At 67.8% G+C, this 221047-nt stretch carries 226 protein-coding genes (2 of these 226 only partly in view); 109 read left to right on the forward strand and 117 right to left on the reverse strand.

Features of this window, described 5'->3' with window-relative positions:
- Together ACQPYH_RS34570 and ACQPYH_RS34575 are read right to left on the reverse strand one after the other, a co-directional pair.
- On the reverse strand, window positions 1–248 hold the 5' portion of the coding sequence (locus ACQPYH_RS34570) for a response regulator (RefSeq protein ID WP_432880129.1). It extends 451 nt beyond the left edge of the window; the window shows 248 of its 699 coding nt (coding positions 1–248); it begins with the start codon at window positions 246–248; the stop codon falls past the left edge of the window.
- Between the two features lie 172 nt (window positions 249–420).
- Window positions 421–1125: a prepilin peptidase gene (locus ACQPYH_RS34575; protein ID WP_432880132.1), complete on the reverse strand. Its 705-nt coding sequence runs from the start codon at window positions 1123–1125 to the stop codon at window positions 421–423.
- A gap of 270 nt (window positions 1126–1395) precedes the next feature.
- Between ACQPYH_RS34575 and ACQPYH_RS34580 the strand changes: the two genes are divergently transcribed.
- The 10 genes from ACQPYH_RS34580 to ACQPYH_RS34625 all read left to right on the forward strand — a co-directional run bounded on the left by ACQPYH_RS34580 (window position 1396) and on the right by ACQPYH_RS34625 (window position 10313).
- Entirely contained in the window at window positions 1396–1581 is a 186-nt protein-coding gene (locus tag ACQPYH_RS34580; RefSeq protein ID WP_432880134.1) for a Flp family type IVb pilin, read from the forward strand.
- A 96-nt stretch (window positions 1582–1677) separates the two neighbouring features.
- Window positions 1678–1845 (forward strand): Flp family type IVb pilin, encoded by a 168-nt coding sequence (locus ACQPYH_RS34585; RefSeq protein ID WP_432880136.1) that lies wholly within the window; start codon window positions 1678–1680, stop codon window positions 1843–1845.
- Between the two features lie 14 nt (window positions 1846–1859).
- Window positions 1860–2279 carry a TadE/TadG family type IV pilus assembly protein gene (locus tag ACQPYH_RS34590; RefSeq protein ID WP_432880139.1) on the forward strand — a complete coding sequence of 140 codons (420 nt, stop codon included), beginning with the start codon at window positions 1860–1862 and terminating at the stop codon, window positions 2277–2279.
- Window positions 2267–3364, forward strand: coding sequence for a pilus assembly protein TadG-related protein (locus tag ACQPYH_RS34595; RefSeq protein WP_432880141.1), 1098 nt, complete (start codon window positions 2267–2269; stop codon window positions 3362–3364). The genes ACQPYH_RS34590 and ACQPYH_RS34595 overlap by 13 nt, the downstream gene beginning before the upstream one ends.
- A gap of 25 nt (window positions 3365–3389) precedes the next feature.
- Window positions 3390–4205 carry a Flp pilus assembly protein CpaB gene (cpaB, locus tag ACQPYH_RS34600; RefSeq protein ID WP_432880143.1) on the forward strand — a complete coding sequence of 272 codons (816 nt, stop codon included), beginning with the start codon at window positions 3390–3392 and terminating at the stop codon, window positions 4203–4205.
- An 8-nt stretch (window positions 4206–4213) separates the two neighbouring features.
- Entirely contained in the window at window positions 4214–5377 is a 1164-nt protein-coding gene (locus ACQPYH_RS34605) for an AAA family ATPase (RefSeq protein WP_432880144.1), read from the forward strand.
- Window positions 5377–6762 (forward strand): CpaF family protein, encoded by a 1386-nt coding sequence (locus ACQPYH_RS34610; RefSeq protein WP_432880146.1) that lies wholly within the window; start codon window positions 5377–5379, stop codon window positions 6760–6762. The genes ACQPYH_RS34605 and ACQPYH_RS34610 overlap by 1 nt, the downstream gene beginning before the upstream one ends.
- Window positions 6759–8687: a VWA domain-containing protein gene (locus tag ACQPYH_RS34615; protein ID WP_432880149.1), complete on the forward strand. Its 1929-nt coding sequence runs from the start codon at window positions 6759–6761 to the stop codon at window positions 8685–8687. Before ACQPYH_RS34610 ends, ACQPYH_RS34615 begins: the two co-directional genes overlap by 4 nt.
- Before the next feature lies 1 nt (window position 8688).
- The gene (locus tag ACQPYH_RS34620; protein WP_432880151.1) at window positions 8689–9603 is read left to right on the forward strand and encodes a type II secretion system F family protein; all 915 of its coding nucleotides are present in this window, start codon (window positions 8689–8691) and stop codon (window positions 9601–9603) included.
- Complete coding sequence (locus tag ACQPYH_RS34625; protein ID WP_432880153.1) at window positions 9600–10313, forward strand: methyltransferase family protein; 714 nt, start codon at window positions 9600–9602, stop codon at window positions 10311–10313. The genes ACQPYH_RS34620 and ACQPYH_RS34625 overlap by 4 nt, the downstream gene beginning before the upstream one ends.
- Here ACQPYH_RS34625 and ACQPYH_RS34630 read toward each other — a convergent pair.
- The 3 genes from ACQPYH_RS34630 to ACQPYH_RS34640 all read right to left on the reverse strand — a co-directional run bounded on the left by ACQPYH_RS34630 (window position 10225) and on the right by ACQPYH_RS34640 (window position 14204).
- Complete coding sequence (locus ACQPYH_RS34630; RefSeq protein WP_432880156.1) at window positions 10225–11988, reverse strand: helix-turn-helix domain-containing protein; 1764 nt, start codon at window positions 11986–11988, stop codon at window positions 10225–10227. The two genes, ACQPYH_RS34625 and ACQPYH_RS34630, sit on opposite strands and share 89 nt — an antisense overlap.
- A gap of 4 nt (window positions 11989–11992) precedes the next feature.
- Entirely contained in the window at window positions 11993–13294 is a 1302-nt protein-coding gene (locus tag ACQPYH_RS34635) for an MFS transporter (RefSeq protein ID WP_432880158.1), read from the reverse strand.
- Between the two features lie 181 nt (window positions 13295–13475).
- Window positions 13476–14204 carry an SDR family NAD(P)-dependent oxidoreductase gene (locus ACQPYH_RS34640; protein ID WP_432880160.1) on the reverse strand — a complete coding sequence of 243 codons (729 nt, stop codon included), beginning with the start codon at window positions 14202–14204 and terminating at the stop codon, window positions 13476–13478.
- Between the two features lie 146 nt (window positions 14205–14350).
- Between ACQPYH_RS34640 and ACQPYH_RS34645 the strand changes: the two genes are divergently transcribed.
- Window positions 14351–16612, forward strand: a complete 2262-nt coding sequence (locus ACQPYH_RS34645; RefSeq protein ID WP_432880163.1) for an FdhF/YdeP family oxidoreductase — start codon at window positions 14351–14353, stop codon at window positions 16610–16612.
- Here the strand turns inward: ACQPYH_RS34645 and ACQPYH_RS34650 are convergent.
- Window positions 16587–17759 carry an MFS transporter gene (locus ACQPYH_RS34650; RefSeq protein ID WP_432880166.1) on the reverse strand — a complete coding sequence of 391 codons (1173 nt, stop codon included), beginning with the start codon at window positions 17757–17759 and terminating at the stop codon, window positions 16587–16589. The two genes, ACQPYH_RS34645 and ACQPYH_RS34650, sit on opposite strands and share 26 nt — an antisense overlap.
- A 62-nt stretch (window positions 17760–17821) precedes the next feature.
- Here ACQPYH_RS34650 and ACQPYH_RS34655 point away from each other — a divergent pair, with 62 nt between their 5' ends.
- Window positions 17822–18421, forward strand: coding sequence for a CGNR zinc finger domain-containing protein (locus ACQPYH_RS34655; RefSeq protein ID WP_432880168.1), 600 nt, complete (start codon window positions 17822–17824; stop codon window positions 18419–18421).
- Between the two features lie 80 nt (window positions 18422–18501).
- Here ACQPYH_RS34655 and ACQPYH_RS34660 read toward each other — a convergent pair whose 3' ends face one another.
- The 3 genes from ACQPYH_RS34660 to ACQPYH_RS34670 form a co-directional block, all read right to left on the reverse strand.
- On the reverse strand, window positions 18502–19173 hold the full coding sequence (locus ACQPYH_RS34660; RefSeq protein WP_432880171.1) for a uridine kinase: 672 nt from the start codon (window positions 19171–19173) through the stop codon (window positions 18502–18504).
- A gap of 66 nt (window positions 19174–19239) precedes the next feature.
- Window positions 19240–21429, reverse strand: a complete 2190-nt coding sequence (locus tag ACQPYH_RS34665) for an MMPL family transporter (protein ID WP_432880173.1) — start codon at window positions 21427–21429, stop codon at window positions 19240–19242.
- A gap of 184 nt (window positions 21430–21613) precedes the next feature.
- On the reverse strand, window positions 21614–22150 hold the full coding sequence (locus ACQPYH_RS34670) for a YgjP-like metallopeptidase domain-containing protein (protein WP_432880174.1): 537 nt from the start codon (window positions 22148–22150) through the stop codon (window positions 21614–21616).
- A gap of 523 nt (window positions 22151–22673) precedes the next feature.
- Here ACQPYH_RS34670 and ACQPYH_RS34675 point away from each other — a divergent pair.
- Entirely contained in the window at window positions 22674–22832 is a 159-nt protein-coding gene (locus tag ACQPYH_RS34675) for a DUF5679 domain-containing protein (RefSeq protein WP_012922897.1), read from the forward strand.
- Between the two features lie 94 nt (window positions 22833–22926).
- On the forward strand, window positions 22927–24240 hold the full coding sequence (locus tag ACQPYH_RS34680) for an ABC1 kinase family protein (RefSeq protein ID WP_432880178.1): 1314 nt from the start codon (window positions 22927–22929) through the stop codon (window positions 24238–24240).
- Here ACQPYH_RS34680 and ACQPYH_RS34685 read toward each other — a convergent pair.
- Window positions 24227–25693 (reverse strand): MFS transporter, encoded by a 1467-nt coding sequence (locus ACQPYH_RS34685; protein ID WP_432880181.1) that lies wholly within the window; start codon window positions 25691–25693, stop codon window positions 24227–24229. The genes ACQPYH_RS34680 and ACQPYH_RS34685 overlap by 14 nt on opposite strands.
- An 88-nt stretch (window positions 25694–25781) precedes the next feature.
- On the opposite strand from ACQPYH_RS34685, the gene ACQPYH_RS34690 reads away from it, so the two are divergent.
- The gene (locus ACQPYH_RS34690; RefSeq protein WP_432880183.1) at window positions 25782–26567 is read left to right on the forward strand and encodes a DUF899 domain-containing protein; all 786 of its coding nucleotides are present in this window, start codon (window positions 25782–25784) and stop codon (window positions 26565–26567) included.
- Window position 26568: 1 nt separating this feature from the next.
- On the opposite strand, the gene ACQPYH_RS34695 is transcribed toward ACQPYH_RS34690, so the two are convergent.
- Complete coding sequence (locus ACQPYH_RS34695; RefSeq protein WP_432880185.1) at window positions 26569–26736, reverse strand: hypothetical protein; 168 nt, start codon at window positions 26734–26736, stop codon at window positions 26569–26571.
- A gap of 42 nt (window positions 26737–26778) precedes the next feature.
- Here ACQPYH_RS34695 and ACQPYH_RS34700 point away from each other — a divergent pair, with 42 nt between their 5' ends.
- Window positions 26779–27303, forward strand: a complete 525-nt coding sequence (locus ACQPYH_RS34700; RefSeq protein ID WP_432880188.1) for an NUDIX hydrolase — start codon at window positions 26779–26781, stop codon at window positions 27301–27303.
- 67 nt (window positions 27304–27370) lie between these two features.
- Here the strand turns inward: ACQPYH_RS34700 and ACQPYH_RS34705 are convergent, their stop codons facing one another.
- From ACQPYH_RS34705 to ACQPYH_RS34720, 4 genes are all read right to left on the reverse strand, one after another.
- Window positions 27371–27589, reverse strand: coding sequence for a hypothetical protein (locus ACQPYH_RS34705; protein WP_432880191.1), 219 nt, complete (start codon window positions 27587–27589; stop codon window positions 27371–27373).
- A gap of 33 nt (window positions 27590–27622) precedes the next feature.
- The gene (locus ACQPYH_RS34710) at window positions 27623–27910 is read right to left on the reverse strand and encodes a WhiB family transcriptional regulator (RefSeq protein WP_130383944.1); all 288 of its coding nucleotides are present in this window, start codon (window positions 27908–27910) and stop codon (window positions 27623–27625) included.
- Between the two features lie 149 nt (window positions 27911–28059).
- Window positions 28060–28257 carry a hypothetical protein gene (locus ACQPYH_RS34715; protein ID WP_432880194.1) on the reverse strand — a complete coding sequence of 66 codons (198 nt, stop codon included), beginning with the start codon at window positions 28255–28257 and terminating at the stop codon, window positions 28060–28062.
- A 360-nt stretch (window positions 28258–28617) separates the two neighbouring features.
- Entirely contained in the window at window positions 28618–30735 is a 2118-nt protein-coding gene (locus ACQPYH_RS34720; RefSeq protein ID WP_432880197.1) for an ATP-dependent DNA helicase UvrD2, read from the reverse strand.
- 100 nt (window positions 30736–30835) lie between these two features.
- Here ACQPYH_RS34720 and ACQPYH_RS34725 point away from each other — a divergent pair, with 100 nt between their 5' ends.
- Both ACQPYH_RS34725 and ACQPYH_RS34730 read left to right on the forward strand, forming a co-directional pair.
- Window positions 30836–31075: a mycoredoxin gene (locus ACQPYH_RS34725; RefSeq protein WP_432880200.1), complete on the forward strand. Its 240-nt coding sequence runs from the start codon at window positions 30836–30838 to the stop codon at window positions 31073–31075.
- 93 nt (window positions 31076–31168) lie between these two features.
- Window positions 31169–33520: a hypothetical protein gene (locus ACQPYH_RS34730; protein WP_432880203.1), complete on the forward strand. Its 2352-nt coding sequence runs from the start codon at window positions 31169–31171 to the stop codon at window positions 33518–33520.
- Here the strand turns inward: ACQPYH_RS34730 and nudC are convergent, their stop codons facing one another.
- Complete coding sequence (gene nudC, locus ACQPYH_RS34735) at window positions 33521–34444, reverse strand: NAD(+) diphosphatase (RefSeq protein ID WP_432880206.1); 924 nt, start codon at window positions 34442–34444, stop codon at window positions 33521–33523.
- A gap of 39 nt (window positions 34445–34483) precedes the next feature.
- On the opposite strand from nudC, the gene deoD reads away from it, so the two are divergent.
- Together deoD and ACQPYH_RS34745 are read left to right on the forward strand one after the other, a co-directional pair.
- Window positions 34484–35197, forward strand: a complete 714-nt coding sequence (gene deoD, locus ACQPYH_RS34740; RefSeq protein WP_130439886.1) for a purine-nucleoside phosphorylase — start codon at window positions 34484–34486, stop codon at window positions 35195–35197.
- A 38-nt stretch (window positions 35198–35235) separates the two neighbouring features.
- A complete protein-coding gene (locus ACQPYH_RS34745) occupies window positions 35236–35778 on the forward strand; it encodes a hypothetical protein (RefSeq protein WP_432880208.1) in 543 nt (180 codons plus the stop codon).
- Here the strand turns inward: ACQPYH_RS34745 and ACQPYH_RS34750 are convergent, their stop codons facing one another.
- Window positions 35779–36420, reverse strand: coding sequence for a TetR/AcrR family transcriptional regulator (locus ACQPYH_RS34750; protein WP_432880211.1), 642 nt, complete (start codon window positions 36418–36420; stop codon window positions 35779–35781).
- Between the two features lie 186 nt (window positions 36421–36606).
- On the opposite strand from ACQPYH_RS34750, the gene ACQPYH_RS34755 reads away from it, so the two are divergent.
- The 3 genes from ACQPYH_RS34755 to ACQPYH_RS34765 are packed head-to-tail and all read left to right on the forward strand — an operon-like array spanning window position 36607 to window position 40118.
- Window positions 36607–37413, forward strand: a complete 807-nt coding sequence (locus ACQPYH_RS34755) for an SDR family NAD(P)-dependent oxidoreductase (protein ID WP_432880214.1) — start codon at window positions 36607–36609, stop codon at window positions 37411–37413.
- A gap of 4 nt (window positions 37414–37417) precedes the next feature.
- A complete protein-coding gene (locus ACQPYH_RS34760; RefSeq protein WP_432880217.1) occupies window positions 37418–38542 on the forward strand; it encodes a DUF5938 domain-containing protein in 1125 nt (374 codons plus the stop codon).
- 10 nt (window positions 38543–38552) lie between these two features.
- Window positions 38553–40118 (forward strand): acyl-CoA synthetase, encoded by a 1566-nt coding sequence (locus tag ACQPYH_RS34765; protein ID WP_432880219.1) that lies wholly within the window; start codon window positions 38553–38555, stop codon window positions 40116–40118.
- Here ACQPYH_RS34765 and ACQPYH_RS34770 read toward each other — a convergent pair.
- Entirely contained in the window at window positions 40112–41032 is a 921-nt protein-coding gene (locus ACQPYH_RS34770; protein WP_432880222.1) for a sigma-70 family RNA polymerase sigma factor, read from the reverse strand. The two genes, ACQPYH_RS34765 and ACQPYH_RS34770, sit on opposite strands and share 7 nt — an antisense overlap.
- 126 nt (window positions 41033–41158) lie before the next feature.
- On the opposite strand from ACQPYH_RS34770, the gene ACQPYH_RS34775 reads away from it, so the two are divergent.
- From ACQPYH_RS34775 to ACQPYH_RS34790, 4 genes are all read left to right on the forward strand, one after another.
- Window positions 41159–41746 (forward strand): GNAT family N-acetyltransferase, encoded by a 588-nt coding sequence (locus ACQPYH_RS34775; protein WP_432880225.1) that lies wholly within the window; start codon window positions 41159–41161, stop codon window positions 41744–41746.
- The gene (locus tag ACQPYH_RS34780; RefSeq protein WP_432880228.1) at window positions 41746–43473 is read left to right on the forward strand and encodes an IucA/IucC family protein; all 1728 of its coding nucleotides are present in this window, start codon (window positions 41746–41748) and stop codon (window positions 43471–43473) included. Before ACQPYH_RS34775 ends, ACQPYH_RS34780 begins: the two co-directional genes overlap by 1 nt.
- 39 nt (window positions 43474–43512) lie before the next feature.
- The gene (locus tag ACQPYH_RS34785; protein ID WP_432880230.1) at window positions 43513–44040 is read left to right on the forward strand and encodes a Uma2 family endonuclease; all 528 of its coding nucleotides are present in this window, start codon (window positions 43513–43515) and stop codon (window positions 44038–44040) included.
- 65 nt (window positions 44041–44105) lie between these two features.
- Window positions 44106–44645 carry a Uma2 family endonuclease gene (locus tag ACQPYH_RS34790; RefSeq protein ID WP_432880232.1) on the forward strand — a complete coding sequence of 180 codons (540 nt, stop codon included), beginning with the start codon at window positions 44106–44108 and terminating at the stop codon, window positions 44643–44645.
- Window positions 44646–44655: 10 nt separating this feature from the next.
- Here the strand turns inward: ACQPYH_RS34790 and ACQPYH_RS34795 are convergent, their stop codons facing one another.
- Window positions 44656–45165: a hypothetical protein gene (locus ACQPYH_RS34795; RefSeq protein WP_432880235.1), complete on the reverse strand. Its 510-nt coding sequence runs from the start codon at window positions 45163–45165 to the stop codon at window positions 44656–44658.
- A 75-nt stretch (window positions 45166–45240) separates the two neighbouring features.
- Here ACQPYH_RS34795 and ACQPYH_RS34800 point away from each other — a divergent pair, with 75 nt between their 5' ends.
- On the forward strand, window positions 45241–46107 hold the full coding sequence (locus tag ACQPYH_RS34800) for a LysR family transcriptional regulator (protein ID WP_432880238.1): 867 nt from the start codon (window positions 45241–45243) through the stop codon (window positions 46105–46107).
- A 1-nt stretch (window position 46108) separates the two neighbouring features.
- Here ACQPYH_RS34800 and ACQPYH_RS34805 read toward each other — a convergent pair whose 3' ends face one another.
- Window positions 46109–49345, reverse strand: coding sequence for a UvrD-helicase domain-containing protein (locus ACQPYH_RS34805; protein WP_432880240.1), 3237 nt, complete (start codon window positions 49343–49345; stop codon window positions 46109–46111).
- Window positions 49345–52578 (reverse strand): ATP-dependent helicase, encoded by a 3234-nt coding sequence (locus ACQPYH_RS34810; RefSeq protein ID WP_432880243.1) that lies wholly within the window; start codon window positions 52576–52578, stop codon window positions 49345–49347. The genes ACQPYH_RS34805 and ACQPYH_RS34810 overlap by 1 nt, the downstream gene beginning before the upstream one ends.
- Before the next feature lie 162 nt (window positions 52579–52740).
- Between ACQPYH_RS34810 and ACQPYH_RS34815 the strand changes: the two genes are divergently transcribed.
- Window positions 52741–53652 (forward strand): hypothetical protein, encoded by a 912-nt coding sequence (locus ACQPYH_RS34815; RefSeq protein WP_432880246.1) that lies wholly within the window; start codon window positions 52741–52743, stop codon window positions 53650–53652.
- Window positions 53653–53655: 3 nt separating this feature from the next.
- Here ACQPYH_RS34815 and ACQPYH_RS34820 read toward each other — a convergent pair whose 3' ends face one another.
- The 4 genes from ACQPYH_RS34820 to ACQPYH_RS34835 are packed head-to-tail and all read right to left on the reverse strand — an operon-like array spanning window position 53656 to window position 55483.
- Complete coding sequence (locus ACQPYH_RS34820) at window positions 53656–53952, reverse strand: MGMT family protein (RefSeq protein ID WP_130439910.1); 297 nt, start codon at window positions 53950–53952, stop codon at window positions 53656–53658.
- Between the two features lie 9 nt (window positions 53953–53961).
- A complete protein-coding gene (locus tag ACQPYH_RS34825) occupies window positions 53962–54801 on the reverse strand; it encodes a TIGR03560 family F420-dependent LLM class oxidoreductase (protein ID WP_432880249.1) in 840 nt (279 codons plus the stop codon).
- A gap of 49 nt (window positions 54802–54850) precedes the next feature.
- Window positions 54851–55207 carry a hypothetical protein gene (locus ACQPYH_RS34830; RefSeq protein WP_432880251.1) on the reverse strand — a complete coding sequence of 119 codons (357 nt, stop codon included), beginning with the start codon at window positions 55205–55207 and terminating at the stop codon, window positions 54851–54853.
- Window positions 55208–55216: 9 nt separating this feature from the next.
- Window positions 55217–55483, reverse strand: a complete 267-nt coding sequence (locus ACQPYH_RS34835; protein WP_427889793.1) for a DUF2277 domain-containing protein — start codon at window positions 55481–55483, stop codon at window positions 55217–55219.
- Window positions 55484–55676: 193 nt separating this feature from the next.
- On the opposite strand from ACQPYH_RS34835, the gene ACQPYH_RS34840 reads away from it, so the two are divergent.
- The gene (locus ACQPYH_RS34840) at window positions 55677–56318 is read left to right on the forward strand and encodes a TetR/AcrR family transcriptional regulator (protein WP_432880254.1); all 642 of its coding nucleotides are present in this window, start codon (window positions 55677–55679) and stop codon (window positions 56316–56318) included.
- Window positions 56315–57094, forward strand: a complete 780-nt coding sequence (locus ACQPYH_RS34845; RefSeq protein WP_432880256.1) for a maleylpyruvate isomerase family mycothiol-dependent enzyme — start codon at window positions 56315–56317, stop codon at window positions 57092–57094. The genes ACQPYH_RS34840 and ACQPYH_RS34845 overlap by 4 nt, the downstream gene beginning before the upstream one ends.
- Here ACQPYH_RS34845 and moeZ read toward each other — a convergent pair.
- The 3 genes from moeZ to ACQPYH_RS34860 form a co-directional block, all read right to left on the reverse strand.
- Entirely contained in the window at window positions 57091–58281 is a 1191-nt protein-coding gene (moeZ, locus tag ACQPYH_RS34850; protein ID WP_432880259.1) for an adenylyltransferase/sulfurtransferase MoeZ, read from the reverse strand. The genes ACQPYH_RS34845 and moeZ overlap by 4 nt on opposite strands.
- A 174-nt stretch (window positions 58282–58455) precedes the next feature.
- The gene (locus tag ACQPYH_RS34855; protein ID WP_432880261.1) at window positions 58456–61203 is read right to left on the reverse strand and encodes a Calx-beta domain-containing protein; all 2748 of its coding nucleotides are present in this window, start codon (window positions 61201–61203) and stop codon (window positions 58456–58458) included.
- Between the two features lie 92 nt (window positions 61204–61295).
- Window positions 61296–62132, reverse strand: a complete 837-nt coding sequence (locus tag ACQPYH_RS34860) for an alpha/beta fold hydrolase (protein ID WP_432880264.1) — start codon at window positions 62130–62132, stop codon at window positions 61296–61298.
- 138 nt (window positions 62133–62270) lie between these two features.
- On the opposite strand from ACQPYH_RS34860, the gene ligD reads away from it, so the two are divergent.
- The 5 genes from ligD (at window position 62271) to ACQPYH_RS34885 (ending at window position 64855) form a co-directional block, all read left to right on the forward strand.
- Window positions 62271–63197 carry a non-homologous end-joining DNA ligase gene (ligD, locus tag ACQPYH_RS34865; protein WP_432880266.1) on the forward strand — a complete coding sequence of 309 codons (927 nt, stop codon included), beginning with the start codon at window positions 62271–62273 and terminating at the stop codon, window positions 63195–63197.
- Between the two features lie 13 nt (window positions 63198–63210).
- Window positions 63211–63390 carry a hypothetical protein gene (locus tag ACQPYH_RS34870; RefSeq protein ID WP_432880268.1) on the forward strand — a complete coding sequence of 60 codons (180 nt, stop codon included), beginning with the start codon at window positions 63211–63213 and terminating at the stop codon, window positions 63388–63390.
- 82 nt (window positions 63391–63472) lie between these two features.
- A complete protein-coding gene (locus ACQPYH_RS34875; protein WP_432880270.1) occupies window positions 63473–64102 on the forward strand; it encodes a TetR/AcrR family transcriptional regulator in 630 nt (209 codons plus the stop codon).
- Window positions 64103–64206: 104 nt separating this feature from the next.
- Window positions 64207–64434, forward strand: a complete 228-nt coding sequence (locus ACQPYH_RS34880) for a DUF3107 domain-containing protein (RefSeq protein ID WP_432880273.1) — start codon at window positions 64207–64209, stop codon at window positions 64432–64434.
- 145 nt (window positions 64435–64579) lie between these two features.
- A complete protein-coding gene (locus ACQPYH_RS34885; RefSeq protein WP_432880275.1) occupies window positions 64580–64855 on the forward strand; it encodes a GlsB/YeaQ/YmgE family stress response membrane protein in 276 nt (91 codons plus the stop codon).
- Between the two features lie 55 nt (window positions 64856–64910).
- On the opposite strand, the gene ACQPYH_RS34890 is transcribed toward ACQPYH_RS34885, so the two are convergent.
- On the reverse strand, window positions 64911–65591 hold the full coding sequence (locus tag ACQPYH_RS34890) for a ferritin-like fold-containing protein (RefSeq protein WP_130439937.1): 681 nt from the start codon (window positions 65589–65591) through the stop codon (window positions 64911–64913).
- A gap of 238 nt (window positions 65592–65829) precedes the next feature.
- Between ACQPYH_RS34890 and ACQPYH_RS34895 the strand changes: the two genes are divergently transcribed.
- Window positions 65830–67908 (forward strand): DEAD/DEAH box helicase, encoded by a 2079-nt coding sequence (locus tag ACQPYH_RS34895; protein ID WP_432880278.1) that lies wholly within the window; start codon window positions 65830–65832, stop codon window positions 67906–67908.
- A gap of 86 nt (window positions 67909–67994) precedes the next feature.
- Window positions 67995–68903, forward strand: a complete 909-nt coding sequence (locus tag ACQPYH_RS34900) for a DUF4349 domain-containing protein (RefSeq protein ID WP_432880281.1) — start codon at window positions 67995–67997, stop codon at window positions 68901–68903.
- Here ACQPYH_RS34900 and ACQPYH_RS34905 read toward each other — a convergent pair.
- Window positions 68897–69649, reverse strand: coding sequence for a ParA family protein (locus ACQPYH_RS34905; protein WP_432880283.1), 753 nt, complete (start codon window positions 69647–69649; stop codon window positions 68897–68899). The genes ACQPYH_RS34900 and ACQPYH_RS34905 overlap by 7 nt on opposite strands.
- A 72-nt stretch (window positions 69650–69721) precedes the next feature.
- On the opposite strand from ACQPYH_RS34905, the gene ACQPYH_RS34910 reads away from it, so the two are divergent.
- Window positions 69722–70600: an alpha/beta fold hydrolase gene (locus ACQPYH_RS34910; protein WP_432880285.1), complete on the forward strand. Its 879-nt coding sequence runs from the start codon at window positions 69722–69724 to the stop codon at window positions 70598–70600.
- Here the strand turns inward: ACQPYH_RS34910 and ACQPYH_RS34915 are convergent.
- Window positions 70597–71631 carry a hypothetical protein gene (locus tag ACQPYH_RS34915; protein WP_432880288.1) on the reverse strand — a complete coding sequence of 345 codons (1035 nt, stop codon included), beginning with the start codon at window positions 71629–71631 and terminating at the stop codon, window positions 70597–70599. The two genes, ACQPYH_RS34910 and ACQPYH_RS34915, sit on opposite strands and share 4 nt — an antisense overlap.
- A complete protein-coding gene (locus tag ACQPYH_RS34920) occupies window positions 71628–72152 on the reverse strand; it encodes an RNA polymerase sigma factor (RefSeq protein WP_432880290.1) in 525 nt (174 codons plus the stop codon). The genes ACQPYH_RS34915 and ACQPYH_RS34920 overlap by 4 nt, the downstream gene beginning before the upstream one ends.
- A 194-nt stretch (window positions 72153–72346) precedes the next feature.
- Between ACQPYH_RS34920 and ACQPYH_RS34925 the strand changes: the two genes are divergently transcribed.
- From ACQPYH_RS34925 to ACQPYH_RS34935, 3 genes are read left to right on the forward strand one after another with little or no spacing between them, the layout of a single operon-like run.
- The gene (locus ACQPYH_RS34925; RefSeq protein WP_432880293.1) at window positions 72347–73090 is read left to right on the forward strand and encodes a hypothetical protein; all 744 of its coding nucleotides are present in this window, start codon (window positions 72347–72349) and stop codon (window positions 73088–73090) included.
- Entirely contained in the window at window positions 73087–73398 is a 312-nt protein-coding gene (locus ACQPYH_RS34930; protein ID WP_432880295.1) for a hypothetical protein, read from the forward strand. The genes ACQPYH_RS34925 and ACQPYH_RS34930 overlap by 4 nt, the downstream gene beginning before the upstream one ends.
- A gap of 10 nt (window positions 73399–73408) precedes the next feature.
- The gene (locus ACQPYH_RS34935) at window positions 73409–73723 is read left to right on the forward strand and encodes a hypothetical protein (protein WP_432880298.1); all 315 of its coding nucleotides are present in this window, start codon (window positions 73409–73411) and stop codon (window positions 73721–73723) included.
- Here ACQPYH_RS34935 and ACQPYH_RS34940 read toward each other — a convergent pair.
- The 7 genes from ACQPYH_RS34940 to ACQPYH_RS34970 all read right to left on the reverse strand — a co-directional run bounded on the left by ACQPYH_RS34940 (window position 73720) and on the right by ACQPYH_RS34970 (window position 79939).
- The gene (locus tag ACQPYH_RS34940) at window positions 73720–74679 is read right to left on the reverse strand and encodes an ABC transporter ATP-binding protein (RefSeq protein WP_432880301.1); all 960 of its coding nucleotides are present in this window, start codon (window positions 74677–74679) and stop codon (window positions 73720–73722) included. The two genes, ACQPYH_RS34935 and ACQPYH_RS34940, sit on opposite strands and share 4 nt — an antisense overlap.
- Before the next feature lie 5 nt (window positions 74680–74684).
- On the reverse strand, window positions 74685–75500 hold the full coding sequence (locus ACQPYH_RS34945) for an ABC transporter permease (protein ID WP_432880303.1): 816 nt from the start codon (window positions 75498–75500) through the stop codon (window positions 74685–74687).
- Entirely contained in the window at window positions 75493–76290 is a 798-nt protein-coding gene (locus ACQPYH_RS34950; RefSeq protein ID WP_432880305.1) for an ABC transporter permease, read from the reverse strand. The genes ACQPYH_RS34945 and ACQPYH_RS34950 overlap by 8 nt, the downstream gene beginning before the upstream one ends.
- A gap of 233 nt (window positions 76291–76523) precedes the next feature.
- Window positions 76524–77369 (reverse strand): alpha/beta fold hydrolase, encoded by an 846-nt coding sequence (locus tag ACQPYH_RS34955; protein WP_432880307.1) that lies wholly within the window; start codon window positions 77367–77369, stop codon window positions 76524–76526.
- A gap of 182 nt (window positions 77370–77551) precedes the next feature.
- A complete protein-coding gene (locus tag ACQPYH_RS34960; protein ID WP_432880309.1) occupies window positions 77552–78442 on the reverse strand; it encodes a RecB family exonuclease in 891 nt (296 codons plus the stop codon).
- Between the two features lies 1 nt (window position 78443).
- Window positions 78444–79061: a MarC family protein gene (locus ACQPYH_RS34965; protein ID WP_130439963.1), complete on the reverse strand. Its 618-nt coding sequence runs from the start codon at window positions 79059–79061 to the stop codon at window positions 78444–78446.
- Entirely contained in the window at window positions 79058–79939 is an 882-nt protein-coding gene (locus ACQPYH_RS34970; RefSeq protein WP_432880311.1) for a PHP domain-containing protein, read from the reverse strand. Before ACQPYH_RS34970 ends, ACQPYH_RS34965 begins: the two co-directional genes overlap by 4 nt.
- Window positions 79940–80042: 103 nt before the next feature.
- Between ACQPYH_RS34970 and ACQPYH_RS34975 the strand changes: the two genes are divergently transcribed.
- The gene (locus ACQPYH_RS34975; protein WP_432880313.1) at window positions 80043–80441 is read left to right on the forward strand and encodes an NUDIX hydrolase; all 399 of its coding nucleotides are present in this window, start codon (window positions 80043–80045) and stop codon (window positions 80439–80441) included.
- A gap of 1 nt (window position 80442) precedes the next feature.
- On the opposite strand, the gene ACQPYH_RS34980 is transcribed toward ACQPYH_RS34975, so the two are convergent.
- The gene (locus ACQPYH_RS34980) at window positions 80443–81168 is read right to left on the reverse strand and encodes a helix-turn-helix transcriptional regulator (protein ID WP_432880315.1); all 726 of its coding nucleotides are present in this window, start codon (window positions 81166–81168) and stop codon (window positions 80443–80445) included.
- Window positions 81169–81254: 86 nt separating this feature from the next.
- Between ACQPYH_RS34980 and ACQPYH_RS34985 the strand changes: the two genes are divergently transcribed.
- Window positions 81255–82076, forward strand: coding sequence for an NAD(P)H-binding protein (locus ACQPYH_RS34985; RefSeq protein WP_432880317.1), 822 nt, complete (start codon window positions 81255–81257; stop codon window positions 82074–82076).
- Between the two features lie 17 nt (window positions 82077–82093).
- Window positions 82094–82849 (forward strand): GNAT family N-acetyltransferase, encoded by a 756-nt coding sequence (locus ACQPYH_RS34990; protein ID WP_432880319.1) that lies wholly within the window; start codon window positions 82094–82096, stop codon window positions 82847–82849.
- Here the strand turns inward: ACQPYH_RS34990 and ACQPYH_RS34995 are convergent.
- Window positions 82825–83226: a DUF4267 domain-containing protein gene (locus ACQPYH_RS34995; protein ID WP_432880321.1), complete on the reverse strand. Its 402-nt coding sequence runs from the start codon at window positions 83224–83226 to the stop codon at window positions 82825–82827. The genes ACQPYH_RS34990 and ACQPYH_RS34995 overlap by 25 nt on opposite strands.
- A 90-nt stretch (window positions 83227–83316) precedes the next feature.
- Between ACQPYH_RS34995 and ACQPYH_RS35000 the strand changes: the two genes are divergently transcribed.
- Complete coding sequence (locus ACQPYH_RS35000; protein WP_432880324.1) at window positions 83317–83883, forward strand: TetR/AcrR family transcriptional regulator; 567 nt, start codon at window positions 83317–83319, stop codon at window positions 83881–83883.
- Window positions 83884–83888: 5 nt separating this feature from the next.
- On the opposite strand, the gene ACQPYH_RS35005 is transcribed toward ACQPYH_RS35000, so the two are convergent.
- Window positions 83889–84464, reverse strand: coding sequence for a histidine phosphatase family protein (locus tag ACQPYH_RS35005; RefSeq protein ID WP_242000205.1), 576 nt, complete (start codon window positions 84462–84464; stop codon window positions 83889–83891).
- Window positions 84465–84571: 107 nt separating this feature from the next.
- On the opposite strand from ACQPYH_RS35005, the gene ACQPYH_RS35010 reads away from it, so the two are divergent.
- The 6 genes from ACQPYH_RS35010 (at window position 84572) to ACQPYH_RS35035 (ending at window position 92161) form a co-directional block, all read left to right on the forward strand.
- Window positions 84572–85600, forward strand: a complete 1029-nt coding sequence (locus ACQPYH_RS35010; protein WP_432880327.1) for a LacI family DNA-binding transcriptional regulator — start codon at window positions 84572–84574, stop codon at window positions 85598–85600.
- 19 nt (window positions 85601–85619) lie between these two features.
- Entirely contained in the window at window positions 85620–86915 is a 1296-nt protein-coding gene (locus ACQPYH_RS35015) for a sugar ABC transporter substrate-binding protein (protein ID WP_432880330.1), read from the forward strand.
- Window positions 86916–87175: 260 nt separating this feature from the next.
- Window positions 87176–87949, forward strand: coding sequence for a carbohydrate ABC transporter permease (locus ACQPYH_RS35020; protein WP_432880333.1), 774 nt, complete (start codon window positions 87176–87178; stop codon window positions 87947–87949).
- Complete coding sequence (locus tag ACQPYH_RS35025) at window positions 87949–88761, forward strand: carbohydrate ABC transporter permease (protein WP_432880335.1); 813 nt, start codon at window positions 87949–87951, stop codon at window positions 88759–88761. The genes ACQPYH_RS35020 and ACQPYH_RS35025 overlap by 1 nt, the downstream gene beginning before the upstream one ends.
- A 10-nt stretch (window positions 88762–88771) precedes the next feature.
- Window positions 88772–90346 (forward strand): glucoamylase family protein, encoded by a 1575-nt coding sequence (locus tag ACQPYH_RS35030; protein ID WP_432880338.1) that lies wholly within the window; start codon window positions 88772–88774, stop codon window positions 90344–90346.
- 12 nt (window positions 90347–90358) lie between these two features.
- Window positions 90359–92161 carry a GH39 family glycosyl hydrolase gene (locus ACQPYH_RS35035; protein ID WP_432880341.1) on the forward strand — a complete coding sequence of 601 codons (1803 nt, stop codon included), beginning with the start codon at window positions 90359–90361 and terminating at the stop codon, window positions 92159–92161.
- On the opposite strand, the gene ACQPYH_RS35040 is transcribed toward ACQPYH_RS35035, so the two are convergent.
- On the reverse strand, window positions 92067–92828 hold the full coding sequence (locus ACQPYH_RS35040; RefSeq protein WP_432880344.1) for a FadR/GntR family transcriptional regulator: 762 nt from the start codon (window positions 92826–92828) through the stop codon (window positions 92067–92069). The genes ACQPYH_RS35035 and ACQPYH_RS35040 overlap by 95 nt on opposite strands.
- A gap of 189 nt (window positions 92829–93017) precedes the next feature.
- Between ACQPYH_RS35040 and ACQPYH_RS35045 the strand changes: the two genes are divergently transcribed.
- The 4 genes from ACQPYH_RS35045 to ACQPYH_RS35060 are packed head-to-tail and all read left to right on the forward strand — an operon-like array spanning window position 93018 to window position 97391.
- The gene (locus ACQPYH_RS35045) at window positions 93018–94289 is read left to right on the forward strand and encodes an ABC transporter substrate-binding protein (RefSeq protein ID WP_432880347.1); all 1272 of its coding nucleotides are present in this window, start codon (window positions 93018–93020) and stop codon (window positions 94287–94289) included.
- Entirely contained in the window at window positions 94289–95230 is a 942-nt protein-coding gene (locus ACQPYH_RS35050) for a carbohydrate ABC transporter permease (RefSeq protein WP_432880349.1), read from the forward strand. The genes ACQPYH_RS35045 and ACQPYH_RS35050 overlap by 1 nt, the downstream gene beginning before the upstream one ends.
- The gene (locus ACQPYH_RS35055) at window positions 95220–96068 is read left to right on the forward strand and encodes a carbohydrate ABC transporter permease (RefSeq protein WP_130439999.1); all 849 of its coding nucleotides are present in this window, start codon (window positions 95220–95222) and stop codon (window positions 96066–96068) included. The genes ACQPYH_RS35050 and ACQPYH_RS35055 overlap by 11 nt, the downstream gene beginning before the upstream one ends.
- Before the next feature lie 18 nt (window positions 96069–96086).
- Window positions 96087–97391, forward strand: coding sequence for an alpha-L-fucosidase (locus tag ACQPYH_RS35060; RefSeq protein ID WP_432880352.1), 1305 nt, complete (start codon window positions 96087–96089; stop codon window positions 97389–97391).
- 4 nt (window positions 97392–97395) lie between these two features.
- On the opposite strand, the gene ACQPYH_RS35065 is transcribed toward ACQPYH_RS35060, so the two are convergent.
- Window positions 97396–97899, reverse strand: coding sequence for a MaoC family dehydratase (locus ACQPYH_RS35065; protein WP_432880355.1), 504 nt, complete (start codon window positions 97897–97899; stop codon window positions 97396–97398).
- A gap of 98 nt (window positions 97900–97997) precedes the next feature.
- Window positions 97998–98528, reverse strand: coding sequence for a general stress protein (locus ACQPYH_RS35070; protein WP_432880357.1), 531 nt, complete (start codon window positions 98526–98528; stop codon window positions 97998–98000).
- Between the two features lie 75 nt (window positions 98529–98603).
- On the opposite strand from ACQPYH_RS35070, the gene ACQPYH_RS35075 reads away from it, so the two are divergent.
- Complete coding sequence (locus ACQPYH_RS35075; RefSeq protein WP_432880360.1) at window positions 98604–99710, forward strand: magnesium and cobalt transport protein CorA; 1107 nt, start codon at window positions 98604–98606, stop codon at window positions 99708–99710.
- A 175-nt stretch (window positions 99711–99885) separates the two neighbouring features.
- Window positions 99886–100902: an ArsR/SmtB family transcription factor gene (locus tag ACQPYH_RS35080; protein WP_432880362.1), complete on the forward strand. Its 1017-nt coding sequence runs from the start codon at window positions 99886–99888 to the stop codon at window positions 100900–100902.
- A 238-nt stretch (window positions 100903–101140) separates the two neighbouring features.
- On the opposite strand, the gene ACQPYH_RS35085 is transcribed toward ACQPYH_RS35080, so the two are convergent.
- Window positions 101141–102331 carry an acyl-CoA dehydrogenase family protein gene (locus tag ACQPYH_RS35085; RefSeq protein ID WP_432880364.1) on the reverse strand — a complete coding sequence of 397 codons (1191 nt, stop codon included), beginning with the start codon at window positions 102329–102331 and terminating at the stop codon, window positions 101141–101143.
- Window positions 102332–102603: 272 nt separating this feature from the next.
- On the reverse strand, window positions 102604–104049 hold the full coding sequence (locus ACQPYH_RS35090) for a serine/threonine-protein kinase (RefSeq protein WP_432880367.1): 1446 nt from the start codon (window positions 104047–104049) through the stop codon (window positions 102604–102606).
- A gap of 131 nt (window positions 104050–104180) precedes the next feature.
- On the opposite strand from ACQPYH_RS35090, the gene ACQPYH_RS35095 reads away from it, so the two are divergent.
- Window positions 104181–104837, forward strand: coding sequence for a peptidylprolyl isomerase (locus ACQPYH_RS35095; RefSeq protein ID WP_432880369.1), 657 nt, complete (start codon window positions 104181–104183; stop codon window positions 104835–104837).
- A 41-nt stretch (window positions 104838–104878) separates the two neighbouring features.
- The gene (locus tag ACQPYH_RS35100) at window positions 104879–105490 is read left to right on the forward strand and encodes a VOC family protein (RefSeq protein ID WP_432880371.1); all 612 of its coding nucleotides are present in this window, start codon (window positions 104879–104881) and stop codon (window positions 105488–105490) included.
- On the opposite strand, the gene ACQPYH_RS35105 is transcribed toward ACQPYH_RS35100, so the two are convergent.
- Window positions 105487–106449, reverse strand: a complete 963-nt coding sequence (locus ACQPYH_RS35105; RefSeq protein WP_432880373.1) for an HpcH/HpaI aldolase/citrate lyase family protein — start codon at window positions 106447–106449, stop codon at window positions 105487–105489. The two genes, ACQPYH_RS35100 and ACQPYH_RS35105, sit on opposite strands and share 4 nt — an antisense overlap.
- A gap of 96 nt (window positions 106450–106545) precedes the next feature.
- Between ACQPYH_RS35105 and ACQPYH_RS35110 the strand changes: the two genes are divergently transcribed.
- Window positions 106546–107073 (forward strand): hypothetical protein, encoded by a 528-nt coding sequence (locus ACQPYH_RS35110; RefSeq protein ID WP_432880376.1) that lies wholly within the window; start codon window positions 106546–106548, stop codon window positions 107071–107073.
- Here the strand turns inward: ACQPYH_RS35110 and ACQPYH_RS35115 are convergent, their stop codons facing one another.
- Window positions 107074–108042 carry a helix-turn-helix domain-containing protein gene (locus tag ACQPYH_RS35115; RefSeq protein ID WP_432880377.1) on the reverse strand — a complete coding sequence of 323 codons (969 nt, stop codon included), beginning with the start codon at window positions 108040–108042 and terminating at the stop codon, window positions 107074–107076.
- Window positions 108043–108130: 88 nt separating this feature from the next.
- On the opposite strand from ACQPYH_RS35115, the gene ACQPYH_RS35120 reads away from it, so the two are divergent.
- From ACQPYH_RS35120 to ACQPYH_RS35145, 6 genes are all read left to right on the forward strand, one after another.
- Window positions 108131–109408: a magnesium transporter MgtE N-terminal domain-containing protein gene (locus tag ACQPYH_RS35120; RefSeq protein WP_432880380.1), complete on the forward strand. Its 1278-nt coding sequence runs from the start codon at window positions 108131–108133 to the stop codon at window positions 109406–109408.
- Window positions 109398–109937: a DUF1003 domain-containing protein gene (locus ACQPYH_RS35125; protein WP_432880383.1), complete on the forward strand. Its 540-nt coding sequence runs from the start codon at window positions 109398–109400 to the stop codon at window positions 109935–109937. The genes ACQPYH_RS35120 and ACQPYH_RS35125 overlap by 11 nt, the downstream gene beginning before the upstream one ends.
- A gap of 40 nt (window positions 109938–109977) precedes the next feature.
- Window positions 109978–110880, forward strand: coding sequence for a zinc metalloprotease HtpX (gene htpX, locus ACQPYH_RS35130; RefSeq protein WP_432880386.1), 903 nt, complete (start codon window positions 109978–109980; stop codon window positions 110878–110880).
- Between the two features lie 4 nt (window positions 110881–110884).
- Window positions 110885–111448, forward strand: coding sequence for a PspA-associated protein PspAB (gene pspAB, locus ACQPYH_RS35135; RefSeq protein WP_130440029.1), 564 nt, complete (start codon window positions 110885–110887; stop codon window positions 111446–111448).
- A gap of 77 nt (window positions 111449–111525) precedes the next feature.
- Window positions 111526–112671, forward strand: a complete 1146-nt coding sequence (locus ACQPYH_RS35140; protein WP_432880388.1) for an Mrp/NBP35 family ATP-binding protein — start codon at window positions 111526–111528, stop codon at window positions 112669–112671.
- Window positions 112672–112725: 54 nt separating this feature from the next.
- Entirely contained in the window at window positions 112726–113817 is a 1092-nt protein-coding gene (locus ACQPYH_RS35145; RefSeq protein ID WP_432880391.1) for a GNAT family N-acetyltransferase, read from the forward strand.
- On the opposite strand, the gene ACQPYH_RS35150 is transcribed toward ACQPYH_RS35145, so the two are convergent.
- Window positions 113808–114989, reverse strand: coding sequence for an epoxide hydrolase family protein (locus ACQPYH_RS35150; protein WP_432880393.1), 1182 nt, complete (start codon window positions 114987–114989; stop codon window positions 113808–113810). The genes ACQPYH_RS35145 and ACQPYH_RS35150 overlap by 10 nt on opposite strands.
- Window positions 114990–115051: 62 nt before the next feature.
- Here ACQPYH_RS35150 and ACQPYH_RS35155 point away from each other — a divergent pair, with 62 nt between their 5' ends.
- The gene (locus ACQPYH_RS35155) at window positions 115052–116005 is read left to right on the forward strand and encodes a helix-turn-helix transcriptional regulator (protein WP_432880395.1); all 954 of its coding nucleotides are present in this window, start codon (window positions 115052–115054) and stop codon (window positions 116003–116005) included.
- Here the strand turns inward: ACQPYH_RS35155 and ACQPYH_RS35160 are convergent.
- Window positions 115984–116574 carry a TetR/AcrR family transcriptional regulator gene (locus tag ACQPYH_RS35160; RefSeq protein ID WP_432880398.1) on the reverse strand — a complete coding sequence of 197 codons (591 nt, stop codon included), beginning with the start codon at window positions 116572–116574 and terminating at the stop codon, window positions 115984–115986. The two genes, ACQPYH_RS35155 and ACQPYH_RS35160, sit on opposite strands and share 22 nt — an antisense overlap.
- 51 nt (window positions 116575–116625) lie before the next feature.
- Between ACQPYH_RS35160 and ACQPYH_RS35165 the strand changes: the two genes are divergently transcribed.
- The gene (locus ACQPYH_RS35165; RefSeq protein WP_432880401.1) at window positions 116626–117045 is read left to right on the forward strand and encodes a hypothetical protein; all 420 of its coding nucleotides are present in this window, start codon (window positions 116626–116628) and stop codon (window positions 117043–117045) included.
- Between the two features lie 3 nt (window positions 117046–117048).
- On the opposite strand, the gene ACQPYH_RS35170 is transcribed toward ACQPYH_RS35165, so the two are convergent.
- The 7 genes from ACQPYH_RS35170 to ACQPYH_RS35200 all read right to left on the reverse strand — a co-directional run bounded on the left by ACQPYH_RS35170 (window position 117049) and on the right by ACQPYH_RS35200 (window position 124606).
- Complete coding sequence (locus ACQPYH_RS35170) at window positions 117049–117384, reverse strand: sec-independent translocase (protein WP_432880404.1); 336 nt, start codon at window positions 117382–117384, stop codon at window positions 117049–117051.
- A gap of 62 nt (window positions 117385–117446) precedes the next feature.
- Window positions 117447–118775 carry a S1C family serine protease gene (locus ACQPYH_RS35175; protein ID WP_432880407.1) on the reverse strand — a complete coding sequence of 443 codons (1329 nt, stop codon included), beginning with the start codon at window positions 118773–118775 and terminating at the stop codon, window positions 117447–117449.
- A 250-nt stretch (window positions 118776–119025) separates the two neighbouring features.
- Window positions 119026–120090, reverse strand: coding sequence for a sigma-E factor regulatory protein RseB domain-containing protein (locus ACQPYH_RS35180; protein WP_432880409.1), 1065 nt, complete (start codon window positions 120088–120090; stop codon window positions 119026–119028).
- A 3-nt stretch (window positions 120091–120093) separates the two neighbouring features.
- Window positions 120094–120705 (reverse strand): anti-sigma factor family protein, encoded by a 612-nt coding sequence (locus ACQPYH_RS35185; protein WP_432880412.1) that lies wholly within the window; start codon window positions 120703–120705, stop codon window positions 120094–120096.
- A complete protein-coding gene (gene sigE, locus ACQPYH_RS35190) occupies window positions 120702–121373 on the reverse strand; it encodes an RNA polymerase sigma factor SigE (protein WP_350862121.1) in 672 nt (223 codons plus the stop codon). The genes ACQPYH_RS35185 and sigE overlap by 4 nt, the downstream gene beginning before the upstream one ends.
- Before the next feature lie 150 nt (window positions 121374–121523).
- Window positions 121524–121745: a biotin/lipoyl-binding carrier protein gene (locus ACQPYH_RS35195; RefSeq protein ID WP_432880416.1), complete on the reverse strand. Its 222-nt coding sequence runs from the start codon at window positions 121743–121745 to the stop codon at window positions 121524–121526.
- A gap of 86 nt (window positions 121746–121831) precedes the next feature.
- On the reverse strand, window positions 121832–124606 hold the full coding sequence (locus ACQPYH_RS35200) for a sugar-binding protein (protein ID WP_432880418.1): 2775 nt from the start codon (window positions 124604–124606) through the stop codon (window positions 121832–121834).
- A 102-nt stretch (window positions 124607–124708) separates the two neighbouring features.
- Between ACQPYH_RS35200 and ACQPYH_RS35205 the strand changes: the two genes are divergently transcribed.
- Window positions 124709–125707 carry a LacI family DNA-binding transcriptional regulator gene (locus ACQPYH_RS35205; protein ID WP_432880421.1) on the forward strand — a complete coding sequence of 333 codons (999 nt, stop codon included), beginning with the start codon at window positions 124709–124711 and terminating at the stop codon, window positions 125705–125707.
- Here ACQPYH_RS35205 and ACQPYH_RS35210 read toward each other — a convergent pair.
- From ACQPYH_RS35210 to ACQPYH_RS35230, 5 genes are all read right to left on the reverse strand, one after another.
- Window positions 125680–126543 (reverse strand): NAD-dependent epimerase/dehydratase family protein, encoded by an 864-nt coding sequence (locus ACQPYH_RS35210; RefSeq protein WP_432880424.1) that lies wholly within the window; start codon window positions 126541–126543, stop codon window positions 125680–125682. The genes ACQPYH_RS35205 and ACQPYH_RS35210 overlap by 28 nt on opposite strands.
- On the reverse strand, window positions 126540–127421 hold the full coding sequence (locus ACQPYH_RS35215; RefSeq protein WP_432880427.1) for a carbohydrate ABC transporter permease: 882 nt from the start codon (window positions 127419–127421) through the stop codon (window positions 126540–126542). Before ACQPYH_RS35215 ends, ACQPYH_RS35210 begins: the two co-directional genes overlap by 4 nt.
- The gene (locus tag ACQPYH_RS35220) at window positions 127418–128260 is read right to left on the reverse strand and encodes a carbohydrate ABC transporter permease (RefSeq protein WP_432880430.1); all 843 of its coding nucleotides are present in this window, start codon (window positions 128258–128260) and stop codon (window positions 127418–127420) included. The genes ACQPYH_RS35215 and ACQPYH_RS35220 overlap by 4 nt, the downstream gene beginning before the upstream one ends.
- A 34-nt stretch (window positions 128261–128294) precedes the next feature.
- A complete protein-coding gene (locus ACQPYH_RS35225; protein WP_432880433.1) occupies window positions 128295–129656 on the reverse strand; it encodes an extracellular solute-binding protein in 1362 nt (453 codons plus the stop codon).
- Between the two features lie 115 nt (window positions 129657–129771).
- Window positions 129772–130293: a CGNR zinc finger domain-containing protein gene (locus tag ACQPYH_RS35230; RefSeq protein ID WP_432880436.1), complete on the reverse strand. Its 522-nt coding sequence runs from the start codon at window positions 130291–130293 to the stop codon at window positions 129772–129774.
- A 70-nt stretch (window positions 130294–130363) separates the two neighbouring features.
- On the opposite strand from ACQPYH_RS35230, the gene ACQPYH_RS35235 reads away from it, so the two are divergent.
- Window positions 130364–131545, forward strand: coding sequence for an MFS transporter (locus tag ACQPYH_RS35235; protein WP_432880438.1), 1182 nt, complete (start codon window positions 130364–130366; stop codon window positions 131543–131545).
- Here the strand turns inward: ACQPYH_RS35235 and ACQPYH_RS35240 are convergent.
- Window positions 131532–132392, reverse strand: coding sequence for an SIS domain-containing protein (locus ACQPYH_RS35240; protein ID WP_432880441.1), 861 nt, complete (start codon window positions 132390–132392; stop codon window positions 131532–131534). The two genes, ACQPYH_RS35235 and ACQPYH_RS35240, sit on opposite strands and share 14 nt — an antisense overlap.
- Window positions 132393–132511: 119 nt before the next feature.
- On the opposite strand from ACQPYH_RS35240, the gene ACQPYH_RS35245 reads away from it, so the two are divergent.
- From ACQPYH_RS35245 to ACQPYH_RS35255, 3 genes are all read left to right on the forward strand, one after another.
- Entirely contained in the window at window positions 132512–133294 is a 783-nt protein-coding gene (locus ACQPYH_RS35245; protein ID WP_130440069.1) for a DeoR/GlpR family DNA-binding transcription regulator, read from the forward strand.
- 141 nt (window positions 133295–133435) lie between these two features.
- Window positions 133436–134125, forward strand: coding sequence for an O-methyltransferase (locus ACQPYH_RS35250; protein ID WP_432880444.1), 690 nt, complete (start codon window positions 133436–133438; stop codon window positions 134123–134125).
- Between the two features lie 91 nt (window positions 134126–134216).
- Complete coding sequence (locus ACQPYH_RS35255) at window positions 134217–135269, forward strand: Fic family protein (protein ID WP_432880447.1); 1053 nt, start codon at window positions 134217–134219, stop codon at window positions 135267–135269.
- On the opposite strand, the gene ACQPYH_RS35260 is transcribed toward ACQPYH_RS35255, so the two are convergent.
- From ACQPYH_RS35260 to ACQPYH_RS35275, 4 genes are read right to left on the reverse strand one after another with little or no spacing between them, the layout of a single operon-like run.
- Window positions 135266–135988 carry an alpha/beta hydrolase family protein gene (locus ACQPYH_RS35260; RefSeq protein WP_432880450.1) on the reverse strand — a complete coding sequence of 241 codons (723 nt, stop codon included), beginning with the start codon at window positions 135986–135988 and terminating at the stop codon, window positions 135266–135268. The two genes, ACQPYH_RS35255 and ACQPYH_RS35260, sit on opposite strands and share 4 nt — an antisense overlap.
- Window positions 135985–136980 (reverse strand): amidohydrolase family protein, encoded by a 996-nt coding sequence (locus ACQPYH_RS35265; RefSeq protein WP_432880453.1) that lies wholly within the window; start codon window positions 136978–136980, stop codon window positions 135985–135987. Before ACQPYH_RS35265 ends, ACQPYH_RS35260 begins: the two co-directional genes overlap by 4 nt.
- Window positions 136977–137492 (reverse strand): 3-hydroxyanthranilate 3,4-dioxygenase, encoded by a 516-nt coding sequence (locus tag ACQPYH_RS35270; RefSeq protein WP_432880455.1) that lies wholly within the window; start codon window positions 137490–137492, stop codon window positions 136977–136979. The genes ACQPYH_RS35265 and ACQPYH_RS35270 overlap by 4 nt, the downstream gene beginning before the upstream one ends.
- Before the next feature lie 4 nt (window positions 137493–137496).
- Window positions 137497–137931 (reverse strand): RidA family protein, encoded by a 435-nt coding sequence (locus tag ACQPYH_RS35275; RefSeq protein ID WP_432880457.1) that lies wholly within the window; start codon window positions 137929–137931, stop codon window positions 137497–137499.
- A gap of 119 nt (window positions 137932–138050) precedes the next feature.
- Here ACQPYH_RS35275 and ACQPYH_RS35280 point away from each other — a divergent pair, with 119 nt between their 5' ends.
- Window positions 138051–141539 carry a tetratricopeptide repeat protein gene (locus tag ACQPYH_RS35280; protein WP_432880459.1) on the forward strand — a complete coding sequence of 1163 codons (3489 nt, stop codon included), beginning with the start codon at window positions 138051–138053 and terminating at the stop codon, window positions 141537–141539.
- Here the strand turns inward: ACQPYH_RS35280 and ACQPYH_RS35285 are convergent, their stop codons facing one another.
- The 4 genes from ACQPYH_RS35285 to glgC all read right to left on the reverse strand — a co-directional run bounded on the left by ACQPYH_RS35285 (window position 141540) and on the right by glgC (window position 146956).
- Window positions 141540–143042, reverse strand: a complete 1503-nt coding sequence (locus tag ACQPYH_RS35285; RefSeq protein ID WP_432880461.1) for a 2-hydroxymuconic semialdehyde dehydrogenase — start codon at window positions 143040–143042, stop codon at window positions 141540–141542.
- A gap of 115 nt (window positions 143043–143157) precedes the next feature.
- Window positions 143158–144459, reverse strand: coding sequence for an FAD-dependent oxidoreductase (locus tag ACQPYH_RS35290; protein ID WP_432880463.1), 1302 nt, complete (start codon window positions 144457–144459; stop codon window positions 143158–143160).
- Window positions 144456–145697 carry a kynureninase gene (gene kynU / locus ACQPYH_RS35295; protein ID WP_432880465.1) on the reverse strand — a complete coding sequence of 414 codons (1242 nt, stop codon included), beginning with the start codon at window positions 145695–145697 and terminating at the stop codon, window positions 144456–144458. The genes ACQPYH_RS35290 and kynU overlap by 4 nt, the downstream gene beginning before the upstream one ends.
- Complete coding sequence (gene glgC, locus ACQPYH_RS35300; RefSeq protein ID WP_432880467.1) at window positions 145694–146956, reverse strand: glucose-1-phosphate adenylyltransferase; 1263 nt, start codon at window positions 146954–146956, stop codon at window positions 145694–145696. The genes kynU and glgC overlap by 4 nt, the downstream gene beginning before the upstream one ends.
- Before the next feature lie 64 nt (window positions 146957–147020).
- Here glgC and ACQPYH_RS35305 point away from each other — a divergent pair, with 64 nt between their 5' ends.
- The 3 genes from ACQPYH_RS35305 (at window position 147021) to ACQPYH_RS35315 (ending at window position 150217) form a co-directional block, all read left to right on the forward strand.
- Complete coding sequence (locus tag ACQPYH_RS35305; protein ID WP_432880468.1) at window positions 147021–147566, forward strand: GNAT family N-acetyltransferase; 546 nt, start codon at window positions 147021–147023, stop codon at window positions 147564–147566.
- A 184-nt stretch (window positions 147567–147750) separates the two neighbouring features.
- Window positions 147751–148908 (forward strand): glycogen synthase, encoded by a 1158-nt coding sequence (glgA, locus tag ACQPYH_RS35310; RefSeq protein WP_432880471.1) that lies wholly within the window; start codon window positions 147751–147753, stop codon window positions 148906–148908.
- Between the two features lie 70 nt (window positions 148909–148978).
- Window positions 148979–150217, forward strand: coding sequence for a hypothetical protein (locus tag ACQPYH_RS35315; protein ID WP_432880474.1), 1239 nt, complete (start codon window positions 148979–148981; stop codon window positions 150215–150217).
- Here ACQPYH_RS35315 and ACQPYH_RS35320 read toward each other — a convergent pair.
- Window positions 150201–150881 carry a hypothetical protein gene (locus ACQPYH_RS35320; RefSeq protein ID WP_432880476.1) on the reverse strand — a complete coding sequence of 227 codons (681 nt, stop codon included), beginning with the start codon at window positions 150879–150881 and terminating at the stop codon, window positions 150201–150203. The genes ACQPYH_RS35315 and ACQPYH_RS35320 overlap by 17 nt on opposite strands.
- Window positions 150882–150918: 37 nt before the next feature.
- On the opposite strand from ACQPYH_RS35320, the gene ACQPYH_RS35325 reads away from it, so the two are divergent.
- Complete coding sequence (locus ACQPYH_RS35325; RefSeq protein ID WP_432880479.1) at window positions 150919–151428, forward strand: CGNR zinc finger domain-containing protein; 510 nt, start codon at window positions 150919–150921, stop codon at window positions 151426–151428.
- Here the strand turns inward: ACQPYH_RS35325 and ACQPYH_RS35330 are convergent.
- Complete coding sequence (locus ACQPYH_RS35330) at window positions 151425–152270, reverse strand: helix-turn-helix transcriptional regulator (RefSeq protein WP_432880481.1); 846 nt, start codon at window positions 152268–152270, stop codon at window positions 151425–151427. The genes ACQPYH_RS35325 and ACQPYH_RS35330 overlap by 4 nt on opposite strands.
- Window positions 152271–152373: 103 nt before the next feature.
- Here ACQPYH_RS35330 and ACQPYH_RS35335 point away from each other — a divergent pair, with 103 nt between their 5' ends.
- On the forward strand, window positions 152374–153231 hold the full coding sequence (locus tag ACQPYH_RS35335; RefSeq protein WP_432880484.1) for an oxidoreductase: 858 nt from the start codon (window positions 152374–152376) through the stop codon (window positions 153229–153231).
- Window position 153232: 1 nt separating this feature from the next.
- Here ACQPYH_RS35335 and ACQPYH_RS35340 read toward each other — a convergent pair whose 3' ends face one another.
- Both ACQPYH_RS35340 and ACQPYH_RS35345 read right to left on the reverse strand, forming a co-directional pair.
- A complete protein-coding gene (locus ACQPYH_RS35340) occupies window positions 153233–154759 on the reverse strand; it encodes a leucyl aminopeptidase family protein (RefSeq protein WP_432880487.1) in 1527 nt (508 codons plus the stop codon).
- Window positions 154760–154893: 134 nt separating this feature from the next.
- Complete coding sequence (locus tag ACQPYH_RS35345; RefSeq protein ID WP_012923066.1) at window positions 154894–155061, reverse strand: DUF3117 domain-containing protein; 168 nt, start codon at window positions 155059–155061, stop codon at window positions 154894–154896.
- 166 nt (window positions 155062–155227) lie between these two features.
- On the opposite strand from ACQPYH_RS35345, the gene ACQPYH_RS35350 reads away from it, so the two are divergent.
- From ACQPYH_RS35350 to ACQPYH_RS35360, 3 genes are all read left to right on the forward strand, one after another.
- Complete coding sequence (locus ACQPYH_RS35350) at window positions 155228–156058, forward strand: PaaX family transcriptional regulator (protein ID WP_432880491.1); 831 nt, start codon at window positions 155228–155230, stop codon at window positions 156056–156058.
- A gap of 32 nt (window positions 156059–156090) precedes the next feature.
- Window positions 156091–156882, forward strand: coding sequence for an enoyl-CoA hydratase/isomerase family protein (locus ACQPYH_RS35355; protein WP_432880493.1), 792 nt, complete (start codon window positions 156091–156093; stop codon window positions 156880–156882).
- 138 nt (window positions 156883–157020) lie between these two features.
- Complete coding sequence (locus ACQPYH_RS35360; protein WP_432880495.1) at window positions 157021–159144, forward strand: alpha/beta hydrolase-fold protein; 2124 nt, start codon at window positions 157021–157023, stop codon at window positions 159142–159144.
- A 191-nt stretch (window positions 159145–159335) separates the two neighbouring features.
- Here the strand turns inward: ACQPYH_RS35360 and ACQPYH_RS35365 are convergent, their stop codons facing one another.
- Genes ACQPYH_RS35365 through ACQPYH_RS35395 form a run of 7 tightly spaced genes read right to left on the reverse strand, consistent with a single transcriptional unit; the run spans window position 159336 to window position 164736 of the window.
- Entirely contained in the window at window positions 159336–159896 is a 561-nt protein-coding gene (locus ACQPYH_RS35365) for a DNA-3-methyladenine glycosylase I (protein WP_432880497.1), read from the reverse strand.
- Window positions 159893–160333: an SRPBCC family protein gene (locus ACQPYH_RS35370; protein ID WP_432880499.1), complete on the reverse strand. Its 441-nt coding sequence runs from the start codon at window positions 160331–160333 to the stop codon at window positions 159893–159895. The genes ACQPYH_RS35365 and ACQPYH_RS35370 overlap by 4 nt, the downstream gene beginning before the upstream one ends.
- On the reverse strand, window positions 160333–161454 hold the full coding sequence (locus tag ACQPYH_RS35375; RefSeq protein WP_432894561.1) for a DivIVA domain-containing protein: 1122 nt from the start codon (window positions 161452–161454) through the stop codon (window positions 160333–160335). Before ACQPYH_RS35375 ends, ACQPYH_RS35370 begins: the two co-directional genes overlap by 1 nt.
- 53 nt (window positions 161455–161507) lie before the next feature.
- Entirely contained in the window at window positions 161508–162356 is an 849-nt protein-coding gene (locus ACQPYH_RS35380) for a TIGR00730 family Rossman fold protein (protein WP_432880501.1), read from the reverse strand.
- Between the two features lie 37 nt (window positions 162357–162393).
- Window positions 162394–163455, reverse strand: coding sequence for a succinyl-diaminopimelate desuccinylase (dapE, locus tag ACQPYH_RS35385; protein ID WP_432880504.1), 1062 nt, complete (start codon window positions 163453–163455; stop codon window positions 162394–162396).
- Window positions 163455–164141, reverse strand: coding sequence for a VOC family protein (locus ACQPYH_RS35390; RefSeq protein ID WP_432880506.1), 687 nt, complete (start codon window positions 164139–164141; stop codon window positions 163455–163457). Before ACQPYH_RS35390 ends, dapE begins: the two co-directional genes overlap by 1 nt.
- 10 nt (window positions 164142–164151) lie before the next feature.
- Window positions 164152–164736, reverse strand: a complete 585-nt coding sequence (locus ACQPYH_RS35395; protein WP_432880508.1) for a CGNR zinc finger domain-containing protein — start codon at window positions 164734–164736, stop codon at window positions 164152–164154.
- Window positions 164737–164799: 63 nt separating this feature from the next.
- Between ACQPYH_RS35395 and ACQPYH_RS35400 the strand changes: the two genes are divergently transcribed.
- The 3 genes from ACQPYH_RS35400 (at window position 164800) to ACQPYH_RS35410 (ending at window position 166730) form a co-directional block, all read left to right on the forward strand.
- Window positions 164800–165450 (forward strand): pyridoxine/pyridoxamine 5'-phosphate oxidase, encoded by a 651-nt coding sequence (locus ACQPYH_RS35400; protein WP_432880511.1) that lies wholly within the window; start codon window positions 164800–164802, stop codon window positions 165448–165450.
- A complete protein-coding gene (locus tag ACQPYH_RS35405) occupies window positions 165441–166106 on the forward strand; it encodes a maleylpyruvate isomerase family mycothiol-dependent enzyme (protein ID WP_432880513.1) in 666 nt (221 codons plus the stop codon). Before ACQPYH_RS35400 ends, ACQPYH_RS35405 begins: the two co-directional genes overlap by 10 nt.
- Window positions 166107–166235: 129 nt before the next feature.
- Complete coding sequence (locus ACQPYH_RS35410; protein WP_432880515.1) at window positions 166236–166730, forward strand: GNAT family N-acetyltransferase; 495 nt, start codon at window positions 166236–166238, stop codon at window positions 166728–166730.
- A 23-nt stretch (window positions 166731–166753) separates the two neighbouring features.
- Here the strand turns inward: ACQPYH_RS35410 and ACQPYH_RS35415 are convergent, their stop codons facing one another.
- The 4 genes from ACQPYH_RS35415 to ACQPYH_RS35430 all read right to left on the reverse strand — a co-directional run bounded on the left by ACQPYH_RS35415 (window position 166754) and on the right by ACQPYH_RS35430 (window position 172028).
- Window positions 166754–168916: a DUF4185 domain-containing protein gene (locus tag ACQPYH_RS35415; RefSeq protein WP_432880518.1), complete on the reverse strand. Its 2163-nt coding sequence runs from the start codon at window positions 168914–168916 to the stop codon at window positions 166754–166756.
- A gap of 10 nt (window positions 168917–168926) precedes the next feature.
- Entirely contained in the window at window positions 168927–169724 is a 798-nt protein-coding gene (locus ACQPYH_RS35420; protein WP_432880520.1) for a carbohydrate ABC transporter permease, read from the reverse strand.
- Window positions 169714–170601: a carbohydrate ABC transporter permease gene (locus tag ACQPYH_RS35425; RefSeq protein ID WP_363863217.1), complete on the reverse strand. Its 888-nt coding sequence runs from the start codon at window positions 170599–170601 to the stop codon at window positions 169714–169716. The genes ACQPYH_RS35420 and ACQPYH_RS35425 overlap by 11 nt, the downstream gene beginning before the upstream one ends.
- Window positions 170602–170666: 65 nt before the next feature.
- On the reverse strand, window positions 170667–172028 hold the full coding sequence (locus ACQPYH_RS35430) for an ABC transporter substrate-binding protein (protein WP_432880525.1): 1362 nt from the start codon (window positions 172026–172028) through the stop codon (window positions 170667–170669).
- A 236-nt stretch (window positions 172029–172264) separates the two neighbouring features.
- Here ACQPYH_RS35430 and ACQPYH_RS35435 point away from each other — a divergent pair, with 236 nt between their 5' ends.
- From ACQPYH_RS35435 to ACQPYH_RS35445, 3 genes are all read left to right on the forward strand, one after another.
- Window positions 172265–172927 carry a KpsF/GutQ family sugar-phosphate isomerase gene (locus ACQPYH_RS35435; RefSeq protein ID WP_432880528.1) on the forward strand — a complete coding sequence of 221 codons (663 nt, stop codon included), beginning with the start codon at window positions 172265–172267 and terminating at the stop codon, window positions 172925–172927.
- Entirely contained in the window at window positions 172924–173856 is a 933-nt protein-coding gene (locus ACQPYH_RS35440) for a ribokinase (protein ID WP_432880531.1), read from the forward strand. Before ACQPYH_RS35435 ends, ACQPYH_RS35440 begins: the two co-directional genes overlap by 4 nt.
- Before the next feature lie 111 nt (window positions 173857–173967).
- Window positions 173968–174966 (forward strand): LacI family DNA-binding transcriptional regulator, encoded by a 999-nt coding sequence (locus ACQPYH_RS35445; protein WP_432880534.1) that lies wholly within the window; start codon window positions 173968–173970, stop codon window positions 174964–174966.
- Between the two features lie 358 nt (window positions 174967–175324).
- Here the strand turns inward: ACQPYH_RS35445 and ACQPYH_RS35450 are convergent, their stop codons facing one another.
- The 4 genes from ACQPYH_RS35450 to ACQPYH_RS35465 all read right to left on the reverse strand — a co-directional run bounded on the left by ACQPYH_RS35450 (window position 175325) and on the right by ACQPYH_RS35465 (window position 176980).
- Entirely contained in the window at window positions 175325–175657 is a 333-nt protein-coding gene (locus ACQPYH_RS35450; protein ID WP_432880537.1) for an SCO4402 family protein, read from the reverse strand.
- Between the two features lie 169 nt (window positions 175658–175826).
- Entirely contained in the window at window positions 175827–175958 is a 132-nt protein-coding gene (locus ACQPYH_RS35455; protein ID WP_432880540.1) for a hypothetical protein, read from the reverse strand.
- Window positions 175959–176061: 103 nt separating this feature from the next.
- The gene (locus ACQPYH_RS35460) at window positions 176062–176334 is read right to left on the reverse strand and encodes a hypothetical protein (protein ID WP_432880543.1); all 273 of its coding nucleotides are present in this window, start codon (window positions 176332–176334) and stop codon (window positions 176062–176064) included.
- 70 nt (window positions 176335–176404) lie between these two features.
- Complete coding sequence (locus ACQPYH_RS35465; RefSeq protein WP_432880546.1) at window positions 176405–176980, reverse strand: CGNR zinc finger domain-containing protein; 576 nt, start codon at window positions 176978–176980, stop codon at window positions 176405–176407.
- A 103-nt stretch (window positions 176981–177083) separates the two neighbouring features.
- Between ACQPYH_RS35465 and ACQPYH_RS35470 the strand changes: the two genes are divergently transcribed.
- Window positions 177084–178256: an epoxide hydrolase family protein gene (locus ACQPYH_RS35470; RefSeq protein WP_432880549.1), complete on the forward strand. Its 1173-nt coding sequence runs from the start codon at window positions 177084–177086 to the stop codon at window positions 178254–178256.
- A gap of 31 nt (window positions 178257–178287) precedes the next feature.
- Here the strand turns inward: ACQPYH_RS35470 and ACQPYH_RS35475 are convergent, their stop codons facing one another.
- Together ACQPYH_RS35475 and ACQPYH_RS35480 are read right to left on the reverse strand one after the other, a co-directional pair.
- Entirely contained in the window at window positions 178288–178590 is a 303-nt protein-coding gene (locus tag ACQPYH_RS35475) for a hypothetical protein (RefSeq protein ID WP_432880552.1), read from the reverse strand.
- A 6-nt stretch (window positions 178591–178596) separates the two neighbouring features.
- On the reverse strand, window positions 178597–179007 hold the full coding sequence (locus ACQPYH_RS35480) for a hypothetical protein (RefSeq protein WP_432880555.1): 411 nt from the start codon (window positions 179005–179007) through the stop codon (window positions 178597–178599).
- A 485-nt stretch (window positions 179008–179492) separates the two neighbouring features.
- Here ACQPYH_RS35480 and ACQPYH_RS35485 point away from each other — a divergent pair, with 485 nt between their 5' ends.
- Entirely contained in the window at window positions 179493–180347 is an 855-nt protein-coding gene (locus ACQPYH_RS35485; RefSeq protein WP_432880558.1) for an acyltransferase domain-containing protein, read from the forward strand.
- Window positions 180348–180443: 96 nt separating this feature from the next.
- Here the strand turns inward: ACQPYH_RS35485 and ACQPYH_RS35490 are convergent, their stop codons facing one another.
- The 4 genes from ACQPYH_RS35490 to ACQPYH_RS35505 form a co-directional block, all read right to left on the reverse strand.
- Window positions 180444–183518 (reverse strand): GH92 family glycosyl hydrolase, encoded by a 3075-nt coding sequence (locus tag ACQPYH_RS35490; RefSeq protein ID WP_432880560.1) that lies wholly within the window; start codon window positions 183516–183518, stop codon window positions 180444–180446.
- Window positions 183519–183689: 171 nt separating this feature from the next.
- Window positions 183690–184427: a DUF3800 domain-containing protein gene (locus tag ACQPYH_RS35495; RefSeq protein WP_432880563.1), complete on the reverse strand. Its 738-nt coding sequence runs from the start codon at window positions 184425–184427 to the stop codon at window positions 183690–183692.
- Window positions 184428–184520: 93 nt separating this feature from the next.
- Complete coding sequence (locus ACQPYH_RS35500) at window positions 184521–185414, reverse strand: NAD-dependent dehydratase (RefSeq protein ID WP_432880566.1); 894 nt, start codon at window positions 185412–185414, stop codon at window positions 184521–184523.
- On the reverse strand, window positions 185411–186259 hold the full coding sequence (locus tag ACQPYH_RS35505) for a phosphotransferase family protein (RefSeq protein WP_432880569.1): 849 nt from the start codon (window positions 186257–186259) through the stop codon (window positions 185411–185413). Before ACQPYH_RS35505 ends, ACQPYH_RS35500 begins: the two co-directional genes overlap by 4 nt.
- A 53-nt stretch (window positions 186260–186312) precedes the next feature.
- On the opposite strand from ACQPYH_RS35505, the gene dapD reads away from it, so the two are divergent.
- Both dapD and ACQPYH_RS35515 read left to right on the forward strand, forming a co-directional pair.
- Window positions 186313–187251 (forward strand): 2,3,4,5-tetrahydropyridine-2,6-dicarboxylate N-succinyltransferase, encoded by a 939-nt coding sequence (dapD, locus tag ACQPYH_RS35510; protein WP_432880572.1) that lies wholly within the window; start codon window positions 186313–186315, stop codon window positions 187249–187251.
- Between the two features lie 137 nt (window positions 187252–187388).
- Window positions 187389–188336, forward strand: coding sequence for a hypothetical protein (locus ACQPYH_RS35515; protein ID WP_432880575.1), 948 nt, complete (start codon window positions 187389–187391; stop codon window positions 188334–188336).
- Between the two features lie 102 nt (window positions 188337–188438).
- On the opposite strand, the gene fdxA is transcribed toward ACQPYH_RS35515, so the two are convergent.
- Window positions 188439–188765: a ferredoxin gene (gene fdxA, locus ACQPYH_RS35520; protein ID WP_012923087.1), complete on the reverse strand. Its 327-nt coding sequence runs from the start codon at window positions 188763–188765 to the stop codon at window positions 188439–188441.
- A 117-nt stretch (window positions 188766–188882) separates the two neighbouring features.
- Here fdxA and ACQPYH_RS35525 point away from each other — a divergent pair, with 117 nt between their 5' ends.
- Window positions 188883–189809 carry a GNAT family N-acetyltransferase gene (locus tag ACQPYH_RS35525; protein WP_432880578.1) on the forward strand — a complete coding sequence of 309 codons (927 nt, stop codon included), beginning with the start codon at window positions 188883–188885 and terminating at the stop codon, window positions 189807–189809.
- Here ACQPYH_RS35525 and ACQPYH_RS35530 read toward each other — a convergent pair.
- The gene (locus ACQPYH_RS35530) at window positions 189791–191167 is read right to left on the reverse strand and encodes an MFS transporter (protein WP_432880580.1); all 1377 of its coding nucleotides are present in this window, start codon (window positions 191165–191167) and stop codon (window positions 189791–189793) included. The two genes, ACQPYH_RS35525 and ACQPYH_RS35530, sit on opposite strands and share 19 nt — an antisense overlap.
- Before the next feature lie 54 nt (window positions 191168–191221).
- On the opposite strand from ACQPYH_RS35530, the gene ACQPYH_RS35535 reads away from it, so the two are divergent.
- Entirely contained in the window at window positions 191222–191659 is a 438-nt protein-coding gene (locus ACQPYH_RS35535) for a type II toxin-antitoxin system PemK/MazF family toxin (protein WP_432880583.1), read from the forward strand.
- Window positions 191660–191693: 34 nt separating this feature from the next.
- Here the strand turns inward: ACQPYH_RS35535 and ACQPYH_RS35540 are convergent, their stop codons facing one another.
- The 5 genes from ACQPYH_RS35540 to ACQPYH_RS35560 all read right to left on the reverse strand — a co-directional run bounded on the left by ACQPYH_RS35540 (window position 191694) and on the right by ACQPYH_RS35560 (window position 195943).
- On the reverse strand, window positions 191694–193466 hold the full coding sequence (locus tag ACQPYH_RS35540; RefSeq protein ID WP_432880585.1) for a VanW family protein: 1773 nt from the start codon (window positions 193464–193466) through the stop codon (window positions 191694–191696).
- Window positions 193467–193577: 111 nt separating this feature from the next.
- A complete protein-coding gene (locus tag ACQPYH_RS35545; RefSeq protein WP_432880588.1) occupies window positions 193578–194096 on the reverse strand; it encodes a flavin reductase family protein in 519 nt (172 codons plus the stop codon).
- A gap of 85 nt (window positions 194097–194181) precedes the next feature.
- Window positions 194182–195093, reverse strand: coding sequence for an N-acetyl-1-D-myo-inositol-2-amino-2-deoxy-alpha-D-glucopyranoside deacetylase (mshB, locus tag ACQPYH_RS35550; protein WP_432880591.1), 912 nt, complete (start codon window positions 195091–195093; stop codon window positions 194182–194184).
- A 35-nt stretch (window positions 195094–195128) separates the two neighbouring features.
- Window positions 195129–195440, reverse strand: coding sequence for a response regulator transcription factor (locus ACQPYH_RS35555; RefSeq protein WP_432880594.1), 312 nt, complete (start codon window positions 195438–195440; stop codon window positions 195129–195131).
- Between the two features lie 140 nt (window positions 195441–195580).
- Window positions 195581–195943, reverse strand: coding sequence for a (deoxy)nucleoside triphosphate pyrophosphohydrolase (locus ACQPYH_RS35560; RefSeq protein WP_432880597.1), 363 nt, complete (start codon window positions 195941–195943; stop codon window positions 195581–195583).
- A 49-nt stretch (window positions 195944–195992) separates the two neighbouring features.
- Here ACQPYH_RS35560 and ACQPYH_RS35565 point away from each other — a divergent pair, with 49 nt between their 5' ends.
- The 10 genes from ACQPYH_RS35565 to ACQPYH_RS35610 all read left to right on the forward strand — a co-directional run bounded on the left by ACQPYH_RS35565 (window position 195993) and on the right by ACQPYH_RS35610 (window position 205405).
- A complete protein-coding gene (locus ACQPYH_RS35565; RefSeq protein WP_432880599.1) occupies window positions 195993–196625 on the forward strand; it encodes a hypothetical protein in 633 nt (210 codons plus the stop codon).
- Between the two features lie 102 nt (window positions 196626–196727).
- On the forward strand, window positions 196728–197021 hold the full coding sequence (locus ACQPYH_RS35570; protein ID WP_130440173.1) for a hypothetical protein: 294 nt from the start codon (window positions 196728–196730) through the stop codon (window positions 197019–197021).
- A complete protein-coding gene (locus ACQPYH_RS35575; protein ID WP_432880601.1) occupies window positions 197021–197821 on the forward strand; it encodes a hypothetical protein in 801 nt (266 codons plus the stop codon). The genes ACQPYH_RS35570 and ACQPYH_RS35575 overlap by 1 nt, the downstream gene beginning before the upstream one ends.
- 16 nt (window positions 197822–197837) lie before the next feature.
- Entirely contained in the window at window positions 197838–199715 is a 1878-nt protein-coding gene (locus tag ACQPYH_RS35580) for a fumarate reductase/succinate dehydrogenase flavoprotein subunit (protein ID WP_432880603.1), read from the forward strand.
- A complete protein-coding gene (locus ACQPYH_RS35585) occupies window positions 199712–200464 on the forward strand; it encodes a succinate dehydrogenase/fumarate reductase iron-sulfur subunit (protein ID WP_432880606.1) in 753 nt (250 codons plus the stop codon). Before ACQPYH_RS35580 ends, ACQPYH_RS35585 begins: the two co-directional genes overlap by 4 nt.
- A gap of 118 nt (window positions 200465–200582) precedes the next feature.
- The gene (locus tag ACQPYH_RS35590) at window positions 200583–200903 is read left to right on the forward strand and encodes a hypothetical protein (RefSeq protein WP_432880608.1); all 321 of its coding nucleotides are present in this window, start codon (window positions 200583–200585) and stop codon (window positions 200901–200903) included.
- Entirely contained in the window at window positions 200900–202555 is a 1656-nt protein-coding gene (locus tag ACQPYH_RS35595; protein ID WP_432880610.1) for an ABC1 kinase family protein, read from the forward strand. The genes ACQPYH_RS35590 and ACQPYH_RS35595 overlap by 4 nt, the downstream gene beginning before the upstream one ends.
- Before the next feature lie 29 nt (window positions 202556–202584).
- On the forward strand, window positions 202585–203970 hold the full coding sequence (locus ACQPYH_RS35600; protein ID WP_432880613.1) for an MFS transporter: 1386 nt from the start codon (window positions 202585–202587) through the stop codon (window positions 203968–203970).
- Window positions 203971–203991: 21 nt separating this feature from the next.
- Window positions 203992–204279 carry a 4a-hydroxytetrahydrobiopterin dehydratase gene (locus ACQPYH_RS35605; protein ID WP_130440185.1) on the forward strand — a complete coding sequence of 96 codons (288 nt, stop codon included), beginning with the start codon at window positions 203992–203994 and terminating at the stop codon, window positions 204277–204279.
- 76 nt (window positions 204280–204355) lie between these two features.
- Window positions 204356–205405, forward strand: a complete 1050-nt coding sequence (locus tag ACQPYH_RS35610) for a WD40/YVTN/BNR-like repeat-containing protein (protein ID WP_432880616.1) — start codon at window positions 204356–204358, stop codon at window positions 205403–205405.
- Window positions 205406–205820: 415 nt separating this feature from the next.
- Here ACQPYH_RS35610 and ACQPYH_RS35615 read toward each other — a convergent pair whose 3' ends face one another.
- The 3 genes from ACQPYH_RS35615 to ACQPYH_RS35625 form a co-directional block, all read right to left on the reverse strand.
- Window positions 205821–206444: a bleomycin resistance protein gene (locus tag ACQPYH_RS35615; protein WP_432880619.1), complete on the reverse strand. Its 624-nt coding sequence runs from the start codon at window positions 206442–206444 to the stop codon at window positions 205821–205823.
- Between the two features lie 149 nt (window positions 206445–206593).
- A complete protein-coding gene (locus ACQPYH_RS35620; protein WP_432880621.1) occupies window positions 206594–206959 on the reverse strand; it encodes a VOC family protein in 366 nt (121 codons plus the stop codon).
- A gap of 11 nt (window positions 206960–206970) precedes the next feature.
- Window positions 206971–207804 carry a helix-turn-helix domain-containing protein gene (locus ACQPYH_RS35625; RefSeq protein ID WP_432880624.1) on the reverse strand — a complete coding sequence of 278 codons (834 nt, stop codon included), beginning with the start codon at window positions 207802–207804 and terminating at the stop codon, window positions 206971–206973.
- Window positions 207805–207954: 150 nt separating this feature from the next.
- Here ACQPYH_RS35625 and ACQPYH_RS35630 point away from each other — a divergent pair, with 150 nt between their 5' ends.
- A complete protein-coding gene (locus ACQPYH_RS35630; protein ID WP_432880626.1) occupies window positions 207955–208779 on the forward strand; it encodes an acyltransferase domain-containing protein in 825 nt (274 codons plus the stop codon).
- Here ACQPYH_RS35630 and ACQPYH_RS35635 read toward each other — a convergent pair.
- From ACQPYH_RS35635 to ACQPYH_RS35650, 4 genes are all read right to left on the reverse strand, one after another.
- On the reverse strand, window positions 208774–209940 hold the full coding sequence (locus ACQPYH_RS35635) for a hypothetical protein (RefSeq protein ID WP_432880628.1): 1167 nt from the start codon (window positions 209938–209940) through the stop codon (window positions 208774–208776). The two genes, ACQPYH_RS35630 and ACQPYH_RS35635, sit on opposite strands and share 6 nt — an antisense overlap.
- A gap of 78 nt (window positions 209941–210018) precedes the next feature.
- Entirely contained in the window at window positions 210019–210648 is a 630-nt protein-coding gene (locus tag ACQPYH_RS35640; RefSeq protein WP_432880630.1) for a DedA family protein, read from the reverse strand.
- Between the two features lie 97 nt (window positions 210649–210745).
- Window positions 210746–211927 (reverse strand): cytochrome P450 family protein, encoded by a 1182-nt coding sequence (locus ACQPYH_RS35645; protein ID WP_432880632.1) that lies wholly within the window; start codon window positions 211925–211927, stop codon window positions 210746–210748.
- A gap of 10 nt (window positions 211928–211937) precedes the next feature.
- Window positions 211938–214628 carry a helix-turn-helix transcriptional regulator gene (locus ACQPYH_RS35650; protein ID WP_432880634.1) on the reverse strand — a complete coding sequence of 897 codons (2691 nt, stop codon included), beginning with the start codon at window positions 214626–214628 and terminating at the stop codon, window positions 211938–211940.
- 96 nt (window positions 214629–214724) lie between these two features.
- Between ACQPYH_RS35650 and ACQPYH_RS35655 the strand changes: the two genes are divergently transcribed.
- Genes ACQPYH_RS35655 through ACQPYH_RS35665 form a run of 3 tightly spaced genes read left to right on the forward strand, consistent with a single transcriptional unit; the run spans window position 214725 to window position 216552 of the window.
- Window positions 214725–215789, forward strand: a complete 1065-nt coding sequence (locus ACQPYH_RS35655; RefSeq protein WP_432880636.1) for a class I SAM-dependent methyltransferase — start codon at window positions 214725–214727, stop codon at window positions 215787–215789.
- Between the two features lie 24 nt (window positions 215790–215813).
- Window positions 215814–216140 (forward strand): ArsR/SmtB family transcription factor, encoded by a 327-nt coding sequence (locus ACQPYH_RS35660; RefSeq protein WP_432880639.1) that lies wholly within the window; start codon window positions 215814–215816, stop codon window positions 216138–216140.
- The gene (locus tag ACQPYH_RS35665) at window positions 216130–216552 is read left to right on the forward strand and encodes an SRPBCC family protein (protein ID WP_432880642.1); all 423 of its coding nucleotides are present in this window, start codon (window positions 216130–216132) and stop codon (window positions 216550–216552) included. The genes ACQPYH_RS35660 and ACQPYH_RS35665 overlap by 11 nt, the downstream gene beginning before the upstream one ends.
- A gap of 54 nt (window positions 216553–216606) precedes the next feature.
- Here ACQPYH_RS35665 and ACQPYH_RS35670 read toward each other — a convergent pair whose 3' ends face one another.
- The 6 genes in view from ACQPYH_RS35670 to ACQPYH_RS35695 are tightly spaced (each overlapping or abutting the next) and all read right to left on the reverse strand, a layout consistent with a single transcriptional unit that may run on beyond the window.
- Complete coding sequence (locus ACQPYH_RS35670; RefSeq protein ID WP_432880645.1) at window positions 216607–217398, reverse strand: ABC transporter permease; 792 nt, start codon at window positions 217396–217398, stop codon at window positions 216607–216609.
- Complete coding sequence (locus ACQPYH_RS35675; RefSeq protein ID WP_432880648.1) at window positions 217382–218197, reverse strand: 2-aminoethylphosphonate ABC transporter permease subunit; 816 nt, start codon at window positions 218195–218197, stop codon at window positions 217382–217384. Before ACQPYH_RS35675 ends, ACQPYH_RS35670 begins: the two co-directional genes overlap by 17 nt.
- Window positions 218197–219261 carry an ABC transporter ATP-binding protein gene (locus ACQPYH_RS35680; protein WP_432880650.1) on the reverse strand — a complete coding sequence of 355 codons (1065 nt, stop codon included), beginning with the start codon at window positions 219259–219261 and terminating at the stop codon, window positions 218197–218199. The genes ACQPYH_RS35675 and ACQPYH_RS35680 overlap by 1 nt, the downstream gene beginning before the upstream one ends.
- Window positions 219258–220292: a 2-aminoethylphosphonate ABC transporter substrate-binding protein gene (locus ACQPYH_RS35685; RefSeq protein ID WP_432880652.1), complete on the reverse strand. Its 1035-nt coding sequence runs from the start codon at window positions 220290–220292 to the stop codon at window positions 219258–219260. The genes ACQPYH_RS35680 and ACQPYH_RS35685 overlap by 4 nt, the downstream gene beginning before the upstream one ends.
- A complete protein-coding gene (locus tag ACQPYH_RS35690) occupies window positions 220289–220966 on the reverse strand; it encodes a phosphonatase-like hydrolase (protein WP_432880654.1) in 678 nt (225 codons plus the stop codon). Before ACQPYH_RS35690 ends, ACQPYH_RS35685 begins: the two co-directional genes overlap by 4 nt.
- Window positions 220963–221047, reverse strand: partial view of a TIGR03364 family FAD-dependent oxidoreductase gene (locus ACQPYH_RS35695; protein WP_432880656.1) — the 3' end only. It continues 1001 nt past the right edge of the window; the window shows 85 of its 1086 coding nt (coding positions 1002–1086); the start codon falls outside the window, past its right edge; its stop codon occupies window positions 220963–220965. The genes ACQPYH_RS35690 and ACQPYH_RS35695 overlap by 4 nt, the downstream gene beginning before the upstream one ends.

Raw genomic sequence — 221047 nt, forward strand, 5'->3', positions numbered from 1 at the left:
ACGACGATGCCGAGCTCGCTGTGCCGGTCCCGGAGCCCCCGGGCCAGCTGCAGCCCGTCCGCGTCCGGCAGCGCGACGTCCAGGACGACGACGTCCGGTCGGGACGACGCGACCAGGGCCGGCGCCTCGGCCGCGAGGCCGCACTCACCGACGATCGTGATGTCGGCGTCGGCCCCGACGAGCCTCACCAGGCCGTACCTGGTCAATGTGTGGCCGTCGACTACGACGACTGTGATCGAGTTTCGCATGGCCTCTCCCCCGTAGAACCTTTCCTTGCTCCCCCAGCTAGAGACGGTGTTTGTCACCTTCCGTAACGATCATCGAACTTCACCTACAGCCCGTTACGGAATTCAAACAGGTGCTTTTGGTCGCGATGGTTGAACGCTTGGTTACGAAATTTCGCCAGAAACTTTCCAAGGCTCACCCTGCCGCCAGAACAGCGATCAAGGCGCCGCAGAGCATGAACGGGCCGAAGCTCAGGCTGTGCTGGAGCGTCACGCGACGGGCGACCAGCAGCGCCAGACTGACCACCGACATCAGCACGAAGCCCAAGGACGCCCCGGCGAGCAGCGTCGGCCAGCCCAGCCAACCGAGCGCGATCCCGAGTCCACCCGCCAGCTTGACGTCACCGATGCCGAGCTGCCCCCGGCTGATGAGAGCCAGGACGAGGTAGCAGCCGCCGAGGACCAGACCGCCCGCCGCCGCGCGCAGCAGCTTGTCGGGATGCCCCTCCGTCAGAGCGGAGATGCCGAACAACGCAAGCAGTCCCGGGTACAGCGGCAACGTCAGCCGGTTGGGCAATCGCTGCACCGCGAGGTCGATGGCGGCCAGGGCGACGCCGAGCGCCCCGACGAAGGCGTACGCCGCCGCGTCGGCAAGTCCGGCGAAGCGCCAGAGCAGCAACGCGAGCACGGCCGCGGTGACCAGCTCGAGCACGAGCGGCACGCCGTACCAGCCGTGGCACTGGCGACAGCGGAAGCGGCCGGCGATCGGCGCCTCGCATCGCGAGCACGTGGTGCGGGCGGGTTCGCCATCCGCCACCGACAGCCGGAAAACCGTGCTGCGCAAGAGCAATCCGGCCACGAACCCAATGATGCCTCCGGCAACTGACCACACGATGTCCATGCGGGTGAAGGTACGGCGGGCGCCCGTGCGGCGGAACGACTGCACGCGAGAAGTGGCCGTCCGGCGCACGAAGCCGAACGACCGGCTGACGGCGTCCGCCGATCGACTGACGCCGAAGGCAACCATGTCGGCCGATCGACGTGCGCTTCTGACCGGTTGGCCGGTGCCGCGGGTGGCCGGCGGTCCAGCACCGTTGCGGATACCGGAACGGCAGCTCGCCGTTCGGCCACCGGGGGGTCCTGGTACCCGCCACCAGTTAAGGAGTTCCAGATGCTCAACACCCTGCTCACCCACGTACGGAACGCCATCGAGCAGACGCGTCGCGACGAGCGCGGCGCCACCATGATCGAGTACGGCCTGCTGGTCGCACTGATCGCCGTCGTCGTGGTGCCCGCCCTGCTGATCCTGGGCCCGGCCATCGTCGCGCTGTTCACCGGTATCGCGGGCAACCTCTGACGGTCCGAAGACCTGCCGATCCGCTCTGTTCGATTCCCGGGTGGTGCGGCCCGGCCGAACCGGCCGGGCCGCCGCTCACACCAGGTTGGAGTCCTGATGCGCACGTCCAAGATGTTCCGCCGCCTGGTGCACGACGACCGCGGCGCCAACCTGATCGAGTACGGCCTGATCGCGACGCTGCTCGCGCTCGTCGTCGTACCCACTCTCATCCTCCTCGGCCCGGCCGTCGCCGCGTTGTTCGCCGGCGTCATCGGCGCCTTCTGATCCAGGAGAAACTCATGGAACCGAGACGAAGCAGCGGCGCCGGCGCGGATCGCGGCGCCGCAGCTGTCGAGTTCGCGCTGCTGCTTCCGCTGTTGCTGCTGGTCGTGATGGGCATCGTCGACTTCGGCCGGATGCTCAACGCGCAGGAGACACTGACGAATGCGGCGCGGGAAGGTGCCCGGCTGGTCGCTCTCGGCCAGCCGAACGTCGCAAGTCGTACGCAGGCCGCCGCCACAGGGTTGAGCCCGGTTGGCGTCGCGATCCAGTCGAGCTGCCCGACCGGCGCCGGCCCGGGTTCCAACGGCAGCGTCCAGACCAGCTATACGTTCCAGTTCACCCCCGGCCTCGGGTATCTCGTCGGTCTCTTCGGTGGCAGCGGCCTGAGCGGCCAGACCACCCTCACCGCCCGGGGGGTCATGCCATGCGAGACCTGATGCGGCCGATGATGCGGCGGCTCGGCCGCGATGACCGCGGAGCCTTCGGAGTGCTGGTCGGGATGCTGTTCGGCACCGGCGTACTGCTCGGCATGGCGGCGCTGACCATCGACGTCGGCAGCCTCTACCAGGAGCGTGCCGAACTGCAGAACGGCGCCGACGCCGGATCGGTGGCCGTCGCCAAGAGCTGCGTCACCGGCACCTCGTGCACACCTGGTACCGCGGCCACCTACGCGAACCTCAACGCCAAGGACGGTGCGTCGGCCGTCACGCTGGTCTGCGGGCACGACGTCAAGGGCGGCCTGCCCGGATGCCCGGGATCCAGCGGGACCCGGGTCGACTGCCCCACGGCACCGGCGGCGGGGACCAACTACGTCGACGTACACACCGCCACCCGGACGTCAGGTGGCTCGTCGCTGCTGCCTCCGACGTTCGCCCGAGCCCTGACCGGCAATGCCGGCTACGCGGGTACGACGGTGCTCGCCTGTGCTCGGGCGATGTGGGGACCGGCGCTGAAGACCTCGCAGTCACTCGCGATGACGCTGTCGTTGTGCGCCTGGACGCAAGCGACCGGCGGCACTCCCCCGACCTTCGGCGCCGACGTGCGGATCTTCGTGCGAGACGCTCCCAACGCACCGAGTTGTGCGGGTCTGAGCGCGCCCGGCGAGTTCGGCTGGCTGAGCGATTCCGGCGGCTGCACCGCCGCGATCGACCTGACGCAGAGCGGCTACATCACGGGCAGCGACCCGGGCAAGAACATCTCCGCCGCGTGCCAGAGCGCGTTGCTCTCGTACGTCGCGAACAAGACGCCGATCTTCATCCCGATCTTCGACACCACCACCGGCACCGGCAACGGCGCCACGTACCACCTCGTCGGACTGGCTGCCTTCGTGCTCACCGGCTACGCGAACATGAACCCGCTGAAGGACGCCATCCCTTCGCCGTTCAACCGCGGGTCGTGTCCGAACGGAGCGACCACGCCGTCCTGCATCTACGGACATTTCACCCAGGCCCTGGCGCCTGTGACCACCACCGTCGGCACCGGAACGTACTTCGGCGCGGCGGCCATCAAGCTCGCCGGCTAGCACCGTCAGCAGAAGAGAGAACACCATGAAACGTCGAGTTTTGACCATCGTGCTCGCGGTCGTGCTGGCCGTGCTCGGAACGTTCGCAGTCCTGGTCTACGTCAACAACGCGGATGCTCGCGCGGTGGCCGGCCAGCAAGCGGTGACCGTTCTCGTGGCCGGCAAGGCAATCCCGCAGGGTACGACGGCACGCGAAGCGAAAGCGTCGCTGCACAAGGAAACGCTGCCCGCGTCCTCGGTCTCGGCCGATGCCGTCGCGGACATCACCGCCGCCCAGGAGGACCTCGTCACCACCGCGGACCTGAGCCCCGGCGAGCTGTTGCTCAAGTCGATGCTGGTGACCACCGCGCAGGCGACCGGTGGTCTGACGATTGCCGAAGGCAACATGGCGGTGACGATCACGCTGTGCAGCGCGGAGATGGTGGCCGGCAACGTGAAGGTCGGGTCCGAGGTTGCGGTGTTCGACACGATCGTCACGCACACCACCGGCGAGGTGACCGGGCAGCCGAACTGCACGGGCCAGCACAAGCAACAGAGTTGCTCGTGCGGCGGCACCACCCGCATGGTCATACCGAAGGTGCGAGTGATCGCTGTCGGTCCGGCGGCGGCTCCGACCACGAGCGACGCCAAGACGACGAACAGCGCATTCTCGCAGGGATCCGGACCGCAGAACGACCTGACGCTGGTGACCGTCGCCGTCAAACAAGACGATGCCGAACGGCTGATCTGGCTGACCCAGGTCGGCCTGCCGTATCTCGCTTTGCTCGGTCCGTCCACGACGGCTACGCCGCAGACCCACGAGATCCCCCTGTTCCCCACGCCGGCGCCGAAGAAGAAGTGAGGACCGAGATGACCATTGTGTGCCGGCCGGGCGACGAGCTGATCCCGGCTTTCGGCGACGACGTGCTGTCGGTCGAGCGACTCGACGACGTACTTCGCGCCCTGATGGACGACCCGGCCGAGGACCTGGTCGTGGTGGGGCCACGGATCGCTCCGGACGAGGCGCTGGGCTTCGCCGCCCATCTGCGGCTCGAGCGGCCGACCACCGGCGTGATCCTGGTCCGCGAGCATGTGGATGTCGAGCTGCTGACCGAAGCGCTCCGAGCCGGGGTGCGAGAGGTGGTGAGCGCGGGTGACACCGCCTCGCTCGTCGCGGCCTGCGAACGGTCGCGTGCCCTGTCGGAGCGGGCGCGTGCGGAGCTGCGGTCCCCGTACGACGTCGACCCGGGGCAGCGCGGCAAAGTCGTCACTGTGTTCGCGGCCAAAGGTGGCTGCGGCAAGACGACGATCGCGGTCAACCTGGCGGCGGCGCTGGCCACAGTCGAGGACCAGCAGGTCTGCCTTGTCGATCTGGACCTCGCCTTCGGTGACGTCGCGATCAGCGTCCAGCTGGATCCGGTCCGCACGATCAGCGACGCGTTGCCGATGTCGGGTCATCTCGACACGACTGGTGCGGCGTCGCTGCTGACGACGTACCGGCCTGGTCTGGAGATGCTGCTCGCACCGGTCACCCCGGGCGACGCGGAGAAGATCCCGGCCGGTCTCGTCGGCGAGCTGCTGACCGTTCTGCGCGGGATGTTCGACTTCGTCGTCGTGGACACGCCGGCGCAGTTCAGCGAGCACGTGCTGACGGCGATGGACATGTCCGACCACCACGTACTGCTGACCACACCGGACACGCCGGCGCTGAAGAACCTGCGGATCACGCTGGACATGCTCGACCTGCTCGCGTACTCGCGCGACATCCGCTCGGTCGTGGTCAACCGCTCCGACTCGAAGGTGGGACTGTCGTCGGGCGATGTCGAGCGCGTGGTGCGCAGTCCGCTCGACGCCCAGGTGCCGTCCAGCCGCAGCGTGCCGATCTCGATCAACAAGGGCATTCCGATCGTGGTCGGGACGCCCAACCATCCGGTCAGCCAGGCGATCGTCCGGTTCGCGCACGAGCGTCTGCTCAGCAGGCCCGCGACGGCGAAGACCAAGGCGTTCGTACGTCGTGGCGCCGGGAGGCGATGATGAACCTCTCCGAGCGACTGGCGCAGCGGCAAACCGGCCAGGACCCGCAGCCCACGAACGCGTCGCACGCACCCGCCGACGTGCCGCGTCGTGCCGCCCGCAACGCCGACCCGTTCGCCGGTGTGAAGCGCAGCGTGCACCAAGGACTGCTGGAGAGCCTCGGCCCGAAGCTGTACGACGCCCACCTGGACCAGCGCGAGCTGGAACAGCGGGTGACCCAGACGCTGCAGGCGGTCCTCCAGCGCGACGACACCCCGATGACCGCGGCCGATCGCGCGCGGGTCGCCCAGGAGGTCCTCGACGAGATCCTCGGTCACGGACCGCTCGAGCCGTACCTGCGGGACGCCGGCGTGTCCGAGATCATGGTCAACGGCCACGACCAGATCTACGTCGAACGGGAGGGCCGGCTGGTCCCGGTCGACGCGGCGTTCACCGACGAGAACCACCTGCGCCGCACGATCGACAAGATCGTCTCGCGGATCGGCCGTCGGGTCGACGACGCCAGCCCGATGGTGGATGCCCGGCTCCCGGACGGCAGCCGGGTCAACGCCGTCGTACCGCCGATCGCACTCGACGGCTCGCTGCTCACGATCCGGAAGTTCGCCGCCGATCCGTTCACGGTCGAGGACCTGATCTCGTTCGGCACGCTGACCGGGCCGGTCGCGGATCTGCTGCGGGCCTGTGTGCGGGGCCGGCTGAACATCCTGATCGGCGGGGGCACCGGCTCCGGCAAGACGACGACACTGAACGTACTGTCGTCGTTCCTGCCTGACGACGAGCGCATCGTCACGATCGAGGACGCCGCCGAACTGCAACTGCGGCAGGACCATGTCCTGCGGCTGGAGTCGCGGCCGGCGAACGTCGAGAAACGCGGCGAGATCGCGATCCGCGACCTGGTCCGCAACGCGCTGCGGATGCGTCCCGACCGCATCATCATCGGCGAGGTCCGCGACGGCGCCGCGCTGGACATGCTGCAGGCGATGAACACCGGCCACGACGGCTCGATCACCACCGTGCACTCCAACGCCCCGCGCGATTCGCTGTCCCGGCTGGAGACGATGGTCCTGATGGCCGGCGTCGACCTGCCGCAGCGCGCGATCCGCGAGCAGATGGCTTCCGCGATCGACCTGATCGTGCACCAGTCCCGGCTCAAGGACGGGACCCGCCGGATCACGCACATCACCGAGGTGACGGGCATGGAGGGTGAGGTCGTCACGCTGCAGGACCTGTTCCAGTTCGACTTCCACGCGGGCGTCGACGAGCGGGGCTGGTTCCGCGGCACGTTGCGGTCGACCGGCCTGCGTCCCGGGTTCCTCGACCGGCTGGCCGATCGCGGCGTCTCCCTTCCATCGAGGATGTTCGGCCTGGAAGAGGTCTACCGATGAGAATCCGCTTGCCAGGCGCTGCATTGGGCGCTCTGCTGGGGATCGCCACGGCTGTCCTGCCCGGTGTCGCGTTCGCCGGCGGCGGTCCGTCGGCGCGCGTCGACTCGGTGCAGGTGAGCCCTGGCCATGTCGGCTTCGTCCTCACCACGGCCAACGTGTCGGGCGCGAAGTCTTTGCGTGTCACAGCAGGCCGTACTGCGCTGCTGGCACGCGTGACCCAGGTGGGCAGCTCGACAGTGACGACAGCCCCGCCACGCGCCGTGGTCATCGTGCTCGATACCAGCGGCTCGATGGCGGGCTCGGGGATCGCTGCCGCCCGCAAGGCTGCGCTCAGCTATCTGGCAAGTCTGCCGACCGACGTACAGGCCGGTCTGGTCACCTTCTCCGACAAGCCTCAGCTCGCGGTCCGGCCGACGACGAACCGTGCTCTGGTTCGTCAGGCCTTGACCCGAGTGCAGGCAACCGGAAACACCGCGCTGTACGACGCCGTACGCACAGCCGTCGCGACGCTGTACGCCGCTCGGCTCGGTCCGTCGGCGCAGCGCCGGTTGGTCGTGCTGTCGGACGGAGTCGACACGTCGAGCAAGGCGAACCTGCCGGCGGTCACCAGAGCGCTTGCCACGAACCGGGTGCCGGCTGACGTCGTAGCCTTCCGGTACGGCACCGGCGACGCGTCAGCGGCACAGCAGATCGCATCGGCTGCGGGCGGTCGGACTCTGGCCGCGCAGAGCTCGGGTCAGCTGACGGCGGCGTTCGCAGCCGTGGCTCGCAACTTCACAGCTCGGGCCAAGGTCGACGTCACCGTGCCGGACGCACTGGCCGGCCGGCGCGTCACGCTGCTGGTCAAGGTCGGCTCGGTCAGTACGACGGTGCCGGTGACACTCGCAGCGATCAAACCTCCACCAGCACCTGTGAAGGTTCCCGCAGTACCGGTCCGGCCGCCGCAGCATGTGGCCTCCTGGCAGCTCCTCGCCTTGCTCGCCGGCGTGTTCCTGATCGTCGTACTCGCTGTCGTGTTGCTGCGATGGCAAGGCTCGCGCGAAGACACTGCACGCCGTTTGGTGCAGCAGGTCGGCCAGTACGGGCCTCGGCGCGATGAGCACCGGCCGACTGCAGAGGAAGGCGCTGCCGCGCGCACCGCGGTCGGACTGGTCGATCAGGTACTGCGATCGACCGGTGCGGAGCAGGGCCTCGGCCTACGGCTCGATCTGGCGGACGTGAAACGAAAGCCGGCCGAGTGGGCGTTGCTGGTGTTCTGCGGCGGTACGGCGCTCGCGGTCGCCCTCATGCTGCTCGGGGTCAACCGCCTGCTGTGCCTGCCGATCGGGCTCGTCGCCGCGTGGCTGGCGCAACGGATCTTCCTCAGCATCCGCATCGGGCGGCGGCGGGCGGCGTTCAGTGAGCAGCTTCCCGACGTACTGCAGCTGATCGTCGGCTCGTTGCGGTCCGGGTTCTCGCTCGCGCAGGCGGTCGACGCTGTCGTCCGCGACGGCACACAGCCGGCCGCTGGTGAGTTCTCGCGGGCACTGGCCGAGACGCGGATCGGAGTCCAGCTGGAGGACGGGCTGAACCACGTCGCGGACCGGATGCAGTGCGACGACCTGCGGTGGGTCGTGATGGCCACCCGGATCCAGCGTGAGGTCGGCGGCAACCTGGCCGAGGTCCTGACCAACACCGTCGACACCATGCGCGAGCGGGCGCAGACGCGGCGACACGTGCGGGCTCTGAGCGCCGAGGGACGGCTGTCCGGTTACATCATCGTCGGACTGCCGATCGTGCTCGGCGGATGGCTGACGTTCAGCAAACCGGAGTACATGAGCCCGCTGTTCACCACGCCGCTCGGCGTGATGATGGTCGCCGCCGGCGTCGGGCTCATCATCGTGGGCGGATTCTGGATCCGCGCTCTGATCAAGGTGGAGGCGTGAGATGACCCCGACCGTGCTCTTGATCGTGGGCGTTGCCGCGCTCGGCGCCGGCATCGTGCTGGCCGTCATCGGCATCACTGCGCGCGCCGCCGACGGCGGCGTGGCGCGAGCGCTCGCGGCGATCGACAGTCACTACACCCGGCAGGCTCCGACGGCCACCGAGACGCCAACGGATCCGTTCACCGCGCTACCGGGCTGGCTGCGCGGAATCGCCGTACGGCTCTCTCCGTCAGGGATCAGCGCGACACTGCAGCGCCGCCTGGACCTGGCCGGCAATCCGTCCGGCTGGACGCCCGACCGGGTCCTGGCTGCGAAGGGACTGGGACTGTTCATCCTCGGGGGACTTGGCGGCCTGTACGGGCTGCGGACGATCGGTCTGCTGATCGTCGGCGCAGCGGTGGCGGGCACTGCGGGTTTCTTCCTGCCGGACATCCTGCTGTACAACGCGGGGATCAAGCGGCAGGAGAAGATCCAGAAGGCCTTGCCGGACGCGCTCGACATGCTGACTGTCTGTGTGGAGGCCGGACTCGGCTTCGACGCCGCGCTGGCACAGGTGGCGCGGAACACGACCGGTCCGCTGGCGGCCGAGCTCTCGCGGGTGCTGCAGGAGATCCAGATCGGCAAGTCCCGCTCGCAGGCGCTGCGCGCACTGAGCGAGCGGACCACGGTGCCGGAACTGCGCTCGTTCGTGTCCGCACTGGTGCAGGCGGGCGAGCTGGGCATCACCATTGCCGACGTACTGCGTGAGCAGGCGAAGGAGATGCGTCTGCGCAGGAGGCAGCGGGCCGAGGAGAAGGCGCAGAAGGTGCCGGTGAAGATCCTGTTCCCGCTGGTGTTCTGCCTGTTCCCGTCGATGTTCATCGTCATCCTCGGACCAGGCGTGATCAGCATCGTCAACGTCTTCTTCGGGAAATGACAGCCATGGCGAACCGCCGGATGGACGTCGGCCGGCTGGTCATGGTGCCGGGTGCGGTGCTGATGCTGTCGGCCGACGCGTACATCCTCACGCACTCGACCGGCGTACTGCCCTGGATCGGGAACGCCTTGGTTGCCGTGTTTTACGCACTGATCATCTGGGCCTACGTCCGGCGTGGTCCGGCCAAGGCGACCAGTACGTCGCGCACGGCACATGTGGCGGCCGTGGTCGCGACGCTGGTCCCCTTCGCGTTCCCGTTGCTGACCGGCGACCGCTCCGGCACCGGACGGCAGCTGGCCGCCGACGTACTCCTGGTCGGCGGCACGGCATGGTCGGTCTGGTCGCTTCGCAGCCTGGGCAAGAACCTCTCGGTCATCGCGCAGGCCCGCGACGTCGTCGACCACGGCCCGTACCGCTGGATCCGGCATCCGCTGTACACAGGTGAGATCGTCTCGTCACTCGGTCTGGCCATCGCGTCCGGAACCGCCGGCGCCGCCGGTGCGTGGATCCTCCTCGTCAGTCTCCAGCTCTACCGAGCACACCACGAGGAACGCGTCCTGCTGATCACGCTGCCGACGTACGCCGCCTACCGCGCTCGAACGGCCGCCGTGCTCCCGTGGATCAGCCGAGGGCCGAGTGCAGGCGGAGTGCTACCTGGATATCTAGCAAGTGGTCGGGAGACAGCCAGCCGTCGCCGAGTAGGGCCGTGACGCGGTCCAGGCGTTGCTGGACGGTGTTGGGGTGGATGTGGAGCGACGTGGCCGCGCGGGTCGGGCTCTGGCCGGCGGCGAAGTAGGCCTGGAGGGTGCCGATGAGGTCGGTGCCGCGTTGGGCGTCGTAGTCGATGACCTTGCCGAGCACGTGGTGCACATGGCTGCGAACGTCTACATCGGATGCGCCGACCAATCCAGCAACGCCCAGATCATCAGGTGTGGCGGACTCTCCAAGGCGCCCTAGGCGGAGCATGGTGGCGACCAGCCGGGCGGCCTGGCGGTGGGCTTCGACGAGAGGCTCGCCCCAGGCGGCAGGACCCGTCACGGCGATGGTGACGCCGGCACGCTTCGCCACCTCGGCCAGATCGCGTGCCGCGCTGCTGGGCGTCGTACGAGCGAACAGGAGCACCAGGTCCCCGCCATAAGGACCCGAGAGCACGAGTCTGTCCTCCAGCGGTGCGGAGAGTCGCGCGCGTACGGCGGTGTGGTCGCCGCGGCAGACTGCGACGACGAGGCGGTCGTGGCGATGGTTCGGTGCGAGCAGCCGGAGTCGATCGGTCAGCGTGCGTGGATCGGCGCTCCCACTCAGTACGTCGGCCAGCAGATCGGCCTGTGCACGTTGGGATTGCTCAGCGGACTGCCGCCGGAAGAGCAGGACCAGTGCGGTGACAACAGCAGCGCGTTCGACGATGCGTCGGTCTGCGCCGGACAGGTCGTCAGCGCCTCCGATGACGAGGGCGCCGAGTCGTTCGCCCTTCGCGGTGGCCGCGACGATCCAGCAATCACCGATGCGAGTCAGACGGCCGGACTCGGACTCCTGCCAGGGCACCGATTCAGGCACTGCCCCGGCGACAGCAAGTTCGTTGCCAGCGGCATCGACCAGTACGACCCACACGTCGAGCAACTCGGCCAGTGCGGCGGCGATGGCGTCCACATCGCCGCCGGACAACACGATGTCGGCGAAGCGGTCGTGTGCGGCGGCAGCGTGTTCGACGCCGGCATGTGCGGCAGACAGCTGGTCCAGCGCAGCTGCTGTCTCCGCGGCCGCACGTACTTGGACGATCGTCACCGCCGCCAGCGTGGCGAGTGAACCGAGCAGCGACACCTCATCGCGACTGAAAGGCCGCGCTGTCCGGTTGGACGCGAACAGCACGCCGACGAACGCTCCGTCGACGATCAGCGGCGTACCGCAGATCGCCACGAGCCCCTCCTCGCCGACCGCATCGTCGATCGGCATGGTGTGGCGGAAGCGTCGGTCGGACGGGTAGTCCGCGGTCCAGTACGGCTTGTATGTCTCGGCGACCAGTCCGCCGAGTCCAGCACCCAGAGGCAGTCGCAGTTGCTGGAAGGCAGCCGACACCGAGCCATCAGTGGCACGCATGTATGTGTCGCCACGCTTCCCGTCGTACAGCGTCAGGTAGGCGACGTCCGTGCCGATCAGCGTGCGGGCGCGGTGGACGATGGTGTCGAGTACGCCGCCTGGATCGCGCGCCGACGCCAACTCGCGCGCTACGTCGACCAGTGCGGACAGCTCGGCCTCACGCTTCTTGCTGGCGTCCATGCCGGCCCGGATGCGCAGGGCGAGGTCGCGTGCCACCGCGTCCTCGCCCGCCGCCCGGGCCAGCTCGCTCCCGGGCGCATCCTCAGCCAGTAGCCGCAGAAGCTCCTCCATGGTTCTACAGAGTAGTGAGATCGCGGCGGTGCGTTTCGGAGTACGACGTCACTGCGATCACCGAGATCACTGCACACGCTGCGACGTAGACAGCGATCGCATAGCCCGAGTCGTACGCCTTCAGGAGCGCCACCGCGATGAACGGCGCCAGACCGCCCGCGATGATCGACGCGAGCTGGTAGCCGACCGACACACCGGAGTACCGCACCCGCGTCCCGAACAGCTCGGTGAAGAAGGACGCCTGCGGTCCGTACATCGCACCGTGGAAGATCAGCCCGACAGTCACGGCCAGAGTCGCCAGTGCGAAGTTGCGAGTGTTGATCAGCGCAATGAAGACGAACACCCAGAGGCCAACGCCGACAGCACCGATCAGATAGACCGGCCGGCGACCGACGCGGTCCGACAGCGCGCCCCACGCCGGGATAGCGAAGAAGTGGATGGCAGCACCGATCAGTACGGCGTTCAGAGCGAACGACTTGCCCATCCCCAGCTGCTCCTTCGCGTACGTCGCGATGACGATCGTGAAGATGTAGTAGCTGACGTTCTCCGCCATCCGCGCACCCATCGCAGTCAGCACCTCACGTGGGTACCGCGTGATCACCTCGAGCACAGGCAGCTTGTCCGCGGGCTCCTGCTTGGCCTGGGCCTCCTGGAACACCGGCGACTCCTCGATCCGCAGCCGCACCCACAGCCCGACCAGCACGAGTACTGCGGACAGCAGGAACGGGATGCGCCAGCCCCACGCGTTGAAGTCAGCGTCCGACTGGAACGCAGCCAGCCCGGCCAGTACGCCGTTGGCGATCAACTGCCCCGCCGGCGCACCAGCCTGCGGCCACGACGCCCAGAAACCGCGCCGGGCCGGGTCACCGTGCTCGGACACGATCAGTACGGCGCCGCCCCACTCGCCGCCGAGCGCGAAGCCCTGGATGAGCCGCAGCACCGTCAGCAGGATCGGTGCGAGCGCACCGACCTGTGCGTACGTCGGCAGCAGGCCGATGGCGAAGGTAGCGAGCCCCATCATCAGCAGCGACAGCACGAGCAGCTGCTTGCGTCCCAGCCGGTCACCGAAGTGCCCGAACACCACGCCGCCAATCGGCCGCGCGAAGAAGCCGACCGCGAACGTAGCGAAGCTCAGCAACGTCCCGCTGAGCTCCTCGCCCTTCGGGAAGAACAGGTCGCCGAACACCACCGATGCGGCGACGCCGTACAGGAAGAAGTCGTACCACTCGACCGTCGTACCGACGAGACTCGCGCCCACCACCCGGACGATCGACGTACGGGTGCGGACCGGTTCTGTAGCTGTCATGGGCGGGTCTCCTCAGTGCTCGGTGGTGGGTGTGGTTCGAGTGATTCCGGTGTTCAGGTGCGTGCATCGGCGTGCTCGGGGAGCGTCCTCGATGCGGAGCATCGTGGACGCTCGCCGAGTGCGGCGAGGTGCGTGCCTGGGCGCCGGAAGCGCCGAAGCACACCCACCACCGAGCACTTGGTTAGTGGGCGGTCCAGCCGCCGTCGAGTACGAACGAGCTCCCCGTGATGGAGGCGGAGGCCGGGCCGCACAGCATGGCCATGAGCTCCGCCACTTCGGCCGGTTCGATCAGGCGCTTCACCGCGACCGGCTCGAGCAGGACCTTGTCCAGCACCTCTGACTCGGACAGGCCGTGGGTAGCGGCCTGGTCCGCCAGTTGCGCGGTGACCAGCGGCGTACGGACGTAGGCCGGGTTGACGCAGTTGCTGGTCACTCCGTGCGCCGCACCTTCCAGTGCGACGACCTTGCTGAGGCCCTCCAGCCCGTGCTTCGCCGAGACGTACGCCGCCTTGAACGGACTGGCCCGGAGACCGTGGACCGAGCTGATGTTCACCACGCGGCCCCAGCCGGCGCCGTACATGTGTGGAAGCGTCTGCCGGATCAGGCGGAACGGCGCCTCGAGCATGAGCCGGATGATGTAGCTGAACCGCTCCGGCGGGAACTGCTCGACCGGTGCGACCTGCTGTACGCCAGCGTTGTTCACCAGGATGTCGACGTCGGTCGGCAGGTCGGACAGCCGCTCCAGCTCGGACAAGTCGGCCAGGACGGTCTCCACACCATCCAACGCGTCCAGACCGGCCTGGTCGTAATCCACGGCGATCACGTGGACGCCGTCCGCGGCCAGGCGTTGGGCGCAGGCGGCGCCGATGCCTGACGCGGCACCGGTGACGAGGGCTCGACGGGTCTCCATGGCCGATGACTGTAGAAATCCGGGCCCGCGCACACTATGGGATCGGCCCACACAACCTGCGGGCGCTGTATGGCGCGACACGCCACTTATCCACAACCGTGCCTATCAAACCTGCGGCTGCCGATAGCTGGACCTATTGTTGAAACATGGTCGATATCGAACATCCGAAGAAGAAGGCGGCCGGCGTCCCCGCGGTGCTCTCGTCGTTCAAGTTCGGTTTCCGGGAGATGGGTCCCGCGCGGACCGGCAAGGTGTTCCTGAAGATGAACCAGGACGGCGGGTTCGACTGCCCGTCCTGCGCCTGGCCGGACCCTGACCACAAACGCAAGCACGCGGCCGAGTTCTGCGAGAACGGCGCGAAGGCGGTGGCCTGGGAGGCGACCCGCAAGCGCGTGCCGCGGGAGTTCTTCGCCGAGCACTCGGTCGAGGCGATGAACGAGATCTCGGAGTTCGACCTCGGCAAGCTCGGCCGGATCACCGAGCCGATGCTGCTGCGGGCCGGCGCGACCAACTACGAGCCGGTCGGCTGGGACGAGGCGTTCCAGGTCGTCGCGCGGCACCTGAAGGCCCTCGTCGACCCCGACGACGCCGTCTTCTACACCTCCGGCCGGACCAGCAACGAGGCCGCGTTCCTCTACCAGCTCTTCGTCCGCGCCTACGGCACCAACAACCTGCCCGACTGCTCGAACATGTGCCACGAATCTTCGGGTACGGCGCTGTCGCGGGTGATCGGCAGCGGTAAGGGCGCCGTCACGCTGGAGATGCTCGAAGAGGCCGAGCTGATCGTCGTCGTCGGCCAGAACCCGGGCACCAACGCGCCGCGGATGCTCAGCCATCTCGAGATCGCCAAGCGCAACGGCGGCGACATCGTCTCCGTGAACCCGCTGCCCGAGCCCGGCCTGATGAACTTCAAGAACCCGCAGGCCGCGCGCGGCTGGATCGGCAAGGGCACGAAGCTCGCCGACCAGCTCCTGCAGATCCGGATCGGCGGCGACCAGGCGCTGTTCCTTGCCATCGGCCACCTTCTGCTCGAGGCCGAGGCGGCCAACCCGGGCACGGTGCTGGACAAGTCCTTCATCGAGTCACACACCAGCGGGTTCGAGCTCTACGCCAAGCACAACACCGAGATCGACTGGCCCGCCGTCGAGCTGGCGACCGGGCTGCGGCAGGCCGAGATCGAGGAGCTCACCCAGCGGTTCATCAAGTCCAAGGCGACGGTGATCTGCTGGGCAATGGGGCTGACGCAGCACCGCGAGGCCGTCGCGACGATCAGCGAGATCGTCAACGTCCTTCTCCTGCAGGGCAACATCGGCAAGCCGGGCGCCGGCCCGTGCCCGGTGCGCGGTCACTCGAACGTGCAGGGCGACCGCAGCATGGGCATCTGGGAGAAGATGCCGGAGACGTTCCTGGACAAGCTCGACTCCGAGTTCTCCTTCACCTCGCCGCGCGAGCACGGCATCGACGCGGCGGAGACGGTGAAGCGGCTGCGGGACGGCGCCGTTCGCGTGTTCTTCGCGATGGGCGGGAACTTCGCGTCCGCGACGCCGGACACCGAGGTCGTGCATCGCGGTCTGCGTGAGTGCGATCTGACCGTGCACGTGTCGACGAAGCTCAACCGGTCGCACACGATCACCGGCCGCGAGGCGCTGATCCTGCCGACACTCGGGCGGACCGACCACGACCACACAGCGGCTGGTCCGCAATCCGTCACGGTCGAGGACTCGCAGGGCGCCGTACACCTCTCGACCGGGAACCTCATTCCCCCGGGCCCGGAGATGAAGTCGGAGATCGGCATCATCTGCGGGCTGGCGCAGGCCGTGGTGCCTTCAGTAGGCGAGATCCCTTGGGCCGATTTCGCGGACGACTACAGCCTGGTCCGGCAGCGGATCGGGCGCGTAGCCGACGGGTACGAGAACTTCGAGGACCGCTTACGGGCGAACGGCGGCGGATTCCTGCTGGCGCATGCGGCGCGGGACAAGCGCGAGTTCAAGACGTCCGATGCGCGGGCGCAGTTCACCGCCAACGACCTGGTCTGGTTGCCGACGGAGCCTGGCCGGCTGTTGCTGCAGACCATGCGCAGCCACGACCAGTTCAACACCACGATCTACGGCCTCGAGGACCGCTACCGCGGCGTCCACGGGACGCGCGAGGTCGTCTTCGTGAACCCGGACGACCTCGCCGAGCTCGGTCTCGAGGACGGCGCGTACGTCGACATCGTCAGCGAGTTCCGTGGGGTCGAGCGCCGCGCCTCGCACTTCCGGCTGGTGTCCTACCCGACGGCTCGTGGCTGCGTGGCGGCGTACTACCCGGAGACCAACGTGCTGATGTCGGCCGACGACGTCGCCAAGGGCAGCAACACGCCTGTCGCGAAGGGCCTGACGGTCAGGCTGGAGCCAGTCGCTTCCTGAACCACGGCTGGAGTACTGCGAGCGCGACCGCAACAGCTGCGCTTGTCAGCCAGAGCCCTGCCGCGCCGGAGCGCTCGAGCAGTTGGGTGACTGTGAGCGGGGCGATCGTGGTCGCGATCCCCCAGCTCAGTCCGAAGACGGCCAGGTACCGGCCGCGAGCCTGATCCGGCGCGAGGCCGGAGGCTTGCGTGAGGTACCGGGTCAGGAGGAACAGGTCGCCGAGGCTCCACAGGATCGCGGCAACTACGAAGACCGCGAGGTTGCCTGCGACTGCGCAGACGACCAGCCCGGCCGCGAGAAGCACATACCCGATGGTGATGGATCGGAAATCGTCGAGGTGCTGGACGCGCAGCAGGCGTTGCGCAGCGATCAGGGTGATCGCGGAGATGGCCAGGATGATTCCGATGCCGGACTTCGGCAGGCCTTGTTCAAGCAGCGTTAGTGGCAGTCCGATGATGATCTGCATGTAGATCGTTGCGAAGATCGTGCCACCGGCCAGGAGCAGGAGCAGTCGGCGATCGCGCCACACCGACACCGTCGAGGTGGGAGCTTTTTCTACACCCGCCAGGTCGGTTCGAAGGACAAGCGCGACCAGAGCGGCGCAGGACAAACAGGTGATCGCGTCGGCGACGAAGAGCCAGCGGAGATCCCAGTGGCTGAGCGCGGCCGCGAGGAGACCGGCCAGCACACCCGCGGCTGCGAGCGCGGCGCTGTAGAGACCGTAAGCCGCAGGACGATTCGAGGGCTCGGTGACGTCGGCGATCATGGCCTGGCTCGGCGGCTCGTAGATCTCGAACGCGAGGCCGAGCAGGATCGTCGCGAGCACCGCGGACCACAACGTGTGGCTCAGCGCGATCCAGAGCTGGGCGATCGCACAACCGGTGAGGCCGAGGACGATCGTCCGGCGCCGGCCGAGACGGTCGGCCAACTGGCCGCCCAGCAGCCGGGACGGGATCGTCGCAGCGCCGAAGACGGCGAGGATCAGGCCGGTCTCCCCGAGCGAAGCACCGAACTCGACCGTGAGCACCACGCCCAGGAACGGCAGCGTGAACGCGCCGATCCGGTTCACCGCGCGGGCGACGACCAGGATCCAGACAGTCCGGGACAGCCCGCGCCAGGGTCCGGTCAGCGTGGCAACAGCGCTCATGACGACTCCATGACTGTCTAAACGGATATGATCGGTCACGCGAGAGCCTACGGAGAGGACCCATGACCGGTCAAGTGTCTTTTGATAGTCACGCCCGGAGCGTGCTGGCGGCGTCGGTCGAGTACGTGAACCGGCTGACCCCCGGGTACTCCGGTGGTGTCGCCTACGCCGCACCCGCCGATGACCCCGACTCCGTCACAGCAGCGGTCGGCCAGGCGTTAACCGCGATCGGGTATCCACCGAAGTCGGCCGTCCCGGTCGACGACGCCCGCCGGCTCGTGGGGCTGGCCGCACGAATGCGGACAGTCTTCGAGGCCGCCGCAGCCGATGACCTGGACAGCGCCGCGACGGAGATCAACGAGCTCCTCGTGGACACCAACGCCCGTCCCCAGCTCGATCGCGGCCGCGACCGCCCATGGAGCCTCCACTTCCACGGCCCCGACGAACAGTTGGCCAACGGCTGGGCAGCCGGCTGCGCCGCCGGCCTCGCCCTGGCAGTCGGCAGCGACCTGGCCGGCCGCCTCGGCGTCTGCGCGGCCCCGCACTGCGACCGCGTCTTCGTCGACGTATCCAAGAACGCCCAACGCCGCTTCTGCTCCCCCCAATGCCAGAGCCGCGTCAAAGCCGCCGCCCACCGCGCCCGCCAACAGCCAACCAACTGAACCTCGGATAAGCCCCGGGGACCTGGGACATGGCATTGCCTCTTCCCAGTCCCCAGTAGGTGTCCCCAGTCCGGCACCCGCTACGCGCGGCGGGTGAGGCTCGGGGCAGCCGGATCCTCGTTGTTCACCACGAGTTCGGCGTGGTCGGCGGGGTGGACGTCGTCGACGTACATGCGCTCGCCGGGGATGTACCTGTTCAGGTAGCGCTGCTCGGCGGCTGCGGGCGAGTCCATCCAGGCCTGATCGCGCTCGGTGCCGCGGCGAAGGACCGTCTCGAAGCTCACGTGGATATAGATCCGGAGGTCCCAGAACTCATCCAGTTCGCGGCGTTGGAGGAAGGCGCCGTCCGCGAGCAGCACTGCATCCGGCGCGGCGGTCTGCACAGGTGAGTCGAGGACAGACCGCGCGGAGGCGTCGCGGATCCCGACGACATAGCTCCGATCACCACCCGGCCCGAGCGGCGCCAGCAACCGGTCGCGAATCGCGTCGTTGTCGTACATCTCGAAGTAGTAGCTCTCCGGCGAATCGATCGGGTACGCCGTCCGCAGCTCCGGCGCTCGCTTGAAGTAATCGATACCGGCCCGGATCACCTCGCGCCCAGTGCGCCCCCGCAGTACGTCGGCCAGTTCGTCGGCGAGCGTTGTCTTGCCGGCCGCCGAGCATCCGTCGATCGCAACCCGCACCGGATGCGATCGCTGGACCGCGAGTACGTCAGAAGCCAATTCCCCCAGGACCTCAGCTCGGTCTGCCACGGACAGCATCCTCCAGCACAACGGCGCCCCACCCGAATGGATTTCGGGTGGGGCGCCGAGCTGTCGTCAGCCGACGGGGGTCAGTTCGCGCTCCTCCTCCGGGGCGGGTGGGGTGGAGGCGTGCTTGGCGGACTTCGGGCGGAGCCACTTCGGGGCCCACCAGTTGGCGTCGCCGAGCAGGATCATCACGCTCGGCAGGACGACCGCGCGGATGATCGTCGCGTCGATCAGGATCGCGACGGCGAGACCGACTCCGAGCTGCTTCATGTCCAGCGTGCTCAGCGTCGCGAAGACCGCGAACACCCCGATCATCACCGCCGCCGCGCTGGTCACCACGCCGGCCGAACCGGTGATGCCGTCGGCGACAGCCTGCCTGGTCGGCACGCCCCGCAGTACGGCCTCACGGATCCGGCTGACGACGAACACGTGGTAGTCCATCGACAGACCGAACAGCACCACGAAGAGGAACAGCGGCAGCCAACTCACGACCGCGCCGTTCGACCGGAAGTGCAGCAGTCCTTCGGCCCAGGTGTTCTGGAAGACCGCGGTGACCACGCCGTACGCCGCTCCCGCGCTCAGCAGGTTGAGCCCGATGGCGGTGACCGCGACGACCACCGAGCGGAACGTCACCATCATCACGATCATCGTCAGCAGCAGGACGAACCCGATCACCAGCGGCAGCTTGTCCCGCGTGTGCGCCGCATAGTCGACGTCCGCGGCGACGAACCCGCCGACGGCGTACTCAACACCCGGCACCTTGCCGACCGTCTCCGGCATCAGTTCCTTGCGCAGCTTGGTCAGCGAGTCCCGCGCCTGCTGGCTGCCGCCCTCGTACGGCGTGGCGACCTCGAGCGTCGTGACCGTGCCGTCCTTGGAAACCCGCGGCTCCTCGAGACCGTCCGAGGCGAACAGCTTGTCGTCCTTCGTGCGCTGCATCAGGTCGGCCAGCGCAGCCTTGACCGCAGGCGCCTGGTTGGCCGGCGCCCGTACGGCGACCTCGTGGCTCGTGCCCGTGCTCGGGAACGCCGCCGTCAGCCGGTCGTACGCCTTCATCACCGACGTCGTCCGGGGCAGGTCCTCGGTGCCCGGGAACTTCAGCTGCATCCCGAGCGCAGGCGATGCAACCGCGAGCAACGCGGTCACGGCGACGAGCAGCGTGGCGATCGGGTGCTTCAGCGCCGGGCTCAGCACGGTCGGCCAGAACCGCGGCTGACCCTTCGATGCCGTCAGGCGCCACACGAACGGGATCCGCGGCCGATCGACCCACCGACCGAGCTTCGCCAGGACGGCGGGGAGCACGGTGAGCGAACCCACGACAGCAACCGCGACGACGAGGATCGAACCGACCGCGAAGGACGAGAAGACCGCATCGCGAGCGAGGAACAGGCCCGCCATCGAGATGATGACCGCCGTACCCGAGACGACGACCGCGTGTCCGGAGGTCGCTGCGGCGATCTCGACCGCGTCGACATGGCCGCGGCCCTTGGCGCGCTCCTCGCGTTCACGGCGGAGGTAGAACAGCGAGTAGTCGACGCCGACCGCCATACCGATCAGCAGGATGACGCTGTTGACCGCGTCGACCGCGGGTACGAGCTGTGATGCTGCGGCCGCCAAGCCGATCGCTGCGGCTACTGCGGACAGCGCCAGTAGCAACGGCACCGACGCCGCGATCAGTGCGCCGAACGCGATCAAGAGGATCGCCAGCGTCACCGGCAGGCTGAACATCTCCGCCCGCTTGAAGTCCTTGCCCAACGTCTCGTTGAGCGCCTTGTCGATGGACAGTCCACCGACCTCTTCGATCCGGAGGTCCGGATACTGCGTCTGCACCTGGGCAGTGGTGTCGAGCAACGGCTGAACCCGACCATCGCCGTCACCGTCCTTGAGGGTGACCCTGACGATCACCGCGTCCTTGTTCGGCGACGGCATCGGCTGCGCGACTTCCGCGACCCCACCGAGGGCGCGCATGCGCTGGATCACGACGCCGGCGGCCTTGTTCGCCGCGGCCTGGTCGAGCTGTCCGGACGGCGCCGTGATCAGCACGCTCTCCACGTCCGGGTCGTCGAAGTTGCCGGACTTGACGATGTTGTCCGCCCGGGTCACCTCGCCGATGTCGCCCTCGTTCTTCGACTCCTTCGTGCCGGTCATCGAGCCGAGCGCGAAACAGGCGGCCACGACGACCACCCACATCGCGATCGCCCGCCACGGATGGGTCGCGCTCCAGCGCGCCGCCCGTACCGTGATCTGTCCCCTGGCCATGGTTCCCTGCCCCTCTGCGCCCCCTCGGGCACCCCACCCAGCGCTCCTGGCGTGACGCTGGCTACGGGCAAAAGCCTGACCGGCCGGGGCAGGTCGCGGCCATGGAGGAAGCCACCCAGTCGACCCTGGTGCTAGCCCTACCCCACCCTTTCCCGTACGCCGTACGGGCCGGGGTGATCGGAGGTCAGAAGTCCTCGAAGTTGAGCGAGGAGGCGGCCGAGACGCCCTCCAGATACCCCTCGGCGCGCTCGGCCTTCGGGTACCGGTGGACGAGGTCCCAGAAGGTGGCGTTGTGGGTCGGCTCGATCAGATGAGCGAGCTCGTGGACCAGCACGTAGTCGACGACCCAGGCGGGCATCGACTGCAATCTGGTCGACAAACGGATCGATCTGTCCGCCGGAGTGCAGGATCCCCACCGTCTGTTTTGGTTCGAAACCCACCTCACAGACGCAGGTTCGGGCACTTCTGGGAGGTGGCGACACGCGAGTTCGTGTGCTCTGGCCAACAATTTTTCGTCCGACACGCGCGATCGGCTGCGCTGCTTCTCGAGTCGCGCCAGCATGGTCTCGACCCAGCGCGCCTCCTCGGCGGCGGACAGCCGGTCGGGCATCAGCACGACCACCCGCTCACCGTCGCGGTACGCGCTGACCGTGCGCTTGCGGCGCTTGCTGCGCCGGATATCCACATACGACGGGATCGGGCGCGGTGGGGAGTCGGCCATGGCTCAAAAATGTACCCCCCGAATCCGACAACTTTCTTCGGTCCACATCCTGTGCATGGGCGTTTCCGCAGGTCACACGCCAGATCTTGAACCCGCCGACCCGCGTTGTTCACATCGTGTTCCCCCGCCCGTCCACAGCGTCGAGCGGCGCGTCCCACAGGTTGCGCACAGAGTTATCCACAGGGGTGGACAATGCGGGCTTGCCTGCGCGGCCGTCGCCTCTTAGCGTCATCTGCAACAGGCTCCCGGACCGCCTCCGGGGCCGCTCGGAGGGGAAGCCGAGCTGCTCCGGAGGCGGATCACCGGGAGCCTGTTCCGTGCCGGCGAAAGTTTCGGTAAGGGCTTTCCCCCCGGGATTCAGGCGGCGCGCTGACCGTGAGGTGCGCTTGAGCCTGCGCCAGGAGGCCGTAGGGTGAATCCCGACTGGGCCGCACGGCCTACGGCAGGACGGTCTGCCGTTCAGCATCCAACGACTGCCCGGGGCGAGACCCCGGGCTGGAATTCAAGCAAGGAGAGGGCCCTCATGGCAGAGACCTGGAGCGGCGAGTTCTACTGCGTCAAGTGCAAGGCCAAGCGCACCGCCGACGGCGAGGTCAAGGTCAACGACAAGGGCACGCGCATGGCGAAGGCCAAGTGCCCCGAGTGCGGTACGAACCTGAACCGGATCCTCGGCAAGGCCTGACGCACAAGGTCGTAGGGGCGGTGTTCGGCACGATGTCTGTGCCGGGCACCGCCCCTGGTTCGTCCCGGCTTGGGCGACCGGACAGAATGGAAGCGTGTCGGACCTTCCTCGCAAGGCGCTGAGCCGGACCGCGAAACTTGCCAGCCTGCCCCTCGGTGTCGCCGGGCGGGCGACGGTCGGCCTGGGCAAGCGCATCGGCGGTGCTCCCGCCGAGGCCGTGTTCGCCGAGTTCCAGCGCCGGACGGCCGATCAGCTGTTCGCCGTCCTGGGTGAGCTCAAGGGCGGCGCGATGAAGTTCGGGCAGATGCTCAGCCTGATGGAGTCCGCGATGCCGGAGGAGCTCGCGGCGCCGTACCGGGCGACGCTGACCAAGCTGCAGGACTCCGCCCCGCCGATGCCGGCCTCGACCGTGCACACGATCCTGTCGCGGGAGCTGGGCAAGCGCTGGCGGGACCGGTTCGAGGAGTTCGACGACGTGCCCGCGGCAGCCGCGTCGATCGGTCAGGTGCACCGCGGCCGGCTCAAGGACGGCCGCGAGGTCGCGATCAAACTGCAGTACCCGGGCGCCGCGGAGGCGCTTCGCTCGGACCTCAGGCAGCTCGGGCGCTTCGCGCGGACGATCGGCGCAGTGGTCCCCGGTCTCGAGGTGAAGCCGCTCGTCGCGGAGCTCCAGGAGCGGATCGGCGAGGAGCTCGACTACGACCGCGAGGCGCAGGCACAGCAGCAGTACGCCGACGCGTTCAAGGACCACCCGGAGTTCGTCGTACCGCGGGTCATCAAGCACTCCCCCACGGTCATCGTGTCCGAATGGATCGAAGGCCGCCCGCTGTCGTCGTACATCACCGAGGGCACGAGGGAAGAGCGGGACGCGATCGGGCTGAAGTACGTCCGGTTCATGTTCAGCGGCCCTAAGTACGCCGGTCTGCTGCACTCGGATCCGCACCCGGGGAACTTCCGCGTGATGGCCGACGGGCGTCTTGGCGTGGTCGATTTCGGGCTGTGCGCACGGCTCCCGGACGGTCTGCCACCGGCGATCGGGCGGCTGCTGCGGATCTCGCTGAAGGGCGACGGAGAGGCGGTCCGGGACGGGCTCAAGGCCGAGGGCTTCATCAAGCCGCGGATGGAGATCGACCCGGAGCAGCTGATGGACTACCTCGCGCCGTTCGCGGAACCGGCCCGCGAGGAGACGTTCCACTTCAGCCGGGACTGGATGCGCGCGCAGGCGAACCGGACCAGTGACTTCCGGTCGCCGAACGCGTCGCTGGCTCTCCGGCTCAACATGCCCCCGTCGTACCTGCTGATCCACCGTGTCTGGATCGGCGGTATGGCCGTGCTGTCGCAGCTCGACGCCGAGGCCCCGTTCCGCGCCGTACTGGAGGAGCTCCTGCCGGGCTTCACCGACGGCTGAGGGCCGGGATCTCCCGCAGCGTCACGGCCAGCAGGACCGCCACGGCCGCCAGAGCCACGGCAGTGATTCCTGCGGCCAGGTGGAGACCACTGGTGAACGCGTCACGCGCCTGGTCCAGGAGGTCGCCCGTGGCACCCTGAGCGATCGCCTCGCCGAGTGAGTTGCCACCCTGGCCGTCCATGCGCCCGCGGTACGCCGCAGTCACCACACTGCCGAGTACGGCGATGCCGAGCGAGTAGCCGAACTCGTTGCTGGTCTGCGTCAGCGCACCGGCCGATCCGGCCTTCTCCGGCGGGACCGAGCCGATGACCAGGTTCGTACCGAGCGTGACCAGCGGCGCCGGGCCGACGCACTGGATCGCGAAGGCGATGACCAGAACCGTCGTGGACGTCGCCAGCGACATCATCACCATCCCGACGACCGTGAACGCGATCCCCGCCGGGATCAGCACGCTCGGCCGGATCCGCTGGGCCAGGCGGGGCGCCACCTGGAAGGCGACGGTCGTCGTGAGCATGCCCGGAACCAGTGCCAGCCCGGCTGCCAGCGGAGTCATCCCCTGGACCAGCTGGAAGTACTGCGCCACGAACACCATCACGCCGCCGGACAGCATCGAGAACGCCAGCATGCTCCCGAGCGTCACGCTGAACGTCCGCCGCGTGAACAGCCGTACGTCGACCAGCGGGTCGTCCAGGCGACGCTGCCGCCGTACGAAGACCCAGCCGAACACCCCACCGATCACCAGGCCGCCGATCGACTGCACACCCGCGCCGTGCGAGGCAAGGTGCTTCAGCCCGTGGATCGCCGGCAGGATCGCGGCCAGCGACAGCACCACACTCGGTACGTCGATCCGCCCGGCCTTCTCGTTCCGGTACTCCGGGAGCAGGAACGGCCCCACGACGAGCAGCACGACCATCGCCGGTACGCCGATCAGGAACGCCGAGCCCCACCAGAAGTGGTTCAGCAGGATGCCGCCGACGATCGGGCCGACCACCGCACCGACCGTGAAGCAGCCGGCCCAGACGCCCAGCGCCTTCGCCCGCTGACCCTCGTCCGGGAACAGCGTGGAGATCAGCGACAGCGTGCACGGCGCGATCGCAGCACCGGCGATGCCGAGCACCGCGCGAGCGCCGATCAGCATGCCGGGGCTCACCGAGTACGCCGCGACGATCGAGGCGATCCCGAAGACAGCAGCCGCGATCAGCAGCAGCCGACGGCGACCGAGCCGGTCACCAAGGTTGCCCATCGTGATCATCAGGCCCGCCACCATGAACCCGTACACGTCCAGGATCCACAGCTGCTGGCTGCTGGTGGCGCCGAGGGCCTCGGTCACGGCCGGGACCGCCAGCAGCATCACGAACAGGTCCAGCGACACCAGCAGCGTGGCGAGGCACAGGACGCCCAGCGCGACCCACTGTCGTCTGCTGGTCGCCACCATGTCGGCCTCGAGCGTCATGATCCGGTCCTTCCCGCAGGGGTGTTGTCACTGACTGCGTCGAGTGGACCGGTCTGGGATCGACACCAGCCGGGACTATCTTCGAACGATGACGACGTTCGGAAATCTGCCCGAGATCGTTGCGTCGGAGGACTGGCTCGCGGCCCGTCTGGAGCTGCTGCGGCTCGAGAAGGAGGTGACCCGGGCGCGCGACCGCCTGAACGCGGAGCGCCGCCGGCTCCCAATGGTCCGGATGGACGAGCCGTACGTCTTCGAGGGGCCGGACGGCGAGGTCGGGCTGCTGGACCTGTTCGACGGGCGGGACCAGCTGGTGATCCACCACTTCATGTTCGGCCCGGACTGGGACGAGGGATGCCCGAGTTGTTCGTCGGCCGCCGACGAGATCGGCAACCTCCGCCAGTTGCACGTACGCAACACGTCGCTGGTGGCGGTGTCGCGGGCGCCGTACGCGAAGATCGCGGCGTTCAAGGAGCGGCTGGGCTGGACGTTCCCGTGGTTCTCGTCGTACGGGAGCGACTTCAACTACGACTTCCACGCCACGCTGGACGACCGGGTCGCGCCGGTGATGCTGCACTTCCGGACGCAGGAACAGCTGGCCAACGAGAAGGGAACGCCCTGGTCAGGCGGGCCCTGGACGGCTGACATGAACGGCGAGGAGCTGCCGGGGATCAGCACGTTCCTCCGGGTCGACGACGAGGTGTTCCACACGTACTCGACGTTCGGGCGCGGCATCGAGGACTTCCACAACTGCTACCGGTACCTCGATCTCACCGTCCTCGGCCGGCAAGAGGTGTGGGAGGAGCCGAAGGGACGCGCGGAGCCGCTCGGGCTGCACGTGGGCGGACCCGCGATGCGCGTCCCCGATCAGTACTGATTCACCAGTAGACCGGGTCGAGCTTGCCCTCGATGCTGCGGACGTTCTCCCGGGAACAGCGGTCGCAGTACAGCAGCTTCCGGCCGTCCTCGACCGAGGTCATCCAGGTCAGCGGCACGTCCTCCGACTCCGCCTGCTGACCACACAACGCACAGGTAGCAATTGCCATGGCGCCAGGGTAGGTCGGGCGACATGCCCTAGTCTGCACCGGGTGCGATGGGTCATTCACGGCGAGGCCGAGGTCTGGGGTAATCGGTGGCTGAGCGTACGGCGGTTGGACGTCCAGCAACCCGACGGGAAGCGGTTCGACTATCACGCCGTACGCCTGAAGGACATCGCCGCCGCGGTTGTCACCCGGGACGACCAGGTGCTGCTGATGTGGCGGCACCGGTTCCTGACCGACACCTGGGCCTGGGAGCTGCCGATGGGGATCATCGAGGCCGGTGAGAGCCCGGAGGCCGCGGCGGCGCGCGAGCTCGAGGAGGAGACCGGGTGGCGGGCCGACGGGCTCACCGAGCTCATCCGGTCGGAGCCGGCCGCCGGGATCATGGACTCCCGGCACTTCGTGTTCCGGGCCCGTACGGCGGTTCGGATCGGGGAGCCGACCGAGCAGAACGAGTCGGACCGGATCGAGTGGATCCCACTGGCCGACGTCCCCGGGATGATCGCGCGGCACGAGATCGTCAGCGGGATCACGCTGGTCGGCCTGCAACAGCTGCTGATCCAGGAACGCTGAAGGGGCGGCACCCCCTGTGGGTGCCGCCCCTCGGTTGTTCAGCTGGTCAGGCTGTGTTTCTGGTGGATCAGACGAGACGGGCGAGTGCGAGGCGCGCGCGTGCGCTGGCCCTCTCAGCTCGCCGGCCTGCCCGTTCGGCCTGCTTCTGCGCCTTCTCGATCTGGTGAGCGAGGCGGAAGCGCCGGTTCTGCTCTGCGGCCTTCAGTGAAGCCTGACAGTGAGCACGGGCGAGATCTTCATTGAGTAAATGCATTTCGGTGCTCCTAGAGAAAGTCTGGGTCGTCATCGTTCGGACTCGTTTCGGATGGTTGGGTGTCGTTCAGGCTGCGGTGACGGTGTCGCTCTTGCGGGGACGCCCACGGGGCCGCTTGCGCGGAACCACCACACCTTGGACGAACAGCTGGCCGCCCCACACTCCCCACGGCTCGGAACGCTCGAGCGCTCCGGCCAGGCACTCGGCCTGGAGTGGGCAGGTCGTGCAGAGAGACTTTGCGTACTCGACGTCCGCCGGCGATTCGGCGAAGAAGAGTTCTGGCGCGTAGGACCGACAGGGCAGGTCCTGCGACGTTGCAACCTCGGTGAAGACATCGAGGAAGCTAACGCTCATTCCGGTCACCTCCCAGTGACTTTTGGATGCTGGTCTCTTGTCGTCGGTGATGACTACCGGTTGGTAATCACCAAATCTGTGGACAAACAAAAGGGCCGCGGGACCCTTTATGGGTTCCGCGGCCTTGGAGGTGCCGGCTCTGACGCTTGTCAGACCGGTGGACTCCATGCTCGAGAACCCGAACCGCCGTACTTCACATCGCCGACAGCTCCGCCCTTGATCTGGGCAAAGCCGGTGGCCATGAGCACAACGGTCGCGACGTGCGGTCGCGGCGAGGCACCCTGAATCGGGGCGCACGGCAGCGCTACAGCGTCGCTGAACGGCTTCTTAACCGTGTTGGTGATCATTTCCAGGGCACCTCCTCTCGTTGTGGCGAAGCGGGCGGTTAGCTCGATCGCTATGGTTGTTTGAAGTTTTCGGCCAAGCTTCGACCGCAGAAAGAACAGTACGCCGTCCGCGTCGGAGCCCGCAAACTATTTATCGCCAGTTTGCGAAGTTGGCCGGAAGTTGCCGCTGCGGCGACCGGATCTGGTTGCCACGGCAAGGTTCCGGCACGCTCCGGGACGCCATCCGCACGCTCCGGGATCGTTGCCTCTGTCACCTAACTGCCACGTCTGCCAGGAGCAGAACGCGGCATGTCATCCAGAGTGCGCCCCGAAACCCGTGCCTGGCAACACAATTCTCCGAGCACCTGCCCGAAAGGGCAGTCAGCGGGTGCAGAGGTTGAGGATGTGTTCGCCGTACTTGGCCAGCTTGGTGTGGCCGATGCCGGGGATCTGGCGCAGCGCCTGCGCGTCGGCCGGGCGGGTCTCGGCGATGGCCGTCAGCGTGGCGTCGGTCAGGATGACGAACGCCGGCATGCGCTCGGACTCCGCCTGCTCGGTACGCCATTCGATCAAGGCGTCGTAGAGCTTCTGGTCGATCTTGGACGGGCAGTCCTCGCAGCGGCCGAGTTTGCGGGCACCCGGATCGAGCAGGCCGCGGCCGCAGACCCGGCACTTCGGGATCGGGCGGCTGGAGCGCGGGGCGCTCGACGGACGCTCCCAGCTGGTCGGCGACGACGGGGTCCACTCGGTCCGCGCCGTACGGACGCCGATCGGGTCGAGGAAGCGGGTCGGACCGCGGGTCCCACGGCCGCCCGGTGAGCGGGACGTCGACCAGCTGACGAACAGCTGCTGCTTCGCCCGCGTCACGCCTACATAGAACAGCCGCCGCTCCTCCTCGACCTGCACCGGCGTCTGGGCGTAGCTGATCGGCAGCGTCCCCTCATGGGCGCCGACGATGAAGACGCTCTCCCACTCCAGGCCCTTGGCCGCGTGCAGCGTCGCCAGCGTGACGCCCTCCGCCAGCGGCGCGTGCTGGATCGACGCCCGCCGGTCGAGCTCGTCCATCAGGTCCGACAGCCGAGCCTCAGCATGAGCCGCGGCAAAATCGGACGTCATCGTCACCAGCGCACTCAACGACTCCCACCGGTCCCGGACCGCACCGGTCCCGGTCGGCGGCTCCTGCGTCCACCCGGCTCCGCCCAGCACGCCGGTCACGGTGGTCACCAGGTCGTCCGACAGGTCCCCCGCCTTGGCCTGACCCCGCAGCAATACAGCGGCCTGCCGGATCTCGGCCCGCTCGAAGAACCGCTCCGCACCCTTCAGCACGGTCGGGATCTTCCGCTCGGCCAGCGCCTGCTCGAAGTTCTCCGACTGCGCATTGGTCCGGAACAGTACGGCGATGTCGCGCAGCGCCATGCCCTCGTCCCGCAGCTTCACGACCGCCCGCGCCACCGCATCCGCCTCCGCGACCTCATCGGAGTACTCGCGGTAGACCGGAGTCGGACCGGCCTCCTTCTGCGACCGCAGCGTCACCCGGCCGGGCAGTCCGGTCGGACCGGCCGCGTCGAGGATCTTGTTCGCCACGTCGACGATCTGCGGCGTCGACCGGTAGTCACGGACCAGCTTGATCACCGTGGCGGACGGATGCCGGGAAGCGAAACGCACCAGGTTCTCCGGCTCGGCGCCGGCCCACGAGTAAATAGTCTGCGCCGGATCACCGACCACGCAGACGTCCTCCCGGCCGCCCAGCCACAGGTCGAGCAGACTCTGCTGCAGCGGCGACACGTCCTGGTACTCGTCCACGACGAACGTCCGGTACTGCCGCCGGATCTCCGCGGCCACCCGCTCGTCCTCCGCGAGCAGTGCGACCGCGCAGAGCAGCACGTCCTCCAGGTCGATCCGCCCGCGCTCCAGCTTCACGTCCTCGTACGCCGCGAAGATGCGCGCGATCGTCGGCGGGTCGAAGGCAGCCAGCGTGCGGGCCGATTTCGGCGCGAGGCGGGCGTAGTCGTCGGGCCGGACGTTGCTCACCTTGGCCCACTCGACCTCACCGGCCAGGTCGCGCAGCGCGGGCGTGTCCACCCGGACCCGGCAGCGGGACGCAGCCTCGGTCAGCAGCGGGAACTTCCGGTCCGCGATCGGCGGCAGCTCCCCGCCGTACACCTTGGGCCAGAAGAAGCGGGCCTGCCGGAGCGCGGCGGAGTGGAACGTGCGGGCCTGCACCCCCTGGACGCCGAGCTGCGCGAGCCGGCCGCGCATCTCCCCCGCCGCGCGCTGCGTGAACGTCACCGCGAGCACCCGGACCGGGTCGAACGTCCCGGTCTGGACGCCGTACGCGATCCGGTGGGTGATCGCACGGGTCTTGCCCGTCCCGGCGCCGGCCATCACCACGACCGGGCCGTGCAATGCGGACGCGACGGCCCGCTGCTCCGGGTCGAGAGCCTCCAGAAGCCCATCGGCGGATGCAGATCGTGTGAGGTCGCTCACGGGTTGAGACACGCGGGAACAGCACCACCTACGGCATGGTTCGAATACGTCGAAGGCAACCCTAGACGGGCGGCCCGACAAAACCCCTCCCACTCCCTTTAGGAGTCTGCCGATGTCGGCATTCACGATGTACTCCACGCCTTGGTGCGGCTACTGCCACCGCTTGAAGGGCCAGCTCAAGCGAGCCGGCATCGAGTTCACCGAGGTCGACATCGAGCAGGTCCCGGACGCGGCCCAGCTGGTCGAGAAGATCAACAACGGCAACCAGACGGTCCCGACCGTGGTCTTCGCCGACGGCACCGCGATGACCAACCCGTCGCTGGCGCAGGTCGCGGAGAAGCTCGCCGCCTGAACAACCCCGACTCAGGTCATATCGCCTGAGTTATGGACATTACGGTCATGACCGTTATACCTTGCGATGAACTACGCCGCAGGGAGTCCGCCCATGTTCTCGCGCCGTCAACTTCGCCTTGCCCTGACGACTGTCGTCGTCTCGATCGGTCTGCTCGCCACTGGCGGACTGCATGCCACAGCGGCACCGCCGTTACCTGATCCGTTCCCGTCCGAGACCTGGCCGCTCGGGCCGCCGACGAAGTCCTTCGCGCCGGCCGACGACGTCATCAAGGACCTCGGTTCGCCGGTCAGCTCGCTCACCGTCATGGAGGGCGCGGTCGGCCGTACGCCGGACGGGCGCGACGTCGTGTACGCCGTACCCGCCGGTGAGAACGCCCGTCTCAACGTCGCGGACCTGCACACCCACGAGCTGATCCGCACTGTGCCGCTCCAGGGTGCCGCCGGCGGCTGGGGCATCGTGGTGACCCCGAACGGGGACGTCTACCTCGGCACCTACCCGTACGGGCACCTGTACCGCTACAGCCCCGCCACCGGAGAGGTCACCGACCTGGGTCAGCCCATCCCGGGCGAGCTACAGATCTACGGCCTCACCGCCGATCCGGACGGCAACGTGTACGGCGGGACGTACCCGACGGCGCACGCGTTCAAGTACGACCCGTCGAACGGACAGGTCACCGACTACGGCTCGCTCGACCCGGTGCAGCAGTACGCGCGGTCCACCGTCTACGACCCGGACCACCGCAAGCTGTTCGTCGGCGTCTCCACTCCGAATGCCCGCCTGCTTCGGATCGACGTCGACACCAAGGCGGTCGAGGACATCACTCCCCCGGGCACTACGGCCAAGGACTTCATCGACCTGGACTACGCCGGTGGCAGGGTGTTCGCGAACGCGAGCAGCCGGCTGGTAGTAGTCGACGCGGTCACCGGTGAGCAGATCAAGTACACCGACGCCACCACCGGCCAGCAGGTGATGGACTACCCGATCGCTGCCCGCGGTGTGTCCGCAGCCGGACCCGGTGGCGTCTACTTCACCAACAACACGCTGGCCCTCACGCACTACGACCTGGATACCAATACGGTCGGTCCGGTCTCGCCGCCGCGGACGCTGACGCGTGGCGCATCCATCGGCTACGGCTGGGTGACCGAGAACGGCGTACCGGTCCTCTATGGCCTGGCTGGCAACTACTCCGGTGGAACGTTCCGCTACAACCCGGCCGACGGGACGCTCGCGCAGTGGAGCTCACCGTTCCAGTACGTGCCGTCGCCGCTGATGCACGAGCTGGCCGACCCCGTCACGGGCAAGGTGTTCGTCAACGTCTATCTGAACGGCTCCACGGCTATCTACGACCCGGCGACCGGCAAGTCCACCGTCACCACCCGCCAGGGGCAGGTCGAGGGCTGGGCGTGGGACGGCACCGGCAAGATGTACGTCGGTATCTACCCGTACGGCCGCTTGTCGCTCTGGGATCCGGCGCTGCCGGACAGCACAACCAACCCGAAGGAACTGTTCAGCCTGGTCGACAGCGACCACCAGAACCGGCCGGTGTCGGTGGTCCCCGACGGCAACCACGTGTACGTCGGCACCACGCCGGCGTACGGCGAGTACGGCGGCGCGCTGACCGTGTACGACGTACCGACGGGCAGCCACACGGTCTACCGCAACCTGGTGACCGACCAGACGATCGCGTCCATCCTGCCCGCGGGTGCGAACGTGTGGGCCGGCTCCAGCATCGAAGGCGGTCAGGGCACTGACCCGAAGGCCACCGAGGCCCATCTGATCAAGGTGGACCCGGCGACGGGCGCAGTGCTCTCCGACATCGTCCCGGTGTCCGGTGCGGCCAGCATCAACGAGCTGACCTACGGACCGGACGGCAACATCTGGGGTCTGGCCGACGGCATCGTCTTCGTCGTCAACCCGGCGACCGGTGAGGTACTGCGCCTGCTCCCCGTGTTCAGCGCAGTCACCGGCTCACAGGACGGCGCCCTGTCCTGGCGGGACGGCTATCTGTACGGCGTGACCGGCGGACGACTGTTCGTCGTGGACAGCCTCAGCGGTCACACCACCGTCCTGCGCGACCACGGCCTCAACCGGCTCACACAAACGCCGGACGGTACCTACTACACGCTGCTGCGGCCGGATGGCTTCACCAACCCGACCAACCTGGCGTCGTACACCCCGCCGGTCGACTCGTGTCCGCAGTCCGACGTCAGGCCGACAGTGTGGACCGGGAACATCGACAGCCATGTGTCGAACCGCTTCCTGACCTACGGCTGCACGCTGACCGACACACTGCCGAGCGCGAAGGCGGACTGGCCGAACCACGCGGCGTACGTCATCGCAGTCGACCGGAAGCTCCGTCAGCTCGAGCAGACGGGCACGGTCGAGAGCTGGGAGGGCGTCCTGATCAGGATCGCGGCCGCCCGCTCCAATGTGGGCCGGTGATCACCAGCTGCCGGTGAGGCTCTCGCCGTACCAGCCTTCGATCAGGCGGCGGGAGATCGAGATCGCACCCGGGAGGGCCATCGTGCCGGCTTCGACCAGCGCGCGGACGTCCTCCCGGGTGAACCACTTCGCCTCGGCGATCTCGTCCTGGTCCACGTCGATCTCGAAGCTCGACGCCTTCGCGTAGAACCCGAGCATCAGGCTCGCCGGCAGCGGCCACGGCTGGCTGCCGGCGTACACGATCTCTTCCCCGACGATCACGCCGGTCTCCTCGAGGACCTCACGCCGTACGGCGGCCTCGAGCGACTCGCCCGGCTCGACGAAGCCAGCCAGCGTGGAGTACCGACCGGCCGGCCAGGCCTCGTTGCGGCCGAGCAGAGCGCGGTCCTGGTCGTCGGTGACGAGCACGATGATCGCCGGGTCGCTGCGCGGGAAGTGCGACAGACCGCAGGTGGGGCAGCGTCGGACGTGGCCGGCCTCCACCACCTCGGTGTGCTCACCGCAGTTCGCACAGTGGGTGTGGACGGCGTGCCAGTTGGACAGACCGATCACGTTGACCGCAATGCCGGCCTCACGGTCGTCCAGTAGCGCGCCGAGCTCGCGCAGACCGCCGTACGACTCGTCTGCCTCGTCCTTGACCAGCACAGCGAAGACAGCACGACCCTCTGCGGTCATGCCGGCTCCGGACTCCCGGTCGATGCCCAGGAAGATCCGGATGCCCTCGGGCGCCGCGGACGGGGGCACGAACCGCAGTGCGGAGCGGTCCTCGCCCACCTGGATCTTGTCACCGGACACGACGACCACCTGGGTGTCATGGGCGGCCCACGCCTTCTCCAGCCAGTCGTCGTCACGGCGGCGGTCGGCGGCGCGGTCCAGGACGGAGCGGGACAGGGCTAGCGAACCAGGATCAATGGAGTAGGCCACGTGCCTCAACCTACCCCGGCACCATGAGAGCATCCCCGCATGAGTATTCACATCGCCGCCGAGAAGGGGCAGATCGCACCGCGGGTGCTGTTCCCCGGGGATCCGCTGCGGGCCAAGTGGATCGCGGAGACCTACCTGGACGACGTGATCTGCTACACCGAGATCCGGAACATGTTCGGGTTCACCGGCACCTACAAGGGTGAGCGGATCTCCGTGCAGGGCTCCGGCATGGGTCAGCCGTCCGCGTCGATCTACGCGAACGAGCTGTTCGCGGAGTACGACGTACAGACCCTGATCCGGGTCGGGACGTGCGGTGCGCTGACCGAGGCGGTCCGGGTCCGCGACGTGATCGTGGCGATGTCCGCGAGCACCGACTCGCAGATGAACCGGCTGCGCTTCCACGGCATCGACTACGCGCCGACGGCGGACTACCAGCTGCTCCGTGCGGCGGTGGACGCGGCCGAGGCGGCCGGACTCAACGTGCACGTCGGACAGGTGTTCTCCGGCGACCTGTTCTACAACGACCGGGCCGACCTGGTCTCCCGGACCGCTGAGTACGGCGTGCTGGGCATCGAGATGGAGGCGTCGGCGCTCTACACGCTGGCGGCGAAGTTCGGCCGCCGGGCGCTCGGCATCATGACGGTGTCGGACCACCTCATCACCAAGGAGGAGACGACCGCCGAGGAGCGCCAGACGACGTTCTCGGAGATGATCACGATCGCCCTCGACGCGGCGATCGAGGTGCCGGTCTGAACCCGCGGCACGGCGCCGCCGTACTGGCCTGCGCCGTGATGGTTCTGGGTACGGCGGCGTGCTCGGGCGGCAAGTCCGACGACAACAAGCCGGACGCGGCGGGTAGCTCCAACGGCTCCAGCAGCTCCACCGCGCCGAGCACCGGGGCCAGTGCGTCGTCGTCAGGCCCGGAGGAGAAGCTGCCGGACCTCACCGCCGCACAGGTCGTCACAGCCTTTGCAGGCAAGGGCTACCAGTGCAGCACCGACGAGGCGTACCAGACGTGCGCGCAGGGTGTCACGTCGATCCAGGTGCTGATCGGCAAGCAGCCGCGTCCGCCAGTGATCTCGCTGCAGGCGACAGGCGTTGCTGCTGAGGCGACGACGAAGCTGGCCGACTTCGCACCGCAGGCACTGGAGCTGGCCCACGTGAACCCGCGCGGCCAGATCGCCGACTGGCTGAAGCAGCAGCAGGGCAAGGCGGGACAGACGACCGCCGGCAACTGGACCGTGGAATTCTCGACCGAGGCGGACACCGATCAGCCCGGGGCGATCCTCACGCTGACCGACAAGCTCTGCAAGGCCGACTGCGGCGCCGAGTAGCTAGGCCGCGACGAGCTTGGGCAGGACCTGCAGGAGCCGATCGGTCAACCGGTCCGGGGTCTTGTCCGGGTTCGCGGCGTAGCCCACCACGGCCTGCTCGAACAGTCCGTCGATCAGTGCGTACGCCGTGGGCGCGTCAACGGTCGGCGTGGTCGCGGTGAGATCGGCGTACCGGCCGAGGATGCGCCAGATCATCTCTTCGAGCAGCTTGTCGATCGCCTCGACGTCCGGACGCAACTGCTCCTCGAACATGCTCTGCGCGCGCAGGTCGTACCAGAGCTTGTGCATCGGGGTCTCGTCGACCAGGGTCTGCGTCATCTTCGCCAGGAACCCGGTGACCAGCTCCTCCCCCGACGTCGCGGTCTCGACCACTTCGTCGTACCGCCGGGCGCACTTGGTCTTGTAGTAGCGCACGCAGTAGCTGATCAGATCGATCTTGTCGCGGAAGTAGTAGTGCACGACGCCGTGGGTGAACTCGGAGTTGTTCGCGATCTCCCGCAGGCTGGTCCGCGCGTACCCGAGCTCGCCGAGGGTCTTCAGCGCGGACTCGGCCAGCGCCACCCGTCGTCGCTCGATCTTGTCGATCCCGGAAACGCGGGCTGGTCGGTCCGGTTCGATCGCGCTCGCTGACGTCACTGCCACACCGCCCTCTCCTCATCGGGTCGTTGCGTCAGGGTACCCCGCCCCGGGCCAGGCGCGTCCCGGTGCGGGGAGATTTCTTGACAAGTGTCAAACAAAGTCTTGACGACTGTCAAAGACCTGGCCAGAGTGTGAAACAGCCAGCCCTTCCCGGCAACAACAGCCAGCCTGTCAGCAAAGGAGCTACAGATGGGTTCACTCGATCTCTCCGGCCGCAAGGCCCTCGTCACCGGCGGCGCCCAGGGGCTGGGTGAGGGCATGGCGAAGGCCCTCGCGGCAGCCGGCGCGAAAGTCGTGATCAGCGACCTGCAGAAGGATGCCGGCGAGAAGGTCGCCGATGCGCTGGACAGCGAGTACGGCGCGGGCAACGGCTTCGTCGCGCACGACATCACCGACGACGGCCAGTGGGAGAACGCGGTCGTCGCGGCCAACGACATCATGGGCGGCCTCGACATCCTGGTGAACAACGCGGGGATCGAGATCACCAGCCTGCTCACCGAGGTCACCGCCGACGACATCCGCAAGATGCTCGAGGTCAACGTCCTCGGCACCACGCTCGGCGTCAAGTGGGGCCTGCGGACGATGCGCCCCGAGGGTCTGGCCGGTCAGGGCGGCGCGATCATCAACGTCGCGTCGGTCGCCGCGACCATCGCGTTCCCGGGGATCGCGGTCTACTCCGCGACCAAGTCCGCCGTCGACCGCCTCACCAAGGTCGCCGCGATGGAGTCCGGCAAGCTCGGGTACGGCGTCCGCGTGAACTGCCTGTACCCCGGTCTGGTCCCGACCGCGATGGGGATGGGCCTGGCCAACGACTGCGCGCAGCTCGGGCTGTTCGAGTCCCCCGAGGCCGCTGTCGGCGCTGTCATCGCGCTGACCCCGGCCGGCCGGCTCGGCGAGGTCGCCGACATGGCCGACGCGGTCGTCTTCCTGGCATCGGACGAGGCCCGGTTCATCACCGGCATCGGCCTGCCGGTCGACGGCGGAATGGGGATGTGATCGCATGAGCAGCAAGCCTGTCGTCGTCTACGGCGCCTCCGGCTACACCGGGCGCCTGGTGTGTGAGTACCTCCGGCAGTACCACGTCCCGTTCATCGCGGCCGGTCGCGACGAGGCCAAGCTGAAAGCCTCGATGGACGCGCACGTCCCCGGCATCGAGACGGCCGACTACGAGATCGCCACGGTCGACCATGACACCGCTGCGCTGACCGATCTGTTCAAGGGCGCATCCGTCGTACTCAACACCGTCGGACCGTTCAGCGAGCTGGGTCCGGCCGCAGTAGAAGCAGCGTTGGCGGCAGGTGCGCACTACACCGACACGACCGGTGAGCAGGACTGGCTGATGACCTGCGACGAGAAGTACGGTCCGCAGTTCGCCGAGGCCGGTCTGGTGCTGGCGCCCGGCATCGCACAGATGTACACGACCAGCGAGATCGCTGCGCAGCTCTGTCTCGAGCAGCCGGGTCTGGACACGCTGGACATCGCTGTGTTCTGGGGCGGCAGCCCGACGATCGCCTCCACACGCACGATCCTGGTGAACGCAGCGACGTCGAAGGCGCACTACCTGGAGAACAACCAGTACGCCGAGTTCCCGACGCAGGGGCTGGTGCAGCTGGTCGTTCCCGGGCAGCACGAGCTGGCGCTGTCGCTGCCCTGGGGTGGCATGTCGCACCCGGTCTGGTTCAAGCGCGATCCACGCGTCGCGAACTGCAAGGCGCAGGGCGGTGTCTTCAACGCGGCGCTGATGAACGGCGTACCGCAGATCGTTGCGGCAGCGCTCGAGGCGACCAAGGACATGGCGCCGGACGAGCGCAACGAGGCACTGACCGCAACCGCCCGCCAGGTGATGAACGAGATGCCGCCACGGGAGAACCCACGGGTCAACAAGACTCTCGACTCGGTGCACGCCTCCGGACCGCTCGGTCGGGCGCACTGTGTCATCCACGGCAACAGCAACTACCAGCAGACCGGTCTGATGCAGGCGTACGCGGCGTACTCGCTGCTGCAGACGCCGCCGAAGCGGGTCGGTTTCGCGAGTGGCTGCCAGGCCTTCGGGCACCGCGAGCTGCTCGGCGTACTGCGGAGCTTCGGGCTGGTGTCCGAGCCGCAGCTGACTCTGCAGCACTAGAGGAGTTCTCGTGCGATTGGTCGACTACCTGGACAAGGGCGCCTCGCTGGGTCCGGATGCGGCCTGCCTCACCACGGACGGCGAGACCCTCTCGTACGCCGAGGTGCAGCAGCTGTCGTACCGGATCGCCGGCGCGCTGGAGGCGACCGGCGTACGGCCGGGTGGGAAGGTCGCGATCCTGTCCGCGAACGACCCGATCGCGTTCAGCTGCGTGTTCGGGATCAGCCGCGCCGGTGCGATCTGGTGCCCGATCAATCCGCGCAACGAGGCCGCCGAGAACCGTGAGCTGCTCGACCAGTTCGACTGCGAAGTACTGATCTACCAGTCGGCGTTCGCGCCGCTGGTGGACCGCATCCGGGACTCACTGCCGAAGGTGCACACGTTCGTGTGCCTCGACGGGGAGCCCGCAGACTCCGACCCAGACCCCCACCCCAGCGGTCGGAGAATTGTCGGTTGGGACGCGTTCAGCGGGGGCGCGTCTCAACCGGCACCTGATCTGACCGATCCGGACGACCTCGCGATGATCGTCGGGACCGGCGGTACGACGGGCCGTCCCAAAGGAGTGATGCTCGGCAACGACAACCTCGAGACGATGACCGCGCTGACGCTGATGGGGTATCCGTTCGGCGAGCGACCGGTCTACCTCGCGCTGGCGCCGTTGACGCACGCGGCCGGGGTGCTGTGCTTCCCGGTACTCGCGTCCGGCGGGGAGATCGTCATCATGCGAGCTCCCGACGTACACGCCTTCCTGGAGCTGATACCGCGGCACGGGGTGACGCACACGTTCCTGCCGCCGACGTTGATCTACATGGTGCTGGCGGCGCCGGAGCTGGACTCCACGGACCTGTCGTCGTTGCGGTGCTTCTGGTACGGCGCGGCGCCGATGTCGGTCGCCCGGCTCGCGGAGGCGCTGCAACGGATCGGTCCGGTGATGGCGCAGCTGTTCGGGCAGACCGAGGCGCCGATGATGATCTCGATCCTGCCGCCCAGCGCGCATTTCGATGCCGAAGGCAACATTGCGCGGAGCCGGCTGTCGTCGGCCGGGCGGCCGTCACCGTTGGTCACGGTGGCAATCATGAGTCCGGACGGCGGTCTCCTTCCCTCGGGCGAGCGAGGTGAGATCGTCGTCCGCGGCTCTCTGGTGATGCGCGGGTACTACCGCAACCCGGATGCGACCGCCGCGGCATCGGCGTACGGCTGGCACCACACCGGTGACATCGGCTACCTGGATGGCGACGGCTACCTGTACATCGTCGATCGTGCGAAGGACATGATCATCACCGGCGGCTTCAACGTGTACTCCACCGAGGTCGAGCAGGCCCTGATGGCGCACACCGACGTACAGGATTGCGCAGTTGTCGGACAACCTGATGAGAAGTGGGGCGAGCGGGTTGTCGCCGTCGTACAACTTCAGCCGGGCAGTCTGGTCGGGCCGGAGGAGTTGATCGCGTTCGCGAAGACACGCATCGGCAGCGTGAAGGCACCGAAGCAGGTCCTCTTCTGGCACGACCTCCCTCGCTCCAAGGTCGGCAAGGTAGTCAAACCAGAGATCAAGGCCCGCCTGGCTGTTCAGTAGTGGCCGTTGAGCTCTACGGGTTGGTTCAGTGTGGTGGCCACCTCGGTGAGGAAGTTCGGGGAGAAGTAGTACCAGCGGATGGACCGCACTTTGCCGTCTTCGGTGGTTAGGCGCATCAGGTCGTTCACGGCCCGGTGGCCGTCGCGGACTAGGTGGATCACCAGGACGGGCTCGCCCCAGAGGTCCACGACTTCGGCTGTGTACCGGTAGGGCTTGGACGGGTCCAGGGTGTGTTCGATCGAGCCTTGGCGGATGTTGTCGGCGCCGTACTCCGTCAGGACGCCGAGGATCTCGCTGTCTGCGTCCGCCAGCAGTAGAGCGGTCAGCCGCGGTACGTCGTACGCCGTGAACGCGTCGGCGACCGCATCGAGCAGGCGGCGGTCCGGGGCCTCACGGGCCTTCAGCGAACGCTCCGGGTCGGCCAGGCGTCCGCGTCCGCGGTGGAGTGCTGCTTTGACGGCTCCGACCGAGGTACGCAGTACGTCGGCGACCTCGGTGAGCGTGAAGCCGAAGAGGTCCTTCAGTGCGAGTGCGGCGCGCTCCTGCGGCGGGAGGAGAGTCACGAGCTCAGCCCAGGCGTCACGGACCTCCGCGGGGTCAGCTGTGTCCGGTGCGGCCTGCTCGGGCGCGTCGACGAGCACGGGCGACTGGCGGCGGTAGCTGTCGACGTACGCGTTGGTGGCGACCCGAAACAACCAGGCGCGCGGGTTGACGATCGGGCTGTGCGCCTGGGCCGCCTGCGTGAACGCGCGCGCCAGCGACTCCTGGACCAGGTCCTCGGCGTCGAACGCGTTGCCGGTCAGCCGGCGGCAGTACTTGTACAGATCGGAGCGCAGCGGCTCCAGGCGGTCGAGGAACTCCCTGCGCGCCTGCCGGGTCGCCTTCAGCTCGGGGATGTCGAGTGCGTCGGTCATGGTCATACCAGTCTGGACGGATCAGGTGGCCGACAGGATACGGACCCGGTTCTTCGTGGGGTCGAGCGTCTAGTAAGGTAAGCCTTAGCTAACAGGACCGCCCACCTCGACAGCAGAGAGTCCGCCATGACCAGAGCACTGCCCGAGCCGACGTACCGGCGCTTCGTCGCCGGCCTCGGCACCCTCAGCCTCCGGCCGTTCGACCTGACCGAGGACGTGACCACGCTGCACGGTTGGGTCACCCAGCCCTACGCGCAGTACTGGGGCCTGCTGAACGCGTCGGTCGCCGACGTGCATGCGGAGTACCTCCGGATCTCGCAGAGCGCGCATCACCGTGCCTTTCTCGGCGAGCACGACGGCCGGGCCGCGTTCCTGATGGAGCGCTACGAGCCGACGTACGACGCGGTCGGCCAGCTGTACGACGTCGCGCCGGGTGACATCGGCATGCACGTACTGGTCGGACCGGCGATCACGCCGATCGCCGGGTTCACCGCGGCGGTGTTCGAGACGATCATGGACAGCTTGTTCAGCGATCCGCTGGTCGACCGGGTCGTGGTCGAGCCCGACGTACGCAACGTGAAGATCCAGGCGCTGAACGAGCGGATGGGGTTCCGCAAGCACAGCGTCGTACAGCTAGCCGACAAGCAGGCGTGGTTGAGCTTCTGCACCCGCGACCAGTACGCCGACGCACACCGAATGAACGAGGCAGGCTGATGATCTCGCACTTGAACCCGGATTTCTGGGCTGTCGTCAACCGTGCGCTGGTGCGGAAGGCGCTGGCCGAGTTCGCGCACGAGCGCATTCTCACTCCCGTTGCTGTCGACAACGGGTTTGCGGTCGGCGGGTATCGGTTCGCCGCTCGACTGTATCCCTTGAACCATTGGGAGATCGATGCCTCGAGCATCGTCCGGGACGACGGCGGGCCGATCGATGCGCTCGAGTTCATCACGACGTTCCACGAGCAGTTGGGGATCGGCGCGGAGATGCTGCCGGTGTACCTCGAGGAGATCAGCAGCACGCTGGCGTCGGCGGCGTACAAGCTGTCGAAGCCGGAGCTGAGCGCGGCGGACCTGGTCACGGCGGACTTCCAGGTGATCGAGGCCGCGATGACCGAGGGGCATCCGTGTTTCGTGGCGAACAACGGGCGGCTCGGGTTCGGGGTGAGCGACTATCTGGCGTATGCGCCGGAGACCGGTGCGCCGGTGCAGCTGACCTGGATCGCCACTCGGCGGGACCGGACGACTGTTGCGCACAGCAACACGCTCACCTACGACGAGTTGTTGCTGTCCGAACTGGGTGCCGAGGTGCTTGACCGCTTCGCTGCGGAGATCGTTGCCGTGGGCGCTGATCCCGGTGAATACGTATACCTGCCAGTGCATCCGTGGCAGTGGGAGAACAAGACGTCGATCACGTTCGCGGCGGATATCGCTCAACGGCACATCATTCACGTTGGGTCGACCGACGATGTCTACCAGCCGCAGCAGTCGATCCGGACGTTCTTCAACCGGTCGCAGCCGGCGCGGTGCTACGTGAAGACGGCGTTGTCGGTGCTCAACATGGGGTTCATGCGCGGGCTGTCGCCGTCGTACATGGCCGCGACGCCGGCGATCAACGACTGGGTCCACTCGGTGGTCTCGAACGACCTTGTTCTGAAGCGCTACGGCTTCAGTGTGCTGCGCGAGATCGCGGCGGCCGGGTATCACAACCGGTACTACGAGAACGCGACGGACAAGACGTCGCCGTACCGGAAGATGTTGTCGGCGCTGTGGCGTGAGAGCCCGCTGCCGTCGCTCGAGCCCGGGGAGCGGCTCGCGACGATGGCGTCCTTGCTGCACGTCGATCGACACGGCGCATCGCTGGCCGCCGCGCTGGTACGAGCGTCGGGTCTTGCGCCGGCGAATTGGTTGCGCGCGTACGTCGACGCGTATCTGATCCCGTTGCTGCACAGCTTCTACGCCTACGAGCTGGTGTTCATGCCGCACGGCGAGAACCTGATCCTGGTACTGCGGGACGCGATCCCGATCCGCGTCATCATGAAGGACATCGCGGAGGAGATCGCCGTACTGAGCCCGTCGACGCCGATCCCGGCGGACGCCGAGCGGGTGCGCGCCGAGGTGCCCGACGACGAGAAACTGCTGTCGATCTTCACCGACATCTTCGACTGCATCTTCCGCTTCCTGTCACCGTTGCTGGACCGCGAGGGTCTGCTGACGCCTGACGAGTTCTGGTCGGTGGTGGCGCAGGCGGTGCGCGACTACCAGGCTGCGACACCAGAGTTGGCCGAGGCATTCGCGAAGTACGACATCTTCACGCCGGAGTTCGCCCTGTCCTGCCTGAACCGTCTGCAACTCCGCAACAACCAGCAGATGGTCGACCTCACCGACGTCGCCGGCTCCCTCCAATTCGTCGGCACGCTGGAGAACCCCCTCACCTGTGGATAACTCCAACGGCGAGGCGCCGAAATCGGTCAAGCTGTCTGCGTGACCACGCTCGAGGCATCCCACGATGGCCGACCGCCTGCTGCCCGTCCGCCTGCGCGGGACGGCAGGCGGTACGAGGTGGTCGACGGGCGCTTACTCATCACCGGCGCCCAACCACCCGCGCATCACGCGGCTGTCATCGCGCTGATGGTTCTCCTGAAACAAGCCTGCCCACCCGACCTGCTCGTGTCGGTCGGCTCACTCGTCTTCCGCCCGACACCCCACACGACCCTCCGCCCCGACCTGCTGGTCTGCCCACGCGATACCCCCGCCACCCAACCCCCGGTCCTGGTCGTCGAGGTCCTCTCCCCCTCCACCCGCACCACCGACGTAGTCCTCAAACGCGCCCTCTACGAAACCCACCAGGTCCCGTCCTACTGGCTCCTGGACCCCACCACCCAAGAACTAACAATCCTCGAACTAACCCCGACCGGCTACACCTGCACCGCCGTAGTCCAAGCCGAAGAAACCTTCCACGCCACCCACCCCTTCCACGTCGCCCTCACGCCCGCGACCCTCACCGGATAAGGGCATCCCGGGGCAGATGCTCATCTGGCCTGCCGGATCAGGTGTGTCTGGTTCAGGGTCGGGCCATGAGACCGATCGAACCAGGGGAATTCACGGTGGCTGACCTGGAGCTGACGCCGGACGAGGGCCCGAGGTACGAGCTTGTCGACGGGGTGATGCTGGTGACCTACATGTCGTCGGCAATTCACCAGCAAGCGCTCGGGGCGCTGATGATGCAACTGGCATCCGCCTGTCCTGAGCATCTCGAGGTTCTGCCGGGGCCGCTGGAGTTCCGGCCCCACAACCGGTTGGCGCTGGTTCCCGATCTGCTGGTGGTCCCCCGCAAGGACAGCAGCACGCGTTGGGTCGACGAGTTGGCGCTCGTGGTTGAGGTCGTCGTGTCGACAACGCGTACGGTGGATGAGGTTCTCAAGCCGAGGCTTTACGAGCGGGCGGGCGTCCCTGCCTACTGGGTGGTTGACCCGGAGGAGGGCAAGGTGACTGTGCTCGAACTCGTTGACGGTGTGTACGTCGAGCGAGATGTTGTGGCCGGCGAGAAGGTCTTCGAGGCGACGCTGCCGTTCCCCGTGCAGATCGTGCCGTCCGAGCTGTTTCGGGAGCGCTGACGACGCGTCGTCAGTTGTAGTAGCGGCGGGCGCTGGAGCCTATGCGGGTTAGGTCGGTGCCGTAGATGTGGATGGAGATGGCTGTGGTGTCGGATGTGTTGTTGACTCGGTGGATGTCGCCGGGGGGTGCGAAGGCGCTTACGTCGCCGGTGTGGTTGTCGCTCTGGCCGACCAGGCGGAGATCGGCGTCGTAGAGGTCCTCGTGTTCGACGCCCTGGATCACGCCGAAGACGCACCAGGTCACGTGATCGTGGATCCGGGTCAGCTGACCGGGCCGCCAGACCAGCGCGATGATCGAGAACGAGCCATCAGGCTCGACGTGCAGCGTGTGGCTCTGGTAGGTCGCCGCCGATCCGAGGCGCTGCTCGGCTGTGAGTACGTCGGGAGTCGGCAGGTGGCGGCGTAGTTGCTCGGCCACCAGCTGTGCGGTGCCGTGCCAATCGGCGTGCTGGTCGATCGCGGTACGAACGCCCGCGGCGAGGTCGGTCAGTTGGCTGGTGGAGATCGCGGTCGTCGTCATGTCTTGAGCGTGCGCCACCTCAACCCATAGCGTCTAATGCCAAGTTTCGTCCTCACCCATAGATGGGTTTGATACATGCTCGATGTCACGAAGTTGCGCGTCATCGATGCCGTCGCGCGCCACGGGTCAGTGACCGCCGCCGCGCGCGAACTGCACTATTCGCAGCCGTCGGTCACTCATCACCTGTCCCGCCTGGAGGCGGAGACCGGCGCGCAGTTGGTGCAGCGCGCCGGTCGCGGCATCCGCCTGACCGAGGCCGGCCGGATGCTCGCCACCCGGGCCGCGGAGATCATCGGCCGGATCGACGCCGCCGACGCCGAGCTCGCCGCGCACGTCGGCCTACGGGTGGGACGGGTTCGTCTTGCGGGATTCTCATCGGCGATCGGATCGCTCGTACCGGCAGCCGTCGCGGCGCTGGCCACCAAGCATCCGGGGCTCGAGGTGAGCCTGACGGACCTGCATCCGCCCGAGGCCCTCGAGCTTCTGCGCACCGGCAAGATCGACGTCGCGATCGTCTTCCGGTACGACGAGACCGAGCCGGAGCCGAGCGGCGTACGGCTGCACCACCTGCTGGACGACCCGCTGTACCTGCTGTCGAAGGACCGGCCGGTCACACTCGCCGAGCTCGCCGATGCGACCTGGATCGCCGGCTGCGATCGTTGCCGTAGTCACCTGACCTCGTTGTGCGCGGTCGAGGGCTACGCACCACGGGTCGGCTACACGTCCGACGACATGGTGGTGATGCAGGCCCTCGTCAGGTCCGGTCTCGGCGTGACGACAATGCCCGGCCTCGCACTACGCAGCCACCACGTCGACGGCATCTTCGCAACCGAGATCCCCGACTCGCGCCGGCACGTCTACGCCGCGACGTACGGCGAACCGCCCGACCCGCCCGCGATCGCAGCCCTGCTCACGGCGCTCGACGAGGCCGCCGCGCTTTGAATCATCCGTTGAGGAGCTGGGTGAGTTCCCCCTTGTCCGGAAGGTTTTCCGGGCGGACTATGTCGCCGGTGCGGACGTAGTAGAAGGCCGCGGTGATCTGGGACAAGGGGATGTTCAGCAGCTCGGACCAGGCGACGCGGTAGATGGCCAGCTGGAGGGGATCGGCGGTTTCGGAGCGGTGGGTTTTCCAGTCGATGACGTCGTAGCCGCGGGAGCCGTCCTCGCGGACCACCTGGTAGACGGCGTCGATGCGGCCCCGGATGACCCGGCCGTCGAGGGCGAGGGCGAAGGGCGCCTCGATCTCGTACGGCGTGGTTTCGCCGAACGGGCCGTCGCGGAACGCGTCCATCAGATCGGTGAGGTCGGTGTCGTCGACGATGTCCTCGTCCGCGGCGCCGGGGAGGTCGTCCGGGTCGAGCAGGAGTTGCTGGCCGAAGTAGCTCTCCACCCAGGCGTGGAAGCGGGTGCCGAAACGCGCCGCCCGGTTGGGTTTGCGGGGCATCGGGCGGGCGAGCTCGGCGGCGAGACCGTCGGGGTCCTTCGCCAGTCGCATCACCTGCGTCGCGGACAACGCGGCCGGGAGCGTCACGTCGTACGCCTTGCGGCTCCGGCTTTCTCTTGCCTCGGACAACAATCGCTCGATCTCCGTGTCCCACCGTGCGACCGTCGCCTGCTCGTCGAGCAGCAACGACTCCTCGGCCTCGACCGACGGACCCTCCGTCCGCGACTGCTCCACGAGAGCCGCCGCGTCGAGCCGCCGTTGGTACGACTCCAGGTCGTACGCCGTCGGCCACGGCGCCTGCGTCTGCTCCGCGAGCTCAGGGTTCTCCGCGGTCAGCTCCGGCTGCTCGGCCCACTCGATCACGCGCTCCCCGGCGTGCTTCTTCAGCACCGAGAGGTACGACGACGGGCCGCGCGGGCGCTTCTGCGTCGGACCCCACCAGTGCCCGGTCGCGACGAGCAGCTCCTTCGCACGCGTGAAGGCGACGTACCCGAGCCGCCGCTCCTCCAGCGCGTTCACGTGCTTGCACTCGTCCGCGAACGCCTTCAGCCCCGCGTTCGACAGGTCGTGGATGTCCGGCAGCGTGTCGGCGTCACCGCGCAGCGGCCACGGCAGCACCTTCGCGTTCGTCGTCCACTTGTCCCGGCCGCGATCCGACGGGAACACCTTGGAGACCAGGGTCGGCACGAAGACGACCGGCCACTCCAGGCCCTTCGACCGGTGCGTGGTCAGCAGCTTCACCGAGTCAGCCTCACTCGGTACGGCGAGATCGAGGCCGGCGGCGTACTCCTCCTCGGCGGCCAGGTAAGCCAGCAGTCCGTCGAGCGAGCCGTCCGACTCGGTCGAGACAAAGTTGCCGACGGCATCCAAGAACGCGGCGAGGTGGTCGCGGCGGCCGGCGTCGACGTGGTCGGGCGTCGCGGTCAGCTCGACGTCCAGGCCGATCGTGCTGATCACACGCCGGACCAGATCGAGCAGCGGCTCGCTGGCGTGGGCACGCAGTTCGCGGAGCTCGGAGGAGAGTTCCTTGAAGCGGACCAGTGCTTCCGGCGCGTACTCCGCGCGACCCGGATCGTCGACCGCCTCGGCGAGCGAGATGACCTCGGTCGAGTCCATCCCGGCAACAGCCGCGTCGAGCGCAGCGACCAGGTCATCGGCGGCTGGCCGTTCGCCCGCGTCGGCAAGGGAGCGGGCGCGGTTGGCGAGCAGCGCGAGGTCGCGGTGGCCGATCCGATAGCGCGGACCGGTGAGGATGCGCAGCATGGCGGCGTTCGCGGTGAGGTCGTTGACGGCTTGGAGCGTGGCGACGACGTCGACGACCTCCGGCAGCGCGAGCAATCCGCCGAGGCCGACGACCTCGACCGGGACCTTGCGGGCGATCAACGCTTCGTGCACCGCGCTGAGGTCGACATTGGTCCGCATCAGGATGCCGATGTCTTTCCAGCGGCGGTTCCTGGTCTGGTGCGCGGCGACGACCGCGTCGGCGACCCACTCGATCTCCTGCGAGCGCGTCTCGAACAGCCCGACGGTTATCGCACCCTCCGGAGCGTCCGGCGGAGCCTCGAGCGGGATGACGCCGGGATGCTGTTCGTACAACTCGGCGGCGTGCTGGTTGGCGGCCGCGAGGATGCGACTGCCGCAGCGGCGGTTGATGCTCAACACATACCGCTGGGCCGGCGTGCCGTCGGCCTGCGGGAAGTGCACCGGGAACTCGTCGAGGTTCGCGACCGACGCACCGCGCCACCCGTAGATCGCCTGACACGGGTCACCGACGGCCGTGACCGGGTGGCCCCGACCGTGAGCCGGATCCGCGCCGGCGAACAGAGCCGTCAACATCCGCCGCTGCGAGACCGAAGTGTCCTGATACTCATCGAGCAACACAACCTTGTACCGCGCGCGCTCGACGGCCGCGACCTCCGGGCACTCCTCCGCCAGCCGCGCGCCCAGCGCCATCTGATCCGCGAAGTCGACAACACCACGCTCAGCCTTATAAGTCTGGTACTCCTCGACAAGCTGCAGAATCTCACCACGCTTCAACGCAGTCTCGGCAAGCTTCCGAACCTCCACCGTTTGCTTGCGAGCAGCGGCGACCTCAAGTCGTACGGCCTCGTCATGATCGCGGATGTCGTCCGCACGCAGCAGATGATCAGCAAGCTCACCATCCAGCGCGAGCAGGCTGTTGACGAGCGTCGGCACGTGGTGCGACGCAAACCGGATCGGCCCCGCAGACCGCCGTACGACTCGACCAGCAAGCTGAAAACGCGTCGCATCGGCGAGCACTCGCGAATCCGGCTCGAGACCGAGCCGCAGCCCGTGCTCCGCGATCAACGTGCCGGCGAAGGCGTGGTACGTCGAGACAACCGGCTCGCCCGGCTCTTCGGGCTCCCAGTTGGGGATATTGCTCCGCAGATGCGCCGCCAGCAGCGGGTGCTGATCCTTCGGCAACGTCGATCCGAGTACGCCGGCCTTCGTCAGGTCGTCACGAATCCGTACGTCGAGCTCGTTCGCAGCCTTCTTCGTGAAGGTCAGCCCGAGCACTTCCTCCGGCTTCACCTGGCCCGTGCAGATCAGCCACACCACGCGCGCAGCCATGGCCGTCGTCTTGCCTGACCCGGCACCGGCCACGATCACGCCCGGCGCGAGCGGCGCGGTGATCGCGGCCAACTGCTGATCGGAGAACGGGATCCCGAGGAGGTCACACAGGTCTGCGGTTGTCTGAAGTTGAGCGGCCGCCATCAGACGATCTCCCGGCCTTCTGGCTGGATCGGACAGAGGGCTCGGGCTTCGCAGCGGTTGCAGCCGTCGTTGCGTTGGGCGGCGAACTGCTCGGTGCGGATCATCGACTCGGCGTCGTCGACGGCTTCGTCGAGCCATGTGCGGCCGTCGTCGTCGGCCTCCAACGGGCCTTGGTGCTGCACCTTCGGGAAGCCGCCGTTGTCGTCGTGACGCAGCTGGACCAGCTCGGCGCCGCCGGCGACCGCGTCCTCGCCGAGCTCCTTCATCTGGCGTGAGTTGATCGCGCGTTGGTAGATCGCAAGCTGGACATGCCGCTCCAGCGCCGGCTTGGTCGGGATCGTGCGCCCGGTCTTCAGGTCGACCACCCGCACCGTCCCCTCCCCACCGTCAGCCGACACGGTCTTCTCGACCCGGTCCATCCGGCCCTTCACCCGCACCGCCGGCTTCTCTTCATCCGGCAGCAGTACGTCGAACTCCATTTCGGTCCCCACCAGCGTCCGGTCCGGCCGTCCCTGGTGCCACGCGACGAACCGGCGCAACGCCTGCTCAGCCTCGCCTCGCTCCCGGTCCGAGATCCACGCGGACTCGAACTCGAGCTGGGTCCACACCTTGTCCAGCCATCCGTTCAGCTCGTCGACCGACGGCGGCAGCGTCCCGGTCGCGACCGCATCGGCCAATGCGTGCAGCACCGAACCGAATCCGAGCGCCGACGTACTCGGTGTCTCGCCACCGGCGCGCCGCGTCAGGAACCATCGCAGCGGACAGTCCACGATCGTCGTCAACGCACTCCCCGACAACGGCACCGGGAGCGAAGGATCCGCGATCGGCCGCTCCGACCGGGTCCGCTCCCGCACACCCCACCATCGCGACGGATCGGCGGTCGGCACCAACTGATACTCACGGTCGTCGACGGCATCGGCCAATTGCGCCAGCCGATCGGCTGCCACCCGCTTCAACGCAGGTGACGACGAAGGGTCCGCGAGTACGCAGCGCAAGTCAGCGACCAGCCCCGGCAACGACAACGGCCGCCGCGGCCGTCCCGCGACCAGTTTCAAAGGAATTTCGAGCTCTGCAAGGAATCGGGACGGTTGGTCGCCATCTGCCTCGGGCGCCTGCACCGCCGTCACGATCAACCGCTCCCGGGCCCGGGTGATCGCGACGTAGAACAACCGTCTCTCCTCGGCCAGCAACGCACCGGCCGACAACGGATCGATCAGCCCGTCCGGCCCCAACCGGTCCGGCTCCAGCAACGACCCACGCCGCCGCAGATCAGGCCACTGTCCCTCCTGCACAGAGGCGACCACGACGAGCCGCCACTGCAAACCCTTGGACCGGTGCGCGGTCATCAGCTGCACACCGGCCTCGCGGTACGTCCCGTCGAACCGGTTGTCCGCCGCGATGTCGAGCGACTCCAGCTCCGAAAGGAATGCAGAGACTCCCTTGAAACCAACCTGCTCCTCGGCCCGGCTGGCTGCGTCGAACAACGCGCACAACGAATCCAGATCCCGGTTCGCCGTCCGCGCCTGCTCGCCACCGGAATGAGCCTGTCCGCGCAACCGCCGCAACCACGGCGACTCGGACCACAGCGACCACATCACCTCGTCCGGCGCGGCGCCCGCGGTCACGATGTTCCTTGCCTTGAGCAACCGCTCGCCAAGCGCCGCGAACCGAGCCTCGGCCGGTGACGCCTCCTCATCGAGCAGCAGCGGATTCATCAACGCTTCTCGCAGCAACTCGTCCGACGAGCGCGGCAGCCGCTGACCGCCCGCAGCATCCCGGTCGCGTCGGCGCAGGACGCGGGCCAGCCGGCGCAACTGCCCAGCGTCCATCGCCCCCAGCGGCGACAACGCCAACGCGCGCACGACATCGACAGTCAGCGTCTCGGGATCGGCCACCGCCCGCAACGCCAGCAACATCGGGCGTACGGCGGGCTCGCGCGACAGCGGCAACTCGTCGCCCGCGACGTCCACCGGGATCCCGGCCGCGGCCAGCGCACGCCGCAGCGGCGGGATCGACCGACTGCCGGACCGGACCAGCACAGCCATCTCGTGCCATCCGACGCCGTCCTGCACATGTGCCCGCCGCAGCAGGTCTGCGATGTGCTCGAGCTCGGCGCCACTCGTCGAGTAGAGATTCGCCTCGACCTTCCCCGGACCGAAAACGCACGACGATGCATCCGGGTTGCGGAACCGCTCGAATGTCTCCCGGTCGAGCGATCCCGGCACGCCGAGCCGGTTGACGACGTTGCGCGACACGCGCTGCAGCGTCGTACCGAAGCGTCGCGTCGTGCCCAAGGCGATCTGCGCGGCCTCGGCACGATCCCGCGTCCGGAACTCGTCGGTGAACCGCAGCAGACCACGGACGTCGGCTCCGCGGAAGGTATAGATCGACTGGTCCGGATCTCCGACGACGACAAGGTCCCGGCCGTCGCCCGCGATCGCCTGCAACAGCTTGGTCTGACCGGGATCGGTGTCCTGATACTCGTCGACGAACACCGCTTTGAACTCAGCTCGCAACTTCGCCTGCACCGACGGCTGCTGCGCCAGGATCACCGCGCGGTGAATGAGCTCGGAGTAGTCCAGCACCTGCTCGGCATCGAGAACCTGCAGGTACTCCTCGAAGAAGTCGCCGACCGCGACCCACTCGGCCCGCTCCGCCGACCGGCCGATCGCGGACAGGTCCTCCGGGTCGAGCCCGAGCTGCCGCGCCTTGCCGATCACCGCCTGCACCTCGTCGGTGAACCCGCGCGTCTTCAATGCCGGATGCAGACTGCCCGGCCAGTGCACCGCACCGACCTCACGGCTGCCCGACAATGCCTCGGTCAACCGCAGCGACTGCTCCGGCCCGGACGGCAGGCGCAGCGGCACGTCGAACGCGTCGGCCGGTGTGAACCGCCGAAGCAACGCGTAACAGAAGGAATGGAAGGTCATCGACGGCATCACCCGGGTCGTCCGTCCGAGCCGGCCGGTGATGCGATCCCGGAGCTCGGTCGCCGCCTTCCGCCCGAAGGTCAGCACGAGCACCTCGTCGGGACTCAGCCCGCGGTTGCGCACCCGGTCGACGACGGCCTCGACCAACGTCGTCGTCTTCCCCGTCCCCGGGCCGGCGAGGACCAGCAACGGGCCGCCGGGATGATCCACGACGGCCTGCTGATCAGCATCCAGGACAGGCGCCGCCGCGCTTCGTCCTTCGGCCCGGACCAATCGATACCGGGACCCCTGTCTGCTGACCATCGACCCATCTCAACAGACCCCACCGACAATCTGCGACGAGCCACCCCGAGCCCCGGCCCGATAGCCGGAAACCGGACAACACCGACGTAGCCGAGCGATAACTTTCCGCACCCGCGGCGCATCGAGTACCTCGGAAGCAACACCAACTATGAGGAGCACCGAATGAGGACGATGCGACGCACGGCCGCCCTCCTGGGGGCGGCTGTTCTAATGGCAGGTCTGGGGACCGCCACTGCCTCCGCGGCCAAGACATCGAATCCGAAGATCCAGTCGATCTGTTCGCTGGACCTCGGCTCGATCACCGCGAACGGCAACTATGTCGACCAGGTGGTGTCCGCCGCCAGCCCGCCAGTTGCGAGCGAACGCCGGGTCGGTCCGCAGGTCGCCCAGCCGGGCGAGACGCGGGCGAGCGCGACGTGGGAGTTCAAGCCCGAACCCGAGGGCGGCAGCTCCGACAGCGGCTACGCGCTGTACGGCGACACGCTCTACAGCACGGTCATCAACAACGTGCCGGACGGACCGTGGTGGGGCCGCGGGCTGGCGATGGAAGACATGAGCGCGTACACGTCGATCGCGCGAGCGGCGTACCCGAAGGGTGACTCGCCGACCCGGCAGTACTTCTATGCGCTGCGCAACGACGGCTCGCTGGTGCGATGGAAGCGTGACGCCGAAGGGTTCCACCCGCTCGGGACGTACGCCGGCTTCTCGGCCGTGAAGACGATGACGCTGATCAGCACGACGTCGACGTACGACACCTTCCTGGCCACCACCAAGGCCGGCGCGCTGTACACGATCCACATCCCGACCACGTCGCCGCTGACGCCGGTCGTGAAGGTCGTCCGGTCGTCGACCTGGCAGGGCTTCGAGGCGATCGTCGCCGAGAAGTGCGGCACGCAGTCCACGCTGCTCGCCGCGATCGACACCGACACCGGATCGGCGTACCTGTACGCCATTGGTCACGCCAACGGTACGGCCACCGCCATCCAGAGCCTGGGCAAGGTCCCCGGCACGTTCAACGACCCGGTCTACTTCCTGCGCACCTCGCAGGCAGGCACGCCGCTGAACGGCGAGTAAGGGTCAGTCCTGTGGATCCCAACGGGCGTCGCGGAGGTTCACGCGCCCGTTGGTAATCCGCACCCCGTCCGAACGCAGGCGGTGAAGTTGCTCGTCGCCGACCTCGTCAGCCGGTACGCCGGACGCGCGGATCACCCGCCACCACGGCACGCCCCCGCCGTACTCACGCATGATCGCGCCGACCTGACGCGGTCCGCCCTGTCCGACGTACTCCGCGATATCGCCGTACGTCGCGACGCTGCCCTCCGGGATCGACTCGACCGCCCGCAGAACCGCCTCGACGTACTCCTCCCTGTCCACGGGCCAAACCTAGGCCAGCGGTGCGAGGGCCTTGGCGAGTGGCTCCAGCACTGACGGCCCGGCGTCCAGCGGCAGGTTCATGACGACCAGGTCGACGCCGGCCTCGCCGTACGCCGCTGCATCGGCAACCGCCTTGTCGAGCGGGCTGTCCGGGTCGACGCGGACGTTCACCGAGCAGGTGATCTCATTGACGTCCCGGCCGACCTCCTCGCACCGCTGGACCAGGACGTCCTTGAGGGGCTTCCACTCCTCCGGGTTCGGGACGATCACGTTCCACTGCTGCGCCCACCGCGCGACTGCGCGGAGCGTCCGCTTGGGACCCTTGCCGCCGATGGTGATCGGCGGGTGCGGGGTCTGCACCGGCTTCGGGTTGCAGTACGCCTCAGTGAGCTTGATGTACTTGCCGTCGAAGTTCGCGACCTTCTCGGTGAGCAGCTTGATCATCGCCTCGGTGCCCTCGTCGAAGCGGTCGAAGCGCTCCTTCAACGGGTACAGGTCGATGCCGTACGCCGCGGTCTCCATCTCGTTCCAGCCGGCGCCGATGCCCAGCTCGAGCCGACCGTTGCTGATGATGTCCGTGGTCGCCGCCATGTTCGCGAGTACGGCGGGATGCCGGTAGATCATCCCGGTCACCTGGCAGCCGACGCGGATCCGCGACGTCGCCTGCGCCAGCGCGGCGAGCGTCGTCCAGGCCTCCAGGTTCGGGCCCTGCATGTCACCGCTGAGCGGGTAGAAATGATCCCAGTGCCAGGCGGACTCGAAGATCTCAAACTGGTCCGCCGCGACCCACACGTCCCGCATCTGCTGCCAGGTGGTGTGTTCCGGCCTGGTCTTGATCGCGAACCGCATCCCGCGCCTCCCTAAAGGGGAACCGTTTCCCGGAACGGGACACTACCAACTAGCCGATGCAGAGAGATGTGATCGGACGGCTCTGCTGGAGGACCGTCACCAAGGTGAAGACCTCGGAGACAACTGCGGCCACCGCGGTCCAGAACAGGATCAGCACGATCGTCTCCCGGCTGCGTCCGAACCAACGCAGCAGCAAGAACAGAGCAACTGCCCCCACGGCGACACCGGTGAAGCTGAGCACGAACGCACTCGTCGGCAGCGGGAGCGTGCCGTCGCAAGCAGCATGCCGACGACGGGACAACTCGGTCTCCGCGTTGGCACTGGTCAGCGATAACAACACACCGGCAACGATCAGGCCGAACACCACCCCCTGGTGTCGCCTGGCCGGCCGAGCCTCGTCCCCCACGGGAGGCTCTTAGTCGAGGCCGAGGCGCGCGCGAACTTCCGGGCGCCGCAACGGTGGGACGGTCTGCGGCGGGGTCCGGCGGGCCGGCATCTCGTCCAGCAGCTGTTCGGTGATCCGCGCGACCTCGGTGGCCGCGCGCTCGATCGGGCCGCGCGTGGTCGCACTCAGCGAGCCGACGCCGGTCACCTTCCGCACGTACTGCAGCGCCGCCGCGTAAATCTCCTCAGAGGTCGCGGACGGCTCGAGTCCCCGGAGCACGGTGATGTTTCTGCACATGTGTCGACAGTACGTGCCCCAAGGGACAAGAACCTCAAAAAAAAACCTGCCCCTCGCTCCGCTCGGGCAGGGAAGGAGGAGGGGGCCCTTCGCGCTCGGGGCGGGAAGCGCCGCGCCCCCGCTCAGGGCGGGAATGTGGGAGGAAGCCTACGAGGTATTGACTTCCCTAATGGTCTTAGGTTTTCCTCATGGTGTGAGCACTGTCGTGAGGGATCGTCGGACTCGGCGTCGGCAGGAGACGATTGGGGAGATCCTCGACGTTGCCATCGAGTTGATGGGGGCCGAGGGGGTGGCGGCGCTGAGTTTGTCTGCGGTCGCTCGCCGGCTGGGGATGCAGCCGCCGTCGTTGTACCAGTACTTCCCGTCGAAGATGGCGATCTACGACGCGCTGTTCCAGCGGGGTGCCGAGTTGTTCCTGGCCGCGCAACAGGAGGCGATCGCCGCCGCCACCACCGACGACGTCGTGGAGCTGCACCTGATCGGCACCACGGCGTACGCGCGCTGGAGCATGCAGAACCCGGTCTACTCGCAGCTGATGTTCTGGCGGACGATCCCCGGGTTCGAGCCGAGCCCGGAGGCGTATGCACCGGCCCAGGAAGCGCTCGGCGTACTGCGGGACGGCCTGCAGGCGGCAGTCGACGCCGGCCGACTGCACCCGGACGCTGCGAGCGAGGAGGGTCTCGCAGTGTTCACGTCGATCACGGCCGGGGTGCTGTCGCAACAGATGGCGAACGAGCCGGACGCGACCTTCGAGACGGGGCGGTTCACGCGGCTCTTCCCCGTCGTACTGGAGATGTTCTACCAGCACTACTCACCTAGCAGGGGGAAGAAATGAGCGCGGTACTCGCGGAACAGATAGGGCGAGCCGACCGGCCGCGATGCCGGGTCCACCGGGACGCCGAGCTCCAGGCATGGCACGAGTTGCTCGCGTCGATCGAGGGGGACGAGTGGCAGCGCCGTACGGTCTGCGACGAGTGGGATGTCGCGGATATCGCCGGCCACCTGATCGGGCAGGCCGAGGACGTCAACCGGCCGCTCTCGTTCCCGCGCCGGTACCGGAAGGCCAAGCGGGTCTATCCCGACGTCCTACGGATCGACGCGCACATGATGATCCAGGCCGACGAGCACCGCGGTACGCCGCCGGCCGAACTGCGGAGCGAATTCGACCAGGTGTGGGCGAAGGCGACCCGGAAGATCTCGAACAACCCGGAGCTGATGCGGCGGCCGTCGATGACCTTCAACGGCGTCCGGATGAACCTCGGCTACATCCACGACATCCTGCTCGCGCGGGACCTGTGGATGCACCGCGACGACGTAAGTCAGGCGCTGGGCCGCCCCTTCGACGCCGGACCGTACGCCGAGGAACTGGTCGCGCAGGTGATGTACGACGTGATCGACGGACCGTTCTGGGGCGATCGGCCGGCGGTCGAGGTGGAACTCACGGGGCCGGGCGGCGGGACCTATCAACTCGGGAGGGGTGAGCCGGTAGGTCGCGCCGCGGTGGACGCCGTCGCCTACATGCGGACGCTGTCCGGACGCGACGACGCCCCAGTGGTTACGGGTGACCCCGTCGCCACTGAGGCGGTCGCATCCTGCCGGATGCCGTTCTAGTACGAGGGCTGGCTCGGGTCGATCTGATCGACCCAGGCCACCACGCCGCCGCCGACGTGGACGGCGTCGGAGAAGCCTGCGCCCTTGGCGATCGCGAGGACCTCGGCCGAGCGGACGCCGGACTTGCAGTGGAAGACCAGCTGCTTGTCCTGCGGCAGCTTCTCCAGCGCGACACCGGTCTGGAAGTCGGCCTTCGGGATCAGCACCGAGCCCGGGATCTTGTTGATCTCGTACTCGTTCGGCTCGCGGACGTCGATCAGGACGAAGTCCTTCTCGCCGTTGTCCTTGAGCTTGATCCACTCGCTCAGCTGCTTCACCGAGATCGTCGAGCCGACGGCCGCGTCGGCCGCCTCCTCGGTGATCGCGCCGCAGAAGCTCTCGTAGTCGATCAGCTCGGTGACGGTCGGGTTCTCGCCGCAGATCGCGCAGTTCGGGTCCTTGCGGACCTTCAGCGAACGCCAGTTGAGGTCGAGCGCCTCGTAGATGTTCAGCCGGCCGAGCGACGGGTCGCCGATACCGGTGAGCAGCTTGATCGCCTCGGTCACCTGAGCCGCGCCGATGGACGCGCAGAGCACGCCGAGCACGCCGCCCTCGGCGCACGACGGGACCATGCCGGGTGGCGGCGGCTCCGGGTAGAGGCAGCGGTAGCACGGGCCGTTGTCGGCCCAGAACACGCTGACCTGGCCGTCGAAGCGGAAGATCGAACCCCACACGTACGGCTTGTGCAGCAGTACGGCGGCGTCGTTGACCAGGTAGCGGGTGGCGAAGTTGTCGGTGCCGTCCACGATCAGGTCGTACTGCTCGAAGATCTCGAACACGTTGTCGTTGTCCAGCCGGGTCTCGTGCAGGACGACGTTCGTGTACGGGTTGGCCTCGAGGATGGACTCCTTGGCCGACTGGGCCTTGGACTTGCCCACGTCGGACTGGCCGTGGATGATCTGGCGCTGCAGGTTGGACTGGTCGACGGTGTCGAACTCGACGATGCCGAGGGTGCCGACACCGGCGGCGGCCAGGTACAGCAGGGCGGGGCTGCCGAGGCCGCCGGCGCCGATGACCAGCACCTTGGCGTTCTTCAGCCGCTTCTGCCCGGCCATCCCGACCTCGGGGATGATCAGGTGCCGCGAGTACCGTCGCACCTCGTCGATCGTGAGCTCATCGGCCGGTTCGACCAGCGGTGGCAGTGACACGTTGTCGGCTCCTCAGGAAGACGTCGGACGGGATCTCCGGTTTTCAACCATCTCTCCCACCCCCAATGTTCCCGCACATCCCAAGCGACCCCCGGCGGAGTCCACATCCCGGGCCTGTCGTCTCAGAAACGAGACGTGCCGGGCGCCCCCAGGGAGCCCGGCACGCCGGTAGTACTAGTCGTTGTCGATGATCGTCGCCGTGAGGGTCATCGGGACCTTCAGGTCGGCCCCGTCGACCTGCTGGATGATCGCGGCGAAGGTTTCGGCCGGCTCTTTGAGCTTGTCGTCGAGGATCTTCACGGACAGATCGCCGGTCGTCTGCCCCGGCTCGACGTAGCCGTCGATCGCGCGGTCGACCGGGCCGGTGCCGCCGTCGTCGTTGGCGGACGTGTAGTCCTTGCGGATCACCGCCGTTCCGTCCTTGAGCACTCCCCCGAACGACACGAACTTGTCGCTCGGAGCGGACAGTTTGACCCCGAAGTTGACCAGGCCGGTCTTCTCGGCCGTCTTGAGGTTGCTCAGGGTCAGCGTCGGCGTCGGGTCGTCGTCCAGGACCAGACCGTGGCCGAAGGACTCGTTCAGCAGCCCGTCGTGCGGCGCGGACAGCACCAGGCTGAACGGCAGGTCGTAGCTGTCCCGCGTGTTCCCGGTGATCGGCACAGACACCTTCTGCCGCACCTGTCCCGGCTTGAACACCAGCTGCCGACCGACGTCCCCGACGCTCTCACCGAGCTCGCCGTTCGTCTCGACGTACACGCTGACCGGCCGGATGCTCGGCCGCGACATGGTCACCCAGAAGTCGACTGCATGGGTGCCCTTGTCCCCCTCCTTCACAGTGACGCTCGAGGCGGACAGCTTCGGCAGCAGCGCCGCAGGCACCGGCCGGCCAAGCCCGGGCGACGAGAACGCCAGATCGCTCACGTACGCCGACCCGCTGGCCACCTTGTCCGTATGCAACTCCACCGCACGCACATCGCGCAGGTCGATGCCCTTTAACGACGACACCGGGATGCGGACCGTCCGCAGCAGGTTCTTCGGCAGACCGCTTTCGTTGCTCCCCGGCATCCGCACCAGCGCGTCACTAACAGCAGACACCGGTACGACGGCCGCCCGCCCGTGCCCGTCGACCACGTGAACGCTCAGATCGGTCTTCGGCGCGCCAACCGGGTCCGGTGCGGCGCGGAACGTCAGTGCGGCAACTCGCCGTACGTCGCGCTGCCCTGCCGGCACGCTGACTCGCACGACCCCGTTTGTCCCGGTCCACTTGAGCTTTGTGACCGCAGTGGTCGGCGTCTTGGCTGCAAACCACGCAGCACCCCAGTGCGGTGCGTTGGACCAGTCGTCCGTCGCCATACAGGTGGGTGTCGATGCTCGTAGACCTGTCGTGGTCACACCGGCGCACACTGTCGCAGACACCTTCCCAGTGACCGCTCCGGCCGGCAGCGCCTTGTCGAGACGGTTCACATCCCGCCCCTGCGACACCACCCGTACGACGGCCTTGCCCGCGGACGCCGCCCGCGAGTCCGATCCGTCGAACTGCGGCAGGAACTGCTTCTCATGCCCCAACTGCAACCGGAAGAACCCAGCGACGTACGCCGTACCGACGGCCTGCTGCTCCTTCGGTGTCAACCGGCCCGGGTACTTCGCACCGCACGGCGACGCCTTCTCGTCGCCGAACCAGTCGTCGTTCGACGGCGCGACGGACTGCCCCGGCGTCCACTCGGTGTTGAAGAAGTTGTGGTTGGCACCCATGACGGTCACGGTCGACCGCGATGCATTGTCGCCGTCGACGGAGTACCTCGTGTCGTCGTAGAACTTCTGTCCCTGCAGGTCGGACACGTCACCGTCGCAGTACGGCAGTAGGACGCTCATCGCCACACCTGGCACGGTTGCCCGCGCGAAGTCGGTCGGCGCGAGCGGCAGCACCGCACGGATGCCGTACTGACCGCCGCGGTCTGCGTTGAGCACCGCGGCGCGCGCAACACCCTCACCACCTCGCGAGTGGCCCATCAGGCCGACGTTCTGCAGGTCGATCTTGCCGACGAACCTGGTGCCGAACGGTCCGCCGCCGGTTGTCGACCACTTCCGCCACAACGCCAGGTGGTCGAGGATCAGCTCGGCCCGTGCCTGCGCGCCCGCGTCGTACGCCTCGCTGTCCCAGGCGTTGATCGCGTTGGCGCTGATCGACACGACCTGATACCCGTTGCTGGCCAGCGCGGTCGCCGGTCCGTCGTACCCGCGGTAGCTCGGGATCGCCTTCATACCTGGCGGACACGGCCACGGCTTGTCGTTATCCGACGGGTGAGTCGGATCGCCGTAGCAGACCTCGTGCCGGCCGTGCAGGAAGACAACCAGTGGCCGCGGACCGACCGCACCACGCGGCGAGTACACCTTCCCCAGCAGTTCCGAGCGGTGGCCGAGACCTGGCAGATAGACGGCCTCGTTGCCGAGGTTGTACTCCGCTGTGTCGACCTTGTACTTGCCCAGTGCGCCAGGGTCTGCCGGCAGTAGCGGACCACGCCGTGCCTTCAACCAGTCGGCGTCGGTCGGGCCGGCCGCAGTGATGCCCCGGGCCATCCCGGACTGCTTACCCAGGTCGCCGGACCAGAGCAGGCGTACGTCGCGGGCCTTCAACACGGCCGCATCAGCACTGACCAGTGTCAGCGACCTGCGGTCCGGCGACTGCTTCGCGACGCCCAGCGGTTTGCCGTCGACCTCCAGCAGCGGAAGCGACGCGCGCATCGGCGCAGGTGTTTCCAAGTGCAGCGTGAGCTGGTAGCCGCCGGTCACCGCGCGCACTTCCCACTGGTTGCCTTGAGCAACTGATGGCGGTGTTGGCGGTGCAGCAGTGGCGGTAAGTGTCCCCACACCGAGCAGTGCGACCATCCCCAGCGACAGACTTCGGGCGGTTCTGCCGATCACTCGCACAGTGGTCCTCTCGTTCGTTCGACAAGTCATCTGTAGTACTTGTCAGGCGAGAGGAAAGTTGACCGGATCCGTCGCTCAGTCGTGTCTCAGTCGAGCGTCGGATTCGACTCGATCAACTGGCGGAAAGCTCGAGCCACCTCAGCCGGGTGCTCCATCTGTGCCACGTGCCCGGACTGCGGCAGGTAGAGCAGCCGTGCGTTCGGGAACGTGCGCTGGGCCTTGGTGCGGATCCTTGCGTCGACCAGCCGGTCCCTGCCGCCATAGATCAACAGGACCGGGCACTGCACCTTGGCAGCGTCTGCCCACAACGACCGGCGCGGTCTGGCCAGCGACGACCGCAGAATGCTCCGTGCGCCGTCCACTGTCGCCTGCCGGCCCCACGGGTCCGTGTCGCGCCGGTGCAACTCCGCCTCGTACGCCGCCCGTACCTCTGGCGCCAGCGACCGCGGATCGCCGAACACCATCGCCAGCGAGGCCTGGAACCGCTGCTCGAACGGCAGCCGCGCCGACCTCTCCAGTACTGCGGGACCGAGCCGCGGCGTAGCCAGCGCGGTGAACCAGAGCGCACTGGCCGACACCCGCGGATGCGGCAGCGCAGGCGAGATCAACGTCAGCGAGGCGACCAGATCAGGACGCAGCGCAGCCAGCGCGACCGACGACGCCCCGCCCATCGAGTTCCCGAGCACGTGCACCGGCTGGTCGTACTCACGCTCCAGCAGCTCGGCCAGTACTGCGGCCTGCTCCGAGATCCCGGCCGCGCCCGACAGCGGCGTACGACCGAATCCGGGGAGGTCAGGGGCGATACCGCGGATCGTGTCGTTGAGCATCAGGCCCAGGGCGGTCCAGTTCAGCGATGAGCCGCCGAGGCCGTGCACGAACAGCGCGGGCGGCAGGTCCGGCGACGCACCAGGCACGTCCCTCACCAGCAGATCCACCCCTGCGACCGGCACCCGCCGCTCTGGCCACTGATTCAGCTCCGGGGGTTCGGCCTCCCCGGTTACTGGCCCGTAACTATCCACGACACCCATGTTAGGACGCCCGCTAGGTGGAGACTGGGACGCATGGCGGGCGCGCAGCAGCAGCTGACGACCGAGGTGGACGGGCAGACCATGAAGCTCACCAACCTCGCCAAGGTGCTGTACCCACAGACCGGGTTCACCAAGGCCGAAGTGATCGACTACTACCACCAGGTGGCCGAGCTGCTGCTCCCCCACCTGAGCGATCGGCCCCTGACCCGCAAGCGGTGGCCCGACGGCACCGAAGCGGCGTACTTCTTCGAGAAGAACGCTCCCCGCGGTACGCCGGCCTGGGTGCGCACGGAGACGCTGCCGACCCCTGGCAGCTCGACCGGACGCGACGAGATGAGTTTCGTGGTGTGCGACGACGTACAGACCGTGGTGTGGCTGGCCAACCTGGCCGCGCTCGAGCTGCACGTACCGCAGTGGCGGATCGGGTTGTCCGACGAGGGCAGGGACCCGCAGGCGGACCTGATCGTGTTCGACCTGGACCCGGGGCCCGGGGCGACGATCGTCGAGTGCTGCGATGTGGCACTGGCCCTCCGCGAGCTCCTGAATCACTTCGGGCTGGAGGGCTGGCCGAAGACGTCCGGAAACAAGGGCATGCACCTGTACGTGCCGATCGTGCCTGCGTCGTCCCGGCAGACCAGTGCGTTCGCCAAACAGCTGGCAGAGCAGCTGGCGGAGGCCCTGCCGGAGAACGTGACCGCCAACATGACCAAGGCGCTCCGGCCGAACAAGGTGTTCATCGACTGGAGTCAGAACGCCAGCGCGAAGACCACGCTGGCGCCGTACTCGCTCCGGGGCTCCGACGAGCCACGGGTATCCACACCGATCGACTGGGACGAGGTGGCGTCGGCCACGTCACCGGAGGAGCTCCGGTTCCTCCCGCATGACGTACTGGCCCGGATCGAGGAGTACGGCGACGTACTCGAGGGCCTGTACGACGATCCGCAGCCGCTACCGACCTGAGCCAGGAGGCGACATGTCAGGGACCGACTTCGAAGGCCCGGACTACGACCCGGCATTCGACGCGGAGTACGACACCGAGCGGGACCCTCTCGAGGACGTTGCCGAGGAGGACGTGCCCGCCGACGCCAACCCCGCGGACGTGGAGGAACAGCGCCGTGAGGTGGGTGACGACGAGGAAGACGATTACCGCTGACCGTCCTGGTTCGGCGGGGAAGCTACTGGTGAGGAGGACTGCTGGGTAGGATTCGGTGAACACCACCCGAAGGAGCGCCACCGTGTCGACCACTCCGGAGACTGCACCCAAGCGTGGGAGCCGCCTGCCCCGGCTGGCTCGGCGCGCGCAACTGCTCGAGGCAGCCCAGGAAGTGTTCGTCGCGAACGGCTACCACGCCGCTGCGATGGACGACATCGCCGACCGGGCCGGCGTCTCCAAGCCGGTCCTGTACCAGCACTTCCCCGGCAAGCTCGAGCTCTACCTGGCGCTCCTGGACACCTCCTGCGACGCGATCGTCGCCTCGGTGCAGGACGCGCTGAAGTCGACCGAGGACAACAAGCTCCGGGTCGCGGCGACCATGCATGCCTTCTACGACTATGTGGCGAACGCGCAGGGCGCCTTCCGGCTGGTGTTCGAGTCCGACCTGACCAACGAGCCCGCCGTGCGCGAGCGGGTCGACCGGGTCACGCAGGCCTGCGCCGAGGCCGTGTCCGAGGTGATCAGCGCGGACGCCGGTCTGAGCCGCGAGCAGTCGATGGTGCTGGCGGTCAGCCTGGTCGGCATGGCACAGGTCAGCGCGCGGTACTGGCTGGGTGAAGGCAACCCGTCGATCCCGCAGGAGTACGCCGCCGACCTGGTCGCTTCGCTGGCCTGGCGCGGCATCCGGGGCTTCCCCCGGAGCGACAGCTGAGGGTTCTGCTCTGGGCGGACGGGTGAGAGCTCGGGAGCAGCAGCGGATAGGCTCGAAAGCGTTACCGGCGAGAGCCGCCGGTCAGAACGTGCCCGGAGGGTTTCGTGGAGGTCAAGATCGGCGTCCAGCACGCCAATCGCGAGTTGGTGCTGGAGAGCGAGCAGAGCCCGGAAGAGGTCCAGGAACTGGTGACTGAGGCCCTCGCCGGCAAGACCGGTCTGCTGCAGCTGACCGACGAGAAGGGCCGCCGGGTGCTGATCCCGGCCGACCGGCTGGCGTACGTCGAGATCGGCGAGGTGTCGACCCGCAAGGTCGGGTTCGGCGCGATCTGATCCCGGTCCGGACACTTTCGAGCGTGTCCAGGTTGCGGAGCGCGGTCGAGAGGGCACGATGGCGGTAAGACCTGCCGCGTGATTGGTCTGGTTGTCACGGGGCACCAGGTGCGCGCAGGTCCGCCACCCCTCACAAGGAGGAACCGTGTACTGGGTCTGGATGCTCATCGTCAGCCTCATCGCGGGCATCATCTTCGGGCCGCTGGCCCGGCTGGTGCTCCCCGGCAAGCAGAACATCAGCCTCGGCTGGACCATCCTCGGCGGCGGCATCGGCGCCTTCATCGGTGGTCTGATCGCCAAACTCCTCGGCGTCAAGGACACATCGGGCCCGGACTGGATCCAGTACCTGATCCAGATCATCTGCGCCGCGATCGTCGTCGCGATCATCTCGTCGCGTAACAGCAAAGCCACAACCGCCTAAGCCCGGGCACCACCAAACGGCCGCCGCCCCGAGAGGGGCAGGCGGCCGTTGCCATTCAGGCCTGCAACCCCAGAGCTGTCATCCGGGCCGTGTGGGCCTCGGTCAAGCGGGTGAACATCCGGCCGATGGCGGCCAGGTCGAGGCCGGGGCGGTCGACGCTGCCGGCCAGCAGAGCGGTCAGGGAATCGCGGTCGGCGGCGATGCGCTGCGCCTGGCTGAGAGCTTCACCGACCAGCCGGCGGCCCCACAGCGCGAGACGGCCGCCCAGCTTCGGGTCCTCCTCGATCGCGGCGCGGACGCGGTCGACGACGAACTCGGCCTGACCCGAGTCCCCGAAGACATCCAGCACCAACGCCCGGGTCTCCGCGTCGACGAACGAGGCGATCTCCCGGTAGAAGTCGTTCGCCAGGCCGTCCCCGACGTACGCCTTGACCAGGCCCTCGAGCCAGTCCGACGGCGCGGTGTGGTCGTGGAACGCGTCCAGCGGCGTGACGAACGGCCGCATCGCGTCCATCGGGTCCACGCCGAGCTCCACCAGCCGGTCCCGGAGTCGCTGGAAGTGGCCGAACTCGGTGGTCGCCAGCGCCGCCAGCTCCGCCTTGTCGTTCAGCGTCGGCGCCAGCTTGGCGTCCTCCGCCATCCGTTCGAACGCGGTCAGCTCGCCGTACGCGAGCACTCCCAGCAGATCCACCGCCGCGGCCCGGTAGGCGGGATCATCAAAGGCCGTCTGCTCCATGCCCGGCACCCTATCGGGCCAGGCCTACGAGTGGCGCAAACCACACGAAGCGGCGTTGACAGGTTGAGCGGTTACACTGGTGAGCGATTCGCCGGTGACGCGCCCAGATGGGCAAGCTGGTGCGAGGTGCTTGCACAGTGTCCCCGCGCCTCAGGTAACAAGGCGCCCGGCCCCTGAGCAATCTGTCCGCACAAGCATGTGAGAGGCGATCAGCCTGACCACCTTCCGAGAGCTCGGCGTGCTGCCCGAGATCTGCGACGCGCTCGACCGCGTCAACATCGTGGAGCCGTTTCCGATCCAGGAAATGACACTCCCCGTCGCCCTGATGGGCACCGACCTGATCGGCCAGGCCCGGACCGGGACCGGCAAGACGCTCGGCTTCGGGATTCCGTTGCTGCAGCGCACCATTTCCCCCGGCGAGGCCGACTACGAGGAGCTCGCCGCTCCCGGCAAGCCGCAGGCGCTGGTCGTCACCCCGACCCGCGAGCTGACCATCCAGGTCGCCAAGGACCTGACCACCGCGTCCACCGTGCGTACGGTGCGCGTGCTGACCATCTACGGCGGCGTCGCGTACGAGCCGCAGCTGGACGCACTGAAGAGCGGCGTCGACGTCGTCGTCGGTACGCCGGGACGCCTGCTCGACCTGGCGAACCGGGGCGTTCTCGACCTCGGCCACATCAAGGTGCTCGTCCTCGACGAGGCCGACGAGATGCTCGACCTGGGCTTCCTGCCCGACGTGGAACGCATTCTGCGCAAGACTCCCGAGCTGCGGCAGACAATGTTGTTCTCGGCAACGATGCCGTCGGCCGTCATCGGGCTGGCCCGCACCCACATGCGGCACCCGCTGAACATCCGGGCCGAGTCGCACGAGGACACCCAGATGGTGCCGACCACGGCACAGTTCGTCTACCGGGCGCACGATCTGGACAAGCCCGAGGTAGTGGCGCGGATCCTGCAGGCCGAGGACCGCGGCCGGGTGATGATCTTCTGCCGGACCAAGCGCGAGGCGTCCCGGCTCACCGACGACCTCGTCGACCGCGGGTTCAAGGCGGCCGCGATCCACGGTGACCTGAACCAGCAGGCGCGTGAGCGGGCCCTGACCCGGTTCCGCGGCGACAAGATTGACGTACTGATCTGCACCGATGTCGCGGCCCGGGGTATCGATGTCGAGGGCGTCACGCACGTCATCAACAACACCTGCCCCGAGGACGAGAAGGCCTACATCCACCGGATCGGCCGGACCGGGCGCGCGGGGGCGAGCGGCATCGCCGTCACCTTCGTCGACTGGCCGGACGTGACGCGGTGGAAGACGATCAACAAGGCTCTCGACCTGCCGTACGAAGACCCGCAGGAGATCTACTCCACGTCGCCGGAGCTGTACCACGACCTCGGCATCCCGACCGACGCCAAGGGCCGGATCCGCGCACCGCAGGCTCGCGAAGCGCGTGAGTCCCGTGAGTCCCGCGAGGACGCACCGCGCGGTCGTCGCGGCGGTACGTCGGAACGGTCGGAGGGCCGCTCCGACAACCGTTCGGACAACCGTTCCGAGGGTCGCTCCGAGAGGAAGTCCGAGGGCGATGGGGCGCCGCGGTCGGGACGGAAGCGGAACCGGACGCGGAAGCGCACCCGGGCCGGGCAGCCGGTCGAGGAGCTCGCGGACGTCACCACGAAGACCGAGGTCCCGCCGGCCACCGAGGCCGTCCAGGACGAGGACCGCAAGCCCCGCAAGCGGACCCGAGCCCGGAAGTCGGCCGAGGCGCCGCAGACGCAGGCCGTCGAGTCGGCTGAGGCGCGGACCGTCGAGTCGGCTGAGGCGCCGGCCGTCGAGTCGGCAGCTGAGGTCGAGGTGACCGAGGCACCGGCCGAGAAGAAGCCGGCCAAGCGGACCCGCACCCGCAAGACCGCGGCGACGAAGCCGGAAGCCGACGTCCAGGCAGCCGAGGCGAAGCCGGAGCAGGCGTCCGACGTCCAGGTAGCCGAGCCGACCGGTCACGCCGCCGAGGCGGCGGACGTGGCCGAGAAGCCTGCGAAGCGGACGCGCACGCGGAAAACCGCCGCCGTCAAGGCAGCTGCGCCGACCGCTGAAGCAGCAGAGCCGGCGGCCGTCGAGGCGGCAGAGGCGGGCGAGAAGCCCGTGAAGCGGACGCGGACGCGGAAGACCGCCGCCGCGAAGGCGGCTGCGCCGGCTGCTGAAGCGACCGCATCCGAGCCGACCGCCGTCGACGCCGGTGAGAAGCCGGTGAAGCGGGCCCGGAAGGCGCCTGCGAAGAAGACTGCGGCGCCGGCTACGACGCCGATCTTCAGTGCGCCGGAGTGACTGTTTCCGAACGGTGATCTGAGCCTGCAACACCCAGCCCCGCGTGGGCCGTCCTAGGGCGGTAACCACGAGAGAGGGGCTGGGTGATGGGGCGGATCAGAGCGGTAACAGCCGTGCTGGCCACAGCGGGGATCGTGCTGCTGTCCGGCTGTGGAGCCAGCGGCAACGACAACGCGAGCGGGACCAGCGAGGCGGCGCCCGCAGAAAAGCAGGCAGCGGACGGCAACGCGAGCAATGCGAAACCGCAGGCGCCCGCGCAGCCACAGGCCGGGAAGTCCCAGGCGAGTGGCACCGACGACCCGACGATCACGCGGGCGATCATCAAGACCGGTTCGCTGACCGTCGAGGGTGACGACGTCTCGGACATGCGCCAGAAGGCCGTCCTCGCGGTCGCCGGCCTGGACGGACAGGTCTCGTCCGAGGACACCGGCAGCGACCCCGACGGCAAGGTCACCCGGGCGAACCTCGTCCTCAAGGTCCCGACCAAGTCGTTCGAGACCGCGATCCAGCGGCTCTCCGACCTGGGCAAACGCCTGCAGATCCACCAGGAGTCGACCGACGTCACCGAGCAGGTCGTCGATGTCGCCAGCCGGATCGAGTCCCAGCGCGCCAGCCTCGAGCGGATGCGCGCGCTGATGACCAAGGCGAACACGATCGCCGAGATCGTCTCGGTCGAGAGTGAACTCACCCGCCGCGAGTCCGACCTGGAAGCGCTCCTGGCCAAGCAGAAGAACCTCTCGCTGCAGACCGATCTCGCGACGCTCACGCTGACGCTGACCGAGAAGGGCAAGCCGCCGGTCGAGACCGAACCCACACAGGACAAGGGTTTCCTGGCCGGCCTGAAGGGCGGCTGGAACGCGTTCACCGCGGTGTTCTCGGCGCTGGCGACCGCGGTCGGCGCGATGCTGCCGTTCCTCGTGCTGCTCGCGATCATCGCCGTACCGCTGTGGCGCTTCCGGCATCGACTGCGCAAGCAGCCGACCGCGGGTCAGTGAAGCAGTGCGCCGGCCAACGCCCGGTAGGCCTTCGCGCCGGGCGAGGCCGGCGCCGTGCTGAGTACGGTCTCGCCGATCGCCGGCGCCTCCGCGAACCGGATCGACTTCGGGATCGCCGGCTGCAGCACGTCGAGCGAGTACGTGTCCGCGATCGTCTCCAGTACGGCGCGGGCATGGGTCGTGCGTCCGTCGTACAGCGTCGGAAGTACGCCGAGCACGCGCAGGCTCGGGTTGGTCAGCTGCTGCACGTCGTGCACGGTGTCCAGTAGTTGCCCTACGCCACGATGTGCCAAGGTCTCGCACTGCAAGGGAATCAGTACGTCGGACGCCGCCGACAGCCCGTTCACGGTGAGCAGGCCGAGCGTCGGCGGGCAGTCCACGATGATCCAGTCGTACGACGAACGCAGCGGCCGCAGCGCCGTCCGCAGTACCTGCTCGGAGTTGCCCTCGCGGGCCAGCTGCACCTCGGCGTTGGCCAGCTCGATCGTGGCCGGCACCAGGTCCGGCGCATCGTCGAACTCGATCAGCACGTCACGCGCCTTCACGCCGCCGAGCAGCACGTGGTGGATCGACTTGTCGAGGTCCTCGGGGTCGATGCCGACCGAGAACGTCAGGCACGCCTGCGGGTCCAGGTCGACGAGCAGCACCCGTTGGCCGAGCTCGCCCAGGGCTGCGCCGAGGGTGGCGACGGTGGTCGTCTTGGCCACGCCGCCCTTCTGATTGGCAACCGCGAGAGTGCGAGGCACCCGGCCATTGTGCCGCACCGCGGAACGGCCTCCTACAGGGGCGGACCAACGCAGCGGTTACCCTCTTGACTTGTGAGTACGCCGCGTACGCTGACGCTGCCCGACGGGGTGCACCCCGAGACCCTCGAGACCGATCGTGGCTCGTTCGCCACGCTCACCGCCGTACCGCAGATCGGTACGCCGCTCGGCACTGTCCTGCTCGTGCCGGGGTGGACCGGGAGCAAAGAGGACTTCACTCCGCTGATCGACCACCTGTGCCGGTACGGGTGGCGGACTGTGGCGGTCGACCAGCGCGGTCAGTACGAAACGGCCGGGCCGGCGGACAAGTCGGCGTACTCGCTGGCTGAGCTCGGCGCAGACGTGGTGGCGATGAGCAAGGCACTCGGCGGGTTCAGCCAGCTGGTCGGGCACTCGTTCGGTGGACTGGTCGCGCGAGAGGCCGTGCTGACCGACCCGTCGGTGTTCTCCACCATCACATTGATGTGCTCGGGGCCGGGCGCGTTCACGGACCAACAGACGCTGCAGAGCCTGCAGATGCTCGCGTTCGGGCTGGAGAACCTGCCGATCGAGCAGGTGTACGACCTGAAGCTCGGCCACGACCGCGAGAACCCGAGGTACGTCGCTCCGCCGGAAGATGTCGCTGCCTTCCTGCGGACACGCTTCACCAGCAATGTGCCGATCAGCCTCGCCGAGATCACCCGCCGGTTGACGGATGCCGAGGTCAAGACGGACCAGCTCGCCAAGTCCGGCGTACGCACACAGGTACTGCACGGCGAGACGGACGACGGCTGGCCGATCCCGGTGCAGCAGGCGATGGCGGTGGCGCTCGGAGTCAAGGCCGAGGTCGTCCCCGACGCCGGTCACTCACCGGCCATCGACCAGCCGGCCGCGACCGCCCGCCTGCTGGTCGATTTCTTCCACGACTACCCGAGCCTGACCACGCAGGTCTAGTTCACCGGTCGAACGTCGGGGTGAACGTCCAGCAGGTCCAGGCCGACCGGGGCGAGAGCGGCCTTCACCTGCTCGGTGTAGACGAGCAGCGAGATCGGTGCGCGGCTGCCGGCCGGACCGGCGCCGCCGTACCCGTACGCACCGAGGTCCCGCTTGGGGAGGATCCTGTCCAGCTCGGTCCGGACGCGGTCGCTGTCGGCGTTGCTCATCAGGGCCGGGGCCACGCAGAGGTTGCCGCTGTAGACCTTCTCGAACGCCGCCCGGAGCGTCGCGACATCGCCGTGCGCCACGCCGAGCAACATCACGACCGGGGCGCCGCGTGAGCTGCCGTTCGGGTAGTTGTTGGTCGGGCCGTACACCTGGCCGGCATTCGCGGCGAGGAACGACTGCACCGCGGGCGCGGCGATGTTGCTCGGCTTCGAGGGCCAGCCACCGGCCGGCGCCGCACACGGAAGCTTCGGAAAAGGGGTCGGCACAGGCGCGATCGGAGCCGACTGCTGCTGTACGTCGATCGCGCCGTCGCGCCACACGCCGCTGACCGTCGCGCTACCGGTACGGACGCCCTTGATCGTCCTCATGCCACTGATCCGGTCGAGGTCAAGGCCGTTGAGCTTGACCGCGAACTCGTCGGGACAGCTCGGCGCCGGCTCCTTGCCAGGCGGGTAGCCGATGGCCGTGGACGCGAGCGGCGCACAGAAGACCGGGGTCTTGCCCGGGACCGCGATGATCCCGCCGCTCACCTGGACCTTGTCGCCGGGCTTGACCAGCAGCTCGTCGTTCGGTTCTTGGTTGCCTTGGGCAAAGGACTGCGGCGGGCTCTGCGGCCGGTCGTGCTGGTTCGGGAGTACGGCGATGATGCCCGCGGCAACGACTGCCACACTCGCGGCCGCGAGCGCCGGCACCCAGCGACGGGGCTTGCGGCCGCCGCTCAGCATGTACTCGAGATCGGGCTCGGGCGGTGCCTCCTGATCGGCCCGCCACCGAGCGCCCGCCCGCGTCAGCAGGTCGTCGATCTCGTCGGTCGGCTTCATTCTGTGACCTCCAGCAAGGTGCGGAGCCGGGAGCGGGCGTCCGAGAGGGTCGACTTGACGGTGCCTTCGGAGCAACCCATCACGGCTGCCGTGTCGGCGACCGACAGGTCGGCGAAGTAGTAACAGTCGACCGCCAGTCGCTGCCGGTCCGACAGCGACGTGATCGCTTGGTCGACATCCATCCGCGCGTCGAGATCCGGACGGGACACCGGCGCGGCGTCGGGCGCGTCGATCAGCGACAGGTTCGGACGCATCCGGCGTACCGTTTTGCGGGCTTGGTCGGCGGTGATCGCGAGCAGCCAGGCCGACGGGGTGCCGCGGCTCGCGTCGTACTGCGAACGCTTGGACCACGCCCGCGCGAGCGCCTCCTGCACGATGTCGTCCCGATCCGCGCCGACCGCCAGCCGCGCCGCCAGCCGAGCCATCGCAACCAGATGCGGCCGCACCCACTGAGCGAACCCCGGCCCGTCCCCCGGCGGCGCCGTCACACCGCCCACCGGCTCACCCGTCATCGTCGGCATACCTTCTCTACCCCCGAATCACCCGCCCGGTTGGGTCCCTACCCGCATTTCAACGACCCCACCACCCCAAGGTCACCGCCCCCACCCCTTCCGTAACCCACCCGAGTTATCCACAAATCCCAAATCCCACCCCACAGCCCCCACCCCATTCCCTACGGTCAAAGAAAGAAGCCAACAGATCAAGGGGGGACCAGATGACATCCGCGCCGGATCATCCGGCCGACCTCGCCGAGATCGCACGACGCTACGGCATGCAGGCGGCCAGCAAGAGCCGCGAACTGCTCCGGCGAACGGCTGAGATCGAACCGCGGGTCACCGCCCAGTTCCTCGCCTCGATTCCCGCCGGCAGCTCGCCGTACCAGCTCAGTCGCCGGGTGAAATCCCCCGAGTCGCTGGCTCGCAAGCTCCGAACCTGGTCCGATGCGAACAACCGGAGTCCGGTCGAGGACCTGCTCCGGTACACCGTGCTGACCGAATCACCTGACGAGCTCGTCGCGTCGACTCGCAGTACGACCGAGGCGCTGACAGATCAGGGGTGGCGGGTTCTGTACGCGATGCATTCCTATACGGACGGCTCGCGGTACAAAGGCGTCCACGCCCACTTCCGCACGCCGGACATCGATCGGCTCGAGATCCAATGGCACTCGGTCAGGTCTGCCGAGGTCAAGGAGTTCACGACCCGCTGGTACGAAGTCGAACGCAGTCTCACCACCTCGGACGACGAGCGGACCGCTGCACGTCAGAAGTGCGTGGAAGCATCCGCTCAACTCCGCACTCCACCCGGGATAGATGCCCTCACAGAGCTGGGCGGCAGGCGCGTCAAGGTCAACAACTACAGTGACTCCAGACAGATGGTGACCAACCGACGACCCGCCGCGACCGGACCGGGAAGACGACCGATGACAGATCGGGACCGAGGCGAAGGGATCGCGCGATGAAGCTCTACCTGGTGAAAGAGGACGACCGGCTGGTGTGGGTGGCGGCGTTGGCGCATGAGCACATGTATTCGTACGTCGCGAACACCGGGAAGTTCCATGACAACAATGCCCTGCGCAACGACTACTACATGGAGCGCTGGTTCACCTACGAGCCGATCGGACCGGCCGACGCGCGCCGGTTGATCAACCAGGGCGTCGGCACCCTAGACGAGGAAACCCAATCCGACTCCCTCGCCGCCTGGCGCACCGACCCGAAACCCCTCGACCCAGCCGACGTACTCTCCATCGCCGCCGGGTACACCGAGTAGAGGACCCACGATGACGCGGTTGTTCTTGGTCAAGGACGGGGAGACGGAGCTGTGGGTGGCGGCTTTGGTGGATGAGGATGTGTGGACGTACGTCGGGAACACCGGCAAGTTCCACTACAACGAGGGTGCTCGGCACGACTACTACTTTCTGAACGAGCTGCAGTACGTCGATATCGGGATCGCCGAGGCCAAGCGGCTGATCGGGGCCGGAGTGGGGACGGTCGACGAAGGCGAGCTGCCGGGTGCGGTGAGCCGCTGGCGGGATAACCCCGACGGGATGGATCCCGAGATCGTGTTCGCCTCGATGGCTGCCGACCTGGCCTAACGCTGTGGGGTTGTTGGGGCGTAGAGCTGGGTGATGACGGATTCGATGGTGGGTTCGGCTACGGAGAGGTCTACGAGGGGGTAGTTCGCGGCGATCTGGGCTAGGAGGGGGGCGGCGCTGGTGGTGGGTGGGAAAGCTAGGTGCTGGCGGGGGCCGTCGACCTTGGTGACGGTGGCGCCTTCGATCTCGATGGGTGGGAGGGAGGTGGCTAGGTCGACGACCAAGGTGCGGGGGGCGGACTGGCTGGATTTCAAGCCGTCGAGGGTGCCGTCGAAGATCTGGTGGCCGTGGTCGATGACCATGACTCTGGTGCAGAGGGCTTCGATGTCGTCGAGGTCGTGGGTGGTGAGGATGATCGTCGTACGGCGGGCCGCATTGATCTCGGCGAGGAACTCGCGGAGCCGGGCCTTGCTGATGACGTCCAGGCCGATGGTGGGCTCGTCGAGGTAGACGATCTCGGGATCGTGCAGCAGCGCGGCCGCGATGTCGCCGCGCATCCGTTGTCCCAACGACAGTTGACGAACGGGTACGTCGAGCAGATCGCCCAGGTCCAGCAGTTCCACGAAGGTCGCCAGGTTCTCCCGGTGACGCGCGAGAGGTACGCCGTACATCTTCTGCAGCACCGCGAACGAATCCTTCAACGGCAGGTCCCACCACAGCGTCGTACGCTGCCCGAACACCACGCCGATCCGCTTCGCCAGCTTCAACCGGTGCCGCGACGGATCCACCCCGGCGACCCGGATCGACCCGCCGGACGGCACCAGGATCCCGGTCAGCATCTTGATCGTGGTGGACTTCCCGGCGCCGTTCGGCCCGATGTAGCCCATCACCTCGCCCGGCTCGACGGTGAACGACATCCCGTCGACCGCCCGCACCTCCCGTCGGGTACGGCGCAACCCGGATCGCGACGTGACGGTGAACGCCCGCGACACGTCCTCCAACTCGATAACAGGCATGATTTTCAGCTCCCTGTACTGCGATAGCGACGAAGACCGCCCCGCCAGGCCAGCGCCGCGAGCGCGACCATGACGACCGCGACCAGCGGCGACAGCAATCCGATCCAGGACGGAAACCCCAGCGGGGCCGGCTTACCCAGCAGGTACAGCACCGGGTAATAGTTGACAAAGGCAAGCGGTACGACGAACGTCACGGCCCGCACGATCTCTTTCCCGAAGACCGCCAACGGGTACTGCGTCAACGTCTGGCCGCCGTAGGTGAACGAGTTGGCCAGCTCCGCCGAATCCACCGACACGAACTGGAACGCGGCGCCGAGCACGAAGATCGCACCGAAGATCACTGACCCGGCGATCATCGACACCATCAACATGATGCCGCGGGCAACTGTCCAGTCGACGTCCAGCCGGTTGAACGCGAACACCATCACGACCAGCGCCTGCAACGGCCGCCCGAGCCGCCGCAGCGCGAACCCGTCGGCCGCGGCCTGCAGGAAGGCGGGCACCGGCCGGATCAGGTACGCGTCGAACGTCCCGGTCCGGATCCGCTCCCCGACCCGCTCGATCGACCCGGTGAACAGGTCCGCGATCCCGAGCGTCATCGAGGCCGTTGCGTAGAGCAACGCCATCTCCGCCAGCGAGAACCCGCCGAACGACGAGATATGGCTGAACATCAGCACGATCGCGACGAAGTCCATCACGGTCAGCACCATCGAGCTGAACAGCATCAGGAAGAACGACGCCGGGTACGCCATCGAGGACCGCACCCACATCATGATCAGCATCCAGTACTGCGAGGGTGCCTGGAGCACACGCTCAACCACCCTGGATCACCACCTTCCGGGTCGCCACCGACGTCACCAGCAGCGCGGCGAGATACAGCACCGCGATCCAGCCCAGCTGGAACAGCAACGCCGAACCGGCCCCGCCGGGGTGCCGGCCGAGCCAGATGTCGATCGGCACCTGCATGGTCGCGGCCCACGGCGTAGCCCGGGCGACCTCCCCGATCCAGCCCGGGAACACCACGAGCGGCAGCACCATCCCAGAGAAGAAGGTCGCCAGCACCAGTGCCAACTGCTCCATACCCCGCGTATCGGTGATCCAGAACCCGGACAGCGCGACCAGGTAACGGATCGCGAAGCTGATCAGGATCGCCAGGAACACACCGGCCGCGACCGCGAGCCACTCCACCGGCGTCGACGGGAACTTGAGATCGAACACCAGCGCTCCGACGAGCAACGGCGCCCCGCCACGCGCCAGCAGTTGGAACAGCGCCCGCCCGAGGTCGACCGACAGCCACCAGACCAGCAGGTGCGTCGGCCGGTACAGATCGACCGCAATTTCACCGCTGCGGACCCGTTCCCCCAGTTCACTCGTCGTCGTGGCGCCCCAGATCCCGACCGACATCAGCAAACCCTGCTGCAGCCACACGAACGTCAGCGCGTCCGAGACGTCGTACCCACCGAGGCCGGGCCGCTCGTGCCACAGCGTCAGGTAGATGCCGCACAGGATGAATCCAAAGACCGAGTTCGTGAACGCGCCGGACACGGTGGCGATCCGGTACGTCGAGAATCGCCGGAAGGAACGCACTGCGATCGCCCAATACACGCCCACTGCAGACCTCCTCTCACACTCCTGGTGGTGTCCGAGAGCACAGCGGCACGCGAAACCGCCCCGGATTCGTGAGGACCCGGGGGTACGGACACCACTGTGAAGGCATGGTTGAACCATGCCGGTTTGTCAAGGCAGAGGAGGGACGCTACGCCGCTGGCCGCCGAAGCGTCAACACAAATAACCGGTCCGGGTGCGAGACCCCTCAGACTCGCACCCGGACCGGTGGCCGCAGGTCAGACCGTGTCGGTCTTGAGCAGATGAGCCAGATGGGTGGCGAACGGACCCGGGTGGCTCGAGTACCCGCCGTGCCCGCCGGGGAACAGCACCACGGGCCAGCCGAGGTGGTTTGCGATGACCTCGATCGGCCGCCCCGGCAAGTGTGGGTGCGAGTCGAGACCGGCCGCCGGGACGATCCGGTCCGCGACCCGCTTCAGCGCGTCAAGGTCGGGCTCGTAGCGGGTGAACGGCAACAGCTTGTGCTCGTAGAAGTTGGCCGCGTTCGCCTGCATCCGCTCCGCGAGCTCGCGGTACTCCGGCAGCAGGTCCTCCAGCGGCGGCATCGCGTCGCCGTCCATCCCGGTGCCCATCATGAACACCACGTCGGCCGCGGTCAGCCCGTCCGTGCGGTAGGTCTCGTACACCTCGCCGAAGAACGCCCTGGCGTCGTCCGCATCCGGCAGGACCTCGGTGCACGGCGGCTCGTGCGCGACGAGCATGCGAACCCGGTCCGGGAACCGCGTGATCAGCTCGAGGCCGGTGATCGCACCCGAGCTGGTACCGAACACGTACGCCGGTTCGCCAGAAGGACCGCCGACCGCGTCGATCAGAGCGAGCGCGTCCTCGGCCGACTGCTTGACGCGCTCGTCCGTCGCGTCGCCGTCGTACCGGCTGCGGGAGTTACCCCGCGGGTCGTACGTGACGACCGTGTACTCCGCCGCGAGCTGACCGACCATCCCGGAGAACACTCCGGCGTCGGTTCCGCCGCCGGCGATCAGCAGCAGCACCGGCCCCGAGCCGGTGACCTCATAATGCAGCGTTGCCCCAGGCACCGCGAGCTTGTTCACAGTCTTCGCACCCATCACGCGAACCCCTTTCATCCACCCTCAGGGTTCACCGCACCGCTGGCACCGAGCGCACACGGCGCTGGCACGAGACGGACGTGTGTCACTGATCAAGCCGCGTATCGGGCGGTCGCCGACGCGCTGCTGAGCGTACGTCGCCTGGAGGGCGCCCACTTGGTCAGTGCGGCAGGTCCGCAGACTCAGCCAGCCTCGGCGACGGGGACCTGGTTACCCTCGTCGAGCCCGGCCCAAGGGTCGCGCGGTGGGGATTCGCGGCGGCCTTGGGGGCAGATCTTGGCGAAGTCGCACCAGCCGCAGAGCGGGGACGGCTCGGGTGGGAAGGCTTCGTCGGCCTCGGCGGGGGTCAGGCCCTCGCGCCAGCGGGCCTCGGCGGCTGCGGCGTCGTCGGCCATCGACTCGGCGCGGCGCTGGTGGCGGCCGAGGGACGCCTCGTCGTGGTCTGCCGCGGCGACGGTGTTGGTCGGGAGGTGGTGGAGCTCGACGCGCGTGCACGGTTTGTGCAGGACACGACGGGAGCCGAGGACGTAGAGAGCCATCGCCAACGACGACCGCGCATCGTCAGCCGTCAGCGGTCGCCGGCCGGTCTTGTAGTCGACGATCGCCAGCTCGGTCCCGCCGCTGCCGTCGCGGGCCGGGCGCTCGTCGATCCGGTCGACCCGTCCGCGCAGCGACGCCCGTTCGGTGGTGAAGGCAACGGTGCGCTCGACGCCGCGCGGCTCGTAGTACGGGTCTGTGTCCCGCAAGTAGCCGAGTACCATCTCGGTCGAGCGATCGCGCCAGTCCAGCGACTGCTGCTCGTCGCGAAACCCCTCGCTCCGCCAGCTCGATCGCATCTTCGCCACGACCTCGTCCGGCGTACGACGGGCTGCGGGCCAGCGCCCGAAGAAGTCGGCGAGCACTTCGTGGACGATCGCACCGACGGTGTTGTGCGCCCAGGGCGGACCCTTCGGCGGGCGCGGCGTCTCGAGGTAGGTGTACCGGTACTTACGCTTGCAGTCCGCGAACGTCAGCAACTTGGTCGGCGTCGCGACGAACAGCCGCGTCGGCATCCCGGGAAGTATGTCGTTCACGTCAGCCCGCCTTGATGAAGTCGGTGACGGCGTCGGCCACGAGCTGGACGGCGATCGCGCTCAGCAGCAGACCGGCGATCCGGGTGACGAGCAGTACGCCGTTCTCGCCGAGGATCCGCATGATGATGCCGGAGAACCGCAGCGTCAACCACATCACGATGTGGATCGCGATGATGCCGACGGAGATCGCGACCACGTCGGGCAGCGATCCGTTCGCACGCTGCACGAACACCATCGTCGCGACGATCGCGCCCGGTCCGGCGAGCAACGGCGTACCGAGCGGGACGAAGGCGATGTTCACGTTCTTGGTCTGGACCGGGTCCTCGGCGGTATCGGTCAGCAACTGCAGCGCGATCAGCAGGAGCAGCAGACCGCCGGCACACTGCAACGCGGGCAGCGTGATGCCGAGGTGCTGCAGGATCTGCTGGCCGAACGCCGCGAACACGACGATCACGCCGAACGCGACCAGCACCGCCTGCCACGCCGCCTTCTTCCGCGCCGCGCGGGACTGACCCGCGGTCAGCGAGATGAAGACCGGCACGGTGCCCGGCGGGTCCATGATCACGAACAGCGTGACGAAGACCGAGCTGAACAGCCCCGCGTTGATGACGCTGTTCACGGAAGGTAGGCCTCGGGAACCTGTGCGCCGGAGGCGGCCGCGTTGTTCTTCGCCGTCTCGAGCAGCCGCTCCAGCTGCTCCGGCTCGGTGCTGTTGACGCCCAGATCGTGGTCGATCTTCCCGGCGCCGTGGTGATCGCTGGAGCCGGTGTAGAAGATGCCGAGGTTGTTGGCGATCGCGCGCAACGCCGTACGGGATTCGGGTGAGTGGTCCTGGTGGTCGACCTCGATACCGGCCAGGCCATGGTCCTTGACCAGGTGGGCCAGGTTCTCCTCGGTCATCACCTTGTAGCTGGACCGGCCCCACGGATGCGCGATCACGGGTACGCCGCCGGCCTCGCGGACCAGATCGATCGCGTGACCGGGCTCGAGGGCGTAGTGCGCGACATGCCCGGCGCGGCCGTCGGCCAGATACCGGTCGAACGCCTCGGTGCGGTTCGCGACCGTGCCGTTGGCGACCAGCGCGTCGGCGACATGCGGGCGGCCGACCGACGGCGTACCGGTCGCCTGGGCCAGCACTTCCTCGACAGTCAGCGGTACGCCGATGCTGTTCAAGCGGGCCACGATCGTCGGGATCCGGTCGGTGCGGCCGTCGCGGATCACCTGCAGATCCTTCGCCAACGGCGGGTACGACGGGTCCGGCAGGTACGAGAGCAGGTGGACGCTGATCCCGTTGAGCTTGCACGAGATCTCGAGCCCCGGCACGAACCCGATCCCCAGCTCCTCCGCGGCCTGCCGGGCCTCGACCCAGCCGTCGGCCGTGTCGTGGTCGGTGAGCGCGATCACATCGAGCCCCGCCTGCTGCGCGTGCGTCATCAGAACGGGCACCGGATCGGTGCCGTCCGAGCGGTTCGAGTGGGTGTGCAGGTCGATGCGCACGAGCGGTACGAGTCCCTTCGCCGGTCAGGTGTCACCGATGATGCTAGCGGCGTTCACCGGTAAGCCCTGGTACTTATGCACAGAACGCCTATCCTTCCGGTGCATGGAGCGCGTCGACTGTGTGGGAGCCCTCGTGTACGACGAGGAGCGCCGGCTGCTCGTGGTGAAGCGGGCGCACGATCCGGGCAAGGGGCTGTGGTCGATTCCGGGCGGCCGGGTCGAACCAGGTGAGGACGACCCCACGGCTGTGGCACGGGAGGTCGCCGAGGAGACCGGTCTGACTGTCGAGGTCGGCGACCTGGTCGGCGAGGTCGAACGGCCCGGTCCACCGGGAAAGCTCTACGTGATCCGCGACTACCAGGCAACGACTGTCGGCGGGACGCTCACCGCGGGTGACGACGCCTCGGACGCTCGCTACGTCACGCGCTCGGAGTTCCTGGCGCTGTCCACGACAGTCCTCCTCGTTTCCACGTTAGAACAGTGGAACGCCATGCCGGGCTGATTCAGCAGGCGCTGAGCGGTACGTCGCCGCTGGCGAACGCTTTCGGCGTGACGCCCATCAACGAGCGGAAGTCCGCGATCAGGTGCGATTGGTCGGTGTACCCGGCGTACGCCGCCGTGTCGGCCCAGGACTCACGCGGCTGGCCGATCACGTTCCGCACGCGCGTGATGCGAGCGAAGTGTTTGGGTGACACGCCGACGGCCTGACGGAATACACGCCGCAGATAGCGGTCACTCACCCCGAGCGCGGCCGCTGTCTCGTCCACCCGCCGTGGCGCCCGCATCCCGCCGGCCCCTGGCGTCAACTCAGCGATGGCATTGCTGACGAACTCCACCCGGCCGGGAAGCCGATGCGGCAACTGACCGACCAGGAAACCGCCGAGAACCTCGACCGCCTCGGCCGGCCGGTCGCGATAAGCGACCAGGCGCTCCGCCAGGTCCGATGGACCGATCACGTCGTCCAGCGGGACGGTCCGGTCGACCAACTCGTCCGCGGCCGTGCCGAGCAGCGCCATCACCCGTCCCAGCCGGATCCGGAGCCGAACGCACACCGGGAGTTCCTTCGTGACGTGGTACGACGCCTTGGTGCGCGGACCCGCGATCAGTACGTCGCTCTCCCCCGCGCCCGTCATCCGCCAGACCACCGTGGTCGCCGGGTCGGGCGGCAGCACGGTGACCGGCATGATCGCGGGCTTCAGGATGACGGTCTCGATCCACGGGTCGTGCACGCTGTCGAGCGTAGCCAGTTGCGCGGGCGGACCGTAGTACCGAAAGTTCCTATCCTGCGGCGGTCCGGGCTGGGCAAGGTGGCCGCATGATCCTGGTTACGGGTGCGACCGGCACCATCGGCAGTGAGCTCCTCCGTCAACTGGTTGCCTCCGGCATCCCGGCCGTCGGGATGACGCGCGGGGAGCGACCTGGTTTCGTCCAAGGGGATTTCGAGGATCCCGATTCGTTGCGGAAGGCAATCGACGGTGTGGACACGGTCTTCCTGCTCAGCGCGCCGGGGCCCCGGGTGCCGGAGCATGATCGGGCGATGGTCGCGGCCGCGGTCGACCGCGAGGTCAGGAAGATCGTCAAGCTGTCGGCTTTCGGGACCACCGACGACGGGACGCCGGGGAACTGGCACGCGGCCGGGGAGCGAGCGGTGCGGGAGAGCGGGTTGGCATGGACGATCCTGCGGCCGGCCGGGTTCGCGTCGAACGTACTGCGCTGGTTGCCGGCGATGCGGGAAGGTCAGCCGATTCCCAACCAGACCGGGGACGGCGAACACGCGTTCGTCGATCCGCGTGACGTCGCGGCTGTTGCGGCGGCGGCGTTGGTGTCGAGCGATCACGACAGGCGGGCCTACACGTTGACCGGTCCGGAGTTGCTGAGCGTGCCGGGCCAGGTCGCGATCATGTCCGACGTACTCGAGCAGCCGTTGCGCGTGGTCGACGTACCGCTCGACAGTTATGCGGAGCAGTTGCGGGCGGCGGGGTTGGACGAGGCCTTCGTTTCGGTTGCCCTGCGGGGCGCCGAGTTGGTTCGCGACGGTGGGGCGCGGACGGTGACGGATGACGTGGAGCGGGTGCTGGGGCGGCCGGCAGCGACGTTCCGTGCGTGGGTGGAAAGCAATCGCGCCGCGTTCGGGTGATCAGCCAGACTGGCTGGATGGACGACGCTGAGCTGGTGCGGGCGATCGAGGAGAACGCGGCCGAGCTGCTGATGGCGATGGGCGCCGCGGGTGGCGGCGAGCAGCGGGACGATGCCGTCGCGCGGTGGACGATCGGTGGGTCGCCGATCGATTATCACAACGCGGTCGTGGCTGCGTCCGACGAACGGGTGGCCGCCGAATCCCTTGATTTGCTGAGGAAACACGGGGTGCCGGGCAGTTGGCATGTCGGTCCGTCGATGCAGATCCCTCATCAAGCGATCCGGGCGGCAGGTTTTGTGGACAGCGGCTCGGAGCCGGGGATGGCTGTGCGGATCGACGAGTTGGTCCCGGCCGAGATGCCCGGACTGTCGCTCACGCGAGTTGGTGATGACGACGCGTTGGCGGTGTGGGAGGCGACGCTCGGCCGCGGATTCGGCGAGGGCGAGCGCGAGGCCCGATGGGTGGCGTCGGTCTACCAGAAGCTCGGGTACGACGATCCCTGGCAGCACTACGTGGGCTGGCTCGACGGCGCACCGGTCGGCACGGCGACGGTGTTCCTCGGAGCAGGCGTGGCCGGGCTGTACTTCGTGATGACGGTCCCCGAGGTACGGCGTCGCGGGATCGGGGCAGCGATCACGTACGGCGCACTCCGCGACGCGAGCGCGGAGTACGCCGTACTGGGATCTTCGCCGGCCGGGCGGTCGGTGTACGAGCGGCTCGGGTTCCGCGAGTACTGCACGATCGAGCTCTACGAATGGACCCCGACCGGCTGAGGGGCCTCGACCGTACGGCGCTCGCGGAGCAGGAGGCAGGCGTCGAAGAGCATCACGACCGCGGTCAGGCCGTGGATCCCGAGCGCGGTGGCGACCGTGCCGCCGTGGCTCAGGACCGTGATCATGTCCACGATCGGGACGAGCGTGGTGATCGCCATCAGCACCCCGGTGGCGCGGCGCTGCTTGAGCGCGAACAGCGCGAGCAGGTTGAGGCCGAGGACGATGTCGCGGATCCCCTTCGCCACGAAGAAGCCGCCGGCGGCGGCCGTGATCCCGTACCCGGCTCCGGCACCGGGCCCGTCGAAGAGGAACCGCACGCCGAAGGTGAGCGGGAAGAGGCCGAGCAGAACGGTCAGGACGGTGGCGAAGCGGCGCATCGGAATTCTCCTTGATCTAGCGTTGCTAATTTTCCTAGCAACGCTAACACTGCCGTTGCTAGATTGTCTAGCGGTGCTAGTATTCGGACCATGCCGACCCCGACACGCCGCGAGCGGGCCCGCGAGGAGCGCCGTACGCTGATCCTCCGCGCCGCCCGCGACCTCGCCGAGTCCGAGGGCTGGGACGCCGTCACCACCCGCCGCCTGGCCGAAGCCGTCGACTACAGCCAGCCCGTCCTCTACGGCCACTTCAAGAACATGGACGCGATCGCCGACGCGGTCGCCCTGGAAGGCATCGAGGAACTGACCGAGGTCTTCCGCACGGCTCGCTCGAGGGCGACGGACGACGCGGCCGGACTGCGCGCGCTCGCGCACGCCTATCTCGATTACGCCGACCAGCACCCGGCCGTCTACGAGGCGATGTTCGTCCGCCGGACCGACCTGCAGTTCGGCCGGTCCGAGACGCCGGCCTCACTCATCGACGCCTTCAACCAGATCCGCTCCGCGGTGGAGCCTTTCGGCACCGGTGATCCGGAAACCCTGACGGAGGTTGTCTGGAGCTCCCTCCACGGCCTGGCAACCCTCGGCCACGGCGCCCGCCTCCGCCCCAACCACCGCGAAGCCCGCGTCGACCTGCTGGTCGCCACCTTGACCTGAGGCGGTCAGCTGTTCCAGTGGAGGATGGCGGGGGAACCGCGTTCCCAGCCGAGGGTTGAGAGGGTGGCGGTGTTGAGGACGAAGTGACGTCCTTCGGTGACGTCGAGTTCGAGCCAGCGTGCGGTGAGGCCGCGGAGCGCGTGGGAGTGGCCGAAGACCAGGACATCTCCCGGTACGGCGGCGATGCGGGCGGCGACCCGGTCGAGCCGGGTGGTGAGCTCGGCGGGCGTTTCGCCGTGGGGTACCGGATCGTCCCATACCGTCCAGCCCGGGACGGTCTTGCGGATCTCCGCGGTGGTGATGCCTTCGTAGTCCCCGTAGTTCCACTCGACCAGGTCGTCGTCGACCTCGGCGTCGGGGTAGCCGGCCAGTTCCGCCGTACGCCGCGCGCGCTGCCGCGGTGAGGTCAGTACCAGGTCGAACGACTCCCCCGCGAGACGCTCCTTCAGACCCGCCGCGACACGCTCGCCCTCGGGCGTGAGCGGGAGGTCGGTGACGGACGTGTGCCGACCCGATCTGCTCCATTCGGTCTCGCCGTGCCGGACCAGGAAGACCCGGTCGTCCCGCTCCTGTGTGGTCACGCTTGCATCCTCGCAGACCACCGGCCGATGACGGGTGAGCCCTTGACCGTTTGAACGATCCAGGGCAGGGTATCCAAACTGTAAGCGCTTCCACTTTCCCTCCAGGAGTGAGCACCGTGGCATCCGGACCCACTGGCCGGCCGGCGACGATCTACGACGTCGCGGCCCTCGCGAAGCTGTCGATCGCGACGGTTTCGCGTGTCCTGCAAGGGACCGGGCCGGTTTCGGCGAAGGCCCGGGCCCGGGTGGACCAGGCGGCGCAGGAGCTCAACTACGTACCGTTGCGCGCCGCCCGGAGTCTCGCCGTACAACGGCACGAGGCGCACGGGCTCGTACTGCCGGACCTCGCCGGTCCGTTCTACGGGGATCTGCTGATGGGGTACGAGCGCTGGGCCGGCGAACACGGCCAGAGCGTCATCATCACCGTTACGCACGGCAACCCGGATCCGCGGCGCAGTGTGATGGATCTGGCCGGCCGGGTCGACGGGATCGTTGTCCACGGCAACGCTCTCGAACTGCCGACGATCCAGGCGCTGCAGAAGGCCGGTGTGCCGTTGGTGCTGATCGCGCATCCTCCCATCCGCAGCTGTGACTCGGTCCGCACCGAGTCGGCGGCAAGCGCCGAAGCGCTGACCACCCGCCTGCTGGACCACGGCCGCACCAACCTGCTCTTCGTCGGCGACCCGTCCAGCGGGTACGACGTCACCGAGCGGTACGCCGGATTCGCGAAGGCGCTCGAGGCCCGCGGCCTCCAGGTGCCGAAGCCGATCCAGGTTCCGTTGACAGAGGAGTCCGGCCGGGCCGTCGCCGAACAGTTGCTACAGGCAAGCGGATCGCGGCCCGACGGGCTGGTGTGTGCGAACGACGAGTTGGCGTTGGCGGCGATGAGTGTGTTGGCGGCCAACGGGGTCGACGTGCCCGGCGAGGTTGTGGTTACCGGGTGGGATGACGTGATGGCGGCTCGATACGTGTCGCCCGGTTTGACGACGGTGCGGCAGCCGATGGCCGAACTGGGGCGGCTGGCCGCGCAACGACTGCATGAGCGGGTGACCGGAGAGCGGTCGCGCGCACGGAACGACGTACTAGCGACACAAGTGGTGCTGCGGGACAGCTGCGGCACCAACCGGGGGATGTAACCGAGTGAGGAGACAACAGATGTTCACCCACAGCATCCGCCGCCGGCTGGTGATCGGCAGCGCTGCGCTCACCGCCACAGCACTGGCACTGGCCGGCTGCGGCCGGTCGAGCGACTCCCCCGACGCGGGTTCCCAGGCCACGACGACCGTCAGCCAAGGTCCCGCGACCGGCAACCTGACCGTCTGGGCGATGGGCACCGAAGGCGAGAACCTGCCCAAGCTGATGGAGCAGTTCAAACAGGCCAACCCGGGCGTGAACGTGACCGTCACGCCGATCCCGTGGGACGCGGCGCACAGCAAGTTCACCACCGCGATCACCGCGAACACACTGCCGGACGCCGCGATGGTCGGCACCACGTGGATGGGTGAGTTCGCCGACCTCGGCGCGCTCGACCCGACGCCGCAGGGCTTCGACAACTCGGGCTTCTACCCGGGCGCGCTGGACACCACGAAGGTCGGCGGGACGCAGTACGGCGTTCCCTGGTACGTCGAGACGCGGCTGGTGTTCTACCGCAAGGATCTCGCCGCGAAGGCCGGCTTCAGCACTCCCCCGACGGACTGGGACGGGCTGAAGGCAATGGCGAAGGCGATGAAGGACAAGGCCGGCGCGAAGTACGGGATCAACCTGCAGCCGGGCGGTACCGGATCGTGGCAGACCGTGATGCCGTTCGCGTGGTCGGCCGGGGCGAACATCACCGGTGACGACGAGAAGTCATTCACGTTCGACACGCCGGAGATGCAGGAGGGGCTCAAGTACTACCAGAGCTTCTTCACCGACAAGCTCGCTGGGACGGACCTGCCGCCGAACCAGACCGAGGCGCAGTTCGTGAACGGGCAGGTGCCGATGTTCATCTCCGGTCCGTGGATGGCGGGCTCGGTGGCGAAGGCGGGCGGGGACGCGATCAAGCCGAACATCGGCGTGTTCCAAATGCCGAAGAACAAGACCGCGACGTCGTTCGTCGGCGGGTCGGACTTCGTCGTGTTCAAGTCGTCGAAGAACAAGGACAGCGCCTGGAAGCTGGTCAAGTGGCTGTCGGACGCGAAGACGCAGGCGGCGTGGTTCAAGATGTCGTCGGACCTGCCGGCCGTGAAGAGCGCGTGGCAGGACCCGAGCATCGCCGCCGACCCGCTGCTGCCCGTCTTCGGCAAGCAACTCGACGACGCGAAGGCCCCGCCGGCCATCGTCAACTGGGAACAGATCGCCGCCCAGTTCGACACCGAGGTAGAAAAGATGACCAAGGCCGGCCAATCCCCCGCCGACACCGCCAAAGCGATCCAAACAAAAGCAACTCAGATCGGCGCCGGCGGTAGCTGATGAGTTCCAAAGAAACCGCCCGCCCGCCGGGCCTGCGGCCCGGCGGGCGGGCGGGAGAAATGCCCAGAGCGACGGCAGAGCCGGGAGCCCGGCCGGAGGCCGGTGCGGGTCGCCAGCGGGCAGCTGGAGCGGGCGGCGGTGCCGCCCCTCGCCGGGCCGGGCGGCTTGATCGGCAGACCGGAGCGGCTTGGCTTCTAGTACTGCCGTTCGTTCTGTTGTTTCTGGCGTTTACTGCTGGGCCGGTGTTGGGCTCTTTGGGGATGAGTTTTACCGATATCAAGCAGCGGGATCTGCGGACGCCGTTCTCGGTTAATGGGGTTGGGTTCGGGAACTACGTCAAGGCGTTCGAGGACGAGACGTTCCGCAAGGCCGCGTTCAATACGGCGTACTTCGTGGTGCTGGGAGTGCCGTTGACGCTGGTGGTGGCGCTGGCGGCCGCAGTACTGCTGGATCGCGGGGTCAAGCGGTTCCAGGCGTTGTTCAAGGTCGGGTACTACCTGCCGGTGGTGACGTCGATCGTCGCGATCGCGGTGATCTGGCGGTTCGTGCTGGCGCCTGACTCCGGTCTGCTGAACACCGTGCTCGGCTGGGTCGGGATCGACGGGCCCAACTGGCTGGCGTCGAAGACCTGGGCGATGCCGTCGCTGATCGCGATGGCGGTCTGGCGGAACTTCGGTTCCGCGATGATCATCTTCCTGGCCGGTCTGCAGGGCATCCCGCAGTCGGTCGAGGAGGCCGGCCAGATCGACGGTGCGGGCTCCTGGCAACGATTCCGGTACCTGATCCTGCCGTTGCTCCGGCCAACGATCCTGTTCACCAGCGTGACCACCGGGATCGGCTATCTGCAGTTCTTCGAGGAACCGTTCGTGATGACCCAGGGCGGCCCGTTGAACAGCACGATCTCGGTCTCGATGTACACCTACAACCAGTTCGGCTTCGGCAACTACGGGCTGGCCACGGCGATGGCGTACATCCTGTTCGTCGTCATCGCGGTGATCACGTTCATCCAGTTCCGGCTGCTGAGGGAGAAGTGATGCGCCGCACCTGGTGGATCTACCTGATCGGGGTGCTCGGCCTGGTGGCCGTGGCCGCGCCGTTCCTCTGGATGGTGCTCGGCAGCTTCAAGACGCAGGGCGAACTGCTCCGCGTCCCGCCGACGTGGTGGCCGCAGGACGCGACCACGCAGAACTACGACGATCTGTTCAGCAAGGCGAGCTTCCCGCGGTACTTCGTCAACTCGACACTGGTCGCGCTGGTCGTCACCGCCGGGAACCTGACCTTCTGCTCGATGATCGGGTACGCGCTGGCCAAGCTCCGGTTCAAGGGCCGCAACGCCTTGTTCGTCCTGGTGATGGCCACGTTGATGATCCCCGGCATGGTCACGTTCGTCCCGTTGTTCGTGCTCGTCACCAATGCCGGGCTGGCGAACACCTACCCCGGCCTGATCCTGCCGTTCCTGGTCTCGCCGTTCGGCGTGTTCCTGATGCGGCAGTTCTTCCTCGGGCTGCCCGACGACCTGATGGACGCCGGCCGCGTCGACGGCAGCGGCGAACTGGGCATCTTCGCCCGGATCATGCTGCCGCTGACCAGGCCCGCGCTGGCCACGCTCGGCATCCTCACCTTCCTCGGCTCCTGGAACAACTTCCTCTGGCCGCTGGTGATCGCCCAGACCGAGGACAAGTACACCCTTCCCGTCGCCCTGGCGCTGTACTCGACCGGACAGAACGCGCAGAACTACGGCCTGCTGATGGCCGGCGCGGTCGTGGTCGTCCTTCCGGTGCTGGTGATGTTCCTGGCCTTCCAGCGCCACGTCACCAAGGGCATCGCAATTACCGGACTCAAATAGGAGAACTCTGATGACCGCCAACATCAGTCGCCGGACCCTACTCGCATCGACCGGAGCGCTTGCGCTGACCGGAGTCGCAGCACCCGCGTTCGGAGGAACACCCGATCCCGCCGCACTCCTCAAAGGCGGATGGCAGCCGAGCCGCGAGGACAAAGCTCTGGCCGGGCGGTGGGCCCGCGACACCTGGCGCAGCCTCGTCGCGATGACGGACGAGCACACCGGCCTGCCCGCCGACAACATCGGCGAGTCCGTGGCCAGCCCGGTGCGGAGCAACTACACCTCGCCTACGAACATCGGCGGCTACTTGTGGAGCACGGTCGTCGCCAAGTACCTCGGGATCATCTCGCCGCAGGAGTCGCTGCGCCGGATCACGCAGACGCTGACGACGATGAAGAACGCCGTACATCACGAGCCGAGTGGGATGTACTTCAACTGGTACGACGAAGCGACCGGTGAAGTGCGGTACGTCGATCCGGACGGCACCAAGCCGATCACGCCGTTCGTCTCGAGCGTCGACAACGCCTGGTTCGCCTGCGCGCTGATGGTCGTCCGCAATGCCGAGCCGCGCGCTCGCGCCCTGGCCGACTCCGTGCTCGGCCGGATGAACTTCAAGTTCTACTACAACCCTGACGCGCGGCCCGGCGGCCTGATGCGCGGTGGGTTCTTCGAGACCCCGCCGCCGGACGAAGAGACCGACAAGGGCAACCACGCCGGCGTCGGCCCGGACGTGTACTACCGCAAGTTCCATTACGACACCTGCAACACCGAGGCGCGGATCGCCGGCTACATGGGCTTCGCGCTCGGTCAGGTCCCGCACACGCAGTACTTCGCGACGTACCGCACCTTCCCGGACACGTGCGACTGGTCGTGGGTGGAGCAGAAGCCGAAGGGCGTGCACCGGACGTACCTCGGGCTCGACGTCTTCGAAGGCACCTACTCGTACCGCGGCATGCGGATCGTCCCGTCGTGGGGCGGCGACATGTTCGAGTCGCTGATGCCCGACCTGTTCATCCCGGAGGCGACCTGGGCGCCGCGTAGCTGGGGCGTCAACCACCCGCTCACGGTCCGCGCGCAGATCGAGCACGGCCTCGACGACGCTCGCTATGGCTACTGGGGCTTCTCGCCGGCGTCGAACCCGAAGGGCGGGTACTCCGTCTACGGCGTCGAGCCGCTCGGGATGGATCCGGGCGGCTATCCGTCCGACCTCGAAGGCACCAACTACGACGGCGGCTTCGAGGGCTGCCGTGAGGGCACCAACCCGAACCCGACGTACGGCGACGGCGTCGTCACCCCGCACGCCGCGTTCCTCGCGATGGCGTACGCCCCGCGGCAGGCGATCGACAACCTGCACAAGATCGAGACGAACCTGCACGCGTACGGCGGCGGTGGCTTCTACGACTCGGTCGCGGTGAAGTCCGGGCTGATCGCGAAGCGGTACCTGTCCCTCGACCAGGCCATGGTGATGGGTGCCATCGGCAACGTGTTCGGTAACGACCTGATCCGGCGGAGCTTCAGCAGCCGGACGGTGGAGAGCCGGATCCGGCCGCTGATCGCGATGGAACAGTTCGAATCCGGCCTCGAATAGGAGACCTCTTTTATGCAGAACGACGCCAAAACCGACTGGGACGAGCGGATCGCGCTCCGCAGTGACGAGGAGCGCGAGTTCGCCTTCCCGGACCTCGATCCGCCCAAGGAGGTCAGCGCGGTCGGCGGTGTCGGTCAAGTGACGATCGACTGGTCTCCGGTCGACGGCGCCGCCGGGTACCTGATCCTGCGCGGCGCCGGCGAGCACGGCCCGCTCGAGCCGGTCGATCACCACAGCCGCGACATCCTCTCGATCCCGGCGCCGCCGTACGTCGACACGACCTGCACGCCGGGCACGCCGTACCGCTATGCGGTGGTGAGCGTGCCGGAGGTGACGGCGACGAACGGGCGGCCGAGCGCTACTGTCGGCGCCGTACCGCTGGTTGCCGACGGCACGGATCCGGCGGTGTCGGTGGTCGTGGATGTGGTTGCTGAGGGCACCGAGTTGCACCGGCCGTGGGCGCCGATGATCGGCAGCGAACGGCTCAGCCAGCTGCTGTGCACCGACCGGACCGCCGGTCATGAGATCGGGGTGGAACTCGAGGACGCGCTACGCAGGATGCACGACGAGATCGGCGTACGCACGGTGCGCGCGCACGCGATCTTCCATGACGACACACACGTGATCACGGAGTCCGGCTACGACTTCTCGGTCGTGGACACGATCTACGACAAGCTGCTCGCGATCGGGCTGCGGCCGGTGGTCGAGCTCGGCTTCATGCCGCGCGAGCTCGCATCCGATCCGTCGAAGACGGTCTTCGAGTACGGCGCGATCATCTCGCCGCCGGCGTCGTACCAGCGCTGGCACGATCTGGTCCGGGCTCTCGTGCAGCACCTCGTCGACAGGTACGGCCTGGACGAGGTGCTGACCTGGGACTTCGAGGTGTGGAACGAAGCCAACCTCGAGGTGTTCTGGTCCGGCACCAAGGCCCAATGGATGCAGCTGTACGACGTGTCCGCGGCGGCCGTGAAGTCCGTGGATCCGCGGCTCGCGGTCGGCGGCCCGTCCTCGGCGGCGGCGGGCTGGGTGGACGACCTCCTGGACCATGCCAAACGGTATGGTATGCCGGTCGATTTCGTGTCGACGCACACGTACGGTTCGCCGCCGCTCGACGTACGGGCGTCATTGGAGCGGCACGGGTTCGGGGACGCGCGGGTGTTGTGGACCGAGTGGGGCGTCACGCCGACGCACTTCAACCCGATCAACGACTCGGTCTTCTCCGGAGTGTTCCTGCTCCGCGGAATGAAGTCCGCGGCCGGCCGAATCGACGCGCTCTCGTACTGGGTCGCGTCGGATCATTTCGAAGAGCTGGGTCGTCCACCGCGTCTGCTGCACGGCGGATTCGGCCTGCAAACCCTTGGCGGGTTGGCGAAACCGCGCTATCACGCGATGACTCTCCTGAGCCGGCTCGGCCCGGTGGAGCTCCCCGTCACCCTCACCGGCGACGGCGCCGACAGCCTCATCGAGGCTTGGGCATCCCGCGACCGCGACCGCATCGCCGTACTGCTGTGGAACCTCACGCTTGATCAGACGAAGGCAGACGGCTCAGCGGAGCTGGCCAGAGACATTCACCTCGAACTGCCGGGCGTTGATCCTTCGTGGCAGGCGACCGCGACCACACTGGCCATCGGTGCAGGCGACATAGCAGCGGCCGCGGAAGGTCTACCTGACTGGCCGTCCGACGAGGAGCTGACCGACCTCGCCGACCGAAGCAAGCTCGTCAGTACTCCGCTGGAGTTACTCGACGGAGCGGTCGAACTGTCCCTCCCGATGCCTTCCGCAGTTCTGGTGGAGCTTCGTCCTCGTCGAGATTGACCGCTTCCTGGATCCACCGCTCCACCCCGGCGATGTGCACCGTCGCCCAGGACCTGGCCACCTCCGGCTCGCGCCCCTCGATCGCATCGAGGATGGCGCGATGCTCGGCCAGCGTCCGGGTGACGGCATCGCTCTGCGTCAGCCCCCGCCAGATCCGCGCCCGGTAGGTCGGTTGCCGCAGACTGTCGATGATCGACGCCAAGGCCCGATTGCCGCTCCCCAGCGCCACCACCTTGTGGAACTCGACGTCGCTGGCCAGGAGATCCTCGACCGACGGCTCCGGCCCCAGCTCGTCGAGCATCTTGCGCAGCGCCGCGATGTCGTCGTCCGCCATCCGCAACGCCGCCCGGGCCGCCGCGGCCGGCTCGAGAATCCGCCGTACCTCGAAGAACTCCAGGACCGACGCGTCCTGATGCAGGTCGAGGACGAAACCCATCGTCTCCATCAGCAGCGACGGATCGAGACTGGTGACGAACGTGCCGTCGCCCTGCCGGACCTCCAGCACCCGGATCAGCGCGAGCGCCTTCACCGCTTCGCGCAGCGAGTTCCGGGACAGGCCGAGCCGGGCGGCCAGGTCGGCCTCCCGCGGCAAGCGATCGCCCGGCCGCAACTCCCCGGCCACGATCATCTGCTTGATCCGATCGATCGCCTCGTCGGTGACGCGCATCGCCTCACCTCCTGAATCTGCTGAGACATCCGATGTTCCAGCACCATACATCGGATGTCTAGGGCTGAATTGCCGGTTTAGGTCGTGAATTATGGCCCTGAGGTGTTGACTGCGCGGATTGCCTCCGACTATAGATCGGATGAATCAGTACGTTCTTTGAATTCAAGCACTGTCCCCTGGAGGTCAGCGATGAAAGCAACACCGGCGCGGTCACGCCGATGGGTCACCGCCGCTCTGTCGGTTCTGGCCCTGACCGCCGTGGCCGCCTGCGGGGGCAACAACGGCAGTGGCGGTAGTAGTTCGGGATCGGCCGACAAGGCAGACCTAACCTGGTCGTTCTGGGTCGCCGGCAGCGAGGACCAGGCCGCCTGGCAGAAGGTCGCCGACCAGGCCCACACCGATCACGCCGGAATCACCGTGAAGCTCCAGGGCGCCCCCTGGGACAGCTACTGGTCGAAGATCGGGACCACGCTGGCCGGCGGCAAGGCACCCTGCATCATCGGCATGCAGAGCCTGCGGATGGCGTCGTACGCCAGCGCGATGCTGCCGCTGGACGACCTGATGAAGAAGTACGGCCTGAAGGCCGAGGACTTCGACAAGCCGATCATGGACGGCCTGAAGGCGGACGGGAAGCAGATCGCGATCCCCTACGACTCGGGCCCGATGGTGATCTTCTACAACAAGGACATGTTCAAGGCCGCCGGCGTAGCTGACCCGAAGCCGGGCTGGACGATGGACGACTTCAAGGCCGCCGCGAAGAAGCTGACCGCCGCCGGCAAGACCGGCCTGGTGACGACCCCCGGCGACCTCGGCACGATGTCCTGGGTGCGGACGATGACCGGCGCCGAGCCGCTGTCCGACGGCAAGCTCAACTTCACCGACTCGAAGTTCGAGCAGGGCTTCTCGCAGTACGTCGACTTCGTCAAGACCGACAAGATCGCCCCGCAGGTGCCGGGCGGCAACCCGGACTTCGAGACCCAGCAGTTCACCGGCGGCAAGGCGGCGATGCAGCTGAACGGTCCGTGGTCGCTGATCGACACGAAGGGCAAGGTCAAGTTCGATCTCGGTATCGCGCCGATCCCGGCCGGTCCGGACGGATCCAAGACCTACACCGCCGGCTCGGGCTTCGGCATCTCCCGGTCCTGCAAGACGCCCGACGCGGCCTTCCAGGCCATCATGTCGATGACGAGTGAGAAGCCGCTGACCGTGCTGGCCCAGGCCGGCCGCGCGTACCCGGCCCGCACCGTGGCGCACCCGGCCTGGTTCACCGCCGCCGGTATCGACGGCGCGAAGGAGACCATCGACTACGCCTCCGAGAACTCGATCCCGCTGGTCACCTCGAAGAACTGGGTCCAGGTCGCCGACCTGCTCAACCGGTTCGGAACCCAGGCGCTGAACGGTGAGATCCCGCCCGACCAGGCGCTGAAGACCATCCAGGACCAGGCAGGCGCTGGTTCCTGATGGCAACCGACACAACCGTCGCTCCGCCGGGCGCACCTCCGCGTGCTGCCCGGCCGGGGCGCCGGCCCGCGTTGCGCCGGGACGGTCGGTACGCGTCGGTCTTCCTGGCACCGAGCCTCGTCGGGCTGGCTCTGTTCACGTTGTTCCCGACCGCGATGGCGCTCGGCATCAGCCTGTTCGACTGGCCGGTGTTCGGCACCCGCTCGTTCCTCGGCATCGACAACTACACGCACCTGCTGCACGACCCCGTGTTCCGCCGCGTGGTGCTCAACACCGTGCTGTTCGTGGTGCTGTACGTCCCGCTGAACGTGGTCGTCTCGCTCGGGCTCGCGGTCTGGCTCGGCCCGCAGATCAAGGGCCGGCAGATCTTCCGGGTGCTGTTCTTCATCCCGGTGATGACGCCGATGGTCGCCAACGTGATGGTCTGGCGGCTGCTGTTCCAGCCCGGTGGGCTGATCGACGGCGGCCTGCAGGCCTGGTTCGGCATCGACGCGCCGAACTTCCTCGGCTCGTCGAACTGGGCGATGCCGGCCATCGTGGCAATGTCGATCTGGCAGGGCTTCGGGTACAACTTCCTGGTCTTCTCGGCCGCGCTCGACCAGGTGCCGCAGTCACAGCTGGAGTCAGCGCAGATCGACGGCGCCGGGCCTTTGCAGCGGTTCCGCTACATCACCTGGCCGATGATCACGCCGTCGATGTTCTTCGCCACCACGATGACGCTGATCACCTCGTTCCAGGTGTTCGCGCAGCCGTTCATCCTGACCCAGGGCGGTCCGGGCGTGGCCACCCAGACCATCGTCATGTACGTCTACAACCAGGGCTGGCAGTTCCTCCAGATGGGGCTGGCGTCCGCGGCCGGCTGGGTGCTGTTCGTGATCATCATGGGCATCACCGCGATCCAGTTCTTCGGCCAGAAGCGGTGGGTGAACTATGACGTCTGAGACCAACAGCGCCGTCCGCAAGGTCCGCAGCGGCGTCTCGCACACGCTGCTGATCATCGTCGCGATCGTCTTCCTCGGCCCTTTGGTGTACGCCGTGTCGACGTCGCTGAAGCCCGCCGACGAGGTGTTCACGCCGACACCGCACCTGTTCGGCTCCGAGATCCGCTGGAAGAACTACGCCGACGCGTTCACGTTCGCGCCGTTCGACCGCTACTTCCTGAACAGCCTGTTCGTCGCGGTGGCCGGCACGCTGGTCGTGGTCGCCGCCTCGAGTCTGTCGGCGTACGCCTTCGCACGGCTGAAATTCAGGGGCCGTGAGCAACTGTTCGTGCTGTTCCTCGGCACGCTGATGGTGCCGCAGGAAGTGCTGATCGTGCCGATGTACTGGCTGATGCAGTCGCTCGGCTGGGTGGACAGCTACTGGGCGCTGATATTGCCCTGGGCGTTCACCGCGTTCGGCACGTTCCTGCTGCGGCAGTTCTTCCTGACCGTCCCGGCCGAGCTCGAGGAGGCGGCCCGGGTGGACGGGTGCGGCCCGTTCGGCTCGTTCTTCCGGATCATGCTCCCGCTCGCGCGGCCGGCCATCGCCGTACTGACCGTCTTCACCTTCATCAGCTTCTGGGGCAGCTTCCTGTGGCCGTTGATCATCATCAACAGCGTCGAGGACAAGGGCACGGTGCCGTTGGGCCTGGCGCAGTTCGTCGGCCAGCAGGGCACCCAGTGGAACCTGATGATGGCGGCGTCGGTGATGGCGATGATCCCGACCGTGCTGCTTGTCGTCCTCTTGCAGAAACACCTTGTCCGCGGCCTGCTCGTCACCGGACTCGGCGGCCGTTAAATCTAAGGAGAAACTTGTATGACTGATACGCCTCCCGCGGCTTCTGTCGAGCGGTTCCGCGACTGGCGGTTCGGCCTGTTCGTCCACTGGGGCCTGTACTCGCTCCCGGCCCGGCACGAGTGGGTGAAGAACCGCGAGCGGCTGACCGATGAGGACTACCAGCCGTACTTCGACCACTTCGAGCCGGACCTCTACGACCCGCGCAAGTGGGCCGCTGCCGCACGTGGCGCCGGCATGAAGTACGCCGTACTCACGACCAAGCATCACGAGGGCTTCTGCCTGTGGGACTCCGAGGTGTCCGACTACACGGTCGCGCACACCGCCTGGGGTGCGGGCAAGGACCTGGTGAAGCAGTTCGTCGAGGCGTGCCGGGCCGAGGGGCTCGGGGTCGGGTTCTACCACTCGCTGATCGACTGGCACCACCCGGAGTTCCCGATCGACGTCGTCCACCCGCAGCGGTACGACGAGGAAGCGCAGGCGAAGGCGGCGGGACGCGATGTCCAGGTGTACGCCGATTACCTGCACGCGCAGACTCGTGAGCTGCTGACGAACTACGGGCCGATCGACATCATGTGGTTCGACTTCTCGTACCCGAACCGGAACCGTGAGGACGGTCTGCCCGGACCGGGCAACGGCAAGGGTAAGGACGAGTGGCGGTCCGTCGAGCTGATGGCGATGGTCCGGGAGCTGCAGCCGGACATCCTGATCAACGACCGGCTGGACATCCCCGGCGACTTCGTGACGCCGGAGCAGTACCAGCCGGACGGTCCGATGGAGCGCGACGGCGTACCGGTGCTGTGGGAAGCGTGTCAGACGCTCAACGGCAGCTGGGGTTACGACCGGGACAACCTCGACTGGAAGTCACCGGAGACGCTGGTGAAGATGCTGGTCGACTCGGTCTCCAAGGACGGCAACCTGCTGCTCAATGTCGGTCCTACCGGGCGCGGCGAGTTCGACCCGCGGGCACTGGCGACGCTGTCCGACATCGGCGAGTGGATGCGGCTGCACGAGCGTTCCATCCGCGGCGCCAGGCCGTCGGAGTACACGCCGCCGACCGACGCCCGCTACACGCAGAAGGGCAACCGCCTCTACCTGCACCTGTTCTCCTGGCCGATGGGCCACGTCCACCTCCCCGGCCTGGGCGGCAAGGTCAAGTACGCCCAACTCCTGAACGACGCCTCCGAAATCAAACGAGTCCCCAACGACCCCAGCCAAACAGCCCAAAACACCCGCATGGGCGGCGTCTCCCCCGACACCCTCACCCTCAAACTCCCCATCCAACGCCCGAACGTAGAGGTCCCGGTCATCGAGCTCTTCCTCTAGAACCTCAGGAAGCCGGGGTGGGGCGGCCAGGTTGTTCTCCGCCCCGGCTTTCCAGGTAGCTGTTTTTGGGGACCATTACCTTGCGGCGGAAGAGGCAGACTACTGTGCCGTCTTGTTTGTAGCCCTTGGTTTCTACGTGGACTATGCCGCGGTCGTCCTTCGACTTCGACTCCCACTTGTCCAGTACTACGGTCTCGCCGTAGATGGTGTCGCCGTGGAAGGTGGGGGCGACGTGGCGGAGGGACTCGATCTCCAGGTTCGCGATCGCCTTGCCGCTGACGTCGGGGACCGACATGCCCAGCAGGATCGAGTAGATGTAGTTGCCCACCACAACGTTCTTGCCGAACTGGGTGGTCTCCTCGGCGTAGTGCGAGTCCAGGTGCAGCGGATGATGGTTCATCGTCAGCAGGCAGAACAGGTGGTCGTCGTACTCCGTCACCGTCTTGCCGGGCCAGTGCTTGTAGACGGCACCGACCTCGAACTCCTCGTAGCTGCGCCCGAACTGCATCGCGGTTCCTCCTCGGTCCTGGATTCCCCATGCTGCCGGGTCCAGGCGCATCCGGACCGTGGTCTGGCTCTCACCGACGCGAGAGATACATCACCTGATCAGTCCTGGGTGGGCTGCTGCACCGGGTGCTCCGGCATCCGCGGGTGGACCTCGCCCTTCAGGGCCAGCTTGGCCAGGTGATTCCGGGCCTCTTCAGCGAACTTGAAGTCGCAGAGTACGTCGTACGTCGTCGCCACCACGGCAGTGCGCGAGGTGAAGTCACGCCGGCCGGCGGACTGGGCGTAGCTGAGCCCACCGAACACCAGTCCGAAGAACGCACCGAGCACGACACCGGTCAGCAGCGCCGCGAGCCAGTTGCCCGTCGTGAACAAACCCAGCAGCAGACCGACGAACAGACCGAACCAGGCGCCGCTGGCCAGACCCGCGGTCAGCGCGCGGCCCCACGTGAGCCGGCCGGTGATTTTCTCGACCTGGCGCAGGTTGTTGCCGACGATGGTCGTGTGCTCGACCGGGAACTTCTCGTCCGAGAGATAGTCGACAGCTCGCTGCGCCTCCCGGTAGGTGTCGTACGTCCCGATCGTCAGACCGGTCGGTCTGGGGTCCATCGAGGGCATGCCCTGCGTGGTCATCGTCGTTCCTCTCCGCGTGCGTCCACCCCCATCATTGCCGACAGCTGGTTACCGCGTCTTGATAGCCTCGCCGTGATGGCCGGGCGACGGTGGGACATGGGCGCGACACGCCGAGTAGGACGGGTCTTCGCCCGCCGCGGTGGCGCTGACGGCCGCCCGCCGGACGACGTGGTCACCGGCAAGCTCGAGGGCGCCCTGATCGACTGGGGTCTCTACCGCGACGGCGTCCGCGACCAGCGGGTCAATTCGTACACCGACGCGCTGGCCAGAGCCCGGCGCGGCCAGGGGTTCGTCTGGATCGGCCTGTTCGAGCCGACCGACCACCAGCTCTCGATCATCGGCCATGAGTTCGGTCTGCACCCACTGGCGCTCGAGGACGCGTCGGAGGCACACCAGCGCCCCAAACTCGAGCGGTACGCCGACACCCTGTTCGCGGTCTTCAAAACGGTCACCTACGTCCCGCACCGGGACCTGACCGCGACGAGCGAGGTTGTCGCGACCGGTGAGGTCATGGTGTTCTGCGGACCCGGATTCGTCGTCACGGTCCGGCATGGTGAACACAGTGAGCTGACCGGGCTGCGCCAGGAGCTGGAGAAGGAGCCGAAACGACTGGCCACCGGTCCGGGCGCAGTACTGCACGCGATCGCCGACCATGTCGTCGACCGGTACCTGGAGGTCGCGGACGCCGTACAGGCCGACATCGACCTGATCGAGACCGGCATGTTCACACCGCGTGGCTGGCGGAACATCGACAAGGTCTACCAGTTGAAGCGCGAGGTCCTGGAGCTCAAGCGGGCCGTGGCGCCGCTGACCGGCCCCATGCGCGCGCTGTCGACGCTGCGGAACCCGCTGATCGCCGACGAGACCAGGAACTACTTCCGCGACGTCGACGACCACCTGCAACGAGTGAAGGAGCAGGTCATCTCGTTCGACGAGCTGCTCAGCTCGATCCTGCAGGCCGGGCTGGCCCAGGTGCAGGTGGCCGAGAACGAGGATATGAGGCGCATCTCGGCCTGGGTTGCCATCCTCGCGGTGCCCACGATGATCGCCGGCATCTACGGCATGAACTTCGACTACATGCCCGAACTCCGCCTCAAGTACGCGTACTTCGTCGTACTCGGAGTAATGGCGTCGGCGTGTTTCGTCCTTTACCGGTTGTTCAAGCGGAACCACTGGCTGTGACCCGGGTGTTCTCTACCGTCTGACAGACGACTTGGCAACCTTTTGCCATGGCCGGGAGTACTTACGAATTGGAATGTTCAAACGGTTGTGGACCAATCCGCTGCCTTGATTGAATTCTGCCGTCGCGTTCGGTCAGGAATCGAGCACGTTCTGCGATCAAGGGGAGGGACTTGCGGTGCTTCGAATCCACTTCACGCCACGGGACCTTGCCCGCGTCACCGTCGCGACCAGGCCGGCGCCGCTCTGGGAGGTGCTGCTCAGCCTGCATATGCTGCAGCATTCGGACGGCCGGCTGATCTTCGAGGACTGGCGCCGTCAGGTGCGGGCCAGGGTCGCGCCGGATCAGATGCGACTGCTGCTGGAGCTGACCCCGTCGAAGGGCTACTCCCCTGACTTCCTGACGCCGGCGGAGTCCGCACCGGACTTCGACTCCGCGCTGGAGCAGACGCTGGCGACGCCGCGGCAGCAGCTCGCCAGCCAGCTCGACCTGCTCGGGACGTACCGTCCGGCGTCGCCGTGGACCAGGGAGCTGGCACAGGGCGGCCGGACGTCGATGCACAAGCTCGGCCGGGCCATCCGGACGTACCACGACGCGGCCATCGCGCCGTACTGGAAGTCGATCGGCACGCATGTGTCCGCGGACCACGCCCATCGTGGGGAGGCGTTGGCCCGTCACGGGGTGGACCGGCTGCTGTCGTCGCTGCATCCGCGGGTCCGGTGGGTGGCACCGGTCCTGCAGGTGCTGGACATGAACGACCGCGATCTGTATCTCGATGGCAGGGGAATCGAGTTGCAGCCCTCGGCGTTCTGCTGGCAGGTACCGACCAAGCTGCGGGACCCGGACCTCAAACCGATCCTGGTGTACCCGATCCAGCATGCGCCGGGGATCCTGCGGCAGGCGTCGGCGGAGCCTGCACTGCCGAGTGACCCGCTGGGCTCACTGCTCGGCTCGACCCGCGCGGCCGCCCTGGAGGCGACCGTCAGCGGCTGTACGACGACCGAGCTGGCGAAACGCTGCAGCATCTCCCCGGCCGCCGCCAGCCACCAGGCGACGGTACTGCGGGAGGCCGGCCTCATCACCACCCGTCGGGCCGGCGCGTCAGTGCGCCACGAAATCACCCAGCTGGGCATCTGGCTGCTGTCCGGCTACGGCTCGGGCCACACCCGGCCACCGGCGCAGACACCCGTCTAGCCCCCTCATCCCCTGCCCCGCCGCACGCTGGGCCGACCGGCACCGCCCCGCCTGTCGACCCAGCGTGCGACCGCTGTGTCCTGAGTCGGAAGTTCGGCGAGCGATTTCGGTGGTCAGGTGCGTGCATCGGGGTGCTTGGTCAGTGGCCTCGATGCGGAGCATCGTGGGCGCTGGCCAAGTGCCGCGAGGTGCGTGCCTGGGCGCCGAAAGCGCCGTCGAACTTCCGACTCAGGACACACTAGAGCTTGTAGTCCTCGAGGAGGCGGCGGCCGATGATCATGCGTTGGATGTCGGCCGTGCCTTCTCCGATGAGGAGCATGGGCGCCTCGCGGTAGAGGCGCTCGATCTCGTACTCCTTGGAGAAGCCGTAGCCGCCGTGGATGCGGAACGAGTCCTCCACCACCTGGGAGCAGTACTCGCTCGCCAGGTATTTCGCGACGCCAGCCTCGAAGTCGTTGCGGGACCCGCTGTCCTTCTTCCGGGCCGCCTTCACCATGAGCTCGTGCGCCGCCTCGACCTTGACCGCCATGTCGGCGAGCCGGAACAGCACCGCCTGGTGATCGGCGATCTTCTTGCCGAACGTCTCCCGCTGCTGGGCGTACGAGATGCCCAGCTCGAACGCCCGCCGCGCCACACCGCAGCCGCGCGCCGCGACGTTCACCCGGCCGACCTCGACGCCGTCCATCATCTGGTAGAAACCCTTGCCCGGTACGCCGCCGAGGATCTGCGCGCCGTCGACCCGGTAGCCGTCGAAGATCAGCTCGGTCGTGTCGACGCCCTTGTAGCCCATCTTCTCGATCTTGCCCGGCACGGTCAGACCCTTGTCGACCTCGCCGAACCCGGGCTCCTTCTCGACCAGGAACGTGGTCATGTTGCGGTAGACCGAGTCCTGCCCTTCGTCGGTCTTCACCAGGACGGCGACCAGGTTCGACGAGCCGCCGTTGGTCAGCCACATCTTCTGGCCGTTGATCACGTAGCCGTCGCCCTCGCGAGTGGCCTTGGTCTTGATCGCGGAGACGTCGGAGCCGCAGCCCGGCTCGGACATCGAGAACGCGCCGCGGACCTCACCGGTCGCCATCCGCGGCAGGTACTTCTGCTTCTGCTCGTCGGTGCCGTGCTGCAGCAGCATGTACGCGACGATGAAGTGCGTGTTGATGATGCCGGAGACGCTCATCCAGCCGCGGGCGATCTCCTCGACGCACAGTGCGTACGTGAGCAGCGATTCGCCCAGGCCGCCGTACTCCTCGGGGATCATCAGCCCGAACAGGCCGAGCTCCTTGAGGCCCTCGACGATCTCGGTCGGGTACTCGTCGCGGTGCTCGAGCTCGGTGGCGACCGGAAGGATCTCCGCCTCGACGAACGCCCGGACCGTCTTCAGGATCTCCTCCTGGATGTCCGTGAGCCCCTCGGTCTGCTGCAACCTGCTCATGCTGCGCCTCCTTCGACCGGCTTACCCGCGAGTATCGCGGTTTGGGGGTGGCTGACGGTTCCACGCCGTAGCGAGGAGGTGCTCGGCGCGGTAGCTCGGCGCGCGGGAGCGGAGGTCTCGATGCGGAGCATCGTGGCCTTCGCTCACGTGCGGCGAGATGCCGTGCCGAGTGCCCCGCAGTAGGCGTGGAACCGTCAGGCACCCCCTAACAGCATCCCGGTGCGAGGGTGACACCCGCTGTGACATCGACCACCTGACGGAGGTCGCGTGGCTCACTCGTTGTTGTTGTGGTCCGGGCGTGGCAGCGCTTGGCCGATCGTCTGGAACAGTGCAGCGATCTGCGGGGTCGCCTGCCAGCGGTGGCGTTGCTGTGCCTCGAACAAGCGCTGCCGGGCCTCGTAGAAGTTCCGCGCCGCGGCACCGGTGTCCCCGTGGTCGAGCGCCTCGGCAGCCCGGTCCAGCTGCTGCGCCGCGTCGCGTGGCGCCTTGCTGCGGCTGCCCTGCTGAGTCGCGCGGACCTGCGCGGCCAGTGTGCGCAGGTTCTGCACCAGAGCCGCTTGTGGGTTCTGCTGCGTCGGCTTGGTGGTGGGCTTCGGCGTGGGCTTCGACGGAGTCTTCGATGGCGTCGGCTTGGGCTTCGGTGTGGTCTTAGGTGCGCTGGTCGCCTTCACGACAGGCGCTGACGGCGTACCACCGGCCTGCGCCGGCGGATCGTCCGTCACACCGGCCCGGAGCAGCAGAGCAGCTATTACACCGACTACGACGACAGCGGCCGCTACACCGAGCTTTGCCAGTGGGAGAGCACGCCGCGGCGCTCGGTGCCCGCTAGTGGCAGCCTCTTCGTCGTCGTCCTCCCACTTGCCGACGCCGAGGACGTCCTCTGCCGCAGGCGGTGTGAACGCCAGCACCTGTGTCTGGCTGGCCGGTGCGAGGAGCGCAGCGACGTCAGCGGACGACGACGGCCGGTCTGCCGGGTTCTTCGCCAGCAGGTGCGTGACGAGGTTCGACAGCTCCGGCGGTACGTCGGTGCGCGCGATCGGCGGCGGCGGTACGTCGAGGTGCTGGCGCATCACCACATCGACGGTCGGCCCGGTGAAGGGCGGCGTACCGGTCAGGAGCTCGTGCAGGACGCAGCCGAACGAGTACCAGTCGCTGGCGGGCGTGGCCGGCTCGCCACGGACCTGCTCCGGCGACACGTACGACGCCGTACCGAGCAGAACGCCCAGTCCGGTCGTCTCATTGCCTGCGCGCTTGGCGATGCCGAAGTCGGTCATCTTGAGCGTGCCGTCGGGTGCCAGCAGGAGGTTGCCCGGCTTGACGTCGCGGTGGACGATCCCGGCCTCGTGCGCCGCGTCCAGAGCGCGTGCGCCCTGGATGGCGATGTCTGTGACCAGATCGGCTGTCGGGAGCCCCGCAGTACGCATGAGCTTCTGGAGGTCGGGGCCTTGGACCAGCTCCATCACCAGGAACACGCGGTCGCCGGCAGCGCCTACGTCGTACGTCGCCACGACGTTCGGATGCGACAGCCGCGCTGCGGCCTGCGCCTCCGCCTGGAACCGCTGGACCGCGTCCATGGGGTCGCCGTCGAGACTCCTGAGGAGTTTGACCGCTACCTGACGGGCAAGGACGGTGTCCTCGGCCTGCCACACCTCTCCTGCACCGCCCCTGCCGAGCAGGGACACCAACTGGTACCGACCTGCCAGTACCTCGCCGTTCACAAACCACACCTTCCGCAGTGGACCGCAACACCTTAGGCGGGAAGCGCCGGAGGATCGAGTCCGCGGCCGAAACCTTCAGAAAGCCTTCCGGAACCTCTGCAGACTGCGATCGGGGTACTACGGTGTGTCGCATGAAGCGATCGATTCCCGCCCTGATCGCGGCTGCCCTCGTCGCCGCGACGCTGACCACGAGTACTGCGTCCGCCGCCCCCGCACACCGGCCGAAACCGGTGGTCAAGTGCGAGTTCACGCCGACTCCCGAGAACCCGGCGGCCAAGCCGGTGCGGGTCCCGTCCGCGACGGCCCGCGCGAAGGGCACGGTCGACGTGTTCTTCGTGACGAACTACGGCCCGTTCGTCGTCCGGATGGACCGGGCCAACGCGCCCTGCGGGGTGCACAACTTCGTGCACCTGGTGCAGAGCCGGTTCTACGACTCGACGCAGTGTTTCCGGCTGACGAACTCGACGCGGCTCGGCGTACTGCAGTGCGGTGACATCTACCGCCAGGAGGAAGGCGGACCGGGCTACAAGTTCCCGGACGAGGTGACCGGCCAGGAGACCTACCCGCGCGGCACTGTTGCTTACGGCAACCAAGGCCCGGGCACCAACGGCAGTGAGTTCTTCGTCGTTCATTCGTTCGCGAACATCGCGCCCAACTACACCGTCCTCGGCCACGTGATCGCCGGTATGTCGACGTTCGACCGGATGGTCGCCGCCGGTATCGCCGACCCCGACCAGGACGGCCCGCCGGTGAAGCCGATCCGCATCTACAAGGTCTGGAGCTTCTGAGGGGAGGGTAATTCCCCGCCTCCCGGCCTTACCGTGGCGACGTGGGCACCCGCGGACGACCGAGACATCCCGACGTACTGACGCCTGCCGAGTGGCGGGTGGTGCACCTGGTGCGCCACGGCATGTCGAACCGCGAGATCGCGCAGCGCCGCGGAGTGAGCGTCGACGCGGTCAAGTTCCACGTCGCCAACGCCTTGCTGAAGCTCGGCCTGCACCGGCGGGCCGAGCTCCGCACCTGGCGTGGCGTGCCCGCTGACAGCGCGCTACAACGATCGGGAGGCACAGACATGCTGCAGCTAGGTGCGATCGGGCAGATCGCTCGCCCGGTAAGTGACATCGAGAAGGCGGTCGAGTTCTACGGCGACGTGCTGGGCCTTCCCCACCTCTACACCTTCGGAGACCTGGCCTTCTTCGACTGCGGCGGCACCCGCCTGTTCCTCAGCACCAGCGAAACCGCCGGCGAGCCGTCGATCATCTACTTCCGCGTCGACAACATCCAAACGGCGTACGACGAACTCTCCGCGCGCGGCGTGGACTTCGAGCAAGCGCCCCACCTGATCCACAAACACGACAACGGCGTCGAGGAATGGATGGCCTTCTTCCCCGACCCCGACGGCCACTTGCTCGCGATCATGGCGCAGGTCGGGCCTTAGTCCGCCGGGGGTTGCCAGATGTCGGTGCGGGTGAGGCCGGCGGCGCGGCCCTTGGCGGAGATGACCAGGGCCATCTTGCGGGAGGCCTCGTCGATCATTTCGTCGCCGAGCATGACTGCGCCGCGTCCGCCGCCGGCTGCCGACGTGTAGTGGTCGTAGGCGTCGAGGATGTTCTCGGCGTGGTCGTAGTCGTCCTGGCGGGGCGAGTAGACCTCGTTCGCGGCGGCGATCTGGTCAGGGTGGAGGACCCACTTGCCGTCGAAGCCGAGGGCGGCGGAGCGGCCCGCGACGCGGCAGAAGCCGTCGACGTCCTTGATCTGCAGGTACGGGCCGTCGATCGCCTGCTTACCGTGTGCCCGCGCGGCCATCAGGATCTGCATCAGGATGTAGTGGTACGCGTCGCCGACGTCGTACCCGGGCGGCTGCTCGCCGACGACCAGAGACTTCATGTTGATCGAGGCCATGAAGTCGGCCGGGCCGAAGATGATCGTCTCGACCCGCGGCGAGGCCTGCGCGATCGCGTTCACGTTGGTCAGGCCGAGCGCGTTCTCGATCTGCGCCTCGATGCCGATCCGGCCCGGCTCGTACCCGTGCACCTTCTCCAGTTGGGTGAGCAGCAGGTCGAGCGCGACCACCTGCTCGGCGGTCTGCACCTTCGGCAGCATGATGCAGTCGAGGTTCGCACCGGCGCCGGCGACGACCTCGATCACATCGGCGTACGTCCACTCGGTGGTCCAGTCGTTCACCCGGACCACGCGGAGCTTCGTACCCCAGCCGCCCTCGTTCAGTGCGGCGACGATGTTCTTGCGGGCGTCCGCCTTCGCGATCGGCGCGACCGAGTCCTCGAGGTCCAGGAACACCTGGTCAGCGTCCAGCCCCTTCGCCTTGGCCAGGAACCGCGGGTTGGACCCGGGCGTGGCCAGACACGACCGCCGACTGCGCAAAACCTGTTCCGACATGTGACCTCCACTCGGTTACCCACCGGTCACCGGCAGCGTACGGCGAAACGCACGCGACCTGCCCGGTGACATCGCTCACTGTGACACTCTTGGCCCGTGGAGAACGCGGACGCTGTGACGGAGATCGCCGGGGTGATGAAGAAGGCCGGTCTCGTCTGGCTGTCCTGGAACGGCGGACGCCCCGCCCCGGCGTGGTTCGCGACCGTCGACGGGCAGTACGTCGTACTGGCTGATGCCGCCGACAGCGCCGAGCAGCCACTGCCCGGTCTCGCCACCGCCGGCGCCGCACAGGTCGTCGTACCGGCCAAGCCAGCGACCAACCGCCTGGCCAGCTGGACTGCGACCGTACGGCGGCTGGAGCCCGGGACCGACGAGTGGACGGCCGCAGCCCAGGTACTGCGGACCGAGCGCCTCAACGCGGCCGGACTGGACACGCAGCTCGACCGCTGGCAGACCGAGGCCGACATCCTCGTGCTGGAGCCGACCGGCGAGATCACCGAGACGCCGGGACGCTACGACGCCACTCCGCGCGCTGAGGCCCCGATCCCGACCAGTGCGACCACCCGGGGCAAGCCGCCCATCACCCTGCACCGCCCGGTACGCCGTCGTCCCAAGCTGAGCTGACTACAGCCAACCGCGGTCGCGCGCATGCCAGCCGAGCTGCAGACGTGAGCGGGAGTGCGTCTGCTCCATCAACTGCTGCACACGGCGCGCCACCGTACGCCGACTGATCCCCAGCCTCGCACCGGCCGCGTCGTCCGTCAGACCCGCGACCAGTAGTGACAGCAGGTGCCGGTCCTCGGCAGACATCGCCTCCTCGGCCTCCAGACTGTTCGTCTCGGTCACCGAGAGTGGGCTGGCGCGGTTCCACACGGTCTCGAACAGCGCTACGAGCGCATCGAGCAGACTGCACGGATGCACCAGCAGAGCGGCGTCCTGCGCCGGTGTAGCCCAGTCCAGTGGGAGCAATGCGAGCTCCCGGTCCGCTACGGCGAGCTTGGTCGGCAACAGGTCCGCAATACGCGCCTGCTCCCCCGCCCGCACGTGACTGACCGCGCTGGCCGCGAGTACGGCGTCTCCGAGCGCTGAGCTGTCATAGACGACCCGATACGCCACACCAGCGCCCTGCCTCGCTAGCTGAGTGCTGTTGACCTCAGCCGACGCGACGTACGGCGGTGCAACCAGCTCACGCATCTCGACCCGAGCCGTCCGCTGCACCCGATCGAACGCCAGTCCCACCGCAGGCTCACCAGTGACGATCTCGATGAGCTCCTCGGTCCGCCGCGCCCCGCCCTGCCTGGTCGCCTCGGCTGCCAGCCGGTACGCCGCCTTGCGGATCCGCTCGAACTCCTCCTCCTGCCGCTGCACCAACTGCTCCACGGCGAGCTCCGGCGGCACTGGGACGATCAGCTCGCCCGGCGCCGGCGTACGGTGCACGAACCCTTCGCCCTGCAGTACGTCGACCGCTCGCTGAACCTCCTCCACCGGCCACCCCAGCCGCACGGCCAGGTCCGCCGGTGACGCAGCGCCCCACCGGATCAGGTCCAGGTACGCCGCCTCGCTCTCGGTCCCGAGCCCGGTCGATCCCAGCATGTCATTCCCCACTTCACCGTTGCCCGAGGTAAGAAGTCTACGAAGCGTCCTCAGCTGAGACGTCCACTCGGCGGGTTAGCCTTCGGACATGACCGGATCACCGTCGCGTGTGTACGTCGCCCGGTTGGCGGGGTTGCCGGTCTATGACCCGAACGGGGACCAGGTCGGCAAGGTCCGCGACGTGGTGGCGATGATGCGCCAGGACGACCAGCCGCCCCGTGTGCTCGGCCTGGTCGTCGAGGTGTTCACCCGGCGCCGCATCTTCCTCCCGATGACCCGTGTCACCTCTGTCGACGTCGGCCACGTCATCACCACCGGCCTGCTCAACGTACGACGTTTCGAGCAGCGTGCGACCGAAGTACTCGTGCTGGGAGAGCTCCTCGACCGGACTGTCACCATCGCAGACACAGGCGCGGCCGCAGTGGTGTTCGACATGGCGATGGAGCAGTGGAGGACCCGCGACTGGTTGCTGACCAAGGTGGCGGTGCGGGAGGGCTCCAAGCGGTTCCGCCGGCGCGGACAGACCTACGTGCTCGACTGGAGAGACGTCACCGGGTTCACCCAGGACGAAGAGGGCCAGGGCGCCACGCACATCCTGGCCGCGTTCGACTCGATGCGAGCCGCGGACCTGGCCGGCGTACTGCATGATCTGTCCGCCAAGCGGCGCAAGGAGATCGCAGCTGCGCTGGACGACGAGCGGCTGGCCGATGTGCTCGAGGAGCTGCCCGAGGACATCCAGGTCGAGATCCTCGACGGGCTGGACACCGAGCGAGCCGCCGACGTACTGGAGGAGATGTCCCCGGACGACGCGGCCGACCTGATCGCTGAGCTGCCGACCGAGACAGCCGAGCGCCTGCTGACGCTGATGGAGCCGGACGAAGCAGAGGACGTACGGCGGCTGCTGACCTACGAGGAGCACACTGCCGGCGGCCTGATGACGTCCGAGCCGGTCATCCTGCCGGTGGACGCAACTGTGGCTGATGCGCTCGCCCAGGTGCGCAACGCGGATCTCAGTCCGGCCCTGGCCGCGATGATCTACGTCTGCCGTCCGCCGCTGGAGACGCCGACCGGGCGGTTCATCGGGATCGGCCACATCCAGCGGCTGCTGCGTGAACCGCCGTCCCAGTTGGTGTCCGCTGCGTTGGACACCGATCTGGACGGACTGCGGCCGGACGACAGCCTGCAGACAGTCAGCAAGTACCTGGCGACGTACAACCTGGTTGCGGCACCGGTGCTGGACGACGAGGGTCGCTTGCTCGGTGCGGTGACTGTTGACGACGTGCTGGATCACCTGCTTCCGGACGACTGGCGGGAGCACGACCATTCGGATCATGGCGAGCAGGAGGGGGACCACGATGCCTCGTGACGACCGCAGGTCCTCGGACGAGCGCCGGCTGTTCCGCGGTACGACGACGCGGCTCGACATACCGCGGGACTGGCGGCGGACGTTCGTACCGCGGCCGACGTACGACGCGGACGCGTTCGGGCGGCTGTCCGAGCGGATCGCGCGCTTCCTCGGCACCGGGCAGTTCCTGGTCTACATGACCGCGACGATCCTGTTCTGGGTCGCCTGGAACATCTTCGCGCCGGAGAGCGTGCGCTTCGACCAGTACCCGTTCATCTTCCTGACGCTGGCACTCAGCCTGCAGGCCTCGTACGCCGCTCCGCTGATCCTGCTCGCCCAGAACCGGCAGGAGGCCCGCGACCGGGTGCAGTACGAGCGCGACCGCGACGTGGACGCCCGGACCCGTGCGGACATGGAGTTCCTGGCCCGGGAGATGGCGTCGCTGCGGATGGCCGTCGGCGAGGTCGCCACCCGCGACTTCCTCCGCTCCGAGCTCCGCTCGCTGCTCGCCGACCTGGACCTGAACAGGCGCGAGGACGACCGGGTTTGACCCCGAGCTACCCTCACTATCAGGTGAGGAAGGACGTGGAATGAAGACTCGATTCGCGCCTGACCGCGGGCTGTCCAGCCGGATGCTGATCACCAGCTTCCTGCTCGGTCTGCTCTACGTCGGTTTCGTCGCACTGCTGATCGCGCTGACGAAGAGCGCCGTTCTGGCGGTCGTCATCGCGGGCGGTGCCCTGTTCGTGCAGTACTGGTTCTCCGACAAGATCGCGCTGTACGCGATGCACGGCCGGATCGTCACGCCCGAGGAGGCTCCGGAGCTGCACGGCACGATCGACCGGCTGTGCGCGCTGGCCGATATGCCGAAGCCGCGCGTCGCGATCGCCGACGTCGACCTGCCGAACGCCTTCGCGACCGGCCGCAACCCCAAGAACGCGGTGGTCTGCGTCACTACCGGCATCATGCGCCGGCTGGACCAGGACGAGCTCGAGGGCGTGCTGTCACACGAGCTCTCCCACGTCGCCCACCGCGACGTCGCCGTGATGACGATCGCGTCGTTCCTCGGCGTACTGGCCGGCCTGATCACCCGCTTCGGGCTGTACGGCGGACTCGGCCGCAACCGTGACCAGAACACCGCAGTCATCGTGCTGACGATTATCGCGGTGTCGATCGCCGTGTACGCGATCTCGTTCCTGCTGACCCGCGCCCTGTCGCGGTACCGCGAACTGGCGGCCGACCGGGCCGGCGCGATGCTGACCGGGAGACCGTCCGCACTCGCATCGGCGTTGACGAAGATCAGCGGGGACATCGCGCGGATACCGTCGCGCGACCTGCGCCAGGCGGAGGCGTTCAACGCGTTCTTCTTCGCCCCGGCGATCTCCGGCAAGGCGGGCGCCAGCCTGTCGTCGCTGTTCTCGACCCACCCGTCGCTCGAGAAGCGCCTCGACCGCCTCGGTGTCCTGTCCCGCGAGCTGGGCGAGCAAGCTTAGACCTATGGGCCTTCTCGACATCCTGCTTGGCAGGAGCAAAGCCGTCCCGCCGAACCTCGATCAGTTGTTCTCCGTTCCGTCGGCCGCGATCACCTTGGAGACCGCGGCCGGCTACCGTCCGACCGGTAGCGGCTCGGTCTGCTTCAAGGCAGCCGAAGGCGGCGGGTTCTCCACCCTCCGCGAGGAGGTCGACAAGCTGCTCGCGCTCGACAACGGCAAGCTCACCAGTACGACGGACTCGTACGGCTTCACGTGGTTGGTCCGGCAGACGGCTCCGGATGACCTGGAGACCCTGGTCACCGACCTGCACGCGGTCAACACGTCGCTCGTCGACGCGGGCTTCGGATCCGCGCTGCTCTGCACGCTGGTCGCCTTCAGCAACGGCACCCAGTCGGTAGGCCTCGTCTATCTCTACAAGCGCGGCACCTGGTACCCGTTCGTCCCGGCCGGCACCGACCGCCGCGACAACGCCACTGAACTCCAGATCAAGTCCGTCATCGGCGCCGATCTGAACTTCGAACAAGACCTCTCCCGCTGGTTCCCCATCTACGGAGCCCCTGGCCTCTGAAGTAAGGGTTGCCTTGCCGGGCCTACGTCACATGGACCGCGGTCGGGTGAGGTGGAGTGAGCACGTAGCCTTGGGACATGGCTCCCACTGCTGATCAGGTCACCACGGCGCTCGGTGGCGTGCTGGATCCGGAGATCAAGAAACCGATCACGGACCTGGGAATGGTCGAGTCCGTCGTCGTTCGCGAGGACGGCGTCGTCGCCGTGCGTGTTCTGCTGACCGTCGCGGGCTGTCCGATGAAGGACACGCTCCGCCGCGACATCACGGCCGCGGTCAGCAAACTCGACGGCGTCACCGGGGTCGAGATCGACCTCGGCGTGATGTCGGCCGAGCAGCGGGCCGCCCTGCAGACCCAGTTACGTGGCGGTGTGGCCGAGAAGGAGATCCCGTTCTCCCGGCCGGATTCGCTGACCAAGGTGTTCGCGATCGCGTCCGGCAAGGGCGGTGTGGGCAAGTCGTCGGTGACGGTCAACCTCGCGGTCGCGATGGCGCGGCAGGGGTTGTCGGTCGGCGTACTGGACGCGGACATCTACGGGCACTCGGTGCCGGCGATGTTCGGTGTCGCGGACGAGCGGCCGACCGCGGTGGACGACATGATCATGCCGGTGCCCGCGCACGGCGTGAAGGTCATCTCGATCGGCATGCTGAAGCCGAAGCGCGACCAGGTCGTCGCGTGGCGCGGCCCGATCCTGGACCGGGCGCTCGTGCAGATGCTGGCGGACGTGTACTGGGGCGACCTCGACGTACTGCTCCTCGACTTGCCGCCCGGTACCGGTGACATCGCGATCTCGGTCGGCCAGCGGCTGACCAGCGCAGAGGTCATCGTGGTGACGACGCCGCAGGAAGCCGCCGCGGAGGTCGCCGAGCGCGCCGGGACGATGGCGCAGATGGTCCACCAGCGGGTGGCCGGCGTGGTCGAGAACATGTCGTACCTGCCGTGCCCGCACTGCGGTCCTGAGCACCGCATCGAGATCTTCGGCTCCGGCGGCGGCACGCGCGTCGCCGAGACGCTGTCCGCCCGCCTCGGCTACCCGATCCCGTTGCTCGGCGAGATCCCGCTGGACGAACGTCTCCGCTCCGGCGGCGACCTCGGTCAGCCGCTCACGGGCGCAGACCCCGACACCGCGGCAGCCCAGGTGCTCGAGAAGATCGCAACCACCCTCGGCGGCAAGCCGCGCGGTCTGCTCGGCCGCCAGCTCGGTCTCTCCCCCGCGGGCCGGTAAGCCGGCCTCGTAATCCGGCTGAAGGTGGCCGTCGGTTGGTGTTGACTTGGCCGGGTGCCGATTCCTGCTGAGCATCCGGTCCTGACCGACGGGGTGGTGACGCTTCGCGCGCCCCGACTCGACGACATCGAAGCCCAGGCCGAACGCAACCGCGAAGGCACCCGTCGCAACGACGAGGACGCCCGGCGGTGGATCACCTTCGGCATCACCGAAGCGTGGAAGCGCCATGAGCGGCTGATGTTCGTGATCGAGTACCAGGGTCGGTACGCCGGAAGCATCGCCCTGGAGCCCGATGTGGACGACAACGCCCGCGTGCACTACGGCCTCTCGGCGTGGGCCCGCGGCGCCGGCGTGATGACCCGCGCGGTGCGATTGATCCTGGACTTCGGCTTCGCGACGTGCGGTTTCCACGTCATCCGCTGGTGGGCGCAGGTCGGGAACTGGCCGTCGCGGCGGGTGGCATGGGCGACCGGCTTCCGCCTGGGTGAGACGATCCCGGACATGGCCGAAGAAGACGGCGAGCGGGTCGACGCCTGGACCGCGTGGATCGGACCGGACGACGAGCGAAAGCCGCGCCACCCGTGGTTCGAGATTCCGGTGCTGGAGACGCCGCGGTTGCGGCTGCGGACGTGGCGCGAGGACGAGATCCCGCGCATCACGACCGCACGGACCAATCAGACGACCGCGCATTTCCTGCCGTTCATCCCGCAGCCGTTCACCGCGGAGGACGCGCGTTTCTGGCTGAAGGACATGGCCGAGCAGGCTGCCGCCGGCCGCCGGTTCAACTGGTGCGTGGCCGACGCCGAGACCGACCAGGGGCTGGGGAATCTCACGATGTTCGGCATCCACCACGGCGAGGTCCGTGATGCCGAGCTCGGGTTCTGGATGCACCCCGACGCGCAGGGCCGCGGTGTGATGACCGAAGCCATCCAGCGAGTGGCCCAGTGGTACTTCGCAGACGAAGAGGCAGGGGGGTTCGGCGGACGCCGGCTCTTCATCCGTACGGCGGGCACGAACACCTCGGCCCGCCGTACCGCAGAGAAGGCCGGCTTCCGCCACGTCGGCACCGAACGCGCCGCCTTCCACATCTCCAGCCACGTCGACGACAAGGTCACCTACGACCTACTTGCCACCGACTACTTGTGATCGCGGAAGAACGCCCGGATGTCGTCGACGAGCAGCTCGGGTACCTCCATCGCCGGGAAGTGACCGCCCGCGTCGTACTCGTGCCATGAGGTGTACATGCCGTACGGGTCGACGTCGCGCCGGACCGACATGTCGGCGGCGAACACGGCGACGCCGACCGGCGGCGGAGCCGGGGCCTCCCAGCCCTCGGCCGGCTCGGCCGACCTGCTCGCGAACTCACGGAAGGCCTGCATGCCTTCGTACACCGAGTGCGCGGCCGACGCGCCGCCCTCGGTGAACCAGTAGATGCTCACGTTCGTCAGCAACTGATCCAGGTCGACGGCGTCCTCCGGCAGCTCGTGGTCAGGGTCGGTCCACTCCTTGAACTTCTCCACGATCCAGGCGAGCTGCGCGACCGGCGAATCGGTGAGCCCGTACGCGAGCGTCTGCGGACGCGTCGCCTGAAGCGCCAGATAGCCGACGCCGTCCTCGCGCCACGCGTTGAACCGCTCGGCACGCTCGCGCTGGCTTCCCTCGAGCCCGTCCAGCGAGAGCTCGGGGCCGAGCGGGTACGGCGCCGGGCCGTTGATGTGCGCGGCGATCACGCGATCGGCCGCGACCAGGCCGAGCATCCCGACGACGCCGGAACCGACATCGGTGCCTTGGGCAAGGAACCGGTCGTACCCGAGCCGGGTCATGATCTCGGCGAACGCGCCGGCCACCCGGAACAGATTGCCCCACCCGGGCTCGCTCACCGGCGAGAAGCCGTAGCCGGGGATCGACGGCAGCACAAGATGTACGGCGTCCTTGGCCTTGCCGCCGTGGGCGACCGGGTCGGTCAGCGGGCCGATGACGTTGAGGAACTCGGTGAACGAGCTCGGCCAGCCGTGGACCATCAACATCGGCCGGGCGGCGGGCTCGTTGGATCGGATGTGGACGAAGTGGATCGGCTGGCCGTCGACCTCGGTGACGAACTGCGGCAGCTCGTTCAGCCGCGCCTCCGCCTTGCGCCAGTCGAAGGTGTTCTGCCAGTACTCCGCGATCCGCTGCAGGTAGCTGGTCGGGACTCCGCGGGTCCAGCCGAGGCCGGGGAGCTCCCGCGGCCACCGGGTGTTCGCGAGCCGTGCGTGCAGGTCGTCGACGTCGGCCTGCGGTACCTCGATGCGGAAGGGGTGGATCTCGTTGGTCGTCATGAGTACGACACTAGGAACGATTGCGGAAAGCTAGATTCCGCAATCGAGAGGATGCTGAAGAAATGCTCGAGACCTCGGCACGACTGTTACAGCTGCTCTCGCTGCTGCAGCTGCATCGGCACTGGAGCGGTCCGGAGCTGGCCACCCGGCTTGGTGTGACGACGCGGACCGTACGCAACGACGTCGAACGCCTGCGGTCGCTCGGCTACCCGGTCGACGCGACTCCCGGGGTGGCCGGGGGCTATCGGCTGGGTGCCGGCGCCGCGCTGCCTCCACTGCTCCTCGACGACGAGGAGGCCGTGGCAGTCGCGGTCGGCCTGCGAACAGCTGCCAGCGGCTCGGTCGCCGGTATGGAGGAGACCTCAGTACGGGCGTTGGCCAAGCTGGAGCAGGTCCTGCCGTCCCGGCTGCGGCATCGGGTCAACACCCTGCACCGCTACACCGTGCCCGTCCCCGGGTCGGGGCCGCTGGTGGACCCGTCGGTGCTGGCGACGCTGGCGGCCGTCTGCCGCGATCATGAACGGCTGCGCTTCGACTACGACTCACATTCGGGTACGTCATCGGTCCGGGAGGTCGAGCCGTACCGACTCGCCTACTTGCGGGGACGCTGGTACCTCGTCGCGTTCGATCTGCACCGGGTCGATTGGCGAACGTTCCGGGTCGACCGATTGACGCCGAGGATCCCGACCGGACCGCGCTTCCTGCCGCGCGAGTTGCCGCCGGAGGGCGTCGCGTCGTACGTCGATCGTGGGGTCTCGACGGCCATGTGGGAGTTTCGCGCGCGGATCCGGGTATTTGCGCCGCTGTCGGTCGTGTCGGCCCGGCTGCCGGCGACGGCGGGCGTGCTGACCGAGATCGACGAGTCCTCGTGCTACCTCGACGCCGGCTCCGACGATCCCGGGATGTTGCTGCGGTACCTCAGCATGCTCGACCTCGACTTCTCGGTCGCGGAAGCGCCGGAACTCGTGGACGAGGTGCGCAAGCTGGCGGCTCGCTACGCCCGCGCGCTGGAGTGATTCGACCAGATCGGACGGAGCGGCTCGAGGCCTTCCTCAACGTACTGCGCGACGGGTTGCGTCCCGCCGTCGACGTACCACTGCTCCAGGGCGGAGAAATAGCCGAAGACCAGGGCGTTCGCCGCGACGCGGGACTGGGTCTCGGTGAGCTGTCCGCCGGCCATCATCGGGGCGATGCGCTGGCTCGCGCGGTCGAGTGACGCGCAGAACGCCGTCCGGACCGAGGGCTCTTTGAAGAAGTACCTGATCCGGCGCCACGGGATCGGCTCCGAGCCGTCGGGCGCCGCCTCGTAGTTGCGGACGATCTGGATCATGCTGCCGACCGGGTCGTCGACGTCGAGGAGCTCCTCGAGCGCCTCCTGGCTCATCGTGTCGAACTCGTCGGCGACGATCAGGCCTTCCTTGGTGCCGAAGTACCGGTAGACCGAGGACGGCGAGACCTCGGCCGCGGCGGCGATCTCCTCGATCGTCACCGCGTCGAACCCGCGCTCGTCGAACAGGTCGAGCGCGCGCTCCTGGATCGTCCGTCGCGCCTTGACGCGCCATCGTTCCCGCAGACCGGTAGCCATGGTGAGACAGTAGCACGCTTCAGAAAGTCACTGTCTGGTACAGTCACTCGCATGAGACAGTCACTTTCTGAAAAACAGACAGCCCTCATCGCGGTCGGACTCTCGGTCCTGCTCGCGGTGATCGCGATCGTCGACCAGGCAGGCAGCCGCAGCCTGCTCGACCACGCCACGTCGGCGTACGCCTCGCACGGCAAGCAAGCGTCCGCCGGGGCGCTCTACGGCCTGCTGTACGGCGTTGCCGTCCTCGACGTCCTGCTCTGGCTGGCGGTCGCCGGCCTGGCCCGCTCACACCGCCTGGTCGCGGCCGTCCTGGGCGTCGTTGCCACCCTGATCACGGCGTCGCTGGGCCTGACGCTCCTGCTCGCGTCGGAGTACGGCGTGCACCCCTACACGACGCTCTGGGGAGTCCTCGCACTCCTGCCCGCGGCAGCCGGTGCTGTCGCGACTGCCCTGCTCTTCCGACGGAAGTAAGCCTCAGGTGGATTCGGGGTCGTACGGCGGGCGCTGGCCGGCCGGGAGGCGCTGCGCCGCGGAGTCGGTGAACTCGCTGACCGGCTTCTCGTCCTCGTCCATCGGGTCGAGCAGGTGCTTGCGGACGAAGTTCTTCGGGTTCAGGTCCTGGAGTTCCAGGTCGGCGAACTCCGGGCCGAGCTCGCTGCGCAGGTCGTTCTGCGCGTTGTTGACCATCTGACGGACCTGCCGCAGCAGGCGTCCCGCCGTCCGCGCGAACTCCGGCAGCCGGTCCGGTCCGAAGACGAGTACGGCGACGATCGCGATCACGACCAGCTCGAGTGGTCCGATGCCGAACATGTCCCCACCTCACTTCTTTCCACGGACGCGGACCAGCCTATATCGACTCCGGTCATGGGAGTTCAGCCGATCTGCTGGGCGAGAGTCAGGGTAACCGTGCGGGACCGCCCGCCGCGCTCGTACGCGAGCCGCACGGCCTCTCCCGGCTGGTGGGTGCGGATCGCGACGATCAGCACCTCGGCGCTGTCGACCGGCTCGTTGTTGATCGACGTGATCACGTCGCCGACCCGCAATCCGGCCCGTGCGGCCGGCGAGTTCGCGGTCACCGCGCTGACCCGGCCGCCGCCCTCGAACGTCATGTCCACGCTTGCCCCGATGACGGGGTACGACGCCCTGCCGTTCGCGATCAGCTGCTGCGCCGTCCGCCGGGCCTGGTCGATCGGGATCGCGAATCCGAGCCCGATGCTGCCGCTCTGCCCTTCGCCTGCGCCCGGCACCGTCGCGATCGCGGAGTTCACGCCGATCACCCGCGCACTCATGTCGACGAGCGGACCACCGGAGTTGCCCGGGTTGATCGCCGCGTCGGTCTGCAGCGCGCTGATGTACGACGACGCCTGGCCGGTGTCGTCGCCGGTCGTCACCGGCCGGTTCTTGGCCGAGATGATGCCTGAGGTGACCGTGCCGGCCAGGCCCAGCGGCGAACCGATCGCCACCACGTCCTGCCCGACGACCGCCTGGTCGGACCGGCCGAACTGGACCGACGGCGCATCCAGGCCGACCACCTGCACGACGGCCAGGTCGTACGCCGGGGAGCGGCCGACGAGCCGTGCGGTCGCGGTCTTGTTGCCGTTCGTCACGACCTGGATCGAGCCGCCGGTCGCCGCGGCCGCGACGACGTGGTTGTTGGTCAGGATATGCCCGACGTTGTCGATCACGAAGCCGGATCCGGTGGCGTCGGAGTTGTCCGAGCCCTCGACCTTCAGCTGTACGACGCTCGGCAGCAGGGTCGCGGCGACCGCGGACACCGAGCCGGTGCGGATCTTCGGGTCGGTGCCGGTGCCGACCGGCGGGTTGGGCTGATCGGCGATCGGGGCGTTGTTGCCGCCGCCGAGCGCCACGACGACGGTCGCCGCGCCGGCCCCGGCGATCACACCGATGATCACCGCGACCAGAGCCGCGATCGTGACGATGCGGTTCACCTTCGGCGGCTCACTCGAGTACGAGCGGGCCTGCTGCGCGTGCCAGTCGGCCGGTGGCGGCGGGATGTAGGTCGGCCGGTACTGCGGCTGCTCGGTCGGCCAGGCCTGACCCGGGTACAGCGGCTTGAACCGGGGCTCCTGCGGCTCGGGCTGCCCGAAGCTGCGCTGGCTGGTGGAGCGGCCGCCGTTCGTCGGCCCGCCGCCGTTGGTCTGCCGGTACGCCGCGTCCGAGCCGGGAGTGCGCAGCGGCATCGACCCTGCCGCGAGCGGAGGCGGGGTCAACGCGCTCAAGGGAGACTGCTGCGGCGGCGGGGCGGGGGCTGCGGGCGGAGGACCGGCGGACGGCTCAGGGGTGATGGGCGTGGCCGCTGTGGGATCCGCGGTCGCCGGATTCGGAACTGTCGGCTCGGCGTCGTCGCTCATCACGGTCCCCGCCTCACGTCGTCATCGTGGTCGTCTGTCGAGGCCTGCCGGGGGTAACCGGAGGGCCTTCCACATTCGATTATCCCAGCTTCGGCGAGAGTGCACCCATCGGAGTGAGCCAGGTCGCGATTTTGGCCAGCCCGGTGCCCAGCCGCTCGATGGCCGTCAGCTTGATCGGCACGTCGTGCCCGAACGCCCGGACGACCTGTCCGAGCTGGTCCGGAGGCAGGTCCCCGATCAGCGTGTAGACGATCCCGCCGGACGACCAGACGACGTACGACGGCATTCCGTACCGCTGGTAGACGCCCGGGCTGTCGGTGCTGCTGAAGCCCGCGACGGCAGCCGGGTCGAGCGTGCCGCGCTGCTCGAAGACCGAGACGTTGAACAGTCCGTCGGAGTACGAGAACTGCAGGGAGCCGTTGGCGGTGTCCCGGTGGACGTCGTACAACTTGAGCGATGCGGGCAGCTCCGGGGCGCAGACCCAGCCCTGGGAGCGCAGGTTGTCGACCTTGCCCATGCCGACGGCCTCGACGCCGCTGGGCAGCATCGGCGGCAGGTGGCCGAGGAACTCGGAGTCCTCGATCTCCAGCTCGGTGAAGACCGTGGCCCGGACCATCGTCTTGCCGTCCTCACTGAACAGCTGACGCTGCAGGAGCAATCCGGTCGTCTTGTCGATCCAGAACCGCGCAGCCAGCGTCTGGTCGTCCCGGAGCGCCTCGACGAGCACCGCGGTCCGTCCGATCAGGTCGGTGCAGCACTTGTCGACGAGTTGGTACGTCGCCTGCAGCAACGCCAGCGGTCCGCCGTCGATCGCGGCGTCGGCGGTCGTGGCGCGCTGGACGAACGCCTTAGCGCCCGGAGCGGACGACGAACCGAGCACGCTGATCTCGGAGCCTTGTGATGCCGCGTGGGTGATGTCGAACATCGCCGAGCTCGCGCCCTGCGGTCCCCAGGCCGTGATGATCTGCGTGCCGTGGTACGAGATCCGGTTCGGTGCGGCCGCGGCGCGCTGCAGCCAGCTCACCGCGGTCGGCGAGTCCGCCTTCGACAATGTCGATACGGCCGGTACGGCGGCCGCGGATGCGGGCAGGCCGAATCCGATCAGGGCTGTGCTGACCAGGACGGCGAGCCGGGAGAGGCTCACAGGTCAGCGCCCTGTCAGGGCCACCGGCTGGAGCGTCGAGGTCAGCCCGGCGTACCCAGAACCGTTGTAGGAGTTCAGCACGGCGACCGGGTCGGCGAACGGCGCTCCGCCGCTGGTGGTCGCGTGATCTGACGAGAAGCTCGCGACCGGCGGCTGCAGCGCCGGCGGCTGCTCCGACCGGGACGGGTCTCCGACGACGAACGCAGTGCCGAGCAGGGAGGCGACTGCGGCGGCCGAGCCGGCTGCACCCAGCACGCCGGTGCGGCGGCGGGACCGAGTGCCACGCGCGGGGCCCGGGCGAGTGCCACCGGAGCGACCGGCCGGAAACGCGGACCGCTGCGGGAACAGGCTGACGGCCGGTGTGAGCACCGGGCGCACCTCTTCGCGCGGCTCGGTCGAGAACGACGAGACACCCATCAGGCGCTGCATGAGGTCTGTCGACGGGTCCTGCAGGTCCAGGCCGGCCATCCGCGCCTTCAGCCGACGCTGTGCGTCGACCTCGGCGCGACAGGTGTCGCAGCCGACCAGGTGGCTCAGAACCTTCTCGCGGGAGTCGTGGTCGAGCTCACCGTCGACCACAGCGCTCAGCTTGTCGAGCGGGTGTTGCAGACTCATCGGAGGTCGCCTCCGTCGCTGAACAGGCCACCGTCTGCCGGTGGACCGCCGACCCGGGTCTGGCCGGAGCGCGGGGCCCGGTGCTCCAGGTGCTTGCGCAGCATCGACCGGCCGCGGTGGATGCGGCTGCGGACGGTGCCGAGCTTCACGTCCAGGACGTCCGCGATCTCGTCGTACGTCATGCCCTCGATGTCGCACAGCACGACGGCGGCGCGGAAGTCCTCGGGCAGCGCGTCGAGCGCGTCCTGGACGTCGTGGTCGAACAGGTCGGAATCCAGCTTCTCGGCCGGGCCCTCGCCCTTGGCCGGCAGCCGGTCGTGCGCGTCCTCGGGCAGGCCGTCGAAGCGGATCCGCTGCTTGCGGCGGGCGCCGTCCAGGAACAGGTTCGTGGTGATCCGGTACAGCCAGCCCTCGAAGGTACCCGGCGTGTACGACGACAGCGAGCGGAAGACCCGGACGAACACTTCCTGGGTCAGGTCCTCGGCGTCGTGCTTGTTACCGGTCAGGCGATAGGCGAGCCGGTAGACCCGGGCGGAGTGGGTGCGGACGATCTCGTCCCACGAGGGCAGCACCTCCGGCGCCTCCTGCGGCGCGGGCGCGGTCCTGGTGTCGGCGGGTTTCACCGCGACGCCTCCCTGGGTCCTCTCGGCAATAAGCGTGAAGGCCATGGTGCCGCGGTCACCGTCCTCTGCGCACGTCGGGAAGACCCGGGTAGAACCCTGAGTCGCTCGTACGACGGCTCAACGCGGCGCCCCGGCCGGAAGTTCCCAGCCAGTGCCTTCACAGATAAAGACGCGCAGGCAGCCATTTCGGTTGAATCACTTCTCTTCTATGACTGCAATTGGGTCGCCGTCGCGGACGACCTCGCCCTCTGTGACCTTCAGCTCGGTGATGGTCCCGGCTACCTCGGCGAGGACGGGGATCTCCATCTTCATCGACTCCAGGATGACCAGAGTGTCCTCCGGGCCCACCGTGTCCCCGGCCTTGGCAGTGACCTTCAGCACGTTGGCCACCAGCTCGGCCAGCACGGTGTGACTCATGGCTCGATCCTAGGCGGGACACAAGGGTTCGGCGTAGGTGCCCCTCGGGCAGCAGACCAGGGCACCTACGCCGAGTCAGTGAGCGGCTACCGCGCCGCCTCCGGGGCGAGCCGGACCGCGTTGAACAGCGCCGGGTTCTTCGTCTCCGCGACGCCCTTGCCCCAGGTCAGCCAGCCGCGCCGCCCGGTGCCGTCGTTCTCGTTGATCACCACGGTCGTCGACAACAGCCGGTCCTCGGCCTTGAACCCGAGCGTGCTCCACGGGATCGCGATCTCGTACGTCGTGGTGTGAGCGGTCTCGTCGCGCACCACCTTGGCCTGCACGCCCGGCGGTACACCGGTCTGGGTCGTCGGTGTCCAGCGCCAGGTGTCCACCGGACCGGCGTCGGTCAGCGCAGCGCCGATTTCCTGCGTCTGGGTGGTCTCGCCCGGCGCACCTGCCGTCATCCCGAGCTGCAGACCGTCACCGCCCCAGATGTTGCCGGCCCGGTTCGGCTGCGAGAACACGTCATCGGTGACTTTGGCCGACAGATACAGGTTCTGGTCGTCGTGATTAAGCCACAGCGAACCGGACAGGTCGCTCGGTCCACCCCAGCCGGTCACCGGCGGCGTACCGGTTCCCTCCAGCGCAATCGCAGGCTGCCGCGCCACCGCAGGGTCGATGACGCCGTCCAGCTTCACTGTGTGCCGCTTGGCAACTGTCGGTGCACTAACCGGCACCAGCGTCCCCGACGCCTTGATATCCGCCTCGCCAGTACGCCGCAGGCTCGCGGACCAGGTCGAAGGACCCGTCAGGGTGATCGGCACATCAACCTCACGCGTGGCGTGCGCCGCGACCGTGCAGCCCGCCAGCAAGGTCCCGGACGCCGTACCGGACACCCAGTCGAGCCCGGCCACGTTCTGCGCGTGCGACGACGCATTGGTGATGCGGAAGCGGAGCAGGTCCTTTCCACTCCCGTTGACCACATGTGAGCCAGTGACAGACAGCGGTGGAGTCGCTGTGCCTGTCGCCGACACCAGTGCGACCGCCTGGCCATCGACAGTCACCTTGGCCGAGTAGGTACGCGCTCCAGTCGAGTCCTGCGCCGGATAGCTCACTGCAGCAGTCGCAGTGGCACCCGCCGTCACAGATCCGCTCGTGTCGGCACCACCCGCAGACACAGTGAATGCGTGCGTGACCGCATCTGGGTTCGTGAAGGTCAGCGTCCCGGTAGCCGCGTCACCCGCGATCTCCGGCGCCACCGACAGCGCGAACCGGCTGGACGGAAGCATCGGACCGCTGATCGCACCCCGCAGGTAGACCGTGTCCGGCCCAGCTGTAACCCAGACATGTCCGCCCGCATCAGCAGTCAGGTCGGTCGTCACGCCGTACAGGTTCGTCACCTCGACGGTCGACCCCGCCGGCGCTGTAGCCGCCACAACTCCGGGTGTTGCCGACCAGACCGCGTGGACCGACTGTCCGCCGCCGGCGTCGAAGGCGACGTCGTACCCGTTGGTGCCGAAGCGGGTCTGGCCGATCAGCGGGAGCTCATCGATCTGACGAGCCAGGACCGCGGTAGCGACGTACGACGGCTTCGGAACGAGCGCGCCGCGGGTGTCGAGCCGGTTGCGCACCAGGCCGAACCGGTTCTCGACGTTCGACGGGTCAGTGCCCGAGTCCATGAAGTTGTAGGAGCTGTAGCGCGCCACACCGTTGCCGTACGCAAGCAGGTTGCCGCGGACCAGGTCGCGCGCCTGCACAGGCTCAGACACCGCACTGGGGTTGGTACCGGTGGCCCAGCCCTGCTCACTGATGTAGATCGGCTTGGTCGAGCCGTGCGCCGCCATGATGCTGCGGATGGTGTTGACGTACGTGACCGAGGCCTCCGGGTCCAGCGGCTGCACGTACGGGTGGATGGTCACCGCGTCCACGTAGTCCAGCCCGCCGAGGTCCGCGAACTTGGTGAACCAGCCCTGCCAGTCGTTGATGACTGCCAGCGACGGACCGGTCAGCGTCACGTCCGGGTGCTTCGCCCGTACTGCCGCACTCACCATCGTCAGCAGTGCGACGTAGTTCTCCGGGCTGGCCTTCGCGGCGCCGTTCGGGTCGCGCAGGTTCCACTCGTTCCACAGCTCGTACGTCGTGTGCTCGGTGCCCCACTGGTCCACGGCGGCAACGGCGTACCGGGTGAAAGCCTCACGCTGCTCGTCGGTCGACGGGGCCTCGTCCGGGTAGTACAGCGTGTTGCCATAGTCGAGGATGTTCAGGAAGTCGACGTTGTTCGCATCCAGCGCGGCCTTGTAGTCCTTGTACCGCTGGGGAAAGTCGATGACGCCCTTGGTGGTCTCCGCCGCGGCCCAGAACGCCTCGTCGCGGTCGGTGGAGATACCGCCGTTGGCCATCAGCGGCACAGCGTCCAGACCGGGATTGGCAGTGCTGCCGAAGCCCAGTGCGCCGGCGACACCGATCCGGGTGTCGGTCGACGTGGAGAAGTCGTGCGGAGTCAGTACGGCGAAGTCTGTGCCGCCCAGCGTGGTCGTGCCGTCGGACCCGACTGCCGTGAGGTCGGTCTGGTACCAGCCCGGCGTACTGATCGACAGCGGGAGCTGTCCGTTCAGCGAGGCGGCCGATGCGGAGCCCTTGGCGACTTCGGTGCCGCCGGCATCGCGGACCGTCCAGTTGACCGTCGTCGCGTCGGTGCTGAAGCCCAGCTTCACCTGCTGCCCGACGGTGAAGGTGTTACCGACCGTGGTCGGCGTGATGGTCAGAGTCGGCGCCGCTGCTGACGATTCAGTCGCAGCGTGGGCAGGTGACTGGAGTACGGCGGCCAGCAGCAAACCGGCCGTGAGAAGACTGACTGCGCCGGAGCGGCGACGGGTCATGGAGTGTGCTCCTCCCAGGGGAAGCGAAAGCGGTTTCGCAAATCACACCCTGATACGCCCCGGGGCCCGTGTCAACGGCTCGAAGCTGACTACGATGTGCACATGGCCGATTCTGTGATCACCCTGTCCGACGTGGCCGCTGCGGCCGGGGTGTCGCTCTCGACGGCCTCCAAGGCGCTGAACGGCACCGACCGGATCTCCGAGGCCACCCGGGAGCACGTCCGCGTCACTGCGGACCGGTTGGGCTTCCGCCACAACGCCCTGGCGCGCTCGTTCGCCCGCGGCCGCAGCCAGACCATCGGCGTACTCACGCACCGCGCGTCGAACCCGTTCACCCGCGTGGTGCTGGCCACCGCCGCGACCGAGCTCGGGGCCAAGGAGCAGGCGATCCTGCTGTACGACGCCCGCATGGAAGAGCAGGACGACGTCAACGAGAGCATCCTGCAGCTCCGCGCCCGCCGCATCGACGGTGTGATCGTGATCGGCACCAGTACGTCGTTCCGGACCCCGTCGTTCACCAGCCGGTTCGACGTCCCGGTGATCAATGCCTTCACGGTCCCCGAGGATCCGCAGGACACCACGATCACCGCCGACGACCTCGCCATCGGGCGGCTCGCGATCAGCCACCTGCTGTCGACCGGCCGGCGCCGGATCGCGCACTTCACCGCGGAGCGCGGTGACATGGCCGCGCAACGGCGGGCCGAGGGCGCGGGCCAGCTGCTCGCCGAAGCCGGACTCCGGTGGGCTGCACCGGTCCGGTTCGGGCGCTGGCGCGAGGAGTGGGGTGAGCAGGCAGCGACCGAGCTGCTGGCCGAGGTTCCCGACGTGGACGCGATCTTCTGCGGCAGCGACGCGATCGGCCGTGGCGTTGAGCGGGTTCTCCGCGCAGCCGGCCTGCAGGTGCCCGGTGACATCGCGCTGATCGGCGTCGACAACTGGGAGAGCTTGATGCACGACCAGCGCGGCACCCGGCACCTGACCACGATCGACGTCGGTCTCGAGGAGATCGGCCGCCAGGTCGCCAACCGGCTGCTGGAAGGCGACCTCGAACCCGGCGTCGAGTACGTCGAACCTCACGTGGTGATCGCGGACACCGCCTGATCGTGGATCGAGTACCGCGGGCGGAACCCCAGCAGCTCCTGCGCGCGCGTGGTGTCGACCAGCGAGGCACGTCCTTGCACGGGCTGCTTCAACGGCACGCCGGGTGCGTACTGGCGCAGTAGGTCATCGGTCTTCCGGTCGATCAGGATGTCGTCGGCAGCCAGCCCGACCACGTGTGCGCCGGCGGTCGTCGACTCGAGTGCCGCGATGATCGCCCGTACGCCGTCCCGCAGATCCAGGTAGGCCCAGCCTTCCCGAGCCATCACCGACGGGTCGCTGTCTGCCCTGGCCGCGAACTTGAACAGTTCCTCGCGAGTCTTCACCAGCGGGAAGCGCAGTGCGATCACGTTGGTCCCCCACCGTCGCCACGCCATCCGCGCACTCTGCTCGTCGACACTTTTGGACAACGAGTACGCATCGGCGATATCCGCCTCCACCTCCTCGTCGAGCGGGTAGTACGCCGGCTCCACGTCGTTCAGGTTCATCGGTACCCCGAACGCGTTGATGCTGCTGGCAATCACCACCCGCTCGATCCCCTGCTGCCCTGCCTGCGCCAGCACGTTGAACGTCGCCGCAACGTTGTTCTCGAACACCTCCTCCGGCGTACCCAGGCTGGGATGCGGAATGGCCGCCAGATGCAGTACGGCGTCCACACCGTCGAGTGCAGCCGCCACGTCCTCGGCCGACCGCGCATCACCGACCAGTGGACGGTCCGCCGTACTGCTGTGGTCGTAGCGCAGCGACAGACCGGTCACGTCGTACCCGGCGGCTTGCAGGCCATCGACCGCGGCACGGCCGATCGATCCGTCCGCACCGGTGACCAGAACACGTTTCACGCCTTGATTCCCCCAGACAGGCCCACACCACGTAGAAATGCTCGCTGGAAAACCAGGAACAGCAGCACCGGGATCAGCAGGGCCAGGAACAGACCCGCCAACTGGATGTTGAGCTCCGTCACCTTGGCGATCTTGGGCAACGCCACCGAGACCGGCTGCAGATCCGGATTCGTCAGCACCAGCAGAGGCCACAGGTAGTCCTTCCAGGAAGAGATGATGCTGAGCAGCGCGACCACACCGAGGATCGGCCGCGACAGCGGGAGCACCAGCGAGGTGAACACGCGGACCGTCCCGGCGCCGTCGATGCGGGCCGCTTCGAAGTACTCGCGCGGGATGCCGTCGAAGAACCGCTTGACGATCAGCACGTTGAACGCACTGGCCGCGGGTGGCAGCCAGACCGCCCAGAACGTGTTGGTCAGGTTCGCGTGGACCACCGGCACTTTCAACACGGTCAGGTACAGCGGGACGAGCGAGACGATGTGCGGCACGAACAACGTGGCCAGGATCCCTGCGGACAGCAGCGCGCCCCACCGCGGTCGCAGCACGCTCAGCACGTAGCCGGCCGTCGTACAGACGATCAGCGACGCAACCGCCGTACCGGCAGCGATCATGGCGGTGTTGCCGAGGTAGTAGCCGATGTGTGCCTGTTGCCACGCAGTGGAGAGGTTTCCCCACTGCACCTGGCCGGACGGGAACCACGCGAGTGGTGATCGGATGCTGTCCTGTGTCGGCGAGATCGCTGCCTTGAACAACCAAAGCAGCGGACCGAGACCTGCGACGAGCAGTCCGATCAGTACGACGACCTGTCCGATGACGAACGGCACTCGAACCTGGGTGAGCCGGCGGTCGGCATCCGACAGCGCACCCCGCTCGCTCACTCCGTACTCCAGCCGCGCGTAGCGAACTGGAAGACCGCCGACACTACGGCGAGAACCAGCGCCAGCAGCACGCTGAGCGCAGTAGCAGCGCCGTAGTCACCGTTGACGAAGGCGTAGTTGTAGATGAGCAGCAGAATCGTCATCGTCGACCCTTGCGGTCCGCCGCCGGTGAACAACAGCGGCTCGGTGAACAGTTGCATGGTGCCGATCACCTGCAGGAGCAGCATCAACAGCAGGACGCCACGCAGATGCGGCAACATCACATGCCACACCCGCCGTACGACGCCTGCTCCGTCCAGCTCGGCCGCCTCGTACAAATCAGCGCGTACGGAGGTCAGTGCGGCCAGGTAGATGATCACTGCGTTGCCCGCACCGGCCCAGGTCGCCTCCAGCACGATCGACGGCATTGCCGACGACGGACTGTCCAGCCAGGGGTACGGTCCGAGCCCGACCGTGCCGAGGATGGTGTTGAACATCCCGCTGGGCGACGGGTCGTAGAAGAACCGCCAGAGCAGGATGGCAACCACCGGCGGCGTGATCACCGGCAGGTACGCGAGTGCCGAGTACAGCCAGGACTTGCCGCGCAACTCGGACAGGAACATCGCCAGCAGCACCGGCACCGGGAAGCCGAACAGCAAAGCCAGCAAGGTGAACCAGACCGTGTTCAGAGCCGCCTGGCCGACACCGGGGTCGGCCAACACGTACCGGAAGTTCTCCAGCCCGACCCACTTGACCGGATCGATCAGATTGGTCTGCTGGAGGCTCATCACCAGGCCCTTGACGATCGGGCCCCACGAGAACACCACGAAGACCAGGAGCACCGGCAGTGCGAACAGCACTGCCGGTACTCCGTTGCGCAGACGGCGAAGCAACTCAGCGCCCGAGCTTGGCATTCACGGTGCCGGTCGCCTTGGTCAGCAGCGCCGGGATGTCGGCCTTCGCGTTGCCCAGCACGGCCTGCACGACCGGGTCGAGCGCGGCGTACACCTCCTGAGCCTTCACCGGCGGCTCAGGGATGATCTTCTGATCGGCGGCCACCTTCGTGTACGGCTCGAACTGCGCCAGCGGCACGTTGACGTACGGCTTGATCCAGCTCTGGTACGTCGACCACTGGTCCGCTGCGACCACCGGAAGACCCGGCGTACCGACTGGGAGCTTCCCCGCGACACCGGCCTTGGCGGCCGTCACCGCGGCATCCTGGTCCACGTACTTGTTGAGGTAGTTGAACTTGATCCACTTGACCGCCGCAACCTTCTCCGCGTCCGTCGCGGTCGGGCTGACGATCTGGACGCTGCCACCGGTCAGCGTGCCGTGGTCACCGCCCTGCTGCGGCATCGGGCCGATGCCGAAGGCCGACGACGGCAGGCCGTTCTGCTGCACGAGCGTGCGGTAGCCGTCGGGCGCCGCCATGAACATCCCGATCTTCCCGGCCGCGAACGCCTTGGAGATCCCGGGGATGTCGTACAGCACCGCCTGGCCCATGGACTTGTCGGTCCACTTCATGTCGTGCAGCAACTGCAGCGCGGCCTTCGACGGCGCGTCGTCGAACGTCGCCTTGCTGCCGTCCTCGTTCTCGATCGAACCGCCGAACGCGTACGTCTGGGTGGTGAACATCCAGCCGCCGGTGTTGTTCGTGGTCAGCTGCGCGTAGCCGGCCTGACCGGTCTTCTCGGCGATCTGCTTCGCGTCCGCGCGGACCTCGTCCCAGGTCGTCGGCGGCTTGTCCGGGTCCAGACCGGCCTTCTTGAACAGGTCGCGGTTGTAGACCATGCCGACCGAGTACGCGGCGGTCGGTACGGCGTACACGTTGCCGGACTGGTCCTGGGCGATCTTGAGCACGTTCGGGTTGAGCTGGCTCATCAGGCCGTCGTCCTTGAGCACCTTGGTCAGGTCGGCGGCCTGCTTACGGGCGATCAGGCCCTGCGGCTCGGTGAACGGCACGTTCAGCACGTCCGGCAGCTGACCGCCGGCGGCCTGCGCCTGGAACGTGGTCGCGTCCCAGAGCGTCTCGACCGGGTTCAGCTTGATGTCCGGGTTCGCCTTCTGGAAGTCGGCGACTCTCTTGTCGAACGCCGCCCGGTTGGCGGGATCGGAACTCGTGGGACGGTCACCGACCGTGATCGTCACCTGTGTGTCGGAGCCGGAAGCACCGGTCGACGACGGCGCACTGGAGCAGGCCACCAGCAAGAACGGCACTGAAAGCCCTGCAGCACAACGGATTGCGAATCTGTTCATCGAAGCTCCTCAGCGGGGATGGCGATCGGCGAGCCGACCGTTTCGCAGAGTAGCGCAAGCGCTTTCGCAAATACTAGACCTCAGCGAAACTGGTTTCGCATCCGTTGCGAGTCCGTTAACGGCGGCGGGCGCGGTACGACGCGACCCGGGTCCGGCTCGCGCATTTCGGCGTACAGAACCTCCGCGGGCGGCGCTCGGCCGGGTTCGCGAAGACCCGCTCGCAGTCCACCGCCGCGCAAACTCCCAGCGCCTCGAACCCATGGCCGGCCGCGAACGTCGCCAGCCCCAGCGCGGTCGTCGCCGCGAGCCACTCGGCCCACGACGCATCCGGCTCCGCGACATGCAGATGCCACGGCGATCCGTCGTGATCCGAGAGATACGGGCGTACGGCGTAGTCCGCGAGCAGCCCGTTGATCACCTCAGCCCCATCGCCGTGGAAGACCGGCCGCACTCGTTCCCGTACTGCGCGAACGGCGGTCAGGTCCTCATCGGTCAGCTCGATCGGGTCGGACTCGCCGTGCTCGAGCAGGAACGCACGCAGCGCGGCCGGCGAGGTCAACTGCTCGGGCTCGCGGGTCCGCGTGTTCACCAGGTCGACGGCGAGCCGGATCAGCCGATCCGGGGACTGAATTTCCACTGGACTCCTCCCGTAACGCGTTTGTTAGCGTAACGCGTAACAGATCAATTTGCGTTACAGGAGGTTCGGCGTGCCCAGCTATTACCTCGCGGCGACGCTGGCGCGGTTCGCCGACGAGATGGTCGCGTTCACGCTGGTGCTGCTCGTACTGGATCGCACCGACAGCCCGACGCTCGCCGGCATCACCGGTGCGGCCTACGCGCTCCCGGCCATCGTCACGGGCCCGTTGCTCGGAGCGTGGCTCGACCGGACGTCCCGCCGCCGCAGCGCACTGGCGATCAACCAAGCGACGCTGGCCGCAGTCATGCTCGGTCTGCTGGCGGTGGTCGGTCACAGTGCGCACTGGATCCCGCCTGTGCTCGCAGCAGTGGCTGGTGCGACGTTGCCGATGGTCAGCGGCGGGTTCACCAGCATGCTGCCCAGCCTGTTCCGGCCGGAGCGGCTGGCGCGCGCCAACGCGTTTGAGTCGGTGAGCTTCAGCGCGGCGACCATTGCTGGTCCGGCGACCGCAGCCACCGTCGCCGCCGTGGTCTCGGTCGACGCCGCGGTGGTGGTGATCATGGTTGCGGCGGCGTGCAGCATCGTCGCTATCAGCCGCCTGCCCGCACTCCCACCGGTCGGCGGCGGCGGCGAGTCCTTCTTCAGCTCAGTCGTCGGCGGACTGGTCCACCTGGCGCGCACACCGCGACTGCGGGCCTCCACCGTCACCACGACCCTGCTGATGGGCTTCACCGGCATGCTGCTGATCGCCCTGCCCCTGCACATGGTTGAGCTCGGCATGCCGAAGTCCGCAGCCGGCTACCTGTGGACTGCAATCGAGATCGGCAGCGTCACCACGGCACTACTACTGAGCCGTTTGCAGTCCCGCTGGCGTCCGGAGTACGTCGTCATGCTGTCTGTGGCTTTGTACGGCCTCGCACTACTCACCTGGCCGCTCGCCACGACATTCGCCGTACTCCTGCTGCTCGCAGTTGCCGCTGGATTGACCGAGGGACCGGCACTTCCGGCGATGTTCGCGGCGCGCCAGCAGTACAGTCCGCCGGCACTCCAGGGCCGAGTGAGCACCTCCGCAGCCAGCCTCCGCGTGGGCGCGTCCGCCCTGGGCCAGGCCACCGCCGGCGTACTCGTCCCGCACATCGGCACGGCCGCTGCCCTGACAACCACCGCCCTCGGCCTGTTGGCCGCCGCCCTGCTCGGCCTCCTGGCCGCGGCGGGCGGCGGCGCGTGGTCTGGGCGGCTCAGCCGAGGATGACGGACCGGCTCAGGCTGCGGGGCTGGTCGGGGTTGAGGCCCAGGGCGAGTGACTTGGCCACCGCGACGCGCTGGGCTACGACCAGGGACGCCAGCGGGTCCAGGTCGTGGTGTACGACGGTGGCGCCGGTTGCGGCGACGTCGTCGAGCAGGCCCACCGGCGGCTCGCCGAAGATCCAGACGCCACGCCCGGGCTGCGCGATCGCAATCGGGCCGTGCCGGTAGTCCATCGCCGGGTACGCCTCGGTCCACGCCGACGCGGCCTCACGCTGCTTCAGCGCGGCCTCGTGCGCCAGACCGACCGTCCAACGGGTGCCGAGGTACGTGACCTGCTCGAGCTTGGCCAGGTCGTCGACGTCGATGGTCAGTGCGGTCTGAGCGTCCGCAGCGGCCTGGGTCAGGTCCTGACCGAGCGACGCGCGCAGCAGCGCCAGCGTGGTGGTCGCGAACCGGGTCTGCACAACGGACTGCTCATCCGCGAAGTCCAGCATGATGGTGTGATCGGCCAGCTCGACGATCGGCGAGCCGGGCGTGGCCGTGATCGCGATGGTCGGCAGGTCGGTCTGGCGGATCAGGTCGAGTACTTCGGTCGTCGTACCGGAGCGGCTGATCACGACGATCGCGTCGTACGCACGACCGGCCGGGAACTCGGAGCCGGCGAACGCGTCGGTCTCGCCCTGGCCCAGGTCCTCGCGCAGCGCGGCGTACGCCATCGCCATGAACCAGGACGTCCCGCAGCCGACCGCCGCGACCCGTTGCCCTGCCTTCGGAAGTGCACCGCCGTACTGCGCGAAACCGTCCGCGACCTGTCGCCAGAGGTCCGGCTGAGTGGCGATCTCAGTGCTCACAAATGGCGTCTGCGTCATGTCGTCTCCGCGCTTGTCATGGTCGAAACTGCTCGAACGTGATCGAATGGTGCCAACCAGCCGCCACCCGGCTGACCGATTGTGTGAAGGAGGAGCCCCGGGTGAAGCGTTATGAACGCCTGAACACCTTGCTCGAGTCGCTCGCCGAGAAGGGCGCCATCGACGTCGACGAGCTCGCCGAGCAGTTGCACGTCTCGGCGGCCACGATCAGGCGCGACTTGGACCATCTCGGCAAGCAGCAGCTCCTCACCCGGACCCGCGGCGGCGCAGTGGCCAACGCGGTGTCGTACGACCTGCCGCTGCGCTACAAGACTGCGCGTTTCGCGTCCGAGAAGCAGCGGATCGCGCAAGCGGCGGCCACTTTGGTCCGTCGCGGCATGGTGATCGGGATGAACGGCGGTACGACGATCTCCGAGGTGGCGCGCACGCTGGCGACCCGCCCGGAGCTGTCCGCCGAGCACGGCGAGCCCGCGTTCACGCTCGTCACCAACGCGCTGAACATCGCCAACGAGCTGATCGTCCGGCCGCACGTGAAGATGGTGCTGACCGGCGGTGTGGCCCGGCCGCAGTCCTACGAGATGATCGGCCCGCTGTCGCACCGGATCCTGTCCGACCTGTCCCTGGACATCGCCTTCATCGGCGTCGACGGGATCGACGAGACCGGCGCCACCGCCCATCACGAGGGCGAGGCGAACATCAACCAGCTGATCGTCAGCCGGGCCGCGAAGGTGGTCGTGGTGGCCGACTCGTCCAAGCTCGGGCAGCGGGCCTTCGCCCGGATCTGCGAGCTGAGCGAGATCGACACGATCGTCACCGACGCCCAGGCCGACGAGAGCCAGCTGACCGTCTTCAAGGAAGCCGGTATCGACGTCATCCGCGCCTGACCGCACTCCTCATCACCTCCCCTCACATCCTCCAGATGACGATCATATCTGATTGAGGGGCCGTTGTTATGAGCAAGAGTGCGCAACCTCCGCGCGTGCAGCACGGAAAGCGGACTTCCAACCGCTAGGCTCTGGTTCAGCATGGGTACCGCAGCCGCAGAACACTCCGCCGACCACTGGGAGGACGCCATCGCCACCGGCATCGACCCGACGTCCTGGGCGTACGCCGAGGACTACACCGGCGAGGACGAAGTCGTCACCGGTGCACGGGCGAGCGCCGCGGACAGCGGTGTCGCCCCGATCGGCCCCGGCGCGGCGGCCGCCCTGAGCATGCTCGCCGCCGGCGCGGGCGCGAAGGCGGTCGTGGAGATCGGCACCGGGACCGGCGTCTCCGGCCTCGCCCTGCTGCGCGGGATGCGCACCGACGGCACGCTCACCACGGTCGACATCGACGCGGAGAACCAGCGCCTGGCCCGCAAGACCTTCCTGGACGCCGGCGTCGCCTCCAACCGCTTCCGGCTGATCGCCGGCGCCGGGCTCGACGTGGTCACCCGGCTCACCGACGGGCACTACGACCTGGTCTTCTGCGACGCGGACCGCCGCGAGAACACGGCGTACCTGCACGAAGCCCTCCGCCTGCTCCGCCCCGGCGGCGTCGTAGCCTTCGCCGGCGTCCTCACCGGCGGCCGGGTCGCCGACCCCTCCCACCGCGACCCCGACACCATGGCCCTCCGAGACCTCATCCGAGCCGTCCGCGACGACGACGACCTCGTCTCAGCCCTCCTCCCCACCTCCGAAGGCCTCCTCACCGCCGCCAAACGCATCAACTGACGGCCGCAACCAGAAACATACTAAGAAAACCAACAAACGTACTAAGATGAGAAGAAATTAGTATGTTTGTTGGTTTCTTTGGAGGATTCGGGTGCGCTCGTTCGCAGACCTCGACCGTCTGATCGGTCAGGTCCCAGCCGACGTTGTCATGCGTCTCCGGTCTATCGACACCGGCCGTGGCAGTGAGGCGCTGTACCGGCATCAACTGCCCGCGATGCTGACCGAGCTTGCCAACCGTGCGCGGATCCAGAGCATCACCGCCTCGTCAGCCATCGAGGGCGTCGTGGTGCCGGACGTCGCCCGGGCGCAGCGCATCATCGACGGCAAGGCCGGCATCCTGCGGAACCGGAGTGAGCAGGAGTTGGTCGGGTATCGCAAGGCGCTCGACTATCTCTTCCAGGAAGACTGGCACCCGCTGAACATCGGTCTCCTGCTGCACCTTCACCGGCTGCTCTGGTCCGAGACCGCCTACCCGGGCGGTCAGCTGAAGACCGACGACAACCTGGTCGTCGATCGCTCACCCGACGGCAGTACGACGGTCAGATTCGTGCCTGTCCCGGCGGCGAGGACCGCGGCGTGCCTCACAGAACTCGTCGACCGCTATCGGGACGCGCAAGCAGACGGGAGGCACCATCCGGTTCTTCTGGTCGGTCTGTTCGTGCTGGACCTGCTCGTCATCCATCCGTTCTCTGACGGCAACGGCCGAGTCGCTCGCGCGCTGACGAATGCTCTCCTGATCGACGGCGGGTACGAGGTCTGCCGATGGGTCTCGCTCGAACAGCTCATCGCCGACTCGGCCGACGAGTACTACACAGCGCTTCTTCGCTCGACCGACGATTGGCACGACGATCGGGCCGACCCGTGGCCTTGGTTGTCGTACTTCGTGACCGTCCTGGCATCGGCGTACCAGACGTTCGGGCGCCGGGCCGCCGCTGACCGTAGTGGTGGTACGAAACAGGACCGGGTCAGGACTCACGTGCTGAAGCATGCCGCGCCGGTGTTCCGGCTGGCTGACGTCCGGACAGCGCTGCCGGGGATCAGCGACCAGACCATCCGTCTCGTCCTCGAAGACCTCAAGCGCGAGCAGAAGGTCAGTCCGGAAGGCACCGGCCGGGGCGCCGTCTGGCGACGCATCCCCGACTAGCCGTTGAGGCGGGTTAGTTCGGTGGTTACTTCGTGCCAGGCGGTGGAGAGGGGGTCTATCAGCTCGTAGTGGGCGCAGTGTTGGACGCGGACCAGGCGGGCTGTGGGGTGGGCGGCGAAGTAGGACTCGGTGATGCTTAGGGGGACTCTCGAGTCGTCTACGCCGTGGATGAGGGTTACTGGGGCGATCGGGGCGGGCAGGTGGACCGGGTCGAGGTCGTTGCGGACGCCGCTGCCTATGAAGGCCTGTACGGCGCCTTTGTCGAGGTCCAGGCGGTCTGCCATCAGCAGGTCGGCTACGGGGGCCAGGGCGATCAGGCCGCGCAGGCGAACCGGGTTGGTGGTCGCGGCCAGCCAGAGTGCGAGTTGGCCGCCGGCGGAGTGGCCTATGAGGATGTAGCCGGCGTGTACGTCGACCAGGTCGGGCAGGGCGTCCAGCGCCGTACGGATGTCTGACGTTGTCGCATCCGGATCGCCAGGCACGCGGCGGTACTCGAGGGAGACGACCGGCCAGCCGAGGTCGGAGAGGGCTTCACCGAAGGGGCGGGCGTGCTTGCGGTCGTAGTCGGGCCGCCAGAAACCGCCGTGGATGAAGACGATCAGTGGGCGATACTCCTTCGCGTGCCAGTAGTCGATCACCTGGTCCGCGTGGTCGCCGTACCGCAGCTGCTGATCGGGCTCGCGGGCTTCGCGAGTCAGTACGGATCGGTCCTCGGTCATTCCGACCTCCCGAGATAGCGCCGGGCGTTCGCCGTCAACAGCTTGTGCTGCTGCTCCGCGGTCAGGAAGCCGGACTTCCGTACCACCTCCCCGACCGGCCGCTCACCCAATGGATAGGGATAGTCACTGCCGACCAGAACGCGGTCTTCCCCCAAGGTATCGACAAGTAGCCGCAAAGGCGCTGATTCAAACACCACCGTGTCGACCAGGATCCGGTCCAGGTACGCCGACGGTGGGTGCTCCGAGCAACCACGGACGATGTCGCCGCGCCGGTGCCAGGCGTTCTCCAGCCGCCCGAGCCAGAACGCGAAACTGCCGCCCCCGTGGGCGAAACAGATCTTCAGATCCGGCGGCAACTGGTCGAACGCCCCGCCTAGGATCATCGCCAGCAACGACAGATGCGTCTCGGCAGGCATCCCGGTCAGCCAGCGCGCCATCCACCGGTCCAGCCGCGGGCCGCCCGGCATGTCCCACGGATGCACGAGCACCGGCGTACCGGTCTCGGCGCAATGGTTGAGGAAGGCAACAATCTCGACGTCGTCGAGATCCTTGTCGCCGACGTGGTTGCCGATCTCGACCCCGACATGGCCGGCCGCGCGGGCGCGATCCAGCTCGGCGCAGGCCAGGTCCGGATCCTGCAAAGGCACCTGACAGAACGGCACGAACCGCTCGTCGCCCGCCAACGTCTCCAGCGTGAGGTCGTTGAAGATCTCCGCAAGCTTGACGGCCTGAGCGGCCGGACGCTCGTACCCGAAGAACACCGGCGTCGGCGACACCACCTGCAGATCGATGCCGTCGGCATCCATATCGGTACGCCGTACGCCGCGATCCCAAGCCTGCGGTCCGATCGGGCGGAACTCGGTCTCGCCGATCATGATCATCGCGGCCCGCTCGGAGTCGATCCGCAACCACGGCCAGCCGTCGCCGCCACACGCCACCGCCAGATCCGGCCAACCGTGCGGGACCAGATGGGTGTGGACGTCGACCGTCATTTACCCGGGTGGATCGTGCCGCACTGCGGGCAGGTGCGCGCGTCCTCGCTCTCGTAGAACGCCTTGAACACGGGCGGCAGGTCGGCGACGATGTCGGTCACCTGCAGCTCGACCTCGTGCACGATCCCGTTGCAGTTGGCGCAGTACCAGCGGAACTTCTCCAGCGTGCCGGGCTCCCGGACCCGCTCGATCACCAGGCCGATCGAGTCCGCGTCGCGCTGCGGCGAGTGCGGCATGCTGCGCGGCAGCACCCACATCTCCCCCTCGTTGATGTCCACCCGGCCGGGGCCGTCGTCCGTCATCACGTCGACGTGCATCGTGCCCTTGATCTGGTAGAAGAACTCCTCGTACGGGTCGACGTGGAAGTCGGTGCGCTGGTTCGGGCCGCCGACCACCATCGTGATGAAGTCGTCCCCGGTCGGGAACATCTGCTTGTTGCCGACCGGCGGCTTCAGCAGATGCTTGTTCTCCTCGATCCACTCCGGAAAGTTCGTCGACTCCAAGTTCGCCATCGTTCTAGCTCCTTTGCGGACTGTGTTCTTCTGGAACGGCCGCTACAGCCTGTATCTCGATCAGCAACTGGGGATGTGGCAGCTGATGTACTGCGACGGTCGTCCGGGCCGGCCCGGACTCGTCGAAGAATTCACCATAAACCTCGTTGTACCCGCCGAAGTCGTTCATCGACACCAGGTACGTCGTCACGCTGACGAGGTCCTCGAGCCCGGCCCCGATCGCGCCGAGCACGTCCCGGATGTTCTCCAGCACCGCCCGCGTCTGCACCCGGATGTCCAAGGACACGGTGCCGAGAGCGTCCGCCGAAGCGCCGGCGATCGAGTTGTCCGGCCGCCGGCTCGACGTACCCGACACGAACGCGAACCCGTTCGCCACCTTCACGTGCGGAAACCGCCCCCGCGGAATCGCCTTACCCGGCACCGTCTTCGCGTCAGCCACGGGAACACCTTGCCCTACCACCTGGCACCGGCCAAGTACCCACGGCACGCGGCGGATAGCCCGGCCCGGTGCGCTCCGCTAGCATCGGACGTCCACCGAGCGACGAACTGGGGGCCGTGGTGGCCGAGCGAAAACCTTCCTTTCAGGACCGGATCCGGGCCCGGCAGGAAGGGACTTTCATCGGCCGTGCCGAGCCCCTGGCCCAGTTCGAGCAGAACCTGGCGCTTCCGGTGGACGACGCACGACGCCGGTTCCTGTTCGCCGTGCACGGTGCAGCCGGGGTCGGCAAGACGAGCCTGATCGGCCAGTGGCGGCAGCTGGCCGAGTCCCGCGGTTGGGCCGTCGGGTACGTCGGCACCGCGTACGACGTCCTCTCCGCACTCGAGCAGCTGGCCGGCACGCTGGCCGCGTCCGGCGCGGAATGCACGACCTTCGGCAGAAAGCTGGCGCAGTACCGCAAGGACCGGCGGACCGTGGACTCCGATCCCAACGCGCCGGCCGGCATCTCGTCACTTCTGACCCGTACAGCGACCCGGATCGTGCTGCGCGCGGCCGGTGACCTCCCCCTGGTCGGCGCGTTCACCGACGAGATCGACAAGGACGAGGCGGCTCTGCAGGCCGACCAGGTCCGCGCCTTCCTGGCCCGCCGGTTCGGACGCCGGCACGACCTCGACCTGCTGCTCTCACCGGTCGACGTCCTCGGTCGGGCATTCGTCACCGACCTTCGGCAGACCGGGAGACGGCGGCCGCTCGTGCTGTTCTTCGACACGTTCGAGTCGACCGGAAGGTACCTCAACAGCTGGCTCCTGCACCTGCTGGACGGCCGGTACGGCGATCTGCCGGAGGACATAGTCCTGGTCGTGTCGGGCCAGGAGCCGCTCGACGCGAACCTCTGGGCCGGCTACCTCAGCATCCGGGCCGATGTAGAGCTGCAGGTGTTCACGGCCGCCGAAACCCGTGAGCTCCTTGCCGCGCACGGCATCGTCGATCCCGCGACCGTCGAGCTGATCAGCGGGCTGTCCGGCCGCCTGCCGGTGCTGGTCGCCATGCTGGCCGCCTCCGCGAAGGACGGCGCCGTCAGGGCCTCTGACTCGACCGGCGCAGCTGTCGATCGCTTTCTGCACGGCGTCTCCGACCTCGACCGGCAGCGGGCTGCCCAGGCGGCGGCGCTGTGCCGTCGGCTGGACCGCGAGACCGTTGCGATCGCAACGGGCGCGACCGTCGACTTCGACTGGCTGCGCAAAATGCCTTTCGTCGTCGGTCAGCCGGACGGTTACTACTACCACGACGTCGTCCGGACGATGATGATTCGCTCGTACCGCCGGACCGACGCGGACAAGTGGCCGGTCCGCCACCGGGCCCTGGCCGACCACTACCGGCGCCGCCGCGACGGACTCGGTCTGCCGGCCATCGAGCAGTGGCGCGACGAACGCTGGCTCGCCCTCAAGCTCGAGGAGACCTACCACGACCTGTGCGCGGCCGGAACACCTGCGCTGCGGGACGGCTTGCACGGCTTGATCGACATGTATCGCCGCACGAGCGACGGCGCGGTGCGGTGGGCCCGCACGATCGCCCAGGCCGGAGACGACTCAGGCGTCGAGACGTTGCGAGCCCGCGGAGAAGAACTTGCTCGGCAGCTGACCGGCGAGCCGGGTGAGGTGGTCACGCTGCTGGGTCACCTGGCCGACGATCGATCATTGGACGAGCAGCACCGGTGGTCCGCGTGGTTCCTGCGGAGCCGGCTGCAGACCCGGCTGGGTGATCACGAAGCGGCGCTCCGGGATCTCGACCAAGCAGATCAGTTCTCCACCGGCGCGGCGACCGAGGAGCTGCGCGGACAGATCCACGCCGACCTCGGCAGGTACGACCAGGCCCTGCTCCACCTGGACGAAGCGGCCCGGCTCGATCCGCAGTACAGCATGGTCTTCACCACCCGCAGCGAGGTCTACCGGGTCCTCGAGCAGTACGACGCCGCGCTGGCGGACATCAACCGTGCCCTCGAGCTCCGGCCGGCCGATCCCGCTCTGCTCGCGAGCAGAGGCTTGCTGTACACGGACCTGAACCAGCCGGGTGAGGCGAAGGCCGACCTGGATCGGGCCGTCGCTCAAGACCCGACCGAACCGACCTGGCTGCTCTGGCGGTCGCAGCTCTTCCTGCAGAACGCCCGCCTCATCGATGCGCTGGCCGATGCCGACCGCGCGGTGGAGCTCGATCCGGACTCCACCGATGCCCGCGGCCTCCGGGCCGTTCTGCGCGGCTTGCTCGGCCGCGCGGCACCGGAGCCTGACGCGGGGCTCGACCCCGAGCTCGGGATCGAAATAGCGTACGCACAGGCGATGGGCCGGCTGATGTCCGGCGACGCCGCGGACGCTGTGCCGGACCTGTCCCGGCTGATCGAGAGCAACCCCTACAACCCGTTGCTGTATTACGGCCGTGGATCCGTGTTCGCAAGCATCGGCCGGCTCGACGACGCGCTCCGCGACTTCGACCGTTCGATCGAGCTGGATCCAGAACCGACGTCGGCCCTGATCGAGCGGGCCGCGATCTACGCCGAGCTCAAGCGGTTCGAGCCGGCCCTCGCCGACCTCGATCGCGCTCTCGTTTCTGAACCGCACTCGGTCACGCTCTGGACGAGGCGCGCGCAGCTCAACCACCGGGCAGGGCAGCGAGCGGCGGCGCTTGCCGACCTTGATCGGGCCATCGAGCTCGGGCCTGACTCCGGGGAGGTCGCGATGACCCGCCAGATGCTGCAGGCGGCTCTGGGCGATCCTACTGAGTCGTTGCGCGAGCTGGATCGAGTCATCGCAGGCAATCCCGATGACGTGGTAGCGCTGATCGGGCGGGCCGAAGCCCGCCTCAACCGCGGCAAGTACGAGTCCGCGCTGGAGGACCTCGACGCGGTCCTGCGGTTCCTGCCGAAGAATCCCGCCGGGCGCGCGCTCCGCGGCCGGGTTCTCCACCGGCTCGGAGACACCGCCGGGGCTCGCCGCGAGTTCGACGATGCGGTCCGGCGCAGCCGCCGGAGCGGTGCCGTGGTCGCCCTGCGCGGGCGCTTCTTCCGCCAGGTCGGCGACTACGCGGCCGCTCTCGAGGACTACACGCGGGCCGTCAAGCTCGCGCCGACCCGCTCCTACGTCTGGATCGGGCGCGGCCGCACCTACCTGGCGATCGGCCGGTACGCCGAGGCAATCGCCGATTTCGAACGGGCCGCCGGTGTCGAACCGGTGCAAGGCTGGGCGTTCTACGGGCAGGCGTTGACCTGGTGGTACCGGGACGACCCTGATCGGGTCCGCCGATTGCTCGAGGCGGCGGTGGGCGCGGAGGTCGCTCTGCTCTCAGATCTGGTCGACGCGCTACCGGACGACGTACCGGGGCAACTCGACGCCCTGCGCGGTCTCGGGGCGAAGTGCCGACGTTGTATCGACCTCGTGGTCTTCGCGACCGCGCTCGGCGAGGCGCAGGCCGCGAGCAGGCTGCTGGCAGCGATCCTCGCCGCCGGTACCGCGGTCGACGTACTTCCCGAAGTGGTGGAGCAGCTCACCGAGTTGGGCAGATTCATCGGCGCCGACGCGGTCGGGCCGTTGATCGACCAGCTCGCCCGTGGCTGATCAGGTCAGCTCGACGCAAACATTCGTCGTCTCGGTGTAGAAGTCGAGTGAGTGGCGGCCGCCTTCTCGGCCGATGCCTGACAGTTTGACGCCGCCGAAGGGGGTTCGGAGGTCGCGGAGGAACCAGGTGTTGACCCAGCACAACCCGACGTCAAGCGCTGCGCCGGCACGGTGGGCGCGGCCTACGTCGCGGGTCCAGACGGTTGCGGCGAGGCCGTAGTCGCTGTCGTTGGCCAACCCAAAGGCCTCGTCTTCGGTGTCGAACGGCGCGATGTGACAGATCGGACCGAAGATCTCCTCGCGATTGGTCCGAGCGTCGGCCGCCAGACCGGTGACCACGGTTGGTTGTACGTAGCAACCGCCGTCGCGGGCATCGCCGAACGTCGGTACGCCGCCGCCGGTGACGACCTCGGCGCCTTCGAGCCGGGCGAGGTCGTAGTACGACAGGACCTTGTCGCGGTGTTGTTTGGAGATCAGCGGCATGTTCATCGTGGCCTCGTCGGCGGGCCAGCCGTAGGTCAGCTCGGCGGCGCGCGCCGCCAGCCGCTCGGTGAACTCCTCGAAGATCGGGCGTTCGACGTACAAGCGTTCGGTGCACAAGCACACCTGCCCGCCGTTGGTGAAGACCGAGCGGACCGAGCCCTCGACAGCCGCGTCGAGGTCGCAGTCGGCGAAGATCAGGCCGGCGTTCTTCCCGCCGAGCTCGAACGACACCGCCTTCACGCGATCGGCGGCCACCTTGGCGATCGACGTACCGGTGGCGGACTCGCCGGTGAACGTGATCGCGTCCACCCCGGGGTGCCGGGTCAGGTACTCCCCCGCCGACGACGGCCCGAAGCCGTGGACCAGGTTGAAGACTCCGGCCGGTACGCCGGCGTCGGCCATCACCTCGGCCAGCACGGTCGCGGACGACGGCGTCTCCTCGGACGGCTTCACGACAACAGCGTTGCCACAGGCAAGCGCCGGCGCGACCTTCCACGTCAGCAGGAGCAGCGGAAGATTCCACGGTACGACGATCGCCACCACCCCGACGGGCTTCCGTACGGCGTAGTTCAGCGCCCTGCGCCCGTCCGGCAGCACGGTCGTGTACGACTCGGTCGGGATCGTCGTCGCGAAGTCCGCGAATGCCCGGAAGTTGGCCGCACCGCGCGGGATGTCGAGCGTCCGCGCCTGGCTGATCGACTTCCCGGTGTCACCTACCTCCGCCGCGACGAGATCCTCGAACCGCCGCTCCAACTCGTCCGCGACCCGACGCAGTACGGCGGCCCGCTCCTGCTCGCTCATCCGCCCCCACGGCCCGCGCAACGCCGCCCGCGCCGCGCCCACCGCTGCATCAACGGTCGCAGAGTCCGCCTCGCACACGTCGAAGATCTGCTCCCCCGTCACCGGCGAAACCTTGGCGAACCGCGATGCACTCTCCACGAACTCGCCACCAACGAAATGCCGAAGCAGCCCGACCGACGAGGGTTGCCCGGTCAGCAAGTCAGGCGACCACAGACTCATGCGCCGGCACCTCCCAGGGCTTCCATACCAGACCGTATGGAATGGTCGCCGTGCGAGCACGGCGCGCTCATCGGCGTTTCCTCGCGCGGACTCATCGGCGTTGCCCCGCGCGGGCTCATCGGCGTTTCCTCGCGCGGGTGAGGGTCGTGAGGATGCCGAGCGCGGCGATGGCTCCAGCGCCCAGCAGTTGGTGCTGGCGGCGCACCCGTTGCTGGACTTCGGCGTACGGGGTGGTGCTGAAGGAGACGAGTTCGTAGCGGGAGACGTAGGTGCCGGGCAGGAGTCGCTCCAACGCGTGCTCCACGCGCTTCTGCAGGCGGAAGACCGGTGAGGCGACCTTGTCCCGCATCTCAACAAAGTTTGCGAGGGCCATTTCGGCGATTGCCTCGGTGTTCTCGCGCCGGCGTGCCTCGAAGAGGGGAAGCGCCCGCGCCCACGAGCCGCCGGTGTCGTCGAGGCAGCGGTCGAGCTCGACCACGTCTTCGAAGGCACAGTTGGCCCCCTGCCCGTAGAACGGCACGATCGCGTGCGCCGCATCGCCGAGCAACGCAGTACGGCCGTGCGCCTGCCACGGCAGCGTGTGCACAGTCCCCAGCACCCCGACGGGATTGTTCAGATAGTCATCGACCAAATTCGGTGCCAACGGCAACAGATCGGGGTAGTTGATCCGGAAGTGGTCCTCGATCCCGGACGCCGACGTGAGCGCGTCGAACGACCCGGCCGGCCAGAACAGCGTGCAGGTGAAGGACTTGTCCGGGTTCGGCAGCGCGATCATCATCGACGTACCGCGCGGCCAGATGTGCAGCGCGCCGGGATCGAGCGCGAACTCCCCGGAAGCAGCAGGGATCGACAACTCCTTGTAGCCGTAGTCGAGGAAGTCGACGTTCTCCGCAACGATGCCCTCGGCAAGCAACTGCTCGCGCACCGCGGACCCGGCGCCATCGGCCCCGAGGACGACATCGGCAGTGACCGCGACCTTCCCGGCCGGCGTCGCGAACACCATCCGGCCGGCAGCAGAATCCAGCTCCACCAGCCGATGCTCGAACTCCACAGACACACCAGGTGCCCCAGCGGCCGCCGTCAGCAGCGCATTGTTCAACGCACCGCGGCTGATCGAATTGATCGCGCGATCCCCCGACGCCGAGTACGCCTGGAAGTCCAGCGGCCCGGTCACCGGATGAATCATCCGGCCCTTCATCGGCAGCGCATCCGCCATCACCTCGTCGACCAGCCCGATCCGCCGCAACGCGTTCAGCCCGCGCTCGGAGATCGCCAGGTTGATCGACCGCCCACGCTCGACCTGCGCAACCCGCGGGTCCGCGCGACGCTCGTACAGCGTCACCGTCAACCCCCGCCGCGCCAGGAAGCACGCGAGCAACGAACCGGTCAGCCCGGCGCCGACGATCGCGACCTTCATGCCATCACCTCGGCCAACGCCGCTGCGGCCCGCCAACAGTCGTGGTACGTCGAGTACAGCGGCACCGGCGCCAACCGCAGTACGTCGGGCTCCCGCGCGTCCGCGATCACGCCGTACTCGAACCGCAGCCGCCGCGACAGCTCACCGGCTCGCATCCCCGTGACCCGCAACGACAACTGGGCACCCCGCCGCGCGGGATCCGTGGGCGTGATCACCGGCAACGGCACGTCGGCCAGCAGTTTCTCCAGGTACGCCGTCAATCGCACACTCCGCTCCCGCAGTACTTCGATGCCGATCTTGTCGAAGAGCTCCAGCGACGTCCGGACCGGGCTCATCGAGAAGATCGGCGGGTTCGACACCTGCCACGCGTCGGCGCTCGCGGGCGGCCGCGACTCCGGCGTCATCTCGAACCGCGTCGCCGCCTCCGTGCTCCACCAGCCTTCGAACCGCGGCAGGTCCGTGCCGAGGTGACGCTCATGCACGAACGCACCTGCCAGCGCGCCGGGCCCGGAGTTCAGGTACTTGTAGGAGCACCACGCCGCGAAGTCCACATCCCAGTCGTGCAAGGCCAACGGCACGTTCCCGGCTGCATGCGCGAGGTCCCACCCGACGACCGCGCCGGCCGCGTGACCAGCCTTGGTGATCATAGGGATGTCCATCAACTCGCCGGTCAGGTAGTTCACACCGCCGAGCAGCACGAGCGCGACGTCGCCACCGAGCTGCTCGACGACATCCGCCGTACGCAGGCTGTCCTCGCCCGGTCGCGGACGCAGCCGGACGACCGCGTCCTCGGCGTCGTACCCGTGAAAGGCGACCTGCGACCGGACGGCGTAGCTGTCCGAGGGGAACGCGGCGTCCTCGATGACGATGCGGTGCCGCGAAGGTGTCGGCCGGTAGAACGAGACCATCAACAGGTGCAGGTTGACGGTCAGCGAGTTCATCACAACGGTCTCGCTCGGCAACGCACCGATCAAGCGGGACGCGGGGCCGGTCAGCAGCTCGTGGTACGGCAGCCAGGGTCGGGCAGCGTCCAGATGGCCCTCGACCCCGAGCGCGGCCCACGCGTCGAGGTCCTCGAGCAGTTCGGCGCGCGTCGCCTTCGGTCGCAGGCCGAGCGAGTTGCCGGCGAAGTACGCCACCTCGGGGTAGTCGCCGCCCTGCGCGGGCGGCACGTCGAACAGGTCCCGGTGCCCTGCGTCGGTGGCATCGAGAGCCAGAGCGTCAGCCTCGGTCGTCACCCCTCGGCAACCTCGTCGACAGCGGCTGCCTTGGGAGCCTCGATCACCTGGCCCTTGCCGAGCACGGTCACACCGCCCTTGGACACGATGAACCCGCGCTCCCGGTCGTAGTCCGGGTCGACGCCGATCTCGACGCCGTCCGGGACGACGATGTTCTTGTCCAGGATGACGTTCTTCAGTACGACGTCCTTGCCGATCTTGCAGTTGTCCATGATCACGCAGCGCTGGATGTCCGCGCCCGAGCTGACGATCACGTTCGAGCCGAGCACCGAATGGTCCACGTGGGCCCCGCTCACGATCGAGCCCTGGCAGACGATCGACTCGCCGACGGTCGCGTCGTCGGTGAACTTCGCGCCGGGCAGCTGCGGATGCGAGGTGAAGATCGGCCAGTCGGAGTTGTACAGGTTGAAGACCGGCTGGATCGAGACCAGGTCCATGTGCGCCTCGTGGTAGGAGTCCAGTGACCCGACGTCGCGCCAGTACGACCGGTCCCGATCGAGAGCGCCCGGTACGTCGTTCTCCTGGAAGTCGTACACGCCGGCCTTGCCCTCGGCAACGAGCATCGGGACGATGTCGCCGCCCATGTCGTGCCGCGAGGCCGGGTTGGCTGCGTCCTTGCGCAGCGCGTCGACCAGCACATCGCGGGTGAAGACGTAGTTGCCCATCGAGGCGAACGTCTCGTCCGGCGAGTCCGGCAGCCCCGGCGGATCGGCCGGCTTCTCCAGGAACTCGTCGATCACGTGCCCGTCGTCACCGGTCTTGATCACGCCGAATTCGCTGGCCTCGACCCGCGGCACCCGGATGCCGGCCACGGTCACGCCGTTCCCGCGCTCGATATGCGCGGCGACCATCTGCGACGCGTCCATCCGGTACACGTGGTCGGCGCCGAAGACCACGATGTACTCCGGGTCCGCGTCGTTGATCAGGTTCATCGACTGGTAGATCGCGTCCGCGCTGCCCTGGTACCACTGCGGACCGAGCCGCTGCTGGGCCGGCACACAGGTCACGTAGTTTCCGAGGAACGTCGACATCCGCCAGGTGAGCGTGACGTGCCGGTCGAGCGAATGCGATTTGTACTGCGTGAGCACACAGAGATTTCGATAGCCGGCGTTGACCAAATTCGAGAGGACGAAGTCGATCAGCCGATAACTCCCGCCGAACGGCACGGCCGGTTTGGCCCGGTCCGCCGTCAGCGGCATCAACCGCTTCCCCTCACCACCGGCCAGCACGATTCCGAGAACTCTGGGCGCCTTTGCCATGTCCGCACCTTAGCTCCGGATACCCCAAGGCATAAGCGCTTGCGAGTGTCGCGACACTGTAAAGATGCCGATCCTCGTCGTACCGACCACTGCCGTTCACCGATCGTTTCTCGCGGCCTGGGACGAGCTCGGTCCGGATCATGAGCGGTGGATGGGTGCGAAGTCGATCGCCGCCGACGACGAGGAGTGGACCCGCAAGCAGGCCGCGGACCCGGCCGAGTTCCACCGGCTGGTCGAGGCGATCAAGGCCGAGGCGGATCCGGCGACCGAGCTGCCGCCGGGGCTCGTGCACCAGACCGTGCTGTGGTTCGTCGACGGCATCGAGTTCCTCGGCCGACTGTCGATCCGGCACTGGCTCACCCCGGCCCTGCTCGAGGTGGCCGGCCACATCGGGTACTGCGTCCGCCCGTCCGCACGCCGGCACGGGTACGCGACCCAGATGCTGACCCAGTCGCTGCCGATCGCGGCCGCCCTCGACATCGAGCCGGCCCTGGTCACCTGCGACACCGGGAACGTCGGTTCGCGCAAGGTCATCGAGGCAGCCGGCGGCGAATTGGAAGACGAACGACACGGAAAGCTGAGGTTCTGGGTGCCGACACACGTCGCGTGATGACCTAGGGCATGTCTCCCGATCCCGCGCCGTCGCGAGCAGGTGCTCGGTGCGGTGCATCGCCGTGCGGGGGCGAAGGGGTCGATGCGGAGCATCGTTCCCTTTGCACCCGTGCGGCGAGGCGCCGTGCCGAGTGCCGCGCAGTAGGCGCGGGATCGGGAGACATGCCCTATGGTCGGAGCTTATGAAGGTCGCCATCCTGACGCGTGAGTATCCACCGGATGTGTACGGCGGGGCGGGGGTGCATGTGGACTTCCTGGTCCGCGAGCTCCGCCGGCTGATCGACGTGGACGTGCAGTGCATGGGCGAGCCCAGGCCGGGCGCGACCGCGCACTCCGAGGACGACCCGCGGATGCCGGGTGCGAACGCGGCACTGCGCATCCTGTCCACGGATCTCACGATGACGGCCTCCGTCGGCGACGCGCAACTGGTGCACTCGCACACCTGGTACGCGAACATGGCCGGCCAGTGGGCCAAGCTGCTGTACGACGTACCGCATGTGGTGACCGCGCACTCGCTGGAGCCGCGTCGCCCGTGGAAGGCCGAGCAGCTCGGCGGCGGGTACCGGCTGTCCAGCTGGGCCGAGAAGACGGCGTACGAGGCAGCCGACGCGGTCGTTGCGGTGAGCCGCGGGATGCGGGACGACGTACTCGACTGCTACCCCTCGATCGATCCGGCGAAGGTGCACGTGATCTCGAACGGGATCGACGCGGACTTCTACCACCCGGACCCGTCGACCCACGTCCTCGAGCGACTCGGCGTCGACCTGAATCGTCCGTACGTGACGTTCGTCGGGCGGATCACCCGGCAGAAGGGCGTGCCGCACCTGCTCCGCGCCGGCCTGCGCCTGGACCCGTCCGTGCAGCTCGTGCTGCTTGCCGGTGCCGCTGACACGGTCGAGCTGAAGGCCGAGACCGACGCGCTGATCGACGACCTCAAGATGGCTCGGGACGGCGTGTTCGTGGTCTCGGAGATGCTGCCACGCGAGCAGGTCCGGCAGGTTCTCACGCACGCTCTGGCGTTCTGCTGCCCGTCGATCTACGAGCCGCTCGGCATCGTCAACCTGGAGGCGATGGCCTGCGAGACCGCCGTCGTCGCGAGCGCGGTCGGCGGTATCCCCGAGGTCGTCGACGACGGCGTGACCGGCACCCTGGTCCCGTACGACGAGAACGACATCGACACGTTCGAACGCGGTCTCGCGGACGGGATCAACGAGCTCGTCGACAACCCGGCGAAGGCCGAGGCAATGGGCAAGGCAGGCCGTGAGCGGGCCGTGTCGCAGTTCGGCTGGGACGCCGTCGCGGACCGGACCGTGCAGCTGTACACGAGCCTGCTCGGGTAGGAGAAACCCCACCCTCGGTACGGGGCTTCGCACCATTCTTCGGGTGGCGCGGCGGCGGTTTGGTTGAGGTATGACATCTCGCCTGACAAAGACTGTCGCCGCCACCCTGGCGACTGCTGCTCTGCTCACGTTTCCGCTGTCCGCGTTCGGCGCCGTCAGCCAGCCGACGCTGTCCGAGGCCGCCGTCTCCAGTGTGCACGCTCCGCGCGGTTCGCTGGTCTCAGCGGTGCCGGTCGCACAACTGACCGCGGCTCAACTGGACGCTGCGTCGGCTGACTTCCCCGGCACACCACACGCGGCGTACGGCGTCACGGCGTACCGCTTGATCTACCGGACGATCGACCACAACGGGCGGCCGACGACCGCGAGCGGGATCGTCGTATTGCCCGACGGACGTCGCGGTGCGCTGACCGTGGCGGAGTACTTGCACGGGACCAACCCCACGAAGGCTGCTGCGGCGTCGGTCGACGACACCTCGACCGATCGGCTGGTCACGGCCCTGTTCGCAGGTCAGGGGCTGGTCGGCGTTGCTCCGGATTACCTCGGACTCGGGCTCGGTCCGGGCAAGCCGCCGTACCTCGACACCAAGACCGAGACGACCTCGTCGGGCGATTTGTTGCTCGCCGCACGGACCTTCGCGGCCAAGCACGGGATCGCGCTGAAGCGGGACGTGCTGGTGACCGGCTTCTCGCAGGGCGGGCGCGCGTCGATGGCCTTCGGCCGGGCACTGAGCCGTGGCGAGGTCGGCTCGTTCCGCCTGGGCGCGATCCAGGCCGTCGCCGGCCCGTACGACCTGCTCGGCAGCGAGTTGCCGGCGGTCTTCACCGGTGGCGTCCTGCCGCCGACCGCGACCTTCTACCTCGGCTACCTGATCACCGCCTGGAACCGGACCGTCGGGCTGTACGACGATCCGCGCGAGGTGTTCCAAGCGCCGTACGCCGCGACGGTCGAAGGGCTGTTCGACGGCACGCACTCCGACGAGGACATCGTCGCCGCGCTCCCGGACACGCCGCAGAAGCTGTTCACGCCGGCATTCATCAAGCAGCTGCAGCACCCGACCGGTCGTCTCCTACGGGCGGTTCGTGCGGCCGATCAGGTGTGTCGCGACTGGACGCCGCGGGCGCCGGTGCATCTCTATAGCGGTACGAAGGACACCGACGTGGTCGCCGCCAACGCCGACGCCTGCGCGGCCTCTTTGCGAGCCCGCAGCGCCGACGTGACCGTCCACAGCATGGGTCCCGTCGATCACACGGGTACGGCGTTCGCGGCGTACCCAGGGATCATCCGCGCGTTCAGCCGGTGGGCTTGAGCCAGCCGATGCGCAGGTCGTCCGCGGCCGGGCGGTAGATCCGGATGAGCTCGGCGCGTTCGGGGTCGTCTTCGGGCAGGTCGTTCGCGAGAGCGGCCTGCGCGGCGACGATCTGTGGCCGGGCGCCAAGGGCAGCACGCAGGTGGAGCGAGCGACGCAGCATCATGATTCCCTCGGCCGGCTCCTTGAGATGCGCGAGGTGCCGGATGATGTAGGACTCGAAGAAGCCGTCGCCGTACTTCGTCGCGATCTCGAGCGCTGTCTCGTACCGCGCAACGGCGCCGGCCGAGTCCTCGTCGATGTTGTCGAGCAGGACACCCCAGTGGTACTCGGCCCAGCCGCGCTGCAGCTCATCGCCGCTCTGTGCCGCCGCGCGGTACGCCGCCTCGGACGCCGCGCGGTCGTCGGGGCGCGGATCGCGCTGGAACAGCAGGCGACTGTAGGCGAGTCGTCCCGTCAGCAACTGCGCGGTCCACGACGCGGGATCGAGCGCCGCGACCGCCTTCTCGGCCTCGTCGTGGCCGTCGATCCGGAAGAACCAGCCGTCGACGGCGATCTCGGCGCGCAGCTCGGGATCGCCGTCCGGACCGAGGAGGGCGAGCGCGGCGTCCCACTCCCCCAGCAGGAACAGGCGTCGGGCTACGTAGGTGTCATCAGCTACCATGACACCTACGTTAGGGATCGATTATGTAGGTGGTCAAGTGGAATACGGTGACTACATTGGCAACGTGACGCGGCTGGCCGTCGAGCTGGCCAACACCGGCACGCTCGATCAGGACGGTGAGCTGGTGGCCGCGTTCTTCGCCGAGCACGAGATCACGCCGCCCCCGGACGGCGACTTCGGCGACCTGCCCGAACTCGTGCGTACGGCGCTGTCGCAGTCGGTCGACGGCGCCGCGCCCGACGGCGTACATCGGCTGCTGCGCGAGTACCCGCCGGACATGCACCTGTCGGACCACGACGGTCTCGGGTGGCACGTCCACTTCAGCCGCAACGGGACGCCGGCCAAGCGTTGGGTCGGCCAACTGATCGCCGCCAAGCTCGCCCTGCTCGCGGCCGGGGATCCTTCGGTGACGCTCGGGCGGTGCGCCGCGGCGGGATGCGGCAACTACTACGTGGACCAGTCGCGGAACCGGACCCGCCGGTTCTGCTCCAACGCATGCGCGAGCCGTACGACGGTTGCGGCGTACCGGGCCCGTAAGAGTTCTTAGTCCTTCGGGCTCGGCTGCGGCTGCTCGTGACTCGACGCGATCAGGCTGCCGAGCAGTGCCAGCGATTCGACGTCGCGCGATCCCGGGACGGCGTGGGAGATGACGAGCGTCATGCTGTCGGTGCCGCCGATCGTCAGCTTGTCCGAACGGAGCTCCAGGTCGCCGACCTCCGGATGGGTCAGTTGACTCAGCCGGCTCTTGCGCGGGCGGACGTCGTGGCGCGCCCACAGTTGCCGGAAGCGTTCGCTGCGAACGGACAGATCGCCGACCAGTTCCTTCAGGCGCGGGTCGCCCACGTTCGGGCCGAGCTCCGTCCGGAGGATCGCGACGCCTTCCTCGGTCAGGTCGTCCCAGTCGCGGCGCAGCTCACGCTCGCGTGGATCGAGCAGTACTGCGGTGAGGAGGTTGACCCCGACCTTGTAGTTCGGGGAGAGCGCCGCGCAGAGCGGATTGACTGCCAGGCAGTCGGTGTACTTGTTCTGCACGTACGCCGGATTGTTGGGCAGCCCCTCGATCAGCTCCAGGATGCTCTCCGGGACCTTCTCGCCGGTCCGTCGTGGAGCCGGCCGCTCCTGGGCGAGCCCGCGCAGGTAGGCGGTTGCGTCGGCGTCCAACCGCAGTACTTCGGCGAGCGCTTCGAGAACCTGCACGGACGGGTTGCGGTCCCGGCCCTGCTCGAGGCGGAGGTAGTAGTCCGAGCTGATGCCGGCCAGCATCGCGACCTCCTCGCGGCGCAGCCCGGGCACGCGACGCAGGCCGATGCTCCGGATGCCGACGTCCTCCGGCTTGACCTGCTCGCGCCTGGCCCGGAGGTAGTCGCCCAGCGCGTTCGTACTCTCCATGACTCCCACGGTAGTCCGGACCCTGCCCAGGTGCCTGGGTCCTGTCACTCCCAGGAACAGCGGGGTACTCCCTGTTCTCGGTGCTCCCGGCAACAGTAGAAGCATGACGAACCCAACCATCACCCTCGCCGAGGACCTCACCATCACCCGGATGGGGTACGGCGCTATGCAGCTCGCGGGCCCCGGCGTCTTCGGCCCGCCGAAGGACCGCGACCAGGCCATCGCCGTACTGCGGGAAGCGGTCGACCTCGGCGTCACGCACATCGACACCAGCGACTTCTACGGCCCGGTCGTGGTGAACGAGCTCATCAAGGAGGCGCTCTCCCCGTACCCGGCCGACCTGCGCCTAGTGACGAAGGTCGGCGCGCGGCGCGGCGACGACGGCTCGTGGAACGTCACCCAGGATCCCGACGACCTGAAGGCGCAGGTCCACGAGAACCTCGAGCACCTGGGCCTCGACGTACTCGACGTGGTCAACCTGCGGACGCCCGCGCACGACGGCGGCAGCGACGAGTCGATCGCCGAGGCCTTCACGGCTCTCGCCGAACTCCAGCAGGAGGGCCTGATCAGGCACCTCGGCCTGAGCGGCGTCACGATCACCCAGATCCGCGAAGCCCAGGCGATCGCGCCGATCGTCACGGTCCAGAACCTCTACAACCTGGTCCGCCGCGACGACGACGCTGTGGTCGACTACACCGCCGACCACAACATCGCGTTCGCCTCATTCTTCCCCCTGGGCGGTTTCACCCCACTCCAGTCAGAAACGCTCGCCAAGGTGGCCGCCCGACTGAACGCCACCCCACAACAGGTCGCGCTCGCCTGGCTCCTGCAACGCTCGTCGACCAGCGTCGTCATCCCTGGTACGTCGTCCCTCGCCCACCTCCGCGAAAACATCGCGGCCCGCGACCTGATCCTCCCGCCCGACGCCGTCGCCGAACTCGACGCCATCGGCCAGGACTAGCTCAGCCGATCCCCGCGGTGGGCTGGTCGCCCGTCAGCCAGGTGGTGAGGAGGCGGGCGCCGGCGCCGGTGGCGCCGATGGAGTATTCGAAGCGGTCGGCCGGGGACTCGGCGATCGACGAGAGGTCGAGGTGCGCCCACGGGATGTCGCCGGCGAAGGCCTTGAGGAACAGGGCCGCCGTGATGGAGCCGGGGCCCTTCGAGCTGTTGACCGAGTCCGCGATCGGGGTCGCGATCAGGTCCTCGTACTCCGGCGGGAGCGGCATCCGCCAGACCTCCTCGCCGGAGATCCGGCCGGCGTCGGCGAGGTTGTCGGCCAGCGCGTCGTCGGTGGCGAACATCCCGCCGTACAGCATCGCGCCGAGCGACACCTTGATCGCGCCGGTGAGCGTGGCGACGTCGACCAGGACGTCCGGCTTCAGCTCCTTCACGGCGTACGCGAGACCGTCGGCCATCACCAGCCGGCCCTCGGCGTCGGTGTTCTTGACCTCGGTGGTCCGGCCGCCGTAGTGCCGGATCACGTCGTCCGGACGGTACGACGAACCGGACGGCATGTTCTCCGCGGAGCAGACGAGCCCCGTCACCCGAACGTTCGCGCCGAGTTCACGCAGCGCCGACATCGTCGCGATCACCGAACCGCCGCCGGTCATGTCGCGCTTCATCGACACCATGCCCTCGCGGGGCTTCAGCGACAGGCCGCCGGTGTCGTACGTGATCCCCTTGCCGACCAGCACGACGTACGGCGTCTTCTTGGTCGCGCCCGCCGGCACGTAGTCGAGCCGGATGAACCGCGGCGGCCGGGTGGAGCCCTGACCGACGGCGAGGATGCCGCCGAAACCTTCCTCGGCAAGCTGCTTCTCGTCCCAGACCGTCACCTCGAGACCGGTCGCGGCGGCCACCTCGGTCGCCCGCGCGGCCATCCAGGCCGGGTCCTTCTCGTTGGACGGCGTGATCGCGAGCTGCCGCGCGAGCCATCCGGTCCGGCCGACGACGACGCCGCGGTCGACGGCCGGCTGGCGCGCGTCCGCCGTACCGTCGGTCAGCGTGACCTTGCCGACCGCGGGCTTGCCCGGGTCGACCGTCTTGAGCGTGTACGAGAACGAGCCGAGGACCACGCCCTCGGCGAACGCCTGCAGTGCCGCGTCATCGATGCCCTCGGCAACAACCGTGGTGAGCTCGTCCTTGCCGCGACCGAACCGCGCGATCGCCGCACCGGCGTGTCGCAGGTCCTTCGGGCTACCGTCGCCGGCGCCGACCAGCACGATCTCGGCCACCTCACCGGCCAGCAGCGGGTACGCCGCGACCGCGCCGGCGGACGCACTGAAGCCGGTCTCCTGCTGCACTTCGAGCAACCGGTCGAGGTCGACGCCGAGTCGCTCGCCGGCCTCCTTCGCGGCGGCCGGCAGACCGGTCTCGTCGCCGACGACGATCACCCAGGTCGGGGAACCGTGCACCGGCAGACCGGGCTGCCAGGCGACGCCCGGAAGGCTGGGAAAGGGGGAGGACGAACTGCTGCTGCGGCGAGCCACTAGGAGGACCTCACTGAAGTTTGATCAAGACAGGGTGCAACCGTAACGACCCCGGCCGGTGCCGGAAAGAGCACCCACCGGGGTCGCAGGATTGTCGAAGGAGTGCGCCCATGGGCACCCCGGGGAGAACCTGGTCAGCCGACGACAGCCTTGAGCGCGTTCCCGAGCTCGGTCGCTTCGTCCGCGTTGAGCTCGACGACGAGCCGGCCGCCGCCCTCGAGCGGAACCCGCATCACGATCCCCCGGCCCTCCTTGGTGACCTCGAGCGGACCATCGCCCGTCCGCGGCTTCATCGCCGCCATGCGCGCACCCCTTCCCAGTGTCGGTGTTGAGCGACGACACCGCGCGGGGAACCGTCGCCGGCGCCGTTGCGGTGATGCGCCGTCGGCGCGTATCGCAGTGTGTATCAGACCCCATTATTCCCGATCCCAGGCCAGAGCCGTGCACCATACGGCAGACTCGAGTCTTGTGCACGCCCGTTCAGCCCTCTTCGACCTGTACGGCGACCACCTGCGCGCGCGTGGCGCGCGCGCCCCGGTCGCGGCCCTGGTCCAGCTGCTCGCGCCGCTCGGCGTCCATCCGCCGGCGGTGCGCACCGCCGTGTCGCGGATGGTCCGGCAGGGCTGGCTGGAGCCGGTCCGGATCGAAGGACAGCCCGGGTACGCGCTGACGTCCCGGGCGCGTCGCAGGCTCGACGACGCCGCCGCCCGGATCTACCGGACCGCCCCGGATGGCACGCCGGTGATCACCGGCTCCGAAGGCCCCGGCGACTGGGACCGGCAGTGGCATCTGGGCATCCTCCGCGAGGTCCCGAACGCCCGCCGCCGCGAGCAGCTGGCGAGCCAACTCGCCTTCCTGGGTTGGGCTCCGCTGTCCGACGGCGCCTGGGTCGGACTGCGCAACGACGCCGAGGTGGACCAGATTCTCGGCATGGAAGGGATCGCCGCGGACCGGTTCCGCGCGCCGGTCGACGACGGCGCCGTCGAGTTCGCCCGGCGGGTCTGGAGACTCGACGAGCTCGGCGCGTCGTACGACGCCTGGCTGATCGAGGCGAAGTCGCTGGTCGACGAGGCCGGCCAGGAGTCGGCCGACCGCAACGGGGACGAGCAGGCGTTCGCCGTACGGTCGGAGCTGGTGCATGAGTGGCGCAAGTTCCTGTTCCGGGACCCGGGGTTGCCGGACGAGCTGCTGCCCGACGACTGGGCCGGGACCCGGGCGGCCGAATTCTTCGATTTCCACGCCGAACGACTGGGCCCCGCGGCCGGGCGTTTCGTCGACAACTGCCTGACACTGCACTGAAATTCTCACCGACAGTCAAGGAGCTGACCACGATGAGTGACTCCGTTGTGTACGCCGTTTCCGACGGCGTGGCCACCATCACCCTGAACCGGCCGGACGCGATGAATTCGCTCGACACGCCGACGAAGGTCCTGCTCCGGGACACGATCCAGACCGCCGCCGAGGACCCCGCCGTACGCGTCGTCGTACTGACCGGGACCGGGCGGGCATTCTGCGTCGGGCAGGACCTGAAGGAGCACATCGGGCTGCTGCAGGCCAACGACCAGGCGGCGCTGTGGAGCACGGTGCCGGACCACTACGCGCCGATCGCGCTGGCCCTGGCCGAGATGCCGAAGCCGGTGGTTGCGGCGGTCAACGGTGTGGCGGCGGGCGCCGGCGCGTCGATGGCGTTCGCGTGCGACTTCCGCATCGTCGCCGACACGGCGGGGTTCAACCTTGCCTTCACCGGGATCGCCCTGTCCTGCGACACGGGCATCTCGTGGACGCTCCCCCGGCTCATCGGACGGGCGAAGGCGCTCGAGTTGCTCTACTTCCCGCGCACCATCCCCGCGGCCGAGTCCCTCGAACTCGGCCTGGCGACCTCGGTCGTGCCAGCCGCCGAACTGTCGTCGGCGGTCGCCGACCTGGCCGGCAAGCTCGCCAAGGGCCCGACCGTCGCATACGGCGCGGTACGCCAATCGGTCAACTACTCGGCGACGCACACGCTGGCCGAGTCGCTGGCGTTCGAGGCGGGTCAGATGCAGCTGACCGGCGGGACCGAGGACCACCACAACGCGGTCGCCTCCTTCGTCGCGAAAGAGAAGCCCACCTTCGCCGGCCGCTAACGACAGGAGGTAGTGCCCTCCACGGCGCTGCCGGCGCGTTCGCCACGCCTGGCAGGCCGCCCCGGCTAGGACTACCTCCTGTCGTTAGCGCACCCTCGCCTCTTGTAATCGTTTACGTAAGCGATTACAAACAGCCGTGTGAGGAAACTGCTGCTGCCTGCCCTGACCGCCGCCACGCTGGTCGGGAGCTTCGTCGTGCCCGGCTCGGCCGCCACGCCTACTGCCGCGCCTACTGGGCCTGCGGCCGCGCCGGGAGTCATCAAGTCCGCCGCCGTGCGGTCCGCCACGCTCGGCGAGGACATCAACTACAACGTCTACCTGCCCGCCGGGTACGACGGGTCCACGCGCCGGTACCCGGTCGTCTACCTGCTGCACGGACGCGGGGACTCGATGAGCGCCTGGACGCAGGTGAAGAGCCGGCTCGACGAGCTGATCGGCGACGGCGAGATCCCGCCCACGATCGCGATCATGCCCGACGCGCCGTGGAGCAGCCGCGCGAGCTGGTACGTCGACTCGGCGTACAAGGGCGCCGATCCGGGGCGGCCGGTGGAGACGGCGTTCTTCAGCGACCTTGTGCCGCAGATCGACTCGACGTACCGGACCATTGCCGACCGGAGCGGGCGGGCGATCGCCGGGTATTCGATGGGCGGCGCCGGCGCGCTGCGGTACTCGCTGGCGCATCCGGAGGTCTTCGGTGCGGCGATCGCGCTGAGCCCGGCGGTGTACTTCCCGCTGCCGCCGGCCGATTCGAGCACCCGCGATTTCGGTGCCTTCGGCAAGGGTAAGGATCCGTTCGTCGAGGCGACGTACCTGAAGCTGAACTGGCCGGCCGCGCTGAAGTCGTTCTCGGCCACCGGGCTGAAGTCGCACCTGTACATCGCGGTCGGCGACGACGAGTACAAGAACCCGAAGGCGATCGACGCCTCCCACGACCTCGACTTCGAGGCGCACATCGTGTTCAACCAGGCAACGCGGGTGCCGAACCTGACGTCGGAGTTCCGCGTCGTCAACGGCGGCCACGACTGGGACGTGTGGGGACCGACCTTCGCCGAGGGCGCGAAGTACATCTTCCGGTACATCGGCAAGCCGCCGGCCGTCCCGATGCAGGCCGCGATGACCGGTACGGCGGGCGACGACCGCGCCGGCGGGATCGCAACTGATGCCTCAGGCAACGTTTATCAGGCGGTCGCGGCGGCGGGCTCGCTCGACGGTCAGCCGTACGCGGGCGGGACGGATGTCGCGCTGATCAAGTACCGGGCGGACGGCTCGCGGGAGTGGACGCGGTCACTCGGGACGAGCGGGACTGAACGCGCGTACGGCGTTGCGGTGGATGCGGACGGGCGCGTTGTGGTGACCGGGTACACGAACGGCGATCTGGACGGCACGCACGCCGGAAACGCCACGGACGATGGGTTCGTGGCGCAGTACGACGCTGATGGGAACCGCCGCTGGTTGACGCAGTTCGGCGTACCGGGGGTGGCGGATCGCAGCTACTCGGTGACGGTGTCCGGGACCGATGTCTATGTCGGCGGCTACACGAAGGGCGCGTTGGACGGGGCGAACCAGGGCGACAAGGATGTGTTCGTCGCTCGTCTCGACAGCGACGGACGGCTGGTGTGGTTGCGGCAGACCGGAAGTGCAGGCGAGGACAAGGGGATGGCGGTCGCGGTCTCCGACGGCTCGGTGTACCTGGGCGGGATGATGTCCGGCGACGGTGGCGTTGACGGCCTCCTCGCCCGCTACTCGACTGACGGCACTCCGGTGTGGGTGAAGCAGCTCGGCACTCCCGCATCGGACGAGGTGTGGGCGCTCACCGCCGACCCTCACGGCGGCATCTACCTCGCCGGTTACACCGCGGGCGACTTCGCCGGAACCCTGAACGGCGACAAGGATTTCCTGATCGCCCGCGCCGATTCCGACGGCAACCTGACCTGGCGCGACCAGCTCGGCACGTCCACCAACGACAAGGCCGCCGCGGTGGCGGTCGACCCCGCCGGCAACCTGTACGTAGCAGGCTTCACCGACGGCTCGTTGGAGACACCGCTCGGCAAGTTCGACGGCGTGCTGACGAAGTACTCGCCTGACCACACACGCAGTTGGACCCGCCAGTTCGGTACTGCGGACGACGATGCGGCGGATGCCTTCGCCGAAGCGAATCTCTACCTCACTGTCACGCCGAAGGGCACGCAACTGAGTGGGCTGTCCGGAACGGATGTGTTCCGAACAGCCTTCACTCCCGATGGCACGAACACGCTGCCATAGAACGTTTGGTGGGCTCCCAGACCGCGTTCCGGCCGGGCGAGTCACGGCCGGACAACCACCTGACAGTCGGGGAGCCCGTTGAACACCTCATCACGTTCAGTGCCCGGTGCACAACTCGTTCAGCCGTTTGTGTTTGCGTTTCGGCAAAGAGCCTTTTGCAGATGCAGAAGGCAGCTGCACGTGCACGAGATTCAGCGGGCTATACAAGCTTTCAAGTGGTCGTTCACGATGCCTGTCGCCTGCATCAGCGCGTACGCCGTGGTCGGTCCGACGAAGACGAAACCGTTCTTCTTGAGGGCCTTCGACATGGCCACGGACTCGGGGGTCGTGGCCGGAACGTCGCCGAGCGTCCTGGGCGCCTTGTGCTTGGCCGGCTGGAACGACCAGAGCAGCTCGGTGAACTCGCCGTCGTCGAGCTCCAGCAGCGCGCGGGCGTTGTTGATCGTCGCGTTGATCTTCAGCCGGTTGCGGACGATGCCGGGATCGGCCATCAGCCGGTCGAAGTCGGTGTCGTCGAACTTCGCGATCGTCTCCGGGTCGAAGTGCGCGAACGCCGTACGGAAGTTCTCCCGTTTGCGGAGGATCGTGATCCACGACAGACCGGACTGGAACCCTTCGAGCGTCATCCGCTCGAACAGGGCGACATCGGTGCGGATCTCCTTGCCCCACTCGGTGTCGTGATAGTCGATGTACTCCGGTGCGGAGGTCGCCCATCCGCAGCGCGGCTGCCCGTCCGGGCCGACCACCGTCATGCCTGCACCTCTCGCACCAGTCGTCGCAACGAAACCCGCATCATCAGCTCGAACGCCGGGCGCGCGACGATCCACCCGAGCCGGCCGAGCGGCGGGTCGACGTCCTCTTCCCAGGTGAAGACGCTGCCGGTGGAGACGGGCGCGATCGTGAACGTGCCGGTGCCCCGGACGATCTTGCCGAGATGCTTCACCGTGCACTCGCGCGGCGGATCCCAGTGTGTGATGACCATGTCGTCAGTGAACCCGACGCCACCGACAGAAGTCCGCGCCGCGACCCCGCCGCCGACGCCGATCCCGTCGTTCTCAGTCCCCCAGACGCGGGTCAGCAGCATCCAGCGCGACTGACGGTCCCAGTCCATCACGACGTCCCAGGCGGCCTCCGGCGACAGCCGCAGTACGACGGACGCCTCCGCGTGACAACTCCCCGTCCCGTCCATCAGCTGGGCCGCTGATAAGCGCCTTCCCCTTCTTGATCCGCCGGCGGCCAGAACCGCCACCCCTCCCCCTCACCCTGCTGCCCATTGCCCTGCTCCGGGTCGGACTGCTGCTGCGGCGGGGGCGCCTGCGTCCAGTGCGTGGCCGGAGCGGACTGCTCAGCCGGGGGCTGCTGGACGTCGGCCGCCTGCTGCTCCGGAAGCTGCGGCTCGGGCGCCTGGGTCCAGTGCAGCGTGGGAGCGGGCTGCTCGGCTGCGGCTAGCTGTGTGTCAGCTGACTGCTGGCTGGACGCTTGAGGCGGCTGCTGTGCTGACTGCTGCGCACTGGCCGACGGAGCCTGCTCCTGCGGCGACTGCTGCGCGGCATCCCGCGGGGGCTGCGGTGACGGCTGGCTGGACGCCTGCGGCGGCTGCTCATCTTGCGGCTGCTGCTGTGCGGGTGCTGAGTGGGGTGTTGCGGGAGTGCGGCGGGGAGTGACCGGCTGGGACTGCGCCTCTAGTACGGCACGAGCCTCAGCTTGGAGCCGTTCGTACTCGTCGGCGGCTGCTGCCTGCCTCGTCCGCGGGAGCTCAGAAGTCTCAGGCTCGTCATCGTCGGCAGCCTCGGCAGCTGCCCCAGACTCAGCCTTGGGCTCAGCAGCCGGCGGTGTCGGCTCGGCAGGGGCCACCGGTACGGCGACCTGTGGGACCTCCGCAGTGGAGTCCGCAGGCTTGTCGTCCGCGGACTTGCTCACGGGGAAGTCACCGCCGACAAGGATCGGCTGATGCGGCCCGGTGTCCTCGAAGTCCGACGCGTCGTACGGCGACTTCGACGAGAAGCCCGCCCCGTCCGGCGTGTCCACGATCGGCGCGACCGCCCGCTCCAGGTCCGCGATCCGCCGGTCCCGCTCAGCGACCTCTTTCGCGACCCGTTCGAGGAGCGTGTCGACCTCGTCCATCCGGTAGCCGCGCACCCCGACCGCGAACCGCGCCGACTCGATATCGGTCGACGTGAGCACCTGCCGTGCGGGCACGGTCATGTCGGGCCGGTCGTCGTACGCCGTGCTCATGGCACCCCAACGACCCGAGGCCACTACCGCGACAGCCCCGATCAACACCACGACGATCAGCCCGAAGAACCACATCACGGGTCCGATCGTGCCATGCCGGACGAGTCAACCGAACCATCACCCGGGATTCAGCTCCCGTCGGACCCCAGCCGGCGCGCCTTCTCGGACGAGCTCTCGACGTCCCGGGCAGCGACGTCGGCGGCTTCCTCGGCCGCGGCGTCGGCCAGCTCCCCCGCCTTCATGATGTAGCTGATCGCCTCGTCGACGTCGTCGGTGACCACGAACATGTCCAGATCGGCGGCCGAGATCTTCCCGTCCTCGAGCATCGTGTTTCGCAGCCAGTCGACCAGCCCGCCCCAGTACGCCGTACCGAACAGCACGACCGGGAACGACGTGACCTTCCGCGTCTGCGCCAGCGTGAGCGCCTCGAACAGCTCGTCCAGCGTGCCGAACCCGCCCGGCATCACGACGAACCCCTGGGCGTACTTCACGAACATGGTCTTGCGGGTGAAGAAGTACCGGAAGTTCATCCCGATATCGACCCACTCGTTCAGCCCGTTCTCGAAGGGCAGCTCGATGCCGAGCCCGACCGACACGCCGCCCGCCTCGGACGCGCCCTTGTTCGCGGCCTCCATCACACCCGGTCCGCCGCCGGTGATGACGGCGTACCCCGCGGCGACCAGCTTCCGCCCGGTCTCCTCGGCAGCGGCGTACATCGGGTCGTCGGGCTTGGTCCGCGCCGAGCCGAACACGCTGATCGCGGCGCCGAGCTCGGCCAGCATGCCGAATCCCTCGATGAACTCCGACTGGATCCGCAGCACTCGCCACGGGTCGGTGTGCACCCAGTCCGACGGTCCGCGGCTGTCCAGCAGCCGCTGCTCGGAGGTGGAGTGCTGCACCTGCTTGCGCCGCATCACGATCGGCCCGCGCTGCTGCTGGCCGACGGGACGGTCGGGGTGGATCGATGGTTCTGACATACGTCCAGATTATGGCCTGACCGGTAACGCGGGCGGCTCAGGCGCGGCCCGTCAACCAACTCCTCAACCGCTGTTCACACAGCTCGATCTCGGCCTCGGGCACGAATTCGTCCTGCTTGTGCGCGTACAGCGGGTCACCGGGACCGTAGTTCACCGCCGGTACGCCGAGCAGCGTGAACCGCGCCACGTCCGTCCACCCGAACTTGGGCTGCGGCTCTCCCCCGACGACCTGCAGGAACGCCGCCGCGGCCGGCCGCTCGAGCCCCGGCAGCCCGCCCGGAGCCGAGTCCGTCACCACGACGTCGTACCCCTCGAACACCTCGCGCAGGTGCGCCTCGGCCTCCGCCTCCGACCGGCTGGGCGCGAAGCGGTAGTTGATCGTCACCGTGCACAGATCCGGTACGACGTTCCCCGCGACGCCGCCCGTGATCGCGACCGCGTTCAGCCCCTCGCGGTACTCGAGCCCGTCGATCGGCACCCGCCGCGGAACGTACGCCGCCAGCCGCGCGAGCACCTCGCCCGCGGCGTGGATCGCGTTCGACCCCATCCACGACCGGGCCGAGTGCGCACGCTCACCGCGGGTGGTGACCTCGATCCGCATCGTGCCCTGGCAGCCGGCCTCGACGACGGCGTTCGACGGCTCCATCACCACCGCGAACACGCCCTCGAGCAACTCGGGGTTGGAGCGGGTCAGCTTGAAGAGACCGTTGCGCTCGGCCTCGATCTCCTCGCAGTCGTAGAAGACGTAGGTGACGTCCCGGTTCGGCTCGTCCAGGCCCGCCGCGAGCCGGAGCGCGACCGCGACGCCGCCCTTCATGTCGCAGGCGCCGAGGCCGTGGATCAGGCCGTCGGCGCGGCGCGCCGGGAGGTTGTCGTTGAGCGGGACGGTGTCGAGATGACCGGCGATCACGACCCGCTCGGCGCGCCCGAGATCGGTCCGCGCGACCACGGTGTTGCCGTGCCGGAACACCTTCAAGTGTGGGAACGCCGACAGCGCCTTCTCGACCTTGTCCGCGAGCTTCTCCTCGGTCCCGCTGACCGACGAGATGTTCACCAGCGCCTCGGTCAGGTCTGGACCGGATGTGGTCAGGTCGAGCATCAGGCGTCCTTTGCCGGTGGTAGGAACACGCAGAATTCGTTGCCCTCGGGGTCGGCGCAGACGTGCCAGCCGATCTCGTCGTCCTTGGGCCGCAGCAGTGTCGCACCCGCGTCGAGCACCGGCTGCAGCGCGGGCGCGGTGACATCCCAGTGCACCCGGTTCTTGACCGTCTTGGGCTCGGGCACCGGGACGAACACCCAGTACCGGAAGGGCAGGCCGGGCACGTTCTCGAGCCAGAAGTACGGCGTACCGGGCCGGCTCATGAAGTCGCCGCCGACCACACCCGCCCACCAGCGAGCCTGCTTCTCCGGCTCGGCCGAGTCGACGATCAACTCCATCAGCCGGTACGACGGAACCGTGTCGCGCACGAATCCGCAGAACTCCCCGCCCTCGGGATCCGTCATCACGGTCCACTGCTGGTCCTCGGAAGCCGGGATCAGAACCTTTGCGCCCTCACGCTCGAGGTCCTCGATCGCACCGGTGATGAGGTCGAGGTGGACCCGGTTCTTGACCGTCTTCGTCTCCGGGACCTTGCACATCCAGATCGTCTTCTCCGGGGTGTCACCGACGAGCACGTTCGGATTGTCGGCCGGCGCGGTCAGGCCGATGATCCGGCCCCAGAACGCGACCATCTCACTCGGCGACGAGACGTCGACACACAAGTCTTTGAAACGCGCGATGGACATGACCGACAGGCTATCCGGCGTGCCGTTTGCGGTAGTGACGGTTCACCCGCTCCCGGTTACCGCACGACGCCGAACACCACGTCTGCCGCGGATCGTCCTGCAGGAAGTACTTCACACACCGAGCAGCCGGGCAGGCTCTTAGGCGCCCCCGATCCGGCCCGATCAGAAACTCGATCGTCGAGCGACCGACGGCGGCGATGAGGTCTGTCTGGCCCGCCCACCGCAGTACCGGAGCGTCATCGGCCGGCCACTCGAGCTCCCTCGCCCCCAAGCGCTCGGCCGCGCGGTTCACCGCCCGCACCGCCACGTCCGCATCTATCAGCCGGTCCGCATCCGCCTTGCTCGGCGCACCTGGCGCCACCGCCCGCGCGAACAGTGCGCGCACCGCCCGCCGAATCTCCACCAACCCCCGCCACAGCTCCTCGTCCATGCCGGCGCCCCGGCTTTCGTCCGCGGCTCCCAGGACCTGCGCTATTTCGTCCTGGTGATCGTCCAGCCAGGCGGCCGTCTGCGCGGGGGTAGCGAGCAGATCCGCGACGCCGCCGTGGCCGTCGTGCTTGATGGTCGCGGCGAGGGCGAGGGCCAGCGTGCTCATCCGCCGATCCTAATGGGATATTCCGTTGCTGCCATGTGAATACTTCGCCTAGGGTCTCGAAGCGTGACCGACCTCCGCACCCGGCTGCGCGCCGTACCGACGCTGACCGGCACCCCACCCGCCTGGGATCCCGCGCTTGCTCCCGAGACGCCGCATCCGCTGTTCGTCGACTGGCTGCTGAGCGCGATCGACGAGCAGGTGCCCGAGCCGTGCGCGATGACCCTGTCCACGGTCCGCGCCGACGGCCGGCCGAACGGGCGGGTCCTGATCCTCAAGAACGTGACCGAAGACGGCTGGCAGTTCGCGTCGACGTCGACCAGCCGCAAGGGCGACGAGCTCGCTACCTCGCCGTACGCCGCTCTCACGTTCTACTGGATCCCACTGGGACGGCAGGTCCGCGTGCTCGGGACAGTCGAGGTCGCTTCGGCAGAGGATTCGGCGCGGGACTTCCTGCTGCGGCCCGAGGCGGCTCGCGCGGAGGCACTGGTCGCGCGGCAGAGCGCCGTACTCGCGGATCCTTCGGACATCGACGTAGCGGTGAAGGAGCAGGCGGAGCGGATCGCTGCGGAGCCTGGGCTGGTCGCGCCGAACTGGACGCTGTACACAGTGCGCGCGGAAGAGGTCGAGTTCTGGCAGGCCGATCGGGATCGCCGGCACACGCGGCTGCGCTACCGGCTGGAAGACCAATGGACAAAGGAGCTGTTGTGGCCCTGAACGAGGTACATGCTGCCGCCGACGCACTGCTCGCGCTGGTCGCCGACCTGGACGACGCGGCCGCTCGCGGAGATTCGGCCCTGCCCGGTTGGTCCCGCGGCCATGTCATCACGCACATCGCGAACTTCTCCGAGGCGATGACCCGTCAGGTCGACGGTGCGCTGGATGGTCGCCTGATCGAGATGTACGACGGTGGCCGCCCCGCCCGCGACGCCGCCATCGAAACCGGCGCCGACCGCTCCGCCGCCGACCTCCACACCCACCTCACCCAGGCCGTCACCACCCTGCTCGCCTCCTGGGACAAGGTCAGCCCCACCGACTGGCCCCTCCCCATCCTCCACCGCAACAGCAACCTCTCCGCCGGCCTCCAAGCCACCTGGCGAGAACTAACCATCCACACCACAGACCTCAACCTGGGCATCACCCCCGCAAGCTGGTCCCCGTCGTTCTGCCTACACCTCTTGGAGTTCCTCCGCCCCCGCACCCCCGACGGCACCCACCTCATCCTCCAAGCCGAAGACATCACCTGGGACAACGGCACCGGCGAGGACGTGGTCGTCGCCGGCGCCCTGACCGACCTAACCGCCTGGTACACCGGTCGCCCAACCCCCGGCGCAATCACCGGCGAGAAACCGCCACTCCTTCCGTGGCCCTAGAACGGGCGGACCCGCAACACTCACCAACCCGGGCCACCACGCCCTCAAGCCGCACAGCTGAGCGTGCAGCCCTGCCCGGTGCCCTAGTTGCTGAGTGGCGGGGGCCCACAGGTGTGCAACTGTTCGACGATGGACATCTCCGCGGTGGACGGGTCCGACGAGCTTGCCCGCGTCACCGAGAAGCTCATCGAGCAGCTACCGGCTTGGTTCGGCATCCCCGAGGCCAACGCGGAGTACGTGAACGCGGCTCGCGAGCTCCCCGGCCTGCTGGCCCGTACCGACGGCGAGCCGGCCGGCGTACTGCTCTATCGGCAGCATTTCCCGCAGGCCGCCGAGATCCACCTGATGGCGGTCGCGCCGAACTGGCACCGGCAGGGCATCGGCGCAGCGCTGGTTCGGCGGTTGGTATCAGACCTGCACGGCGGCGGCTGCCAACTGCTGCAAGTGAAGACCCTCGGCCCGTCTCGGCCGAACGCCGGCTACGGGGCCACCAGGGCGTTCTACCGAGCGATGGGCTTCCTGCCACTCGAGGAACTGATGGACCTGTGGGATGACAACCCCTGCCTGCTCATGGTCATGCCCCTACGTCCTTCGGGTCTCCGGAAAGATGTCGTCGGTGGGTGACGACTTCTTTCCGGAAAGCGGAGTCAGCTGACCGTGAAGTCGTCTACCTGGATCCACGTGTCCAGGTTGGGAGCGTTGAAGCCGGCGTAGACGGTGACTTCGTGGGTGTTGGCCGGGACCTTGACCGTGACCTCGTGGTGGACATAGCTAGTGCCGGCGCCGAACGTCGTACTCGCGAGGTCCGTCGTACCGGCGCGGACGCCGAAGCGCCCTTGGTCTGCTGGAAGGTTGGCGGAGGCGTTGATCCACGAGCCAAAGGTGTACGTCGCCCCCGGCGTGACCGGGACCGTCTGATATAGGTCGCTGAAACCCGTGCAGGTACAGCGAATCCAGCCATTGTTGGCACCCGAATGCGCGAAGCCCAGGCCGCGGTCGACGCCGTTAGCCGCAGCGCCCTCGAAGAGCCAAGCAGGCTTCCCGCCGCCGGTACCCTCGAACCCACCATCCGCCAACTGCGACACGTACCGCACCGCGAGCTCGGACACCGTCGTATAGGACCGCGTCCCACCAGGCAACCCGATCACCCGCACCCCGTCGGTCTCCTGCACGGGGAACGTGATCGTGTACGTCGCGTTCGCCCCGGCCGACGCATCACCCGGGTACGCCGGCGACACCGTCTGCGACCCGACCTCAACCCATGCGCCGTCCTGCTTGACCTGCACCCGCGGCCGCCCGGTGAAGTACCCGCCGTCCGCCGACACCGCGCCCGACGTGAACTCGACGTTGTTGACCTTGTGCCGCGCCGGCCACTCATACCCCCACCACGACGCACCCTTCACCTCGTCGTCGAAGTCCGACTCGCTGCCCGTCTTCGCCCCGTCGTTCATCAGCGCGAGACTGCCGGAGTTCGTCGACTTCGAGATCGCGACCGCACCCGCCGCAGGCGCCGCGAGGTTGTCGGGACCCGGCAGGTTCGTGGCCGGTGCGTTGGTCGACGGTGTGATGACCAGCTTGCGCAGGTTGAAGTTGTAGACCGACGTACCGATCCCACCGCCGCCGCACGGGCAGACGTTCGCCTGGATATACATCGTGTTGCCGTCCGGCTGCACGAACTTCGACGGGATCGTCACGCCGTACCCGCCGTACTTCGACGTCGACCACGGGTACCCACCGAAGTCCTTGCTCATGAAGTGCTTCCACGGCCCCCACGGAGTCGGCGACTCGTAGAACTCGAAGGTGTACTCCGTCCACGAGGTGTACACGTACCGCTTCTGCTTCGCGAGGTATGTGACACCGCCCTGGCTGATCACGCTGAGGTTGGACGCATTCGTCCCGTACGTCTGCGCGTACAACCGCCGCGTATCGGTCAGCGCCGGCTTGCGATCGGCGATCTTCGACGACCACCCGACGCCGGTGTAGAACTTCCATGCGCCCCGGTCCTGCACCTTGTTCTTGGGGACCCGCGCCAAGAACACACTCTGCGGATCAGCAACCGTGTCGTCGAACGAGTCCCGCCAGTTCCCGTCCAGCCCGTACGCGTACACGTACCCATCCGGTGCCAACGCACCGCCCTTGCCGAAGTCCGCGAACCAGATCGTCGTGAAGACATGTTCCGAGAACATCGGCTTGGTCTTGTCCCAGGTCCACGTCTTCCCGTGATCCGTCGACTTCAGGATCGTCGCAGCCGGTACGTCGTTGAAGTCCAGCGCGAGATCCTGCACTGCCAGGTACAACGTGTCCCCGACGCACACCATCCCGGTCGGCTTCCGGTTGTACCCGGCGCCGCTCCAGACCGACCCGACCTGGTCGCCCTTGGAGATCGTTGCCCCAGACAAGTTCCCCGGTACGCCGTTGATCTCGCTGACCGCGATATCGGCGAAGTCCCCGTCGGTACTGAAACCTTTGCCGTCACCGTTGGCGGCGTACAACTTGTCGTTGCCCGCCCAGCAGGACGGCCACAGGTCGCCGTCGCTGTTGCTCGGCATGCCCTTCGACTCCACCTGCGCGGTGCCGACCGGGCCGCCCGAGCCACCCGGACCGCCCGAGCCCGCCGTACCATACGGTTTGGTATGGCCCTCGGAGATCGCCGTACCATACGGTTTGGTATGGCCGGTCGGGTCGGTGAACTGCGCGGACTGGGCGGACTGGCCGGACTGGCTGGACTGAGCCGACTGGCTGGACTGGGTGAGGAGGGCCGCCGTTCCGAAGACCAGCGGCAGGACAGCAAGCAGTGCCCCACGTTTCATAGCTGTTCCTTCACTTGAGGCCGGTCGTCTTCATCGCGTCGACCAGGCGGCGCTGGCCCGCGACGAACACCACGACCGTGGGAATGGCCGCGATCACGGCGGCCGCGAGAATGAGGTTCCAGGCCGAGGCGTACTGCCCCTGCATGCCGGAGACGCCGAGCTGGATGACGCGTAGATCCGGGTTCCGGGTGATGGTGAGCGGCCAGAGAAACGCGTTCCAGTTGGCCAGGAAGAACAGCACCGAGAGTGATGCGAGCACCGGCCGGCTGAGCGGCAGGATGACGCTCCAGTACCGCCGCCAGTAGCCGCAGCCGTCGAGGTCGGCCGCTTCCTCGAGCTCACGCGGGATGTTCAGGTAGTACTGCCGGAGCAGGAAGATGCCAAACGCGTGGAAGATGCTCGGCACGATCAACCCGGCGTAGCTGTCCAGCAGACCTAGTTGCTTTGCCACTAGAAACAGTGGAACTAGTATCACCGGCAGCGACACGAGCAGCGTCGACATGATCCCGGAGAAGATGATCCCGCGCCCGGGAAACCGCAGCCGGGCCAGCGCGTACGCCGCCATGCTGTGGAAGAACAGTGCGATCACGGTGACCGTCACCGACACGATCGCGGAGTTCAGCATGAACCGCGGCATCGGGATCTTCAGCAGCACGTACTGCAGGTTGTCCAACGTCCACGTCGACGGCCAGCCGAAGTTGAACACGTCCTCGGCCGGCTTCAACGCACTGATCAGGATCCAGACCAGCGGCGCGACCGCGATGATCGCGAGCACATGAGCCAGGATCGGAAAGAACCTAATCCTCATCGAAGCGACCTCCTCGGGTGACGCCGAACATCAGTCCGGTACAGATGACGAGAATCGCCACGACGACCGTGGTCAGCGCGGCGGCGTACCCCATGTTGTTGAACGTGAACGCCTGCTCGTAGATGTAGAGCACGACCGTGCTGGTCGCGCGGGCAGGACCGCCCTTGGTGAGCACGAAGACCAGGTCGAACGCCTGCAGACCGGTGACAGCGCCGATCGTCGAGTTGACCACGACGAAGAAGCTGGTCGGCCGGAGCAGCGGCCAGATCACGTACCGGAATCGTTGCCAGGAGCCCGCACCGTCGATCTGTGCGGCGTCCTCGAGCTCCTTCGGCACGTCCTTCAGGCCGGCCAGGAAGACCAGCATCTGGTATCCCATCAGGAACCAGACGCTGATCACCACATAGGTGCCTAGCGCAAGGGACGGCGTACCGAGGAACGACACGTCGCCGAGGCCGAACGGTGCCAGGATCTTGGAGAGCGCCCCGCGCTTGTCGACCAGCAGGAACTGCCAGATCAGACCGACCACGACCAGGCTGACGACGTTCGGCAGGAAGAAGGCCGAGCGGACCCAGCCGATGCCCTTGAAGTGGTTGCGGACCAGCATCGCCAGCGCGAAGCTCACCACGAACGCGATCGGTACGAACGTAACCACATAGATCGCGGTGACCTTCAGCGAGGCCCAGAGTTGATCGTCCCCCGCCATCAGCTTGTAGTTGGCCAGGCCAACGTACTGATAGTTGCCGAAGCCATCGACCTTGAAGAACGCGACGCCGAAGGCCAGCACCATCGGGATCGCGACGAAGATCAGCAGACCGATGGTGTCCGGCGCGAGGAAGGCGTACGCCGCCAACGCCTCGCGCCGTTTCCGCGTCATACCGGCCTTCGGCTTCGCTCGCGCTTTCACAGCGGGCTTGGACGGAGGGGCTGTCGTCGTCACCATCAGCTGATCGGCGCGCCCTGGTAGGTCTTCAGGAACGTGTCGATCTTCTCCGCCGCGTCGGCCGCCGCCTTGGCCGGATCGGCCGCGTTCAGCTGGCAGGCCTGGATCGCGTCGGCGATCGGCTGGTACACCTCCGGTGGGAACCGCGGCTCGGGCTTGCCGGTCGGCGCGATCTGGCTGACGAACTTCTTCAGCGCGCCGTCGGCGAACGCACCCTTCGCGTCCGCGGCCTGCTGAACCGACTTGCGCGGCGGTAGGTTGGTCTTCACCACAGTGTTCCACTGCCGCTGACGCTCGACACCGGCGGCATCGGTCGAGCCGAGCGCCCACGCGATGAACTTCGCCGCGGCCTCCGGGTTCTTGCCCTTCGAGTTGGCGACGAACGCCCAGCCGCCGAGGTCGGTGGCCGCCGAGCCGCCATCCGGAGTAGGCAGCGGAATGATGCCGTACTTGAAGGTCTTCGCCTTGGTCCGCATGTCCGCGACCGCCCAGATCCCGCTCTGCTGCATCGCGGCCGCGCCGGAGCCGAGGTTCGAGACCACGTCACCGCCGCCGTCGCCGAGGGCCTTGCGCGGGGCAACCTTGTTCTTGATCGTGTCGCCCCAGAACTTCAGTGCCTGTACGGCGGCCGGCGAGTCGAACGCGGACTTGCCGTCCTTGATCGCGTTGCCGTCGCCCTGCCACATGAACGGGTACCAGGTGAAGTTCTGGTAGTAGCCGGGCAGCGTCTCGAACATCACGCCGTACCGCTTGCTGTTGGTCAGCTTCTGCGCGACCGCGATGGTCTGGTCCCAAGTCTTCGGCAGGTCGGCCTCGGACAGGCCGGCCGACTCGAACGCGGCTTCGCTGTAGTATATCGCGAGCGGCTCGATCTCCATCGGCAGGCCGTACACCTTGCCGTCCACACTGCGCGCCTCCAGCAGGCCGGGCAGGTAGTCCTTCTTGGACTCGTCCGGCAATGCGGATCCGAGATCCTGCAGTACGCCGCCGTTGTAGTAGCGGAGGAAGTCGCCGGGGCTGATCAGGAAGATGTCCGGGCCCTGCCCCGACTGGAACGCGGTCTGCAGGGTGGTCCCGTTCAGGTAGTCCTTGCCGGGGATGTAGCGCAGCTTGACCTTGACGTCGTTGTTCTTGTTCCACTCCGCGACGGTGTCGACGAACCACTTGCTCTGCGGACCTTGGTCGTCGGAAGGGCCGTAGAAGTTCCAGAACGACATCTCCTTAGCGTTGCCGCCGGAGTCGTTGCTGCCGCAGGCGGAGAGCAGCGGTACGCCGGCAGCCGTCGCGGCGAACGCGCCCAGTCCGCCGCGCAGGACGGAGCGGCGGCTGAGCTGCCTGGCAGGGAAGGGTGTTGCGGCCATCAGGTGCTCCAGGGTGGTGTGTTTCGGGCGAGTGTTCGGGCGGCCGAGGGGCAATCGATTTCTCGCAATCTACGATCGGCGACGTTGTCGGTCAAGAGCCGACAGGATGACGATGTGACCAACCCTGCCGATTTCCCACGTGCTGGCAAGGGTTTCGACCTGCGTGCAGGCGTTGACACGGATCGGCCACGCTGCCTAATCTGCGGAAATCGATTTCTGAGATGAGAGGCGCTGGGATGCCAGTTGTGCCGAACCGTGCGTCCGCCCACCGCACGGCCGACGAGCTGTCCAGGGACCTGGTCGCACGAGGACTACAGGCGGCGCGCGACGCCATCGAGACCGAGGCCGCAGCAGTCTCGGCACTCGCGGACCGCCTGGACGGCGTCTTCCTCGACGTACTGCTCGCGGTCGCCCAGTGCGAAGGTCACCTGGTGGTGACCGGTCTCGGGAAGTCCGGTCTGGTCGGCCGGAAGATCGCCGCCACCCTGGCGAGCACGGGTACGCCGGCCACGTTCATCCATTCCGGCGATGCGCTGCACGGCGACTCCGGCGCGGTGACGTCGCGCGACATCGTCCTGGCGCTCTCGGCATCCGGCGAGACCGCTGAGGTGTGCGCGTTCGCGCGAATGCTGCGGGAGCGGACGATCCCCGTGATCGCGATGACCGGTCGGGAAGGGTCGACCTTGGCCCAGCTGGCGACGTACACGCTCGACACGATGGTGCTGCGCGAGGCGGACCCGTTGAACTTGGCACCGACCGCGTCGACCACGGCCTCGCTCGCGATGGGCGATGCGTTGGCGTGCGCTCTCGTCGTACTGCGGTCCTTCAGTCATCACGACTTCGCGCAGTTCCATCCATCTGGTGCCTTGGGCAAGCGTCTGGCGGAGGACCAGGCATGAACGATGTCTGCGTGCTGGGATCGTTCATGAAGGACCTGGTCGCGTCGGCGGAGCGGCGGCCGTTGCCGGGTGAGACCTTGCACGGCACCGGGTTCGCGGAGTTCCTCGGCGGCAAGGGCGTCAACCAGGCGATCGCGGCGGCGCGGATGGGCGCGCGGACGGCGATCGTCGGAACGATCGGCGAGGATCGGTACGGCGAGGAGTTCCTCGAGCTGCTCTCGTCGAACGGCGTCGACACATCGTGGATCGTGCGACACCCGTCTTTGGGCACCGGGGTCGGGCTGCCCCTCGTGCTGCCGGACGGCGGGAACTCGATCATCATCGTGTCCCGCGCGAACGCGGCGATCACCGCTGCGGATGTCGAGGCTGCGTCGGACGTGCTGACTGCGAGCAAAGTGCTGAGCGTGCAACTCGAGCTCCCGGTCGAGGCGAGCCACACCGCCCTCAGGCTCGCCTCGACCGCGGGCGTGACCACGATCCTCACGCCCGCGCCGGTCGGCCCGATCGATCAGTCGCTGGCGTCGTACGTCGACATCCTGGTGCCGAACGAGGTCGAGGCCGCGGCCCTCACCGGACTCGACTGCGACGACGAATCGCAGGTGCCGATGATCGCGCGCAAGCTCGCCGAGGACTGGGATCTGCGTGGTTGCGTCGTCACGCTCGGCTCGCGGGGTGCTTATGTCTTGGACCGGGCCGCGGGCTTCGAGGAACGTGTCGAGGCTTATGAGGTCGCGACCGTCGACACGGTCGGCGCGGGCGACGCCTTCTGCGGCACACTGGCCGCGTCGCTGGCTGACGGGGCCGGGCTTATGGACGCCGTACGACTCGCGAATGCGGCTGGTGCGCTCTCGACGACCGTCAACGGGGCCGCCGATTCCGCGCCTCCCCGTGCCGCTGCCCTGGCCCTGCTGGACTCCGGCGCATCATGAGATCCTTTGTGTCCGCGGGGCGCCGTTGCTCGGTGGTCCGTGGGCGCAACTGTGGGGATCGGAGTTAGAGTGCGATCCAAACGACCATCGGATCTCCAGCGGGGAGCGGGTATGACGACGATCTACGACGTCGCGCGTAGGTCGGGGGTATCTCCGGCGACGGTGTCGCGGGTCCTGAGCGGCCGGCGCAACGTGGACCCGGAGCTGTCCGAGAAGGTGCGCGCCGCGGTCGCGGAACTCGGCTACCGCCCGAACGGCGTCGCCCGGAATCTGCGCAAGTCCTCCACGAACCTGTGGGCCGTCGTCATCTCCGACATTGAGAACCCGTTCTTCACCTCGTTGGTGCGCGGCCTTGAAGATGTTGCGCAGACGGAGGGGTACCACGTCGTACTGTGCAATTCGGACGAGGACCCGGCGAAGGAAGCGGCGTACGCGTCGGCCGTGCTGACCGATCAGATGGCGGGTGTGGTGATCTCGCCGACGTCGACCGCGGAGGGCGTGCAGCTGCTGGCGGACGCGAAGATCCCGCTGGTGATGATCGACCGTCGGGTCGAGGGCGTCGAGGCTGACACGGTCCTGGTCGACAATGAGCATGGTGCCTTTGAGGGCGTCAAACACTTGATCGACGGAGGGTATCGCCGGATCGCCTGCATCACCGGTCCGCGCAAGGTGTCGACGGCGATGGATCGGCTCGCCGGGTATCGCTCGGCGTTGCGTGCTGGTGGGATCCGGTACGACAAGGATCTTGTGCGGCACGCCGACTTCCGCGAGGCCGGCGGGTACGCCGCGATGGAAAGCCTGCTCGAACTGGCCGATCCGCCCGAGGCCCTGTTCGCCACCAACAACCTGATGACCGTCGGCGCCCTGGAATGCCTGGCCCGCAAAGGCCTACGCGCCCCCAACGACATCGCAGTCGTTGGCTTCGACGACATTCCCTGGGCCGACCTCGTAGTCCCCAGCCTCACCACCGTCGCCCAACCCACCTACGAGTTGGGCCGCACCGCCGGCATGCTCCTCAAGGACCGCACGGCCTCCCCCGGCCGCCCACCCTCCACAGTCACCCTCCGCACCGAACTCCACATCCGAGCCACCTCAGCAGCCAAGAAGTAGCCCGACACCTGTCGAAAGGACACCGCTTCGCGGCGACTGTCTTATTGGCCGCCTCCGGCGGCGTGCAAGGATCGCCCCACGAAGCGAGTGCCCTGCCGGCAACAACTGTGGTGAGCGAGCGCCACAAGTCCGACACCGCTCCGCGGCGGCTGACATTTGGCGCCTTCGGCGCGAGCGGGACAGAACCACCAGGCGGACCCTCGCGGCGAGCAACTGGTGATGTGACGACCCTAGACCGGACACCGCTCCGCGGCGGCAGCTCTTTTGGCCGCCTCCGGCGCCGTGCCGGATCGCGCCACCAGGCGAATGCCCTGCCACTCCTTCGAGGCCATCACATGCCGGCGGCGCCGGGTTCGCACTACGGCTGCTGCATGCCCCAGCTGCGGATCATGGCCGCCAAGGCGAGCGCCGCCAAGCGTCCGACCTCTGGCCATCGTGGGTCCGCCATGAAGACGCTTGCGCCGACATCGCCATGCTCGGCCAGCAAGGCATCCAGGAGCTGCCCGAGACTCCGAAGTCGCTCGATCTCATCTCCCGCAACGAGCACGGTCCCTATCGACTCTGCCGGATCGGGCAGAACCGCTGCACCGTCGTACAGGACATGAACGTGGTAGTCGAACTCGTCGTACTGCCCGGGCTGGAAACCCTCCCCGCGGATCCACGCCCGCTCCTGATACTCGACGTCAAACAAGACAGCGAGCGTATCCAGCACATCACGCCGCATCCGCGGAAACCGAACCACATCCATTTCCGACTCCAACAGTTCTCGTAGCCCCCGGCCAGCGCCGGCTCGAGTAGACCATGAGTTCAGAAGAGGACTTTCTGTTCATCGTCCTCCGAAACCAATCCTCGGATCTGTTCTAGGTCTCCAGAAGGGCATCGTCGGCGACTCCCTCGTTCAGCGTGCGCTGGACCACAAGCCTGAGGCGCTCACGGCCGTCGCCGGCGGGCTCCACCGCAGCTAACATTTCATCACGGCGTTCGAAGCTCACGGGTAAACCCCAGTCCAGGAAGGAGCGGTGCGATGTACATCGGTCAAGCTCGAGCCCTCCAACCAGCTGACCAATTCTATGTCACGACGCTCGATCCGACTGCTCAGATCAGCTCCGCCAGCCAGACCAAACCGTACGAGGTCGCATTATCTGGCTCTGCAACGATCGCCTCGATCCACTCAAGACATTCGCTGAGCTGACCAATCGTGAAGTCCGACGGCTCGTGGACGACGCCGTACAACTGCTCCGCGGAAATCGCCCAGAAGTAGTCTTTGTCGACGGCAACAGACTCGCCCTCAAGCTGCTCGACGTGCTCCAGGAGCACTTTCGCGCTCCGCTTTAGCGTTGAGATCGGAATGCGCATCTGCTCGTCCACTATCCTCCGTTGATCTTATCGATTTCGCCAATCAACAATGCTTTTCGGAACTTCGGGAGGCGGTGCCAGTTCACTCCGTTGGGATGGGAGTTTTGCGGTGGTTGGCGTTGTAGCGAGCCTTCTTTTCGCGGTTGCCGCAGGTGTTCATGTCGCACCATTTGCGGGTGCGGCTTTGGCTGGTGTCGAAGAAGGCGGCTTGGCAGGTGGGGGATGCGCAGAGGGCTAGTTTTCCGTCTCGTTCGCCGGCGATGATGCTGATCGCGTCGGCGGCGATCACACTGAGGGCGTCTTCCACGGGGGAAGCCGAGTTGAGCTGCCAGCGGCGGTTGCCGTCTGGGGTCAGGATGGCCGCGGGTCGGCCCTGGGCGCTGAAGTCGTTGATGACTTGGACGGCAGGTTCAGGAAGGGCGTCGTGGATCGCGGCTGCGGTTGCGGCGGCGTGGATCGATTCCCTCAGTTGCCGGGCGAGGTCGAGTTGGGCAGCGGTGCAGGAGTCGACGGCGAGGCCGTTCACTGCGAGCCAGTCGGCGAGTCGTTGCGGCGTGGGGATGCGCTCGATGGGGTTGCCGTGACGCTCTGACAGCGTTCCCGTGAAGCTGGTCGCCAGCACGGTGCCGAGGCGGAAGTCAGGGAACTCAGCAGGCATGGAACCACCTTAGCTGGTTGCTTGCTGCTGCGAGAACGTGCAAGAACCGTCTTAGACGGTTCACACCAGTCCGCAGCCAGTTCCACGATGGCCAGGAGGTCTCATGCCCCGTCCGACCAGCGACGTACAAGCATTTGAAGCTCACGCAGCCGACGCTGAACTCGACGATCTGCGCGCGCGATTGGCAGCGGCGCGACTGCCGGAGGCTGAGACGGTCTATCGGGCGGCGCCCGATCCGCGTCGATGGGACCAGGGCGTTCCGCTCGCCGACCTCGTCGATGTCGTGGAGTACTGGCGGACCGGGTACGACTGGCGGTCGTTCGAGGATCGGCTCAACCGGATCGGCCAGTTCCGTACGACGATTGACGGTCTGGGGATCCACTTCCTGCACCGGCGATCCGCGCGGGCGGATGCCACTCCGCTGATCTTGACGCATGGCTGGCCGGGCAGCATTGCCGAGTTCATCGACGTCGTTGATGAGTTGGCGGATCCGAAGGATGCAGACGCGCCGGCATTCCACGTTGTGGTCCCGTCGCTGCCGGGCTTTGGGTACAGCGACAAGCCGACCGCCACCGGGTGGGGAACCGAGAAGATCGCGGCCGCGTGGGTGGAGCTGATGGGGAGGCTCGGCTACAACAGGTTTGCAGCTCACGGCGGCGACTGGGGTGGCAATATCACCACGGTGCTTGCCGGCAGGTTCCCGGCGTACGTTCTCGGCATCCACTCGACGTTCGCAGAGGGGCCGCCTGGGTTGTCGACGGACGGGCTGACGGCGGCCGAGCGCCAGTGGACCGAGGAAACGCACGACTTCTGGCACCACCGCGCGGCGTACGCGAAGCAGCAGGCGACTCGGCCGCAGACCATCGGCTATTCGCTCGTCGACTCACCGGTCGGGCTTCTTGCCTGGCTCCTCGACAAGTTCGCCGAGTGGTCGGACACCGAGGACAGCCCGTTCGAAACGATTTCCAGAGACCGGGTTCTTGACGACGTGACCTTGTATTGGCTCACACGGTCCGGCGCCTCCGCGGCACGCATCTACTACGAAAGCCACAACTCGCTTGATCCCGATCTGCGGGTCGACGTGCCGTCAGCGATCACCATGTACCCCCGCGACATCGAGAAGTATCCGCGCCCCTGGGCTGAGGAGCGCTACCGCCAGATCGTCCGCTGGAACTCACCCGAAGCCGGCGGCCACTTCCCATCGCTGGAGGTCCCCGACTATTTCGTCAAAGACCTACAAGAGGGCCTCGCCGCGGTACTGGCTGCTACCCGCTGAGCGCCTGTGCAGAACATCAGCGGCAGTTGTCTCAGTCGCCAATGAAGCGCAGCTCGGACGCCGAACCGAGGCTGCCCTTGTCGCACAGATCGGCGAGCTTCTCCAATGAGAGGCGAGCTTGCTCGAGAGCCCGAGGCAAGAGCCGCCGAACCTCGGCCGCCAAGGCACCAAGCTCATCGCGCTCGAACAGCACGTCTCCATAGGGATCCACGCGCCGGAGCAGCGGGAACCCAACCTCTTCGCCGTCCGGGACGGACGCCTCGATGTAGTCCCACCACTCCTCGGCCCCGTCGACCAGCCGGCCGTCAACCCAAAGCTCAATCCTGATAGTCATCGCAAATCATCTCTTGGAGTCAGGACCTGCCGGGTTCGTCCATGACGGCGTCAGGGATGCGGGTGGTCTGTAACAAAGGGCGACGTCGCGGGAAGACGTGACGATCAGCGAGTCTGGGAGGTATGTCGGGATGCCGTTCACCAGTTCACCGAGCGCGATCACCAGGTCGCCGGTGCCTTCGAAGGCGAGTGTTATGGCCCAGGGTTGAAGGCCGTCGGTGGTTTCCTGGTCGGCCCAGGAGGCGCCGATAAGCTGCGCGCCGAGGAAGGCTGTCCATCGTCGGGAGACGTCGACTCGTCGAGTCAGCGGTCTCGGCTCATCGGGTTCGTTGCTCAGTACAACCAACTGTTCGACGGGAGGGCGCAGGTCCCATCGGAGTAGGGCATGGGATGCGTCGAACGTCAGCAGCACCGCCATCGATACCTCGTCAACAGCGGAGTCGACGGATGGTTCGGCGTCCGACTCGAGGAGGTCGTAGTGGACTGCAGTGAGTCGGCGGCCGAGTAACTGTGGCTGTTTGGTGGGTGTCACTTCGTACGGAAGTCCTTTGCGTCGCTCCGCTGCAAGTACAAGCGGTTGGCTTCGAGGCTCAGGGCGTTGGGTATCGCAGTACCTTAGCGCCGAAGGGGCGAGTTTTGGGGTGCGGTGTCTGTTACGTTCTTGGAGGGAAACCCTTAGGAGCCCCCCGGTCGAGATGAGTCTGTTCAAGGCTCTCGGGTGAGGGAGGCGGGCCAGTGGCTGATGGTTGGTGGGGTTTGGGGGCTGCGGAGGTCGGGCGGCGGCTGGGGTTGGGTCGTGGGGTGGTGGAGCGGCTTGCGCCTGTTTGTTGGGTGGGTGGGCCGGAGGTGGTGTTGCCGTCGGATGAGGTTGTGGGGCGGCTGTGTGGGAGGTTGGCGATCGGGGTGGAGGATCGCGACTCGTTGCTGGCGGCTCGGCCGGATGCGGGGCGTCAGCCTGAGTTGTGGTGGGTGCTGAGCTGCTCTTATCGGCTGTTGCTGGCGCAGATGGGGCAGCGGCGGCGGGGCGATCCTGCTTGGGCGCCGTTGCCGGATGACACCGGGAGTGTCGGGCGGCACTTGTTCGTGTGGGCGTTCCTGGCGGTCGTTCCGCATGTGCGGGACTATCACGCGACGATCGGGCTCAGCGACGAGGAGTCGTGGGATTCGTTGCGGGCGCTCGGCGAGGAGTTGGCGTTGTCGCGGCGGCTCACTGGGCGGGCGGGGTTGGATGCGACCTGGGGCTTGCCGATGGTGTTCACAGGGGTTGGGTTCAGGCTTGGGAGGCTGGCGTTCGAGCGAGAACCGCTTCATATCGGTGGAGCTGCCAACGACCTTCTTCGTCCTGGCGAGAGCGCGTTGAACACACACGTCCCGGCGGGTGGCGAGCCGTTGAGCGACGAAGCGTGCGATACCTCATTCCGTCGGGCTGTCGAAGTTGTCGAGCCGTTTCCCGAGCGGGTGGTCGGGTTCGCGTTTCATTCATGGCTCATGGATACGCAGCTGGCGGAGTACCTTCCGGCGTCTTCGAACATCATGCGGTTTCAGCGTCGGTTCAGTCGGTTCAGTGAGCGGGTGGAGGCCGACTGGGCGCCGCTCGAGCATGTGTTTCACCGGCGGTACGACGGACCCGTCGTACCGCCGTCGCTTCTGGACGAGCTGCCTCAGCGGACCACGCTCGAACGCGCGATCGTGAGTCATCTGCGCGGCGGCGGCCACTGGTACAGCCAGACCGGCTGGTTCAGCGTCGCCGCTCGCTGACCACCGAGTCGTGGCGTTTGGTTGCTGACCCAGACGTCGAGTCGTGGACAGGGGTTGCGTTTTTCAGCCCTGGTCCACGACTCGACGGGCCGGCGCCTACGACAGGAGCTCGATTTGGGTGAGGGTTGTGGGGGTGGGGAAGGTCAGGCGGTAGTGGTGAAAGGCAGCCGGGTTGGGGATGGTGAAGGGGCGGGTTTGGCGCGGCCAGCGGAAGGACTGGTTGGTTCGGTTGTCGAGGACGGTCCAGGTCGTGCCGTCGAGCGAGCCCTCAAGGCGCCAGGTGGTGGGAGCGGACTCGAGGTCGGCTGAGGTGAGGGTGTAGAGGGTAGGCGTCGCGCGCGACGGGAGTGCCCAGGCGACGGTCTCGACCTCGGCGGAAGTGGTGGAGGTGTCGTCGAACAGGGGATTGTCGGGCTGACGTGGGATGAGGTCGACGAGTGGCTGCGGTACGGCGTCGTCGGAGGTGAGGGCCGGTGGGGAGTCCAGGGTGGCCCAGTCGGAGGGAGTGGCGCCTAGGGTGAAGTCGAGCTGGCGAGCGCGAGCCAGTTCGGCGGCGGCGATGGATGCAGTGGGCAACGGTTTGCCGTCGAGCGAAACCTCTTGGACGTAGGGGTTACCAACATCTGAGGCCGTCACCACAAGCGGCTCGCCGCCGAGGGGTGTGACGACTACGCGGGGGAAGAGCGGGGAGCCGATGGCGTACTCCGGGGCGCCGACGCGCAGCGGGTAGATGCCCAGGGCAGCGAACAGGTACCAGGCGGACATCTCGCCGTTGTCTTCGTCGCCGGGGTAGCCCTGGCCGATCTGCTCGCCGACGTACAACCTCTCCAACACTTCGCGGACGATGGCTTGGGTTTTGTGCGGGGCGCCGGCGTAGTTGTACATCCAGGCGATGTGGTGGGCGGGCTGGTTGCTGAAGCCGAACTGGCCCATCCGGACGGCCTGCGCCTCGAGCATCTCGTGGATGACGATCGAGTACGTGCCCTTCTTGACGGCGAGCTCGGGCGTGGAGAAGAACGCGTCGAGTTTGGCCTCGAGTCCGCGCGGACCGCCGTACAGGTTGGCCAGACCGCGCGGATCATGCGCGACGTGGAACGCGAAGTTCCACCCGTCGGTCTCGGTGAAGTCGCCGCCCCACTCCTCCGGGTCGAAGTCCGCAACAGGCTTGGCGAACGAACCGTCAGGCCGCCGGCCCTGGAAGAAGTTGACCGCGGGGTCGAAGAGCAGGACATAGTTCAGCGAGCGGCGGCGCAGGTACTCCGCCTCCTCGAGCAGCTCCTCACGGCGCTCGACAACAACGTCCGCCAACCGCGTAGCCATCGCGGCGAGCCCGAAGTCGTTCAGGTACGCCTCGAGCGACCACGACACGCTCTCCTCGGTGTCCGTGCTCACGTACCCGGCGAAGAACCCGGTCTCCACGCCCTTCCGCCCGACCTCGGTCGCCTCCGGCGCGACGGTCGCGTTCCGGAGCCCGGCGTCGTACGTCGCCAACGGGTCCGGCAACTCGACGCCCTTGAGATAAGCGTCGGCGAACGACACGTCCGAGCTCGTCCCGGTCATGCAGTCGGCGTACCCCGGCGACGACCACCGCGCGATCCATCCGCCGTCGCGGTACTGCTGCACGAACCCGTCGACCAGCTCGCCGGTCAACGCCGGATAGAAGAACGCGTACGCCGGCCACGCGGTCCGGTACGTGTCCCAGAACCCGCTGTTCACATACATCTTGCCCGGCTTCACGATCGCATTCGTCTCGACCGCGTTAGCCGCACCCGAAACAGGCAGCACCGGGCTCGCATACACATACGACGGCTCGGCAGCGGTCCCCGCGTTCTCGAAGTGCGAGTTCGGGTAGAGGTTGAGGCGGTAGAGGTTGCCGTAAACGGTCCGCAGCTGCTGCGGTGTCGCGCCCTCCGGCCGGATGACCGCGAGGCGCTCGTTCCATACGGCGTTGGCCGCGGCCTGGATCTCCTCGAACGTCCCGCCGAGCTCCAGCGACAGGTTGTGCCGCGCCTGGTCGACGCCGATGAAGGACGTTGCCATCCGCAACGTCACCTCGGGTACGTCGAAGCTCGCGGCCCGCGCGTTCTCGCGACCACCGGACGCCGCACCGAAACCGATCGGTGCCACCGAGAATTCGCCGTAGCAGAACATCCGCGTCCGCCCGGCCTCTGCCCCGTTCTCAACCCAGCCCGCGAGCGCGGTCCCGTCGTACGAGAAAGCGCCGTTCTCGTCGATCGTGTCGAAGACCAAGTGCCGCCCCGCAGCGTCGGCCGGGAACGTGAAGTGGAAGATCGCGCCGTGGTCGGTCGGCGCGAGCTCCGCGCGTACGCCGTTCGCGAGCTCGACCGAGTAGAGATCCGGCCGCGCGACCTCGTCGTCGTGGCTGAACGCGACCGCGCGCTCGGCCGGATCGCCCAGCGGCTCGGCCGCCGCGACCGGCATGATCGTGAGCTGATTGCGATCGCCCATCCACGGACTCGGCTGGTGCGAGAACGTGAGGCCCTGCAGCTCGGGGCGGTTGTCCGCGTTGTTGGCGCGGTGGTACTCGTACGGCCAGCGATACGTCGACGCGTTGGTCACCGGCGTCAGGAAGTTGAACCCGTTCGGCCAGGCGGTGATTGGCAGCGTGTTGCCGCGGGAGAAGTCGTGACTGGCGTTGGTCCCGCGACGAGTGTCGACGTACGCCGCGAGGTCCGACCCATCGGGCTCCGCCGACGCCGGCCCGATTTCCACGTCGTCGATCCACCCCGCGAACTCGTGCCCCGCGGAGGGCGCATCCACGACGAGCAGCACGTCCGCGATCGTCTTCCCGGCGTACGCGGTCAGATCAACCTGCACGTCGTTCCACTGATCGGCGTACAGAATCTTCGCCGCGCCCTGGCCCGCCGCATCAGCCGGCTTCCCGTACTGATCAGCCCCCGCCGACCGAACCCCGTCCGCGAAAACCAACTCCACCGCGACATAGGTAGCCGAGTAGCTCAGCTCGGCATCCAGCTCCGGATAGACCATGTACCGCAACCGATCACCGGCCTGGACCACTCCCCCGACCCCCGGCAGCACAACCTCCTGGCTCCCGCCGGAAGTCCCGGAGTACCGAGTCCCCTCCACACTGCTGAACCCAGCCCGCGCACTGGTCGGTCCACCTGGTCCACCACCGGTCTCAATGATCACGGCGCAATGTTACGTATCAGTGCGGCGCCGCGGGAGGAACGTTTCCATCGTGGACGACCTGCTAACCTCATGACTACGAGGCCTTCGATGGCCGCGGAGAGAACGCCAGGTCTGCTGTCAGACCCGCCTGTCAGGTGCGGCGCTCCGGACCATCGAAGGTCTCGTTTCTTGTCACAACCCATCCTCCGGCCACCACGGGTACGCCGCCATCGTGCCGGGCCGCACGATCCCTTCGAACCCGTCGGGGCACCGGATCTGCGGCCGGACCGCCATGAGGTGGTGCGCCTCAAACCCACCGAACTCATCCGCTTCCAAGGCCGCGCGCAGCATGCCGCAGTACTGATCCGCCGCCTGCAACCCGTCGAGTTGGCCCGGTCCAAGAAACGCAGGCCTACCTCGTAGGAGCTCCCAAGGCAGATCGGCCGAGTCACTCACCCGCAGTTTCTCGAACCACGCCAAGGTCTCCTCATGCCGGAATCCACGCACGTGGCCGAAGGTGATCACGACATCCCGTCGGCCTCCCGGCCATTCGTCCGCGGTGTCCAGGACTTGTTCGAGGACCCGGCCGGCTACGAAGTTGTAGAAGGCGACCTGGTCAGACATCGCTTCAGTGACGGCGGTCTTCTCGACCAGCACGATGTTGAGGATTACACCCTGCACTGCGGCGAGCTGCGATGCGACGAACTGTCTGCGCGGATATCGCTTCACGTGCTCGGTCCAGTGCAGCGGCTTGTTCGCGGGCACGGACAGCCTGCGCCGGCACTCGGCGATCGCACGCCGCATACCCGCGTCGTCCTCGTCGGCGAGGACCACCGCAACCATGCCGAAGTACCGCGACGATCTCGATGACAGGCCGCGGTCGCCGGTTTCGTCCACGTAGGCACGCACCAGCGGCCGTTCGAAGTACATGGAGCGACACCTTAGGCGTCATCCCACCGCCACGAAGGGCTTCGACCTGCACCTGTGGATATCTGCCCCGGGATGCCCCTGGATGCCCCCGGATCAGTGGGGAGGATCGGGTGGGATGTTCCCTTCTCGGACCCAGGTGATGTAGTCGTGGGCGCTCTCGACGACGGGGCGTAGCTGTAGGCCTGCGGTGAGGGATCGGGTGTTGGTTAGTTGGAAGGTGCCGTTGTTGGTGCCGTTGTGGGGGAGGTGGAAGCGGTCTTCGGTGGGGTGCCAGTTGATGGGTGGAGGGTTGGGTACGGCGGAGCGCCAGGCGTTGGCGAGATCGGTCATTCTGTGGGTGGGGCCGACGGCGTTGTAGGGGCCGCTCAGGCCCTCGACCGTCACGTGGAGGAGGAAGGCGGCCAGGTCTCGGGCGTCGATGTACTGGATGGGCTGGTCGGGGCGGGCCGCGCATTCGAGAGGCAACCCGTGGGCTAGAGCCCAGCCCCAGTTGCCGAAGTCGGGGTTGTGGGGGCCGACGACGAAGCCGGAGCGTACGGCGGCGGTGCAGGCGCCGAAGGTGGCTGCGAGCAACGATTCGTTGCGGACCTTCGACGGGCCGTAAAGATCCATCGTGAAGTGGTCCTCGGGTGCACCGCTGGGCCACGGCAACAGCGAGGCGTACTCCGTCATCCCCGGCGTGATCTTGCTGGCATAGACCGCGATCGACGACATGTACGTGTAGAAACCGCAGCGCTCCCGCAGGACCGAAGCGCTCAACGCGACGTCGCGGACGAGGAAGCCGGACATGTCGATCACGCCGTCCCACTCCCCCGTGGCCAGCACGTCGGGCGCCGCGCGTTCGCCGACGAGCCGGCGCACCGAAGGGAACAGCGATGGGTTCGTCTGGCCGCGGTTGAACAGCGTCACATCGTGGCCGGAGGCAAGCGCTGCCTCGACGACATGGCGGCCGAGGTTCTTCGTGCCGCCGAGGACAAGAAGCTTCACGACAAGGCCCCGACGACATCCGCGAGCTCAAGAAGCAGCCCGTCGATCCAACCCGACGACTCAGGGATCGTCCGCAGGCCTTCCTCAACGATGAAGCGCAACGCGACAAGGTAGAAGCATCCCCCGCCGACCAGCAGTTGCCGTTCGACCAAGGACAGATTGGTGCCTGCAGCATCGATGTAGTGGGCAACGATCGGAGCGCGGTCGAGACCGAGGGACTCGGCGTCGCGGAGCAGCGTGTAGAGGTCACTGAGGTGCGGAGCCAGATAAGCCCCAGGCCAGTCGATCGCAGTCCAGTGCACACCGTCGGTAACCAGGTTCTTCGGCACGAAGTCACCATGTACGACGCCAACCGGAGCGTCCCGGTGCAGCGCGGCCAGTGCCTCGGTCAGCGGGCTGAGGTCGAAGTCGATCCGCCCGATCCGGTCCGCCATGTCCTTCACGCGCTCCGGCGGGAACTCACTGCGCTGCGGCACCTCCCGCGACCGGATCGTCGCCGCCAACTCGGCAGCCGCAAGAAAGCCCTCCGCACTCGGCTCCTGCTCCAACGTCACCCGCCCGACATCCGCCAGCACCAGCACGCCCGCACCCGGAGAGCGATACCGATGCAGCAACTTCGGCGCCGGCAAGTCAAGCGGTACGACGAACCGCTCATAAGCGTCTGCCTCGTCTGCCTGACCGTCCGTACCGCGTTTGACGATCACGCTGCGCAGCCCGAAGGACAACCGCCACACCTCGGACGACCCCCACTGCCGCAACAGCTCCCCACCCAGCGCCCTGACATCAGGCGCCTTCGTAGCCTCGAGAACCGGATCCGACACGACCTCAAGCCAGGCGGGAAGCATCCGAAGAGTAGACCACGCCGCGCGCCAGACCGCCGCCGAATTAGGGTGTAGCCATGACCGAGAACGCCGTGCATGCCTGGGGCTTCGGCCTTGCGACCGTGACGACCGCTGGAGACGTCCTCGACGTCTGGTACCCGGCGCCCGCGCTCGGAGCGCGACCCGAGGACACCAAGGCGCCGGCCGAGCTGATCGCCGCCGAGGGCCACGACGACCTCCGTCAGGTGCGCCGTGAGGTGGTGACGACCCAGATCGTCCTGGACGAGGCCCCGAGCGGTACTGCGGACGCGTACCTCCGCCTGCACCTGCTCAGCCACCGCTTGGTCCGCCCGCACGGCGTCAACCTGGACGGCATCTTCGCCGCCCTCCCGAACAACGCCTGGACGTCCCTCGGCCCGGTCCCGGTCGACGAGATCGAGAACGTCCGGCTGCGGGCGCGCGCCGCGGGGCAGCACCTCGGCGTGACCAGCGTCGACAAGTTCCCGCGGATGACGGACTACGTCGTACCGTCCGGTGTCCGGATCGGTGACGCGGACCGCGTCCGGCTGGGTGCGCACCTCGCCGAGGGCACCACGGTCATGCACGAGGGCTTCGTGAACTTCAACGCCGGCACGCTCGGTACGTCGATGGTCGAGGGCCGGATCGTCGCCGGGGTCGTGGTCGACGACGGCAGCGACATCGGCGCGGGCGCGTCAATCATGGGCACGCTGTCCGGCGGCGGCAAGCAGGTCATCTCGATCGGCAAGCGCTGCCTGCTCGGCGCGAACGGCGGGACCGGCATCTCGCTCGGCGACGACTGCGTGGTCGAAGCGGGTCTGTACGTGACCGCCGGCACCAAGGTCACGCTCCCGGACGGCACCGCGGTGAAGGCCCGCGACCTGTCCGGCCAGCCCGGTCTGCTCTTCATCCGCAACTCGGTCACCGGCGCGGTCGAGGCGCGGCCGCGGAAGGGCGAGGGCATCACGCTCAACGAAGCGCTGCACGCCAACGCCTGACCTGTACGAAAGTATGACTTTGCCAACAAACGTGAGGCTGCACACGTCAACCAGTTCGTGATGGGCGAACTGGAACCTGTTCCCCGCCCTCGGACGTTGGGAGCGGTATGCCGTTGAAGCGTGGTGCTCTCGTGGCCGTGGGTGCCATTGGGGTGCTCAGCCTTGCCGTCGGCGTCGGTATCGCCTGGCTCGGCGGCAAGCAGGTGGGCAACCTCTTGCCTCCGCGGGAGCAGTGCACAGCTACGGTGAACGGGCAGATGGTCGTGCTCGACTTCGAGCAGGCCGAGTCGGCGGCGATCATCGCGGGCACCGCCGTACGGCGCGGTCTGCCGCCCCGCGCGGCGACGATCGCGCTCGCCACGGCGTACCAGGAGTCCGACCTGCGCAACCTGGCGCACGGCGACCGCGACTCGCTCGGGCTGTTCCAGCAGCGGCCGTCACAGGGCTGGGGTACGGCGACGCAGGTCCGGGACCCGTACTACGCGACCGGGAAGTTCTACGACGCGCTGGTGAAGATCAAGAACTACCAGACACTCGCGATCACGGTCGCCGCGGACAAGGTGCAGCGCAGCGCGTTCCCGACGGCGTACGCCGATCACGAGGCGGACGCTCGCGTCCTGGCGTCCGCGCTGACCGGGCAGTCGAAGAGCGTGTTCAGCTGCACCGTGAACAACGACTCGGCGCCTGCGGAGAAGATGGGCGCCAACGGGCTGACGCCGCGCGCCGACGCCGTCCGGAAGGATCTGGTCCGGACGTTCGGGAAGCTGTCGACCGGTGGGTACGCCGCGGGCGGGGTCTCGACCGGGCACATGGAGGGGTCGGCGCACTACGACGGACGGGCCGTGGACGTGTTCGTCCGGCCGATCTCGGCGGCCCACACCACGACGGGCTGGGCGATCGCGCAGTACCTGGTCGCGCGGGCCGACCTGCTGAAGATCAAGACGGTCATCTTCAGCGACAAGATCTGGACCGCCGGCGGCCGGTCGGACAGCGGCTGGCGGGACTACACGCCGCCGGAACGCTCGGGCGACCCGAAGATCCTCCGCCACCTCGACCACGTCCACGTGGACGTGCTGGACCAATAGAAATGGGACGCCCGACCGGACGTCCCATTTCCGTGATCAGGTGCTTACTCGCCGTGTTCCTGCGGGCGCAGGGCAGCGACCACCCTCACTCTTCTTTTCTACTTACTCGTCGTGTTCCTGCGGCGGGAGCGCGGCGATGAACGGGTGGTCCTTGTCGATCTTGCCGAGCTTGGACGCACCGCCGGGCGAGCCGAGGTCGTTGAAGAAGTCGACGTTCGCGGTGTAGTAGTCCTTCCACTGCTCCGGGGTGTCGTCTTCGTAGTAGATCGCTTCTACCGGGCAGACCGGCTCGCATGCTCCGCAGTCGACGCACTCGTCGGGGTGGATGTACAGCATCCGGTTGCCCTCGTAGATGCAGTCGACGGGGCACTCCTCGACACAGGCGAGGTCCTTCAGGTCAACACACGGCTGCGCGATGACGTAGGTCACTGCTACTCCTCCTATGACAGGCAAGCGCAGCGGGGGATTCGGGGTGCTGCGATGCGGTGATGCTCGTGTCTCTAGTATCACGGTAGTACTTCGTCCACTTTGCCAGGAGTCCGGATCGTGTCAGGCCTCGGTGCCCGTGATATCGGCCACCGTGTCGTCGTCCGGCACCGGATACCGGGCGGTCAGACCGATGTGATCGGCGTACTGCAAGCCTGGGAGCCCGACAGCCTGGCCGTCCGGCACGTGGACAGCACGGTGCACGAGATCCCGGCCGCGGACGTCACGGCGGCCAAAACGATCCCCGAGATGCCGCTCCGGCCGGTCGACGTCGACCAACTGTTCCTGACCACCGCCTTGGGCCGCCCGGCGGTCGAGCGGGCGTACATCGGCCACTGGTTGCTCCGGGCATCCTCGGGCTGGACGGGCCGGGGCAACTCACTTCTCCCGACGGGCAGCCCCGGGATGCCCGTAACCGATGTCCTCAGACAAGCGGAGGACTTCTACACCGAGCGAGGCCTTCCTCCACAGGCCCAGGTCCGCCTCGGCAGCCCGCAAGCCGAAGAGATTCAGGCCTGCGGCTGGGTGGACGCCCGGCCGGAGCAGTCCGACGTACTCGTTATGCACACCACGCTCGACCACTTGAACGACGAGCCTGGGTACGCCGTACAGCTGGCTGAGCGGCCGAATGCCCAGTGGTACGCGGCTGCTTTCGAAGGCCCAGTGCCGGAGGTAGCCCCGAAGGTTCTCGAGGGAGCCGCTAACGCAGTGTTCGCGTCGGTCACACTCGATGGGCAAGTTGTGGCGGTCGGGCGGGGGGCTATGACGGGACACTGGCTCGGCGTGGACGCGATCCGGGTGTGCGCCGACTACCGCCGCCGAGGGCTCGGTACAGCGATCGTGCAGGGGCTGGCGCGCTGGGCAGGGCCGCTCGGCGGGCGGCGTACGTACCTCGAGGTGCTGCTCGAGAACGCCGCCGCCATGGCGACGTACACGCGGCTCGGGTATCGCGAGGCGTACCGGTACCGCTATCTGACCAGTCGGTGAGCCGCACCGGCCCCGATGAGCGTCAGTACGACGAAACCCGCCAGCACAACCTCCAGCGCCCGGCTGGGGTCTGCAGCCAGCGCAGCGTAGGTAGAGCCGGCCAGCGCGACTCCCAGGGCTCCAGAGAGCTGTGCGTTCGTTGCGACCACTCCGGACAGGTCAGCGGCGTACTCCGAGGACATGCGCGACGTGACTGCACCAATGAGGGTGTTGGCGCTGATACCCAGCCCTAGCCCGCCAATGCCTAGCAGAGCGAACAGGAGCGGACCGGTGTGTCCGCCAAGAAGCAGATAGGCCAGCACGGAGACGTAGCCGGCAGTCAGGACCAGACAGCCGATCACAGGCATCAAACGCGCTCCCCTGCGCAGCCTCGGCAGGATCGGTCCAGCCAGACCAAACGCAGCCACCCAGACAACCATGGCGAAGCCGGAGTACGCCGGACCCTTGTGCAGACCGCCCTGCAGATAGAGGGCCAGTACGAAGAGCAGAGCGAAGTACGTACCGCTGGTGCACCCGTGGGCGAGCAGACCGGCGCGGACCGAACGGTCGGCCAACACCTGTCGCGCTACGAGCGGCCGGCCACCACGCGCTGCGGTACGCCGTTCGCCGTACTCGAAGAGCGCTAGTGCGGGCAGGCTGAGCAGGAGGCAGAGCCAGGACCACGTGGGCCAGCCGCGCTCGGAGCCGAGCAGGAGCGGCACGATGACGAGCAGAACCGTTGTGGACAAAGCAAGTACGCCGGTCAGGTCCAGGCGGTCGCGGCGCGCAACAGAATCGGCAGGCAACAAGCGACGACCTGCCACGGCCAGAGCGATGCCGATCGGCACGTTGACCAGGAAGATCGGCCGCCAGCCAGTGCCGAAGATATCCGCGGCGATCAGCACACCACCGAGCAGTTGACCGGCCACGGCTCCGCCGGACAGAGCGATCGAGAAGTAGCCGAGCGCCTTGAGCCGATCGCGGCCCTGGAAGTGCAACTGGATGCCACTGAGCACCTGCGGCACCATGAGCGCCGCACCAGCGCCCTGGACGAAGCGAGCGACCACCAGCGTGGTGATGCCGGGCGCGAGGCCGCACAGAGCAGATGCCGTGGTGAAGACGGTCAGGCCGAGCAGGAAAGTACGTCGGTACCCGAGCGACGAGCCGAGACGCGCGCCGGTGATCAACAGGACGGCGAACGCGACGACGTACCCGGAGACGACCAGGCCGACCGCACCCTCGGAGGCGTGCAGATCGGCGCCGATCGACGGGCCGGCGACGTTCGCGACCGCGGTGTCGATATTGGCCATGAACTGGCCGGTGAGCAGCACGGCGAGGATCGCGCCGCGGTTGACGGTTCGGGTCTCTGTGGTCAGCACGTCGATGGAACGGTGTAAGCCCACAGAGATGTGAGGGCAGTAGCATCCCGTGCCATGGCGGATCACGTGGTGGAGCGTCCGGAGTACCCCGGGGACTTCGAGGGGACCGTGCACGTCGAGTACAAGCCGCACCCGGACGACGGGGTGGCCGACCCGGGCGAGATCGTCTGGACCTGGGTGCCGTTCGAGGAGGACCACCACCGGGGCAAGGACCGGCCCGTGCTCGTGGTCGGCTCCGACGACGTCTACCTGCTGGCGCTGATCCTGACCAGCAAGGACCACGATCGCGACGCCGCCGACGAGGCGCGCTGGGGCCGGGTCTGGCTGGACATCGGCAGCGGGTCCTGGGACAAGGAGCACCGGCCCAGCGAGGTCCGGCTCGACCGGGTCCTACGCATCGACCCGCAGCAGGTACGCCGCGAAGGCGCCGTGATCGACGAACAGCTGTTCAACCAAGTGGCCGCAGAGCTCCACAAGCTCCACCGCAGCTGACAAACCTCAGCTAGCAAACTGAAGCTCGCGGACGTCAGCTTGCCGGACGGGTGGGCGGCTTGACCCGGCCCGGAGGCGTCGTGGTGCCGCCCGGCGGTGGTGTCGGGATGGTGCCTGGCTTCGGGCCGCAGCGGATGTCGTTGGCGGCGTTGTACTTCGTGGTGAACTGCTCGGTCTTGAGCCGCTGGCCGTTCTTCGCGAAGTACCGGTAGATGGTGATGTCGAAGCCTTGCGTCGGCGCCTGGGCCTCGCAGCCCGCGGCGGGGTTGTACTGGACGACCGGCTGCTTGAAGTTCGACTTCCCCGACTGTCCGGCGGTGATGTCCCAGACCTTGGTGCCCCAGATGATCACCCGGATGCTGCCCGAGCTCCCCGGGGTCGAGGGCTTGAAGACCGTCTGCACCAGGACCCCGTGACCGGAGTCGTTCAGGAACTTCAGGTCGACGTTCGGCCACGCGACCGTCGCCTCCCGCCCGACCGGGTAGCGCGAGATGTAGACGCTGTGCGCCTTGTGCTCGAGAACCTTCAGCCCGGCGAAGAAGGCCGCGTTGAAGGTGGTGGTCGCCGACTGCGAGACGCCGCCGCCGAGGTCCTTCTCGAACTTCCCGCCGCTGATGATGTAGCCCTCGGTGAACCCGTTCTCCTTGGTCCGTTCGCCGACGATCTTGTTCAGGCTGAACGTCTCGTTCGGCTTCAGCAGCGTCCCGTTGATCTTGCGCGCAGCCGTCCCGATGTTGGTGTTGCGGTACGGCGCGTGCGGGAACTGGGTCTGGAAATCGCCCATCTTCTGGGTGATCCCGAGCGCCGTCGCCTGCTCGGTGGTGAACGCCGCCTTGGTCGGCGTCAGCGGTACGGCGGCCCGTCGCTCACCGGTGGGCTTCGGGAGGATCGCCAGGATCGCCGCGCCGACCTTCGCCCGGTCGACGACCAGGCCGTCGACCGCCGGGACCACCTTCGGCCCAGCGCCGACGATCTGCACCGTCGCGTCCTTGGGCAGTGACTCGAGGGTCTTGAACCGCTGCAGGAACAACGGCTCCAGCAGCTTCGTCCGCAGGGCCGGGATGACCTGGCCCTCCTGCGCGGTCAGCCTCAGCGCCGGCGCGATCTCGGCCGGCTGCAGCTCGACCGACTTGGAGCCGACGGTCAGCCGGACCGGGCCGGACATGGCCGGCTCAGCGAAGTCCGTCAGCGCCTTCTTGATCGCGTCACTCCCGGCCTGCGGCTGGGTCACGCCGACCGGAAGATCCTTCGCGTTCCCGTCCGAGGGGTACGCCGCTACCACGGCCGCAGGCGCCTTCGCGGCATCCAACTGCAGCCCGGGGGCCGGCTGGTGCGTGACCGGCGTCGTGCCCTTGAACGTGATCGTGCCCTCGGTGGCCGGCCGGTTCACCTGAGCGGAAAGCTTGTCGATGGCGGCCTTGAGCCTCGCATCATCCTTCTCGACGACCGGCTTGACCGCGTCCCCGCCGGTGAGTGCGTGCCAGATCCGGGCCGGGGACAGGCTGCGGCCCGCTCCCGCGGCGTCGACGGTGGCATCGACGTCGACCGTCAGCCCGGCGTCGGCCGGTGCCACGGTGAACTTCGACTCGCCCGCCTTCAGCGCGATCGGAGCCGCGATCCGGTCCTTGAGACCGGCGTCCAGCTTGGACTTCGCGTCGTCCTTCGAGAGACCGCCGATCGGGATCCCGAGCACGGTCGTGTCACCGGGAATCTTGTCGCCGGCGAACGCGAACGCCGCCCCGTACCCCACGACGAGCACGCCGAGCCCCGCGGCGGCAATGATCCCCGCGAGCTGCTTTCTCCCCACCGGACGAAGTCCTCCTGCTCGAGCCGTGGTCAAGGCACAAGCGCACATCTTACGGGACGCGGAAGGGTCTTCCGACCGCCGGGGCAGCCCCTGATTGCCCCGCGGTAACGCTCAGTTTCCCGGGAGATTCCGGTAGTGACTGGAGTGGTAGATCAGCGCGCTCGGGTCGGTCGGCTCACCCGTGCCGAGGCTCAGCACCTCACCCACCACGATCGTGTGGTCGCCCCCGTCGTACGTCGCCCAGGTGCGGCACTCGAGCCACGACAGCGAGTCGTCGACCACCGGGCATCCCGTCTTCGGGCCGGCCGTCGTACCGATGCCGTCGAACTGGCTGTACAGATCCCGCCCGGACCGCGCGAACCGCTCCGCGATCTCCCGCTGCGCACCGGACAGCACCGACGCCGCCCAATAGCCGCAGTCGAGCACGGCGGCATGCATCCGCACGCCCTTGTCCACGCAGACGAGCACCAGCGGCGGGTCGAGCGACACCGAGGTGAACGCGTTCGCGGTCATCGCATGCGCGACGCCGTCCTGCAGCGTGCTCATGATCGTGATCCCCGACGCGAACCGTCCGAGCGCAGTACGGAACTCCGCAGGCGGGACGCTCCCACTGGGCTCGGATGAGGACACCACTGCAGGTTATGCCTGCCGGAAGGTTGATGCCTCAACCGAGCGTGTGGGAACGGTCACCTCACAGGTCGTCCGGCTGAATCGTCTAGAGGCCGGCGAACAGGTCGTGCTCGACGCCGTCCGGGCCTGGCGCTGGGGTGCCCTTGACCAGGCGGTACGGCTCGGAGCTCCAGATCTGGTTGCCGAGGTTGTTCGACAGGGCGAAGAACGGGCCGTCGACGGTGATCTGGGTGGCGTGCGCCTTCATCGCGTGCATCTTGCGGTCGACGAACTGCTCGCCGTCGATGATGCAGTCGATCAGCCGGTCCGGGGTGATCATCGGCGGCATCGGGCCGTCGGGGTCCATCCCCTCGAACGTCGTGGTGTCGCCGGCCTCGCGGAGCAGCCGCAGCTGCGAGCGCATCCGGGACTCGGCCATCGCCGTCCAGTAGATCTTCGGGATGTCCCAGGCCGGGCCGAGGTCCTCCCGGTACGAGCGCGCGGCAGCGAGGTCGGCGGCGTACGTCGCGACGCGGTGGGCCTTGATGTGATCAGGGTGGCCGTAGTTGCCCCACTGGTCGTAGGTCACCAGGACCTGCGGACGGAGCTCGCGGATCAGCGGGACCAGATCATTCGCCGCGGTGACGAGGTCGGCCTGCCAGAAGCTGTCCTTGCGGGTCTCGTGCGGGACGTCGGCGTTGCCCTCGTCGTTGTAGATCATCCCGGTGTCGCGATACTTGCCCGCGCCGCCGAGGAAGCGGTGGTCGGTGACTCCGAGCTCGGCCATCGCGTTGGCGAGCTCACCGATCCGGTGCTCGCCGAGGGCGTCGTCCTGGTCGGAGGCCAGGTGGGCGAGCTCGGGGACGAGGACCTCGCCCTCCTCACCGAGGGTGCAGGTGATCAGCGTGACGTGGGCGCCTTCAGCCACGTAGCGCGCCATCGTGGCACCGTTGTTGATGGTTTCGTCGTCCGGGTGGGCGTGCACCAGCATCAACCGGCGCTCAGCAAGCTCGACCATGCCGAAAAGCCTACGTCGGCCCTCAGACAGTTCTGTCAGCCGAACCGGCGGACGAGCAGGCAGCCCGCCTGGAAACGGGACTTCGCGCCGAGCCCGGCGATCAATGCGCTGATCTCGGCACGCACGGTCCGCAGCGACAGACCCAGGTCCCGGGCGATCGCGGCGTCCTTCGCACCGGTCGACATCATCCGGCCGATCGTGACCTGCCGGCTGGTCAGCTCCCTGACCGCGGCCGGGGTCCGCCGGTGCGACCCGAGTTCGTACACCTCGCACACGATCTCGGGCGCGCCAGATGGATTGAAGATGGCTTCCCTTCGCACCACCGGAACTGCCGGATACACCGACATACCTACTCCTCCCCAGAAGTCCTCAGGGCAGGATTCTCGTCGGCGGGTTGGACCACTCACCAGGTACAACCCATACAAACCACCCATACAGTTCCGCTGCGTGAGGTTTCGGTGGCGGACTGCGGTGTGACTTCTGCCACTCAGAGTCGGTCGCGCAAAGCCCGCACGAACGGGCGATCCGGCTCCAGCCAGTCCTTCTCGTCGAGCTCGGCCGGCCCGAACCAGCGCAGTTCCGCGTGCTCCCGCAGTGCCGGATCTCCGGCGACGGCCGTGGCCAGATAGACGTGCAGCCGGTAGTCCGCCGAGATGTCCACGCCCGGGCCGAGCGAGTCGCCGACCTTGATCTCCAGGTCGAGCTCCTCGCGGATCTCCCGTACCGCGGCCTGTTCGTCGGTCTCCCCCGGCTCGACCTTCCCGCCCGGGAACTCCCAGCCGCCACCCACCCGGTACGCCGCCAGCACCAGACCGTCCCGGACGACGGCGACTCCAACAACTGTCTGCATTGTCGCGACTCTGCCAGAAACTGTCCGCCGAGTCCGACATGATGCCCGTATGCCGTTGCAGAACAGGGTTCTGCCCACCCAGGAGATCGTAGCCGACGCAGGCCGCGGTCTCCTGATGGGCAATCGCGGCAGCCTGCACTCGCCCGACCGCCGCCTGGGCACGACCCGCTGGCGCTCGAAGGCGTGGATCTGCTGCGTCCTTGACTGGAAGGGGATCCGGCGCGATCCGATGCCGCCGGGACGCTGGACCGCGCTGTTCTTCTTCGACGAGGCCGTCGCTCTCGCCGCCGGGCATCGCCCGTGTCATTACTGCCGCCGCAGGGATTTCCTGCTGTACGCCGGGGCCTGGGCGCGCGGACGCGATCTCCCTGAGCGCCCGCGGGCGACGGAGCTGGACGCAGTACTGCACAGCGAACGGGTCGAATCGCGGACCCGACGGCAACGAACCACCACCCAGGACCTCGCCGACCTGCCGGACGGCGCGATGGTGCGGTTCGACGGACGTCCGGCGCTGGTGCTCGAGCAGCAGGTGCTGCCGTGGTCCTGGCAGGGGTACGGCGAGGCGCTGCGACCGCCCGGCCTGCACCAGGTCGAGACGCTTACCCCACCGGCGAATCTTCTTGTGCTGAAGGCCGGATTCGCTCCATTACTCCACCCCTCGGCACGGTCGCAACTGAGGTAACCCTAACCGGGAACACGCCGTACCGATGGGTCTTCCGTTGGGCGCTTCGCGGGGGCAAAGTGTGCCCATACTGACAGCTACATAACCATCACTGGAGTAGGCATGGGTGAAGGCAACAACAGCGTTGCCGCGGTCGCTCGCGCGCTCGAAGGGCTACACGGTGCCGTCGGCAAACTGAGCCAGGAGTACGGTGACACCCTTGGCATTCGCCGCCTGGTGTCCGACGTGGCCCGGCTGAGCGACGATCTCGCAGAGCTCGGCCCGCCCGACCCCAGGCACAGGCCCGGACCCGTTCCGGAGGAACTCGAGGAGATTCCCGACGTGGAGTATGACGCGTCCATGTGGACAGACGCGGAGCATGAAGGCTTCGGCGCGCCTGACAGGCACGCTCCCTGATGGCTACCGGAGTAGACAGCCCGGGCCGCGCGCAGATCGGCCTCAAGACCGCAAGAACGGATCGATGGTGGCTCGCGCCGCTGCGCATCGGCGTGATCCTGCTGTTCTTCGTCGTCTACGCGACGATCCGGATCTTCATGAACAAGTGGTACTGGGTCAGTGACTTCCACTACCTGACACCGCTGTACTCGCCCTGTGTCACCAGCAGTTGTGTCGAAGGCTCCAGCCACCTCGGCACCTGGTTCGGCGACTTCCCGCGGTTCGTGCCGTTCAGCCTGATCACGTTCGTGATCCTGGCCGGCTTCCGCGGCACCTGCTACTACTACCGCAAGGCGGGCTACCGGTCGCTGTTCTTCGCGCCGGCCGCGTGTGCGGTGCCCGAGCCGCACAAGACCTACACCGGTGAGCGCAAGTTCCCGCTGGTCGCGCTGAACCTGCACCGCTACTTCTTCTACGGCGCGCTGATCTTCGGTGTGCTGAACATCTACGACGGCGCCCAGGCCTTCCACGGCAAGGACGGCGGCTTCGGTATCGGACTCGGCACCCTGATCATCTGGGTCAACCTGGTCTGCCTGTGGCTGTACACGTTGTCCTGCCACGCCTGCCGCCACATCGTCGGCGGCCGGCTGAAGAACTTCTCCAAGCACCCGATGCGCTATCGGTACTGGACCTTCGTGTCCAAGCTGAACCCGAAGCACGGCACTTTCGCGATGACGTCGCTGTTCACCGTGATCCTGACCGACTTCTACATCATGGCCGTCTCGGCCGGATGGTTCTCCGACCTGCGCTTCATCAACTGACCGGGAATCTCGAGATATGACTGAGCTGGAACGACACTCCTACGACGTCGTCGTGATCGGGGCCGGCGGCGCCGGTCTGCGCGCGGCGATCGAGGCCCGTGAGCAGGGCAAGAAGACCGCGATCATCTGCAAGTCGCTGTTCGGCAAGGCGCACACGGTGATGGCCGAGGGCGGTTGCGCGGCCGCGATGGGCAACGCGAACTCCAACGACAACTGGCAGGTCCACTACCGCGACACGATGCGCGGCGGGAAGTTCCTGAACAACTGGCGGATGGCCGAGCTGCACGCGCAGGAGGCTCCCGACCGGGTCTGGGAGCTGGAGACGTACGGCGCGCTGTTCGACCGCACGCCCGACGGCCGGATCAGCCAGCGCAACTTCGGCGGCCACACGTACCCGCGGCTCGCGCACGTCGGCGACCGCACCGGCCTGGAACTGATCCGCACCCTGCAGCAGAAGATCGTCTCGCTGCAGCAGGAGGACTTCGAGGCCACCGGCGACTACGAGGCCAACCTCAAGGTGTACGCCGAGTGCACGATCACCGAGCTGATGAAGGACGGCGACGCGATCTCCGGCGCCTTCGGGTACTGGCGTGAGTCCGGCCGGTTCATCCTGTTCGACGCCCCCGCCGTCGTGCTGGCGACCGGTGGTGTCGGCAAGTCCTTCAAGGTCACCTCGAACTCCTGGGAGTACACCGGTGACGGGCACGCGCTGGCCATGCGGGCCGGCGCGACGCTGATCAACATGGAGTTCATCCAGTTCCACCCGACCGGCATGGTCTGGCCGCCGTCGGTGAAGGGGATCCTGGTCACGGAGTCGGTCCGCGGCGACGGCGGCGTACTGAAGAACTCCGAGGGCAAGCGGTTCATGTTCGACTACGTGCCGGACGTGTTCCGGGCGCAGTACGCGGACAACGAGGAAGAGGCCGACCGCTGGTACAAGGACGCCGACAACAACCGGCGCCCACCGGAGCTGCTGCCGCGGGACGAGGTCGCACGCGCGATCAACTCCGAGGTGAAGGCCGGCCGGGGTACGCCGCACGGCGGTGTCTTCCTGGACGTGTCGACCCGGCTGCCGGCCGAGGAGATCACCCGGCGGCTCCCGTCGATGCACCACCAGTTCAAGGAGCTGGCGGACGTCGACATCACCAAGGAGCCGATGGAGGTCGGTCCGACCTGCCACTACGTGATGGGCGGCGTCGAGGTCGACCCGGACACCGCGTCGTCGACGGTGCCCGGTCTGTTCGCGGCCGGTGAGGTTGCCGGCGGCATGCACGGCTCGAACCGGCTCGGCGGCAACTCGCTGTCCGACCTGCTCGTCTTCGGACGGCGGGCCGGCATGGGCGCCGCGACGTACATCGACAGGCTGCAGGAGCGGCCGAAGATCGACGAGGCCGATGTGGACGCGGCCGCGGTCGAGGCGCTGGCGCCGTTCGAGCTCGAGGGCGGCGAGAACCCGTACTCGATCCACCAGGACCTGCAGCAGTCGATGAACGACCTGGTCGGCATCATCCGCAAGGAAGAGGAGATGGAGCGTGCGCTCGGCCGGCTGGCCGAGTTCCGCGGCCGGATCGCGAAGATGACGGTGGAGGGTCACCGTCAGTTCAACCCGGGCTGGCACCTGGCGCTCGACCTGCGGAACATGCTGACCGTGTCGGAGTGCGTGGCCGGTGCGGCGTTGCTGCGGCAGGAGTCGCGCGGCGGTCACACCCGCGACGACTTCCCGGGGATGTCGCCGGAGTGGCGCAAGAAGCTGCTGGTCTGCAAGCTCGACGCCGAGGGCCACGTGAACGTCACCGAGGAGCAGCAGATCCCGATGCGCGAGGACCTGCTGGAGCTGTTCGAGCTCGACGAGCTATCGAAGTACCTGACAGATGAGGAGCTGCCGGCCAAATGAGTTACAAGGGCAAATTCCGCGTCTGGCGCGGGGACTCCGAGGGCGGCGAGCTCAAGGACTACGAGGTCGAGGTGAACGAGGGCGAGGTCGTCCTCGACGTCATCCACCGGCTGCAGGCGACCCAGACGCCGGACATGGCGGTCCGGTGGAACTGCAAGGCCGGCAAGTGCGGCTCCTGCAGCGCCGAGATCAACGGCATGCCGAAGCTGATGTGCATGTGCCGGATGAACACGTTCGAAGAGGACGAGGTCGTCACGGTCACGCCGATGCGCACGTTCCCGGTGATCCGGGACCTGGTCACTGACGTCTCGTTCAACTACCAGAAGGCCCGCGAGATCCCGGCCTTCAAGCCGCCGGCGGACCTGAAGCCGGGCGAGTACCGGATGCAGCAGGTCGACGTCGAGCGCTCGCAGGAGTTCCGCAAGTGCATCGAGTGCTTCCTGTGCCAGGACACCTGCCACGTGATCCGGGACCACGAGGAGAACAAGGAGTCGTTCTCCGGTCCCCGGTTCCTGATGCGCGTCGCCGAGCTGGACATGCACCCGCTCGACGCCGCCGACCGGCAGCACGCGGCCCAGGACCAGCACGGCCTCGGCTTCTGCAACATCACCAAGTGCTGCACCGAGGTGTGCCCCGAGCACATCAAGATCACCGACAACGCGCTGATCCCGATGAAGGAGCGCGTCGCCGACCGCAAGTACGACCCGATCGTCTGGCTCGGCAACAAGATCCGCCGCCGCCCGGCCTGAGGTAGCTGACAGCACGGCCCCGGAACCGAACCCTGGTTCCGGGGCCGTTGTCTTGCCGGGGCAGCTTCCCCCGTGTGGGGGAACCGGGCGCCCTGGTCCAGCCCCTATCGTTCCGGACATGGACGTTGTGGTCGGGGGCTTGTTCAGCCTGGGTGTGTTCCTGGTGATCTTCGTGCCGGTCGCGCAGCGGTTGCTGGGCGTGCGGTTCGGGGTGGTGCGGATGGTGCTGGCCGCCGCGATCACGCTGAGCCTGTTCAGCCCGATCGCCAACGCGCTGGTCGGCAAACCGCCGTACACCGGGTCGAACGGCGTGGCGATCGCGTTCCTGGTGCTGACGACGCTGTTCTCGATGCTGGCCGGGCTGGTGTTCCTGGTTCTGGCCGAAGCGCTGTGCCGACCGGGTCGTTGCCTCGGGCCCGCGATCTGCGCCGGGATGTGAGCGGCCGGATCGCCCGCACCCGGCGGTACCTGCAGATCCTCCGGATCGCGATCAAGCACGGCCTCGGACCGTACCTCCGCGGCCGGCGTCGCCCAGGTCGGGAGAACGCCGCGGGCCAGGCCGACCTGGCGCGCTCGCTGCGGCTCGCGCTCGACGAGGCCGGCGTCACGTTCGTGAAGCTCGGCCAGGTGCTCTCCACCCGCAGCGACATCATTCCCAGCGCAGTTGCCACCGAGCTCAGCCGGCTTCAGGACCAGGTCTCCCCCGCTCCCTGGCCGGAGATCGAGCAGGTCCTCACCGAAGAGCTCGGCGCCCCGCCCCGCCAGGTGTACGCCGACTTCGACAGCGAGCCACTCGCCGCCGCCTCGGTCGCGCAGGTCTACACGGCACGCCTGCCCGACGGCCCGCGGGTTGTGGTCAAGGTCCAGCGCCCTGGTATCGCCGGCGTCGTCGACCGGGATCTCGACATCGTCCGCCGCCTCGCCCGCCTGCTCGAGCGGAACACCGACTGGGGCCGCTCGATGGGCGTCCGCGCTCTCGCCGACGGGTTCGCCGACGCGATGCGCGAGGAGCTCGACTTCACTGTCGAGGCCGGCAACATGACCACGGTCGCCGCCGGTCGTTCCGTTGCTTCCAGCAACGACCTCGTCGTACCGCAGCTGTACCCGGACCAGTTGACCCGGCGCGTCCTCACGATGGAGCGCCTGGACGGTATAGGCCTCGGCAAGGCGCGGCAGGCGATCGCCGACCGGGGCCTCGATCCGGTCCGCCTCGGACGCTCGCTCTTCGACTGCCTGCTCGGGCAGGTCGCGATCGACGGCGTCTTCCACGCCGACCCGCACCCTGGCAACTTCCTGCTGCTCACGGACGGTCGGATCGGCATGCTCGACCTCGGTTCGGTCGGCCGCCTCGACCCCGCTACCCGCGACGCCTTGCAGCGCTTCCTGCTGGCGATCGACCACGGCGATCCGGTCTCCGCGACCGATGCTTTGCTCGAGATCGTCTCCCGCCCCGACGTCATCGACGAACGCGCTCTCGAGCGGGCTGTCGGCCAGTTCATGACTCGGCACCTCGCGGCCGGGGTCACGCTCGGGCCGGCCATGTTCAATGACCTGTTCAAGATCATCACGTCGCACGATCTCGGCGTACCGCCTGAGGTCGCCGCCGTGTTCCGTGCGCTGGCGACGATCGAGGGCACGATCTCGCGCATCTCCCCCGGATTCGATTTGGTTGCCGCGTCGCGTCAGTTTGCGGCGGCCCACGTCACGGATCGCCTTGCCCCGGACGCGCTACGCCGTACGGCGACCGAGGAACTGGCGACGCTGTTGCCGATGTTGCGACGGCTGCCGCGGCGGATCGACCGGATCGCGGCCGCTGCGGAGAGCGGACGGCTCGGCGTCAACGTCAGGCTCCTCGCCGACGACCGCGACCGCCGGCACATCACCGGTCTGCTCCACCAGGCCTTGCTGGCGATCCTCGGCGCGACCGCCGGGCTGATGGCCGTGCTCCTGCTCGGTACGCCGGGCGGGCCGCAGGTCACGGCGTCGATGACGCTCTACCAACTGATCGGCTACAACCTGCTGGTGATCTGCGCCGTCCTCGTGCTCCGCGTGCTGGTGCTGATCTTCCGTCTGCCACGCCACTTGACTTAAACCTAACTTGAACTTTGACCATATCCTTCATGCCCTCCACCACTGAGTCCCGCCCCAGGCTGTTCACCGGACAACACCTGCCCTTGGTGCTCGGCGTGATCGGTCTGGTCACGCTCGGCGCGTTCGAGAACCGTGCGGTCGGTACGGCGCTGCCGACGATGGTCCGCGAGTTCGACGCGCTCGGCAGCTTCGGTCTCGCGAACGCGGCGCCGAACGCGAGCTACCTGATCTCACTCGCGATCGCCGGCCTCTGGTCCGACCGCCGCGGACCGATCCCGACCCTGCGCGCGGGCGCGATCTCGTTCGCACTCGCCCAGATCCTGGTCGGGACCGCGACCGCGATGCCGATGGTCGTCGCCGGCCGCCTGCTCAGCGGCCTGGCCGAGGGGCTGCTCGACGTCTCGCTGGTCGTGCTCGTGGCCCGCGCGCTTCCCGCCGTACTGCGGCCGCGGATGTTCTCGTTGTTCGCCGCGATGTGGATCCTGCCGTCCGTGCTCGGACCTGTGCTGACCGGTGTGGTCACCGAGCAGTTCGGCTGGCGCTGGGTCTTCCTCGGCGCGATCGTCCTGCTCGTCCCGAGCTGGCTTCTGCTCGGCCCGGCGATGCGCCAGTCGGCGACCGCAGAGGCACCCGAACGCACCGCCGATGACGTCGCCGAGCTCGAGGCGTGGCGGGCGGCACTCCCCTGGGCCCTCGCCGCGTCCGTCGCGCTCTTCTCCATGACGCTGGCCGGTGACCACCTGGAGGCCCATCCGATTATCAGCGGTACGGCGGTCGTCGTGGCGCTCGCCGTACTCGCGCGAGCCGCCGTACGCGTGATGCCCGTGGGCATGTTCGTCGCCCGACGTGGCTTCCCGGCCGTGGTCGCAGTACGCGCATTGGGTGGGGCTGCATTCGCCGTCTCCGGTGCGTACCTCCCGCTGTTGCTGACGCTCCAGCACCACTTCAGCCCGTCCAAGGCCGGTGTGACGTTGTCGATCACTGGGGTGTGCTGGGCGTTCGGGTCCTGGCTGCAGGGCCGCGAGCACGGGATCGAGAGAGTCACCGTACTGCGGACCGGACTGGCCTTCATGGCAATCGGACTGCTCGTCACCTCGTTGCTGGCGTGGACGGACGGGACGACCTGGATCGGCCTGGTCGGCTGGGGCTTCGCGGGCATCGGAATGGGCCTCAGCTCGTCCAGCCTGTCCGTCCTCACGCTGGACCTGTCAGACCACAGCAACTCCGGCCGCAACAGCAGCGCCGGCCAGATGGCCGCGACGATGAGCATCGCGACCGGACTGGCCATCAGCGGGACGCTGCTGGCGTTCAACTCCGACAACCCGCACCCGTGGGTCTTCGGCTCGATCATCACCGCCGGCGGCGTACTCGCGCTCCTCGGCTTCCTGGCTGCGCCGCGCTGCCGCCGGGCCTGAGGGCAGGGCTAGAGTGAGCGCATGGCTGAGCTTCTGACCGACGACCAGATCGATCTCGCGATCCGCGACCACCTGCCGCAGTGGAAGGTCGTGGACAAGGAACTGGTCCGCGAGGTCAAGGCGCCTGCCTTCCTGGACGGCATCCGGCTGGTCGCGACCGTCGCGCAGCTGGCCGAGTCGATGAACCACCACCCGGACATCGACATCCGCTACACCACGATCACGTTCCGGGTCACCACCCACGACGCCGGCGGCATCACCGACGACGACCTGGTGCTGGCCCGGCACATCGATACCGCCGCCGGCTGACTTGTTCCCGTCATGACGCTTGTCCGCCAGGACAAGCGCTGGTCCGGCATGCCCGGAAACGCCTTGAATCTAAGGCATGACCGCCCTAGGTAGTGCTCTCACCGTCCTGCTTGCACTCGTTCCATCCCAAGCGGACCCCGGCTGGTTCTGGAACGCTCCGCACTGCGACACCGTGTACGGCGACGGCTCGGTGACCATCACCGAGTCCGACGGCGAGACCCTCGCGCCGACAACCGGCAAGCTGCGCGCCGTCACGTACGCGAAGGTCGCCGCGCTCCAAGAGCCGAACACGCTCATCACCATCGGCAAGCAGTCCATCCAGCGCTCCAGCGACGCCGGCTGCAGCTGGCAGTTGCTCGACAAGGCGCCTGACGACCTCACCACGTACGACGTCCAGCCCGGGCCGGGCGATTCGGCGTACATCTACAGCGTCAACGACCAGCCGATCCATCGCGTGCACGGGTCTCAGGTCAGCACAGTGCTCGGACCGGTCGATGGCGGCGGGCTGGCCGCGCTGGACGCACGGGCTGGGCGACTGCGCGTCGTTGCCGGCGACGGGCAGCTGTACGACTCGGCGGACGACGGCGTGACGTGGCGGCGCACCGGCGTACTGCCTGCTCACGATCTCTTCGTGTACGACGCTGTCGTGGACCCGCGGAACCCGGACCACATCGTCATCGGCGTGATGTCGGACGGTGTCTATGTCACGTACGACGGCGGGCGCAGCTGGACCCGCTCGCGGCCCGTCGAGCGGGTGAATGCGTTCAGTCTGACGATCTCGCCGGCCGATCCGTCGAAGGTGTGGATGGAGGGGTACGACCGGGACCGGGCGACGCGGTTCATCTGGGAGTCGACCGACGGCGGACTGAAGTTCCGCGAGGTCCTGGACCAGAGCCGGGCCGACCTGATCAACGGCAACAAGATGTGGGCGTCGCCGGTCGACCCGGACCTCATCTACTTCAGCTACGGCACGTCCTTCGCGAACTTCGGCGCCGACCTGTACCGCTTCCGCCCCTCCACCGGCGACCTCACCAAACACCACAACCGCAACGACGGCATCCCGTCCCTCGCCTTCAACCCCTCCAACCCAAAGATCCTCTACCTAGGCCTCGCCGAAGAACGCTGACAAGATCCCCAGACTGCCTACGCCCGCGCCGAGCCTGCCCAGACACCACCAGACCCGGTGTCGGGTTCGTCGAGTCGTGGGTTCTGGCGATTTTTGGCAGCCGCTGTCCACGACTCGGCGTACCGGCCCGGGGCCCTTCTCCACGACTCGGCGAACCAGCCGACCGGGTGGCCGCCGGCGTCGGTGACAGCTCTGTCAGCGGATGTCAGTCCAGCGGGCTCCGGTCCAAGGTGGCAGGTCGAGCGAGCGGGATGCCCAGCTGAGGCAGATCACGGCGATACGTTGAAGGATCGTGCGGAGCCTGCGCCTCGTGAGCGACGACGGAGGATGCGGCCGATGCCAGTCAATTGGCTCTTTGCCTGGTGTTGGCGCCGGCCGCATTCGACGAACGGGATCGCCGGGTTGTGGGTTTCGGTCAGCCGACGAAGGCGATTGTGTTGCCGTCTGGGTCGCGCACGATGAAGTCTGTGCCGCCCCAGGCTTGTTTGGTGAGCTTCTGGGCCAGCTCCACGTCCGCCGCGAGATACTCGGCGTACAACTCCTTGACGTTTCTGGTTTCGATGAAGGCCATGATGAGCCCTTCCTCGCGCGCGGCGTCTGGAGCGAGCACCGGCTGATGCACGAACCGCAAGTGCAAGGTGGCGTCGTCGCGCGACACCGAGCCATAGAACGGCGGGTGCCCGTGCAGAAAGTCGACGCGGAACCCGAGGCGATCGCGATAGAACTCGGCGGCCGCCTGTACATCGCGAACGAACAGGACCGGCCGCGCGGCGTCGAGCACGACAGGCTTCGGAGTCTCGGGCGGTCGTGGCGAGCTATCGACGGCCGCCCTCAGCGCGGCCCAACTGTCGTAGCCCGCCTCGAGCGCAATGACCTCCTGCGCCTCCGCCAGCTTGAAGTCCAGCGCGAGCGATTCGTGATCCGTCACATCGCCGTATCGCGGCAGCTGGCGGATACGGCCACCGACCGAGTGGTTGCCGTCGCGTTGCCAGCGCAGAAGTTGCTTGGCTTGCTTCTTGTACGTTTCGAGTGTGGGCATGGCGTCCTTCCCAGGGTTGAGCTGGAATAGGTGGGCCTTGCCCTTTCGGCGTCTCGCGCCGTTGCGCCCCGACTGATCTCGCGCTTTCGCACGAATTTAGCACGGACCTACTGCCTCGCAGTACCCCCACGGCACGACTCGAAGATCCTCTATCCGGGCGTGGCGGAAGAGCTTTGACGGAGGCCGATCAGCACGCCTTCGCTGTCTCGTAGGTAGCTGAGGCGTCCGATGCCGGGTAGTTCCCGGATCTCGCCGGCCGGAGCGCCGCCTGCGTCGCGGGCGGCCTGCAGGGTTGCCTCGAGGTCATCGACCTCGATCCAGGCGATTGTCGGCTGTGACTGGTACCGGCTGCTCATGATCGCGCCGTCGATGCCCTCCCCCGGCCCGGTTTCCGCGAGCAGGTACCCGTCGGGCACCGGCGCCGGTGCCACCTGCCAGCCGAACACCTTGCTGTAGAACTCCGCGGCCCGATTGTGGTCCTCGGCAACGATCTCGACATGCACAATGCGTCCCATGTGTCCGATCGTCACGCATCAGGACCGGGCTCGTCTTGGACGGATCTTCCGTGCATCAACGCGGCGATGCCGTTCTGTACGGCGAGGAACGACGTCGCGCTGACCCCCGTGTAGCGCTTGAAGTCGCGCGCCGCGTGCGCCTGGTCGTAGTACCCGTGCAGCGCCGAGAGCGTCGCGGCTGCATCCGCCGGACCGCCGAGCAGGCCGCCGACGAAGTGGTAGTAGCGGATGATCTCGGCGTACTGCTTCGGGCCGATTCCGACGTTCTTCCGGAACACGCGATACAAGGTGCTGTACGACGTCCCGCACCGGCGTACGACGTCGGCGACAGCAACCTGGCCGCGCAGTTCGTCGATTGCCTGCACGGCATCGGCGACGATCGGCGGGGCGGCTGCGGTCGTCGTACGCGCCGCGAGAAAGCCCGCCAACCGGTCCGCACGCGCCTGGCCGAACGGCTCCGACCGCAGCTCCGCCACCAAACCAGCCGTCGTCTCCGGCCCCATCCAGTCCGCCAGCTGCCGTACCTCGTCAACCAGAGCAGGCAAGCCAAGCGACGCCAAACCCCACGGCGTGAACTCCACTCCCGCATAACTCGACACACCAACCTGCCCAAGCACCTGCGGCCGAGTCATCACCCCGAAGACCGCCGCCCCATTCACCCACTCGGCCCCACTCACCGGGTCATGCCGAGTCCCCGCATCCCCCAACGCAACCGCAAGCCCCGGCCGCCCGTTCGGAATCAGAATCTCGCGCCGCACTTCCGGCAACGCCTCGGAGTCAACCAACCACACATGGTCGATCACCTCCCGCAGCTGCGCCCCCGGCAAGAACCGCTCATAAGCCATGCCCCACCGTCTCGCACCAACAAACCCCACACGAAATCACGCACCCGCAACCCCCGCCCGAGCCTCCCTCTCGTTCCCCTCTTCTTCGTTCCTTTGTTCACGACGCGAATCGTAAGTCTCTGGCTCGTTTACATCGGTTACCGTTGAGAAGTGACGACTGCCGAGGAGTACCGCCTGCTGGGTTTCGCCGACGCCGACCGGGAGGCGGCCGAGGCGTTCACGCCGGATGCGGCGGTGGTGAAGGACCTGGCCGACCAGATCCGGGCCGCGATCGGGAAGCTCGGGAGTGAGCCGGAGTTCCGGATGCCGGAGGACGGGCGGAACTCGGTCCAGGCGTACCTGGACACCGTGCCGGACATCCGCGCGTACCACTCCGGCCGCGGCATCCCCGACGACATCAGCTGGGCCTCGCTGGCCGACCTCGGACAGCAGCTCAAGGTCAGCCGCCGTACCCACGGCGAGTACAGCCTGGAGACGCATTGGTGGTTGACGAACTTCTGGGTCGGCAACCTCTACACGCTGGGACGGCTGCAGTACATGCTGTTCCAGGTCACGGAGGACCAGCCGGTCCCGGGCACCGAGCCGGGCGAATGGATCATCGGCGTACACATCCCCGAGACTGGCCCGCTGACCCCCGAACTGGTCGACGACAGCTTCCAGCAGGCGCGTGAGTTCTTCCCACGGCACTTCCCGGAGTACCCGGTGAAGACTGCGAACCTGTGGTCCTGGTTGATCGACCCGTACCTGCTCGACAACCTGCCGCAGGACTCGAACATGGTGAAGTTCGGCCGCCGCTTCACGCCGTACGGGACGCCGAACGACAGCCAGGACAGCGCGATCTTCTTCACGTTCCGCACCCACGGCACCGACCACCTGGACGAGCTCCCGCAGGACACCCGCCTGCAGCGCCTCGTCGTCGGTCGCATCAAGGACGGCGGCACCTGGCAGAGCGGCTACGGCTACCTCAAGCTATGACGGCCGGTTCTGGTTACTCGGTACGCCGTACTTCGCCAGCCAGCTCGCCAACTCCATGTTGGACACGCACCGTACGTCGGGCTGCGTACACGTCTGTTTGACGAAGTCAGTCAAGGCATCTGAGTACACGCTGTTGTTCCAGCGGTTGAAGTGGTTGCCGAGGAACAGCGGCGGGTTGCCGCTCGCCCGGGACTTCGCCAGCGCCTGCTGGTACGTCGCAAGCACCTGCGCCTTCAGTGCGGGCGCCTCGGCTAGCGGAGCCTTCCGTGCCTGGGTCTGTGCGAACCACAGGTTGTAGTCCATCGTCAGAGTCTTCTTGCTCGTGCCGGCCAGGGTCACTGACTCGAGCGGGAAGTCCCACAGGCCGTTCTGCTTCTTCGGCCAGCTGATGTAGCCCGGTGCGGACGCGTCGTACAGCATGCCGCGCTGCACCATTGCCTGCCGGTACGCAGGCCGGTTGCCCTCGAGGCAGGGCGTCCGCATGCCCTTGACGGTCGACGGGTCGAACGGCGGTACGACGGCCTTACCGGCGGTCAGCGTCGGTCCGGTCCGCACCATCCGGTCGAACGCACTCAGCTCGGCGGTCCATTGGGCGGTGGTCCAGCGGCCGATGCCGTTCTTGCCGCAGAAGTGACCATTCGCGTGGGTGCCGATCTCGTGGCCCTCGGCGATCGCCTCCCGCAGTACCTTCGTGCGCCCGAGCACGTTGGCGGTGTCGCCCCAGCCGATGTCGGAGGCGCCAGGCTGGTGGTACGGCGGCTTGTAGTCGGTGCGGTGATCTCCCGGGTACAGGTACGGGCCGGAGAGGAAGAACGTCATCCGCGCGTTGACCTGCTTCGCTACCGCGCGCCAACGCGCCCAGAGGGCTAGGTCGCCGGCGCCGTCGAAGGAGACAACCACGAAGAGCGGGGGCTTGCCGTTCGGCAGGCGTGCTGGGAAGGACCGCAAGACCGGTGCCGCAGCCGGCAGAGTGCTCGGCTTCGCCGTAGGTGTCGGAGTGGGTGCCGGAGTCGGCGTCGGCTTGGCAGTCGGCTTCGGCCTCGGCTTGTGCGAGGGGGACGTACTGGCCGACGGAGCACCTTCCAGCGGTACGTCGGCACACCCGGCCAGGACCGCCGCGACAACAACCACAGCGCCCGCGAGGTTTACCCCAGGCCTCACCACGGCTCTACTGACGCACGAAACGCCGTCGAGGTTGGTTCAGGACACGCGCCCGGCCAGAAACCGGGGTGGGGATCGTTAAGCGCTCGTGATCTTCGCCGCGCGGCGTTTCACCGCGATCCGGCGGGAGGTCTCGACGAGCAGACCGATCGTCGCGGCCAGACCGAGGCTGAACGCGAGCCCCTTCAACTGGTCGTGCGCGAAAGCGTCGCCGCCCAAGTAACCGAGCAGCGCGACGTACGTGTAGGCGATCGTGACGCCGAAGAACGTGAACACGATGAACTTCTTGAACGAGTACCGCGTCGCGCCCGCGGTCAGCGTGGCGACCATCCGCGCGCCGGGGATGTAGCGGACCGTCATCAGGATCAGCCCGCCACGCGAGTGCAGGGCGCCCGCGACCCGGTCGTAGACCTGCTGTCGGCGCTCCTGGCGCTTCATCCAGCGGTGCAGCGCGGGGCCGGACCCGCGGCCCAGGAAGTAGCAGATGGACTCACCGATGACCGAACCGGCCATCGCGACCGCAATGACCAGCGGCAGGTTCTGGTGGCCGGCGGCCGCGGCCATGCCGGCCGTGATGACCATGCCCTCGCTCGGAACCACTGGGAACACCGCGTCGACCGCCGCGGCGATGAACAGGATGAGCAGCAGCCAGTGCGAGGCCATCGCGATCCCGAGCAGGTGTCGCGCGACCTCCATCAACTCTGTCACCCGGAAAGGATGCCATCCCTTGCCAACATCGCCGCAATCCCACCGGTGTGATTCAGCTGCGGTTCACCCGATGTTCAGGGCGCGCGGCTGGCTGTGGTCAGAGCTGTACGGGCAGTTCGCGGATCGCGTTCATCAACAGGCCGGGCGTGCGGACCGGATCCCGTTCCGGCTCGGCCAGGCGGAGGTCGGGGAAGCGCTCGAACAGCATGCCGAGCGCGATCCGGCCTTCCAAGCGGGCCAGCGGTGCGCCGAGGCAGTGGTGGATCCCGTGCCCGAAAGCCAGGTGCGCGGAGTCCGGCCGGGTGATGTCCAGCTCGTCCGGTCGCTCGACCTTCCGCGGGTCGCGGTTCGCCGGCAACAGCGCGAACACGATCACCTCACCGGCCTCGATCCGGCTCCCGGCGATGTCGATCGGCGCCTGGGCGATGTACGGAATAGCCGCCTGCAGCGGGCCGTCGTACCTGAGCAGCTCCTCGACCGCCGCCGGCAGCCGGTCCGGCTCGGCCTTCAACAGCTCGAGCTGGTCAGGGTGCCGCAGCAGCGCGTGTACGCCGTTGGTGATCAGGCTGACCGTGGTCTCGTGGCCGGCCGCGAGCAGCAGGAAGATCATCGAGGTCAGTTCGTCCTCGCTCAGCCGGTCGCCGCCGTCGCGGGCCGCGATCAGGCCGGAGAGCAGGTCGTCGGTCGGCGCCTGCTGCTTCTGCACGATCAGCTCGTGGACGATGTCGAGCATCAGCGTGGTCGCCTCGACGTACTCCTCGGCGGTGTGCATGCTCGCGTTCACGAACACCGACGACCACTGGCGGAAGTCCTCGCGGCGGACCGGCGGGATCCCGATCAGCTCGCAGATCACCGTGATCGGCAGCGGATAGCTGTACGCGTTCACGAGGTCGACGCGGTCGCCGGCGACGGCCATCTCGTCGAGCAGACCCGTCGCGATCTCGCGGATCCGCGGCTCCAGCGCGTCGATCCGGCGGCGGGTGAACCCGGCCGTGACCAGCTTGCGCAGCCGGGTGTGGTCCGGCGGGTTCGCCCCGAGCATGTGCCGCTCGGTGCGGTTGATCAGGTCGTCCATGACCGTGTCGCGGTGCGGCCCGTCGAGCGGTGAGCGCACCACGTCCGGATGAGCGAGCAGTTCGCGCGTCTCGGCGTACCCGGTGATCAGGCAGACCGGGACGCCGGTGAACAGCATGAGCCGCTGCACGGGTCCTTTCGCCGCTAGATCCTCGAATCCCCAGTGCCGGGCGATCCCGCTGGTCTCCGTGAACGGCTGCCTCATGCGAGCCAGCCTACGTTCGCCCCAAGTGCTCAGCGAGCTCTGTGCGGGAGTGGATGCCCAGCTTCGTGTAGACCTTGCGTAGGTGGTACTCGACGGTCTTCGGGCTCAAGAAGAGCCGGGCCGCCGCATCCCGGATGCTATGCCCGTCTGCGAGCAGTACGGCGATCTGCCGCTCTTGCGGAGTCAAATCGTCCGCCGTGCTCGGCACGCGACGCCGTGCGGTCTCACCTGTCGCCTTGAGCTCCGCAGCGGCCTGGTCGGCCCACCCGAGTGCACCGAGCCCGTCAAAACCCTCCACCGCGAGCCGGAGCTGCGTACGCGCGTCAACACGCCGCCGTACCCGCCGCAGCCACGCGCCGTACGCAAGACGCGTCCTAGCGAGCTCAAAGGCGTCCAGCGTCACCTCATGCCGACTGAGCGCCAGCAGGAAGTCGTCCTCACTGTCACCCGCCACGCCACGCGCCCGCGCAGCCCGCGCCAACGACCACGGCTGCCCCTTGGCCTCAGCCAGAGCGGAGTGCTCGTCGGCCACCCGCTTCGCATCTTCAACACGCCCCAACCGCAGGTAGACCTCAACCAGCTCCGGCGCCGGCGACAGGTCCGGGTCCTTCAACCCATACTCCGCCAGTACGTCGACCAGCCGCTCGTATTGCGGCAGCGCCGCCGCCGGGTCACCACGCCCCAACTCCAGGTCGCCCAGAGCAAACAGGGACCACAGCGTGCCGAGGTGGATCTCGTGCTCGGCACAGATCCGCAGGCACTCCGCAGCGAGCTCCTGACACTCCGCTCTGCCCTCGTGCGACCACAGCCACGCCAGTCCGGCCAGGTTCATCGCCAGTTCGGTCGTCTGCCCGGTCTCACGCGACAGCCGAATCCCCTCGTCGTACGACGTCTCCGCATCGGCCCAGCGGTCGGTGGTCGCGTCGTCACGCGCCAGCACGAACAGGAGGCCGGGCAGCGTCCCGAGTGCGACCTGCTCCCGCCGTTCGAGCATCGCCTGCTGCAGCATCGCCCGGCCGGTGCCGGTCTCGCGGAGGAACAGCGCGGTCATCACCATCCAGACCTGACGGCGGCGGTCGCGGTCCAGCTCGTCCGACGGCTCCAGCTCGATCGCCGCACGGATCTGATCCATGCCGCCATCCCCGGCGAGCACCTTCGCCACGCCGCTCGCCAACATCCCCATGATCCTTGGACCGGGCCGCTCGAGTGCCGGCCGGAGGCGATCCAACTCGTGCGCGACCTCCAGCCCCGCTGCGGCGTCACACAGGCGAAAGCACGCCCCGACAGCATCAGCGAGCAGCCCTGTGGCGACCTCCGGATCCGTGCACTCGGCCGCTGCAGCAACGAGGATGTCGCGGGCCCGCCGCGGCGAGCCACACTTCACTTCGATGTCGCCACGAATCTCCTGCGCCCGGAGCTTCACCGGCAGCGGCGGCCGCAGCATCAACGCGTCAGCGAGCAAGGCGTCTGCCCGCTCCGCAAGTCCAGCCGACCACGCCGCCTCCCCCGCAGCCACCAACCTGAGCGCGCGGTCCTGCAGACCCTGACTCAGTCGCCCAGCACGTTCGTACGCCGTCGCAGCGACCGCATGCGCCCCGCGAGCCGCCGCGTGCTCGGCCGCAACAACCAGTCCGGCCGCCACCTCATCGTCAGCGCCCAGCACCGCCTCGGACAGGTGCCAGGCACGCCGGTCCTCGTCCGGTGTGGTGCGGGCGACCGCACCATGCGCAGTACGACGCTCTGCTGGATCAGCACTCGTGTAGATGGCGGAGCGGACCAGCGGATGCCGCCAGACGACCTCGCCGTCGCGGATCGCAACCAGACCGGCTGATTCGGCCTCCTCGAGTACCGCCACGTCGACGCCCAGCTGTGCGCAGGCGCGTGCCACAGCTCCGAGTTCACAGTCGTCGATCGCCGAGACCAGCAGTGCGGTCCGCGCATCCGAGCTGAGTCGGTTTGCCCTGCTGACAAAGGCTTCTGCGAGCATCGTCGGCACCGGGAGCGGCACGCCGGGCGGCGTACGGTGCAAGCGGTCCGGGTCGTCTGCCAGCTCTAGCAGGGCTAGCGGGTTGCCTGCGACGGTTTGGTAGAGCTGCTCGACCAGATCGCCCGGCAGGTGTTGCACGAGCTGCTGCGCGGCCTCGAGCGTGATCCCGTCCAGCTGCAGCCTCGGGAGGTCAGCCTCAAGTGGATGCGGCTCGTGCGCACGGGCTGCGATCAGCATGACGATCGGATCGGCGACCAGGCGCCGTGCGGCGAACAGCAAGGCTTCTGCGGACGGTCGGTCGAGCAGATGTGCGTCGTCGATGATCAGCGCGAGCGGCGCGTCTTCGGCGTACCGGCAGATCAGGCTGAGGGTTGCGGCGCCGACAGCGAACCGGTCCGCCGGAGTACCGGTGTCAGGCCTGAGCGCCAGCGCGGATGCGAGTGCGGACTGCTGTGGACCGGGGATGCGGTCGAGGCTGGACAGGGCTGGTCGTAGTAGTTGGAGCAGTGCTGCGAAGGGCACCTCGCGTTCGGCTTCGGCGCCGCGAGCACGCAGGATGCGCAGTCCGCCGGCCATGGCAGCGGCTTCGTCCAGCAGGCTGGTTTTGCCGATGCCGGGCTCGCCGGTGACGAGCAGCACCCCAGCGGCTCCGACCCGCGCCCCCGCGACCAGCTGCTCGACCACCCGGCACTCCGCGTCCCGCCCGATGAGCATGTCTCGCAGTGTGCCCCAGGTGCCCCACCTGATGCGACGGCGAGTCCACGCTGCCTACGTTCTCTCGGGTACGCAAAACCACTAGGGGCAAAGCAAATGACTGTTGCAATTGACGCCGACAAGCTGATGGGCTTCGTGTTCAAGGCTGTGGACGAGGTAGGGGCGACGCTGAACGCGGCGCTGGTGGTGATGGGTGATCGCCTCGGGTACTACCAGGCGCTCAGTGATCAAGGCCCGGCCACGCCGTCCGAGCTCGCCGAGTGGACCAGCACCGACGAGCACTACACCCGCGAGTGGCTCAACGCCCAGGCTGCGGGTGGGATCGTCGAGTACGACGCGAGTACCGGTCGCTACACGTTGCCACCAGAGCACGCCATCGCCATGACCGACCCGAGCAGTCCGGCGTACCTGCCTGGGTTCTTCCAGATCGCACTGGGCACGCTGCAGCACACCACGGACACCATCGAGGCGGCGCGCAGTGGTGCCGGGGTCGGCTGGCACGAGCACACGTCGGACGTGCACGTCGGGTGTGAGCGGTTCTTCCGGCCGTCGTACAACGCCAATCTGCTGCCCAGCTGGCTTCCCGCGCTCGACGGCGTGGTGGAGAAGCTGCAGCAGGGCGCGACGGTGGCCGACATCGGTTGCGGGCACGGCTCGTCGACGATCCTGATGGCCGAGGCATTCCCGCGGTCGACGTTCATCGGCTCGGACTACCACCAGGCATCGATCGAGACGGCCAGGCTGCGTGCGGCGGAGGCAGGTGTCGCTGACCGGGTGTCGTTCGAGGTCTCACCGGCCGACAGGTTCAGCGGATCCGGATTCGACCTGGTGACGACGTTCGACGCCCTGCACGACATGGGCGATCCGGTCGGCGCGGCCCGGCACGTACGGGAGGCGCTGGCACCCGACGGCACCTGGATGCTGGTCGAGCCGATGGCGGGCGACCACGTCGAGGACAACCTCAACCCGGTCGGGCGGGCCTACTACGGCTTCTCGACGCTGCTCTGCACGCCGGCGTCGTTGTCCCAGCCGGTGGGGCTCGCGCTCGGTACGCAGGCCGGCCCGGCGCGGATCCAGGACGTGACCAAGGCGGCCGGGTTCAGCCGGTTCCGGACGGTGGCGCAGACGCCGTTCAACCTGGTGTTCGAGGTGCGCCCTTGACAAATTAGTTCACCATCCGGTGAAGTGTCAGGTGTGTTGGCGAAGACGTTCGGAGCGCTCGCGGACCCGACTCGGCTGGCGATCGTGAGCCGGCTGAGTCGGGGCGACGCGACGATGGGCGAGCTCGCCGAGCCGCACCGGATCACCCCGCCCGCGATCACCAAGCACGTCGGCGTGCTGGTGGACGCGGGTTTGGTGCGTCGGCGCCGGGTCGGGCGGACGGTGGTGTGCACGCTCCGGCCGGAAGCACTGTCCGAGGTGGAGCAGTGGCTCGGCGACCTCACGACGTACTGGAACAGCACCGTTGACCGGTTGGAAGAACTCTTGCGAGGGGACGACGATGGACACTGAGATCCGGATCGAAAGGGTGCTTCCGGCAACGATCGGCCGGGTGTACGACGCCTGGACGCGCGTCGAGCTGCTGGCCCGGTGGTACTGCCCGAATCCCAAGCTCGACTTGAAGGTGCAGGCCGACGTCCGGGTCGGCGGCGAGTACGTCGTCGAGATGGGGCCGCACGTGGTGCGCGGTAGCTACCTCGAGGTCGAGCCGCCGCGCCGGCTGGTGTTCAGCTGGAAGTGGGACGGCACCGAAGACGAGCCGACCCGGGTCGAGGTCGATCTGGCCGAGGTTGCCGACGGCACCCGGATGGTCCTCAGTCACACCGGCTTCGCCAACGCCGAGGACGCCGCCAACCACCAACTGGGCTGGGATCCCGAGCTCACCCGCCTCGCCGAGCTGCTGGAGTCCGTCAGCACGAGCTGACCGCGCCAACCGCGCCGCAGCCCGGCCGGACCGCAGTCTGGCGCTGGCGGGCGGTCAGCGCTCCGCGGCTCGGCCGCGAAGGCGGTCCAGCAGCAGGACCAGGATGACGGTTGCCATCAGCAACACGACTGCCTCGGCCGCGGCGACGAACGTCTGACCGCGGTCGGTCAGCGCGAAAATGCTCACCGGCACCGTTCGCCACGACGCCGGGTACACCATGATCGTGGCCCCGACCTCACCCATCGACAACGCGACGGACAACCCGGCTGCCGAGGAGATCGCAGGCAGCAGCATCGGCAGCCGGACCCGCCACAACACGCGCGCCGGCGAGGCGCCGAGCGACGCGGCGACATCGGCGTACGACGGATCAACTCGTTGCAGCGCCGCGGCAACGGTTCCGTAGCTGAAGGCAACCATCAGCACGAGGTGTGCGATCACCACGATCCACTTGGTCCCGTTGAGCAGCACCGGCTGTCGTGAGAACGCGACCAGCAACCCGAGCCCGACCACCACCGACGGCACCGCGATGGGCAGATGATGCATCGCATCCGCAACCCTTGCGAACCGCGACCCATAGGCAGCCATCGCGCCCCAGGTCCCGATGACCACCGCGAGCAATCCACCCATGAACGCGGTCTGCAAGCTCACCGACAACGAGGCCAGCTCGTCACCCGACAGCGCCTGGCGCAGATGATCGCCGGTCGGGTCTGACGGCAGTACGCCGTTCCACGATCCGGCGAACGCGGCCGCGATCACCACCAGGAACGGCAGCAGGACGAGCAGCCCGAACACCACGGCGAACGCGGTCCAGACGATGGCCTTCCCGGTTCTAGTCCAGACGAGCACGACGACCTCCCAGTGCCATCCGCAGTACGGCGTACATCCCGAGCGACAACGCGATCTGGACGACCGCGATCACGCACGCGCCCGGGTAGTCGAACAGCACGATGCCCTTGGTGTGGACGAGCATCGGCAACGTGGTCGTTCCCTTCGCGCCGAGGAACAGCACGATGCCGAACTCGTTCAGCGTCAGCAGCAGCGTCAGACTTCCGCCCGCGACGAGCGCCGGGCGTACTTCGGGGAGCACGACCTGGCGCAGTACACGCCACGGGCCGGCGCCGAGACTGGCTGCCACGTCGAGCTGTGCCCGCGGCAACCGGCTCATTGCCGCCAGCAACGGCCGCATCACGAACGGGGTGTAGAACGTGACCTCGGCCAGTACGACGGCCCACGGTGAGGTGAGGAACCCACCCGCGCGCAGGATCCCGGTCGTGCCGTAGATGAACGTGAACGACAACGCCACCAGGAACGACGGCAACGCAAGCATCGTGTCCACGAGGCCGGCAACCACGCGCGCGCCGGGGAACGGCACGAAGCTGATCACCACCGCGAGGAACGTTCCGACGATGAGACAGCCGACCGTCGCGCTCACGGCGATCTGCACGGTCCGCACCAGCGCGCCACAGAACTCCGCCGACCCGACCACATCACCCCACGCGGGGATCGACTCGATCGCCACCAGCACCAGCGGATATACGACGAGCACGGCAATCACCAGCAACGGCGGCAACACCCACAGCCACTTGCCGTCCCGCCGCCGCTGACTGCTCACGACAACGGTGGCTCCCAACGCCTCGACAGCCATCAGCCAACCCCCGCCGGCACCAAACTGCACGCCTCAACCGGCAACACCATCACCACAGCCGCCCCCAGCTCAGGCACCCGCCGATCAGCCGGCACATCAACCCGAACCAACACGTCCGCAAGCCCATCAACCAGACAGCTCACCTGACTGGAAGCCCCCCGCCACTGCGCCGCCACAACCCGCCCCGCCAACCTCGCCACATCCTCCAACGCGCTAGCGGCCGTTGGCGGCTCCAGGCGGATTGCATGTGGGCGGATGCACAGCATGCTCTTCCCATCCGCTGGTTTCAGGCCTGGGATTACGGTGCCCGCCACGTTCACGGCAGCTTCGTCCACCGACACAGGCAGCAGATTCGCCCCGCCCAGGAACGACGCGGTGAAGGCCGTCGGCGGAGCGGCGTACAACTCGGCGGCCGGCGCGATGTCGACAAGTCGAGCATCACGCATCACCGCGATCCGGTCCGCGAGCGCCAACGCCTCCGACTGATCGTGGGTGACGTAAACGATCGCAATATCCGGCACCTCCCGACGCAACTTCTGCAGCTCACCGAGCATGTCCGCACGCAACTGCGCGTCAAGCGCCGCAAGCGGCTCGTCCAGCAGCAACACCGACGGCTGGATCGCAAGCGCCCGCGCAATAGCAACCCGCTGCTGCTGCCCACCCGACAACTCCCGCGGGAAACGCCGGCCGTACGCCGTCATCCCGACCATCTCGAGCATCTCACCGACCCGCCTACGGACTTCGCTCGCAGGCTTCCGGGCCGCCCGCAGCCCGAACGCCACGTTGTCCGCCACCCGCAGATGCGGAAACAGCGCGTACTGCTGCACGACCACCCCGATCCCCCGCCGAGCAGGCGGGAGATCGGTGACGTCGTTCCCACCGAGCCGGATCCGCCCGCGCGTCGGCCGGACGAACCCGGCCACCGCCTTCAACGCGGTCGACTTCCCCGACCCGGACGGCCCGAGCAGCGCGACCGTTTCACCGGCCGCGACGCTCAGGTCGAACCCTTCCAGCGCGCACGTCCGGCCGAAGTGAACCGTGACGTCCTCGAGCTGAACCGTCATCCCACAGCCTTCGTGTACGCCGCCACGTCCGCATCAAGATCAGCGAGCACCGAAGACCAGTCGGGCTGCCAGACCTCGACGCCCTTGGTCACCGTCTCGACCGTCTGGAAGTTCGCGTCGGTCGGCTTCACGTCGTCCCGCGCCGGCACCCCGAACGCGTCCTTCGAGATCGTCTGCTGCGCGTCGGTCGAGAGCAGGTAATCCATCAACTGCTTCCCGCCATCGACGTTCGGCGCACCAGCCCCGAGACCCATCACGTACGGCAGCGCGAGCGTGGTCTTCTTCCCGTCCGCACCCGCCGGAAAGAAAATGCTGAACGCCGACTTGTCGTTCGCGATCGACGCCGCGTTCATCTGTACGTCGCCGTTCGCGACCAGCAGCTCGCCCTTGCTGACCTTCGGCTGCAGTTTGCCGGTCGACGCGGACGGGCCGACGTTGTTCGGCTCGAGCTTCTTCAGGTAGTCGAGCGCACCCTGCTTGCCGAGCACGTGCTGAAGCAGCAACAGTACGGCGGTGCCGTCACCGGCCTGACCCGGCGTCGAGTACTGCAGCTTGCCCTTGAACTTCGGGTCGAGCAGATCGTCGAACGTCTTCGGCGTACCCGCCTGCTGGTTCGCGATGAAGCACAGGTAGTTGTCGACGACGGTGACGTAGTCGTCGGCCTTGACGCCCTTCACGTGATCGGCGCCGGGTACGTCGTACTTCTGCAGCAGGCCGTCCTGCGACGCCTTCTGGATGAACGGCGGCAGCGTCACGAGGACGTCGGCCTGGGGGTTCGACTTCTCCTTCTGCATCCGCGAGACCACCTCGCCGGAGCCGGCCTCGACGGTCTGGACCTTGATCCCGGTCTTCTGGGTGAACGCATCGAACCGGGTCTTGTACCAGTCGGCCAAGCCGTCGGCGGTGTACACGGTGACAGTCTTCTTGGCGCCGTCGCCGGTGGCGGCGGCTCCGGTCCCGCCACAAGCTGTCAGGTTGATGGTTGCCGTCAGCAACAGGGTGGCAGCGAGCAGGGTCTTGAGTGCCTTCACTTCTCCAGCTTTCGATCGAGGAGCAGGCCGGGCAGTTCCCGGACCGACTCGAGTACGTGCGTCGCGCCCGCGGCGTCAAGCTGTTGTTTGCCGTGGGCACCTGTCAGGACGCCGGCGACGATCCCGGCGCCGGCCCGGATCCCCGTCGTCATGTCGTAGGCGGTATCGCCGGCCACGGCCACGTTCGCCACGCTGTCGGCCTTCAGCTCGAGCAGCGCCTTGAGCACCATGTCCGGATACGGTCTGCCACGGCCCGCCTGAGCCGGACAGAGAGTGAGATCGGCCAGCGTCTGCCAGCCGAGTGCGGTCAGGATTCGGTGTTGAGTGGTCTCGGAGAAACCGGTGGTCAGGCAGACCTTGATGCCGGCGTCCTTGAGTTGCCGGATCGCATCTTCGGCGCCGTCGATCGGCTTCAGCCCGTCGATCAGGTTGCTGTAGGCATCTTCGAACGCCTGGTTCGCTTCCTGCGCCGCCTCCTCGCGATCGAGCAGCGCACGGAAGACGGTGATCTTCGACTCGCCCATCGTCGCGCGGACATGCGCGATCATCCGCTCGTACTCCGGTGTGCCGGGCTCGATGCCCTGGGCACCGATCGCGGCGGTGAACGCCTGCTCCACCAGCCCGTCGTCGGCAACCGTCGTACCAGCCATGTCGAGTACTGCGAGCTGGATCATGCGCCGATCCCTTCGAAACTTGCCTCGGCGATCGCCGGCGACATCGTCATCCCGCGCCCGCCCGGTCCGGTCACCAAATGC

It is taken from the genome of Kribbella sp. CA-245084, from assembly GCF_050942355.1.
Lineage (GTDB): Bacteria > Actinomycetota > Actinomycetes > Propionibacteriales > Kribbellaceae > Kribbella.

Bases quoted from the DNA above. Each gene is read 5' to 3' on its own strand.
- ACQPYH_RS34760 (WP_432880217.1), top strand. From the start codon at position 37,418: ATGAGCAGCAAGCCTGTCGTCGTCTACGGCGCCTCCGGCTACACCGGG.
- ACQPYH_RS34745 (WP_432880208.1), top strand. From the start codon at position 35,236: ATGGTTCTGGGTACGGCGGCGTGCTCGGGCGGCAAGTCCGACGACAAC.
- ACQPYH_RS34990 (WP_432880319.1), top strand. From the start codon at position 82,094: ATGGACGACGCTGAGCTGGTGCGGGCGATCGAGGAGAACGCGGCCGAG.
- ACQPYH_RS35420 (WP_432880520.1), bottom strand. From the start codon at position 169,724: ATGAGGATTAGGTTCTTTCCGATCCTGGCTCATGTGCTCGCGATCATC.
- ACQPYH_RS35575 (WP_432880601.1), top strand. From the start codon at position 197,021: ATGGCTACCGGAGTAGACAGCCCGGGCCGCGCGCAGATCGGCCTCAAG.
- ACQPYH_RS35655 (WP_432880636.1), top strand. From the start codon at position 214,725: ATGACTGTTGCAATTGACGCCGACAAGCTGATGGGCTTCGTGTTCAAG.
- ACQPYH_RS34985 (WP_432880317.1), top strand. From the start codon at position 81,255: ATGATCCTGGTTACGGGTGCGACCGGCACCATCGGCAGTGAGCTCCTC.
- ACQPYH_RS35205 (WP_432880421.1), top strand. From the start codon at position 124,709: ATGGCCGATTCTGTGATCACCCTGTCCGACGTGGCCGCTGCGGCCGGG.
- ACQPYH_RS35120 (WP_432880380.1), top strand. From the start codon at position 108,131: ATGACCGGATCACCGTCGCGTGTGTACGTCGCCCGGTTGGCGGGGTTG.
- glgA (WP_432880471.1), top strand. From the start codon at position 147,751: ATGAAGGTCGCCATCCTGACGCGTGAGTATCCACCGGATGTGTACGGC.
- ACQPYH_RS35365 (WP_432880497.1), bottom strand. From the start codon at position 159,896: ATGACGGTGGTCGGCCCGGACGGGCAGCCGCGCTGCGGATGGGCGACC.
- ACQPYH_RS35465 (WP_432880546.1), bottom strand. From the start codon at position 176,980: ATGCCTGCTGAGTTCCCTGACTTCCGCCTCGGCACCGTGCTGGCGACC.
- ACQPYH_RS35125 (WP_432880383.1), top strand. From the start codon at position 109,398: ATGCCTCGTGACGACCGCAGGTCCTCGGACGAGCGCCGGCTGTTCCGC.
- ACQPYH_RS34955 (WP_432880307.1), bottom strand. From the start codon at position 77,369: ATGGGTGCGAAGACTGTGAACAAGCTCGCGGTGCCTGGGGCAACGCTG.
- ACQPYH_RS35155 (WP_432880395.1), top strand. From the start codon at position 115,052: ATGCTCGAGACCTCGGCACGACTGTTACAGCTGCTCTCGCTGCTGCAG.
- ACQPYH_RS35290 (WP_432880463.1), bottom strand. From the start codon at position 144,459: ATGAAGGTCGCGATCGTCGGCGCCGGGCTGACCGGTTCGTTGCTCGCG.
- ACQPYH_RS35505 (WP_432880569.1), bottom strand. From the start codon at position 186,259: ATGCTTCCCGCCTGGCTTGAGGTCGTGTCGGATCCGGTTCTCGAGGCT.
- ACQPYH_RS34975 (WP_432880313.1), top strand. From the start codon at position 80,043: ATGGAGCGCGTCGACTGTGTGGGAGCCCTCGTGTACGACGAGGAGCGC.
- ACQPYH_RS35370 (WP_432880499.1), bottom strand. From the start codon at position 160,333: ATGGACGGGACGGGGAGTTGTCACGCGGAGGCGTCCGTCGTACTGCGG.
- ACQPYH_RS35270 (WP_432880455.1), bottom strand. From the start codon at position 137,492: ATGGCGAACTTGGAGTCGACGAACTTTCCGGAGTGGATCGAGGAGAAC.
- ACQPYH_RS35165 (WP_432880401.1), top strand. From the start codon at position 116,626: ATGAGACAGTCACTTTCTGAAAAACAGACAGCCCTCATCGCGGTCGGA.
- ACQPYH_RS35570 (WP_130440173.1), top strand. From the start codon at position 196,728: ATGGGTGAAGGCAACAACAGCGTTGCCGCGGTCGCTCGCGCGCTCGAA.
- ACQPYH_RS34650 (WP_432880166.1), bottom strand. From the start codon at position 17,759: ATGAGCGCTGTTGCCACGCTGACCGGACCCTGGCGCGGGCTGTCCCGG.
- ACQPYH_RS34620 (WP_432880151.1), top strand. From the start codon at position 8,689: ATGACCCCGACCGTGCTCTTGATCGTGGGCGTTGCCGCGCTCGGCGCC.
- ACQPYH_RS35035 (WP_432880341.1), top strand. From the start codon at position 90,359: ATGCAGAACGACGCCAAAACCGACTGGGACGAGCGGATCGCGCTCCGC.
- ACQPYH_RS35435 (WP_432880528.1), top strand. From the start codon at position 172,265: ATGCCAGTTGTGCCGAACCGTGCGTCCGCCCACCGCACGGCCGACGAG.
- ACQPYH_RS34575 (WP_432880132.1), bottom strand. From the start codon at position 1,125: ATGGACATCGTGTGGTCAGTTGCCGGAGGCATCATTGGGTTCGTGGCC.
- ACQPYH_RS35150 (WP_432880393.1), bottom strand. From the start codon at position 114,989: ATGACGACCAACGAGATCCACCCCTTCCGCATCGAGGTACCGCAGGCC.
- ACQPYH_RS35095 (WP_432880369.1), top strand. From the start codon at position 104,181: ATGAAGCGATCGATTCCCGCCCTGATCGCGGCTGCCCTCGTCGCCGCG.
- ACQPYH_RS35665 (WP_432880642.1), top strand. From the start codon at position 216,130: ATGGACACTGAGATCCGGATCGAAAGGGTGCTTCCGGCAACGATCGGC.
- ACQPYH_RS35060 (WP_432880352.1), top strand. From the start codon at position 96,087: ATGACTGATACGCCTCCCGCGGCTTCTGTCGAGCGGTTCCGCGACTGG.
- pspAB (WP_130440029.1), top strand. From the start codon at position 110,885: ATGGGCCTTCTCGACATCCTGCTTGGCAGGAGCAAAGCCGTCCCGCCG.
- ACQPYH_RS34845 (WP_432880256.1), top strand. From the start codon at position 56,315: ATGAGCGCGGTACTCGCGGAACAGATAGGGCGAGCCGACCGGCCGCGA.
- ACQPYH_RS34930 (WP_432880295.1), top strand. From the start codon at position 73,087: ATGAAGCTCTACCTGGTGAAAGAGGACGACCGGCTGGTGTGGGTGGCG.
- ACQPYH_RS34715 (WP_432880194.1), bottom strand. From the start codon at position 28,257: ATGATCACCAACACGGTTAAGAAGCCGTTCAGCGACGCTGTAGCGCTG.
- ACQPYH_RS35445 (WP_432880534.1), top strand. From the start codon at position 173,968: ATGACGACGATCTACGACGTCGCGCGTAGGTCGGGGGTATCTCCGGCG.
- ACQPYH_RS34640 (WP_432880160.1), bottom strand. From the start codon at position 14,204: ATGGAGACCCGTCGAGCCCTCGTCACCGGTGCCGCGTCAGGCATCGGC.
- ACQPYH_RS34630 (WP_432880156.1), bottom strand. From the start codon at position 11,988: ATGGAGGAGCTTCTGCGGCTACTGGCTGAGGATGCGCCCGGGAGCGAG.
- ACQPYH_RS34665 (WP_432880173.1), bottom strand. From the start codon at position 21,429: ATGGCCAGGGGACAGATCACGGTACGGGCGGCGCGCTGGAGCGCGACC.
- ligD (WP_432880266.1), top strand. From the start codon at position 62,271: ATGGCGGGCGCGCAGCAGCAGCTGACGACCGAGGTGGACGGGCAGACC.
- ACQPYH_RS35105 (WP_432880373.1), bottom strand. From the start codon at position 106,449: ATGTCGGAACAGGTTTTGCGCAGTCGGCGGTCGTGTCTGGCCACGCCC.
- ACQPYH_RS35025 (WP_432880335.1), top strand. From the start codon at position 87,949: ATGCGCCGCACCTGGTGGATCTACCTGATCGGGGTGCTCGGCCTGGTG.
- ACQPYH_RS34835 (WP_427889793.1), bottom strand. From the start codon at position 55,483: ATGTGCAGAAACATCACCGTGCTCCGGGGACTCGAGCCGTCCGCGACC.
- ACQPYH_RS34775 (WP_432880225.1), top strand. From the start codon at position 41,159: ATGACCAGAGCACTGCCCGAGCCGACGTACCGGCGCTTCGTCGCCGGC.
- dapE (WP_432880504.1), bottom strand. From the start codon at position 163,455: ATGCTCGACCTGACCACATCCGGTCCAGACCTGACCGAGGCGCTGGTG.
- ACQPYH_RS35650 (WP_432880634.1), bottom strand. From the start codon at position 214,628: ATGCTCATCGGGCGGGACGCGGAGTGCCGGGTGGTCGAGCAGCTGGTC.
- ACQPYH_RS34890 (WP_130439937.1), bottom strand. From the start codon at position 65,591: ATGGAGCAGACGGCCTTTGATGATCCCGCCTACCGGGCCGCGGCGGTG.
- ACQPYH_RS35315 (WP_432880474.1), top strand. From the start codon at position 148,979: ATGACATCTCGCCTGACAAAGACTGTCGCCGCCACCCTGGCGACTGCT.
- ACQPYH_RS34770 (WP_432880222.1), bottom strand. From the start codon at position 41,032: ATGACCGACGCACTCGACATCCCCGAGCTGAAGGCGACCCGGCAGGCG.
- ACQPYH_RS35065 (WP_432880355.1), bottom strand. From the start codon at position 97,899: ATGCAGTTCGGGCGCAGCTACGAGGAGTTCGAGGTCGGTGCCGTCTAC.
- ACQPYH_RS34995 (WP_432880321.1), bottom strand. From the start codon at position 83,226: ATGCGCCGCTTCGCCACCGTCCTGACCGTTCTGCTCGGCCTCTTCCCG.
- ACQPYH_RS35430 (WP_432880525.1), bottom strand. From the start codon at position 172,028: ATGGCCGCAACACCCTTCCCTGCCAGGCAGCTCAGCCGCCGCTCCGTC.
- ACQPYH_RS34825 (WP_432880249.1), bottom strand. From the start codon at position 54,801: ATGCGGTTCGCGATCAAGACCAGGCCGGAACACACCACCTGGCAGCAG.
- cpaB (WP_432880143.1), top strand. From the start codon at position 3,390: ATGAAACGTCGAGTTTTGACCATCGTGCTCGCGGTCGTGCTGGCCGTG.
- ACQPYH_RS35645 (WP_432880632.1), bottom strand. From the start codon at position 211,927: ATGAGGCAGCCGTTCACGGAGACCAGCGGGATCGCCCGGCACTGGGGA.
- ACQPYH_RS35195 (WP_432880416.1), bottom strand. From the start codon at position 121,745: ATGAGTCACACCGTGCTGGCCGAGCTGGTGGCCAACGTGCTGAAGGTC.
- ACQPYH_RS34610 (WP_432880146.1), top strand. From the start codon at position 5,377: ATGAACCTCTCCGAGCGACTGGCGCAGCGGCAAACCGGCCAGGACCCG.
- ACQPYH_RS34805 (WP_432880240.1), bottom strand. From the start codon at position 49,345: ATGGCGGCCGCTCAACTTCAGACAACCGCAGACCTGTGTGACCTCCTC.
- ACQPYH_RS35415 (WP_432880518.1), bottom strand. From the start codon at position 168,916: ATGAAACGTGGGGCACTGCTTGCTGTCCTGCCGCTGGTCTTCGGAACG.
- ACQPYH_RS34810 (WP_432880243.1), bottom strand. From the start codon at position 52,578: ATGGTCAGCAGACAGGGGTCCCGGTATCGATTGGTCCGGGCCGAAGGA.
- ACQPYH_RS35320 (WP_432880476.1), bottom strand. From the start codon at position 150,881: ATGGTAGCTGATGACACCTACGTAGCCCGACGCCTGTTCCTGCTGGGG.
- ACQPYH_RS35440 (WP_432880531.1), top strand. From the start codon at position 172,924: ATGAACGATGTCTGCGTGCTGGGATCGTTCATGAAGGACCTGGTCGCG.
- ACQPYH_RS35475 (WP_432880552.1), bottom strand. From the start codon at position 178,590: ATGACTATCAGGATTGAGCTTTGGGTTGACGGCCGGCTGGTCGACGGG.
- ACQPYH_RS34920 (WP_432880290.1), bottom strand. From the start codon at position 72,152: ATGCCGACGATGACGGGTGAGCCGGTGGGCGGTGTGACGGCGCCGCCG.
- ACQPYH_RS34605 (WP_432880144.1), top strand. From the start codon at position 4,214: ATGACCATTGTGTGCCGGCCGGGCGACGAGCTGATCCCGGCTTTCGGC.
- ACQPYH_RS34705 (WP_432880191.1), bottom strand. From the start codon at position 27,589: ATGACGACCCAGACTTTCTCTAGGAGCACCGAAATGCATTTACTCAAT.
- ACQPYH_RS35160 (WP_432880398.1), bottom strand. From the start codon at position 116,574: ATGGCTACCGGTCTGCGGGAACGATGGCGCGTCAAGGCGCGACGGACG.
- ACQPYH_RS34935 (WP_432880298.1), top strand. From the start codon at position 73,409: ATGACGCGGTTGTTCTTGGTCAAGGACGGGGAGACGGAGCTGTGGGTG.
- ACQPYH_RS35040 (WP_432880344.1), bottom strand. From the start codon at position 92,828: ATGCGCGTCACCGACGAGGCGATCGATCGGATCAAGCAGATGATCGTG.
- ACQPYH_RS35225 (WP_432880433.1), bottom strand. From the start codon at position 129,656: ATGAACAGATTCGCAATCCGTTGTGCTGCAGGGCTTTCAGTGCCGTTC.
- ACQPYH_RS34870 (WP_432880268.1), top strand. From the start codon at position 63,211: ATGTCAGGGACCGACTTCGAAGGCCCGGACTACGACCCGGCATTCGAC.
- ACQPYH_RS34595 (WP_432880141.1), top strand. From the start codon at position 2,267: ATGCGAGACCTGATGCGGCCGATGATGCGGCGGCTCGGCCGCGATGAC.
- ACQPYH_RS35600 (WP_432880613.1), top strand. From the start codon at position 202,585: ATGCCCTCCACCACTGAGTCCCGCCCCAGGCTGTTCACCGGACAACAC.
- ACQPYH_RS35610 (WP_432880616.1), top strand. From the start codon at position 204,356: ATGACCGCCCTAGGTAGTGCTCTCACCGTCCTGCTTGCACTCGTTCCA.
- ACQPYH_RS35390 (WP_432880506.1), bottom strand. From the start codon at position 164,141: ATGTCCATCGCGCGTTTCAAAGACTTGTGTGTCGACGTCTCGTCGCCG.
- ACQPYH_RS35265 (WP_432880453.1), bottom strand. From the start codon at position 136,980: ATGACGGTCGACGTCCACACCCATCTGGTCCCGCACGGTTGGCCGGAT.
- ACQPYH_RS34590 (WP_432880139.1), top strand. From the start codon at position 1,860: ATGGAACCGAGACGAAGCAGCGGCGCCGGCGCGGATCGCGGCGCCGCA.
- sigE (WP_350862121.1), bottom strand. From the start codon at position 121,373: ATGGCCTTCACGCTTATTGCCGAGAGGACCCAGGGAGGCGTCGCGGTG.
- ACQPYH_RS35675 (WP_432880648.1), bottom strand. From the start codon at position 218,197: ATGGCTGTCGAGGCGTTGGGAGCCACCGTTGTCGTGAGCAGTCAGCGG.
- ACQPYH_RS34900 (WP_432880281.1), top strand. From the start codon at position 67,995: ATGGGGCGGATCAGAGCGGTAACAGCCGTGCTGGCCACAGCGGGGATC.
- ACQPYH_RS35345 (WP_012923066.1), bottom strand. From the start codon at position 155,061: ATGGCGGCGATGAAGCCGCGGACGGGCGATGGTCCGCTCGAGGTCACC.
- ACQPYH_RS35030 (WP_432880338.1), top strand. From the start codon at position 88,772: ATGACCGCCAACATCAGTCGCCGGACCCTACTCGCATCGACCGGAGCG.
- ACQPYH_RS34815 (WP_432880246.1), top strand. From the start codon at position 52,741: ATGAGGACGATGCGACGCACGGCCGCCCTCCTGGGGGCGGCTGTTCTA.
- ACQPYH_RS35015 (WP_432880330.1), top strand. From the start codon at position 85,620: ATGTTCACCCACAGCATCCGCCGCCGGCTGGTGATCGGCAGCGCTGCG.
- ACQPYH_RS35355 (WP_432880493.1), top strand. From the start codon at position 156,091: ATGAGTGACTCCGTTGTGTACGCCGTTTCCGACGGCGTGGCCACCATC.
- ACQPYH_RS34685 (WP_432880181.1), bottom strand. From the start codon at position 25,693: ATGACGCTCGAGGCCGACATGGTGGCGACCAGCAGACGACAGTGGGTC.
- ACQPYH_RS35470 (WP_432880549.1), top strand. From the start codon at position 177,084: ATGCCCCGTCCGACCAGCGACGTACAAGCATTTGAAGCTCACGCAGCC.
- ACQPYH_RS35175 (WP_432880407.1), bottom strand. From the start codon at position 118,775: ATGCCGCTGCGCACTCCCGGCTCGGACGCGGCGTACCGGCAGACCAAC.
- ACQPYH_RS34710 (WP_130383944.1), bottom strand. From the start codon at position 27,910: ATGAGCGTTAGCTTCCTCGATGTCTTCACCGAGGTTGCAACGTCGCAG.
- ACQPYH_RS35250 (WP_432880444.1), top strand. From the start codon at position 133,436: ATGGGTACCGCAGCCGCAGAACACTCCGCCGACCACTGGGAGGACGCC.
- ACQPYH_RS34670 (WP_432880174.1), bottom strand. From the start codon at position 22,150: ATGGCCGACTCCCCACCGCGCCCGATCCCGTCGTATGTGGATATCCGG.
- ACQPYH_RS35425 (WP_363863217.1), bottom strand. From the start codon at position 170,601: ATGACGCGGAAACGGCGCGAGGCGTTGGCGGCGTACGCCTTCCTCGCG.
- ACQPYH_RS35495 (WP_432880563.1), bottom strand. From the start codon at position 184,427: ATGTACTTCGAACGGCCGCTGGTGCGTGCCTACGTGGACGAAACCGGC.
- ACQPYH_RS35085 (WP_432880364.1), bottom strand. From the start codon at position 102,331: ATGAGCAGGTTGCAGCAGACCGAGGGGCTCACGGACATCCAGGAGGAG.
- ACQPYH_RS35305 (WP_432880468.1), top strand. From the start codon at position 147,021: ATGCCGATCCTCGTCGTACCGACCACTGCCGTTCACCGATCGTTTCTC.
- ACQPYH_RS35580 (WP_432880603.1), top strand. From the start codon at position 197,838: ATGACTGAGCTGGAACGACACTCCTACGACGTCGTCGTGATCGGGGCC.
- ACQPYH_RS35330 (WP_432880481.1), bottom strand. From the start codon at position 152,270: ATGGAGAGTACGAACGCGCTGGGCGACTACCTCCGGGCCAGGCGCGAG.
- ACQPYH_RS35605 (WP_130440185.1), top strand. From the start codon at position 203,992: ATGGCTGAGCTTCTGACCGACGACCAGATCGATCTCGCGATCCGCGAC.
- ACQPYH_RS35680 (WP_432880650.1), bottom strand. From the start codon at position 219,261: ATGACGGTTCAGCTCGAGGACGTCACGGTTCACTTCGGCCGGACGTGC.
- ACQPYH_RS35555 (WP_432880594.1), bottom strand. From the start codon at position 195,440: ATGTCGGTGTATCCGGCAGTTCCGGTGGTGCGAAGGGAAGCCATCTTC.
- ACQPYH_RS35055 (WP_130439999.1), top strand. From the start codon at position 95,220: ATGACGTCTGAGACCAACAGCGCCGTCCGCAAGGTCCGCAGCGGCGTC.
- ACQPYH_RS35115 (WP_432880377.1), bottom strand. From the start codon at position 108,042: ATGCTGGGATCGACCGGGCTCGGGACCGAGAGCGAGGCGGCGTACCTG.
- ACQPYH_RS35375 (WP_432894561.1), bottom strand. From the start codon at position 161,454: ATGTGGTTCTTCGGGCTGATCGTCGTGGTGTTGATCGGGGCTGTCGCG.
- ACQPYH_RS34925 (WP_432880293.1), top strand. From the start codon at position 72,347: ATGACATCCGCGCCGGATCATCCGGCCGACCTCGCCGAGATCGCACGA.
- ACQPYH_RS34795 (WP_432880235.1), bottom strand. From the start codon at position 45,165: ATGACGACGACCGCGATCTCCACCAGCCAACTGACCGACCTCGCCGCG.
- ACQPYH_RS34580 (WP_432880134.1), top strand. From the start codon at position 1,396: ATGCTCAACACCCTGCTCACCCACGTACGGAACGCCATCGAGCAGACG.
- ACQPYH_RS35020 (WP_432880333.1), top strand. From the start codon at position 87,176: ATGAGTTTTACCGATATCAAGCAGCGGGATCTGCGGACGCCGTTCTCG.
- htpX (WP_432880386.1), top strand. From the start codon at position 109,978: ATGAAGACTCGATTCGCGCCTGACCGCGGGCTGTCCAGCCGGATGCTG.
- ACQPYH_RS34800 (WP_432880238.1), top strand. From the start codon at position 45,241: ATGCTCGATGTCACGAAGTTGCGCGTCATCGATGCCGTCGCGCGCCAC.
- ACQPYH_RS35480 (WP_432880555.1), bottom strand. From the start codon at position 179,007: ATGGCGGTGCTGCTGACGTTCGACGCATCCCATGCCCTACTCCGATGG.
- ACQPYH_RS35260 (WP_432880450.1), bottom strand. From the start codon at position 135,988: ATGACCGAGGACCGATCCGTACTGACTCGCGAAGCCCGCGAGCCCGAT.
- ACQPYH_RS34780 (WP_432880228.1), top strand. From the start codon at position 41,746: ATGATCTCGCACTTGAACCCGGATTTCTGGGCTGTCGTCAACCGTGCG.
- ACQPYH_RS34625 (WP_432880153.1), top strand. From the start codon at position 9,600: ATGACAGCCATGGCGAACCGCCGGATGGACGTCGGCCGGCTGGTCATG.
- ACQPYH_RS35200 (WP_432880418.1), bottom strand. From the start codon at position 124,606: ATGACCCGTCGCCGCTCCGGCGCAGTCAGTCTTCTCACGGCCGGTTTG.
- ACQPYH_RS35045 (WP_432880347.1), top strand. From the start codon at position 93,018: ATGAAAGCAACACCGGCGCGGTCACGCCGATGGGTCACCGCCGCTCTG.
- ACQPYH_RS34615 (WP_432880149.1), top strand. From the start codon at position 6,759: ATGAGAATCCGCTTGCCAGGCGCTGCATTGGGCGCTCTGCTGGGGATC.
- ACQPYH_RS35560 (WP_432880597.1), bottom strand. From the start codon at position 195,943: ATGCAGACAGTTGTTGGAGTCGCCGTCGTCCGGGACGGTCTGGTGCTG.
- ACQPYH_RS35590 (WP_432880608.1), top strand. From the start codon at position 200,583: ATGGACGTTGTGGTCGGGGGCTTGTTCAGCCTGGGTGTGTTCCTGGTG.
- ACQPYH_RS35565 (WP_432880599.1), top strand. From the start codon at position 195,993: ATGCCGTTGCAGAACAGGGTTCTGCCCACCCAGGAGATCGTAGCCGAC.
- ACQPYH_RS35185 (WP_432880412.1), bottom strand. From the start codon at position 120,705: ATGAGTCTGCAACACCCGCTCGACAAGCTGAGCGCTGTGGTCGACGGT.
- ACQPYH_RS35285 (WP_432880461.1), bottom strand. From the start codon at position 143,042: ATGAGTCTGTGGTCGCCTGACTTGCTGACCGGGCAACCCTCGTCGGTC.
- ACQPYH_RS35380 (WP_432880501.1), bottom strand. From the start codon at position 162,356: ATGTCAGAACCATCGATCCACCCCGACCGTCCCGTCGGCCAGCAGCAG.
- ACQPYH_RS34940 (WP_432880301.1), bottom strand. From the start codon at position 74,679: ATGCCTGTTATCGAGTTGGAGGACGTGTCGCGGGCGTTCACCGTCACG.
- mshB (WP_432880591.1), bottom strand. From the start codon at position 195,093: ATGGTCGAGCTTGCTGAGCGCCGGTTGATGCTGGTGCACGCCCACCCG.
- ACQPYH_RS35620 (WP_432880621.1), bottom strand. From the start codon at position 206,959: ATGGGACGCATTGTGCATGTCGAGATCGTTGCCGAGGACCACAATCGG.
- ACQPYH_RS35535 (WP_432880583.1), top strand. From the start codon at position 191,222: ATGGCGGATCACGTGGTGGAGCGTCCGGAGTACCCCGGGGACTTCGAG.
- ACQPYH_RS35615 (WP_432880619.1), bottom strand. From the start codon at position 206,444: ATGCCCACACTCGAAACGTACAAGAAGCAAGCCAAGCAACTTCTGCGC.
- ACQPYH_RS35395 (WP_432880508.1), bottom strand. From the start codon at position 164,736: ATGAGCACGCTGGCCCTCGCCCTCGCCGCGACCATCAAGCACGACGGC.
- ACQPYH_RS34655 (WP_432880168.1), top strand. From the start codon at position 17,822: ATGACCGGTCAAGTGTCTTTTGATAGTCACGCCCGGAGCGTGCTGGCG.
- ACQPYH_RS34585 (WP_432880136.1), top strand. From the start codon at position 1,678: ATGCGCACGTCCAAGATGTTCCGCCGCCTGGTGCACGACGACCGCGGC.
- ACQPYH_RS34725 (WP_432880200.1), top strand. From the start codon at position 30,836: ATGTCGGCATTCACGATGTACTCCACGCCTTGGTGCGGCTACTGCCAC.
- ACQPYH_RS35690 (WP_432880654.1), bottom strand. From the start codon at position 220,966: ATGATCCAGCTCGCAGTACTCGACATGGCTGGTACGACGGTTGCCGAC.
- ACQPYH_RS35140 (WP_432880388.1), top strand. From the start codon at position 111,526: ATGGCTCCCACTGCTGATCAGGTCACCACGGCGCTCGGTGGCGTGCTG.
- ACQPYH_RS34730 (WP_432880203.1), top strand. From the start codon at position 31,169: ATGTTCTCGCGCCGTCAACTTCGCCTTGCCCTGACGACTGTCGTCGTC.
- ACQPYH_RS34690 (WP_432880183.1), top strand. From the start codon at position 25,782: ATGACGACGTTCGGAAATCTGCCCGAGATCGTTGCGTCGGAGGACTGG.
- ACQPYH_RS35625 (WP_432880624.1), bottom strand. From the start codon at position 207,804: ATGGCTTATGAGCGGTTCTTGCCGGGGGCGCAGCTGCGGGAGGTGATC.
- ACQPYH_RS34790 (WP_432880232.1), top strand. From the start codon at position 44,106: ATGAGACCGATCGAACCAGGGGAATTCACGGTGGCTGACCTGGAGCTG.
- ACQPYH_RS35410 (WP_432880515.1), top strand. From the start codon at position 166,236: ATGGACATCTCCGCGGTGGACGGGTCCGACGAGCTTGCCCGCGTCACC.
- ACQPYH_RS34755 (WP_432880214.1), top strand. From the start codon at position 36,607: ATGGGTTCACTCGATCTCTCCGGCCGCAAGGCCCTCGTCACCGGCGGC.
- ACQPYH_RS34695 (WP_432880185.1), bottom strand. From the start codon at position 26,736: ATGGCAATTGCTACCTGTGCGTTGTGTGGTCAGCAGGCGGAGTCGGAG.
- ACQPYH_RS35000 (WP_432880324.1), top strand. From the start codon at position 83,317: ATGCCGACCCCGACACGCCGCGAGCGGGCCCGCGAGGAGCGCCGTACG.
- ACQPYH_RS34645 (WP_432880163.1), top strand. From the start codon at position 14,351: ATGGTCGATATCGAACATCCGAAGAAGAAGGCGGCCGGCGTCCCCGCG.
- glgC (WP_432880467.1), bottom strand. From the start codon at position 146,956: ATGGCAAAGGCGCCCAGAGTTCTCGGAATCGTGCTGGCCGGTGGTGAG.
- ACQPYH_RS34915 (WP_432880288.1), bottom strand. From the start codon at position 71,631: ATGAAGCCGACCGACGAGATCGACGACCTGCTGACGCGGGCGGGCGCT.
- dapD (WP_432880572.1), top strand. From the start codon at position 186,313: ATGACCGAGAACGCCGTGCATGCCTGGGGCTTCGGCCTTGCGACCGTG.
- ACQPYH_RS34675 (WP_012922897.1), top strand. From the start codon at position 22,674: ATGGCAGAGACCTGGAGCGGCGAGTTCTACTGCGTCAAGTGCAAGGCC.
- ACQPYH_RS35170 (WP_432880404.1), bottom strand. From the start codon at position 117,384: ATGTTCGGCATCGGACCACTCGAGCTGGTCGTGATCGCGATCGTCGCC.
- ACQPYH_RS35075 (WP_432880360.1), top strand. From the start codon at position 98,604: ATGGCCGGGCGACGGTGGGACATGGGCGCGACACGCCGAGTAGGACGG.
- ACQPYH_RS35070 (WP_432880357.1), bottom strand. From the start codon at position 98,528: ATGACCACGCAGGGCATGCCCTCGATGGACCCCAGACCGACCGGTCTG.
- ACQPYH_RS35585 (WP_432880606.1), top strand. From the start codon at position 199,712: ATGAGTTACAAGGGCAAATTCCGCGTCTGGCGCGGGGACTCCGAGGGC.
- ACQPYH_RS35050 (WP_432880349.1), top strand. From the start codon at position 94,289: ATGGCAACCGACACAACCGTCGCTCCGCCGGGCGCACCTCCGCGTGCT.
- deoD (WP_130439886.1), top strand. From the start codon at position 34,484: ATGAGTATTCACATCGCCGCCGAGAAGGGGCAGATCGCACCGCGGGTG.
- ACQPYH_RS34635 (WP_432880158.1), bottom strand. From the start codon at position 13,294: ATGACAGCTACAGAACCGGTCCGCACCCGTACGTCGATCGTCCGGGTG.
- ACQPYH_RS35335 (WP_432880484.1), top strand. From the start codon at position 152,374: ATGACGAACCCAACCATCACCCTCGCCGAGGACCTCACCATCACCCGG.